The sequence below is a fragment of the Enterobacter sp. 01-M-03-SI-ECC genome (genome assembly GCF_047530215.1).
In the GTDB taxonomy this organism is placed as follows: domain Bacteria; phylum Pseudomonadota; class Gammaproteobacteria; order Enterobacterales; family Enterobacteriaceae; genus Enterobacter; species Enterobacter chengduensis.
Genome location: NZ_JBLKDA010000001.1, coordinates 1 through 230,686 on the forward strand (window position 1 = coordinate 1; position 230,686 = coordinate 230,686).

The window sequence follows — 230,686 nt, forward strand, 5'->3', positions numbered from 1 at the left end:
CTATAATATATTACCCTTATGAAAAGAAATGCTTATTTTCTCTTTCTCTAGTCTGAGTGGCCATAATAACCTCATAAGCATCATTTTCACTTTTCTGTGCTTTCAATGCCTCTTCCGGAGTAATTTTCGACTCCTTTTCAATCATAGCAATAGTTCCGGTATCATATCGGATAAAATATTCACCATCTCTTTTGATTATGTCAACACCAAAACCTGTAAAAATAATTTCATTCATTTTTCATTACTCAATTTATTTGTAATTTGTGAAATCAATGCATCCCCGAAAGTGTTTAACCTATTACAATTTCAGTGATGCCTCCCGACGTCTTACAACCAGGAAACAAAAAATCTTTGCCAGTTGTTGATTTAATATTTTATTGCCATACATTGAACAACTGCTTCCATATCTCCTGTTCCTCAGTAGTAGGGACTCTATAATCCTGAGTCTTTCGTCTATATTCCATAAAACATGAATCTATAGCTCGAATAGCTACCATTTGTTCTTTGCGACATCCAGCTAAAATAGATTGCATTTCATGTAGACAATTAGAATCAAGAATATATTTTTGAAAAAACAGTTCCAGGAAATCTAACACGTCATTATAAGATTGTAAATTTATCATGGTTCCTCTGGAAGAATATCAATCTTGTCGAAATTAATAACTCTATTTTCAGTATGGCGCTGTTCACCCCTTCCCAGCGCACCTGCCCTTCAATATCCGTCATCCGCTCCGGCGTGCCGTTCGGCTGGCAGTGGAACCAGAAAATCTCCGGAGCATCAACGCCGTCAGGTTATCAGCAGCCCCTACGTGCGGCTGGTCTTGCGCTGGAGTTCGTGGCGGGTAAAATCGGAGACCGACTACTTATAGAGGAAGGGTGAGTAAGGCACGAAGGAGCAGACAATTCTTGCGGAAGGGATGGGATGGACTACATCGTAAAAGATGGCGATGTGATGAACTTATTATTTAATGTTTGATTTTTTACGGAATCAAAACACATTTCCCAGGGATTCTTTCTTAACTCTAGGGTTTAAAGGAATGATTTCAGCAGTCGCAAGCTTAAAAGTCTGAAAAGGATCCTCGCGTAAGCGCTCTTCAAGAGAGGCAAGACTTTCACACTGAGCGAGAATGGTGCCACCGTTTCTTGGGATCCGTCTTCCGGACGTCAGGAAAATCCCCTCTGCATCCCCCTTTTTAAGCCACTCAACATAAGCAGGTATCGCTGTTTCGATTTCTTCGCGTGGTTTTATATAGGGCAAAATGACAAATTAAACCGTGCTCATCTTTTCCCTCTCAGCTCTGTTTTTTAAACCGCTTGTCGGAACTGCTTATGCAGCCCTCTTTTGCCACCGGTTATTGTGATCGTTTTTGGCGCTTTTGATGTTAATACGCAGGGCCCGATAGAGACAACGCGTTACGCTTCATATCCCAGGAGTAAAACCAATCATGCCATCCGTTTTGCTTTTCCGCATAGCTACAGACCACAACCACTTCCTTTGACAGGTTGAAAGTTAAGTAATAGAAAGCTGCGCCTTCAGGAGGTGCTGACCAAAATAGGTTTTCTCCCTGCGCATTGAAGATGGTCAAAACGGTTGGTAATGGCTTTGGCTCGCTTAGCGCAAAGACTAACTGGCGTGTCGAGTCGACCATTGCATAGTCTAAAAATGGCATACTAACCAGTATGTTACGTTCACCACATACCCATTGAAGCAGGTCATTTTCTTTAATACAAATGAGATTTTTAATCATTGGTAAATCTCAACTTTTAAAGTTTGAACTGTTTCAAATCACCGTCAAAAAGCCCCACAAGATATACCCGGTATCGGGCTGGCTGCACTTCTTTATACGTTAATACAGTAGAAAACTCCTTTAAACACTTTGAACATGTGTTTTTCGAAACATATAAATGGCTTTCATCGTAGATATACTTCTTATGTTCACTAACAAATTTCACACATCTCATTTTCTTAACCAAAAAGCATTTTACTTCTTCAGCTAGCATGTCAAACTCATATGAGTTTACGATAGAATAGACTATTACTCCTTCGCATTCAGGGCATGCTATTTCCTTTCCATACTCTATAAGATCATTGTCAATGCCATCAAGGACTAATAACTTCTTTTTAAGTCGATTAGTTATTTTCATTTTCTGTATAACTTTTAACTTCAATAATGACAAGTAAGATTAAAAGTAAATGGATGAGGTTATTAGTCAATAACTTAATTTAGCCAAGCTTTGGTGATTGATTATATTGAATTCCAAACTATATATAAACCATGGCTGAATGACTTTGTCTCATACGAGACAGAAATTCGGCCCCATTCATAATCCCATCTAATCATTTCTGTTTCCGTAATGTCAGGAACCCCTAAATTCAGAGAAAGGCTTAGCCAATCAGACAAGCTTTTCACTGCGTTATTTAGCATGTTAATATTAGTTCTCGCATCCCAGTCCTTTAGGGATTTATAATATTCACTATCCTTATTGACAAGATGAACCATAAAAGGAAAACCAAAACATATTGGCCGTATGCTAATTTCAAATTCTTTATCACAAAAAAACACCGAATCAATAAGATAGTGATAAGGCATGTATTTCTTTACAGCATTAAACGTATTTAGTTTGTGATAAAGATTACTGTCGCAAAATCCTTCTTCAGTATCAATATCTAAAGTTAGATCATCGAAAGTTAGCTTTCCCGTTTTCGGATTAAAATTTAAGTTTATCATATATCTATAATCTTTCCTGGGGTTAAAAGATGTCTCGATTCCTCTGGGATAAAGAACTGAAGTCCTCCCCCATCTCCATACAACTTATTGGCTGCCGCTCTACCGTAAGCAACATCTATGTCTTCGCTTACATAGAAAGCCCTTAATTTCGTACGTACAGGCCATCGAGGATCTAATTTTACCTGTAACGCTTGATGATAACCCAAAGGATCGCCTCTATATTGATTGACTGTTGGGAATGTCACAGTATATGAGGGTTGTTGATTCCCATTCGGGTAAAGAGCATAAAGAATTGTACCTTTTTTCAGCTTCCTATTCTTATAAACATCAATACCGGGATAATCATCATTTCCAGGGCCTTGCCACTTCGTTGCTTCTTTAGATGGATCCTTACATTTACGGCTCAACCCCCACGGATCCACCCACCCCAGCGCATTCGGCGCATGCTGGTAAAGATTTATCCCTCCCGCCAGCCCTATCGGGTCCTGCTGCGTAAACCGCCCGCAGTCCGGATCGTAATACCGGAACAGATTGTAGTGCAGCCCTGTCTCACGGTCCAGGTATTGCCCCTGCATGCGCAGGTTCTGAGAATAGCCTGATACCTGCGTCTCGCTTTCCCGCAGCAGCTTGCCCCAGGCGCTGTTCACCCCTTCCCAGCGCACCTGCCCTTCGATATCCGTCATCCGCTCCGGCGTGCCGTTCGGCTGGCAGTGGAACCAGAAAATCTCCGGAGCATCCACGCCGTCAATACGCGCCAGCGGGTCGTAGCTGTCCTGATCGCTGTAAACGTAGGTGAGCGGCACATCTCCGTGCACCTCCTGCAGCAGGCGGAACCCTTCCCAGACAAACCGGGTGGTGACCGCCCTGCCCGTTGGATGTCCGCCCAGCATCTGGCGGCGCGTTTTGCTGATGCGCCGCCCGAGCGGATCGTAGCGGAAGCTGACCTGCATCTGCGGCTTATTGCGGTCCCGCGGCTGGCTGATGACCTCCGTCAGGCGATGTTCGCCATCGTAGCGGTAGTGCCAGCGGGTCTGGCCGTTATCCTTCTCCACGGTGCGACCGTGGATGTCATAGCGCCAGCGAATGCCGTTAAGCTGCGTCAGGCGGTTGTGCGTGACCTTCTCAACAGATCCTTCGAGCGGGTTACCGGCAGCGTCCCAGCGCCACTGCTCCTGTCCGGGCAGCGTGCCGTCCTGAACCAGCAGGCGCCCGGCGCTATCGTACTGCCAGCGGTACCAGCTGAACGGGTTATCGTCCCGCTCTTCACGCACCAGGTTATTGCGGTAGTCGTAATCCCAGCGGCGGGACCAGCGGCGCGGCGACGGGCGCTGGGCATTGCCGGTAAAGACGTCCCGGCGGTGCAGGCGGCCAAGACGGTCGTACTCGCTGCGGGTGGTCAGCAGCCCCTGAGTGCGGCTGGTCTCCCGATGGAGTTCGTCCCGGGTAAAGTCGGACACCGACAGCTTATCGAGAGCAATGCTGAGCAGATGCCCGCTGCCGTAGTAGAACTGCTTCAGCTCGCGACCGTCGGGCAGCGTGACGGAGGTGCGGTTGCCCAGCGCGTCGTACTGCCACGCCAGCTCGCCGTGCTCGCCCGCCTCGCGCGTGACGCGACCGAGCGCGTCATACTCAAAGGCGAGCTCCTGCTCTGCCTCGGTACTCCAGGCATCTGCTGCAAGCGCAGGATGCAGCCCAATCCGGCTTAAAAGCCCGGACGGCGTGTAATGGTAGCGGGTCTGCCCTTCCGGCGTGGTGCGGGCGACCAGCTGGCCGCTCGCGCTCCAGGCGAAGGCGTGGGTGATGGCCTCCGGATGACCGGCGGCAAAGGTGCGCGCAATCGTGCGTCCGCAGGCATCGTAGCGATACTGCGAGGCTACGCCATCGAGCCCCACCTCTTCCAGCAGCAGCGAATCTGGCCCCCAGCGGAACCGGTACGCTTCGCCGTTTTCGTTTTCCAGGGCGATCAGACGCCCGCGGCTGTCCCAGCGGCGACGCACCTCTTCGCCCTGGGTATTACGGGTGGCGGTTAAGCGCCCCGCCTCGTCGTAGCGGAACTCGCTCTCTTTCCCGTCGGCACCCGCATGCTTCATCGGCAGACCGCGTTCGTTCCATTTGAGCGACTCCGTCCAGCCTTCCGGGCGATCGAGCTGCACCGGACGTCCTGCGGCGTCGTAGCGATAGCGCGTCTCTTCACCGTCGGCGCTCACCTCGGCCACCAGCCAGCCCAGCGGGTGATAGCGGTAGCGGGTAATACGTCCGGAACAGTCCGTCGAACGAACAATCTGCCCGGCTTCGTTGTACTCCTGGTAGCGGCTGTTGCCTGCGGCATCGACCTCTTCAACGACCTGGCCGAACTCGTCCCGGCGCAGCTGCGTCGTCTGCCCCATCGGGTCCACCACGCGCTTCAGCCCGTGATGTTCGTCGTACCAGAACCGGGTGGCGCTGCCGTCGGCTTCGATAATCGCCGCCGGAAGCGCGCGGTGCTCCAGCCAGGTGGTGGTGCGGGTATTGCCGTCGGCATCGATCTCCTGCACCCGGTTGCCCATCTCGTCGTAGACAAAGATGACGGCGTGGCCGAGCGGATCGATGCGACGCGTCAGAAGCTCGTTGTCGTCCCATTCGTAGCACCAGTTTTCACCGCGCTCGTCTACGTAGCGGACGATCAGATTCTGCGCGTTCCAGTAGTGGCGGCGCGTCTGACCATCGTAGTGCTCGACGGTCGTCAGCCCGGCGGCTAAATCGTAGCTAAAGCGGCAGCCGTCGCCGGTGCTGGTGCGGTTTTCCACCACGCGCCAGTGGTCGAATTTTTGCCAGCGGTATTCGCTCTCCAGCCCGCCCGGCATCCGGTGCCAGACCATCAGGCCGTGGTCGTTGTAGCGGTATTCACGCGTCACCACGCCGGAGGCGTCCGTCGCGATCGCCAGCTGGCCGCGCGCGTCGTAGCCCCACTGCATTAGCGGCCATGTCTGGTCGCCGTCAAAATGGCTGGCCGCGGTCACGCGCAGCGGGAAGCGTTCATCGTCATAGCGCAGGGTGACGTCGATGGCCCGCGGCTCGTCGTGAAGACCGACCAGCCTGCCGTGCTCGTCCCACGCCGTCAGCAGCGCGTTGCCGTATTCATCGCTGAGGGAGGCCAGACGCAGGATAGAAGGATTCATGCGGGTCGGTTTGTACAGACGCCACACCGCACCGTCATCGTCGGCAATCGCTAGGTCGCCGTTCTCATTGCGGCGGATAATGATGCCTTCGCTGATGCTGTAAAACGCGTGGTCGACAGGCGGCAGCTCGAAGCTCAGCTCGCGCCCGGTTTCATCGAACCAGGTCGCAGTGTTATCTTCCAGCGCCAGATAGCTGTCAAAGGTGGTTGCCCAGCCCAGACCAAACAGCCCTTCGCGGGTGGTCAAGCTGTTATAGCTTCGCTGCCAGCGAAGCGGGAAGCGCCCCGGCAGCGAGAAGTCGAGCTCGTCGTCATCGTTCAGCACCTTCACGCCGGTGGCGGCGTGGACCGGGTGCGAGGAGCCAAACACGGCATTCACCGCCATGTCGGCCAGCATCCCGCCGCCGGCCGCCGCTAGCGCGCAGGGCATGTTTTTCAGGATCTTGCCCGGACGCCCGCGCAGCAGGGAGAGCGCGATCATTCCCAGCGCCAGACCCGGCGTTTTACCGCTTTTGATATCCCGGACCGTGAGCGTGTCCCCGCCGATGATCACGTTCGGGGAGACGTCGTCGGAAACGGTGCCTTCGCAGGTGGTGCGATCTTTCGCGCGCACCGCGGGCTGCCCGTTGATAAAGACGCTTTTGGAGCCTTCCGCCAGATACTGCGGCCCGGAGTGCTTTTCACACGCCACCTTGTCTTCTTCCAGCGGCGAGGTCCCCGCGGCGGCAGAGGCCACGCTAGGCTGCCACATTTCGCTGCCAAACTGTCCGGCGGCGGAAAGCAGCATGCCCGCGTAATCGGCAAAGCTGCCGGGCGACTGGGGCTCAGGTGAAGGCGTATCAGCAGGCGTCAGCGTGCCTGCCGCGCGTGCGGCGGGGATTGCGTTGGTGAGAACGTTATTCGAGCCGGTGGTGATTTTTCCCGCCGGCGACGGTGGGAAAATCGCATTGCCTAACCCTTCCGCAGCGTTGCTGATATCGTCGGTGATCCCCGCCACGTTCGCCAGCACGCCGCCAATGATGCCGCTTAACAGACAGCTGGATCCAATTGCCGCCACGCCTGCAGCTGCTGCCCCCGCCCCCAGCAATGGCGCCGCGACGGTAGCGGCCGCGCCCACCGCCGCGCCGATCACCGCATAGGCGGCACCTTCCGCCACGATGCTGGTGATGTCAGCAAAAATGCTGGAGTGAATAATCTCGTCGCCCTTACGGGCCGCGTTGTTATCGCTCATGCCTTACACATTCCGGTTGTCGTTTAGCGTCAGACTCTGCTTAAGCGCGCTCCAGCGCACCTCGTCCTCTTCGGTGAATGCTCTGAGCGCCGAGAGGGTAAAAATCATTAATACCGGTTTGCCCGGCGTCTGTACGGCCAGCTGTTTTTGCCACAGGCGCTGCCCGTTGCGGTCGAAAGTGGTCTCAACTTCCAGCCCGTTCGTTTTTCCGTCAGGCCCGGCTTTTACGCTCCGGAATTCGCTCTGGGCAATCTCACCCATCTGCGGACGCAGCACGTCCCACTGGCGGTGGAACTCTTGTTCGTAGTCGCTACCATCGGGGATCGCGCCGCGGCTGACCACCACGGACAGCCCGCTTTCGTCATCGCGAATAATGTTCATGCTGTTATCCTGCCAGACAGCAGGAAAGAGGGAAAACGAACCTTCCTGGAGGGTGTATTTCATAAGTGAACTCGGGATGATTAATATTGAGAAAAATAATTTAGGCCAATCCAAACTGGCCTTTGTCTGGCTTTATATTATTTAAGCCATTGACCGGATTGTTCGACTAAAACACGGTTGCCCTTGCTGACAACCAGTTTCACAGGTGCATACGTCACGGTATAAGCGATCTCGCCATTCTTGTACGTTGAACCGATTATTTTACCTGCGGAGTCGCGTAACGTTTTTCCCTTTAAGGAGATCGTACTGTTATCGCTTTTGCGCACGCCGAGATAAACCATCGCGTCACATTCGCTCTCGAAACGCCCGCACCTGTTTATCAACGAAATATCGAACTTTTCGGTGTCCAGTTTTCTGAATTCCGCGTTTTGAACCGAAGGGGCTTTACGTAACGTATAACGCAGCGGAGCATAATAATTACCTTTTTGAGGAGGAGTCACTAAGCGCCATTCCATTTCACTCCCTTTTATTTCCAGAACAGCCCGTCCGCCGACGCCGCCAAACGATGAGTTGAACTCAACGTTGGCACGATTGCCTGCGATCGTACCGGTAAGATTACGCTCATCATCTTCCGGGCAATCTATGCGGTTTCCTCTCTGGGAGATATAGCAATAAGACCCGGTGATACGGTTGCCTGATTCAGCTAAACGCAGGGTTAACGTCGAGTCGTCCCCGAATTCGCCAGACCACTCACCGTCAAACGCGATACCTGACAGGCTGTTCGTTGCAAAATGCATCGCCTTGAATCTGGCGGCCCACTGCTTAATATCGGCATTTATAACCGGGCTATTATCAGATGACCGATATTGTATAACGTCCGATTCCGGAACCACCCAGGCCGCAAAGATTTTACCGTCAGGATTGATGACCAGCGCTGACGCATTCTCCTGATAAAGATCCTTTAGCCAGCCTTCAACAAACAATCCGCCACCTGCGGTGCTATGCGGTTCACCGAAGACATCAAAGTTAGCAATAAAGGTCTGGTAATGGTTTCCCAGCGTTTTCCTGAGAATGTCAGCCACTTCGCCGTCATTAACGATGCGACTTACCGTATCGAGCTTATTGTATTGCGATAACTCAAGCGCCGATGACGTTTCAACGACGCCTGTCAATAAAGCGGTTAACAATACAGCTGCCAGATATTTTTTGGTCATAAATCACTCTGAAGAACCATTATCGTAATTCATCGTTATTTTGATAACGTTGCCGCCTTTCATCTCAAAAGAGAGCAACTTTTTCCCCAATCCGTAGGTAATCCACTCTTCCCCGGCATCATTGTCGACCTGACCGGTACCGTATGCGCTGTTCAGTTCCCTTCTCGTTGAACCCACATGGACACCGCGTGGTGTTGGGATAGCTTCGGCAGTCAGCGTAATCTGCGACACGATATACTCATCAACGCTTCTTTCCGCTTTATCCCACCAGAGATTGGAAGTGAATAGGCTTACTCCGGCCTTTTGATGCTGGAAGAATTTATAGTGGACTCCATCAAAAGGAACCTCACCGGTAAAACTGCCATCCACCGGCACGTTAATTTTACGGGCAATATCAGGAGTCCATCTGTCACCCAAGGCGACAGGCTGGTCTTTGATCTGCACGGAAAAATCCTGTTTAGTCAGAATGGATGGCTTACCTTGAGCGAAAACCACATTGCTGCCAGGACAGGTAAACATCAGGGCCGAACAAAGAAATATTGGCGTATGTTTTTTCACGTTAATCGTCATTTATTAAATGTGTATGGGCATTATCACCCTGAAGAAACCGCCAGGACATGAGTGCAGTATTTCTTAGTCGGCGCTAATGACGACTGAACCCAGACAGCGAGGATTTTTCACGGTGAAACTGAAGCTCACTTTTTGTCCATTCATATCTTTTCGGGCTGTATAGCTGGTCACTTCGTTCTCCGAACGGCCGCGCGGATAATCAGTTAACTTCAGCTGCGGATAGCGCTTTTTAACGGTATCAAGCGTTATGCATTGACCTAAGGAAGGTGAGAAATTCAGTAAAGGCGCCATGCCATCGTTTTGTTTGCTTAAACGTAACCCAATTGCGGTTATGTTCGTTCCATCAGCGAGTTTGATATCGTCGGCATTGTAGAAATTGATATATTCATTTTGCCTGGTCATCTTAAACGATAACGGCGCGTTACTAAGGGTTGTAACGGATAACGTCTTAAGCGATGCACTCATCCCGGAAATAAACGTCCAAAGATCCTTTTTCTGCGCATCTCCTCCAGCCATTCCCGTCGTTAGTAACGCGATAAGCACCGCACCTGCTTTACTCATCTTTGGCCGGAAATTTTGCCTGCACCGCCGCATCAATATCCCCTTTATGCCCCGATCCCGGTGCCGTTGTGCCCGGCTTGGTTCCCGAGGTATTCAGATGCAGCTTACCGCCCGTGGTGATATAACCATCCCCTTCCACGAAGAAGTTAAACTCTTTGCCAATCAGGTTAATCTTGCCGTTAGCGTTGAGTTCAATGGCGCTCTCACCGGAGACCAGCCGCAGCTTCGTCCCGGATGCAATGACATACTGCTCTACCGCCGCATCCAGCTTGCCTTTCCCCGTCAGGATCTCGGTGCCACCTTTCACGGCCTGGGTCTGGTTTGCTTCCACACGATGCAGCTCGTTTTTCTTCACGTAATGGCTGCGCTCGCCGCCGACGCTGTGCGTTTCATCATTTTTAACGCTGGTATCCATGTTACGCTCGGCCTGGATCCACACCTGCTCTGCGCCCGCTTTATCCTCAAAGCGCAGGGCGTTGGCGTTATCGACTGAACCGTCTTTCGTGCGGCTCATAAACCCCATCTGCGTCGCCGCTGCCGGCAGCGCCCACGGCGGCATGCTTGCGTCGTTGTACACGCGGCCGGTGATAATCGGACGGTCCGGGTCGCCGTTGATAAAGTCCACCACCACCTCGTCGCCGACGCGCGGGATTTGCACCCCGCCGTAGCCCTGGCCCGCCCACGCGCTCGACACCCGCACCCAGCAGGAGCTCGTGTCATCTCCCTTCGCCAGGCGGTCCCAGTGGAACTTCACCTTCACGCGACCGTATTTGTCCGTCCAGATACTCTCGCCCTTTGGCCCCACCACCTTCGCGGTTTGCGGGCCGTAGGTGCGCGGCCACGACGTGCTCTGCGCAGGGCGATAAGAGACCGACGCCGGGATGACCGTAAAATCGGTGCGGTGAATGGTTTCACCCTCGCCGCTCGCGTAGCGGTTCTCTTCGAAGTGGTAGCCCGCCGCCGTCACCAGATACTCGCCGTTGTCGCTGAAGAACGGGGCGTTGGTCAGCGTGAAGGTGTGCCCCGGCGCTATCCCCGCCGCCGTGGCGGTGGCCTGAATCTGCTGGTGCTCAACCTGCCAGCGCTCCTGGCGGATGCGGGCGTAGAACTCCGCATGTCCGGTCTCCACAAAGCGTCCCGGCCAGTCGTACACGTCGATGCTGCCCGGCTTCGGCGACGCCGGGTTCTGCTGGGCCTGGAACAGCCACGCGTTCGGCTTGCGGAAGTCATAGTCGTCGAGGCTGTAAATCCCCGGCGTCACGCTGTCCTCCAGCGCCCACTGGCTGATGCCCTCTTCGTCCGTACTGCCGCCCGACGGCGTCTGGTGGTAAGGAATAACCTCATAGCCGCTGAACGGCTGATGCTGCGTGGCGGCATCGCTGAGCACCAGGGTGTGCTTATCCGCCTCATGGCGGAAGTGGTAGGCAATCCCCTCCAGCTCCATCAGGCGGCTGATGAAGTCCAGGCTCGACTCCTGATACTGCACGCAGTAGTCCCACACCCGGTAGCTGCCGGTGAGCTTATCCTCAACGTTGACCTGATGCTCACCGAGCAGGGTTTTCACAATCTGCGGCACCGTCTGGCCCTGGAAGATACGCAGGTTACGGTCGCGCTTCATCGGCCACAGGTCCGGCTCTACCGTCAGCTGGTACACCGCATAGCGTGTGCCCGTCAGCTCAACGGCGCTCACCGCCACGCGCGTGACTTTGCCGTTGATGTAGCGGGGAGTCAGCAGGTTCTGCGTCGGGATGGTCACCGTGACCGGCTGGCCCAGCAGCTTACTGCGGTCGATGCGCGCGTCCGTGCCGAGCACGGTCAGCGTCAGCGCGAACGACTCGGACATCGCCTCGCGGCCCGTCAGTTTCCAGAACAGAAGCCCCTCCACCGGGAGCTGAACGGTAATTCGGTTGAGCATAATCTTTATTCCACTATGGACTAATTTCGGTGTTCATTGAGATATTTTTTAAATCGTGCTTATTTAAGCCATAAACCTGAAAACATAAGGACGCTACCCAGGGAAACTACGCTTTTAGCAACGATAAGTAAGCCTGGCGCAACGACGCGTGTTATAGACGATATTGCTTCATAATTTTCAGCATTGTATTTTTTGTGCCCCCCTATAATTTCCGAAAAGATAGTGCAGAGCAGCACAACGGTAACTTTTAGGCCCCATACGCACAGGAAAGACATGGAAAAAATAATCGAATATTGTTTCGCCGTTGCAACGGAGAATAATGAGATTGACTGAGCGAGCCATTTCAACGTAAAACCAATAACAACCGTTGCCGCTAGCACCAGAACGAACATCAACCCAGCAAGGAACCATTGTTTTTTACTGAATAAGTCTTTTCCATTCCAGATAAGTGCTAGTGTCCAAATCATAAAAATAGTAAAGAAAAACAAATGCACCATAATATTCCGCATTTACTTATTTTCATATCCTGGCATTGCTGACATCTAACTAATCTCTTTATATCAGCCTGTACTGCCAAACCAGATGCCATAGAGCATCAAGATACAGCCTAACGAGGCGAGACATTTTGCTACCAGGTTTAATTTGGCCCCGTACCGGGCAGACAGAGTCGATAGTTTTAAATACATTTCTTTGGTATTACACCGTTTATGAAATCGCATAATACTCTCGAAAATAGCATTCAACATCGCAACAAAAAATTTCGACAGTAGCATTGCCATAAGGGATGCCGGTAATATTAATGCTATCGCACGTGCGCTTTCTCTGTCCAGTAACGGGGTTAATTTTGATACGCCAACTAAAATGACTGTCAATGCAAGCGCACCAACCAACACTGAAATTAATTTAATTCGAAAGTCTCGCCACTCTTTTAGGGTGTAAAGTTCTTTACCGTTCCAGATATAGACTAAAGCGATGAGTATAAAAATTATAAAGCCAGTCCATTTCATTATTTCATCTTTTATTCATGCTTTTTTGCCAGAGTAAAAAAAACAGCCGCTGCTTTTCTTCAGATTTATGACATGGATATCCTTCCATGCCATAGGAGATAAACAATGACTAAGCGATGTCTTCAGGAGCCCTGTCGAATAACTCACCTGCCATTGTGGCGATAAGTTCGTGTTGTACGTGTTTATCTTTCCACCCCTGCGGGATACGGGAACAATCATATAATGCTCCCGCGATTTGTCCCGCCGTCGCCGCAACGCTGAAGAACGGGGCGTTGGTCAGCATGAAGGTGTGACCGGGCGCTATCCCCGCCGCCGTGGCGGTGGCCTGAATCTGCTGATGCTCAACCTGCCAGCGCTCCTGGCGGATGCGGGCGTAGAACTCCGCATGTCCGGAGCAGGGTTTTCACAATCTGCGGCACCGTCTGGCCCTGGAAGATACGCAGGTTACGGTCGCGCTTCATCGGCCACATGTGCGGCTCCACTGTCAGCTGGTACACCGCATAGCGCGTGCCCGTCAGCTCAACGGCGCTCACCGCCACGCGCGTGACTTTGCCGTTGATGTAGCGGGAGGTGAGCAGGTTCTGCGTCGGGATGGTCACCGTGACCGGCTGGCCCAGCAGCTTACTGCGGTCAATGCGCGCGTCCGTGCCGAGCACGGTCAGCGTCAGCGCGAACGACTCGGACATCGCCTCACGGCCAGAGAGTTTCCAGAAAAGCAGCCCCTCCCTGCGAGAGGGCAAAGATGCCAGCCTCACTTTACCGGCGAAGGAGGCCATTTACCGCCATGCTGAATAAGCGCGTCTTTAATTTCAGTGAGTTTTCGATATTCTTCGCTGCCCTCATTCGCCCGGTTCAGATACCGCTGCAGCTGATTGGCCATTGTCCAGCCATTTTCCGCCTTGAGCTCTGCGTTGGCCCCACGCTCCAGCAAAAGCAGAACATGATCGTAAGAGTGAAGATCCAGCGCGGCGATCGGCAACGTATTACCCAGTGAATTGGTAATATTGATATCCGCTCCCCCGTCAAGCATCGCCTGCAGCGTATCGGTGTTTTTAGCTTCCAGAGTTTCGAAGATAATCGGCTCTCCAAACGTTTTATCCCTGGCATCCGGCGATAATCCGCCCTCCAGCATCGCCTTTATCCAGACGCCACTGTCCGCTTTCAGCACATATTCAGCCGGACTACTCTCTCCATTAGGCCTTGGCTGCAGCGGATCTGCCCCCGCTTTGACCAGCGCGGTAATAATCTTTAACTGATCGGGTGTTTTCTTATCGTTAATTGAGTTCATCACCGCCCAAAACAGCAGCGTCATGTCCTCTTTACCGGGCGTGTTAAGGTCCGTTTGTGAAGCTAACTGGGTTACCTCATTCACCTCACCGGCTTCAATGGCACGCGCTAAGGTGAGCTGTTGTCCGCTGAAGTAGTTGTCTGGTTTTAAATCCATATTTTGCTTGCACCCCTGAACCATAAACATTAAACAAAGCGCTATCCAGCCAGTAATCAATGATTTCACGCGCGACTCCCGATGATTGCGATGTCTTCATCCTTCTGTTGCTCAATACACTTAATCGCCTGATCGATACCATGGCGATCCAGAGCGCCTCCCGTTCCACCCGGAAGGTCGTGTGCGATTCCGGCTGCGTTCGGCATGACGGCAGAAAGCTCTTCTTTGGCTATCAGTGCCGGTATGTGTCCTTTTACCGTTTTTAAATCTTCCCAAAGGTTAACTTCCTGAATTTTTGTCAGCAATTCACCTTCAACACGGTAGGCCTGAATATTTTCTGTACTGCCCAGCAGGCTGCCGCCGTATTTCTCTACGGTACCTGGATGCAGACCGGCCGCGTTGAAGGTCCATCCCGGCATACCGCTGGCCATCGCCGTAGCAGAGGCTAATCCGCCCCCCAGAGAGTGACCCGCTATGTCCACTTGTTGACCGGATTTAAAGAGTTGTTCACCGAGCCCCACCGCTCTTTTGTAGTAATCTGACGCCATGCCTAGCCCCTGGGCACCGTTATTTTTCCAGTCAGCCATGTTTTTCATGGGGAAGAATTCAGGCTGCCGCGATCCTCTGAACACGAGCGTTGGATTCATATCGCGACCAAACACCTCAGGATCGGGTTGATATACGCGGGCCAGAAAATCAGGTGAAGCTGTATTGTCGAATAACGCTTTGCGGTTTAGCCCAAGTTTCTTCAGCGCGGCGGCATCATTACTGATATCCGTCCACCCCTCCGGCACGCCCGGCGTCGTTTCCTGCGGGTTCACGGTTTTATAAACATTTTCCGCAAGCTTCGCTTTCTCAACCGCAATATTATTCGCCGCGAGTCGTTTAGCCGCGATCTGCGCGTCCGGGTAGAGACTGTTGCTGCCCTTAGCAATCAGGTCCTTACGGGCCTGCCAGCGTTCAGCTTTGGTCATATTTTGCAGCTGAGCCGCATAGGTTTTACCGTCTTTGCCCGGCGTCGGCTGGTCAGGCACCTGTACCGCCCTGGATTTCACCACCTGCGTTGGCAGCTCGGTTGGCGCAGGGCGGGAACCATAGGTGCGCACCATCGTTTCGTAACGATCGACGATAGTGCTCACAGGGTACCAGCCCAGTCCGCTGAGCGAGGCGGCCTGCAGCCGCCCCTTTGCATTGATATAAAAGATTTCCGTTACCGAGGACCAGCTGCGGAAGCTCTCGTCAATCGCAACGATTCTGCCCATATCGAGATCCTGAGCAATCAGCTTGCGCGTATCGCGCCCGGACTGGTAGGGATTCGCACCGGTGATGGATCGCAGCAGATCGTAGCGCGTGAACAACGAGCGCAGCGAATGGTCTGGCACCGACATAATCCACTGCCCGGCGACGGACGGGCGGATAATTTTCGCAAAAAGCGCAGGCGCAACGTTCTCGCTGAAAAGATAGACAAACTTGATGTTATACATTCGCTCCGTCCTGTACCGACCTGACTTACGGATTCACCAGCCAGGTGCCCGGCTTAGCGATATCCAGCGTCTGGCCGCGCGTTCTTCCGTTGCCCTGCAGTTCAATCTTCACCTCACCGGCCGGCAGCTTGAGCGAGGCATAGCCGTTAGCTCCCGGGCGCAGCGCTTTTGGCTCGCCGTTCACCTTCAGCGTTTCGCCATCGAGGATCCGGATATACACCAACGCAACAGGGCTCGCGGCAGGCGGTGGCGTCTGCTGTGCCGTTGCCGGCTCGCTCACCTTCGCCGTCTCTGGCTTCACGTCCGGCGCGTTCGCGGCGGTTTCCGTTGGACGCGTCTCTGTCGGTGCCTGCGCAGCCTGCTCAGGCGCGTCACTACCGCCGCTGAACAGCATCGCCCCGGCAACAACGCCCACCAGCACGCCTGCGGCTACCAGGCCTGGGATTTTGTAGCGACGCCAGTCGAGGAACGACGTCGGCTTTTCGTCTTCGACCGGTACCAGCATCGTGCCGGGCTTTTTCGCGGTCAGCACATCGTTGATGCCCGCGACCGGCATCTCGATCAGCGCGGCGAACTCGTCGATGGACTGCGGACGGTCCTCCATGTGCAGCGCCAGCGCGCGGTCGATGGCCTGCAGCAGCGGAATGGAATAGCCCTGCGGCATGATTTCCACCAGCGGTTTGCAGGTGTCCTGAATAGAGCGCACCACGCTGACCGGTGGCGGAGAGCCTACGATCAGGGTACGCAGGACGGCACCGAGAGCGTAAATATCCGTCCACGGGCCCTGCTCGCTTTCGTTGTCGTCGGTGTACTGCTCGATCGGCGCAAAGCCCGGGCGCAGCATGGTTTCCGTTTCGTCGGAAAGGTTGCCGATGGTGCGGCGCGCGGAGCCGAAATCGAGCAGCACCGGCAGGCCGTTATCCTGGATCTGGATGTTATCCAGGGAGATGTCGCGGTGCAGGTAGCCTTCGTCGTGGATGGTCTTGATTGCGCCAAACAGCATCGGCAGCGTGCGGCGGATCCAGGCTTCGTTGATAAGCTCCGGCTTTTCTTCGCGCAGGCGCGACAGCGTGGTGCCGCTGTAAAACAGCGTCCCCATGTAGGCCGTATCGTTTTGCACCCAGAAACGCAGGACGTGCAGCAGGTTCGGGTGGTTAAAGCGCGCCAGCAGACGCGCTTCCTGAATAAAGCTGTTCAGGCCTGCGGAGAACGCTTTGCCAAAGCGCTCGCTGCGCAGAACCAGGGTCATGTCGTCACCGCGCACGGCGAGCGAAGAAGGCATAAATTCTTTGATAGCGATAGTGCGTTCGAGCTGGTGATCCCACGCGCGATAGACGATGCCAAAACCGCCGCCGCCGATCACCTTTTTGATTTCAAACTCGTTGAAGCGGTACCCGACCGGGAGCGCGTTTGGGACAGTCCGATTGTTATCATTATCCGTCATCTTTTACAGTTCTCTTGATGATTATTACGCGGCAAACTGACAGTGAAACTCGCCCTGCTCGCAGGTGACGTGCAGACGTCGGTACTGCTCGTCGCTGCGGCTGGCGGTAAGTAAGATCTGGCTCATCTGTGGCAGCAGGGTGTTGGTCAGAATAGCATCCACCATACGGCCTCCGGACTCCACCTCGGTACAGCGCTGAACAATCTGTTCCACCACGCTGTCGTCAAACTCAGAAATAATGCTGTGATTCTCTTCCAGACGACGCTGGATGCGTCTGAGCTGCAGGCGAACAATCTGCCCCAGCATCTCGTCGCTCAGCGGGTAGTACGGCACTACCAGCAGGCGTCCCAGCAGCGCCGGTGGGAACACTTCCAGCAGCGGCTGGCGCAGGGCGCCGCTTAACGCGTCAGGTTCCGGCATCAGCTCAGGGTCGGCGCACATGGCGCTAATCAGCTCGGTGCCAACGTTGGACGTCAGAATAATAATGGTGTTGCGGAAATCAATGTGGCGCCCCTCGCCGTCTTCCATCCAGCCCTTATCAAAGACCTGGAAGAAGATCTCGTGGACGTCCGGGTGCGCTTTTTCAATTTCGTCCAGCAGTACCACGCTGTAAGGGCGGCGGCGCACGGCCTCGGTCAACACGCCGCCTTCACCATACCCTACGTACCCCGGCGGCGCACCTTTTAAGGTGGAGACGGTGTGCGCTTCCTGGAACTCGCTCATGTTGATGGTGATGACGTTCTGCTCGCCGCCGTACAGGGATTCGGCGAGCGCCAGCGCGGTTTCGGTTTTACCCACCCCGGACGGGCCGCAGAGCATAAAGACGCCCACCGGCTTGTTGGGATCGTCGAGCTTCGCCCGCGAGGTTTTCACGCGGCGGGCAATGAGATCCAGACCGTGACGCTGGCCAATCACGCGCTGGTTCAGCGTGTCGGCAAGGTTAAGCACCGCGTCGATCTCGTTTTTCACCATCCGGCCCAGCGGAATACCCGTCCAGTCAGAGACCACCGCGGCAACCACGTTTTCATCGACCGCCGCAAACAGCAGCGGTTCATCACCCTGTAAGGCGTTCAGCGCCTGCTGCCGTTCCGCCAGCTGGCCGCGCAGCCCGGAGCTCTCTTCATCGCCCGCCGCGAACAGCGCCGCGCGCAGGCGAATAATCTCCTGCACCAGGCCGCGCTCTTCTTCCCAGCGCTGGGCCAGGGCTTCGCGTTTTGTTTCATACGCCTCGCGCTCGCCGCGCAAAGCCCTCACGCGTTCGGCCTCCCCCGCGCCCACGCGCGCTTCGCGTTCCGCAATCTCGATTTCCACGTCGAGCGCCGCAAGATGGCGCAGGCAGTCTTCCAGCTGCGCAGGCGGCGCGCTCTGGCTGACCGCCACGCGGGCGCAGGCGGTGTCGAGCAGCGCTACGGCTTTATCCGGCAGCTGACGCGCCGGAATGTAGCGATGCGACAGCTTCACCGCCGCGCTGACCGCTTCATCGAGCAGCAGTACCTGGTGGTGGATCTCCAGCGGCGATACGGTGCTGCGCAGCATCAGAATAGCCTTCGCTTCGTCCGGCTCGTGAACCTGCACCGTCTGGAAGCGACGGGTCAGCGCCGGATCTTTCTCGATGTACTTTTTGTATTCCGCCCAGGTGGTGGCGCCGATGGTGCGCAGCTGGCCGCGCGCCAGCGCTGGCTTCAGCAGGTTCGCCGCATCGCCGGTCCCCTGCTGGCCGCCTGCGCCAATCAGGGTGTGGATCTCATCGATAAACAGAATAATCGGCGTGGCGCTGGACTGCACCTCGTTAATAAGCGCCTGCAGACGGGCTTCAAACTCGCCCTTCATGCCCGCGCCTGCCTGCAGCATGCCGATATCCAGCAGCCACAGCTGAATATGTTGCAGCGGCTCCGGGACGTCACCGTCGGCGATGCGCAGCGCCAGCCCTTCTACCACCGCCGTTTTCCCGACCCCGGCTTCACCGGTCAGCAGCGGGTTGTTCTGGCGGCGACGCATCAGAATATCCACCATCTGGCGGATCTCCTCGTCGCGCCCGACAACCGGGTCAATCTTCCCTTCACGGGCGCGGGCGGTCAGGTCCTGGCCGTACTGGGCCAGCGTCCCCTGCGCGGCAGGTACCGCACCCGCCGGTGCGTCGACGGCGGCAGCGGCCTGCTGGGTCTCTTTGCTGTTGGCGCAGATAGTATCGAACTGCTCGATCAGCACCTCGACGTTAAGACGGGTGAACTGCGCCGAAATGCTTTTCAGCACGTTGGCCAGGTTCCAGGTTTTCAGCAGGCCGATCAGCAGATGGCCGCCGCGAATACGGCTGACGCCAAACTTCAGCGAGCCATAGACCCAGGCGCGCTCTACGGCGCTGTCGATATGTTCGGAGAGATCGGAAACGGAGCTCGCCCCGCGCGGCAGCGCATCCAGCGCGGCCACGATATCGCGCGTCAGCTGCTGCTCGTCGAGGGCAAAGTGGCGGATGACCTGCTGCAGATCGCCCTCCTGCTGCTGCATCAGCTGATGCAGCCAGTGCACCAGCTCAACGTACGGGTTACCGCGCAGCTTGCAGAACGCAGTCGCGCTTTCCAGAGAGGTAAATAACAGCGTATCCAGTTTGCCGAAAAGCACGGCACGGCTAATTTCTGACATGTTAGTTTCCATTAACAATGATTCGGTATACGGAAGGATTACCGCTCTGCGCGATACACCAGATCGCCCCGCGGGACAGGCTGCGGCTGAAGACCCAGCCAGGTGTTATAGCCTAATCGCCCGGCGCTGCCGAGCGCGGTGCCCTGCACCGCGTCTTCACGCAGGATCACCCGCGTTTCCCATTCAAACTCTACTCCGGCGTACTGACGCACCCAGTCGCGAAGCTCCGTGACCCACGCTTCTCCCGGCAGAAAGCGGTTGTACTCCTCCGCGCTCAGCGGGCCAATCTCAATGCGGAACTTGTGCTGCACGTCGCGGACGGCGACGCCGAGAAAGGCGGACTCACCCATGCGCGGCATGCGGCGTCCTGCGCCAAGCTGCGCCTGCTCGCGCGTGGAGAGCGGCATCCACTGCGGCACGTTGCTGACCAGCCTGACCGGCGCCTTAAAATAGCTGCGCAGGATCTTCTCCAGCCCCTCCGGATCCCGCCCGTGGCGCGTCAGGTGCCCGGCGTGGGTAAAGCGCGCGTGCGCGCTCAGGCTGCCCTTGTCCATCTGCCCCGGCTGGCCCATGCCAATCAGCGATGCCAGGTACCCCTCAAAGCGCTTGTTATCAGCGCGATCCAGGGAGACGGTGGGCTGCGCGTCCGCCCAGGCGCGGTAAAACAGCAGCGCCAGACGGTGATGGAACAGATCGGCAAACGCGCTGAGGCTGGAGTCCTGATGATGATGAATACGCTCGCGGGCGTATTCGGTCATGTGGACCGGCAGCGGGCCGTTCGGGCCAAACAGGCCGAAGCTGAGGATAGACACCTCGTGCAGCCCGCTCCCTTCCCGCAGGCGGACGTCGGCCAGCGTCGACGGCGCAAAGCTCATCGACGGCTGCTGGCCGATGCGCAGCGGCTCAAACTTCGGCAGCGGCGCGCGCCCCAGCGGGTAGCGCTCGCCGCCCTGGGCATCAATGCGCCTCAATAGCTGAAACAGATCGTAGCGCCAGGGCGTCTGGCGGACCCCGTTCCAGAACGCTTCCGGCAGCTTTGTCAGGCGATGCACGCGCAGCGGTGCAGTAGCGGCGTCACTCATATCAGCGCCCTTTTACCCATGCGCGACGCCCAGTAGCCAATCTCGCCGCGCTGCTGACTTTTTAGGGTGAACTCCGTAAAGCTGTTGATGGAGACCAGACGGGCAAAGAGACGCTCCATCACGCTGCCAAAGAGCCACGGGCTGGCGCCGGAAAAGGCACGCTCGTCTACCGTCAGGGTAATGCCTATCCCGCGGGCGAAAACCACCGGGCCGGGTTCTGGCACGCGGCGGTGAACCGGCTCCAGCACGCAGTGGCGCACGCCGTCGACCTGACGCGCAACGGGCGTTTCGGCCAGGTTGGCGTATAGCCCTAACAGCTGACGCAGGGCGGCTGCGCCCTCTTCGTTTTCGCTGTCCATCAGGCTGAGGTAGTTCATCTGCAGCTGGCTGATCAGCCGCCAGGTGCTGAACCCTTCGGCCAGCGCCGGGCGCGGCGGCGTCGGGCCTTTGCGCAGGGTAAGAGATTTCACCGGCATGGAGTCGGCCACAATGAACTGCCCGAGCTCCTGCTGCAGCATTAGCGGCAGGTCGCGGCTGGTGCAGAGCACGTCGGCAGAGATATAGCGCAGGTTTTCCTGCCAGGGGGCGTGCTGTTCATCCACCAGCGAGACAAAGACCTCCGAGCCGATGTAACCGGTACGGGTGCCGTAGCGCAGGGCGTGCTCGGACAGCACGCGCTGTTCACGACGCAGGGAGAAATAGGCCCCGTAGTTGCCCGCATCGCCGCTCCAGGTGCTCCAGAAAGGGCGAAACGTCTGGTCATCGCGCTGGCCGTCCGCGCTGCCATGGATTTTTTTTACCGCATAGATTTCATAATCCAGCGGACGGATGTTATCGACCACCAGATGGTATTCATGCTGGCCTTCGTTCAGCTTCTGACGCGCCGCGACCTTTGGGAACAGGTTGATGACCGGCGTGCAGTGCAGCGCCAGGTGGCTGGCATCGACCACGCGCTCCAGCTGTTCATCCGACTTGTCCAGCAGGATGAAGATGTCGAAGGCTTTCTCACCTTCACAGCGCTGGATCAGCGTGCTCAGGCCGCTGAGGCTAATGAACCGGAATCGGGCCGGAAACGCAAAGTACTCCTGCAGCAGGCGATAGCCGTCAAAGTTGCGCAGATCGTCCGGAAGCAGCGCCTGGTCAGGCTCAAAGCCCTCCTGGCGCAGCGCGTCCGACGCCAGCAGCTGTCGCTGCGGCTGCTGGCTGACCGTCTGGCAGACGATCCCGGCGTGGTGCTCCATCACCAGCTCGAGCAGCTTCAGCGCTTCAATATCCGGACCGGCGAGGAAAAATTCCAGACGGTCGAAATCCAGGTGCCCGAGATTTTGCGGACCGTCGCAGGCGATGCGGATCCGCAGGGCGCTGCCGATCCCACGCTGGCTCAGGCCCAGCTGCGCGAGCGGCAGATCGGCGGGCACGCCGCCCAGCTCGACCTTGTCGATCTTCAGCGGCAGCAGGTTAACCTCGTGCGCCGTGGTATAGCTGCAGGTGACGCCGGTTTTTTTCAGCGCCAGGCTGTCCATCATGGTACCGCGCGGCACGATGAAGCCCTTGCTCAGGTCGCCCCGACTGCTGTCGGGCGCAATCTCCGCGATGGCCATCGACGGCGTGGGCGCGAGATAGTTCGGCGCAATCATCTCCAGCAGACGCTGGGAGAAGCGCGGAAACTCCGCGTCCATTTTCATCTGCACGCGGGAGGTCAGAAACGCGAACCCTTCCATCAGGCGTTCGGTATACGGGTCCGCCACGTCGATACCGCGCATGCCCAGCCGTCCGGCGACTTTAGGATAGCGTTCGGCAAACTCGGCCCCCATTTCGCGCAGGTAGGCCAGCTCACGGTTGTAGTATTCGAGCAGTTTACTTTCCATGATTACCCCGCATCTTTCAGTTCAAAATGGCCGTTTTCCAGATCGACATCGGTACGAAACAGAAACTCCAGCGGGTAAGGCACGCACCACAAACGCCCTTTGATCTCGATGGAGAGCACGTTGTGCAGATCCAGCGAGGAGGTATCCGATACGCAGCGGACCTGCAGCCCCTGCGGCAAAATGCGCGGTTCAAAATTGATGATGGCCTCGGTGAGCTTGCGCTGAATGTCGTGCCATTCGATGTCCGACATTCTTTTCCCGGCCAGCGGCGCGACGCCGAAGTTAACTACCGAGCGGCTCACGTGCGGCAAGGCGCTCAAATCGCCGGAGGCATCGTGATTGATGGTGTTAAACAGCCACTGCAGATCCCGCAGAACGCTGCGGCGCAGGGCGGCGTGGGTGATCAGATTGCTGTTGACCGACTCGCGCTTTTTTTCCGGGTCGTTATCGGTGAGGCGATCGAGCAGCGAGGGCTGCATTTTGTCGCGCGCCCCCACCTTTTCCTGCTTGCTGCGGGCTTGCCAGCCGCTGCGCAGCAGATCGCCTTCGCCAGCGGGATTACTCATCGGCGTCATCCGTCGCAAACGTTACGAGCCCTAACGACAGCAGCGGGCTTTCGCTCTGCTCGCTTAGCCAGGCCTTCTGGCCCATGCCTGTGTATAGGGTGCCGTCTTCATCGAGCGGCTGCCAGTCGGTGGTGCGGCCCAGCTTGACCGCATCCGGGGCATCGGCTGCAAATGGATAACGCGCCGGGATCTGGCACACCTGCTCCGTCCCGTCGGTCAGGCGCACCAGCGCGTGACGCCAGACCAGATCGGTCACGCTGGCAGGCGCCTGGAAACGGATCTCCGCGATGGCGTTAAACGGCAGCCAGAAATAGCGGCCGTTGACGAGGGTTTCGCACACCGGGCCGAGACGGGCATCGCCGTCCATCAGCCACTCAAAGGCCTGCGTCTCCTCGCTTTCGAGGGTGATGTGGCCGGGGGTAGCCTGCGCCTGTTCAAGAGCTTCCAGACGCAACGCCTGCGCGCGCTCTCCCTCTTCGCCAAGCGCCGCGGCCAGCGTCGTCAGCCACGGCCACTGGGTTTCAGGCATGGCCGGACGCGCCTGTCCCGCCATCACCCGCGCGCGCTGCAGCTCGCCCTGAATGGATTGCTCCAGCAGCGTGACGGTGGGTTTCGCCTGCGGCTTCAGCGCCAGCCAGCTTTTCAGCTGGGTCAGCGCGCGGGTCCAGTTGCCGCTGAGAATTAAAAACTGCACGAACGCGGCGCGAAGATCGGCATCCGCCGGTCGGGCTTTGATGTCAGCTTCAAGGCGCGCCAGCGCGTCGCTGAGCGACTCACCCGCCAGGTGTTGATAGAGCGTATTCATCGCCACTCCTTAATTCGCCGCGCGCCAGGCGCCAACGGCCGGATCGCGCAGCTGAGGACGCAGGGTGTCAATCAGCACGATATTCAGCGGAGCGCCAGGTGCGACCCAGGCGCTCCACGTTTTTTTCACCGCCGCGATACGCGCCTGCAGTTTTGCGTCATCGCTGGCGATCTCGCGGGAAATCTCTACCGCGACGGTGCCGTTGCTCTTCCAGCTGTTCAGGGCATTGTCGTAAGGCAGGATCATCCAGCTCTGGTCGCTGTCAGGCGTGCTGAAGACCATGCGCTCTTTGTTGACGGAGGTGATCAGCGCCTTTTCCGGGTCGGCGCTTTGATTCAGCCCCGTCACCGGGAAGCCGTGGATGTAAGTCACCGCCATCTCTTTCTGCCCGCCGTTGCGGGACTGCGACACAACGGTGTGCCCGCTCAGCCAGCTGCCGTTACCGCAGCGGGTGGTGTCAGAAGCGGGAATAAAGAGCGCCGGTGCAGAAGCGCCCCCTTCCCAGAAGGTGCGCAGGTGGCAGCCGTCCTGGAGGGTAAACTCCTGCCACGGCGTGCGGTCCGCGGCAACCGTGCGGGAAGCCACGTCCTGGTCTGGCGGCAGCAGCGCGCCGCTGGCGGTGGCTGCGGTGACGGTTTCAGCAGGCGCGGCCTGCTCCTGTTTCACCACCAGCGCCCAGTCCTGCGCTTTGGCTGCCGTGCCCTGCGCCAGCGTGGTACCCGCCGGATCGTTAAGCGTCCAGCTGAGTTTACTCACTTTGCTGCACTGGTGTTCCAGCAGCGAGCCAAGACGCGGCACAAAGTTCTCCAGCACGGAGACGTCTTTCTTGCCGTTCGCCACGATGCGCAGCGCCACCTCAGGCTTACACCAGCTCTGCGGCGTGTTGTCTTTGATGTTGTCGATCCAGATATCCAGCTTCTGCGCAGGAGACTGCACGATGCGGAAATTCTCAGCCTGCGCGGCGGAGGTCGCCGCCAGAAGTGCCAAACCCGATAGCCAAAGTTTCATATCGTTCCTTGTGTGTCTAATCAGTTCCGCAGGGAAGAAATTGTGCTGCGTCAGAGAGAGTGTGCAGCAAAGTGGTGTCCTGAGGGTTGCCCATCCATACCGCCAGGGCGGTATAGTTATCCTGCGCATTCCCCTCCTGCTCGCCATTCTTTTGAATGATTTGGTTCATTAAGGTCAGCCACTCCTGCGGCGTATTGACCATATGCAGCGACTGCTTCATCTGCTCTTCGCTGACGCCGTGCCAGAAGCCGTCGGTGCAGAGCAAGAACGCATCGCCGTCCTCCACCTGCACCACGTCGCTGTAGCTCGCTTCCGGCCCGCCGTTTTCAATTCCCAGCGCCAGATAGAGCAGGTTGCTGTTCAGGTTGTCGGTCTGGTGCCCGGCATCCTTCATCTGCTGCACCAGGCTGTGGTCGGTGGTCACATGCCACAGCCATCCCCGGCGAAACAGGTACAGGCGGCTGTCTCCGGCGTGCGCCCAGTAGGCTAGCCCGTAATCCCGGTCAATGAACAGGCTGACCAGCGTCGTGCCCATCCGGCGATAGTCCTGAACGACCTGCTGTTCGCTGAGGATGGTGCGATTCGCCGTCTGCACGTAGTCGCGAATGTGCTGCGCATTAAGATGTTTGTCGCCATCAAAGCGGGAGATAATGCTGTTGCGGGCCAGCTCGGCAGCCACCTCTCCGCCCGGCAGCCCCGCAATGCCGTCGCAGACGACAAAGCAGGCTGAACGTTCCCCGATGGTTTCTCCCGTCTGATCCTGGTTGCTGGCGCGCGTCCCCTGGCGGGAGAGAGAAGCCGTTGCGATATTCATTTGTCTTCCGATCCGCTCTGTGAGTCTTTGTACTGATTCACCTCCATGTCATACGCATGGAGGAAGGCTTCGCCAAACAGGGTGTGGAAGTCATCCTCAATCTCGCCCGCCGTCTCGCCATAGCTGCGAACAAAATAGTCCCACAGGGCGGCTTTGCGGCTGCCCGGCAGCGCCAGACGCGAGGTCATGCCGTTCTGCTTCGCCTGCTCTTCCAGCTGCTCCGGGTTAAAGGACTGCAGCATCGCGGCGATAATGGCGCGGATGCCGGAGATCATCCCCAGCTGGTGCGCCTGCAGATCGATCAGCGCGTCGCGCACGGACTTTGTTGGCGGCATAAAGCCCGGCATCGGGGTGCCGAACATCTGGATCAGGACGGTTTTGCCGGTCGGCAACAGCTTGAACGGGTTGTTGGCATCGTCCAGCACCATGGTCATGTCGGCTTTTACGCCGCGCTTGAGGATGGAGCGCGAGGAGAGCAGCGCCACGGTCCCCTGGGAGAACATGCCGAGGATCTGTCCCAGCTGACGCATATTTTCACGGTCAAACTGCGGGACGGGCTGCATTTCGCTCAGCCCCATCCCCTCCAGCAGCGCTTCAAGCAGTTCGCCCTGCAGCACGTCGCCCTTCTCACCGTTATTTGCCGTGGCGGCTGGAGAGGCAGCGTTATTGACCGGGTCGATGCGCAGGCGGCCCTTCGGTGCCTGCGCGCTGCTGCGCGCAACGGCCTGTGGCGTCGGCATCGTGAAGCCAGCGTAATCCGGTCGCGCCGGCTCTTCTTCAGCACGCGGTTCTTCCTGCGGCTCAGGGGCGAACAGCGGCGAATCGGCCAGCACGTCCTCTGCCTGCTCAGGTTCCGGCACTGGCGCAGGCTTATCGTCAATCATGTCATCCGGATGGGTTAACGGCGCGCCGCCCATCAGCCCGAGCGGGTCGTCATTTCGCGCGGCCGGCGCGCTGGCCTTACCGCCAAACAGCGCCAGCGGATCGAGCTCATCCGCCGCCTCTTGCTCTGGCTTAACGGGGTTCGTCTCGCCCGGCGGTACCAGCGTAGACGGGGTAACGTCGTCGAAAATGCTCTCTTTTTTGAACAACGCCTCGTCGCTGAACAGCGTGTCCGGGTCGACATGCTTACGCTCGAGCGTGGGATCGCTGTCGTTGAACATCGCCAGCGGATCTTCGGCGTTACGCTCCGGGGCCGCAGGCTGAGAGAACGGATCGTGCGACACCGCAGGCTGCGGTTTTGTGCGGTTGCTGGAGATGCTGTCGGAAATGGAGAACTCCTGCATCAGGCTATCCCAGATTTCCGTTGGCACGGCGGTCGGTTCGGTTTTTCCGCGCGGTGCGGCACTGGCCGGTTTCGGCTGTGGAGCGGGCTCGGATGCGGCTGCCGGACGCGCCTGCTGCTGCATGCTGGCCGCCATACGGCTCACGGGCTGCGTGTCGTGGATAAGCTCGGCCACTTCGATGCGGTAGTCATCAATACCGAGAATGTCGCCATCCTGCAGTTCAACCTGACGCCCCCGCTCCAGCGGAATATCATTCAATACCACGCGGGTGACGCTGCCACGGTTGGTGACGCGGCATTCACCATTGGCGTCAACGTGAACAATAGCCTGCAGACGAGAGATGGTGCGGTCATTGTCCGGCAACACCAGATTGTTATCCGTACCGCGCCCAATAGTGCCGCCCGGGGCGTAAAAATCACAGCTGCTTTGCGGCGGCTGATGACCGGGTTTTGTAGAAATAATCGTGAATCGCATGGCGTATTCCTGCTGGTATGATTAGCGCTCAAACGCTGCCGCTCTCGGGGCGAGAACGGCGGCGTTTGAGAAATTGGATATCAAAAACTATTTAATGAAGGTGATAAAATATAATCCAACAATGAGCCATAGAGTGAATATTAACGCCTGTAATTTATAACGACGATGTAACTTTAGCATCCAGCCAATTCTTTCTTCAGGTAACGACTGCACATATTTGTAAGCATCTTCCTGAACAAGCCTTAAGCCGTAAATTTCATTTTAACGCCTTTATAAAGGCGTACAAACCAGATTATTTTTTGGTAATTGGCCAGCGAACCTAAAAAAGAAGCATAGTCGGTTACAAGATCCAGATCATATCCTTTGCGCCGGTAGTCTGAAAGTAACTGATTATAATCCGCCTCGTGTTTTTTGAAATAACGAGAACTGAGCAAATCCATTATCACAACAACCAGCAACAAAACTATAATAAAAAAAACAAGTCATCCATATTTACCTTAACTAGCTCCTGGCAGATAAAATTACATATACTCGGAACGTCATCGCAAGTACTAGCCAAAAAAAATTATTATTTAAATTTTCAATGTATAATTAAATTTCATTAACGCCTGCTAGTATTAAAAGCAGCACAAACAAAAAAGTGGCAACTTTAACTTTCCTGTTATAGGAATTAACCCACGATAATTCAAAGTTAGATAAAATTGCGTTGCAAGATTGAGGTTCAAGCCAGCGTGATTCCGTCAACTTTATACGCTTGCCACGCACAAGCCTTGATAAAATTGTGGTGCGAAAACCAAAACCCCAAAAGCCAATATTTTTCCAGACCTGATAATCCTCTTCCTTGAGTAAATTCTCCTGGGTGAGCGATTCATATATTTTATCAACCTGACCGGAATGTTTTCGGTAATCAATATAAAACGTCAGAACAAGAATTATAAAAACAAAAAAAATAAAAACAATAAAAGCAGAGTAAATATTATCAGAAATCACACTAGTCTCCGCTAAATATTAAATTATTCATTTGTTCTCCTACAAGTCCTCCAACCTAGATTGGTTAACACTCTGCGGTGTCAGCAACAATTAATATCTGCCCAGGCTTAACCCACGCTGTATCTTGATTCAGCTGCATAAAATATTCGGATTTTTCAGTGCGTGAATTCCCAAATAATTGTCTTGCCTGGAAATCCAGCGTACCCGGTTGCTGTACCACACAGTAACCCGGAGCAACATTTGACTGATTCGCCATGAAAAAACTCCCTGTATCTCATCTAAAACGCATAATTAAATGGGAAAACACTATTTTCGGCTTTTGAGCGAACGAATTGCGTCGCTATTGGCGATTAAGCTGTACTTCAATACCTGATAATGCCCCTGCTCAGTACCGCCGACTTTCTCTTTCAGTAGGGTATCAATCACCTTATCAGCTTTTTCAAAATTCTCTGCAGGCAGATCGCTGGCTTCAAACCATGCGGCGGCACTGGCCTCTGCATCATCCCTCAGACTTTTACTGTCCGCAATCCTGCCGATACATCGATTTTGCACCCAGTTTTTAAAGATTTGTTGCTGAGAAAAAGCACTCACATCAGGGAGGGTTTGGGAACAAGCAACTGAGGCATTTAAAACCAATACAAGCAGCAATAAACGTTTCATTTCAGGCACCAGAAAGTTGCGTTGGTATAAATAACTTAAACCGGCCTGAGGGACCTTCCTCTAAAATGAAACGAGCCGCATAACGAATAAAACCGTTTTTCCCTGACACTTTCAGAGCAACATCATATTCTCCCGCTTGCCACGTAATCCCCGTCCACTGATGACATTGTTGAGTTGTTAACGTCACTTCAGGGCTAAACGTTGACGGCGGCGATATCGCCTTCCATTCATTTCCCGCGCGTCTCATTATGGTGGGTGAATGACTGGTGACAGGCGCGTCTACCCCAGAGTCAGCAGGAATAGCAAAGCAGGGCTCGTTGTTCTTTAGCGTAACCAAAAGCGACTGATATTGTGCTGGATGAGACACACAGCCGCTAGCCATTAACGTGACTCCAAACACAACGAATAACTTTTGCATAACCATGCCCGCCTATCCTTAGGGCCCTTAAGGTTAATAATGGCCGGGGAAAACTCCCCGGCCACACACGCGATTACGCTTCTTTGTTCTCTTTGATGTTCCAGCCAGCGCTGCTTTCAGCACCTTTACCACCGGCAGTGGTTTGCTCCCAGTACTGCTGTTTCACTTTCGCAGCCTGGAATGCGTAGGTCACACCAACGGTATCGCCGTTGTCTGCACCGGTATACTGAACAGAGGTCACAAGCACATCTTCCAGCGTGATGCGGGTGTATTCCACCTGCTGGCCGCCGGCTTTACAGACGGACAGTTCAACTTTGGTCAGGTGTTTACCGCTGGCGCAGTGCTTCAGGATAGCGGTGGTGGATTTGTCGATCAGGGCGTTAACGTGCAGGTCGTTGAAGTTAACTTTACCGGCACCGCCGCCACCGCCAACGCTCATATTACCTGGCTGGGAAGCGCCCCAGGAGAAGGAGGTAATATCAGTCCAGCCGGTGTGGTTAGAATCTTTAGATTCGCCCGTAACACCCTCGACCTTCAGAAACATATCAATAGCCATAATATCTACTCTTCGTGGATGAACAATATTGCTTTCGAAAAAGCACTTATATGGCAAACAGGAAAGCATGGGGCTGAATAAAACCGTCCATATTTTACCTCTGCCTCACATCAAATGACCCGTGTCATTTGACAGTCTTACATTCCCCCTGAATGAACGGAAAGAATGTGAAGTCTTTTACTATTGTGGATTATCCTGAATCCATGTGCGGTCAGGATTTCCAATGATTAATTGAGGAACAAGTTTATTAAGTTCGTCACTATGATAAAGACGTAAACAATTTAAGGTTACGCCTTTTACCTCGGGCTTTCTCTCAGAATGAAAGGCATTGGTTGCACCTTTATATTTGTTAATAAGGGCATTAATTTTGTCATTGCCATTTTCAATATCGAAAGGCACCCATTCCAGTAATGCACTACTGCTACGCGCTGCATCCAGAGAAAACTGGCTTTTATCATCTGAAACTTGTGCCAGGCAGCGAGAAAAAACAACGTCTTTAATAACTTGCTTATACGGCATTTTTTTGACAAACAACACCGGGTCGTCAGTTGCATAAACAGAGGAGGAACTGGCGAGCAACAGTAGACTAACAATCATTTTTTTCATGGCAACTCCCAAAAATTAGCTTTGGTCGTCGTGTAATTCGTCTCCGGCGCATTGAAATAACAGTGATCCGAACAGGTTAAACCATTCCAGAATGTTGCATGACCTGCGGCGTCACTCCAGCCCTGTACCTCAAACAGAATTACGCCCTTTTTGTTGGCTAATTGCTGAACGGGTAAGGAAGGATAACTCACAATCATGTCAGGTTTACCCCACTGACGCGTCAGCCAGGCAATGACATCCTTTACGCGGTAGAAGTACCATTTATTATCAGCACCGGATACCGTGAGATTTGCAATACGCGGAACGGGATGCCCGGTATAGTTAAGAACATAACTCATGCGTACGGCACAACTATTTGACCACCCACCCTGATCTTGCGGTATTTCGAAGTTGTGCTTAACCTTACCGCCGATAACTTGCTTAACTTTGCCGATAGAATCATTTGCATCGTAAATACGTGTTGCCGCCGCCCAGGCAGCAACAAACGAAGGTCTCGCGGTCATATTTCCTCTCAAATTTCCATACTACACAGCCAGCGCCGGGGATGGTTTCCCGGCGGCAATTGTCATCACGCATCCTTCGTCTTCAGCGACGGCAGTTTAGAAACCAGACGCAGGGAAACGGTCAAACCTTCCAGCTGGTAGTGCGGACGCAGGAAGAACTTCGCGGCGTAGTAGCCCGGGTTGTCCTCAATCTCCTGCACCTGCACTTCCGCAGCCGCCAGCGGCTTGCGGGACTTGGTCTCCTGGGAGGAGTTCGCCGGGTCGCCGTCCACGTAGTTCATCACCCAGTCGTTCAGCCAGCGCTCCATCTCTTCGCGCTCGCGGAAGGAGCCGATTTTGTCGCGCACGATGCACTTCAGGTAGTGGGCAAAGCGGCAGCAGGCGAACAGATAAGGCAGGCGGGAGGCCAGACGCGCGTTGGCGGTGGCATCCGGGTCGTGGTACTCGGCCGGTTTCTGCAGGGACTGCGCGCCGATGAAGGCGGCAAAGTCGGAGTTTTTGCGGTGAACCAGCGGCATAAAGCCGTTTTTCGCCAGCTCAGCTTCACGACGATCGCTGATGGCGATCTCGGTCGGGCACTTCATGTCCACGCCGCCGTCGTCGCTCGGGAAGGTGTGGCACGGCAGATTTTCCACCGCCCCGCCGGACTCCACGCCGCGGATCGAGGTGCACCAGCCGTACTCTTTGAAGGAACGGTTGATGTTGGCGGCCATCGCGTAGGCGGCGTTCGCCCAGGAGTAGCTGTTGTGGTTCGCGCCGTCGGTCTGCTCTTCAAAGTCAAAGCTGTCGACCGGGTTGGTGCGAATACCGTACGGCAGGCGCGACAGGAAGCGCGGCATCACCAGGCCCAGGTAGCGGGCGTCTTCAGATTCACGCAGCGAACGCCAGGCGGCGTATTCGGTGTTCTGGAAAATTTTGGTCAGGTCGCGCGGGTTGGCCAGCTCCTGCCAGGACTCCATCTGCATCACGCCCGGTGCGGTACCGGTGATGAACGGACAGTGCGCCGCAGAGCCGATACGCGCCATTTCGCCCAGCAGCTCAACGTCCTGCGGGCTGTGGTCGAAGTAGTAGTCGCCCACGATGCAGCCAAACGGCTCGCCGCCAAACTGGCCGTACTCCTGCTCGTAGATTTTCTTGAAGATCGGGCTCTGGTCCCAGCCCACGCCCTTGTAGCGCTTCAGGGTGCGGCCCAGCTCCTGCTTGGAGATGCTCATAAAGCGGATTTTCAGCATCTCGTCGGTTTCGGTGTTGTTCACCAGGTAGCTCAGACCGCGCCAGGCGCTCTCCAGCTTCTGAAACTCGTCGTGGTGAATGATCTGGTTCACCTGCTGCGAGAGCTGCTCGTCGATACCGGCAATCAGGTTCTGGATGGTGCGGTAGGTATCGTTCGAGAAGGTGACGGTATTTTCCAGCGCCTGCTGCGCCAGGGTTTTAACTGCGCTTTCTACGGCGGAGCGGGCCTGATCGGTTTTCGGGCGGAACTCTTTGTTCAGCAGCGCGCTGAATTCATCCTGGCTGAACGCCTGACCCGCCTGCTGCTCATGTTGTTGAGTCTGGTTGCTCATCGATTATTCCTCGCTACCTTTCGCACTTTCGTCATTTTTCGGCAACTGGCTCAGGGATTTGAGCAGCGTCGGATCCTGCAGAATTTTAGCGATCAGCTCTTCCGCCCCGTTTTTGCCGTCCATATAGGTCAGCAGGTTGGAGAGCTGGGTACGCGCTTCCAGCAGCTTGTTCAGCGGCTCGACCTTGCGGGCGACGGCATCCGGCAGGAAGTCGTCCATGCTGTCGAAGGTCAGATCGACGTTGAGCTTGCCTTCGCCGGTCAGGGTGTTATCCACCTGGAACGCCACGCGCGGCTTCAGCGCCTTCATGCGTTCGTCAAAGTTGTCGATGTCGATTTCGAGGAATTTACGCTCGTCGACGGCCGGCAGATTTTCCACCGGTTTGCCGACCAGATCGGCCATGACGCCCATCACAAACGGCAGCTGAATTTTACGTTCTGCACCGTAGATCTCTACGTCGTACTCGATCTGCACGCGGGGGGCACGGTTACGTGCGATGAATTTCTGCCCACTGTTACTCATTGCCATGATGTTCTCCATCAAAGATGCGCGGTGAAGGTGAAACGGCAGGCTCCATGCCTGTCGTCATAATGCCTGGACGCGCTATTCGCGGCGCCCAAAGATGTTTTCCAGCTGGTTAACGCCGTCTGGCGCCAGGTCGCGAATAATGTCCATAAAGTTAAGTTCTGACAGCCGCTGCACCCGTTCAATCATCAGCGGCGCGGGGTGGCTCGGTTCGTACTGCGCAAAATACTGCTTCGCTTTTTCCAGCATCAGCTGCGCGTCGGCGCGGCTGGTGACCTGCACGCTGCGCCAGTCGGCGACCGTCTGAACGGGCTGCGCGGCCGCAGGCTGCGGCGCAGCCTGCGTTTGGGCCTGCGCCTCACGGTTCGGCAGCAGCGTGCTGATGTCGGTCACCTGACAGGCGCTCGCCACCAGCCCTACGGTTTTCAGCAGCTGCTCCATCTCGGGCACGCCGCTTTCACCAAGATGCCCGATAAGCAGCCCGCGAATGGCCAGCAGCCGTTCGTTAATGACGATAACCGCAGCGGTTCCCGGCTGGTTGCCGCGAGAGAGCTCGTCAATCAGCCGCGGACGGCCGCCGGGATAGTCCGGACACTCCGTCTTGCTGCCGTCCAGCAGCGCCTGAGCATCCTTGAGCGAGATTTCATCGCCGTTGGAACGCAGCAGCGAGGCGTTACGCACGGCGACGGTAAGATCGGATTTGTCGCTCAGCCCTGCCAGGGCGTTAATGCGATAAAACGGGTCGGTTTCGCCATACTCTTCCAGCAGCGGATAGAGCGGCTCCCAGTAACGGGCGATGGCCTCCTGCACCAGCAATAACCCGTCCGCGTAGCCCGCAAGCCCGCGGCGGCGCGTCCAGGCGTGGGTTAACGCCAGCAGTACGCGAAGATCTTTGGTGCGGGACAACAGGCTGGTGGCGTATTTTTCCACCGTGTTCCAGTCCGCGGGCTCTGCCGGGATAATGGTGTCGCCAAACTGCTGTTCCGCTTTCCCAAGGCTTGCCTGATTCATGGCCTGGAAGTCAGCGTCGTACTCCAGGTTTTCGCCGCAGGGCCTGTCGGCGCTTATCGGCGCGAGAAATTCTTCGATATTCATGAGATCCCTGCTTATTCAAACATGGGCGGATAGAGACCGTGACGCCCCGGACGGGCGCCGCCTGCCGGGTCGAACAGCAGGGTGAAAAGCTGCCCGGTAAAGTTACCGCTGTGCACGTGGGTGTACAGCGGGTAACCGTCGCAGCGGTTGGTCCACCAGTAGCTGGTCTGGCGCAGCGGATCAAAACACTCTGCCGCCTGAGGCCAGCCCAGCGTGCTCTGGCCGTCCTCGTCATAGCCAATCACATCCAGGATGTCGGAGCGCTTTTGCGGCTCGACGGGCTGCGGTGCCGGAATGGTCATCAGCATCTCATCCAGCTGCGAGGCGGAAAAACTGTTGCGCACCGCGTGCAGCCCCAGGCGCCCAATCTGCTGGTACCAGCTTTCAGACTGGCTCAGCAGGCTGCTCGACCACTCTGACGGAGAGAAGCTCAGCTGAAGGCAAACCGGGTACTGTCGGCCCACGCTGTCGCGGCCGGGAAGCAGGCAGCCCATCTGGATCATCTGGCTGCCCAGCATGGGCGGTACCACAAAATTCCAGACCGGCGCTTTGTGGAACTGTCGCTCGCCGCTGCGCTGCTCTTCCTGCTGCCAGGCCAGCAGGCCGACCTGGAACCAGTGTGACCACTGGCGCTGTAAAGTGTCAGGAAAGCGGCGCTGCAAAAAATCTCCGGCGCTGGGCAACTTGCCGTACCAGCTGTAGCGGTTCATCGCAGGGGTATTCGTCATACGGCTGTCCTTGCGGTTATGGGCATGAAAAACGGGGAAGCTGGAAAGGGTTACGAATGCTGTTTGGCGCAAACTCCAGCGTGACCTGATGACCGTCGACGTTGAAGGTGGCCTGACGGCTCAGGCTACCCGCGCCCGGGCTGGTGCTCGCCTTATCGAAGAAGCGGTTGAGCGCCCATGCGCCGTTGGTCGTCAGCGTCGCCGTGCTGCCGTTCGCCAGCCCCAGCTGCATGCGGACCTGGTTGGTGCCGCCCGGCCCCGGCCAGTTCATGATCTGCACGGCCTGCGGGCCGTGGCTGTAGCGCAGCAGCTGGCCGTCAACGTCCAGGGTCAGGTTCAGGATGGTGTTGTCCATTCGCACGGTGCGGACCGTGACCTTGAAGGACGGCGTGGTTGCGCCGTTCGCAAAGAAGGCGTCGCGAATCGACTGGGCCTGCTGGAACGGTCTCAGCAGCCCTTCGCTTCCCGGCAGCGTTTTACCGTCGATGCCCGGCATAAAGCGCCAGTTTGCCTGGGTGGTATCCACCTTATTAGTCAGATTGTCGCGGAAGAAGGCGTCCATCAGCCCGGTACCCGGCGCAAACATGCGCGCGAGATCGTCAGGGGTAACCTCGGTGCTGGCGCTACGCACCAGAGGGTAGCGACCGGCGATCGCCTGACGGCAGAAACCGCCCACTTCGACGTTAATTCGCTTACGCACGTTTTCCAGATCGCGGCGTTGGGTATCGCTGCTGGCACCCACCGCCATATTGCTGAACATGGTTTGCAGCCCGCCCGGCAGGCGACCTGCGCTGGCCTGCAGACGGCTGATTGCCTCCCCGCCCGGCGCAGGCATCCCGCTGTTGGCGGCATCCTGAACGGCGGTCAGGTAGCGATAGAGCTCGTCCACCTGCTTGAGGAAATCATCAAACACGATGGTCTTGCCGCCCTTCTCCAGCGGCTGCGCCAGCTCAATCATTGGCGCATAGTGGTCGGTGACCAGCTGTTCCGGCGCCTGCGTAACCACGGCGGCCTGGGTCGGCGCCGCGTCATTGTTGCTGAACAGCGCTTCCAGCGTGCGGGTGGCGCGGTTGCTCTGATCCTGCGCTTTAGCCGCATCTTCCGGCGCTGGCGCATTGCGCGACAGGCTCAGCACCTGACTGAGGTTCTGCACCAGACGACGCAGCGGCGAGTTGGCGCCGGATAGCAGGCGCGCGGTGTTGATGCGCTGGGAAAGATCGGCGCTGTTATTGAGCTGAATGTCGGCGAGGAAGCGATCCCAGTTGGCGATAAAGTCGCGCATGTAAAGCTGGCGTACGGCGTTATCGACCTGCTGTTTATCCTCCTGCGCCGTGGCGGCCCCCAGCACCCAGGCGTCATCTTCATGCAGGGCGGTAGTGACGCTGTCAATCTGGCTATTAAAGCTTTTCCAGTAGCCGTCCGGCGTATAGAGGCCCGGTACGCCTTCGCTCACCGGCTTGCCGCTTTTGCGGGAAAACACCAGCTCGCTCTGCGGTCCGCCCAGGTCGGACAGGGAGACCGGCTTGAGGTTTTCATCATGCTCCAGCAGGCGCTTGAGGCGACCGTAAACGCGCGTGGAGAGCGGCTGCTGGTTAATCATCGCGCGTTCACGGGCGACCAGCGATTCGTCCTGCGCGTACGGCGAGGCCTGAATCTTCGGCTCCAGCAGCTGCGTCAGGTGCCATTCAAGCTGCTGCAGCTGCGCCTTCGTGACGTTCTGCGGCAGGTTACGCTGCAGGTTGAGCATCACCCACGAGTGCAGGAACTTGCCGTCATAGTGCTTCGGCTGATACAGCATCTGGTAGGCTTTCAGCGCTTCATAGCTGTACTCCACGTCGCTGCCGTTGTCGTTGCGAAGCCAGGTCGTGATGTGCATGGCGACGGCAGGCAGCAGCATCTGATCCAGCGCCTTCTGGTACAGAGACTGCGAGGCATCGCTGACGTCATCCCCGCGGTAGAGACCCATGCGGCGCGAAATCGGCGGATCGTTCACGTCAAACGCGTCGCTTTTCGGCAGGTCGACCAGACCGTTCAGCAGCGGCAGCAGTTCGAACAGGTCGCGCTGCGGCTGGTTCTGTAAGGCTTTGCTCTGCTGGTCGAGCAGCGGCACCTTCGCATCCACCTCTGCAAGATAGGTTTTGTTCTTGGCATAGCTGGTCAGCCACAGCCCGCCGAGGATCGCCAGCAGGGCCAGCAGCGCCGCGTAGCCGGACCAGATCACCGCCCGGTTGCGCAGCTCCCACCAGCGGTTTTCGCCCGCGATACCGGCTTCCTGGAAGATGACGTTTTGCAGCAGGTTCTTAATGAAGAAGCTCTGGCCTTTAGCCCCCGGAATTGGCGCTTCTTTGCTGACCGAATCCCAGTTATCCGCCTCCGCCCCTTCCGGCAGCGACAGCGCGCGGTTCAGTTCGCCCATCACCCGGTCAAACGGCATGCCTTCCTGCGTCCCGCTGGCGAAGTAGATCCCGCGCGGAGAGAACTCGGTTTCGAAGTTTGAGCGGGCGAAGATCGTGCTCAGGTAGTCTGCCAGCAGGGGACGCAGCGCGGCGAACTCCTGCGGGAAGAGATACGCTTCTGCGCGGGTTTTCGCGTCATGCTCTTTCAGCATGGTTTCCGGCAGCCCGGCGTCAAGGCGCTGCTGCAGCAGAGAAAACTCCTGCTGGAAGTTGCCCATCAGGTCGTAATCGGCGTGTTTGGTTTGCTCCCACGGCAGCGTGAAGCCCCAGATCTGGTCCCGCTGGGCTTTGTCGTAGTCGGCAAACCAGGCGCGGAAGCCTTTAAGCAGGTCGGCCTTGGTCACCATCACGTACACCGGGAAGCGAATACCCAGCTGCTCATGCAACTCGGACAGACGCTGAGGCAGGTTCACCGCCTGCTGGCGGGAGGCCTCGGCAGACTGGGTAAGCAGGTCAGAAATGCTGATGGTGATGATGACGCCGTTGATCGGCTGGCGGCGGCGATACTTACGGAGTAACCCCATGAACTCCAGCCATTCACCGGCGTCCTGAACCTGCTCGCTCTCCTGGGTGGTATAGCGGCCCGCCGTGTCCAGCAGCACCGCCTCGTTGGTGAACCACCAGTCGCAGTTGCGCGTGCCGCCAATCCCCCGCAGAGCGGTCTTACCGAAACGATCCGCCAGCGGGAACTGCAGCCCGGAGTTGACCAGCGCCGTGGTTTTACCGGATCCCGGCGCGCCGATAATGACGTACCACGGCAGCTGATAGAGATATTGCGTGCTGAAGCGCTGCGTCCACTGGGCGCCCTGTCCCGCCTTGCTGAAGTGCGCTTTTTTCAGCATCTGCGCGGCTTCATCAAAGCGGCTGGCGAGGATCTGCTCTTCGCTGTTCAGGCGCTTCTGCGGGTCCGCGGCTTCCGGGCTTTCCGCGTTCTCTTTGAGCTTGTCCATCAGCTTGCGGTTCAGCCAGGCATTGTACAGGCGCGGCAGAATGTGGCCCTGCGCCCAGAGCAGGTAGACCACGGCAATGCTGATGATGCGGTTCTGTTCCGATTCAAGCGGTCGGGTGTCCACGATGGACAGCAGAGGACCAATCATCCAGATCACCGCCGCCAGCGCCGTGACGCCGAGGAAGCTCCACAGAATGCGGTTGGTCAAAATGGAAAGAAGTGTAGTCAGCATTCCTTAGTTTCCTTGCGGCAATCCGTTCAGCTCGGCCTGCGTGTTTTCAGGCGACACCAGCAGAGTAATTTCCACACGGCGGTTACGGGCGCGGTTTTCAGGCGTCGTGTTCGGCGCCACCGGGTTAATCTCGCCCCGCCCTTCCGCCTTCACGCGGCCAGGCTGAGAGAGGCTTCCCTGCAGCATTTTCTGTACCGAGCGGGCGCGTTCCAGAGAGAGTTCATAGTTGGAGGCAAAGCGCGCGCTGCGGATCGGCACGTTGTCGCTGTAGCCCACCACCAGAATTTTGCCGCTAACGTTATTCATCGCCTGGGCAATGCGGTTGATGACCGGCTCATAGCGATCGCGTACGACGGTAGACGCAGAGGCAAACAGCCCGTCGCCTTTCAAGATCACGACGCTGCGGTCCGCTTCGTCTTTCACCGCCACCAGGCCAGCCTCGATTTCAGGCTTCAGGAAGCCGCGCAGGTTCAGCACCGCCGGTAGCTGACGGGCCGGTTGCTGAATCGTGGTTTCCGGCAGCTGGGACTGGTAAATCTTCGCCAGCACCGGGCTGGTGTTATCGCCGAGACGCCAGTTGAGTACGATATAAAACAGGCAGGCGATAAACCCGGCCAGCGCCACGCAGGCCCACAGGGGAACCATTGGCCGCCAGAGCTTGCGCAGCACCGGACGATCTTCCGGATGGGGAGAAAGCGCTGGCGGATAGCTGCCGCGCACGCCGCGGATCATCTGCCACAGGCGCTGCTTGATGGTTTCAAGCTGGGTGCGGCCATTGTCGAGCACCCGGTAGCGTCCTTCGAAGCCCAGCAGCAGGCAGTAGTTGATCATCTCCAGCAGCAGAATATGCTCGCGCGGGTTCTGCGACAGGCGCGCCAGCAGCTGGAAGAACTTCTCGCCGCCCCAGGTTTCGTTATGGAACGTCACCAGCAGACCGTTGCTTGACCAGACGCCGCTGCTGCCCCAGGGGGTGAGCGCGGCGGCCTCGTCGAGCGCCGTACACAGGCAGTAGCGTGCCCCGACAATCACTTCGTAGGGCAGCCCCGCCTGCTGACAGCGGACTTCGAAACGGCGAATCTCATCGATCAGGCGCTGGCGGAGCGCCACCTGATCGTCATGCGACACCGAGTGACGGATCTGCGGAATCGCATTGAGCAGCGGGTTGGCGGCCGCCACCAGCTGATTGTTGCTACTGGCTCCGGTAAACGCGGCATCGCTGCCGGTGTCCTGTCGTTCCTGCATATTAAGCGCTCGCTTTATTATTCTGTCGGGCTACGGATGGCCCAAAACTCCATATCCAGCCCCGGGAATTCCCCTGCGAGATGCAGGGCGAATGCGCCGGACTTATCCATCTCGTGCCACAGCTCGCTGCCCTTCTCCAGTTCAAAGTAGCTGTAGCCGGCATGCCACGGGATCTGTGGCGGCGCGACAGGCATGGCGCGCAGCATAATGCCCGGCAGCTGCAGCTGAACCAGATCGCGGATTTTCGACACCGGTGCGACCTTCATCTGCGCCGGGAAATGGGTTTGCAGGTGTTCGCCCGGCACATTGGCTTTTACCGCCAGCACGAAGCCGAACTCGCGCACCATGCTGGTTTCAGGCACCGTGGCGATGTTCAGGCCGTGAGAGCGCTCGTTAAGCGGCAGCTGAATCGCGTGATCTTCCATCACCAGAGACAGTCCCTGACGCAGCATCAGCATCAGCTTGCTGAAGCAGTTAGCCAGATCGTCATGATCGTAAATCGGCAGCACGCTTTCGGCGGCGCGCTGCGAGGTCCAGGTGGCGAGTTCGGTCGCGAACGGCAGCCAGCTGCGCCAGAGCGTTTCGGGATGCAGCAGCGGGAGGGTTTTTAAATGCGATACCTCACCCAGATGACGGTTCACCAGCGAAAGCAGCGTAAATTCAATTAGCTCAGAGGTGTTAAAGCGGCCGGGCTGGCGCAAGCGACCGCCAATTTGCTGGCTGCGCTGTACCAGCAAGCCGTGCAGATCGTTGATCATGCTGTAGATCTGCGGGCTGTTGTTGGCGTTCAGCATCGGCGGGATATAGCTGTTGTCGAGCCGCACGTGGTTGTCGTTACGCTTCTCGGTGACAAACGCCACGCCGATGGCGGTCCACTCTGCCGTGAGGTCTTTTTCCAGCATCAGGGTCAGACGCAGGCGGCCAAACTGGACGGTGGCATCCCCCACCGACATGGCGTTATCGTCTTCCACCTCTTGCTCGAAGGCGACGAAGCGCGCCAGCGAGGACGGCTCTTCGCTAAAAATCACCTCTTCTCTCTCGCCGCGACGAACCGGCAGCGCGAGCACCACCTTTTCGTTGGTAAGATTGTCAGGGATTTTGAGCGGCACAGGGCCGTTGCGCCCGTTACGGACCTGGAAGAAGGTGCCGTCCGGCAGCAGGCCGCTGCAGTAGCTCAGGGCAATGCATCCCTGACGAAGCATCGCTTCATCCAGTTCAACGTCAAGAAAACCCCAGAGATATGACCGCTGTAGCGCACCCCATTCACGAACATGGTTGAGCAGATAGCTTTCAGTCCGCTGAAAATGGTGTGGACGCAGGAACATGCCTTCGGTCCAGACGACCTTTTCTGCTTTCGTCATGATGATGTGTTTCCTGTTTTGAAGCGCGTTACTGGCTGATGACCCGAATGCCGTTCACGTCGAGAAAAACGTTGGCCTGGAGCTCATCTGCGGACCCTTTCCAGAACTGGTAGATATGATTTTCGCCAGGCACGGGCAGAGGGAGTGAAACGCGCCATTTTTTGCCATCCAGCACCTGATACTCCGCCATCACGCCGATATAGCGGGCCTCCGGAGAGCTTTGCCCGCTGAGGGTTTTTGACAGCTGTCCCGGCATCAGGAAGAACACATCGCTGTTCAGCAGATTCGCGCCAAGCGTGGCTGACGCGTTGTTCTGCAGGGAGTAGAAGTCGCTGGACATGAAATCCGCATCGGATTTCAGCAACAGCACCCGGACCTTAAGCGGCGCAGAGTCATTGATTTGTGGATGAGCCTGAAACTGCAGGTTGTAGCGAGAGGGGTCGCTGTGTGAAGACGACGTACAGCCACTGACCAGGGCGAAAATCACCGCGTAAAAGAGTAACCACAGCTTATGAAAATTTTTATGATTCATAAAAATGCGCTCATGAAAGCCGTTTAGTTCAGGATCCAGGTACCGTTAGCGCTGTCTTTGCAGGCCTTGCTGTTGCCATCGACATCGACGCAGGTCGCTTTTTTACGTGCCTTCGGACGAATAGCCTGTTTACGCACGGCAGCGTCGTACTGGTCAGCCTTGATCACGGCGCGCATCGGGACGTAACCAATCAGCTGTTCATTACCTTCATCGGCAAGCGCCATCCAGTAGTGTTCAACCTGCCCCAGCACCACGTAGGTTTTTCCGGTCTCAAGATGACGGATAACTTTGCCGCCGAAGTCAGGACGGCTCATCAGGGAGGCCGGATACATGGCACGATACGGCTCGTTTACCGGCGTGAACTCCGCTGGCGGCGTCACGGCGTGACGGTGGGTTAAGGTGACGCCATTGACCTGGCTGGTCTCGATCGTATCGTCGTTGACCACAGGTTTCTGCGGCGCTTTACAGCCCGCCACCGCCATTACAAACAGAAGTGAAAACAGTACGCGCATTTTCATATGCTTTTCCGTAGCGATATTTCGATGATGAAGATAAGGGGATGAAGTTTGACTTAAGTGCTATTGTTAAAATAGTCAGGATATTTTCGGGGCGTTACTATTTTAAGGGCATAGCTACCGCACGAGCCCTTCAGAATAAGGCCCAGCGTCTTCCTGACATATTTTGACAAACGGTAAACAAGTTTACATGAGCTTCGCTTCAATTCAATATTTACCGTCAGGTAACTGTTGGTAAATGAAGCAGTCGGCAAAATATAAGATTAATCCTATGATAAAAACAGATCGGGCCTACAACTTTCTTATTTCCTCATGATGCACAGCATTAAGATCATGATTTTCAAATAAAAAAACCAAAAGAGAACCACTTTCATTAACGCAACATGGCTATTATCGCCACTACCATAATTAGTAGAATTCGCGTATTTTTGAGGCCAAATGGATATATCATCGATGAATTATTTGTTGCACGATTAGCGCATCTTTAATATTGAAAACTGCTCATGACCATAGTGCGTATATTTCACTTATGCAACGCAGCGTTAATTTTACGGCGCAAAATAACTCTCTATTTCGCGACGCGATCATTACCCTGTTCGGCATAAATTATCACCATTAAATATTAAGCCGTAATTAACCTTCCCGGCATTATCGCAAGCGTGAAATGTGCGCAACGGCACGCCAGACGCGAGCGTCCTCTGTTTCCAACGTCTGCCAGTTTCATTCGAAGTTTTATTGTCGCTACATCTTCTCTCGCTACCTGCCATCTATCCCGCCTACCGCGCGATAGATAAGATTTATTATTCAAATGATAAATATTCGTTATAATTTCTTTAAATATTTAATCACCAGATCGGATAACGCACTGTAATAAAAACACTTTAAGGAAAAGCATTTTCACGCGACGCGTGGGCCCGATTTTCGGTGGTCATTGCTTTCGCTTATTGTCCCCTGCAGTGCTTTATGCGTTCAGACGTTGTGCGACCGAACAAATCAGGAGTGGGTATGAACAAAAAAAGACGCTCAGTGCCGGGCATCAGACACTATGACGGTCCTGCCGGAGGCTGGGGCGCGCTAAAAGCGACGGCCATCGCGGTGCGTACTCAAATGGATACCCTTGATGCTCCCGCCACGCTGCTGCGTACCAACCAGCCAGACGGTTTTGACTGTCCGGGCTGCGCGTGGCCCGATAAAGAACATAAGTCGACGTTCCAGTTCTGCGAGAACGGTGCCAAAGCGGTGACCTGGGAAGCGACCAGCAAACGCGTCACCCCCGCGTTTCTGGCAGAAAACAGCGTCTCATCCCTGCTGGCAAAATCGGACTTCGAGCTGGAAGGCTACGGTCGGCTGACGCATCCGCTGCGCTATGACCGGGCAAGCGACACCTTTCGGCCCGTCGACTGGGACGAGGCGTTTCAACGCATCGGCGAGGTGTTGCGCGGGCTCGAACCGGACCAGGTCGAGTTCTATACCTCCGGGCGCGCCTCAAACGAAGCGGCGTATCTGTTCCAGCTGTTCGCCCGTGAATACGGCACCAATAACTTCCCCGACTGCTCGAACATGTGCCATGAAGCCACCAGCGTCGGCTTGCCCCGTTCGATTGGCATCGGCAAAGGGACCGTCTCGCTGGACGACTTCGACAAGACCGAGCTGGTGATCTCCATCGGTCATAACCCCGGTACGAACCACCCGCGCATGATGGGCACGCTTCACGAGCTGGCGCGCCGCAACGTGCCGATTATCGTCTTTAACCCGCTGCGCGAACGCGCGCTCGAACGCTTCGCTGACCCGCAAAGCGTGATTGAAATGGCGACCTACAGCTCCACCGACATCGCCTCAACCTACTTCCAGGTGAAGGCCGGAGGCGATGCCGCCGCGCTGAAAGGCATTGCCAAACATCTGCTGGAGATGGAGGCCGAACGCGGTGGCGTGCTGGATCGCGCCTTTATTGCCGAACACACCCAGGGCATTGAGGCGTTCGCCGCCGACATCGCGCAGACCCGCTGGGACGAGATCGAACGCGAGTCAGGCCTGAGCCAGTCGGCGCTCAAACAGGTGGCCGAGGCCTATGCGAAATCGAATGCCACCATCATTACCTACGGGATGGGCATTACCCAGCACAATAAAGGCACGGCAAACGTCCGCCTGATCGCCGACCTGCTGCTGCTGCGCGGCAATATCGGCAAGCCCGGCGCGGGTATCTGCCCCCTTCGCGGTCACTCGAACGTACAGGGTAACCGCACCGTCGGGATTAGCGAGAAGCCTGCGCCGGCATTTCTTAACCGCCTGAAAGACGTGTTCGGCTTTGAGCCGCCGTCTCACCACGGACACGATGCGGTACAGGCCACCCAGGCGATGATCGACGGCCGCGCGAAGGCGCTAATATGCCTCGGCGGCAATTTTGCGGTGGCAATGCCCGATCACGAGCGGGGGTTCCCGGCGATGGGCAACCTGGATTTGAGCGTCCACGTCGGCACCAAGCTCAACCGAACCCATCTGCTGGTGGGCAAAGAGACCTATATTTTCCCGTGCCTTGGCCGTACCGAGCTGGATATTCAGGCCACCGGGCGTCAGTCCATTACCGTCGAAGACTCGATGTCGATGGTGCATGCCTCATCCGGCAAGCTGAAGCCCGCCTCGCCGTTACTGCGTTCGGAACCTGCTATCGTCGCCGGCATGGCGAAAGCGACCCTGACGGAAACCCGCGTGGACTGGCTGACGCTGGTTGAGGATTACGACCGCATTCGCGAGCTGATCGAACAGACCATTCCGGGCTTCGAGCAGTACAATGCGCGGATCCGCGTGCCCGGCGGCTTCCGTATGCCGCTGCCGCCGACGCAGCGAATCTGGCCGACGGCGCCGGGAAAAGCGATGTTCTCGGTGTTCGACGGCGTGCACGAGAACGCCAGCGGTGAAGGTGAGCATGTTCTGCGCCTGATCACCCTGCGCAGCCACGACCAGTACAACACCACCATTTACGCGCTTGACGACCGCTACCGTGGCGTGTTTGGCCGCCGCGACGTGCTGTTTATGAACGAAGACGATATGGCACAGTCAGGGCTGGAGCACGGCGACCGCGTGGATATCGAGACCGCCCTGCCCGGCAGCGTTCAGCGTCTGAACGACATTACCGTGGTGGCGTACAGCATCGCGCCGGGCACCGTCGGCGCCTATTACCCGGAGGCCAACGTGCTGGTACCCCTTGACTATCTGGACAAGGACAGCGGTACGCCGTCGTACAAATCCGTTCCGGTTCGCATCACCCTGCGCTCGAAAGAGATCCGCATGCTGTAGGGCTGCGCGCGCGTAAAAAAGATGGATATTAAACAGTTAAAATATTTGATCGCGCTCGACGAGACCCGCCATTTTGGCAAGGCGGCCTCGCAGTGCAACATCACCCAGCCAACCCTCTCCATGCGCATCCGCAGCCTTGAGGAGGAGCTGGGGCTGGTGCTGATTGCGCGCGGGCAGCGTTTCGAAGGGTTTACGCCGGAGGGAGAACGCATCCTCGCGTGGGCCCGCGCCCTGCTGGCCGCGCACGACGGGCTACAGGCGGAAGCCGCGCTGTGCAAAGGTCAGGTGGTGGGCGAACTCCGTCTGGGGATGGTGCCGCTGGCGAGCGTCGATCCGATGATCTTTATCCGCCTGCTGACGCAGAAATACCCGGAGCTGACCTACAGCCTCTACGCCATGTCCTCCGCGCAGATTGCCGACGGCGTCAGCCGCAATCAGCTTGAGCTGGGCATTTGCTATCTCAACAGCATCGACACCAGCCTGTTCGACATTATCCGGCTGCCAAACACGAAGATGGGCCTGCTGCACGACACTCGCCGCTTCCGGCTCGATCGGGAGACATTGACCTGGCACGACCTGACGGATTTTCCGCTGGGGTTTCTGACCAAAGGGATGCACTACCGGGCCCACGTGGAGGCCAGCCTTAACGCGGCAGGCATTGAACCAACCTCCGTTTTCGAGAGCGACTCCACGTTCCAGATCATTCAGGCGGTGCAGAGCGGCGTGTGCTGCGCCGTAATGCCCCTTAACAACGGCCTGGAGGATCTGAACAGCCATTTCAGGATTGTCCCCATCGCCGACGCGAACATTGACGCGCCCGTCGGCCTGATTATGCGCAGGCAGAAACCCGTCTCCTCGCTGGCGCTGCGCTGTTTTACCGACGCGCGGGAGATTTATCACGCCAGCAAAGAGGCGTAGGCCTGACGCGTCACCGCGCTAAAACCGTTGATGAGCGCTGCGTCGCAGACGGCCCGGTGTTCCGGCGAACTCACGAGCGCGTGGAGCGCATCGCGAAGGGCGTTAAGCATGTCAGGAGGTGTATTAGTCGACGTGATCAGCGGCAGTCCCGGCGTCAGCGGCGTATGGTCAATGACCGTCAGCCCCTTCAGGCGTTCCGGCTCATGGCGCTGCAGCAGCGCCCAGGTGACGCAGTCGATGGCCGCGATATCCCCCGCCCCGCGTTTGACGTCAATCAGCGACTGGCGATGGCTGCCGCTAAAGGACGTTTGCGCGAAGAATGGACCGTCGCTCGCCAGGGGAGCCACTTTTTTGCGCAGCGCGTTATAGCCGGACTGCGAGTCAGGAGCGTTACAGACCGCGCGTCGTCCGCGAAAATCCGCCAGCGTGAGGTGCCGATCCTCCTCCCGTACCACCAGAAAGCTGCGGTACTGGAACCCTTCGCAGCCCGGTGCCGCGTAGTGAAAACAGCCGACCACCTGCACCTCCGGGAGCTGCGTGACCAGCGGATAGCCGCAGGTCTGGCTGAGGACAAGCCCAGGCTGCTGCCAGTGGGTCAGCAGGTCAAATTCCGGCCAGCCGGGGTCGGGGTCGACGGACAGGCCCCGGGCAGCCAGTAACCCTTTAACCGCCAGCCAGAGCGCGCGGGTGTCGGCGCGATCCACCGCGTACATGGGAAACGCCAGCAGATTACTCATATCCCTCCCCCTGTTGTTTTCCGGGGTGAACGGTGACGTCAACGGGCCTGACCCAGAACTGACGCAGCCACTCACCGTAGCCCCTGACGAGAAAACCGCGGTTTCGCTGCTGGTAGGCCTCCCGGTTTTGCTGGTAGATCGCCTTCAGCCCGTACCACGGAACGCCGGGTAAATCGTGATGCACTGAATGGTAGTTGAGATTTAAAAACAGTACCCGCCAGAACAGCCCGGCCTCGTTAATGACGGAGCGCGCGAGCGGATCGTCCGCCGCGCGATGTTCGAAAAAGGATCGGACCTTGGTCAGCGCCAGCGCCGGATAGCTGACCGCCAGCACGAACCAGACGGGTGAAAAACCGACATGCATCATCCACGCGAAGAGTGCCGCCAGCAGCAGCACGTGAACCAGCCACATGGACATGGCCCGCAGGTGAAGATGGCGAAATGCTGCCGCGGCGCTGCCCAGCGTCTGAAGGATATCCAGCAGCGGTGCCAGCATCAATCGCCCGGCGAAGGTATTCCGGGCCCGAATGACGCGTTTTTGCCACGGAGAAAAACGCGCCCAGCTCTCGTCGGTAAAATAGTACGACTCCGGGTCATCCACCGGATGGGTCAGGCTATGGTGTCGATGATGGGCGAGATGGGAGTCGCGGTAGAGGCCGTACGGATACCAGATCGCCAGCGGAAGCGTGCCGAACAGCTGGTTAAGCCAGGCAAAACGCGTGGGGTGCCCGTGGATCAGCTCATGCTGCAGGGACATATACCAGGCGGTAAATCCGACGAGCAGCAGCGTGGCGGGCAGCAGGCCGAGCGTTTGCCAGAACGTCAGCGAGGCAAACCAGCCGGCATAAATAGTGATGATTAACAGCCACGTGGGCAGTTCGCTACGCCATATAAAACCCGATGCGAGATGGCGGATGTGTTCACGCTGTTGCGGATGTAAATAGAGAGAGCTTCGTTGACCCATTCCTTCAGACGCCGTTTCGCCAGAGACAGTGCCCTGACGATCGGGGATAACGCCTGAAATAACAAAGAACTTAAATCGCTTTGCTTTGCCAGAAGCGCGGAAAGCACGCGCGGCTTGACTTATTCTGTGATAAAGGTACTTTTTAGGACATGAAGATGATCCTGATTATTGTTCCCGACGGGGGCATGCTGTTTGAGGCCGCCGGTATCGCCGACATTCTGATGCAGGCCAACCGGCTGCACCCGGAAGGGCTCGCGGCCCCCCGCTACCGGATTATCATCGCCACCACGCAGCCTCACCAGGTGATCCACGGCCAGTCCGGCCTGAACCTGCTGGCGGATTACCGCCTGCCGGAGCTGGATCCGCGCGAGCCGCTGGACACCATTATCATTACCGGGCGCGGCATGAACGAGCAGGAGAGCACGGCGGTGGTAGACTGGCTGCACCTCGCCGCGCCCCACGCCCGGCGTATCGCCTCTATCTGCGGCGGCGCGATGCTGCTGGCCCAGACCGGCCTGCTGGACGGGCGGCGCGCGACGACCCACTGGCGGCTGCTGGAGACGATGCAGGCACAGTACCCATCAGTCCGGGTCGAGGGCGGCCCGCTGTACATTCAGGATGGCCCCGTCTGGACCTCCGGCGGCGTGAGCTCCGGGTTCGACCTGACCCTCGCGCTGGTGGAAGACGACTATGGATTTACCCTCGCCCGCGACGTGGCGCAGGATATGGTGATGTATCTGCGCCGTCCCGGCGGCCAGCTGCAGTTCAGCCGTTACAGCCTGCAGCAGCCGGATACGTCAGGGCCAATAAGCGAGGTGCAACGCTTTATCCTGCAGAACCTCACCGCCGACCTGTGCGTGGAAAATCTTGCCGGGAAAGCGGCGATGAGTCCGCGTAATTTCACCCGCGTGTTTACCCGCGACGCGGGCGTTTCTCCGGCCCGCTACGTGACCGAAGCGCGTCTGGCCGCCGCCCGCCAGCTGCTTGAGCAGACGCAGGAGCCCCTTGAGCGCGTGGCGGAGCAAAGCGGGTTTGGCACCAGCATTAACTTGCGCCGCATCTTTGAGAAGCAGCTTCACCTCACCCCCGGCGAGTACCGCCAGCGCTTCCACTGCCGCAAGATGGCGTAATCTGATCCTTTTTTGTCGTTTACGCCAACCGGCCCGACGCCTACAGTGACTCCAGACAACAGAGATAAGGAGTGCACTATGGTTAAGGTCGGTATTAACGGTTTCGGCCGTATCGGACGTAATTTCCTGCGCGCGGCGCTGGGTAACCCGGATCTGCAGATTGTGGCCATTAACGATCTGACGGACAGTAAAACCCTCGCCCACCTGCTGAAGCATGATTCCCTTCTGGGTAAATTGCCCGCACCGGTCGAAGCGGCAGACGGCGCGCTGCAGGTAGACGGGCAGCGGATTGCGGTGTTTAGCGAACGCGACCCGGCGAATATCCCGTGGCGTGACGTCGACGCTGACGTGGTGATTGAGGCCACCGGCTTCTTTACCGAGCGGGAAAAAGCGGCGGTGCATATCACCCACGGCGGCGCCAAGCGCGTCATCATTTCCGCCCCCGGGAAGAACGACGACCTGACGATTGTGATGGGCGTCAACCACGATCAGTACGATCCCGCCCGCCACGCGGTGGTGAGCAACGGGAGCTGCACCACGAACGGACTGGCTCCGGCCGCTCAGGTGCTGCATCAGCAGTTCGGGATTGAGCATGGCCTGATGAACACCACGCATGCCTACACCAACAGCCAGGCGCTGCACGATCAGCCGGAGAAAGACCTGCGCGGCGCGCGCGCGGCGGCGCTGTCGATTGTGCCTTATTCAAGCGGCGCGGCAAAAGCGTTGGGGAAAGTGATCCCCTCCCTGGACGGCAGGCTGACCGGGTACTCCCTGCGCGTGCCGGTGCCGGTGGTGTCGATTGTCGACTTAACGGTCACCCTGAGCCGTAGCGTCACCGCCGACGAGGTGAATGACGCGTTCCGTCAGGCTGCCGCCAGCGGGCCCCTTAAGGGCATTCTGGGCTATAGCGATGAGCCGCTGGTCTCCAGTGATTACCAGGGCGACCCGCGCTCCTCGATTATCGACGGGCTTTCCACGCTGGTCATTGGCGGGAACATGGTGAAGATCCTGGCGTGGTATGACAACGAGTGGGGATTCTCAAACCGCCTGGTGGATTTGGCGGTACTGATGGATAAGAAAGGGCTGTAAGTCTTGCGCCGGGTGGCGTTAACGCTCACCCGGCAAATGCATCACTCCGCCTTAACCTTCACCCCCATAAACACAATCACCATCGCCGTCACCAGCAGGAAACCGCTGCCCGCGAACACGCCGCTTGCGCCGCTGAGGTCAAATACCGCCCCGCCCCCGGCCGCACCGGCGCTTATCGCCAGCTGAATGGAGGCCACCAGCAGTCCCCCCGCACTCTCGGCTTCATCCGGAACGGTGGTGGCAAGCCAGGTTGACCAGCCCACCGGAACCAGACCAAACGCAAAGCCCCACAGGGCGACCAGCAGCCCGTCCAGCATCGCCAGATGACCAAACGCCACCATCATCAGCGCGAGTACGCCCATGCCGAACGGCACCAGCGCCAGCGTCAGGCGCAGATTACGGGCCAGCAGGTGTCCGGCAACGGAGGTGCCGACAAAGTTGGCCAGCCCAAAGCCCAGCAGGATCAGCGAAATGGTCTCCACGCTCGCCTGTCCCACCGTCTCCAGGAACGGGCGCAGGTAGGTAAAGAAGGCGAAATGGCCGCTGAAGATCAGGATGGTTGCCAGCATGCCGCCGATCATCCCCGGACGACGCAGCACGCGGAACAGGGTACTCAGGCTGCCGCTGCTCTCCGGCTTCATGGACGGCAGCACCCAGAGCTGCCACAGCAGCGCCAGCATGCTCGGCAGAATGCAGAGGATAAACACGTTGCGCCAGCCGATCAGGCTGCCCAGATAGCTTCCCAGCGGCGCGGCGACCACCGTGGCAATCGATACGCTGGAGAAGATCACCGCCAGCGCCTTCGGCACTTTATCCGCCGGAACCAGACGCATCGTCGTGGCCGTCGACATCGCCCAGAATCCCCCGATGGCGACCCCGAGCAGCAGACGCCCCATCAGCAGGACGTGCAGATTCGGCGCAAAGGCCACCAGCAGGCTGGAGATAATTTGCAGCACCGAGAAAAACATCAGCACCCAGCGGCGGTCGATGCTTTTGGTCGCTGGCGTAATCAGCAGCCCGGTCACCAGCGCCACCAGCGCGGTGGCGGTAACGGCCTGTCCGGCCATTCCCTCACTGACGCCCAGGCTCGCGGCCATCGGCGTTAACAGACTGGCGGGCAGGAATTCTGCCGTAATCAAACCAAACACTCCCAGCCCCAGGGAATAGACGGCCCGCCAGGCGGGTTTTGCAGGCGCTACCGCCTCGCTCGCCGCGACACATGAATTCATCTGTTTTTCTCCCGTTATAAAAATGTGACAACTGTCGCAAAAGCATAGAAGGTTCACCCTGGACGATCTATGACATATAATCTCCACTTATTGATTATTCGTCCGGAGTTGCGCCATGACCGTACAGTCCCCCGATCTGATCAGCGAGCTTTTACGCGGCATGCGTCTGTCAGGCGTGAAATACCGGCGAATCGAGGCCAGCGCGCCGTTTGGCGTCGCGTTTCATCAGGCACCCGGCAGGGCACAGTTCCATTTTGTGAGCCACGGTCGCGCCCTGCTGCGAATGGAGAGCGGCGCGACGTTTGAACTGAGCGGTGGCGACGCGCTCTTTATTCCCGGCGGGAATACCCATGCCCTGCTCTCTGACGAGCAGGCAACCATTACTCCCGTCAATGCCTTCCCGAGCGAGCCGATCTGCAGCTCGGTCTGTGCCATCACCTGCGAGCCCTGCCCGGAAAGCGACAACACCCTCATCTTTAGCGGATGTATGGATTTTGAGCTTGGCGGAATGCAGCCGCTGATCAAGGCGATGCCGGAAGTGATGATGGTCAGCCGGCTGATGACCACCTGGCCGGAAATTCACCCGCTGCTGGCGGCGATGGAGCGGGAATCCGCCGCGCGTCAGGCCGGGTACGCCGGGATCCTTGCGCGCCTGGCCGACGTGGTGGCGGCGTTAATCGTGCGCGGCTGGGTTGAAGGCGGCTGTGGTAAGGCCACCGGCTGGGTGCAGGTCCTGCGCGATCCGCGCCTGAGCCGGGCCATTTACGCCATGCACCAGCAGCCTGGCCTGAACTGGAGCGTGGCAGAGCTGGCAAAAGAAGCGGGCACGTCCCGATCGGTGTTCGCCGAACGGTTTCTGGCCGCGACGGGGACGACCCCGGCAAAATATCTCAGCGAGCTTAGGATGCGGCTGGCTATTCAGTACATTCGCCATGAACATCAGCCGATTGAAACCGTTGCGCTGCGCCTGGGGTACGGCTCTCTGGCGGCGTTTAGCCGGGCATTTAAGCGCATCATCGGCCATGCGCCGGGCACGCTGCGGGAGGCCAGCCAGACGACGGAAGAGGTCTGACTGGCCTGCAATATTTAACGCGAAGCGGGCAATATTCGTCTAAGGTTTTCAGGTGATTGAAAACAGCGGTCACGCTGTTTAGTGAAGACAGGAGACGAAAAAATGATAAGACCTCGCACACTACGCCCCGCGTTCTTGCCGCTTGCGCTAGGAAGCGCGCTGCTCGGCATGACGACAATGGGTTATGCCGACGATAGCCCCGCATCCCAGACAACCTCACCCGATATTTTGCTGGGCCCGCTGTTTAGCGACGTGCAAACAGCCAAACTGTTTCCCGATCAGAAAACCTTCGCGGATGCCGTCCCCAAAAGCGACCCGCTCATGATCCTGGCGGATTACCGGATGCAGCGCACGCAGTCCAGCTTTGACCTGCGCCATTTTGTCGAGATGAACTTCACGCTCCCTTCAGAAGGGGAAAAATATGTTCCGCCTGCCGGACAAAGCCTGCGCCAGCACATTGACGATCTCTGGCCCGTACTGACCCGCACTACCGATAAAGCCAGCAACAAATGGGATTCCCTGCTGCCGTTACCCAAACCTTACGTTGTCCCCGGCGGCCGCTTCCGCGAGGTTTACTACTGGGACAGCTATTTCACCATGCTGGGCCTGGCGGAGAGTGGCCACTGGGACAAAATCAGCGATATGGTGGATAACTTTGCGTATGAGATTGACGCCTTCGGCCATATTCCCAACGGCAACCGCAGCTATTACCTGAGCCGCTCCCAGCCGCCGTTCTTCTCGCTGATGGTGGAACTGCTGGCGACGCACGACAGCGATGCGCTGAAGAAATACCGTCCGCAGATGGAGAAAGAGTATGCCTACTGGATGGACGGCGTTGACGCCCTTCAGCCGGGCCAGGCCAACAAGCGCGTGGTGAAGCTGGACGACGGCGCTGTCCTCAACCGCTACTGGGATGACCGCGACACCCCGCGCCCGGAGTCCTGGCTTGACGATGTGAATACCGCCAAAAGTAACCCTAACCGACCCGCCACCGAGATCTACCGTGACCTGCGTTCCGCCGCGGCCTCGGGATGGGACTTTAGCTCCCGCTGGATGGACGATCCGAAAAAGCTTGGCACCATCCGCACGACCAGCATCGTGCCCGTGGACCTCAACGCCCTGATGTTCAGAATGGAAAAACTGCTGGCGCGGGCGAGCCAGGAGAGCGGTGACGCTGCCAGCGCAAACAGGTTTGAGGCGCTGGCCACCGCCCGTCAGAAAGCCATCGAGAGCCACCTGTGGAATGATAAAGAGGGCTGGTACGCCGATTACGATCTGAAGAGCAAGAAGGTACGCAATCAGCTCACGGCAGCGGCCCTGTTCCCGCTTTACGTGAAGGCGGCAGCGCAGGATCGGGCCGATAAAGTCGCCGCGGCAACGTCTTCACGCCTGCTGCAGCCGGGCGGGATAGCGACCACCACCGTCAACAGCGGCCAGCAGTGGGATGCGCCAAACGGCTGGGCCCCGCTGCAGTGGGTGGCGGCGGAAGGGTTGCAGAACTACGGGAAAGAGAAAGTCTCAATGGACGTCACCTGGCGCTTCCTGAAGAACGTTCAGCATACCTACGACCGCGAGAAGAAACTGGTTGAGAAATATGACGTGTCAACAACCGGAACGGGTGGCGGCGGCGGCGAGTACCCGCTGCAGGACGGCTTCGGCTGGAGCAACGGCGTGACGCTGAAGATGCTGGATCGGGTGTGCCCGAAAGAGAAACCGTGCGACAGCGTGCCGGAGAATCGGCCTGCGGCGAATGATGAGGCGGTGCCGGTGAAGGCGACGGCGCAGTAAGGTTATTGCCGGGTGGCGGCTACGCCTTACCCGGCCTACATTTTGAACTCACAGGGAGTTACTTAGAAATTATAACTCGCCCCTAGCTGATACGTCCTGTCGCGCCCAATCCAGCAGTTGGTCGCGTCGTAGCAGGTCAGCGTCTCTTTGTTGGTGATGTTCTGCATGCTCGCCTTAAGCGTCAGTCCCGCCAGCGAAGGCAGAATTTCGCCCATCCGATACGACGCCGCCAGATCGTACTGGGTGGTGCCGCCCAGCTTGCCCGCATCGTTAGCCGGGGAAATTTCCATTGGGCCGGTGTAGCGCGCCCCCGCCCCCAGCATCAGCCCCTTCAGCGGCGTGTTCTCAAAGGTGTAATCTCCCCAGAGGTTGAAGGCATTCTCCGGCACCTGCGTCGGACGTTTACCCTGGTATTTATCATCTGCGGTATTGATGGCGTGGGTATAGGCATAGCTGGCAATCAGCGTCAGGCTGTCCGTCGGACGGCTGATGGCGGAGAGCTCTGCGCCTTTAGATTCCACTTCCCCGGTCTGACGATAGTTCAGGAAACCCGGGTCGGAGGTGACGACGTTTTTCTGCCGGATGTTAAACACCGAGGCGGTAAAGGTGGTGGCGTAGTCGGCCAGCAGATATTTTACCCCGCCCTCCACCTGCTTGCTGGTGGTCGGTTTGACCTCTTTCGCCACGAGCGTGCCCTGTGGGGACACCGGCGCAAAACCTTCGGAGTAGCTGATAAACGGTGAAATCCCGTTATCGAATGCATAAAGCGCGCCCAGGCGTTTGGTGACGCGATCCTGCGATACCCAGGCCTTATCACCGTTTTGCAGGTAGTTGGTGGTGACGGAGCGGTAATCGTCGTAGCGCAGGCTGCCCAGCAGGTTGAGGCCTCCCCACGCCACCTGGTCCTGCAGGTAATAGCCGTTCTGCTGATAGCTCAGACGGTTTTTCTGGGCGGTATAGAGCCCCAGCGCGCTTTCGCTGATTTGCGAATAGTCAGGATGGCGCATATCCATGCCCGGCGTGGCCGACGCGTAGCGATAGTGGAAGTGGGAGTCCATCTTCTGATAGTCAAACCCGGCCAGCAGGTGGTGTTTCCAGTCGCCCAGCGCCACGGTTTTGGTGACCTGGTTATCGATGTTGAAGCTCTTCAGATCTTCATCGGTGGTGTAGGCAAAGCGGTTGAGCTGATAAACCTCGCTCCCTGCCCCCGTTGCATAAACGCTGCGCTGATGCGTGTCGACGTCGAAATAGCGCGCCTTCTGGTTAAAGCCCCAGCCGCTGTCGAACTCGTGTTCAAAGCTGTAGCCCAGCATCCACTGGCGCTGCTTAAACCCGCTCCACTCATCGCCGGCGTAGTCGCGCTTGCCCGCGTATTTCGAACGCAGGTACGCGAGCGGCAGCGGGTTTGACGGCGTCAGGCTCGGAGAGTTCTGCGCTATTGCATCCAGGGTGAGGCGGGTTTTACTGTCAGGTTGCCAGGTGACGGACGGGGCAATCAGGTAGTTTTCATACCGGGTGGTGTGCGGCTGATCGTCATTTTCCGCCGCTTTGCCCAGCAGGCGGTAGTTCCAGTCGCTGTCGGCAATCTGCCCGGTTGAGTCGAGATAGCCCTCTTTCAGGCTGCGGTTGCCGGTGTTAAAACCGATTTCGGTTCGCGCTTCCCGCTGCGGCTTTTTGCTCTGGATATTCACCAGCCCGCCCGGCGAGCCGCCGCCGTAAAGCACCGATGAGGGTCCTTTCAGGATATCAACGCTCTCTATTAACAGCGGATCGATGCGGGCTTTGGTATTGCCGGTGACGTTATAGGGCAGCTGCAGCCCGTTGTAGAACTCCTGGTCGACGGTAAAGCCACGAATTTTGTATTCGCTCATGTAGGAGGTATTACCCCGCACCTCGGTCGAGACGCCCGGGGCATAGCGCAGGATCTCATTCACGGAATTCGCGTGGCGCTTTTCAATTTCCTGCCCGGAGACGGTGGTGATGACCTGCGGCGTTTTACTTTCAGCAACGGCCGATTTCGTGGCGCTGTTCGTCCAGGCCGGCAGCGCGCTGCCCTGCTCTGCGCCCGTGACGACAATAGTGGATTCTTCGGCGAAGGCCGGGACATGCAAAGCGAGCGTGACGGCGCCTGCCAGGGCGCATAGCGTAAAGCGTGAAGGAGTCATAATGTCGTCTTGTTGTTAGATGCAATACGGAACGACAATTATTATCATTTAGATTAACAAAGCAATACTCAGGCAAAAAAACGGCCCTCCGCAGAGAGCCGTTTATGTTAATTTATGCTCGTCGCAGTAACCTGAATACGCCCAGCACCACAATGGCACCCACGACAGCGACCAGAAAACTGTGCAGGTCGAAACCACTGATGTTGCCTCCGAAGCCAAACATTGTCGCCAGCCAGCCGCCCACAACTGCACCAACGACCCCGAGTACGCAGGTCAAAATAAAGCCGCCGCCATCGTTTCCCGGCATGATCAACTTCGCAATAGCGCCAGCAATAAGACCAAAGATAATCCAGGCGATGATACCCATAGCGATGCCCTCTTACAGGTTTAACGCGTGCGCAGAAAACCTTCTGCACAGCTAGCTTAAGTATAGGCGATCGCCGGAAAATCATTTTCTTCTCACCAACTTATCTTTGCGAAAACAGGCAAAAAAACTCACCGGTTTGTATTAAGTTTCATTGCGGAGTGCCGATAACGCTAAGACAGTCTGTCAATCTATCAAGGAGCCATCCGGCGTGAGTCATTACAGTGAGCAGTTCCTCAAGCAAAATCCGCTGGCTGTATTAGGGGTATTACGCGACCTGCAAAAAGGCGAAGTGCCGCTGCGCATCAGCTGGTCGAATAATCAGTTCATCAGCAAGATCCTCGACGCCTCGCAGGAGCGGCTGGTGATTGATTTAGGCAGCCAGGAGTATGAAAACCGCGCGGCGATGAGGGCGGAAAATATCGCAGTGATGGCCGAAACGCAGGGTGCTAAAGTGGAGTTTGTCCTGTCGCGACTGGAGCTGAGCGAATACCAGGGGCTTCCGGCCTTTGTGACCCCGCTTCCCACCAATCTCTGGTTTGTTCAACGCCGTGAATACTTTCGCATCAGCGCCCCGCTCCATCCCGCCTATTTTTGTAAGGCCAAAATGCCGGACAAAAAAGAGCTCCGCTTCCGCCTCTTCGATCTGTCGCTCGGCGGCATGGGCGCGCTGATGGATACGCCAAAACCCGACGGACTGGTAGAGGGCATGCGGTTTACGCAAATTGAACTGGATATGGGCGGCTGGGGTCGCTTTTATTTCGATGCACAGCTGATTGCCATCAGCGACCGCACCGTCGTGGACAGCAAAAACGAAACGATTACCACGCCGCGTCTGAGCTTCCGTTTCCTGAACGTCGGACCCGGTGCAGAGCGCGAGCTGCAGCGCATCATCTATTCTCTGGAGCGAGAGGCGCGGGAACGCGCGAATAAGGTCCTGTGAAGAAATCGGGCAGCGTGACCGCCGCCCGTCTGCGGCATTACATGGCATCCATCGCTTTCTGTACTTTCCAGATATAACGAGGTGCCTGCGGTGCCGGATGATTCTTCGCCACATGCTCAAAGAATTCGTCTTTGTCCATGCCGTTAATCTCTTCAATCGCCTCTTTGCGATCGGAGGAGAAGGTTCTGAGCAACGCGCCGGCACCGTTAACGTAAGAGACCACCAGCGCGTACTGCATCACCTCCGGATCCTTAATCCCCTTCAGCACGCCATGTTCCATGATGCTCAGATAGGCCGTACCCATGGAAATGTTGCGTTCCGGGTTCTTCAGCTCGCTGGTCGACGGCTGACCGCTCCAGCCCATATAACGGTAAACCTCTTTCCCCGCCGTTGACGCTTTAAGCTGCATCAGGCCCACCGCGTTGGACTTGCTGACGAGCGTGGGGTTACCGCCGGACTCCACCGCAATGATCGCCGTGATGAGGCGCGGACTGACGCCCCAGGCTTTCCCGGCTTGTTCACTGATCGGCATCCACTGCATGGCCCGTTTCACCGGCACTTCCGGGTTCCAGGGTGGGTTTTGATAATCATGTTTTGAACTACAGCCAGCAAGCAGCACAATCAAAAAAGCAAACCATCTCAATTTCACGTCATCTATCCTTATAGCCGGTCATCGCGGTGCGCCGCCTCTTGAAGCAGGCGGCGTATAAGCGGCATGATATAGACAATTAGTTTCTCATTCAGCAAGGAATTGCCATGTCTCAGTTTCATCTCATCGCGCCGTCGGGCTACTGCATCAACCAGGACGCGGCGCAGCGGGGCGTACAGCGTTTGCTGGAGTCGGGTCATCAGGTAGAAAATCAGACAATTATCCCCCGCCGCCAGCAGCGTTTTGCCGGTACCGACGCGCAGAGGCTGAATGATATCAATAGCCTGGTGAACCTGAAGGGCGAAAACCGGATTGTGCTGGCGGTGCGCGGCGGATATGGCGCGAGCCGACTGCTGGAGAGCATTGACTGGCAGGGGCTGGCGCAGCGCCAGCAGCAGGATCCGCTGCTGATATGCGGCCACAGCGATTTCACCGTCATCCAGCTTGGGCTGCTGGCCCTGCATAACGTTGTCACCTTCAGCGGTCCGATGCTAGCCGGTAACTTCGGCGCACCGGAGCTGGACGCGTTCACCGTGGAGCATTTCTGGCGCGCGCTGCGTAATCCAGCCTACAGCGTGGAGTGGCAAGGTAATGGACCGCACTGGGAATGTGAGGGGCAGCTTTGGGGCGGCAACCTGGCGATGCTGGTCTCGCTTATCGGCACGCCGTGGCTGCCGCACATCGAGAACGGCATTCTGGTACTGGAGGATATTAACGAGCACCCGTTCCGGGTCGAACGCATGCTGCTGCAGCTTTATCATGCCGGTATTCTTGAGCGCCAGTCCGCGATTGTGCTGGGCAGCTTCAGCGGCTCTGCGCCGAATGACTATGACGCGGGTTACACCCTTGAGACCATGGTCGACTTCGTCCGCTCTCGGTTGGATATTCCGGTCATTACCGGCCTGGACTTTGGCCATGAGCAGCAAACCGTGACCCTGGCGCTGGGGGCCCACGCTTCCCTGATCCACAATGACGCCGGCAGTCGGCTAACCATCAGCGGCCATCCTGTCATAAAGGCATAAAAAAGCCGTTATACCCCCTTAATAAAACGCTGTTTCCGTCGTTAATATGTTAGGGTTTTAGTAACAGCGTTAACATTGAGGTGGGAGTAAGAGAACATTGGATGCCGCAGCGATAATCAGCCTTTTCATTTTGGGTTCTGTCCTTGTAACCAGCAGTATTTTATTAAGTTCATTTTCATCGCGTCTCGGCATACCTATTCTTGTCATTTTCCTCGCCATCGGCATGCTGGCCGGCATCGATGGCATCGGCGGTATCCCATTCGATAACTACCCTTTCGCCTACATGGTGAGTAACCTTGCCCTGGCGGTGATCCTGCTTGACGGCGGGATGCGCACCCAGGCGAGCTCGTTCCGCGTGGCCCTGGGGCCCGCGCTGTCGCTCGCCACGGTCGGCGTGTTGATTACCTCAGGCCTCACCGGAATGATGGCCGCGTGGCTTTTCCACCTCAACATGATGGAAGGTCTGCTGATTGGCGCCATCGTAGGCTCAACCGATGCCGCCGCGGTGTTTTCCCTGCTAGGCGGAAAAGGGCTTAACGAACGCGTTGGCTCCACGCTTGAGATTGAATCCGGCAGTAACGATCCGATGGCGGTGTTTCTCACCATCACGCTGATTGAGATGATCCAGCAGCACGAGACGGGCCTGAGCTGGATGTTCGTCTGGCATATCCTGCAGCAGTTCGGGCTGGGGATTGTTATCGGCCTGGCGGGGGGATATCTGCTTCAGCAGATGATCAACCGCATCTCGCTGCCCGCGGGGCTTTACCCGCTGCTGGCGCTGAGCGGCGGCATTCTCATTTTTGCCGTCACCACCGCGCTGGACGGCAGCGGCATTCTCGCCGTCTATCTCTGCGGATTCCTGATGGGCAACCGCCCGATTCGTAACCGTCATGCCATTTTGCAGAACTTCGACGGCCTGGCGTGGCTGGCGCAGATCGGCATGTTCCTGGTGCTGGGGCTGCTGGTAACGCCATCGGACCTGCTGCCGATCGCCGTTCCGGCACTGCTGCTGTCCGCGTGGATGATCTTCTTCGCCCGACCGCTGTCGGTGTTTGCCGGGCTGCTGCCGTTTCGCGGGTTCAACCTGCGCGAGCGCGTCTTTATCAGCTGGGTGGGCCTGCGCGGCGCGGTGCCGATTATCCTGGCCGTCTTCCCGATGATGGCGGGTCTGGATAACGCGCGGCTGTTCTTTAACGTGGCGTTCTTCGTGGTGCTGATTTCGCTGCTGTTCCAGGGCACCTCCCTGGGGTGGGCGGCGAAAAAGGCGAAGGTGGTCGTGCCGCCGGTAGGGCTGCCCGTCTCGCGCGTGGGGCTGGATATTCACCCGGAAAACCCCTGGGAGCAGTTTGTTTACCAGCTCAGCGCGGACAAATGGTGCGTGGGCGCGTCGCTGCGCGATCTGCATATGCCTGCCGAAACGCGCATTGCCGCCCTGTTCCGCGACAATGTTCTGCTGCATCCGACCGGCAGCACGCGACTGCGCGAAGGGGATATTCTGTGCGTGATTGGTCGCGAGGCGGATCTTCCCGCGCTGGGCAAGCTGTTCAGCCAGTCGCCTCCGGTAGCGCTGGACCAGCGTTTCTTCGGCGATTTTATTCTGGAAGCCAGCGCCAGGTTTGCCGATGTGGCGCTGATTTACGGCCTGGATGAGGGTGCTGAAGACGGTGATAACCAGCAGACGCTGGGCGAAATCATCCAGCAGCGGCTGGGGGCTGCCCCGGTCGTGGGCGATCAGGTGGAGTTTGCCGGAATGATCTGGACCGTCGCCGAAAAAGAAGATAACGCGGTGCGGAAAGTCGGTTTAAGGCCGATGGAAGAGGACGCGGAGTAGCGGTTTTTTGCCGGGTGGCGGCTGCGCCTTACCCGGCCTACAAAATCCTCGAACGTAGGCCGGGTAAGCGTTAGCGCCACCCGGCGAACAAAGGTTACACCGTCACAACCGGCACTCTCGGCGCCAGGGCGCACATGAGTTCATACCCTACCGTGCCCGCCGCGGCCGCCACGTCATCAATTTTGATTTCATTACCCCACAGCTCGACCGGCGAACCGATGCCCGCCTGCGGGCAGGGCGTCAGGTCAACGGCCAGCATATCCATTGATACCGTGCCTACCGTTCCCGTGCGGACGCCATCTACCATGACCGGCGTACCGGTCGGCGCGATGCGCGGATAGCCGTCGGCATAGCCGCCCGCCACGATGCCAATACGCTGCTCGCCTTTCGCCCGGTAGCGGCTGCCGTAGCCCACCGCGTCACCGGCCTTCAGCGTCTGCACGCCGATGATTTCGCTGCGCAGGGTCATGACCGGCTTCAGGCCGCTGTTGGCGATATCCTGCCACTGGCCTGAGGGCGATGCCCCGTACAGAACGATCCCCGGACGCACCCAGTTATAGTGCGCTTCAGGATGCCACAGCGTCGCCGCCGAGTTCGACAGCGAGCGCGGGCAGTCCAGCCCCTCTGCCGCCTGCTCGATGCGGACCATGGCATCGACAATGCCGTCCGGTTTTTCCGCATCGGCAAAGTGCGCCATCAGCGTCATTTCGCCCACGTTCTTCAGGGCGCGCAGCTGCTGCCACACCGTATGCACCCGCTCAGGCTGGAAGCCCAGGCGGTTCATGCCGCTGTTGACCTTGAGGTAGATATCCAGCGGCGCGTGGAGCTTCGCATCCTGAATCGCCTTAATCTGCCAGTTGCTGTGAACGCTGGTGGTCAGGCGATACTTATCCAGCAGCGGCAAATCGTCCGCGTGGAAAAATCCTTCCAGCAGGAGTATAGGCCCTTTCCAGCCGCGCTCGCGCAGCAGAATGGCCTCTTCCAGATTCAGTAGCGCAAAGCCGTCGGTGGCGCTCAGCGCGCTCCAGATGCGGTCGATGCCGTGGCCATAGGCATTGGCTTTCACCACCGACCACACGCGTGCGCCAGGTGCCGCCCGGCGAACAATTTGCAGGTTATCCTTCAGGGCCTGCAGGTTTAGCTGGGCCAGAACGGGACGGGACATAACAACTCCTTAGCTATGCGCGCCGTGCAGGTGCTGTGGACGCGACGGCGTAAACCCCGATTGATAGCGCGCGACGCTTAAATCGTCAAACGGAATGGCCGGCGTGCGCCCGGAAATCAGGTCGCTCAGCAGCTGGCCGGATCCACAGGCCATCGTCCAGCCCAGCGTGCCGTGCCCGGTGTTGGTCCAGAGGTTTTTATACGGCGTGCGGCCGACAATCGGCGTGCCGTCCGGCGTCATTGGGCGCAGGCCGGTCCAGAACGTTGCCTGCTCAACAAAGCCGCCGCGCGGGAAGAGATCGCCCACCACCATCTCCAGCGTTTCACGCCGCGGCTGCAGCAGCTCGGTGTTGAAGCCGACAATCTCCGCCATGCCGCCAACGCGGATGCGGTTATCGAAGCGGGTAATGGCGATTTTGTACGTTTCATCGAGAATGGTCGAGACGGGCGCGCCGCTCTCCTCTTTCACCGGAATGGTCAGGGAGTAGCCCTTCAGCGGGTAGACGGGAATATCGAGAATGCCTTTCAGCATCGCGGTGGAGTACGAACCAAACGCCATGACGTAGGCATCGGCTTTGATCACTTCTTCACCACACTTCACGCCGTAAATTCTTTCCCCTTCCGACAGCAGCTTGTCAACAGCGGTGTTGAAGCGGAACTTCACACCCGCCTGCTCGCACATCTGCGCCAGGCGTTGCGTAAAGAGCTGGCAGTCGCCGGTTTCATCGTTAGGCAGGCGCAGACCGCCCGTCAGCTTATGCGCCACTTCCGCCAGCGCCGGTTCCACCTGGCCCAGCTGGCTGGCCTCCAGCAGCTGATACGGAACGCCGGCATCTTCCAGCACGGCGATATCGCGGGTGGCGTTTTCGTACTGTTGCTCGGTACGGAACAGCTGCAGCGTGCCGCCCTGGCGGCCTTCATACTCAATACCCGTCGACGCGCGCAGCGCTTTCAGACAGTCACGGCTGTATTCCGCCAGGCGCACCATGCGCCCTTTGTTCTCCATGTAGTGGCGAGTGTCGCAGTTGCGCAGCATCTGCCACATCCACTTCAGCTGGAACGGCGTGCCGTCAAGGCTGATGGCCAGCGGCGCGTGGCGCTGAAACATCCATTTAATCGCCTTCAGCGGAACGCCCGGCGCAGCCCACGGTGCCGCATAGCCGGGAGAGATTTGCCCGGCGTTCGCCGCGCTGGTTTCAAGCGCCGGACCGGATTCACGATCGATAACGGTGACGTCATGTCCCGCCTGGCTTAAATACCAGGCGCTGGTTACCCCAACGACACCACTTCCCAGTATGACAACACGCATAGCCACTCCATTATGTGCAAAAGAACAATCTTCTAATTACAGATTGATAACCTAGTTGAAAATATTATTCAACATACGACTTTTTTATGGTGACTTACCTCACACATCCCCCAGCATCAGGGGATAGGGCTAATTTGGGATCTCCTGCTGCGCGTTATTTTTAACCAGCATAATATGCTGAGACGTGCCGTTTTTTTGCCGTATCAAAAACGCGAAATCGCAAAGAAAAAATTTCTGCCCCAGCACGCTTTTTAACACGTTGATCTATGCTTGAAAGGAGGCTCTCCAGACAGAGAGAGCACCCACAACGAGGGCGCGCTAATGGCTACTATTGATTCCCTGAACAAGGACAACACACGTCTCAGCGATGGACCCGACTGGACCTTCGAGCTGCTGGATGTCTACCTTGCCGAAATCGACCGGGTCGCAAAACTCTATCGTCTGGATACCTATCCCCATCAGATTGAAGTCATTACGTCCGAACAGATGATGGATGCCTACTCCAGCGTCGGGATGCCGATTAACTACCCGCACTGGTCGTTTGGTAAAAAATTTATTGAAACGGAGCGGCTGTACAAGCACGGCCAGCAGGGGCTGGCGTATGAGATTGTGATTAACTCCAATCCGTGCATCGCCTATTTAATGGAGGAGAACACCATTACCATGCAGGCGCTGGTGATGGCGCACGCCTGCTACGGGCACAACTCCTTTTTCAAGAATAACTATCTGTTCCGCAGTTGGACGGATGCCAGCTCCATCGTCGATTACCTGATTTTCGCCCGTAAATACATTACCGACTGCGAAGAACGCTACGGCGTGGACGAAGTGGAAAAACTGCTCGATTCCTGCCACGCGCTGATGAACTACGGCGTGGACCGCTACAAACGCCCGCAGAAAATCTCCCTGCAGGAGGAGAAAGCCCGGCAGAAAAGCCGCGAAGAGTATCTGCAAAGCCAGGTGAACATGCTGTGGCGTACCCTGCCGAAGCGTGAGGAAGAAAAAACGATCGCTGAAGCCCGTCGCTATCCGTCCGAGCCGCAGGAAAACCTGCTCTACTTTATGGAGAAGAACGCCCCGCTGCTGGAGCCGTGGCAGCGTGAGATCCTGCGCATCGTGCGCAAGGTGAGCCAGTATTTTTACCCGCAAAAGCAGACGCAGGTGATGAACGAAGGCTGGGCGACCTTCTGGCACTACACCATCCTCAACCATCTGTACGACGAGGGAAAAGTAACCGAGCGGTTCATGATGGAGTTTCTTCACAGCCATACCAACGTGGTGTTCCAGCCGCCCTACAACAGCCCGTGGTACAGCGGAATCAACCCTTATGCCCTTGGCTTCGCCATGTTCCAGGACATTAAGCGCATCTGTCAGTCGCCGACGGAAGAAGACAGATACTGGTTCCCGGATATCGCCGGCTCCGACTGGCTGGAAACGCTGCACTTTGCGATGCGCGACTTCAAGGATGAGAGCTTCATCAGCCAGTTTATGTCGCCGAAGATCATGCGTGATTTCCGCTTCTTCACCGTGCTGGACGATGACCGCAACAACTTTCTGGAGATCTCCGCGATCCACAACGAGGAGGGCTACCGCGAGATCCGCTCTCGCCTCTCTTCCCAGTACAACCTGAGCAACCTTGAGCCGAATATTCAGGTGTGGAACGTCGATTTACGCGGCGACCGCTCCCTGACGCTGCGCTATATCCCGCACAATCGCGCGCCGCTGGATAAAGGACGTAAAGAGGTGCTCAAGCATGTTCATCGTCTGTGGGGCTTTGACGTGCAGCTGGAGCAGCAGAATGAAGACGGGAGCGTCGAGCTGCTGGAACGCTGCCCGGCGCGGTTGAATACGCTGTAGTGCGTTTTTTATGCCCGGTGGCGCTGCGCTTACCGGGCCTACAGGACCCGTAGGTCGGGTAAGGCGTAGCCGCCACCCGACGAAAAAAAACCTCTCATACGAGAGGTTTTTTTATTTCAGCGGCTCTGAATCGCCAAATCGCCCGGCAGCGTTTTCTGCATGCGGTGCCAGATTTCGCCGGAATCATGACCGTAGCGGCGCACCGTCTCATAAACCTGATCGTGCAGGCCTTCGGTACAGAGCTTGCTCAGCTTATGGTAGAAGCCCAGCGCCAGGCTACGCGCTTCAGGATTGGCAAAGTAGTGGCGGCCGATTCGTGTGTAAAGCCCCTTCATACCGTTGAGGATCAGGCCGTACACCGGGTTGCCTGAGGCAAACGCCAGGCCGCGAAACACGTTGTAATCGAGGGAGGCAAACGCGTCGGCGTGATCTTCCACCTCGTTCGCCGTGGCCAGCACCGCAAGGGCGTCTTCCGGATGCTGACGGAAAGCCGTACGAATGAAGATCGTCGCGATGTTGGTGCGCACGGAGAGCAGATTATCAATCAGCTGCGGCACGCTTTCGTGATCGAGGCGCGCCAGCGTTTCAAGAATATTCAGTCCGGACGTTTCCCAGAAGTTGTTCACTTTGGTGGGCTTGCCGTGCTGGATCGTCAACCAGCCATCGCGCGCCAGCCGCTGGAGCACTTCACGCAGCGTGGTGCGAGTGACGCCAATCAGTTCAGAGAGTTCGCGTTCAGCCGGAAGAATGGACCCCGCAGGGAAACGATTATTCCAGATGCTTTCAATGATGTACTCTTCCGCGAAACCCGCCGGGCTCTGCGCCTTAATGACCATAGTGAGATTTCCATTACACAGCTTTAGCAAATTGGACTCATCATACCAGAGGCGCGCAGTGGCAGGTAGCACGGCAAAGTGAGAAAAGAGGGATCGCCGTTTCATTTTTATGAAATTTACAATCGAGCCTTATCCGCCTGCTGGCCGTGATTTTTGCGTATACTGATGTTTTGTCTTACTTGACGGGGAAGGACGTCTGTCGTGGAAATTTCTTTTGGGCGCGCGCTGTGGCGCAATTTTTTAGGCCAGTCTCCGGACTGGTACAAACTTATTCTTCTGGTGTTCCTGGTCGTTAACCCCCTCCTCTTTAGCGTGAACCCGTTCATTGCCGGGTGGCTGCTGGTGGCGGAATTTATCTTCACCCTGGCGATGGCGCTAAAGTGTTATCCCCTGCTGCCGGGCGGACTGCTGGCGTTTGAAGCCGTGGTCATCGGTATGACGTCGGCAGAACACGTCAAAGCAGAGCTGGCCTCAAATCTTGAAGTGCTTCTGCTGCTGATGTTTATGGTGGCGGGCATCTACTTCATGAAACAGCTGCTGCTGTTTATCTTCACGCGTCTGCTGCTTAGCATACCGTCGAAAATGTTCCTCTCGCTGGCGTTCTGCCTTGCGGCCGCCTTTCTGTCGGCCTTCCTGGACGCGCTGACGGTCGTCGCGGTGGTGATCAGCGTCGCCGTCGGGTTTTACGGGATTTATCATCGCGTGGCCTCCTCTCGTCCGGGCGACGATCTCCAGGATGATAGCCACGTCGAGGCGCATAACCGTGACGTGCTGGAACAGTTCCGCGCGTTTCTGCGCAGCCTGATGATGCATGCCGGGGTCGGTACTGCCCTGGGCGGGGTGATGACCATGGTGGGCGAGCCGCAAAACCTGATCATCGCCAAAGCGGCGGGCTGGCACTTCGGTGAGTTCTTCCTGAGAATGGCGCCCGTGAGCGTACCGGTGCTTTTCTGCGGCCTGGCGACCTGTCTGCTGGTGGAGAAGTTTCGCCTCTTTGGCTACGGGGCGCAGCTTCCGGAGCCGGTGCGTCAGGAGCTGCATAAATTCGATCTGCAAAGCCGCAGCCAGCGGACGCGCCAGGAGACGCTGCGTCTGATTGCGCAGGGGATCATCGGCGTCTGGCTTATCGCGGCGCTGGCGTTTCATCTTGCCGAAGTGGGGCTGATTGGCCTGTCCGTCATTATTCTCGCCACCAGCTTTACCGGCGTGACGGACGAACATGCCATCGGCAAGGCGTTTACCGAAGCCCTGCCGTTTACCGCCCTGCTGGCGGTTTTCTTCGCGGTCGTGGCGGTGATTATCGACCAACACCTGTTCGCGCCGATTATTACCTTCGTATTACAGGCGTCACCGGACGCTCAGCTGTCGCTGTTTTATCTGTTTAACGGCCTGCTCTCGTCTATCTCCGATAACGTCTTTGTCGGGACGGTCTACATCAACGAGGCCAAAGCGGCCATGGAGCAAGGCATCATCAGCGCCGGACAGTTTGAGCTGCTGGCGGTGGCGATCAATACCGGCACCAACCTGCCGTCGGTGGCGACGCCAAACGGCCAGGCCGCCTTCCTGTTTCTGCTGACCTCCGCCCTCGCGCCGCTCATACGACTTTCTTATGGCAGGATGGTGTGGATGGCGCTGCCCTACACGCTGGTGCTCACGCTCGTGGGATTGCTTTGCGTCAAAATTACCCTCATTCCGTGTACGCAATGGCTGATACAAGCGGGTATACTTGCGGCGCACTAAAATTCGTTTACACTGCGCTTTCTAAGCATGTTCCAGGGAAATGATTATGTTGAGATTTTTAAACCAGTGCTCCCGCGGTCGCGGAGCGTGGTTGTTGATGGCCCTGACCGCCTTTGCGCTGGAAATGGTCGCGCTGTGGTTCCAGCATGTCATGGGGCTGAAACCCTGCGTGCTGTGTATCTACGAGCGCTGCGCCCTGTTCGGCATTATGGGTGCAGGCCTGGTCGGCGCAATTGCGCCAACATCGCCGCTGCGCTATGCGGGGATAGCTATCTGGCTGTACAGCGCCTGGAAGGGCATTGAGCTCTCCTGGCAGCACACCATGATGCAGCTGCACCCTTCGCCGTTCATGACCTGTGATTTCGCCGCCCGCTTCCCGAGCTGGCTGCCGCTGGACAAATGGCTGCCGCAGGTGTTTGTTGCCTCCGGTGACTGCTCCGTTCGCCAGTGGGAATTCCTGACCCTGGAGATGCCGCAGTGGCTGGTGGGGATTTTTGTCGCCTACTTCGTGGTGGCGCTGCTGGTGCTGATTGCCCAGCCGTTCAAGCCGAAGAAACGCGATCTTTTCGGGCGCTAATTTGCCCGGCGGCGCTTCGCTTGCGCGGGCCTACGGTTTTGTAGGTCGGGTAAGCGCAGCGCCACCCGACACAACAGCGCACAATAAAAAACCCGCCTCGGCGGGTTTTTTATTCTCAACGGGTCGGGTGGTTCATGATGTGATCTTCCCAGTCCCGCACCTCGGACTCTTTCACCGCAATGTGGCGCACGGAAATGCGCTCGCCGTGCATCGCCGCTTTCGACCCCGTCAGCAGCGGGTGCCAGGCCGGTAAGTCTTTCCCTTCGGCCAGCAGGCGATACGCGCAGGTATGCGGCAGCCATTCAAACGTCGGCAGATTCTCACGGGTTAACTTGATGCAGTCCGGCTCAAACTCAAAGCGGCGCTCATAGTTGCGGCACTGGCAGGTTTTAATGTTGAGCTGCTTGCAGGCCACGTTGGTGAAGTAGATTTCGTCCGTGTCTTCATCCATCAGCTTGTGCAGGCAGCACTGCCCGCAGCCGTCGCATAAGGATTCCCATTCCGCGTCAGTCATGTCGTCGAGAGTTTTGCTTTGCCAGAAAGGGATGTCGTTCATCAGGATGTCCACACGTCAAAAGAAAGCGCACCTTATAACGAGTCTGGCACGTCGTTGCAAGTTTTGCCGCCCTTTTCAGGCGGCAAGAGGAGGTTACAGCACGCGGGTTTTCAGCGACAGGCCGTTAAAACCGACCTCAAGTTCATCACCGCTCACGAGCGGGCCAACGCCTTCCGGCGTCCCGGTCAGGATCACATCGCCTGGTTTCAGGGTAAAGAAACGGCTCATGTAGGCGATCAGGGGCACAATTTTGTGGATCATGTCTGCCGTGCTGCCCTGCTGGCGGATCTCGCCGTTGATCTTCAGGCTGAGCGGCGTGTTCTGCGGATCGCCGGTAAATTCGCTCACCGGCACAAACGCCGAAATCGGGCAGGAATTATCAAACCCTTTGGCTTTTTCCCACGGCTGACCGGCTTTCTTCATTTTGCCCTGCACGTCACGCAGGGTCAGATCCAGCGCCACGCCGTAGCCGGCAATCGCTTTCTGGACATGTTCTTCGGAGGCCTGACGCAGCGTCGCGCCGATCAGCACGGCGAGCTCAACTTCGTGATGCACCGAGCCCAGCCCCTGCGGCAGCGCCAGCGGCTGGCGGATATCGCAAAGCGCCGTTTCAGGCTTAATGAACAGGACCGGCTCTTCTGGCGTCGCGCTGCCCATTTCCTGAATATGTTTTGCATAGTTGCTGCCCACGCAAACCACTTTACTAGCGGGATAATCCAGTAATGCACCTTGCCAGTTATGATGTTGATACATGGTCGACCCCTAAACGGTTGATGTGTTGTGCTCAAAAACAGCTGAGACTATTTTTTACCGTTCGCCTCAAGATGCTGTTTTAATAAATTCTCGGGCGGCGGCGGAAGCTGTAAATAATAGCCCTGCTCGGCTAAGGCCGTTTTCACTTTATCCAGATCGGCATTAATCAGTTTCTTACGACCGTCCAGCGGCAGCAGCATCGCCAGCTGTGGTCGGCCAAAGCTCTTCATTAATTCTTCAGGCACGCGTGAAAAATCGTCTTTCTTTTCGACATAAAGATAGGTCTGGTCACGGCTTGTACTTCTGTAGATCACACAAAACATGTTTTTACTCTGAATTAATGGGTGGTTGCTTGCCTCAATATACTCCTGACTATAACATGCCTGATACTCTTCGGAATATCGCAGCGAATGGTTGCGGTTAATAGCAAATTGAGTAAGGCCAGGATGTCAAACACGCCCATCGAGCTTAAAGGCAGTAGCTTCACCTTATCAGTGGTACATTTGCATGATGCAAAACCCGAGGTTATTCGTCAGGCGTTAGAAGACAAAATCGCCCAGGCTCCCGCCTTTCTGAAGCACGCCCCCGTTGTCATCAACGTCAGCGGTCTTGAGGCGCCGGTTAACTGGAAACTTCTCCAGCAGGCCGTCTCTTCCACGGGACTGCGTATTGTCGGCATCAGCGGCTGCAAAGATACCGAGCTGAAAGCAGAAATTGACCGTGCGGGGCTGCCGCTTCTGAATGAGGGCAAAGAAAAAGCCCCGCGTGCGGCCCCCGTTGCCGTCCAGACGCCCCCTCCTGCGGTGCAAAACGTTACAAACATCACAAAAACGCGAATGATTGATGTGCCGGTTCGTTCCGGTCAGCGCATTTATGCACCAAACTGTGATCTGATTGTTACAAGCCACGTCAGTGCTGGCGCTGAGCTGATTGCAGATGGCAATATTCACGTATACGGTATGATGCGTGGACGTGCGCTCGCAGGGGCAAGTGGCGACAGAGATGCGCAAATATTTTGTACTCACCTGACGGCGGAACTGGTGTCCATCGCAGGTGAATATTGGCTGAGCGACAAGATCCCAGCCGAATTTTATGGCAAAGCGGCTCGCCTGCTGCTGGCAGACGACGCGTTGACCGTTCAACCGTTGAATTGATCCCTTTTTAACAAGGAATTTCTATGGCACGCATTATTGTTGTTACTTCGGGTAAAGGAGGCGTTGGCAAGACCACCTCCAGCGCGGCCATCGCTACAGGTTTGGCCCAGAAGGGAAAGAAAACCATCGTTATCGACTTCGATATCGGTCTGCGTAACCTCGACCTCATCATGGGATGTGAGCGTCGCGTCGTGTATGACTTCGTGAACGTCATTCAGGGCGATGCCACGCTGAACCAGGCGATGATTAAAGACAAGCGCACCGAGAACCTCTACATTCTTCCGGCCTCTCAGACGCGTGACAAAGACGCCCTGACCCGTGAAGGGGTGGAAAAGGTGCTCGACGATCTGAAAAAAATGGATTTCGACTTCATTGTCTGCGACTCCCCTGCCGGCATCGAAACCGGTGCCCTGATGGCGCTCTATTTCGCTGATGAAGCCATCATCACCACCAACCCTGAAGTTTCATCCGTGCGCGACTCAGACCGTATTCTGGGCATCCTCGCCTCTAAATCCCGTCGTGCGGAAAATGGCGAAGAACCGATCAAAGAACACCTGCTGCTCACCCGCTACAATCCGGGCCGCGTGAACAAAGGTGACATGCTGAGCATGGAAGACGTGCTGGAGATCCTGCGCATTAAGCTGGTGGGCGTTATCCCGGAAGACCAGTCCGTGCTGCGCGCCTCTAACCAGGGCGAGCCAGTGATCCTTGATACAATGGCAGATGCAGGTAAAGCTTACGCCGATACCGTTGACCGTCTGCTGGGAGAAGAACGTCCTTTCCGCTTCATCGAAGAAGAGAAGAAAGGTTTCCTCAAACGCCTGTTCGGAGGATAAGTTATGGCATTACTGGACTTTTTTCTCTCGCGGAAAAAGAACACCGCCAACATCGCAAAAGAACGTCTGCAAATCATCGTTGCGGAGCGTCGTCGTAGCGACGCCGAGCCTCACTACCTGCCGCAACTGCGTAAGGACATCCTGGAAGTGATCTGCAAATATGTGCAGATTGACCCGGAGATGGTCACGGTGCAGCTGGAACAAAAAGACGGGGATATTTCGATTCTGGAGCTGAACGTAACGCTCCCGGAAGCGGAAGAGTCGCGTCCGTAAGGTTGTGAGTTCGTAGCCCCGGTAAGCGCAGCGCCGCCGGGGGAATATGCCGGGTATAACGCCCGGCATATTTTTTATCGCGGATAACCTTCCAGCAGCGTATTCAGGCGATCGGCCATCAATTTTCCGCGCCATCCCGCCAGCATTTCCGGCACGCCACTCTGCGGCTTCAGCTTCCAGTGTCCGTTCAGCAGCTGGTTAATCTGACGACGTGAGGCGAGCAGCTCCGCGCTCAGTTTGCTTTCCGCGGCAACGTCCTGCACCAGCGCCTTGATATCCTTAAACGCTTTGCGATAGCCCGGCATATCCATCAGGTTCAGCAGCGGTTCCGGCAGCGCCTCTTCCGGCAACGCCTGCGCTTTCGCGACCAGCGCCAGCAGGGTTTTGCCGTGGAAGCGGATCTCGCTGCCCGAAAGCCCAATGCTGTCCAGCTCGCCCAGGCTGCCCGGCATATAGCGGGCGACCGCCCAGAGGTGTTCTTCGCGAACCACAAAGTTAACCGCCAGATCGCGCTCGCGCGCTTTACGCAAGCGCCAGTCTGCCAGCAGCTGCAGGCACGCCAGCTGGCGCGTACGCAGCTGCCAGGCGTTGCTGATGTCGCGCCAGGCCTCTTTTGGGTCAACCACTTCCTGACGGCGCTGCTGGGTCATACGACACTCGTCGAGCGCCGCAGGCAGCCATCCGGAGGCTTCCGCCTCTTTCATCAGCTGTCCGGCAATCGGCAGCAGGTAAAACACGTCTGCCGCCGCATACTCCAGCTGACGCGCGGTTAGCGGGCGCGCCAGCCAGTCGGTACGGGATTCGCTTTTATCCAGCGCCAGGCCCGTGTACTCCTCCACCATGGCGGCAAAGCCCCACGAAAGCGGACGACCGCTGAAGGCCGCGAGGATCTGCGTATCGATCAGCGGCTGGGGCATGATGCCAAAGGTGTTCAGAAAGACTTCCAGATCTTCACTGCCCGCGTGCAGGTATTTCGTCACGGCGGTATCGAGCAGCAGCTCACGCATCGGCGTCCAGTCGGTAATGCCGAGCGGGTCGATCAGCGACACGTGTTTACCGTCGTACATCTGAATCAACCCCAGCTGCGGATAGTACGTCCGGGTACGGACAAACTCGGTATCCAGGGCAATGGCAGGAAAGTCGCGCGTCACTTCGCACAGCGAAGCCAGCTCGTCGTTGGTGGTGATCATCTGGTAATTCAAAACGGGTTCTCTTTTGTTTGCGCCCATAAAAAACGCCGGCTTAACCGGCGTCGGGGCGATTAGCGTGAAGCTCAGGCCTTATTGTCTACTTTGCCACGGGCTTCGTCACGTAATTCTCGTCGTAATATCTTTCCGACGTTGGATTTCGGCAGCTCATCGCGGAATTCAACCAGCTTCGGCACCTTGTAGCCCGTCAGCTGACGACGGCAGAACGTTACCAGCTCCTCCTCCGTCAGAGAAGCGTCTTTCTTGACCACAAATATCTTGACCGCTTCGCCGCTGCTGCCGGAAGGCACGCCTACGGCCGCCACTTCGAGCACGCCGCTGTGCTGCATAACCACGTCTTCGATCTCATTCGGATAGACGTTGAAGCCGGAGACCAGGATCATGTCTTTCTTGCGATCGACGATGCGCAGGAAGCCCTCGTCATCCATTACCGCAATATCGCCGGTGTGCAGCCAGCCGTCTTTGATGATTTCGTCGGTCGCATCGGGACGCTGCCAGTAGCCCAGCATCACCTGTGGACCTTTGACGCACAGCTCGCCCGGCTCGCCCGGCGCAACTTCATTATCGTTATCATCGACCAGCTTAGCCTCTGTAGAAGGCACCGGCAGACCAATGCTCCCGCTGTGATAGTCGATGTCATGCGGGTTAACGCTGACCAGCGGCGCGCATTCCGTCAGGCCGTAGCCTTCCAGCAGATACTGACCGGTGAGCTTCACCCAGCGCTCGGCGACCGCCTGCTGGACCGGCATACCGCCGCCCGCAGAGAGATGCAGCGTGGAGAAGTCCAGCTGCTGAAACTCTTTATTATTCAGCAGCGCGTTAAACAGGGTGTTTACCCCGGTCATGGCGGTGAACGGATATTTCGCCAGCTCTTTCACCAGCCCCGGGATATCGCGCGGGTTGGTAATGAGGACGTTTTGACCGCCCAGCTCGATAAACAGCAGGCAGTTCATGGTGAGGGCGAAAATGTGGTATAGCGGTAGCGCGGTGATCACCAGCTCTTTTCCCGGATGCAGCAGCGGCCCGTAGGTCGCGTTAACCTGCTCAAGATTCGCCAGCATGTTGCGGTGGGTCAGCATCGCCCCTTTCGCCACGCCGGTGGTGCCGCCGGTATACTGCAGGAAGGCGAGATCGTCTGACACCACTTCCGGCTTGACGTACTGCATGCGGTAGCCCGCGTGCAGCGCGCGGCGGAAGGAGATCGCGTCCGGCAGGTGGTATTTGGGCACCAGACGCTTGACGTATTTGACGACAAAGTTAACCAGCGTGCCCTTGGCGGTGGAAAGCTGGTCCCCCATGCGGGTCAGGATGACGTGTTTGACCTGGGTTTTGTCGACCACTTTTTCCAGCGTATGGGCAAAGTTGGACACAATGACGATCGCGGCCGCACCGCTGTCGTTCAGCTGGTGCTCCAGCTCGCGCGGGGTGTACAGCGGGTTGACGTTGACGACAATCATCCCGGCTCGCAGGATGCCGAACAGCGCCACCGGGTATTGCAGCAGGTTAGGCATCATCAGCGCGACGCGGTCCCCTTTTTGCAGCCCCAGCCCCTCTTGCAGATACGCCGCAAACGCCCGGCTACGCTCCTCAAGCTTACGGAACGTCATCACCTCGCCCATATTCACAAATGCGGGCTGGTCCGCGTAGCGCCGTACCGAGTGTTCAAATAACTCCACCAGGGATTGATAACGGTCAGGATTGATCTCAGCAGGAACATCTGCGGGATAACGGTTAAGCCAAACCTTCTTCAATGCATCACCTCTGAAATGAGTGTTCGTCGTCATCACAACCCCGATAATAAACAGTTTGTTAACATTATATTAACTCAGCGTACCAGTTTATTAATTGTTCAGATTTAAGGTTGCGAAGCGCGTCACTCTTTTTTTTCGTTTTATCCGTAAAAAAACAGAGACAGCGGCTGAGCCGCTGTCTCTTTTCTAACAATAACAGTAAGTTACTCAGTTACGATCGTCTGAACCTGTGCCGGGCCCGGGTTATACCATCCCCAGCCCGGGTAGCCGTAACGATAAGGGTGTGGACCCCACATCCACGGATCGATCGGCTGAGGCGGCATGATCACCTGCTGTGCCAGTCGCCAGCGCTTATACCCGGTGACCTGCATGGTCATAAATTTATACGGCGAGCTGCCGATTTTGCCCTGCACGGTGCCGGTAATCGGTCCCACGACGGTGACCAGCTGTCCGCGAAAATCGACCGGGTCGAGGAAGCCACTGACGTCCGCATAAATACGCCCCAGGGAGGCCTCGCCCAGGACAGGCCGCGCGCCGCTGTCCAGCGGTACGGTCGCAATCTCCAGGCGGGTTTTCCCCTGCTGGTTTTGCACATCGATCACCTTACCGCCAAAGCGCGCTTCCTGGCCGACGTACAGCTCAGGCGCATTCATCACCCGGACCAGATCGTCCTGTGGCGTCGGGCTGCTGCCCTTAATCGCATCAGGAACGGAAACGCATCCGCTCAGTGCTATGGCAAACGCGCCTGCCATAATAAGGCGTACTACTTTAGTCTGACCCGCCATGATGCGACTCCTTTTTCTCAGTTCCTGTTACTGAGATTCACTCGCGGCCCGGAAGTTTCTTCCAGGCGACGGTGTTTCGCAAATAAACCGGCTCCGCGTGTTCAACGGCGACGGTTTTTCCTGCTGCGAGCAGCTGACAGGCAATAGGAAGCATATCTTCCGCAGCCGGGAGAAGCATGTTGCCGTCCACCAGCGTCACCCCGGTGTTATTTGCCATTTCAGGCCACGCCGGCCAGCCGGTACCGACGGTTGCCCACTCACCGGAGAGCTGCTGCAGTCGTTCAGTGACCGCTTCCGGCTTAAGCACGGCTTCCGTCTCTTCACCATGCCACACGCCCTGCGCGTCGCGGGTATATTCGGCCCAGTACACTTCACCCATGCGGGCATCAATCGCGGCCAGCACGCGGGTTGCCCCGGTCATGCGCCACGCGCCCTGCGCCATGGTGGCAAGGGTAGAGACGCCGATCATCGGCAGTTCGGCGCCCAGCGCCAGCCCCTGGGCAATGCCAATCCCGATACGTACGCCCGTAAAGCTGCCGGGGCCACGGCCAAAGGCCAGCGCGTCGAGATCGGTTAAGGAGGTGTTGCCCTGGGTTAAAATGGCTTTTACCAGGGGCAGAATGCGTTGGGTGTGTTCCCGTGGGCACTCTTCGAAATGGGCAGAAACAGCACCGTCGTTCAACAGAGCGACAGAGCAAGCCTCTGTCGCGGTATCAATAGCCAGAATTCGCATCAGTCGTCGCGCTCTCGCAAGGGTCAGTCACAAAATGGCGCGCATCTTAGCACACTCCGGGGTAAATTACTCCGCCGTTGGGTTTGCCAGGAAACGCACCGCGCGTTTTATGTCCCGCGTACGCGGCGCGGGCGGCAGGCTGGCGAGGAAGGTCGCCCCGTACGGGCGCATCACCAGCCGGTTATCGCAAATGACCAGCACGCCGCGATCGGTGACGTCGCGGATCAGACGTCCTACCCCCTGTTTGAGGGTAATCACCGCGTCCGGCAGCTGGACCTCATCAAACGGATCGCCCCCGCGCAGGCGGCAGTCTTCCATGCGCGCCTTCAGGAGCGGATCGTCCGGGGAGGTGAACGGCAGCTTATCAATGATCACCAGCGAGAGGGTGTCTCCCCGCACGTCGACCCCTTCCCAGAAGCTGCTGGTGGCGACCAGCAGGGCATTACCGGCGCTGACGAACTGCTGGAGCAGCTGGCCTTTGCTGGTTTCCCCCTGCAGCAGCACCGGCAGCGTCATGGTGGCGCGGAACTGCTCGGCGAGATCGCGCATCATGGCGTGAGAGGTGCAGAGCATAAAGCAGCGGCCGTTGTTGGCCTCGATCATCGGTTTTAACATCGCGGCCAGATGGCGCGCCGCGCCCGGCTGGTTGGGCAGCGGTAAATTACGCGGCACGCAAAGCAGCGCCTGTTTTTCATAATCAAACGGGCTGGGCAGCAGCAGCGACTCCGCCTGTTCAATGCCGAGGCGCTCGGTAAAGTGGTGCAGATCGTCATTCACCGACAGGGTTGCCGAGGTAAAGATCCAGCTGCCCGGCTTCTGCACCATCACCTCTTTAAATTTATCCGCTACCGTCAGCGGCGTCAGCGCCAGCGTGAAATGGCGCGAGGTGCACTCATACCAGTAGCTGTACCCCGGCTGGTTAATCTCTTTCAGCCGTTTGAGCCGCCCGCGATAGAGCGTAGCACGCTCGAAGGCGGCATCCAGCAGCGCCGAGCGGCCAAGCGACAGCTTCGCCACGTCGTAGCAGAGCTCAAGGGCGTCATCGAGCAGCAGCAGCGCGCGCTGAATATTTTTGTCCGCCAGCAGCTCGCGCAGGTTGCCGCGATAGCCGGGCTCGCCGAGCTGTAGGCGGAAATCCTGCGCGCTCTGCGCCAGACGGTCGGCGCACTTCTGCAGCTGCTGGGTATCCTTGAGTTCGGTCCGGTAGGCGATGGTGAAATCTTTCGCCAGATCCTGAAGCTGGCGGCTGGAAAGCGACTGGCCGAAGTACTGGCTGGCGATGTCCGGAAGCTGGTGGGCTTCGTCGAAGATCATCACGTCTGCCTCCGGGATCAGCTCGCCAAAGCCGCTGTCTTTGACCACCATATCCGCGAGGAACAGATGGTGGTTCACCACCACCACATCCGCATCCATCGCCTTTTTGCGCGCTTTCACCACGAAGCAGTCTTTATACAGCGGACAGTCGCTGCCGAGGCAGTTGTCGTTGGTGCTGGTCACCAGCGGCCAGGCGGGAGAGTCTTCCGGCACGCTCGCGCAGGTGCTGATATCGCCCTCTTCCGTCTGGTTCGCCCAGGCGCGAAGGACAATCACGTCGCTGAGGGTTTGCACCGGCAGGTCGCCGCCCGCCAGCGCCTGCTGCTCAAGGCGTTCCAGGCAGAGATAGTTGGAGCGCCCCTTCAGCAGGGCCAGACGACCTTTATATTTCAGCGCCTTTGCCACCGTGGGCAAATCGCGGCTGTAGAGCTGATCCTGCAGCGCCTTCGAACCGGTGGAAATAATCACCTTTTTTTTCGCCCGCAGCGCCGGCGCAAGGTAAGCATAGGTTTTACCCGTGCCGGTTCCGGCTTCAACCACCAGCGGCTGAGCCTTATCGATAGCGCGCGCAACGGCATGCGCCATCTGGCGCTGAGGCTCACGGGGTTTGAAGCCGGGAATTGCCTTCGCTAATTGACCTTCAGGGGAAAAATCGTCTGCCACGGTGCTCTCTCACTGTATTTTTGCACAGGGATTATGTCAGCCCATCCTCTCCTGTGCCACCCCAAATAGTGACGACGCCGGAACAATATGGCAGTCTTGCGGCCTGACGACGAAAAATAACGAGGAAACGTTTATGACAATTGTGCGCATTGATGCCGAAGCCCGCTGGTCTGATGTGGTGATCCATAACCAGACGCTCTACTACACCGGCGTACCGGCTAACCTGGACGCGGACGCGTTCGAGCAGACGGCTAATACTCTGGCGCAGATTGACGCGGTGCTGGAAAAACAGGGCAGCGACAAATCCCGCATTCTGGATGCGACGATTTTCCTGGCGAACAAAGAGGACTTCGCGGCAATGAACAAAGCCTGGGATGCGTGGGTGGTGGCGGGTCACGCGCCCGTACGCTGCACCGTACAGGCCACGCTGATGAAGCCGGAATACAAGGTTGAAATTAAGATTATCGCGGCGGTTTAAGCCCGATTACTCTTCATCTTCATCCTCAAAGCGCGCCACGATCCGCTCGCCGGTATGCGTGGCGCGCAGTTCTTCCGCCACCTGGGAAATCGCCTGTCCGCTGCTCATCCCCTGGGACATCAGTTCCTGAATTCGCTCAACCGCTTTCTGCTGCTGTTCATGGCTCAGAGAAGGTAAACCTGCAAACATCGTCAACTCCTGCTAAATTATTTGCGCTAATTATTTCACGCTGCCCGGTAGTATGCCACACATGAACATGCGCTTCCCCACTGTTATTACCCTGCCCTGGCGGACAGACGCCGCTGAATACTGGTTTGCCCGCCTGAGCCATCTTCCGTTTGCGATGCTGCTGCACTCCGGTCATGCGGACCATCCCTATAGCCGCTTTGATATTCTGGTTGCCGATCCGCTAAAGACGCTGACTACCGACGACCTGTCGTTAACGGACGATCCGCTGGCGCAGCTTCAGCACGACATTAACGCGCTGGGCTTATCTGCCACCCCCAACCCGGACCTTCCTTTTCAGGGGGGCGCGCTGGGCCTGTTTGGCTACGATCTGGGTCGCCGTTTCGAAACGCTGCCGGAGCATGCGCAGGCTGATATTGCCCTGCCAGACATGGCCGTGGGGCTGTATGACTGGGCGTTAATTGTCGATCACCTGAAAAAAACGGTTTCCCTGCTCAGCCACCGTGACGTGCAGGCGCGCCTGGCGTGGCTTGAGGCACAGCAGCCTGCACCTGCCGGGCCGTTCACGCTGACCTCCGGCTGGCGCTCGAACATGAGCGCCGCGGAGTATGCCGAGAAGTTTTCGCGCGTTCAGGCCTATCTGCAAAGCGGCGACTGCTATCAGGTGAACCTCGCCCAGCGTTTTCAGGCGACATACCGGGGAGACGAGTGGCAGGCCTTTACCCGTCTTAATGCCAGCAATAAGGCGCCCTTTAGCGCGTTTGTGCGTCTGGAACAGGGGGCCATACTTAGCCTGTCACCCGAGCGCTTTATTCATCTGGCCGAGGGCACCATTCAAACCCGTCCGATTAAAGGCACCCTGCCGCGCCTTGCCGATCCCGACGCCGACCGCCGGCAGGCGGAAAAGCTGGCCGCCTCGCCGAAGGACCGCGCCGAAAACCTGATGATTGTCGATCTGATGCGTAACGACATTGGCCGGGTGGCCGTTCCGGGCAGCGTCCGCGTGCCGGAACTGTTTGTCGTTGAGCCTTTTCCGGCGGTGCATCACCTGGTCAGCACCATTACCGCGCGGCTGCCCGATTCACGCACGGCCTGCGATCTTCTGCGCGCCGCGTTCCCGGGCGGCTCCATCACCGGCGCGCCAAAGGTGCGGGCGATGGAGATCATTGATGAGCTGGAGCCGCAGCGCCGCAACGCCTGGTGCGGCAGCATCGGCTATATCAGCCTGTGCGGCACGCTGGATACCAGCATTACCATTCGCACGCTGACCGCCTGCGACGGCAACCTTTACTGTTCGGCCGGGGGCGGCATTGTCGCCGATAGCCAGGTCGATGCGGAATATCAGGAAACCTTTGATAAAGTTAACCGTATCCTGCAACAACTGGAGTAATCACGGGTGGAAAAAGAGAACCTGACGCTGGATGACTTTTTATCTCGCTTTCAGCTATTACGACCGCAGGTCAACCGCGAGGCGCTGAACCCGCGCCAGGCGGCCGTGCTGATCCCGGTCGTGCGTCGTGCGCGCCCGGGCCTGCTGCTCACCCAGCGTTCCCCCCATTTACGCAAGCACGCGGGACAGGTCGCCTTTCCGGGTGGCGCGGTAGACAGCTCCGACGCCTCGCTGATTGCCGCCGCGCTGCGGGAAGCGCAGGAAGAAGTTGCCATTCCGCCGCAGGCCGTGGAGGTCATCGGCGTGCTGCCGCCGGTCGACAGCGTCACCGGTTTTCAGGTCACGCCGGTGGTGGGCGTTATCCCGCCGGGCCTGCAGTATCACGCCAGCGTCGATGAAGTCTCCGCGGTGTTTGAAATGCCGCTGGATGAAGCCCTCCGACTGAGCCGCTATCACCCGCTGGATATTCAGCGTCGGGGGCATGACCATCGGGTCTGGTTGTCCTGGTATCAGCATTATTTTGTCTGGGGCATGACGGCGGGCATTATCCGCGAGCTGGCGTTGCAAATCGGCCTGAAGCCTTGACTATACTTTACATTCCATCCTTTTTTACAGGTTTGCGATCGGCGTCGCGCTATTAGCAAAACCCATCGTTAACCATTAGTTTAATTCATGTGAATAGTTAAGCCGAGGTCGGTGTTCCCTCTTACACTATGCGCAGTTATAACATCGTTACTGGAACCCCGGTAACCCTGTCAGGAGTGTGAAAGTGATTAGTATATTCGACATGTTCAAAGTGGGAATTGGCCCTTCGTCTTCCCATACTGTTGGCCCGATGAAGGCCGGTAAACAGTTCGTCGATGATCTGGTCGAAAAAGGATTACTGGAAAGCGTTACCCGTGTTGCCGTAGACGTTTATGGCTCGCTGTCCTTAACGGGTAAAGGCCACCACACCGATATCGCCATTATTATGGGTCTGGCAGGCAATATGCCGGATACCGTTGATATTGATGCCATCCCGGCATTCATCCGCGACGTGGAAACCCGCGGCCGCCTGCTGCTGGCTAACGGTCAGCAGGAAGTCGATTTCCCGCAGGATGACGGCATGCGCTTCCGTAGCGACAACCTGCCGCTGCACGAAAACGGCATGACCATTCACGCGTTTAGCGGTGAAAAAGAGATCTACAGCAAAACGTACTACTCCATCGGCGGTGGCTTCATCGTGGATGAAGAGCACTTTGGCAAAGACAGCGTCGGCGACGTCAGCGTACCGTACCCGTTTAAATCGGCTACCGAGATGCTGGGCTACTGCAAACAGACCGGTCTTTCCCTGTCCGGCATGGTGATGCAGAACGAGCTGGCCCTGCACAGCAAAAAAGAGATTGAAGACTATTTTGCCAACGTCTGGCAAACCATGCGCGCCTGTATCGACCGCGGGATGAACACCGAAGGGGTTCTGCCGGGTCCACTGCGCGTGCCGCGTCGTGCCTCTGCCCTGCGCCGTATGCTGGTGACCACGGACAAGTTCTCCAACGACCCGATGAACGTGGTCGACTGGGTAAACATGTTTGCGCTGGCGGTGAACGAAGAGAACGCCGCCGGTGGCCGCGTGGTGACGGCGCCCACCAACGGTGCCTGCGGTATCGTTCCGGCCGTGCTGGCGTATTACGACCACTTTATTGAGCCCGTGACGCCGGACATCTATATCCGCTATTTCCTGGCGGCGGGTGCCATCGGCGCGCTGTATAAGATGAACGCCTCTATCTCCGGCGCTGAAGTGGGCTGCCAGGGTGAAGTCGGCGTGGCCTGCTCCATGGCGGCGGCGGGTCTGGCAGAGCTGCTGGGCGCAAGCCCTGAGCAGGTCTGCGTGGCGGCCGAAATCGGTATGGAACATAACCTCGGTCTGACCTGTGACCCGGTGGCGGGCCAGGTGCAGGTGCCGTGCATTGAGCGTAACGCGATTGCCTCGGTAAAAGCCATCAACGCCTCACGTATGGCAATGCGCCGTACCAGCGAACCGCGCGTATCGCTGGATAAGGTGATTGAAACCATGTACGAAACCGGCAAGGACATGAACGCGAAGTATCGCGAAACGTCCCGTGGTGGCCTGGCCATTAAGGTGCAGTGCGACTAATACTCGCTTTCGCCCATCTGCAACGGATGGGCGAATTTCCCTCTTCTTCCTCGTCTCCTTCTGCTTTCCCCACTACACTTTTACTGTTGCGTCCGGCTTTTGTAGCTGGTGGCTTATCAGGCGACCGTTCATGCAAACTGCACAAACGATCATTAAACACTATCGCCGAAAACGCATTATCGTCTGTGCGACGGTTGCGCTCCTTACGCTCATCCTGACGTTAGGCGTTCGCTTTATTTCCCAGCGCAATATTAACCAGCAGCGGATCCTTGATTTCACCAGCCACTCCGTTCGCGCCCTTGATAACGTACTGCTTTCTTTAGAGAACCACCGCAGCCTGCTCCAGCCCCTGGTGGGTCAGCCCTGCCCGCAGGCGCAGCTGACGTTGCGAAAGCAGGCCGCCATTTTGCAGACGGTACGCTCCATCGCCCTGATCAAAGACGGCGTCCTGTATTGCTCAAGTATTTTCGGCAGCCGCAATGTCCCCCTTCGTGACTTCCTGAAAGAATTACCCGACAGCACGGCGAAGCTGATTTTATCGACCGACCAGTGGCTGCTTAAGGGCAGCCCAATATTGATCCAGTGGTATCCCGTCTCTGCGGACGGTGAAGCAGGCGTCATTGAGATCGTCAATATCGATCTGATCGCCAAAATGATCCTGGAGCCCCAGCGCCCGCTCATCAATGACGTGGCGCTGACGGTGGGCGATCGCTTTCTGCGCTACGGACAACGCGTCACCGACAGCCTGACGTTTGATGCGAAAGGCACGCTTTTTCAGCAGTCATCAGTCCAGCACCCTTTCACCATTTCGGTCAGCGGACCAGGCCCTGGCGAATTAGCCTTTAAAAGCCTGCCAGCCCAGCTGCCGCTGGGGCTCATGCTCAGCCTGGTGCTGGGCTATCTCGCCTGGCTGGCCACGGCAACCCGGATGAGCTTCACGTGGGAGATCGATATGGGGATCGCGGGGCGGGAATTTGAACTTTTTTGCCAGCCGCTGGTGGATGCCCGAACCCAGGCATGCACCGGCGTGGAGATCCTGCTGCGCTGGAATAACCCCCGTCAGGGATGGATCGCCCCGGAGGTTTTTATCCCTCTGGCAGAAGAACATAACCAGATTGTACCTCTCACCCGCTATGTTATCGCCGAAACGGTGCGCCAGATAGGCTACTTCCCCAACAGCACCGGTTTTCACATCGGCATTAACGTCGCCGCCAGCCATTTCCGACGTGCGGTGTTGATACAGGACCTCAACCACCTCTGGTTCAGCGCCGGTCCGCGCCAGCAGCTGGTGATTGAACTGACGGAACGGGATGCGCTATTGGATGCGGATTATCGCATCGTGCGTGAACTGCATCGCAAAGGGGTGAAGCTCGCCATCGACGATTTTGGCACCGGGAACAGCTCTCTCTCCTGGCTTGAAAAGCTGCATCCGGACGTGCTCAAAATCGACCAGTCGTTTACCACGGCGATCGGCACCGACGCCGTGAATTCGACGGTGACGGATATGATTATTGCACTGGGCCAGCGGCTGAATATTGAACTGGTGGCTGAAGGGGTTGAAACGGAGGAGCAGGCGCGCTATTTGCGCCGCCACGGCGTGCCTGTCCTGCAGGGATTTTTCTATGCGCGGCCCATGCCGCTGCGGGATTTTCCGACGTGGCTGGCGGGGAGCGCATCCCCGCCAGCGCATCATAACGGGCACATTGTGCCCCTGATGCCGCTGCGCTAGGCAGACTTATTCATCTTCGTCGTGGGCAGATTGTTCTTTAACAATACGCACCATATCAACGCGATAGTCGTTGGCTTCGACGATGGTAATGTGCAGCGGCGCCAGCTCGATCACGTCCCCAACGCGCGGGATTTGCCCGTTAACGGCGATAACCAGACCGGCAACGGTCGCGATGTCTTCTTCGTCGTTGATGACGTTTTCCAGCCCCAGCGTGTGCGAGAGCGCGTGCAGGTCGGTTGTTCCTTTCACCAGCCAGCCTTCACCGTCGGCCACGATCTCTGGCGTTTCGTCGGCATCCGGGAATTCACCGGCAATCGCTTCCAGCACGTCCAGCGGCGTGACCAGCCCCTGCACCACGCCAAACTCATTGGTGACGATAACAAAGCTGCCGCGGGCGCGACGCAGCACCCCGAGCAGGTTGATCGGATCCAGCGTTTCCGGCACGACAATCGCAGGTGAGGCCGCAGCAACGGCTTCCACGTTGACGCCCTCTTCCAGCGCCACCAGCATCTCTTTCGCCCGCACCACGCCGATAATCTCGTCCAGCTCGCCGCGACATACCGGGAACAGGCTGTGTGGAGAAGAGAGCAGCTGCTGGCGAATTTCATCCACGCTCAGGTTAGCATCGACCCAGCTGATTTCCCCACGCGGCGTCATAATGCCGCGCAGCGAACGGGAGGCCAGGGAGAGCACGCCGTTGATCATGTAGCGCTCCTGTTCCACAAACGCCCCTTCGGGGACCGGAACCGGATTATGGTTTTCAGCATCTGACTGAACGTTCACCTGACGACGACCGCCCATCAGGCGCAAAATCGCGTCTGCGGTACGGGCGCGCAGCGGCTGATTCGACTGCTGCTTAATAAAGTTACGGCGCGCAATCTGGTTGAACAGCTCGATCAGGATCGAGAAGCCAATCGCGGCGTACAGGTAGCCTTTCGGAATATGGAAGCCAAAGCCTTCCGCCACCAGGCTCAGACCAATCATCAGCAGGAAGCTCAGACAGAGCACGACCACCGTCGGATGCTGGTTGACGAAGCGCGTCAATGGTTTCGAGGCCAGCAGCATCACCGCCATCGCAATGACGACGGCCGCCATCATCACCGGCAGATGGTTCACCATGCCGACCGCCGTGATCACCGCATCCAGCGAGAAGACCGCATCAAGCACCACGATCTGCAGCACCACCACCCAGAAGCTGGCATAGCCTTTGCCGTGCCCATCGTCATGCTGCCGGTTTTCCAGCCGCTCATGGAGCTCCGTCGTCGCTTTGAAAAGCAGGAATATCCCCCCGATCAGCATGATTAAATCACGGCCTGAGAAGGTGTAATCCATGACGGAGAACAGCGGTTTGGTCAGCGTGACCATCCAGGAGATAACGGAGAGCAGCCCCAGTCGCATGACCAGCGCCAGCGAGAGGCCAATCAGACGCGCTTTATCACGCTGTTTTGGCGGCAGCTTGTCCGCCAGGATAGCGATAAACACCAGGTTATCAATGCCGAGAACAATCTCCAGCACCACCAGCGTGAGCAATCCCACCCAGATTGACGGGTCCATTAAGAATTCCATGACAAGCTCCTGCTAAAGGAATGACGAAACGGTGCCCCACTCAACGTGGGCAAAACAGAGGCAAAAAGAGTCGGTACGTGGCGAGGATCGCCGGTGAAAAAGGCGCGAAATGGCCTGGCAGATGACTGACGTCGGTGACGGTCCATATAGTGGGCTGTAGCCCTATACTCCTGAATAATTAAACGGAGGCTAAACATATCAGAGACATTGTGTTTTTAGCAAAGATTTACGTTCCTTTGCAAAGTTCTGTAACACAGCGGCTTTACGCTACAGAGAAATCTGTAACGCGTGGCTAAATTACGGATCTTCATCACATAAATTATTTTTTCACTATCTAAAATAATTCGCGGAAGTCTTAGTTTTTAGAACTCTAACCCTTATCTGAATCGATTCGGTTCGCCAATACGATTCTCAGTACGCCTGCCTGGCAGGCGTATTAATGATAATAAAAGGAGGTAGCAAGTGACCATTGCTATTGTCATAGGCACACATGGTTGGGCTGCTGAGCAGCTACTCAAAACGGCAGAGATGCTGTTGGGCGAGCAGGAAAACGTCGGCTGGATCGATTTCGTTCCCGGTGAAAACGCCGAGACGCTGATAGAGAAGTACAACGCTCAGCTTGAGAAGCTGGATACCAGCAAAGGCGTGCTGTTTCTCGTTGATACATGGGGCGGCAGCCCGTTCAATGCTGCCAGCCGTATTGTCGTCGATAAAGAGCACTACGAAGTTGTCGCCGGGGTCAATATCCCCATGCTGGTGGAAACCTTCATGGCGCGCGACGACAATCCGTCGTTCGATGAGCTGGTTGCGCTGGCCGTTGAAACCGGTCGCGAAGGGGTAAAAGCCCTGAAAGCACAGCCGGTTGAAAAACCTGCCCCTGCACCCACAGCGGCACCGAAAGCGGCAGCACCGGCAAAACCGATGGGCCCGAACGATTACATGGTCATCGGCCTTGCCCGTATTGATGACCGCTTAATTCACGGCCAGGTTGCCACGCGCTGGACCAAAGAGACCAACGTTCGACGCATTATCGTCGTCAGCGACGAAGTGGCCGCCGACACCGTTCGTAAAACCCTTCTCACTCAGGTTGCTCCTCCTGGCGTGACCGCGCACGTCGTGGATGTCGCCAAGATGATCCGCGTTTACAACAACCCGAAATACGCGGGTGAACGCGTGATGCTCCTGTTCACTAACCCGACAGACGTTGAGCGCATTGTTGAAGGCGGCGTGAAAATCACCTCCGTGAACATTGGTGGTATGGCATTCCGTCAGGGCAAAACCCAGGTCAACAACGCCATTTCAGTCGATGCGAAAGATATCGAGGCATTCAACAAGCTGAATGCACGCGGTATTGAGCTGGAAGCCCGCAAGGTTTCCACGGATCAAAAACTGAAAATGATGGATTTGATCGGCAAAGTTGGGAAATAAGCCCGCGCCGGTTCTCATATAAAGTTTATGTAATAGGAGAAGTGCAATGGAGATTACCACTCTTCAGATTGTGCTGGTGTTCGTCGTCGCATGTATTGCGGGTATGGAATCCGTACTTGATGAATTTCAGTTTCACCGTCCTCTGGTGGCCTGTACGCTGATCGGGGCCGTTCTGGGTGACATGAAAACCGGTATCATCATCGGGGGTACCCTGGAGATGATCGCCCTTGGCTGGATGAACATCGGCGCCGCGGTTGCGCCCGATGCCGCGCTGGCCTCTATTATTTCGACCGTTCTGGTTATTGCCGGTCACCAGAGTATTGGTGCCGGTATCGCCCTGGCGATCCCGCTGGCAGCAGCAGGCCAGGTTCTGACCATCATCGTTCGTACTATCACCGTTGCCTTCCAGCACGCGGCGGATAAGGCGGCTGAAAACGGTAACCTCACGGCGCTGTCGTGGATCCACGTTTCATCCCTGTTCCTGCAGGCGATGCGCATCGCGATCCCGGCGGTTATCGTGGCAATCTCTGTCGGTACCAGCGAAGTCCAGAGCATGCTGAACGCCATTCCAGAAGTGGTCACCGGCGGTCTGAACATCGCGGGCGGTATGATCGTCGTCGTCGGTTATGCGATGGTCATCAACATGATGCGCGCGGGCTACCTGATGCCGTTCTTCTACCTCGGCTTCGTGACCGCTGCCTTCACCAACTTCAACCTGGTGGCGCTGGGCGTGATTGGTGCGGTGATGGCGATTCTCTACATCCAGCTCAGCCCGAAATATAACCGCGTGGCGGGTGCCCCAGCGCAGGCTGCTGGTAACAACGATCTCGATAACGAACTGGACTAACAGGTGAGCGAAATGGTTGATATGACAAAAACTACCACCGAGAAAAAACTCACTCCGGGTGATATTCGCGGCGTGTTCATCCGTTCTAACCTGTTTCAGGGTTCATGGAACTTCGAACGTATGCAGGCGCTGGGCTTCTGCTTCTCCATGGTGCCGGCGATCAAGCGCCTGTATCCGGAAAACAACGAAGCGCGCCGTCAGGCGATCAAGCGTCACCTGGAATTCTTTAACACCCATCCTTACGTTGCGGCCCCCGTACTGGGCGTAACGCTGGCAATGGAAGAGCAGCGTGCAAACGGCGCAGAGATTGACGATGGTGCCATCAACGGTATCAAAGTCGGTCTGATGGGGCCGCTGGCCGGTGTCGGTGACCCTATTTTCTGGGGTACCGTGCGTCCGGTCTTCGCGGCGTTGGGTGCCGGTATCGCGATGAGCGGCAGCCTGCTTGGCCCGCTGCTGTTCTTCATCCTGTTCAACGCCGTGCGTCTGTTAACCCGCTACTACGGTGTGGCCTACGGCTACCGTAAAGGGGTAGATATCGTTAAGGACATGGGCGGCGGCTTCCTGCAGAAACTGACTGAGGGGGCATCTATCCTCGGCCTGTTTGTCATGGGGGCGCTGGTGAACAAGTGGACGCACGTGAACATCCCGCTGGTGGTGTCGACCATCACCGGTCAGGATGGTCAGACCCGCGTCACCACCGTGCAGACGATTCTGGATCAGCTCATGCCTGGCCTGGTTCCGCTGCTGTTGACCTTCGCCTGCATGTGGCTGCTGCGTAAGAAAGTGAACCCGCTGTGGATTATCGTTGGCTTCTTCGTCATCGGTATCGCGGGCTACGCAGTCGGCCTGCTGGGTCTTTAAATTTAAATGCTATAGGCCGGGGGCTTGCCCCCGGTTTTTTTATATGGAGGATGAATGACTGTCACGGACATCGTACTGGTTTTATTTATTGCAGCCCTTCTGGCTTACGCGATCTATGACGAGTTCATCATGCCCCGCCGTCACGGCGAGACGCTGCTCTCCCTTCCCCTTCTGCGACGCGGGCGCGTGGATGCGTTTATCTTCGCGGGCCTCATCGTCATCCTTATTTACAACAACGTGACCAGCCATGGTGCAATATTAACCACATGGTTATTATGTGCGCTGGCATTAATGGCCGTTTATCTGTTCTGGATCCGCACGCCGAAAATCATTTTTAAATCCCGTGGTTTTTTCTTCGCCAACGTGTGGATAGAATATAACCGTATTAAAGAGATGAATTTATCCGAAGACGGCGTGCTGGTGATGCAATTAGAACATCGCCGCCTGCTTATTCGGGTTAAAAATATTGACGACCTGGAAAAGATATACAAGCTACTTGTTAAAACTCAATGAGTTAAATATATAGCCACGGCTATGTTCTGCGTTTATTTTGCGCATGAAATATAGCCAAAGCTATATTTTCTTCGTTAATTTTATCTCTATCTGTTAACGATATTTTTACGATTTAAGATAAATGAAAATCGTTATCAACAAGCATTTTAAATAATGCCTTTTCATTGTTGTTTTATATTCTCAAAATATGTTAAGGTTTCGCCCGTCGTTGGGGAGTAGCCGATTTCCTGCTCGCAGGAAATGTACGTGTCAACATACTCGTTGAAAAACGTGGCACGTACGGATCGCTTAGAGCACTTATGTGCGGCGCGATCAGGCGAGACCATAGATACATCAACTGCTGTTTACTGGGGGCAGTGATGTGTCATATGGATATCCCCGGTCTGGACGCTGTTATGAATATTTCCGCTACGATCCTCCTCGCTTTTGGCATGTCCATGGATGCATTTGCTGCCTCCATCGGAAAAGGCGCCACGCTCCACAAACCTAAATTCTCCGAAGCCCTGCGTACCGGCCTGATCTTTGGCGCTATCGAAACGCTGACGCCGCTTATCGGCTGGGGCCTTGGCATGCTTGCCAGCCAGTTCGTGCTGGAGTGGAACCACTGGATTGCATTTGTACTGCTGGTGTTTCTCGGTGGCCGAATGGTGATTGAAGGTTTTCGCGGCGGTAATGATGAAGACGAGGAGCCTCAGCACCGCCACGGATTCTGGCTGCTGGTTACCACGGCTATTGCCACCAGCCTGGATGCGATGGCCGTCGGTGTCGGTCTGGCATTCCTGCAGGTCAATATAATCGCCACCGCGCTGGCTATTGGCTGTGCGACGCTGATTATGTCCACGCTGGGCATGATGGTCGGACGGTTTATTGGCCCGCTGCTGGGTAAACGCGCCGAGATCTTAGGCGGTATTGTGCTGATCGGCATTGGTGCCCAGATCCTCTGGGCACACTTCGCGGGTTAATCTTCGCGCTGCCAGACGTGGATACTGAAATCCGTCTGGCAGCCAAATGTTGACTCTGCGCCTAACGTTTCCCACACTTCCGGTTTTGCCCGCCACGCGAACGGCGTCATCTGCAGCAGCGCGGTAGCCTCTTCCCCTTTCAGCGTCATGTCATACGCCACGGTCTGCTCCTGCTTCAGGGTAAAACCGGCCAGCCATTCAGAATGAGGGGCATGCAGACGCACGTCGTCGTAGATCAGCCCTTTCAGCTCAAGCAGATGACGCGGACCCGGCGTCACGGTGACCACCCATCCTCCCGGTTTCACCACGCGCGCCAGCTCCTCTGCCTTACAGGGCGCGTAAATACGGATAACCGCGTCCATGCTGGCATCGTCAAACGGCAGACGGTGGCTGGATGCCACGCAGAACGTCACGTCCGCATAACGCTTTGCCGCCGCGCGAATGGCCACTTTCGACACGTCCAGACCGAACGTCTGCGCGCCCTTCTCGCGGGCAACCTCTGCAAACCGCGCGGTGTAGTACCCTTCCCCGCAGCCGATATCGAGCACGGCGGTGGCTGAACCCGGCAGAATGTCATTGAGCATCTGCGCGACGGTCTCCCGCAGCGGCAGATAGTGTCCGGCATCCAGAAACGCGCGACGCGCCTGCATCATCTCTGCGCTGTCGCCCGGGTCGCGGGAGCGCTTATGCTGCACCGGCAGAAGATTCACGTAGCCCTCTTTTGCCCTGTCAAACTGATGCCCCTGCGGACAGGTATAACTTTTCTCTGAGTGCGTCAGGGGCGCGTGGCAAAGGGGACAGCTGAAGGACATGGTGACTCCGGAGCATAATCAAAGGGCTAAGTGTACCGCTATTCGCCCTGGTTATATACCCGTCATACTTCAAGTTGCAGGTGCGTTGGCTGCACTCACTCACCCCAGTCACGTACTTATGTACGCTCCCGGGGATTCGTTCCCTTGCCGCCTTCCTGCAACTCGAATTATTTTGGGTATAGACGCCCGGTTAACGCATAACGATAAGGTGGTCGGAACCCGCCGGCAGCCCGTCAGGTTTGACATTCTCCAGACGCAGCACGTTCCCCATAATCTCGCTGAAGACGGGCGCGGAGACGGCACCGCCGTAGTACGCCCCGTTTTGCGGATCGTTAATCACCACCACCAGAGCAAAGCGCGGATTGCTGGCGGGCGCAACGCCCGCGGTGTAGGCGACGTATTTATCGACGTACTTCCCGCTATCGTCAATTTTCTTCGCCGTACCGGTTTTCACCGCCACCCGGTAATCGCGAACGGCGGCCTTAACCCCCCCGCCGCCGGGCAGCGCAACGCTCTCCATCATGTGCTCCACCTCGTGCGCAATCTCTTCCGGCATGACGCGGTGCCCGATAACGGGGGGATCGATGCGGGTGATGGAGAGCGGACGCTCAAGCCCAAAGCCGCCAATCGTGGCGTAGACGTGCGCCAGCTGCAGCGGGGTCACCATCAGCCCGTAGCCGAAGGCAAAGGTCGCGCGATCGAGCTGGCTCCAGAATTTACGCTGCGGCAATAGCCCCGAACTTTCCCCCGTTAAGCCAAGCCCCGTATTTGTACCAAAACCGAAGTTTCGATAGGTATCAATCAGATGCTGGACGGGCATCGCCAGCGACAGCCGGGACACGCCGGTATCGCTCGATTTTTGCAGGATCCCGGTCATCGTCAACTCCGGATAAAAGCCCACGTCGCGAATGCGGTGCCCGTCAAGGGTATACGGGTGCGTGTCAATCACGCTGTCCGGCTGGACGAGCCCCTGCTGCAGAGCCGTCATCAGCACCAGCGGCTTGACGGTCGAACCGGGTTCGAACGTATCGCTGATTGCACGGTTGCGAAAATCGTTGATCGTCGCCCCTTCCCGGTTATTGGGGTTAAAATCCGGATAGCTCGCCATGGCGAGGATTTCCCCGGTTGGGATATTAATGAGCACCGATGCACCCGACTCGGCCTTGTTCCAGGCCACGGCATTGTCCAGCGCATCCTCGGTGATGGTTTGCAGCCGCTCGTCGATACTTAGCTGGATGTTATGCGCCGGTGTGGGGGCTATTTCGGTCAGGTTTTCAACCACGCGTCCATAGCGGTCTTCCCTGACCTGGCGCACTCCCGGCCTGCCGGTGAGCTGCGCGTTAAAGCTCTTTTCAACACCCTCAATGCCCTGCCCGTCAATATTGGTGAAGCCAATCAGGTTCGCAGCCACATGGCCGGCAGGATAAAAACGACGGGACTCATCGCGCAAGTTGATGCCGGGGAGATTCAGCTTGTCGATCCACTTTGCCTGCGCCGGATCGACCTGACGAGCAAGGTAAATGAAGCGCCCCTGTGGGTTGGCGTTGATGCGTGCCGAGAGTGTGTCGAGTGAGAGATGCAGCGCGCTGGCCAGCGCCTGCCAGCGCTCATCAGCGCCGACGCCCCCTTTTGCCAGCACCGTTTTAGGGTCGGCCCAGACGGCCCGGACGGGCACGCTCACCGCCAGGGGGCGGCCTTCGCGATCCACTATCATGCCGCGCGGCGCATCAATCGCCACCTGGCGGAGGGAGCGCATATCTTCCTGCTTCACCAGATTGTCAGGCTTGATGATTTGCAGCCAGGCCACGCGGCCCAGCAAAAAGGCCAGACTACAAAAAATAGCCAAACAGAGCAGCGCAAAACGCGCCGGTGTGAAATTTCCGGCGGTCGCGATCAATTTCTTCTTCACCTGAACCCCAGGGCTAGTAAACAACGCCCTGATTTAACGGGAAAAGATGCGTTAAGGGTGGCAAAACAGTGCTACTAACCTCGCAGCTTTGCAACAAGTTACTAACAGGACCGCAGATGGTAATATTTTGAAAGATAGCGGACATAAAAAAGCCCCGCGTTAAGCGAGGCTTTATGTCTGAGATTGAGGCGCAAGGCGCTTCAGTCAGCAGCGGTTCGATCAGATAGCAGTGACGTTAACTGCAGCTGGGCCTTTCTGGCCGTCCTGAATTTCGAACTCAACGTTCTGGCCTTCAGCCAGAGTTTTGAAGCCGTTACCCTGGATTGCAGAGAAGTGTACGAACACGTCTTTGCTGCCGTCAGCAGGAGTAATGAAACCAAAACCTTTAGACTCGTTGAACCACTTAACTTGACCTTTAATCTTTGCCATTTTGCAAAATTCCTTAGAGTGTTTTCTTAGCCCGCAGGCATTAACTGAGATAAAACTGAGACATTACTGCATGAGGCACTAATATAAGGTTCGGCAGAGAAGCGGTATTCAACGACAACGTGTTTACTCAGGACTTCTTTACTGAAAATGCCACACATAAACAGAACTGTACCTCGTTTGACCCAAAACGTGTTATCACACACTATGTTTAATATGGCAAGCCATTTTTAAACATGTCTCGATCCGCCGCACAAATTCGAACAGTGCCTGTCAGGTTTTGCACAATTATGCGCAACGCGTACAGACAGCTCTGCTGCGTCACAAAGACCCAGCGCTGCTTTCACAAGCGCTGTAATCTAAGACATTTTTAACATAGCTCAATCTTTACGAAGCGTCCAGCCAGCGGGAAAAGAAATCTTTCATCGTGATTGAGTTAGAACAATTTGTGAAAACTTATGCTTAAATCATTGTAACGCGACCAAATTGTTTCAGAAAAAAAACAGCGTTAATAACACACGCCTGGCTGTATTAAAATGCACCAGTTAATAAACAGCGTTATGCACCAAAATAATGAAATTTTTGTGACTCTGCATCAAAAACAGGCAAGCAAAACGTTTCGATAAAAATAAAACATTCCTGGGTGCGTTTAGGTAGAGAATATATGCAGCACCTTGTCGCTTCGTTTATAAGGATAAATATTCACCAATTTTCAGTATCCTGAAAAAATGATTAACTGGTGCTAAAATATCTAGTGCATTAGTTAACTCTCGAACAGGTTCATCCAGGGCGTCATCTGCCAGTTCAAACACGCCCCAGTGAACGGGAAACGCAAGAGGGCACCCCAACTGCTGCCATAATGCCACCGCAGATTGCGGATCCATATGATGGATAGCCATGAACCATCGCGGGGCATAGGCGCCGATCGGTAACGCGGCAGCATCGATATGTCCCAGACGCTCGGGTATCAACAGCAGTTCAGGCGTATATCCCGTATCGCCGCTGAACCAGAAACGATGCTGTCGCCCTTCCATCACCCAGCCGCACCACAATGAGCGATTGCGGTTCCATGGCGTGCGCATACTCCAGTGCTGTGCCGGGACGGCGGTCAGGGTCATCCCCTGCCAGGTGAAACTCTGCCACCAGTCGAGCTCAATCACGCGTTTTGCTCCCCGACGGCGAAACCAGTCGGCAAGACCTAACGGAACAAAGAAACTGACGTCGGGAAAGCGTTTGAGGATACGGCGAATGGTCGCGTCATCGAGATGATCGTAATGATTATGAGAGATGACAACCGCATCAAGCTGGTGAAGTTGTTCGACGTACAGTGCGGGCGGCGTTTTGCGCTGTGGTCCCAGGAAAGGGAGCGGAGAAGCGCGACGTGAAAAAACCGGATCGGTTAGAAGAATATTGCCGTCCATCTGGAGCAACACGCTCGCGTGTCCGAGCCACCACACCCCATCTTCCTGAGGCTGCGTAAGCTCAACCGGTTGCCACCACTGGCGGATAAAGTCTGCATAGCCCAGCGCGGGTGGCTTCGGCAAACCGGCCTCTTTACGCGCTTTACGCCAGCGGTCCAGATCGCCGGGTTGATGGCCGACAGGGGCGGTATTACAAAAACCGTTTGGGGTGTGATGTTTCAGGGAGGGGTCATACCAGGGATTTTTCCAGACCACAGCCACCTCCCCGCATCAAAATTAACGCTCAGCCACCAGGCGGATAAAGTCGTCTTCGTCTTTCATCTCTTCAGCGACCGCGTCTTTAGACACGCTTTTCTCTTCTGGTTCGTTAGCCTCACACAGACGGCGTAGCAGCGCGTTCTGACGTTTTTGCTGATCGAGCAGCGCTTCCAGCAGTTCGATCTGCTCGTTGGTACGTGAACTGGCGCGGTTCACGAAGAACCAAATGACCAGCCCTACAAGCAGAACAACCAAAGAAATCATCAGGGATGCTATATTCAGCAGCCCTGAATTCAGTAACTCACCCATTTCACCACCTCAATAAAAACGTCTATTTTACCACTGGCGCGAAGGAAGGAAATCACCTTGAGAAAAAATGCGTGTTACCACGGAATAAACTTGTTAATCGCGCAAACGCCGCTAAAAAACTGTACATCCTGATCGCACATCACGTTGATCGTCTGCGTCCATAACACCACGCACGCTATCAGCACGATAATCAGAATTACCCAGCGTATTTTTTTCACTCCACACTCCGTCAAAAGATCTGATGCAAGAACGTTATCACGTTGACCTTAAACAAGGGCTAACTGCGCTTCCATCGCGTCTCTTTTCAGAATCCTGCACTTGTTTAACCGCCTGAACCGGTTACGCTAGCATTATGATAAAAACGAAAAAAGAGGAAATGATGCGATTCATCACTCGAACAATTATTGCACTGGCCCTTGTCTGGATTGGTCTTCTGCTAACGGGTTATGGCGTGCTGGTGGGAAGCACCGAAAACGCTGCCGGGTTAGGCATTCAGTGTAAATACTTAACAGCACAAGGGATGAGCTCTGCGCAATATCTGCATACCGACAGCGGGATCGTGGGCTTAACCCACTGCCCCGTGCTGCGTAAAACATCCGTCGTCATTGATAATGGTTAATCAGCCGGGTAAGTGAAGGATAAAAAAACGCCGCAACGGATGCGGCGTTTTTTATACGAGAAAAATTAAAACGGATAGTCGTGATAACCCATCTGTTCAGAAATCTTACGCGCGGCTGTGTGCAGAATCGCCACATACTCGTGCAGACGTTCCTCGGAGAAGCGTAAGGTTGGGAAAGAGATACTTAAGCCCGCGATCACCACGCCAAAGCGGTCAAACACCGGAACGCCGATACAGCGCAGCCCCTCTTCCTGCTCTTCATTATCTTCGCCATAACCCTGCTCGCGTACGCGATCGAGCACCGTTAACAGCGCGTCGGTGCTGGTAATGGTTCGTGCAGTACTTTGCTTGTAGTCGACGCCTTCGAGGATCTGCTTCACTTCCTCACGATCGCGCCACGCCAGCAGCACCTTACCGATGGCGGTACTGTAGAGCGGGTTGCGACGACCAATCCGCGAATACATGCGCAGATTGTACATGGAGTCGATCTTATGGATGTAAACAATGCTGTCTTCATCCAGCGCGCCGAGATGGATGGTCTCTTTGGTCAGGCGAGAGATTTCGCGCATCTGAATATCGGCGCTGCGGATCAGGTCAACATTTTGTAGCGCCCTGGCACCCAGCTCAAACAACTTCAGCGTCAGAGAGTATTTTTCAGATTCGCCTTCCTGCGCAACGTAGCCCAGCGACTTCATGGTCTGCAAAAAGCGATAAACGGTGCTTTTTGACATCATCACGCGCTGCGATAACTCTGTAATACCTATTTCACGCTCTTCTCCCAGCGCCTGTAAGATGCCAAACACCTTCAGCACGGAAGAAACTGAATCTGGCTGTTTATCCAAATCCGCAATAGCCATTTACCACCTCATAGAGAGTGTTTTATAAAAATCAGAACCGGTTTTTATTATAAGTTCCCGTCATGTCACCTGCAATCAATCCGCGTTTACTTCGTTACAAATCTGCGACATATCACCGCTGTAACAGTGCTAAAATAGTTACCCTGAGAATAATTTCACGCTGAGCTTTTTTAATCCCAATGGAAAAGACCCTTTCCGATGGCCTGCCTTTACCCCAGCGGTATGGCGCTATAGCGACCATCATTATCGGTATCTCAATGGCCGTCCTTGACGGCGCAATCGCGAACGTTGCCCTGCCAACCATCGCCAGCGACCTGCATGCCTCTCCCGCCAGCTCGATATGGATTGTTAACGCCTATCAGATTGCCATTGTGGTTTCCCTGCTCTCGTTCTCTTTTCTGGGCGATATGTTTGGCTACCGTCGGGTGTACCAGTGCGGTCTGGTGGTGTTTACCTTCACGTCCCTGCTTTGCGCCCTTTCAGATTCGCTGCATACCCTGACGCTGGCCCGCATCGCACAGGGTTTTGGCGGCGCGGCGCTCATGAGCGTAAACACGGCATTGATCCGCCTCATTTATCCGCAGCGTCATCTGGGGCGCGGCATGGGGATAAACTCGTTTATTGTCGCCGTCTCGTCAGCCGCCGGGCCAACGATTGCGGCAGCGATCCTTTCCGTTGCGTCATGGCAATGGCTGTTCGCCATTAACGTGCCGCTGGGTATCGCCGCCATCTTCTTTGCCCTGCGCTTTCTTCCTGCTAACGGCCCCAAAAGCACCATGCCGCGCTTCGATGTGGCGAGTGCGGTGATGAATGCCCTGACCTTTGGCCTGCTGATTACGGCGCTGAGCGGCTTTGCGCAGGGACAATCTCTGTTACTCACTGGCGCTGAGCTCATCGCCCTGCTGGCGATCGGCTTCTTCTTTGTTCGGCGCCAGCTCGCGCTCCCGGTGCCTTTACTGCCCGTTGACCTGCTGCGTATTCCCCTCTTTTCGCTCTCCATCTGCACGTCAGTCTGCTCGTTCTGCGCCCAGATGCTGGCTCTGGTTTCTCTGCCCTTCTTTCTGCAAGGCGTGATTGGCCGTTCAGAAGTGGAGACCGGCCTGCTGTTAACCCCCTGGCCGCTGGCGACGATGGTGATGGCGCCGCTGGCAGGTTACTTAATTGAACGCGTCCATGCCGGTTTACTCGGCGCGCTGGGGCTGGCGGTGATGGCGACAGGCCTGTTCGCGCTGGCATTGCTCCCGTCATCACCAACCGATCTGGACATCATCTGGCGCATGATCCTGTGCGGCGCGGGGTTTGGGCTATTCCAGTCCCCCAATAACCACACCATTATCACCGCCGCGCCGCGTCATCGCAGCGGAGGTGCCAGCGGCATGCTGGGGACCGCGCGCCTCCTGGGACAAAGCAGCGGGGCGGCGCTGGTCGCCCTGATGTTTAACCTCGCCGGACAAAACGGCAACCATGTTGCGCTTCTGACCGCAGGTGCCCTTGCCTCCCTCGCCGCAATCGTCAGCGGCCTCCGCGTGACCCAGCCCAGAGTTCAGGCATAAAAAAAGCCGGGCGGAGTGAACTCCTGCCCGGCTTATTAATGTTCGTTCCGTTACTTCAGGTATTCCCCACTGCGCAGCGCTTCGATACGTTTATCCAGCGGCGGGTGAGACATAAACAGCTCGCTCAGCGACTTGGATTTCCCGTTGATGCAGAAGGCCATCATGCTGTTCGCTTCCTGCGGCTCGTAGCTGGTTTTAAGACGCTGCAGCGCGGCAATCATCTTCTCTCGCCCTACCAGCTTCGCCGAGCCGGCATCCGCGTGGAATTCACGGTGGCGGGAGAACCACATGGTGATGATGCTGGCCAGAATACCGAACACCAGTTCCAGAACCATCGACACGGCGAAATAGATCAGCGGGTTACCGTTGCTCTCTTCACCTTCGTCGCGGTTGCCGCCCATAAAGCCAGCCGCAATCTGCGCCAGGATACGGGAGATAAAGATCACGAAGGTGTTCACCACGCCCTGAATCAGGGTCATGGTCACCATGTCACCGTTAGCGATATGGCTGATTTCGTGGGCAATTACCGCTTCAGCTTCGTCACGGCTCATGTTTTGCAGCAGTCCGGTGCTGACGGCAACCAGGGATGCATCGCGACGCGCACCCGTGGCAAACGCGTTGATGTCCGGAGCATGGTAAATCGCCACCTGCGGCATGGCGATCCCGGCCTGACGGGATTGCTGAGCCACCGTATTCATCAGCCACTGTTCCATATCGTTACGCGGCTGTTCAATAACCTCACCGCCTACCGATTTCAGTGCCATCCACTTCGACATCAGCAGGGAGATGAACGAGCCACCAAAACCAAACAGCAGCGCCATAATCAACAGACCCTGAACGCTGCTCGACTGAATTCCTGTCAGGCTTAGCACGAGCCCGAAAACCACCATGACCGCCAGGTTGGTGAGCAGGAAGAGCGCGATTCGCATCATAATTTTCTTTTTACCTCAGTTTAACAAAACGCACTATGCGATTACCCACATCGTATGGGTATTGCGGCTATTTTCAAGCATCCGGCGTGCGTAAGTCACCAGAAAGACACAACTTTACACAATTGGAAATCTGGCTGACGGAAGGATAAAGAACAAAAAGAAACAGGCACAATCTCTTGTGCCTGTTGGGAGGTTATTTTGCCGGAGCGGGCTGTACGGCAGGTTTCTCTTTTTCCTGATTCGCCAGGTCGAGAGCGATATGCACCGTCTCGTCCAGATACGGATCCGGCTCCTGGTAATCTTTTGGCAGATCGTCCAGTTTCTTGAGCAGAGGCTTGCCTTCACGCTTGAAGCGATCGTTGATACGCGCCAGGCGGGTTGCATCGTCTTCGTTGTTCTCTTTCTCACGCTGCGCGTAGTTAAGAGACACGATATTCCGCTTATCCTTCAGGGCATTGAAACGTGCAATGTCCTTCATGATGTACTGGAACTCCGGATCTTTCGCGATGCGGTCGTTATGCGCTTTCAGCAGTTCAGGGCCAAATTGCGTCATATCCCCCGCCTTCACGTAGGTCGCGGCATTGATGCTGTCCCACGGCAAGGCGTTATCTTCAAACTTCTCGCCAGTTTCCGTCTCTTCCGTGCCTGTCGGCATCATGATGTCCGGCGTAACGCCCTTACGCTGCGTACTGCCGCCGTTCACGCGGTAGAATTTCTGAATGGTGTACTGAACCGAGCCCAGCGCAGGCCATTCCGGACGCAGCATCTGATCGTAAATACGATTCAGAGAGCGGTACTGCTGAACGGTGCCTTTCCCGAAGGTCGGCTCACCGACGATCAGCGCACGGCCGTAGTCCTGCATTGCCGCGGCGAAGATCTCAGACGCGGAGGCACTGAAGCGGTCAACCAGCACCACCAGCGGGCCTTTGTAGTAGACCACCCCGTCGTTGTCGGCATCTTCACGCACTTTACCGTTGTTATCGCGCACCTGAACAACCGGACCAGATGGGATGAACAGACCGGAGAGGGAAACCGCTTCCGTCAGCGCCCCGCCGCCGTTGCTGCGCAGGTCGATGATGATGCTGCTGACGTTCTGCTTTTCAAGCTTCTGCAGCTGAACTTTGACATCGTCAGTCAGCCCAACGTAGAAGCCAGGAATATCCAGTACGCCCACCTTCTCTTTACCCACGGTTTTCACCGACATTTTCACCGCGCGGTCTTCCAGACGGATACGCTCGCGGGTCAGGGTAACGATACGGGTTTTGGTGCCTTTACCGGCTGGCAGAATTTCCAGACGAACCTTGCTGCCTTTCGGCCCTTTGATCAGCGCAACCACGTCATCGAGACGCCAGCCGATCACATCAACCATGCTCTTGCCGGTTTGTCCTACACCCACAATACGATCGCCTACGCTAATCGCTTTGCTTTTGGATGCCGGGCCGCCCGCGACCATCGAATTGATCACCGTGTAATCATCGTCCATCTGCAGCACCGCGCCGATACCTTCCAGAGACAGGCTCATTTCGGTATTGAATTGTTCAGTGTTGCGCGGAGAGAGATAGTTGGTGTGCGGATCGATTTCGTGCGCAAAGGCCGTCATGGCCAGCGAGAAAACATCCTCACTGTTGGTCTGAGCCAGGCGACGAATGGCAAATTTGTAACGGCGCGTCAGCGTGTCACGGATCTCTTTTTCGTCTTTGCCGGTGAGCTTAAGGCTCAGCTCGTCATATTTAACCTTTCCGTCCCACAGCGAATTCAGCTCGGCTTCATCTTTCGGCCAGGGGGCTTTGCTGCGGTCCAGGTTATAGGTGTCGTTGCCGGTGAAGTCCATTGGACGTTCAAGCACTTTCAGCGCGTACTGATAGCGTTCAAAGCGGCGCTTTTGCGACAGGTTGTAGAGATCGTAGAACAGATCCAGCTTGCCTGAACGCAACTCGTCACCCACTTCGGATTTGCGCTTCGCGAACTGCTCGACATCGCTGGCGAGCAAAACGTTATGGCTGTAATCCAGCAAGTTCAGATAGCGGTCAAAGATTTTGGCCGAAAAGGCCTGATCGAGATCGAACTGACGATAGTGCGAGCGGGTAAAACGTGAGGTCACGCGCTCGCTCACCGTCGCGTGCTGCGTCTCTTCCTTGAGTACCGGAATTTGATCAACACGCGTGATATCGTCCACTGCAAAAGCGTGACCTGTTATAGCAAACAGGCCCGCCAGCGCGGTGAGCTTAAAAAAAGTGTTCATGCCAGGCTTGGCCTCCGTTTCAGAACAACAAGTGTTCTGCGCGTACAATCATTGACATACCAGAAGTCAGCTGTACACGAACGCCATCTTTGGTGATTTCCAGTACGGTGGCGTCCATAGCATTGTTACCCGCTTTGACCTTCAGCGCCTGACCTACGCTCAGGGCGTTAATGTCAGAAACCGGAGTGTGGCGCGGCTCTTCACGAGGCGCACGCGGGGCTTTTGCTGCTGGTTTGTCTGCACGCGGTTTGCGATCGTTATTATCGTGACGACGCGGCGCAGGGCGTGGTTTACGCTCGCGGCGAGGCGCTTCTTCCTGGCCGTTTGCCGCGGCGGCTTCGCGTTTTTTCGCTTGCTGTTCTGCACGTTGTGCCTGAACGCGTGCTTTGGCTTCTTCAAGCTGCTTGCGCGCGTGCTCAACGTGCTGTTCGTCCAGCTCACCACACGGGTTGCCGTCGAGATCCACACGGGTCGCGCCAGGTTTGATACCGTACAGGTAGCGCCAGCTCGAAGTATAAAGACGTAAGGCGGAACGCAGCTGAGTTTTGCTGAGGTTCATTTCCCCTTCAACGCGGGCCACCAGATCCTGAAAAATACCGACTTTCAGGGGACGAGCTTCACCTTCCGCGCTGAAGCACTGCGGGAAACGCTCGGCCAGAAATGCGATAACTTCTTTACTGCTATTCAACTTAGGTTGATTTTCCATGAAATTTCCTGATTACAACGGACGTTGCCAACAAGCGCAGGCATGAACAGGCGTCATTATAATGACGCTATCAGTAAATGCTACGTTATCCGTTGATTATCCTGCGTCGCTCGCAAAGAATTTTTGATAATCGGTTGCCGCGAGGACGTTTTCCAGATTCGCCACCAGCTCGCGCAGCCCCTGTTCGTCCTCGCTTGTAAAGCGACTGAAGACCGTACTGTCGATGTCCAGAACGCCAATAATCTGATTTTTGACCACCAGCGGCAGAACGATTTCAGCGTTACTGGCGGCATCACAGGCAATGTGTCCGTCAAACGCGTGGACGTCCTCGACACGCTGTACCTGATTTTCTGCCACCGCTGTGCCGCATACGCCACGCCCTACCGGGATACGCACGCAGGCCAGTTTGCCCTGGAACGGACCGAGCACCAGCGTTTCACCTTCAAGAAGGTAAAAGCCTGCCCAGTTGACGTCAGAGAGACGTTCGAACAGCAATGCGCTACTATTTGCCAGAGTGGCTAAGAAGCTGGTCTCACCCGCCATCAATGCCTTAAAATCGCGGTTCAGATCCGCGTAGAATTCTGTTTTGTTCATTATTCAATCACTTAGTTGCCTTACAAAATTACCGCATAGCCTATTAAAATAAGCATTAAATGCGCTCATGCTCAAGATGAATCCGTACATGAGTTATTATAACTTTCAACAATACTTATTTGTGCGCAGCTGATGGCCTTAAAAACAACCAAAATTACGCCGACAAGAAAGATCACTGTCCATGCGGTAAGCGAAGCTTTGCCACGTGCACATTATCAGCGTTGCCCCCAGTGCGATACGCTTTTTATGTTGCCGAAGATGAAATCGCACCAAAGTGCCTTTTGTCCCCGCTGCGACGCTAAAATTCGCGATGGCCGCGACTGGTCGCTAACCCGCCTCGCCGCCATGGCCGTCACCATGCTGCTGCTGATGCCCTTCGCCTGGAGCGAGCCGCTGCTGAAGCTCTACCTGCTCGGCGTGCGCATTGACGCCAACCTGCTGCAGGGGATCTGGCAGATGACCCGTCAGGGCGATCCGATTACCGCCGCCATGGTGCTGTTCTGCACCGTTGGCGCGCCGCTGGTGCTGGTCGCCGCCATTGCCTATCTCTGGTTTGGCAATATTCTCGGCATGAATCTTCGCCCGGTGCTGCTGATGCTGGATAAGCTTAAAGAGTGGGTGATGCTCGATATTTATCTGGTGGGCGTGGGCGTTGCGTCAATAAAAGTGCAGGATTATGCCTTCCTGCAGCCCGGTATCGGGCTCTTTGCCTTTATCTGCCTGGTGTTGCTAAGCATCCTGACGCTGATCCATCTGAACGTTGAGCAGCTCTGGGAGCGATTTTACCCTCAGCGCCCCGCGACGCGTCCCGATGAAAACCTGCGCGTCTGTCTGGGATGCCACTATACCGGCCTGCCGGACGCGCGTGGACGCTGCCCGCGGTGTCATATTCCATTGAGGCTGCGGCGGAACAACAGCCTGCAAAAATGCTGGGCCGCGCTGATTGCCTCCCTGGTGTTTCTGCTCCCGGCCAATATGCTGCCGATCTCCATCATTTACGTGAATGGCGGGCGTCAGGAGGATACTATCCTCTCGGGGATTATCTCCCTTGCGCACAGCAATGTCGGGGTGGCGGCAATTGTCTTTATCGCAAGTATCCTGGTTCCCTTTACCAAAGTGGTGGTGATGTTTACCCTGCTCATCAGCATTCACTTAAAGTGTGAACAGGGCTTACGAACCCGCATTTTGCTTCTGCGATTCGTCACCTGGATTGGCCGCTGGTCAATGTTAGATCTCTTCGTGATTTCGCTGATGATGTCGCTCATCAATCGCGATCAGTTACTTGCTTTTACAATGGGACCCGCGGCTTTTTATTTCGGCTCTGCGGTGATATTAACTATTCTTGCTGTGGAATGGCTGGATAGCCGCTTACTTTGGGATGCACATGAGTCAGGAAACCCCCGCTTCGCCGACTGAAGCGAGAATTAAAACAAAACGCCGCATTTCGCCATTCTGGCTGCTGCCCGTCATCGCCCTGATGATTGCGGGCTGGCTAATCTGGACCAGCTATGAAGATCGCGGGAGTACCGTTACCATTGATTTCCAGACCGCCGATGGCATCGTCGCCGGGCGAACGCCCGTTCGCTTCCAGGGGGTTGAAGTCGGTACGGTTCAGGACATCTCCCTTGGAAAAGGGCTGAACAAGATTCAGGTGCGGGTCAGTATCAAATCTGACATGCAGGATGCCCTGCGCAGCGAAACGCAGTTCTGGCTGGTGACGCCGAAAGCCTCTCTGGCCGGCGTCTCCGGGCTGGATGCCCTCGTGGGGGGTAACTATATTGGCATGATGCCGGGCAAAGGCGAGCCGCAGGATCACTTTGTTGCCCTGGATACGCAGCCCAAGTACCGCCTCAATAACGGCGATTTAATGATCCATCTCCAGGCTCCGGATCTCGGCTCCCTGAACAGTGGCTCGCTGGTCTATTTCCGCAAAATCCCGGTGGGTCGCGTATACGATTACGCGATCAACCCGAATAAACAGGGCGTCACCATCGACGTGCTAATCGAGCGTCGCTTCACCAATCTGGTGAAAAAAGGCAGCCGCTTCTGGAACGTGTCCGGCGTGGATGCCGACCTCAGCCTGAGCGGGGCGAAGGTGAAGCTGGAAAGCCTGGCCGCGCTGGTGAATGGTGCCATTGCCTTTGACTCCCCGGAAAACTCAAGCCCGGCCACCGCCGATGATACCTTTGGCCTGTACGCCGACCTGGCGCACAGCCAGCGCGGCGTGATCGTCAAGCTCGCCCTGCCCGATGCGAAGGGGCTGAAAGCCGGTTCAACGCCGCTGATGTATCAGGGTCTGCAGGTCGGTCAGCTCACTAAAATGACGCTCAATCCGGGCGGATCGGTTACCGGCGAAATGACGGTCGATCCGAGCGTGGTCGATCTGCTGCGCGAGAAAACGCGCATCGAAATGCGCAGTCCAAAAATCTCCCTGAACGATACCAGCCTCAGCACGCTGCTGACCGGCAATACCTTTGAGCTGATCCCAGGTGAAGGTCAGCCCAGCAACAGCTTCGTGATTGCCCCGGCGGATAAAGCCCTGCTGCAAAAGCCTGGCGTGGTGACGGTCACGCTGAATGCGCCAGAAAGCTACGGCATCGAAGCCGGTCAGCCGTTGATTTTACACGGCGTGCAGGTGGGTCAGGTGCTGGAGCGTAAGCTCTCGGCAAATGGCGTAACCTTCTCGGTTGCCATCGATCCGCAGTACAGCGACCTGGTGCATGGCGACAGCAAATTCGTGGTGAACAGCCGCGTTGACGTTAAGGTGGGTCTGGACGGCGTGGAATTCCTCGGTGCCAGCGCCAGCGAATGGGTCAACGGCGGCATCCGCATTTTGCCGGGCGATAAAGGCCCCGTGCGCGACAGCTATCCGCTGTATGCCAACCTGGAGAAAGCGATTGAAAACAGCCTGAGCGATCTCCCTACCACCACGCTAACGTTAAGCGCTGAGACGCTGCCGGACGTCCAGGCGGGGTCCGTGGTGCTGTACCGCAAGTTTGAAGTCGGGGAAGTTATCGCCGTTCGCCCACGTGCGGAAGCGTTTGATATCGAACTGCACATCAAGCCGGAGTACCGCAAACTGCTGACGCCAAACAGCGTCTTCTGGGCAGAAGGCGGCGCGAAGGTTCAGCTTAACGGTAACGGGCTGACCGTGCAGGCCTCCCCGCTCTCGCGCGCCCTGCGTGGGGCGATTAGCTTCGATAACCTCAGCGGCGCGGGTGCGAATCTGCGTAAAGGCGATAAGCGTATTCTCTTCCCGTCCGAAACCGCCGCACGCGCCGTCGGTGGGCAGATTACCCTGCACGCCTTTGATGCCGGCAAGCTGGCGGAAGGCATGCCAATCCGCTATCTGGGCATTGATATCGGGCAGATCCAGAAGCTGACGCTGATCACCGCGCGCAACGAGGTCCAGGCCACCGCCGTGCTCTACCCGGAATACGTGCAGACCTTTGCACGCGCGGGTTCGCGCTTCTCGGTGGTCACGCCGCAGATTTCGGCCGCGGGCGTTGAGCATCTCGACACTATTTTGCAGCCGTACATTAACGTTGAGCCTGGCCAGGGCAATGCCCGTCGTGATTTCGAACTGCAGGAAGCCACGATCACCGACTCGCGCTACCTTGGCGGCCTGAGCATCGTCGTGGAGGTGCCGGAAGCGGGCTCGCTGAACATCGGCACACCGGTCCTGTTCCGCGGCATTGAGGTGGGGACGGTCACCGGCCTGACGCTCGGCACGCTCTCCGACCGCGTGATGGTGGCACTGCGCATCAGCGAGCGTTACCAGCACCTGGTGCGTAATAACTCGGTATTCTGGCTGGCATCCGGCTATTCGCTGGACTTTGGCCTGACGGGCGGCGTGGTGAAAACCGGCACCTTTAACCAGTTCATTCGCGGCGGCATCGCGTTTGCCACGCCGCCGGGAACGCCGCTAGCGCCAAAAGCGCAGCCGGGTAAACACTTCCTGCTGCTTGAGAGCGAACCGAAAGAGTGGCGCGAATGGGGAACCGCCCTGCCGCGTTAATCTGACAGGCTCCGGTGTCAACGCACCGGAGCCTTTATGTTACACTGCGCGCCTGAACTTTTCCCTGTGGTGTGCCCGTGGCTCAAAACTCCGTATTTCTTCCTGAACAATTCCTGGCGCAGATGCGCGAGGCGCTTCCTTCTCACCTGTCGTTAGACGATTTTATCGCCGCCTGCCAGCGTCCGTTACGCCGGAGTATTCGCGTCAACACGCTGAAAATCAGCGTCGAGGATTTTCTGGCGCTGGTCTCCCCATACGGCTGGCAGCTGACGCCGGTACCGTGGTGTGCAGAGGGGTTCTGGATCGAACGCGATGACGAAGCCTCACTGCCGCTGGGCAGTACCGCTGAACATCTAAGCGGCCTATTCTATATCCAGGAAGCCAGCTCGATGCTGCCGGTGGCCGCCCTGTTTGCCGATGGCAACGCGCCTCAACGCGTGATGGATGTTGCCGCCGCGCCGGGGTCAAAAACCACGCAAATTGCCGCCCGAATGGGCAACCACGGGGCGATCCTTGCCAACGAATTCTCCGCCAGCCGCGTGAAGGTGTTACATGCCAACATCAGCCGCTGCGGTATTCATAATGTCGCCCTGACCCACTTTGACGGACGCGTGTTTGGTGCCGCCGTACCGGAAGCCTTCGACGCCATTCTGCTGGACGCGCCCTGCTCCGGCGAAGGGGTGGTGCGTAAAGATCCCGATGCGCTAAAGAACTGGTCAGTGGAGAGCAACCTTGAGATCGCCGCCACCCAGCGCGAGCTGATCGAGAGCGCATTTCATGCCCTGCGTCCCGGCGGCACGCTGATCTATTCAACCTGCACCTTAAACCGTGACGAAAACGAAGACGTCTGCCTGTGGCTGAAGGCGCAATACCCCGAGGCAGTCGAGTTCCTGCCGCTTAACGATCTGTTTAGTACAGCACAAGAGGCGGTGACTCCCGAGGGGTTCCTCCACGTGTTCCCGCAGATCTACGACTGCGAAGGTTTCTTTGTGGCGCGTCTGCGTAAAACACAGGGGATTGCGCCCCTGCCCGCACCAAAATTCAAGGTGGGCAACTTCCCGTTTGCCCCTCTTAAAGGTCGCGACGCTGCACAGCTTGAAGCCGCCGCCAGCAAGGTAGGCCTGGTCTGGGATGAGAGTCTGCACCTCTGGATGCGTGATAAAGAGATATGGCTGTTCCCGGCTGAGATCGAGCCGCTTATCGGAAAGGTGCGTTTTTCCCGTATCGGGATCCGCCTGGCGGAAGTGCATAATAAAGGCTATCGCTGGCAGCATGAGGCCGCGATCGCCCTTGCCGGCCACGAGAATACCTTTGCCCTGACGCATCAGGAAGCCGAAGAGTGGTACCGGGGGCGCGATGTCTATCCGGAGAGCACGCCATCCGGTGATGAAGTGATAGTGACCTATCAGGGCTACCCGCTGGGGCTGGCCAAAAAGGTCGGCTCGAAGCTGAAAAACAGCTATCCGCGCGAGCTGGTGCGGGACGGTCGGCTGTTTACCGGTAACGATCGCACCGCCTAAAAAAGCGCATTTTTTTACTGGCGATTTTGCTCTCCTTGTCTACGATCAAAAATGGGGACCGCACTGGTCATACCAGATTTTGACAACCGACCCGGAGAGCACTATGACGAAAACCAGCGTGCGTATTGGCGCTTTTGAGATCGACGACGCAGAGCTGCGCGGCGAAGCACAGGGCGATCGAACGTTAAGTATTCCCTGCAAATCCGACCCGGATTTGTGCATGCAGCTCGATGCATGGGATGCAGACACCAGCGTCCCGGCAATACTTGATGGCGAACATTCTGTCCTTTACCGTGAGCATTACGATAGTAAAACCGATGCCTGGGTCATGCGTCTTGCCTGACCTAAAGTGAACCCGCCCGAAGGCGGGTTATTTATTACTGCAGCTGCGCCAGCGTGAAGTAACCGTCAAACACCGCTCCCGTATCGATGTAGTGGAGATTGTCAAAATCATACCTTTTATCGACGGGCGTATGTCCGAACCAGAAATGATCCGCCCCGCTGATGCCCTGCCCTTTGCCTACCATAAATCCCATCAGCCGATCGCGGTCCCACAAGACGCGATGGGCGCTCACCGGTTTTTGCCAGCGGTATTCCGCAGCCGGATAATCAGCATGGGCTATCACGTTCAGGCCGTTTGCGCAGGTTATCTCGATGATATGCGGTAAATCGCGGCAGGCGTCGAGCATCGACAGCGCAAGCAACTGCTGGTCACGTTCAAGCTGCGCAAACCACATTCCGCCATTTATCGTCCAGAGAGAGAAATCGTTACTATCCAGGCCATCGAGCGCCATTTGCTCATGGTTGCCCCGCACGGCGCGAAACCATTTTTCATTCATTAACTGCAGGCATTTTACGCTGTCAGGGCCACGGTCGATCATGTCCCCGACTGAAATGAGCAAATCCTCATACGGGTTAAAGTGACGGCGCTTAAGCTCATCCATAAGCCACTGATAACAGCCGTGTATATCGCTGACAACCCAGACGTGACGCCACATTCCACCTTCAATTCGCTGATACATAGCCCCTCCTTTTAACAGTATAGCCGCCGCAGAAAAGGCAACAGACGGGCGCGGTCCTTACGAAGTGAAACAAACGGTAAACCAAACAGAAATAAAGATCCTCACGCTCTTAATCCCTTTTTCCTGGCTCTTTAGAATAAAGGGATAAAAAAAGAGGGGTCTTCACGTGTCTAATACGCACCTGCATAACGATGTTTTTTACCCGCATCGCACAAATATTATTTCCGAGCTGGTGAACGGCAAACGCGTCCCGGGACCGATCTGGCGCAAACGCGAATATCGCCTGAAGTTTCTTTTACGCTCGCTGCTGTTCTGGTCTTCTACGCAACGCATGCTGGCAGCCCTTTCCGGTCGGGACGATTTCGACAGGCTGCTTTCCTCGCAAATTACGCTGCCCAGCAAGACCCACCGGCAGTATCTGATGCGCGGCCTGACGGCTAGCGATCGCGCCGACGCGATTGTTAACCACTATTACTGGATTGATAGCCTGAAAGAGAGCGCTCTCGCTGAGGCGCTGACCAGCCCGCAGGAGCAAACCGTTGCACAGTTTCACGCCAAAGACGGTGTTATCTATACGGTCAGTGCGTCCTCTGCCGGGAAAGCCGAGCGTGAAGGCGAAAGCACCCTCTGGCTTCACGACAGCGAGAATACGCTGCTGGCCAGCCTGACCTTTAGCGTTGCGCGCAGCAACGGTCAGCCAGTCATGGTCATCGGCGGGCTTCAGGGCCCCCGTCGCAGCGTATCGCGAGACGTCATCAAACAGGCCACCCGCGCCTGCCACGGCCTGTTCCCGAAACGCGTGTTGATGGAAGTGCTTTTCCAGCTGGCCGCGCAGTCCTCTGTCCGGGCGATTTTTGCCGTCAGCGACGAGGGGCACGTTTTCCGCGCGTTGCGGTATCGCCTGAGCAAAGGCCGCCATTTCCACGCCAGCTACGATGAGTTTTGGGGATCTCTGGACGGCAAAAAGCTCTCGGCCTTCTGCTGGCAGTTGCCGCTACAGATGGAGCGGAAATCCCTCGAAGAGATTGCCAGTAAAAAACGAGCCGAATACCGTCGTCGCTTTGAGCTGCTCGATGAAATAGAGGCAGCCGTTAAGTCCCACTTTTAAGCCTGGCTGGCGTTTTCGCCTACTGCATGGTGGATGTATTCTGTTTAAAACAGGAATGATAAAGCAGTCCACTATTGCATAGGGCGAGGGCGCTCAGTTAGCATTGCGCGAAATGAAACTGGCGAATGCGTTGGAAAAAGCGCAATCCGGGCGCAAAAATGAGGGACCTCGGTAATGATCTATGACTGCTTCTTATATTACGATGAAGATATGCTTCTCGAAATCAGGCTGAACACGCTAGCGGACGTTGTTGATCGCTTCGTTATCGTTGAGTCAACGCATACCTTTACCGGTAAAAAGAGGCAGCTGCATTTTGACGTAAATAAATACAGTCAATTTAAAGATAAAATTATCTACGTTGTTCATGATAAAGAACCGATTACGAAAGCCGCTGAAGAATCACATCCGGCACGGGAGGTTATTCCGGGGCTGCCGGACGGCATGGTAGTGGATGCCTGGGCAAATGAGGCCGCGCAGAGGAATGCTATCATGCAGGGTTTGACGCAGGCCAACGATGATGATTTGATTTTAGTTTCCGATGTGGATGAGATATTTTCCCCTCGGGTGGTAGCATCGATAAATCCCAAAAAGCTCTGCACGACTATTTATCAGAACTTCTATAATTATCAATTTAACCTGCAGGTTTTTAATACTGATAATACGCCAAGAAAATGTAAATTGCCGAGAGCCACTCAATATAAAAATCTCGTTAATTTCTTTGGCGGTGAACCTGAGTCATTCAGGAATCTTAAACGCACCCGAAGCGTCAAAAGCTGGTCCTGGCTTAAATGGAACTGGTTCAAGATTAACAACAGCATCATTGAAAATGGTGGCTGGCATTTCTCATGGGTGATGACCCCTGAGCGTATCTCAGAAAAAATGTCTACCATTTCCCATACTGAATACGATCTTCCTGAGTTTAACAACCCGGACCACATCATGAAGGTCATTAAAAATGCGGAAGATATCTGGGGGCGCGACAGAACGCTCATCAGGCAAGAGCTGACGGTTGAAAACTTCCCGGAGTACATTGTCCGTAACAAAGACAAATTCGGCGCGTTCATTATTTAACTTCCGGGCTGCCCGTTTGCTCGCAGAAAACGTTTGTTTAGCGATTCCTCGGGCACAAAATTTTAACAAAGATCCCAATAAACCCTGGACGTACGCGGTCCTGAGTATGTTATGGTTTAGACAGGATATGGAATGTTCAAGAAAGTTTCGGGTGATTTCGAGTCAACGCCGAACAATACTTTGAAAACATACAGATAAAAATAGACCGAATACGATTCCTGTTTCTGCCAGCCCTTACCCGCTTCTGTTAAATATCAAGTATTTAAGAGCGAGAGCGAGCAAAGTCAGACCTGAAATAGCTGCAAAAACGTGCACTAAACTTCAATTACTTATCACTTTTTCGTGTGCATTCGTGGTTTTATCGTGGATGCGCACGCAAGATCATTGTGTTATCAACACATTAAATTATCATAATGCCGTCTGCATGGTATGAACAACCTCAGACGCCGTAACTGCCCTTTTGGAAGTTACGGTGTTCGATTAAAAATGGCTTATTTTGTTAGTAGAAATTATGTTTCCAATAACTTTTTAAGTAGCAGGTATTACTCGAACTCAGTATCAAATATCAACGTCACCAGCCCACGCCATGTCGATCCTGGCTCCTTTACCATTTTATCCACGCCCGGTTTTTTCACCTGAAAATCGAGTGAGGAACGCCGGTTAAAGATGGCCTCTTTCGGCGCGTGAATTGTATGTCCGTTACTGATATTGGTCAGGGGATATCTTGATACCGGACCGCTATCAGCCGTAAATCCAGGAAGACTCATCAGTACCTCGAGAGGTACGATTTCAGCTGTCTGCGTGTTTTTAAGACCGCAGTTTTGCCCCTGATTATGCTCGCAGAGCATCCTCATCTTAAAACCGCTTGAGGACGACAGGATAAACGGCACTTCTTTTTGAAGCTGCTCAGGTATACGCCCGCCATTTATCCACTGACTCCATCCTCCCCTCGGAGCCAGTTTTACCTGTTCGCTGCCTGCAGGAAAATCTGCTTTAAAAGCATGTTCTACGGTGGCTTTGATGACAACCCGAATTTCATCTGTGCCATTATAATCATCGGCTCCTAATCCAATATATCCCGGCGTATTAACGACATCGCCCACACGATAGACAACTACGCCTTCATACTGCCCAGACCTGGTTTGCATAGGAGAAGGTGTGGTTAACGTATATCCAATACTCAGATTGTCTATCATCACTCTTCCTTTGAAATTACTGCTTTTATTAATCAATCGATAACAACTTACCATTCTGTCCGGAACCCCCCAGCCGTGATTGTATCCAGCTCCTTGACCTGTACCAATTCCGGTACGGCCCGAACATCCTCCTTCTGGATAAAGGCCGGTATGCATCATTGCCTCGAACATATCACCATCCGCCTGGTTAGTTCGATTATGTCGGACGCCAAAAAAAGACCATCTGAATTGAACAGTTATTTGATTGGCAGGATTTTTCACATCGACCAGCGTGACTGACTTGGATGTTCCGTCCAGAGAGATGAATGTATGCTTGCTTAAATCTGAGGAATCCACGTCAAACTCCTTATAGGCTTTGAACCCAGGAATAACGACACTAAATTCGTCCTCGTTGCACAAAGTTGAAAATTGGCTGCAAAACCCGGAAACTGGCGTCGTATTTTCAAATTTATTGTGCGTCGGTTTTGTCATATCGGCCTTAAATTCTGTCGTGAGAACGACCTCCACCGCAAACGCTGACTGCGCGACTGACAGAACGATCAGAAACAGAATGCTCCCCAGCGCGTGTTTAAAATTGATTTTTTTCATTGCTTCGTTACCTAAAATTAATATATCTGCTTGATCATTAGCGACAGCTAGCGCTGTCACCCCTCCCGATGAGGGGAATGCCGGGTGTTGTCCGCCAGGGTGATGTCGCTGCAAAGCAAGTTGCCTGCAAACACCATATCGGCCTGCTTCTGATTGCCGGGATTCAGCCTGATTTCGCACAGTGTTCCTGAACCATGCTCGACGGTGATCACCGGATTTTTTTCATGTAATTCGAGGGTGAACAGCCCGTCTGACTCGGTCACTGTTCTTCCCGCATGATTAATAACCTGGGCCCCCCCGATTGGCTCTCCGGTCGGATCAACCAGGCGACCTATCACCGTGACCGTCTTCATGACTCGGACTTCATGCGTACTGACGCCACCGCGAATATGGTGATAGTCAAGATATTCGGGCTCTATCTTTAACGCCGGGGCCTCGGTACCCGGGAAGCCGAGCTGAACGTTACCCGGTTTCCACGCGTCGACCGGGATAAAGTTTCTGCCGGGTTTCAGTTTCGTACTGCCAGACTGATGCTGAGCAACCAGTTCAGCGCTACCGTCATCAGAAAGGACATCGACAATCATGCCTCCTCCCTGATGATGCGCGGACTGTTTTGTCATCGCAGCCTTCCCCTTCCCAAACGCGAGCGTGCTTCCCGTATTCAAACCGCCTGAAAGCTCACCGTCGATGCTGGAGCGCTGTGCCCAGAAGCTCCCTTCGGCGACAGGAGTATCGAAACGGCTAAAGGTACTGATGCCTGCACCATAGCGATCTGCCGTAAGCGTGCCGCTGGTTTCCCGTATAACGCTGTTTTCATCCCACTGCTGACTCAGCGATGCCGACGCATAAAGGTCACGAGCACCGGAGGTATCTGTTCGGCTACCGACACTCATGTTGCCGCTGCGCTTTTCCCCCCCGAGCGGAAAACTGAGACTCAGGCTGACGCCACGGTTGCGCAGCGAGCTACTTTCCTGATACGGTCGATCAAATCCTGATAACCGCCAGTTAATAGCTGTTCCCGCAACCGTTGTGCGTGAACTGTAGCCAACATCCACGCCAGGCCCGCTTCCCTTACTGTGATGCGAGATGCGTGCATTAACGTTGGTGCTGCTGTTCAGGCGCCAGGTGGTAGACACGGTACTGTTATGCTCAACCTGAACAGAAGCCGGGTGTGATACGTGCCCGGATGTTGTCGGACGTGTCCAGCTCCGGCTGTGCCCCAGCGCAACATTGCCTTTGTCATGGGTAAATACGGCCTGAGTATCAAAACCGTTGCCCGTCGCTGAGCTGTTCCAGACATTGCCGTAGAACTGCAGGGTGTCAGACACCTGAAAATCCAGCGACGATCCGGCCTGCGTCTCTTTTCCGGTTTTCTGCAAAGCCACCCCTACCGTGGCGCGCGGATGCACTAAATAATTCAGGCTGGCCCCTGCTGCCGTACCGCTGGTCGCCACGGTACTGTCGCTGTTCAGTAATGTTCGCTGTTCTCCCGCAAACAGGTTGTACCTCAGACGCTGTTCAGTGTTACGCCAGCGGGCAGGTTTATTGATGGTCTCTGTTACGCGACTGGTTTCTCGTCCATCCTCAAGAATGCGAATTTCTACCTCGTATATCCCCGCAGGCAGGACAGTGGTATCCAGAACCTGCATGCCCGGCACAACAGGCTGAGCATTAATCAGCGATCCATCGCGATACACTTCCGCCATGCCTTCGCGGTTGGCCGTCACGTACACCGGGTAAAGGCTGGCAAAACCTGCGTCTTTTAACAGCGTATCGCTGCTCCCTGCCATCACTCCCACAAGGGTGCTCGCCCCACCACCCCGCGTGTACGGCTGGTGCAATAATCCCTGGCTGTCCGGAGTGAAAAGCCCGCCGCGAACAAAGTGCTGCTGAAACTCACGCTGTGAGTAGAGGGAGGTCACCGCATGACGTGTTTCTGAGGTCACTCCACCGCTGCGATCCACCTGGTACTGACTCACCGTTGACCATTTACCTGTCGCCGCCTCTGCGCCGCCTTTCCATCCCAGGGCCGTTTGCTGTCGGCTGCCGTTAACACTCAACTGGTTATTGAGTATGAGACCGGTACTCCCCTTTTCCGGCAGGCTCAACCAGCGATCCGCTGAGCCCGCTTCAGAGGCAGTCGTAATCAATGCAAGCTTTGCGTCACTGAGGTTATAGTCCACAGCCAGTAGGCCTTCAGGACAAAGGTCCTTACACTGACCGAGGGGAACCGGAGATGAAAAAGCCTTCAGCCAGCGTTGTCTCTCTGATTCCGAATACGTGCTGTCACCGGAATCGGTGAACTGCATAATTTTCGCCTGTTCATTTTCCGTCAGTACTATCATGGCATCCCCCAGTAATTTGCCGTCGAGGGCAATTCGGGCGGATACAGGGGTATTTAAAAAGTGCTCACGGAACTCTGCTGGCATATCTGCCGCCTGATCGGCTAGCGTTTTAACTGCTTTTGCCTGGACTGGAAGGCTGACCGAAATCGCTAAAGCAATACCTGTAACAAGCTTAAGAAATGACATAATTGACTCATTACGCTAAGAAATAAGGTAAAAAAAGGAGAGGTTGCCCTCTCCTGAAAGATTGAAAAGGCTGATGTCTTATGGGTTTGCAGGCACCGTATCGAAAATCATCGTCACCGGCCCCATATAGGTTCCCGCGTCAGGTCGCTGAGTGAGCGAGCCGCTCTGTTTAATCGCCATGGTGGCCGTTTGTTCAGTGGCGGCAGTAGTTGCGTTATAGAGTTCAACAGCGGTTGCTTTTCCAACCGGCAGCGGTTTGCCAGCCAGTGATACCTGAAGCGGAATCACAGAGCTGCTCGCAGAAGAAGTCAGCACAGGTGCACTTGCCAGATATGCCTTAATTCCACCTGCAGTATTTTTCATTCGCAGCTGCTTGCCAGGCGCTGCTTCGATCACTGACATGCTCGGTTCATCCCACTGCATTTTTTGTGGTTGTGCATCCCATCCATTAACAGGCGTGACGTAGAAACTGCTGTCAGGAATAACAGCTTCGACGGTGAAATCTACCTGCGGGGTTGCGGCCTGTGCGGCAAAAGCAGTGGCAAACAGTGCTGCGGTCAGGCTGATATTTTTGAAATTCATCATTGGGTATTTCTCCAGGTTATTGAGTTTTCTGTTAAGCAGGTTTATTTACTGCTGTTCAGTTTTTTTTTCCGATCGCCTTCGATCAGGGTGTACTGCCAGACTCTGTCTGGCGTGGCAGTTCGTTGAAGCGTTTTGCCAGGTCTTAACTGGACAATCACGCCGTTGTCACAATGCGTTAAATTCCTGTCGCATGACTTGAGCCCGTCAATCACAACGGATGCATTGCCATGATTAGTGACTGACAGCTGATTTCCGCTGCCGGTAATTCGGGTGTCAAATCGCACGTTGTCGGGGTGAACCGTCACGATGGTGCCGTAGCCTGACATCACCGTAACGCCGGCATTAATTTGGTCCTGATACTTTTTGGCATCCACACCGCTGATACCAAACTCTTTCGTACTTTCCGGCACGACCGGGATGTAACGCACGCGGTAGTACTTTTCCTTTTCACGCGAGCCTGTAAAAACCAGGCGATTAGTCTGCATTCCGCCAGCGGGAATAATCAGCCGTGGTGGTGTGGAAATTAATCCTGTGCCCTGACCATTGACCAGTGCAGTGGCATCAAGATTTTTTTCAACTGCCTGGCCTTGGGTATCAAATACCATTTCATGAATATTGATGCGAACATAAGCCGTTGCATCACCCGTGTTATGTATACGTTTAGCCAGGGTATTTTTACCGCTCTGCATATACTCATTAAGGGAGCCGACATTGATAACAGGCCCGGAAACTGCAGGCATGGCATACACCATTGCAACTGCAATGATTACTTTTTTAAACATGATACAATCCTGATAAAAGATTATTGTTTCAGCCTGCGTGTATCTGCTTTAAAAAAGACCCATGCATTAAAATGCAATATCTTTTCAAAGGCAGCACACGTAAACTGGTGTTCAGCTACTTTTCCGTAAATGTCCATATCGAGAAAGAAGCTCCATCTGATTACAGACGCCCAATTTTCTCATGGCAGTCTGTTTTTGAGCGCTAATCGTTTTAACACTCCGATTCTTTTTTAATGCTATCTGCGTAACGGTCATACCATTCATATACTCTTTAATAACACCCTGCTCAGCACCACTCAAAACACTGAACACCTTTTCGGGCCCCGTTAGATCATTTTCCTTACCCGCTAATGTTGCTATTCGATAGTATTCCTCGACGCTGTCCTCAATCCAGTGTTCACCACGTAAAATAGCATTCAGCGCATCATCAAAATATGTCAATGGCGTGCCTTTCCACATAAACGATTTCGCTCCCGCCCGCAAATACTCGGTGGCATCTATGGGATTTTTCGCGCTGGAAATCACCATAACGGCTACGCCTTCATATTGTGAGATTCTTGCCACGGATAAACACACCATCAGTCGCGATGAAAAACACTCATCATTAATAATCACAACACTTATACTTTCATTATCCAGAAAGCATTTATCAATAACTTCTTCACTTTTAAATATATGGATCTTGCTAAATTTTTTCGTTTCATGAAGGATGGTATAGAACCCTCTGTTCATAATGTCGCATGAACATATGACTGCAACTCCCCTCTTTTTTATTTTATAACTCATGAAGTACTGAGCTATTAAAGGCATACTCATGACACTTTCCTTTCTATTTAATCACTACCCCGCCATTCCTCAGTCAGGAATAATTATTCCCTTCCGTGTTGTTTTGCGATGGATGCATTTGAACATCGAATTTATCTGACCTCAAGCCCCAAGCCTAAGATGAAACGAAAATGTAACCGTTACAATATAAACACACATTAATCAATGACATAGAAAGCGTTACGAAAGCGTTATTTTTTTCTCTGATGCTTTTTCTCTTATGGTTGCTACTCTAAAAGAGTTGTTTCTGAGGGATGCATCCTAGAAGGAGAATGGATTACAATGCCGCCATTCGCGTGGAAGGAAAAAATATGACTATCCTCTTTTATTACAAAGCAGGAGTACTTCGTAGTGGTACGAGTACGCTTGAGCTCAGTAAGCAAAACAAGCTTGGGCTGGAGCATTTCTGCCGAAAAGCAGGAATGCTTGTCACAAAAGATGAGTTTGTACAGATTTGCTGGGGTAACAAAGGCGTAATCGTTTCGGACAATACCGTCAGACAGTCGTTGTTCAGGCTGAGATCATCCTTATCCGAAGTAGGCGCTCCGGATGATACGCTCATTACGCAAGGTCGTAATGGCTATATTCTTAAGCCAGGGATTATTCAACTCATCGAGTCTGACAACGTTTACGAGGAGCTTATCGCGCCAGCTATCAGCAATGATGACACGGTTGATGATACCGTTCCCGGTACCGAAGACACCGCTCAACCGGCGGGAGAGATACAAAGTTTAGATAAACACCAGGGTAAAAAGCGAAACGTTATGTTCTATAGCTTATCGGGAGCGGCCTTCGCTTTTCTCTTTGTTACAGGCTTATATTTCAGGTTTTTATTTTTTACGCATGACATTACATTCATACACTACAAAGATGATGCAGGCCGCTCCTTTTTCTTTTCAGACACCATTGATGAGGCCAAGAATAAGGAAAATGCGATCAAGAGAATTTCTTACTGGCTTGACAGAAACAACCTTGCGGCTTCAGACCGACCTCTCATTTATATAAGCGCTGACTGGCGTGATACGTTGTCATTTTTTTCGTGCAAAAACGATATCGCTCAGCGTGCAAGTGATTGTTTGAGCATTAATGTTATTGGGGATAATAAAAAATGAAATGGCTGGTTGCGTTATGCCTTTTAGCTGTCGGTGCCGGGTGGCTGTCATTTCCACTTATTGCTCAGCTGTATGTCGGTGATTGCACGACAAAATCATTGCTCATCTATGATGAACCACATAAAACGGTTCTCAGTGAAGCGGAATGGACAACCTTACGTGGTGGAAAACAGCATTACTATAACAGTAAAATCACACTGCTTCCTGACAGCGGTCCCGCTGAGAAGTTCTATATCGAGAGAACAGTAAAAACCACCTTGAATTATCATGTGGACTCTGCTGAGGTAACGAGTGCCAGCGCATTCCGAATAGCTGGCCCAGACACCTCTGATCCACAGGTTGGGCGTTATATTGATCCTCTTTCGGAAAAGGGTTTTACAGCCCGTGTGTACTTTTTCAAAGTAGGTGAACGAATCCTGTCAGGCTTTCGGGATCGCCCGCTGGTTTCTTGCCAGAAAAGGTGACGTTTGCCGTACGCTATTGTCAAATATCCTTGGCACTGAGGGTTTTGCCCAGACCAGCCCGGTCTTACATCCAAAAAATGACCTAAAAAGGCTTGGATGTGAGGGAGAAAGTGTTTACATTGTTGTAACAGGCACAAAAGACCGGATAGGTTATTTCGGGGGATTTCGTGCCATACCTTGCAAACCCCTGATTTGTAAGGCAGATAAAAAGAGACCGAATACGATTCCTGTATTCGGTCCAGGGAAATGGCTCTTGGGAGAGAGCCGTGCGCTAAAAGTTGGCATTAATGCAGGCTAAGTCGCCTTGCCTTTTAAGAATAGATGACGACGCCAGGTTTTCCAGTCCACAGCTAAAGCGGCCGGAAAAAAAGCGCCAGAGCATCATAAAATGTGAAAAACCGCAGTGCTTTCGCAAGCATCTGCGGTTTTTTATTGGAAACCTGAACGTTAGCAGAGCGTGTCGGCACGCTCGATAAACGGTGCCAGACTCATTTTCTGTCCCGGATGCGCCGGGTCATCTATCTGAATGATGCTAATCGGCTGGCCGCTACTCTTGCCGCTGGCGACCTGCTGCTCGGCGGCAGCATTTAACGGGTACTGCACCAGCGTGCTCGGGTTAATGGCATACAGCGCATGGCCAGGACGGCAGGTCAGCATCACCTCTTCGCGGTTGAACGCCCACTTGTCCTTGCCCACTTCAAAACGGCTGACGGTGATAACCTGCGGTGCAGCAAGCGCACTCCCGGTGCAGGCCAGCAATATGAGAGAAAGTACTGTCTTTTTCATATGATATTTAACCTTGTCAGAAGGGTTCCCAGGTGGCGAACAGACTGACCGTTGCCAGTACCAGCGCGCCCAGCACCACTTCTGCCTGTGTCATCCTGATAAAAATCTGTTGTGCTCGCCCGCTCTCCGGACGAAACCGTGGCACCAGAAAATACCGATTTGCCAGCGCAATTACCACCATCAACGCCACCAGCGCACATTTGAACAACAAAAACTGCACGTAGCCAGCCTGCCAGGGAATGTGGAGGCCCAGTATCAATAGCGTATTGATCGCACCGGTGAGCAGCACGCCCGCGACCGCATAGTGGCCTACGCGCGAAAAGCGCATCATGGTAAAGATGGCGGCATTCTGCCAGCGCCCCGTCGCCAGACGCATGCAGAACAGCAGGGGCAGTAATCCACCAAGCCAGGTCGCGGCGCAGAGCAGGTGCAACGCATAATTAGCCCGCTGCAACGCCCCCAGCGGGCCGTCGTTCATCGCCGCGTGCCCTACTCCCGCCAGCAGGATAAGCTGGCCCATGGCGAGCAGCAGCAGACGCGAACCTTTCTGCGCTGCCAGCCATGCGGCGCCGACCGTCATCGCAGCCAGAATGATTTGCCACAGCCAGACGCTGCCAAACTGCGTTCCCAGAACACCGTGCCAGACATGAGGGTTAAGCACGTCTCTCCAGCCGTCACCCATCAGTCCGCCCTGCAGCATAAACATCACCAGCGCGCTTGCCAGGCCGATCAGGGAAGCCACTCGCTGCTGTCGCGCAAAACGTCGCGACATCAGCCGCTGGAGGGAGGAAGGCGCAAACCAGACGCCGTAAAGCGCATTGCCAAAAACCAGCATCAGCGCCGTGAAATGGACAAAGCGCAACCCGATATAACACAGCGCCAGCATGTTATTTGACGCTAAAGTGATAGCTGCCTTTGGTTTTATGGCCGTCTACGGAGACCACATGCCAGTCCACCCGATACTTGCCAGAGGCCAGCGTGTGCTCCAGCGGAACGGTGAGCTGAGCCTTGTTCTTGTCGTCTCGCGTAGCGGTACCCGTTTTAATGACCTGCTTTTGCGCATCCGTCACCACCACGCCGCTAAATCCCGGTTCGATACCCTCTGAAAAATTCAGCGTAAGTGCCTGCGGAGCACTCACCACGCTGTCTGCGGCCGGGATCGGCTGTGTGAGATGTGCATGTGCCAGCACGGAGGGGGTCATCATTGTCGAGGCCACAAAAACCAGTGCGCATACCGCGCGGGAAGCGGAGAAACCCATCGCAATCATTCCTTTTTGTTATGTCTGTATGCTAAAGAATAACGCTGTATAATAAGCGAGTCGAGGATCATCCTGCCTCCGCTTGTCATCGTCGTGCAATCGCGGTAACGTTGCCGCCGCATAAAAAGGAGAAGGTAATGAAGATCAATCTGGCCGCCCTTCCGCAGGACGAGATGGATAAAGTGAATGTCGATCTCGCTGCCGCTGGCGTCGCGTTTAAAGAGCGTTACAACATGCCCGTCGTGGCTGAGGTCGTTGAACGGGAACAACCCGCCCATCTGCGCGACTGGTTTCGCGAAAGATTAATCGCCCACCGTCTCGCCTCGGTTAACCTCTCCCGTCTACCGTACGATCCTAAAGTTAAATAAGCTTAACGAGTCGTTACATTTCCTTACGCGGAATCTGGCAGGATAAGAAAGCCCTGATAAATTTAGGTGTATTCTTAAATCTCTGCGACTCAGTGTATAAGGAAGTCACGATGTCACATTGGAATATAGCGGCAGCCCAGTATGGCCGTCAGCATCAGAGTGTGGATGACCACGTTACGGATCACCTGCGCTTCATCGCCGAAGCCGCACGGCAGCGGTGCGATCTGCTGGTCTTCCCTGAACTCTCGTTAACGGGCTCGGGTTCAACGACGTTACCTCCCCCACCCGGCGACGCGCAGCTGGAACCGCTGATTGAGGCGGCACATTTTCACCGGATTACCGTGATTGCCGGGCTCCCGCTGGAGCGGAATGGCCTGCGCCTGAAAGGCCTCGCGCTGTTTACTCCCGCTCGCCGCCGCATTCTGCGCTACCCGCAGGGTAGCGGTGCCAGCCTGGTGCCGGGGGAAAAGCAGCTCAGCATTCTTGATGCCCATGCCGATTCCCCCAATCTCGACCCCAGAGCCACGCTGGTTACCAGCTGTCAGTCCGTGGAGGATCACCGCTGGCGGCAGTCCATCAGCACCCTGCAGCGCTTCGCGCACAAATATGCCATCGCGGTGCTGATGGCGAACGCCTGCGGCGGCAGTGCCCTGTGGGATGAAAGAGGCCAGCTGATCGTTCGCGCGGATAAGGGCGAGCTGCTGCTGACCGGCACGCTCGGCGGAGAGGGTTGGCAAGGCGATATCATTCCTTTAGGCTAGGCGTTTTAAGCTCAGGAGTTTTCAATGCTGCGCGTCATCGATACCGAAACTTGCGATCTTCAGGGCGGAATTGTGGAAGTGGCCTCTGTCGACGTGGTTGATGGTAAAATCGTCAACCCAATGAGCCATCTGGTGCGTCCCGATCGCCCCATCAGCCCTCAGGCAATGGCTATCCATCGCATTACCGAATCGATGGTGGCGGATAAGCCGTGGATCGAAGAGATCATTCCCCACTACTACGGTAGCCCGTGGTACGTCGCGCATAACGCCAGTTTCGATCGCCGCGTGTTGCCTGAAATGCCGGGGGAATGGATTTGTACCATGAAGCTGGCGCGCCGCCTCTGGCCGGGGATTAAATACAGTAACATGGCGCTGTACAAGTCCCGCAAGCTCAGCGTCCGCACCCCTGAGGGGCTTCACCATCACCGTGCCCTGTATGACTGTTATATCACCGCCGCGTTGCTGATTGATATTATGAATACCTCTGGCTGGACGCCGGATGATATGGCGACAATCACCGGTCGTCCCGCGCTGCTGACCACCTTTACCTTTGGTAAATATCGCGGGAAGCCGGTGTCCGAGGTGGCGGATAAGGATCCGGGCTATCTGCGCTGGCTGTATAACAACCTCGACAGAATGAGCCCGGAGCTGCGCCTGACGCTGAAGCACTATCTGGGCGAAGCCTAACGCTCCGCACGGCCTGGCAGCGTGCCCTGCGCCAGGCCTATCAAAAAGGCATATTCCAGGGCCACCCCTTCGTAGGATTTAAATCGCCCCGATTTCCCGCCGTGACCGGAGTCCATATCGGTACAGAGCAACAGCAGGTTATCATCGGTTTTCAGCTCCCGCAGTTTTGCCACCCATTTTGCCGGCTCCCAGTACTGCACCTGAGAATCATGCAGACCGGTGGTGACCAGCATGTGCGGGTAGGCTTTCGCCTCCACGTTGTCGTACGGGCTGTAATCCTTCATATAGCGATAATAAATCTCATCCTGTGGATTCCCCCACTCTTCAAACTCCCCGGTGGTCAGCGGAATGGACTCATCGAGCATGGTCGTCACCACATCGACAAACGGCACCTGCGCGACAATCCCCTTGAAGCGGTCTGGACGCTGGTTGATAGCCACCCCCATCAGCATGCCGCCCGCGCTGCCGCCCATGCCAAAGCAGAGCTGCGGATCGCCATAGCCCTGCTCAATCAGCGCATCGCAGACGTCGAGATAGTCATTAAAGGTGTTTTTCTTTTTCAGGAATTTCCCGTCTTCATACCAGTGCTGCCCCAGCTCACCGCCGCCGCGAATATGGGCGATGGCGAAAACAAAGCCGCGGTCGAGCAGGCTTAATCGGCTGCTGCTGAAATCGGCGTCCATGCTTGAGCCGTAGGAGCCGTAGCCGTAGACCAGGATCGGGTTTTTCCCTTTCTGGAAATGGGCCTTATGGTAGACGAGCGAGACGGGAACCTCGACGCCGTCGCGGGCGGTGACCCACAGGTGCTCGCTGCGGTAGTTTTCAGACTCAAAACCTTTGACCTCGGTCTGCTTAATCACCTGGCGCTGCCCGGTATCCATGTCCAGCTCGAACAGGGTGTCCGGCGTGGTCATGGACGAGTAGCCGTAGCGCAAACGCGACGATTCGGGCTCAGGGTTAAAGCCAATCCACGTCACGTAGGCCGGGTCGTCGAACGCAATCCCCACCACTTCGCGCGTTTTACGGTTGATTTGCCGGATACTGGTCAGTCCGCGCTGGCGCTCTTCCACCACCAGCCAGTCGGTAAACAGGGTAAACCCTTCAAGCATCACCTGATCCCGCGCGGGAATAAGCACCTCCCACTTGCGCTCGTCGCGCACCTTGGTTTTATAGAGACCAAAGTTTTTCCCCTCGCGATTCGAGCGCAGATAAAAGCTGTGCTGGAAGTGATCCAGGCTGTACTCGTGATCCTTGCGGCGCGGCAGGAAGCAGAGCGGCTGGGCGTCGGGCAGTTCGGCATCCAGCAGCAGAACTTCCGAGGTCGTCGCGCTGGAAAGGAAGATAATCACATAGTGGCGAGAGGAGGTTTTATGCAGGCTGACATAAAACGTTTCGTCTTTCTCCTCGTAAACCAGCTCGTCGTCAGCGGAGTCCGTTCCCACGGTATGTCGCCACACCTGATAAGGCAGCAGCGTTGACGCGTGCTTTTTAACGTAATAAACCGTCTCGGAATCATTGGCCCAGACAAAATCCGGAGAGACGTTTTCCAGCATTTCCGGATACCAGTTGCCGGTGTCCAGATTACGAAAACGCAGGCCGTACTGGCGGCGGGAGAGATAGTCCTCCGCCAGCGCCATCACCGCGTTATCCGGCGAAATGGACATGCCGCCCAGGGTATAAAACTCGCTGTGGGCGGCGCGCTGGTTGGCATCCAGCAGAATATCCCACGCATCCCATTCGGCGCTGAGCACCGACTGACGCTGGTAGATGGGATACTCGTTGCCGGGCTCGTAAATATGGCGATAGCGATAGCCGTTTTTAGTCCATGGTGCCGAGATATCGCGCTGGGGAACGCGCTGCACCATCTCATTCAGCAGCCGATCCTGCAGCGTCTGCTGGCTGGACATGACCCTGCGGCCATAGTCGTTTTCCTCGTGCAGGTAGTCGAGCACCTCTGGCCGGGAGCGCGAATCGTCCCGCAGCCAGTAATAGTTGTCTATACGCGTATCGCCATGCGTGGCGATCGCATAAGGAATACGTCGGGCTTTCGGTGGCATGTCATCTTTCTTTTAAGTTTTACACCCTATAAGGTTGGCAAAACCCACGCATGATGCAAGCGAAACCGGGTCGCAACGGCGAAGGCTAGCCCTGTAGCGCCTGTTTTTGTTCCCGAATATCCCGCTCAATGCCCTCGCGCACGTCCTGAGGGATCTTCAGCGCGTCGCCGAGGGCGTTAAGGTAGCTTCGCTCCATAAAGTGATCGATATCGATAGCGGCGCAGCTGAGGAAATAGAGTTCGAGCGCCTCTTCCTCATTATTCACGCTTTGCGCCAGGCGCTGGGGATCGAGCGGCTGCTCGATGGCCTGCGCCACCAGCGCTCTGCCCTTCTCTTCAACACCGGCCTCGCGCAGCTGCTGCTCGATCGCCGAGCGTTCTTTATCGTCAATATGACCGTCACTTTTCGCGGCAAAAACCAGCGCCTTAATGAGCCGTTCGGTACGCAGATCCAGCGGCGAGGTGTGCTCGCCATAATGCGGTTCATCGCTGTGCGCGGTCCGAACCCTGTCCTTGTATTTATTCCACAGAACGGTGCCCGCGATGGCGCCCCCGCCGGCCAGCAGCGCGCCCGTGCCATACTTTGCCAGCAGCTTGCGCGAGGATTTATTCGCGACCAGCAGGCCTGCCAGCCCGCCGAGCGCTCCGGGTACCAGCAGCTTGCTGAGGTCCCGCTCGCCGGAAGAGGATGTTTTCTGCCCTAACAGGGATTGCAGTTGATTTAGCCAGCCAGACATGGTTTCCCTCACTTAACGGTGAACATGTTCCACAGCGTAAGCGAGCAGGCGTCAGGAAATGTCTGGACGGGCTAAAGAAGCGCAAATTTCTTACCCCCGCACGTAGCCGCGTACAAGACAGACGCAAACGTTTTCGTTTATACTGCGCGCAACTTTTTCAGGGGGATTGTTATGATTCGTTTAGGAACCGCGCTGCGATCTGCGGCGACGCGAGTGATGCTGTTGGGATCGGGCGAGCTGGGAAAAGAGGTCGCTATTGAGTGTCAGCGTTTAGGCGTGGAAGTGATTGCCGTTGACCGCTACGCCGATGCGCCCGCCATGCATGTCGCCCACCGCGCGTATGTAATTAACATGCTCGATGGTGATGCCCTTCGCGACCTGATTACGCGTGAGAAACCCGATTTTGTCGTGCCGGAGATAGAAGCCATCGCCACCGATACGCTGATCGCCCTGGAGCAGGAAGGCCAGCGCGTGGTGCCCTGCGCGAAAGCCGCAAAGCTGACCATGAACCGCGAAGGCATTCGCCGCCTGGCGGCGGAAGAGCTGGGGCTACCCACCTCAGGCTACCGTTTTGCGGGCGATAAAGCCGCGTTTCTGAAGGCGGTAGAGGAGATTGGCTACCCGTGCATCGTTAAGCCGGTGATGAGCTCCTCCGGAAAAGGCCAGAGCTTTATCCGCGACAGCAGCACCCTGGACAAGGCGTGGGATTATGCCCAGCAGGGTGGCCGCGCCGGAGCCGGTCGCGTCATCGTTGAAGGCGTCGTGAAGTTTGATTTCGAGATCACCCTGCTGACCGTCAGCGCCGTTGACGGCGTCCATTTCTGCGATCCGATTGGCCACCGCCAGGAGGATGGCGATTACCGCGAGTCCTGGCAGCCGCAGCAGATGAGCGCCCTGGCGCTGGAGCGTGCGCAGGCCATCGCCCGTAAAACCGTTCTGGCACTGGGCGGCCATGGCCTGTTCGGCGTGGAGCTGTTCGTGTGCGGAGATGAGGTGATTTTCAGCGAAGTCTCCCCGCGCCCGCATGACACCGGCATGGTCACGCTGATTTCGCAGGATCTCTCCGAGTTCGCCCTGCACGTGCGCGCGTTCCTCGGCCTGCCCGTCGGCGGTATTCGTCAGTACGGCCCGGCCGCCTCGGCGGTGATCCTGCCGCAGCTTGCCAGCCAGAACGTCACGTTTGCTAACGTCGACGCGGCGGTGGGTGCCGGGTTGCAGGTACGTCTATTCGGCAAGCCGGAGATCGACGGAACCCGCCGTCTTGGCGTGGCATTAGCCACCGGGGAGAGCGTGGACGACGCCGTGGCGAGAGCAAAAGCGGCCGCTGCGAGCATCAAGGTAGCAGGATAAAAAAACGGGCCGAAAGGCCCGTTTTTCATGCGACGAATAGCTTACTGCTTCGCGCCTTCCACCGCTTCGCGAGCCAGTCTGGTGATGCGATCCCAGTCGCCCGCTTCCATCGCATCGGCCGGAACCAGCCATGAGCCACCGATGCACAGCACGCTTTTCAGCGCCAGGTAGTCACGGTAGTTGGCAGGCGAGATACCGCCCGTCGGGCAGAAGCGTACCTGTGAGAAGGGACCGGCAATCGCCTGGAGCGCTTTGGTGCCGCCGTTCGCTTCCGCCGGGAAGAACTTGAACTCTTTCAGACCGTAGTCCATGCCCAGCATCAGTTCAGAAACGGTGCTGATGCCCGGGATCAGCGGAATAGTGCCTTCGGTGGCCGCCTTCAGCAGCGACTCGGTCAGACCCGGGCTGATGGCAAACTGCGCGCCCGCTTCGGTCACTTCAGCCAGCTGTTTTGCGTTCGTTACGGTACCTGCACCGATGATAGCGTCCGGCACTTCTTTGGCAATCGCGCGAATCGCGTCCATCGCGCAGGCGGTGCGCAGGGTCACTTCCAGAACGCGAACGCCGCCCGCAACCAGCGCTTTCGCCATCGGTACAGCGTGCTCCAGCTTGTTTACCACAATAACCGGCACGACAGGGCCCGTGGTCAGGATTGCTTCTGCACTTGTTTTCCAGTTTTTCATCAGAGTTCTCTCTCGCCAGATCGTTAAAATCAAGTCGTCTTAAAACGTCATACAGGTTGCGCCCTGCTCCGCGCCGGAGAGTTTCTCACGCAGCGCGCTGAACATTTCGCGTCCGGTCCCCACGCGCGAGGCGCTCAGGTCAGGAATATGGGGCTTACGTGCCGCCAGCTCGGCGTCATCGACCAGCAGGGTTAACTCGCCCGTCTGGCCGTTCACGCGGATCATATCGCCGTCGCGCACTTTCGCCAGCAAACCGCCGTCGTAGGCTTCCGGCGTCACGTGGATAGCGGAAGGCACTTTGCCGGATGCGCCCGAGAGGCGTCCATCGGTCACTAACGCAATTTTGAAACGGCGGTCCAATAATACACCAAGTGGTGGCATAAGTTTATGTAATTCTGGCATCCCGTTGGCTTTCGGCCCCTGATGACGCACCACCACCACGCAGTCTTTATCGAGCAGACCCGCGTCAAAGGCGGGTAATACGTCGTGCTGGCTTTCAAACACCACCGCCGGCGCTTCAATAATCTGGTTCTCTTCCGGTACGGCAGAGGTCTTCATCACCGCGCGACCAAGGTTGCCGCTGAGCACTTTGGTGCCGCCGTGAGGAGAGAACGGTTTGTCGATGGTGGCGATAACCTGCGCATCAAGCGACGCGCTCGCGCCCTCACGCCAGTCCAGCTCGCCGTTGTTCAGCCACGGCTCCTGGGTGTAGCGCTGCAGGCCAAAGCCGGCCACGGTGTTCACGTCTTCATGCAGCAAACCGCCTTTCAGCAGCTCGCGCATCAGCAGCGGTACGCCGCCTGCGGCCTGGAAGTGGTTGATGTCCGCCGGGCCGTTCGGGTACAGGCGCGCCATCAGCGGCACCACGGATGAGATCTCGGAGAAATCATCCCAGTTAATCAGAATGCCCGCCGCACGCGCCATGGCCACCAGGTGCATGGTGTGGTTGGTCGACCCGCCGGTGGCCAGCAGGGCGACAATCCCGTTAACGATGACTTTTTCATCGACCATTTTGCCCATCGGCATCCATTCGTTGCCGTTGCCGGTCAGACGCGTCACCTGACGGGCCGCAGCCTCGGTCAGCGCCTTGCGCAGCGGCGCGTCAGGCTGGATAAAGGATGAGCCCGGAAGCTGCATCCCCATGAACTCCACCACCATCTGGTTGGTGTTGGCCGTACCGTAGAACGTACAGGTTCCCGGCGCATGGTAGGACGCGGCTTCCGCCTCCAGCAGCGCCTGGCGGTCTGCCTTCCCTTCCGCGTACAGCTGGCGGATACGCACCTTTTCTTTGTTCGGCAGGCCGCTCGCCATGGGGCCTGACGGCACGAAGATCGCAGGCAGATGGCCAAACGACAGCGCCGCCATCACCAGGCCCGGGACAATTTTGTCGCACACGCCGAGATACAGCGCGCCATCAAACATGTTGTGCGACAGGCCCACCGCCGCGGACATGGCAATCACTTCGCGGCTTAGCAGGGAGAGCTCCATACCGTCCTGCCCCTGCGTCACGCCGTCGCACATAGCGGGTACGCCACCCGCCACCTGGCCGACCGCATTCACGCTGTGCAGCGCTTTACGGATGATATCCGGGTAGACCTCATAGGGCTGGTGCGCGGAGAGCATATCGTTATAGGCGGTAATGATGGCGATATTGTTACGCAACATGCTTTTCAGCGACGCTTTATCGTCAGGCTGGCAGGCGGCGAAACCGTGCGCCAGGTTCCCGCAGGCCAGCTGCGAGCGATGTACGGTGTTGGTCTTCGCCTGTTCAATCCGGGCGAGGTAGGCCGAACGGGTCTCTTTCGAGCGCTCGATAATGCGCTGTGTTACGCGTAACAATGTCGGATTCATAAAAGCTCCTCTCATTTATCTGTCCGGGCTCGGGAGTTTACAAAGTCGCTGGCAGTTGTTAACAACGCTGAAACGCTTGCTGTCCGGAGCTCAGGGGCAAAATCACTTCCGGCAGTGTAATAAAAAAAGCTCCGCGGGTGAATCCACGCGGAGCTTAAAATTTAAATATTATTCCACTAGCTGTGTTAGATCATGTTACCGGTAAAATAACACTTTCGGGCTAGCGGATTATCTTACTCAAACTCGTTCCAGGAGCGGCCATCGCGGGTGATCATTGCCACCGACGCGACCGGCCCCCAGGTACCCGCCTGATACGGTTTTGGCGCATCCTGATCGGCAGCCCAGGCTTCGGTGATGGAGTCGACCCACTTCCACGCCTCTTCCACTTCATCGCGGCGCACGAACAGCGCCTGGATACCGCGCATGGTTTCCAGCAGCAGACGCTCGTAAGCATCGGCCAGGTGCGTCTGGTTGAAGGTTTCGGAGTAGCTCAGATCCAGCTTGGTGGTCTGCAGGTTGTGTTTATGATCCAGGCCCGGCACTTTGTTCAGGATCTGGATATCCACGCCTTCGTCCGGCTGCAGACGAATGGTCAGTTTGTTCTGCGGCAGCTCCTGCCAGGACTCTTTGAACAGGTTCAGTTCCGGGTTTTTGAAGTAGACGACAACTTCGGAACATTTGGTCGGCAGACGTTTACCGGTACGCAGGTAAAACGGCACGCCCGCCCAGCGCCAGTCGTCGATATCCACGCGGATCGCCACGAACGTTTCGGTATTGCTGGACTTGTTCGCGCCCTCTTCTTCCAGGTAGCCAGGCACTTTCTTGCCCTGCGCAAACCCGGCGGTGTACTGACCGCGGACGGTCTTCTCGCGCACGTTGGAGCGGTCGATGCGGCGCAGCGACTTCAGCACCTTCACTTTGGCGTCGCGGATGCTGTCCGCCGTCAGATCGGACGGCGGAGACATGGCAATCATGCACAGAATTTGCAGCAGGTGGTTCTGGATCATGTCGCGCATCTGACCGGCCTGGTCAAAGTAACCCCAGCGACCTTCAATCCCCACCTCTTCCGCCACGGTGATTTCCACGTGGTCGATAGTGCGGTTGTCCCAGTTATTCACGAACAGGGAGTTCGCAAAACGCAGCGCCAGCAGGTTCAGCACCGTCTCTTTACCGAGATAGTGGTCGATACGGTAAACCTGGCACTCTTCAAAGAACTCGCCCACCTGGTCGTTGATTTCACGCGAAGTTGCCAGAGAGGTACCCAGCGGTTTCTCCATCACAACGCGCGCCGGTTTGGCGTTCAGTTTGGCTTCGCCGAGACCTTTGCAGATGGCGCCAAAGGTGCTTGGCGGCATGGCGAAATAGTTAATGGTGACACGATTTTTCTGGTCCAGCATCGCGCCCAGGCGGCTAAACGCGCTGACGTCATTGACGTCCAGGTTGCAGAAATCAAGACGTCCGCTCAGGGTATCCCACAAACTTTCATCAATTTTTTCCTTCATGAAAGTTTCGAGCGCCTCGCGGACGACTTTGGTATAAGCGTCCTTGTCCCAGTCGGCGCGCCCTACGCCCAGGATGCGGGTATCCGGGTGAATTTGGCCCGCTTTCTCCAGTTGATACAGGGAAGGCAGCAATTTTCGGCGTGCAAGATCGCCTTTCGCGCCGAAAATGACCAGGTCACATGCCTGGGCTGTTTGCGTTACCGCCATGTCATTCTCCTCAGTTGGATCACCTGGTACTTCTGCCAGGTATCGTTGTAATTTTATTACAATGCACTGTACTGCTTTTACGTCATTCCCGAAACCATTAGCGCTTATCGTCGCGTGCGATACCGCGATTTTTCCCCCTCTGGAGGATTACGACGGCGCAATGACGCAACAACCGTCGTTTCTTTGCGCAACAGCGTCACAGCAAAACCCGACACCGATCAAGTTATGAAAAAAAACAACAACATTATCTTGTCGAATATTACCCTTTATGGAAGCCACAAGGGTAATATCGGCTAAATCGAATCACGCTTTCATCCATTTATGAAATCGTTTACACCCATGAGCGTCCCGTTAACATGAACATGCTGGAAAAAATCCAGTTTCAACTGGAACACCTTAGCAAATCCGAGCGAAAAGTGGCCGAGGTCATTCTTGCCTCCCCCGCTCAGGCGATTCATTCAAGCATCGCCGCTCTGGCACAGGAAGCGGGTGTGAGCGAACCGACCGTTAATCGCTTTTGCCGCAGTCTGGAAACGCGCGGCTTTCCTGATTTTAAACTGCATCTGGCACAAAGTCTGGCTAACGGCACCCCTTATGTTAATCGTAATGTGGATGAAGACGACAGCGTTGATGCCTATACCGCGAAAATTTTTGAATCGGCTATGGCTTCGCTTGACCACGTCCGTCAGTCTCTGGACATGATTTCCGTGAATCGTGCGGTGGACCTCCTCACCCAGGCCAAGCGGATTGCGTTCTTTGGTCTCGGGTCGTCGGCCGCCGTGGCGCATGACGCCATGAACAAATTTTTCCGCTTCAACGTCCCGGTAATTTATTCCGATGACATTGTCTTGCAACGCATGAGCTGTATGAATTGCAGTGAAGATGACGTCGTGGTGCTGATTTCGCATACCGGCCGCACCAAGAGTCAGGTCGAGCTGGCCCAGCTGGCCCGTGAAAACGATGCCATGGTCATTGCCCTCACCACGGCAGGCACGCCACTGGCGCGGGAGGCAACGCTGGCGATCACCCTCGACGTGCCGGAAGACACCGACATTTATATGCCGATGGTCTCACGTCTGGCGCAGCTTACGGTGATTGACGTGCTGGCAACCGGTTTTACCTTACGTCGGGGGGCAAAATTCCGGGATAACTTGAAGCGGGTCAAGGAAGCGCTGAAGGAATCGCGTTTTGATAAAGAATTGCTTATAAAGAGCGATGTTCCCTGATAGTTGATAACGAAGACGTAACCAATAATTACGATGTAACGATTTACGGCATTCGGCCCACTCTCCGCTGCCTTGCAGCAGATGAAGGCCGATTCAATGTTCACGCAACACCAAAGTTGTTTCAGTCAACGGAGTATTACATGTCCAGAAGGCTTCGCAGAACCAAGATCGTAACCACCTTAGGCCCGGCCACCGATCGCGATAATAATCTTGAGAAAATTATCGCCGCCGGCGCCAACGTGGTGCGCATGAACTTCTCTCACGGTACGCCAGAAGACCATAAATTACGTGCCGACAAAGTGCGTGAAATCGCAGCAAAACTGGGCCGCCACGTTGCTATCCTCGGCGATTTGCAGGGTCCAAAAATCCGCGTATCGACCTTTAAAGAGGGTAAAGTTTTCCTCAATATCGGCGACAAATTCCTGCTGGATGCCAACCTGGGCAAAGGCGAAGGCGATAAAGAGAAAGTCGGTATTGACTATAAAGGCCTGCCGGCCGACGTGGTGCCTGGCGATATCCTGCTGCTCGACGACGGTCGCGTGCAGCTGAAGGTGCTGGAAGTTCAGGGCATGAAAGTGTTCACCGAAGTGACCGTCGGCGGCCCGCTCTCCAACAATAAGGGCATCAACAAGCTGGGTGGCGGTCTCTCTGCCGAAGCGCTTACCGATAAAGACAAAGCGGACATCGTGACTGCCGCGCAGATTGGCGTTGACTATCTGGCCGTCTCCTTCCCGCGCTGCGGCGAAGACCTGAACTATGCCCGTCGCCTGGCGCGTGATGCAGGCTGCGATGCCAAAATCGTCGCCAAAGTTGAACGCGCGGAAGCCGTTTGCGATCAGGATGCCATGGACGACGTGATCCTCGCCTCTGACGTGGTGATGGTTGCGCGCGGTGACCTGGGCGTTGAGATTGGCGACCCTGAGCTGGTCGGCATCCAGAAAGCGCTGATTCGTCGCGCGCGTCAGCTGAACCGCGCGGTGATCACCGCCACTCAGATGATGGAATCGATGATCACCAACCCCATGCCAACCCGTGCAGAAGTCATGGACGTGGCAAACGCCGTGCTGGACGGTACCGATGCGGTGATGCTCTCTGCGGAAACCGCCGCGGGCCAGTATCCGGCAGAAACCGTGGCCGCGATGGCGCGCGTTTGTCTGGGCGCTGAAAAGATCCCAAGCATCAACGTTTCAAAACACCGTCTGGACGTGCAGTTCGACAACGTGGAAGAAGCGATTGCGATGTCTGCAATGTACGCGGCAAACCATCTTAAAGGCGTTACCGCGATCATCACCATGACCGAATCTGGCCGCACCGCGCTGATGACCTCGCGTATCAGCTCCGGTCTGCCGATCTTCGCCATGTCACGTCACGAACGTACCCTCAACCTGACTGCGCTGTACCGCGGCGTGACGCCGGTTCACTTCGACAGCACCAATGACGGCGTAGCTGCCGCGCACGATGCCGTCAACCTGCTGCGCGACAAAGGCTATCTGGTGTCCGGTGATATCGTCATCGTGACCCAGGGCGATGTGATGAGCACCATCGGCTCAACCAACACCACCCGCGTACTCACAGTCGAATAATACCGGTACATCTGCGATCCCCTCTCCCCTATGGGGAGAGGGACAGGGTGAGGGGTGTTTTTTTATTTCCGCGGATAAAGCTCTTTGCGTTTATAGGGCTCTGTTTCACCCGGTTTGCGCGTTTTAAGCAGCTTCAGAATCCACGTGTACTGTTCGGCATGCGGCCCCACCAGGATCTCCACCTCTTCGTTCATTCGACGCGCGATGGTGTGGTCGTCCGCGGTAAGCAGATCGTCCATCGGCGGACGAACCTCAATACTCAGGCGATGCGTTTTGCCGTCATAGACCGGGAACAGCGGGATGACGCGGGCACGGCAGACTTTCATCAGGCGGCCAATCGCGGGAAGCGTCGCTTTATAGGTCGCAAAGAAGTCAACAAACTCGCTGTGCTCAGGGCCGTGGTCCTGATCCGGCAGATAGTAGCCCCAGTACCCCTGACGAACCGACTGAATGAAGGGCTTAATGCCGTCGTTACGCGCATGCAAGCGTCCGCCAAAACGGCGGCGCACCGTATTCCAGACAAAATCGTAGATTTTATTTCCCTGATTATGGAACATCGCCGCCATTTTCTGGCCCTGAGAGGCCATCAGCATCGCCGGGATATCAACCCCCCAGCCGTGGGGGACAAGGAAAATGACTTTCTCGTCATTGCGGCGCATCTCCTCGATGATGTCCAACCCTTTCCAGTTAACGCGATCGACGATTTTATCCGGCCCCTTCAGCGCCAGTTCCGCCATCATCGCCATGGCCTGCGGCGCGGTGGTATACATCTCATCAATGATTGCCTCGCGCTCGGCGTCGCTTTTTTCAGGAAAACAGTAGTAGAGGTTGATCTGCGCGCGACGGCGGGCGCTCTTGCCTAAGCGTCCGGCCAGGCGGCCAATTTTACCCAGGACAGGATCGCGGACAGGGGCAGGCAGTAACGCCATCCCCGCAAAGGCGTAAACACCAAGCCAGGCGCCCCAGTTTCGCGGATGGCGGAAGGATTTTTCAAACTCAGGAATGTATTCAATATTGTTTTTTTTAGTTTCCATGCTGGATCCAGGGTCTGATGACGCAAAATTTTATTCAGATAGTGTAGCGAGGCAGCCGTCCACGCACAAAAGAAAAAGCCGGCGTCAGTGTGCGCCGGCTTTGTTAACAAAAACAGAGGGCTTAGTTCAGGCTCAGCTGCGGAATCACCTCTTTCACCTGCGCCAGATAATCAGTACGATCTTTACCCGTCAGGCCTTCGGTGCGCGGCAGTTTTGCCGTCAGCGGGTTGACTGCCTGCTGGTTGATCCACACTTCATAGTGCAGGTGCGGGCCGGTAGAACGTCCGGTATTGCCGGAGATCGCGATACGGTCGCCCCGCTTCACCTTCTGTCCCGGTTTGACCAGCAGCTTACGCAGGTGCATATAGCGGGTCGTGTAGGTACGGCCATGACGTACCGCTACATAGTATCCGGCGGCTCCGCTCCGTTTGGCCACCACCACTTCACCATCCCCAACCGCCAGTACCGGCGTACCCTGCGGCATAGCAAAGTCCACGCCACGGTGCGGCGCGACGCGCCCGGTGACCGGGTTCAGACGACGCGGGTTAAAGTTGGAGGAGACGCGGAACTGTTTCGCCGTTGGGAAGCGCAGGAAGCCTTTTGCAAGGCCCGTACCGCTGCGGTCGTAGAACTTACCGTCTTCGGCACGAATCGCGTAGTAATCTTTGCCCTCAGAGCGCAGACGCACGCCCAGCAGCTGGCTCTGCTCGCGCTTGCCGTCCAGCATTTCGCGGGACATCAGGACGGAGAACTCATCGCCCTTCTTCAGCTTGCGGAAATCCATCTGCCACTGCATGGCTTTGATCACCGAACTGATTTCAGCGCTGGTGAGGCCTGCATCGCGCGCGCTGGAGACAAAGCTCGCGCCCACGGTGCCCTTCAGAACGCTGTTCACCCAGTCGCCCTTCTGCATTTCGCTGGTCATCTTGAAACCGTTTGCAGTGCGATCGTAGGTGCGGGTTTCGCGGCGGGACATTTCCCAGGTCAGACGCTGCAGATCCCCATCGGCCGTTAATGTCCAGGAGAGCTGCTGCCCGATTTTCAGGTTACGCAGATCTTTATCTGCCGCCGCCAGCTGGCTGATATTGCCCATGTCGATGCCGTACTGGTTCAGGACGCTGCTCAGGGTATCGCCGGTAGACACCACGTATTCGTGAATACCCGCTTCGTTCTCGGTTTTATCGTCCAGCTCATCCTGCGGGATGGCTTCATCTTCCTGAGCGGCCTGGTCGATAGGCTCACTGGCTTCAGGCAGTAAAGAACGGATTTCGCTCTTTTCAAGCTCAATGGTTTTGATGATAGGGGCAGAACTCGGGTGGTAAACATAGGGCCGCCAGACGGCGACCGCTAAGGTGAGTACTGTAAGCGACCCCAGCATAACGCGGTGGGGTCGAGGCAGATTGTTAAATGCCAGGGCGACAGAGCGGGCTATCTGTTGCACGTATTCACTTCCTCGTTAATCTCCTTTCAGGCAGCTCGCATACTGGTTCGCCAGTTGGCTGAGGAACTGCGAATAGCTCGCTTTGCTCAACTGGATATTCGTACCTAGCGGGTCAAGGGTTCCCATGCGCACGGACGTTCCCCTGGCCACGGCTTCTACGACCGCTGGCCTGAACTGTGGCTCAGCAAAAACGCATGTCGCTTTTTGCTCAACCAGCTGTGTTCTGATTTCATGTAAACGCTGCGCACCAGGCTGAATTTCAGGGTTGACGGTAAAGTGCCCCAGCGGGGTCAAACCGTAGTGTTTTTCGTAATAGCCGTAGGCGTCATGAAAAACGAAATACCCTTTACCTTTCAGCGGTGCGAGCTCATTACCCACCTGCTTATCGGTTGCGGCTAATTGTGCCTCAAAATCCTTCAGGTTGGCGTCAAGCCTGGCTCGACTTTGCGGCATAAGTTCCACTAATTTGTCATGGATTGCAACCGCTGAAAGCCGCGCTATCTCTGGGGATAACCAAAGATGCATGTTGTACTCGCCGTGATGGTGATCGCCATCACCTTTTTCACCCTCAGCAGCATGATGGTCATGTTCGTCACCGTCGTCATCCGCCCCTTTCATGAGCAACGGTTTCACGCCGGGGAGTTCGGCAATCGCAACCTGTTTTTCACCCGCCACCTGTTTTGCTGACTTCTGCATAAACGCTTCCATTTCCGGACCAATCCAGACGACTAAGTCCGCGTTTTTTAAGCGCTTTACGTCTGACGGACGCAGGGAATAGTCATGCTCGGATGCCCCATCCGGGAGCAGGACCTGGGTTTCCGTTACCCCGTCGGAAATGGCCGACGCGATGAAGCCAAGTGGTTTAAGCGAAGCGACAACCGCAGCGTTAACATCTTGTGCGGTTGTACCCCAAAAGGCAGCGGATAATGCTGCGAAAAGAAGCGTATTTTTATGTAACATAATGCGACTAATCATCGTAGTGAATGCGTGGAATGTGATATTATAACATTCGTTGACTTCTTCAAGCTTAAAATGACATGACGACATTGGTTTCTCTTGAAAATATTTCGGTCTCATTTGGCCAGCGCCGCGTCCTCTCTGACGTGTCGCTCGATCTGAAGCCAGGAAAAATTCTGACGCTGCTCGGCCCTAATGGCGCGGGCAAATCCACGCTAGTGCGCGTTGTGCTGGGTCTGGTCGCCCCCGACGAAGGTGTGATCAAGCGCGAGGAAAAACTGCGTATCGGCTATGTGCCGCAAAAACTGCACCTCGACGCCACGCTGCCGCTTACGGTCAGCCGTTTTTTGCGCCTGCGCCCCGGCACGCGGAAAGCGGATATTCTCCCCGCGCTGAAGCGCGTGCAGGCGGGCCATCTTGTCGATGCGCCGCTGCAAAAACTGTCCGGCGGTGAAACGCAGCGCGTTTTGCTCGCCCGCGCCCTGCTCAGCAGCCCGCAGCTGCTGGTGCTGGATGAGCCGACTCAGGGTGTGGATGTGAATGGACAGGTTGCGCTTTATGACCTGATCGACCAGCTGCGTCGCGAGCTTGATTGCGCGGTGCTGATGGTGTCCCACGATCTCCATCTGGTGATGGCCAAAACCGACGAAGTGCTGTGTCTCAACCACCATATCTGCTGCTCCGGCACGCCAGAAGTGGTGTCAATGCACCCGGAATTTATCTCTATGTTCGGCCCTCGCGGCGCTGAGCAGCTCGGCATTTACCGCCATCATCATAATCATCGCCATGATTTGCAGGGACGAATCGTACTGCGTCGGGGAAACGGACACTCATGATTGAACTGTTACTGCCCGGCTGGCTGGCCGGGATTATGCTTGCCTGCGCCGCGGGCCCGCTCGGCTCGTTTGTGGTATGGCGCAGAATGTCTTACTTCGGCGATACTCTGGCGCACGCGTCGCTGCTGGGCGTGGCGTTTGGCCTGCTGCTGAACGTTAACCCGTTCTACGCGGTCATTGTCGTCACGCTGCTGCTGGCGGCCGGGCTGGTTTGGCTCGAAAAGCGCCCTCACCTCGCCATTGATACGCTGCTTGGCATTATGGCGCACAGCGCCCTGTCGCTGAGCCTTGTTGTGGTCAGCCTGATGTCGAACATCCGCGTGGATCTGATGGCCTACCTCTTCGGTGACCTGCTGGCCGTGACGCCGGAAGATCTTATCGCTATCGCCATTGGCGTACTGGTGGTACTCGCTATTCTGCTCTGGCAGTGGCGTAACCTGCTGGCAATGACCGTTAGCCCCGACCTGGCCTTTGTCGACGGCGTGAAGCTGCAGCGGGTTAAGCTGCTGCTGATGCTGGTGACGGCGTTAACCATTGGCGTGGCGATGAAGTTTGTCGGGGCGCTGATTATTACCTCGCTGCTGATCATCCCTGCCGCTACGGCGCGTCGTTTTGCCCGTACCCCTGAGCAGATGGCCGGTGTGGCCGTGATTGTCGGCATGATTGCGGTAACGGGGGGGTTAACCTTCTCGGCGTTCTACGACACGCCTGCGGGGCCGTCCGTGGTGCTCAGTGCGGCGGTGCTGTTTATCTTCAGCATGATGAAGAAGACCGCGCAGTAGCGGGTATGTCCCCGGTGGCGCTTCGCTTACCGGGGCTACGAAGACCAAATTGTAGGCCGGGTAAGGCGTAGCCGTCACCCGGCATTATTTACGGCATTGCCGGTGGCGTAATGCCGAAATGATTCCACGCCCGCACCGTTGCCATACGGCCACGCGGCGTGCGCTGCAGGAAGCCCTGTTGGATCAGATACGGCTCCAGCACGTCCTCAATTGTCTCGCGCTCTTCCCCAATTGCCGCCGCCAGGTTATCCAGCCCGACCGGGCCGCCAAAGAACTTATCCAGCACCGCCAGCAGCAGCTTGCGGTCCATATAGTCAAAGCCTTCGGCATCGACGTTCAGCATATCCAGCGCCTGGGCGGCGATGTCGGCGGAAATCGAGCCATCGTGCTTCACTTCGGCAAAGTCACGCACGCGGCGCAGCAGGCGGTTGGCGATACGCGGCGTACCGCGGGAACGCTTCGCTACTTCAAACGCGCCCTCTTCGCTCATTTCCAGCCCCATATAGCGGGCGCTTCGGCCAACGATATGCTGGAGATCCGCTACCTGGTAAAACTCGAGGCGCTGCACGATACCGAAACGGTCGCGCAGCGGAGAGGTCAACGATCCTGCGCGGGTGGTGGCGCCAATCAGGGTAAACGGCGGCAGATCGATCTTGATGGAGCGCGCGGCCGGCCCTTCGCCGATCATGATATCCAGCTGGTAATCTTCCATCGCCGGATAGAGCACTTCCTCCACCACCGGTGACAGGCGGTGGATCTCATCGATAAACAGCACGTCATGCGGCTCGAGGTTGGTCAGCATCGCCGCGAGATCGCCCGCCTTCTCCAGCACCGGACCGGAGGTGGTGCGCAGGTTGACGCCCATTTCATTGGCGACGATATTTGCCAGGGTGGTTTTTCCTAAGCCCGGCGGGCCAAAAATCAGCAGGTGATCGAGCGCATCGCCGCGCAGCTTTGCCGCCTGGATAAAAATCTCCATCTGGGAACGAACCTGCGGCTGGCCGATATACTCATCAAGCAGCTTTGGGCGAATCGCGCGATCCACCACGTCTTCTGCCTGAATTGTGCCTGCCGACACCAGGCGGTCTGCTTCAATCATCCTTTACCTCACAATGCAGCGCGCAGCGCTTCGCGAATCAGGGTTTCACTGCTGGCGTCCGGTTTGGCGATTTTGCTCACCATACGGCTCGCCTCCTGAGGTTTATAGCCCAGCGCCACCAGCGCGGCAACCGCTTCCTGCTCGGCGTCATCATCCGTCGCAGGCGCACCCGGCGAGGTCAGCACCAGATCGGCCGCCGGAGTGAACAGATCCCCATGCAGGCCTTTGAAGCGGTCCTTCATCTCCACAATCAGGCGCTCTGCCGTTTTCTTGCCGATGCCAGGAAGCTTAATCAGCGCCGCAGGATCTTCACGCTCAACGGCATTCACAAACTGTGGCGCAGACATGCCGGACAGGATCGCCAGCGCCAGCTTTGGCCCCACGCCGTTGGTTTTAATTAGCTCGCGAAACAGGGTGCGTTCCTGTTTGTTGTTGAAGCCGTACAGCAGCTGAGCATCTTCACGCACCACAAACTGAGTAAAGACAATCGCCTCTTTGCCCGCGTCCGGCAGCTCGTAGAAGCAGGTCATTGGCATATGGACTTCATAGCCCACGCCACCCACTTCCAGCAGCACTAACGGGGGTTGTTTTTCAATGATGATGCCTCTAAGTCTGCCTATCACGTGACGCTCCTGCGTTCTGGAAATTTTTTGACTTGCGACATAATAAAAAAAGGCTGGATGTTTATCCAGCCTGATTTGTCATTATCGTAACCTGCCTCGCGCCAGATTGAGCCGCGACTCGCTCATTTGCATCGCGTTCTGGCTGACGTGGCAGTGGGTGATCGCAATCGCCAGCGCGTCGGCGGCGTCGGCCTGGGGGTTCGCGGGAAGCTTCAGCAGGGTACGCACCATGTGCTGCACCTGGCTTTTTTCCGCGCTACCAATACCCACCACCGTCTGCTTGACCTGCCTTGCCGCATATTCAAATACCGGCAAATCCTGGTTCACCGCAGCGACAATGGCGACGCCGCGCGCCTGACCGAGCTTGAGCGCCGAGTCGGCGTTTTTCGCCATAAAGACCTGCTCGATGGCGAAATAGTCCGGCTGAAACTGGGTGATGATCTCCGACACGCCCGCATAGATAAGCTTCAGGCGCGACGGCAGATCGTCGACTTTAGTGCGAATACAGCCACTGCCCAGGTAGGTTAACTGGCGTCCCACCTGACGGATAACGCCATAACCGGTGACGCGTGAGCCTGGGTCAATCCCGAGAATAATCGACATCACGCGTCTCCCGTAAACGGCTTATACGCTCTCATCAGAGAGTCGCTGCAACCTCATCAGAGATTTCACCGTTGTGATACACTTCCTGCACGTCGTCGCAGTCTTCGAGCATGTCGATCAGACGCAGCAGTTTCGGTGCCGTTTCCGCATCCATGTCCGCTTTGGTGGACGGGATCATTGAGACTTCAGCGTTGTCCGCTTTCAGACCTGCGGCTTCCAGCGCATCGCGCACGGCACCCATCTCTTCCCACGCGGTGTAGACGTCGATTGCACCGTCGTCGAAGGTCACGACGTCTTCGGCACCGGCTTCCAGCGCCGCTTCCATGATCGCATCTTCGTCGCCCTTCTCGAAGGAGATGACGCCTTTTTTGCTGAACAGATAAGCTACAGAACCGTCGGTACCCAGGTTGCCACCGGTTTTGGTGAACGCGTGACGCACTTCGGCAACGGTACGGTTACGGTTGTCGGACAGACACTCAACCATCACCGCCGTACCGCCAGGGCCGTAACCTTCATAAATAATGGTTTCCATGTTCGCGTCTTCATCACCGCCCACGCCGCGTGCGATGGCACGGTTCAGGGTGTCACGCGTCATGTTGTTAGACAGCGCTTTATCCACCGCCGCGCGCAGACGCGGGTTAGACGCCGGGTCGCCGCCGCCCAGACGCGCTGCTGTCACCAGCTCGCGAATGATTTTGGTAAAGATTTTACCGCGTTTGGCATCCTGTGCCGCTTTACGGTGTTTGGTGTTGGCCCACTTACTATGACCTGCCATAAAAAGTTCTCCAAAAATCGCGCCTTCTCAGGCAGCGTTAATTACAAATTCTTCAATCGCCTGCCGGTTGCTCCACGACTTGGTCAGTGCGGCGGCGTCCGCCGCATTCACCCAGCGGTAGGTCAGGTGTTCGGTAAACACGATCTCCCGTTCATGGGGGAGCGCGAGACAGAACCACGACTCCGTATTGCGCTCGGTACCCGGCGCGTAGCGATGACGTAAATGGCTAAAAATTTCAAACTCCACCGTGCGCTGACAGTCCTTCAGGGTCAGTTGCTCGCGGGCAACGTCAATGGCGACCTCTTCCTTTACTTCACGCGCGGCGGCCTGCGGCGCGGTCTCCCCCTCCTCCAGACTGCCGGTAACCGACTGCCAGAATTCAGGGTCATCGCGCCGCTGCAACATCAGCACCCGCTTCGTGTCTTCTGCATAAATGACCACCAGGACCGAAACGGGGAGCTTATATGTCATATCAGTTTTTCTCTTCCTTCTTCACCACTTCAATGCCCAGCTCGGCCAGAGCGGCCGGGTTGGCAAAGCTTGGCGCTTCGGTCATCAGACACGCTGCGGCAGTGGTTTTCGGGAAGGCGATAACGTCACGGATGTTATCGGTGCCGGTCAGCAGCATGGTCAGACGGTCAAGGCCGAACGCCAGACCCGCATGCGGCGGCGTACCGTATTTCAGGGCGTCCAGCAGGAAGCCGAACTTCTCGCGCTGCTCCTGCTCGTTGATGCCCAGGATACCGAACACGGTCTGCTGCATTTCACCGCTGTGAATACGCACGGAACCGCCGCCTACTTCGTAGCCGTTAATCACCATGTCGTAAGCATTCGCAACCGCTTCTTCCGGAGACGCTTTCAGCTCTGCCGCCGTCATCTCTTTTGGCGAGGTGAACGGGTGGTGCATCGCGGTCAGGCCGCCTTCGCCGTCGTCTTCAAACATCGGGAAGTCGATAACCCACAGCGGCGCCCATTTGGTTTCGTCGGTCAGGCTCAGATCTTTGCCGAGCTTCAGACGCAGCGCGCCCATCGCATCGGCAACGACCTTCTTGTTGTCCGCGCCGAAGAAGATCATGTCGCCGTCCTGCGCGCCGGTGCGCTCAAGGATGGCTTCCACGATCTCTGCGTTCAGGAATTTCGCAACCGGGCTGGTAATGCCTTCCAGACCTTTCGCACGCTCGGTCACTTTAATATAGGCCAGACCTTTCGCGCCGTAGATCTTGATGAAGTTGCCGTAGTCGTCGATCTGCTTGCGGCTCAGGGCTGCACCGCCCGGCACGCGCAGGGCCGCCACGCGGCCTTTCGGATCGTTAGCCGGGCCCGCAAACACGGCAAACTCAACGGCTTTCACCAGGTCTGCTACGTCCACCAGCTCCATCGGGTTACGCAGGTCTGGTTTGTCGGAGCCGTAGCGACGCTCGGCTTCGGCGAAGGTCATGATCGGGAAATCGCCCAGCTCGACGCCTTTCACGTCGTTCCACAGGCTGCGCACCAGCGCTTCCATCACCTCACGCACCTGCTCGGCGGTCATGAAGGAGGTTTCCACATCAATCTGGGTAAATTCTGGCTGGCGGTCAGCGCGCAGGTCCTCGTCGCGGAAGCACTTAACGATTTGATAGTAGCGATCGAAGCCGGACATCATCAGCAGCTGTTTGAACAGCTGTGGAGACTGCGGCAGCGCGTAGAATTTGCCTTTATGGACGCGGGATGGGACCAGGTAATCGCGCGCGCCTTCCGGCGTGGCTTTGGTCAGCATCGGGGTTTCGATATCGAGGAAACCGTGGTCATCCATAAAGCGACGCACCAGGCTGGTGATTTTCGCGCGGGTTTTCAGGCGCTGAGCCATTTCCGGGCGACGCAGATCCAGGTAGCGGTATTTCAGACGCGCTTCTTCGGTGTTGACGTGGTTGGAGTCCAGCGGCAGCGCTTCTGCACGGTTGATGATAACCAGATCGGACGCCAGCACTTCAATGGCGCCCGTCGCCATGTCGGCGTTAACGTTTTTCTCGTCACGCGCACGCACGGTGCCGGTGACCTGAATGCAGAACTCATTACGCAGTTCAGAGGCCAGCTTCAACGCATCTGCGCGGTCTGGATCGAAGAACACCTGAACGATACCTTCGCGGTCGCGCATATCGATGAAGATAAGGCTACCAAGATCACGACGACGATTGACCCAACCACACAGGGTCACCTGCTGTCCGACGTGGGACTGACGCAGCTGCCCGCAATATTCTGTACGCATGAGATATCCCTTAATTAGCCGCAGGCTAAATGTCGCCTGGTATGCAGGCTACTATGTCGCAGCTTTCTGTATGTCACAACTGGATGAAAAAAGGCGGCTATTATACTGGAAATTCCGCCGGACGATAAGAGTGAAGCGCGCTCTGACGCTCGTTTGCTGCACGCTTATTGCGTATTCTCACAAAAATTAACAAAATTATCCGCCCAGGAACAGGCCATCACATCGTATGGTGTCCGGAAGTGATTCATTTAACGGGAGTAACGATGTTAACACTTGATGCCAGTAAAACCGCGCTTGTCGTGATTGATTTACAGGAAGGCATTCTGCCCTTTGCCGGCGGCCCTCATACCGCGGCTGACGTGGTTAGCCGCGCCGCTCGCCTGGCGGAAACCTGTCGTGCCAACGGTGCGCCTGTTGTCATGGTGCGCGTCGGCTGGTCTGCGGATTTCGCCGAGGCGTTAAAACAGCCCGTGGACGCCCAGGCGCCTGCCCATGCCCTGCCGGAAAACTGGTGGACGTACCCGGCCGCACTCGGTAAACGCGACAGCGACATCGAAGTGACGAAACGCCAGTGGGGCGCCTTCTACGGAACCGATCTGGAATTACAGCTCCGCCGTCGCGGTATCGACACCATCATTCTGTGCGGCATTTCCACCAACATCGGCGTGGAGTCTACCGCCCGCAACGCGTGGGAGTTGGGCTTTAATCTGGTGATTGCCGAAGATGCCTGCAGCGCGGCCTCCGCGGAACAGCATCAGGGCAGCATGACCCATATCTTCCCGCGCATCGGCCGCGTGCGCAGCACGGATGAGATTGTCCGCGCGCTATGATGTACGTGGGCCTTCCCCAGTGGGCGCACCCGAAATGGGTGCGCCTGGGCATCACCAGCCTTGAGGAGTATGCCCGACACTTCAACTGTGTCGAGGGTAATACCACCCTGTACGCGCTGCCCAAAGCCGAGATTGTCGAACGCTGGCGGGCGCAAACGACGGACGATTTCCGCTTCTGCTTCAAGTTCCCGGCGACCATTTCCCATAACGCCGCGCTGCGTAACTGCGGAGATTTGACCGAAGAATTTTTTGCGCGCATGTCGCCGCTGGCGAACCGCATCGGTCAGTACTGGATCCAGCTACCCGCCACGTTTGGCCCGCGCGATTTGCCCGCGCTCTGGCAGTTCCTGGATGCCCTGCCCCGCGAGTTTACCTACGGCGTGGAGGTCAGGCATGCTGAATTTTTTGCGAAGGGCGAAGCAGAAAAAGCGCTCAACCGCGGCCTGCGTGAGCGTGCCGTTAACCGCGTTATCCTTGATAGCCGCCCGGTGCACAGCGCTGTTCCCCACAGCGAAGCCATCGTTGAAGCGCAGCGTAAAAAACCGAAGGTGCCGGTCCACGCCGTTGTGACCGCGCAGAACCCGATGGTCAGGTTTATCGGCAGCGATAACATGCAGCAAAATCAGGCGATGTTCGCCGTCTGGCTGCAAACATTAGCGAAATGGGAACACGCCACCACGCCGTATCTCTTTTTGCACACGCCGGATATCGCCCAGGCGCCCGAACTGGTCGATGCTCTGTGGCAGGCCTTGCAGGCCGCGGTGCCGTCCGTGGGCAGCGCCCCTGCCATCCCACAACAATCTTCTCTTTTCTGATATCACCCCCTATCATAGTGAAGTGCCATCTGCCAAAAACAGGGAGTTTGTATGGTCAGCGCGCTGTATGCGGTGTTAGGTGCATTACTGCTGATTAAGTTTTCATTTGATGTTGTGCGCCTCAGAACGCTCTACCGCGTCGCTTACGGTGACGGCGGATTTTCAGAGCTGCAAAGCGCTATCCGCATTCACGGCAACGCGGTCGAATATATCCCCGCAGCCTTAATCCTGCTGCTGTTTATGGAGATGAATGGCGCAGAAACCTGGATGGTGCACCTCTGTGGCCTGCTTCTTATCGCTGGCCGCCTGATGCATTATTACGGCTTTCACCATCGGTTAATCCGCTGGCGTCGTTCCGGCATGAGCGCGACCTGGTGTTCGCTTTTGCTGATGGTGCTGGCTAACCTCTGGTATATGCCGTGGGAGTTGGTTTTCTCCCTTCATTAGCGCACAATACGCCACTTTATTTTTCCCGGATTTTTACGTTATGTCAGATCGCGACACGCTTTTTTCCGCGCCTATCGCCAGCCTGGGCGACTGGACCTTCGATGAACGGGTAGCCGAAGTCTTCCCGGATATGATCCAGCGCTCTGTTCCCGGTTACTCCAATATTATCTCTATGATCGGCATGCTGGCTGAGCGCTTCGTTCAACCCGGCACGCAGGTCTATGACCTGGGCTGCTCGCTCGGCGCGGCAACGCTGTCGGTTCGTCGTAATATTCACCACGAAGGCTGCCGCATCATTGCCGTCGATAACTCCCCGGCGATGGTTGAGCGCTGCCGTCGCCATATTGACGCCTATAAAGCCCCTGTTCCGGTGGACGTGGTGGAAGGCGATATTCGCGAGATCGAGATTCACAACGCGTCGATGGTGGTGCTGAATTTCACCCTGCAGTTCCTGGTGCCGGAAGACCGCCAGCTGCTGCTGGACAAAATTTATCAGGGGCTGAACCCCGGCGGCGCGCTGGTGCTCTCAGAGAAATTCAGCTTTGAAGATGACGAGGTTGGCGAACTGCTGTTCAACATGCACCACGACTTCAAGCGGGCGAACGGCTACAGCGAGCTGGAGATCAGCCAGAAGCGCAGCATGCTCGAAAACGTGATGCTGACGGATTCCGTGGAAACCCACAAGGCGCGCCTGAGCAAAGCCGGGTTTGAGCACAGCGAGCTGTGGTTCCAGTGCTTTAACTTTGGCTCTCTGGTGGCGCTGAAGGCGGGGGACGCGGCATGATCGAATTCAGCAACTTCTATCAGCTGATTGCCAAAAACCACCTCTCCCACTGGCTGGAAACCCTGCCCGCGCAGATTGCCGCCTGGCAGCGCGATCAGCAGCACGGCCTGTTAAAGCAGTGGTCAAATGCGGTGGAGTATCTGCCGGAGCTGACCCCGCATCGTCTGGATCTTCTGCACAGCGTCACCGCCGAGAGCGAAGAAGCGCTCCCGGCCGGGCAGATCAACCGCATCGAAACGCTGATGCGTAACCTGATGCCGTGGCGCAAAGGGCCGTTCTCGCTCTACGGGGTGAATATCAACACCGAATGGCGCTCGGACTGGAAATGGGATCGCGTTCTGCCTCATCTGTCCGATTTGACCGGTCGCACCATTCTGGACGTGGGCTGCGGCAGCGGTTACCACATGTGGCGCATGATTGGCGCGGGCGCGCATCTGGCGGTCGGCATCGACCCGATGCAGCTGTTCCTGTGCCAGTTTGAAGCGGTGCGCAAGCTGCTGGGTAACGACCAGCGCGCGCACCTGCTGCCGCTGGGTATTGAGCAGCTCCCGGCCCTGAAGGCGTTTGATACCGTCTTCTCTATGGGCGTGCTGTATCACCGTCGCTCCCCGCTTGAGCACCTGTGGCAGCTGAAGGATCAGCTGGTCAGCGGCGGCGAGCTGGTGCTGGAAACGCTGGTGATTGAGGGCGATGAGCACGCCGTTCTGGTGCCGGGCGATCGCTACGCGCAGATGCGCAACGTTTACTTCATCCCTTCCGCGCTGGCGCTGAAGAACTGGCTGGAGAAGTGCGGCTTTGTGGACGTGCGGATTGCCGACGTCAGCGTGACGTCACTCGAGGAGCAGCGCCGCACCGACTGGATGATCACCGAATCGCTGGAGCAGTTCCTCGACCCGGCCGACCACAGCAAAACCATCGAAGGCTATCCGGCCCCGATGCGTGCGGTGTTGATTGCGACCAAGCCGTAGCCTTTTGCCGGGTGGCGGCTACGCCTTACCCGGCCTACTCTCAACTCGTTTTCTCCAAAATAGTTCAAGTTGCAGCAAGGCGGCCAGCGCGGCTGCGGCTTGAAATATGAAGGAGAAAAAAAGGCCCCTGTTGAAATTGCAGGGGCCTGGTACAAGCAAGCATCATATTGGGCGACATGATGCGCGGTAAAAATCGGTACGTTGCTACACGTGATAGCGCTCAATCAGCGACTTCATTTCCGCAACCGACTCTCCCTCTACGCCGTAGCGTGAATACTCATCCGCTTCAGCATCCGTCGACATTGACAACCCTGTATTGCGATAGCGCATGGGCGAAGGTATCCATTTCCCCGCGGAGCTGTGCAGCTCTTCTACCCCTGCGTTTAAAAACCGTTCCAGATTGCTGGCGCGGACTCCCGCACCCGCCATTATTATTGGAACACCGGAATGTGCTTTTAGTTCCGTAATTAATTGCAGTCCTTTTTCAGCGGACGCCTGTTGGCCCGATGTCAGAACGCGCGCCACGCCAAGTTCTCCAAGCGTTTCAATGGCCTGAAGCGGATCTTTACACATATCAAATGCGCGATGAAAAGTGACGGCCAGCCCCTGGGCGGCGCGCATAATCTGGCGCATGCGCGGAAGATCGATATTGCCGTCCTCATCCAGCAGGCCGGTCACCAGCCCCGGAAACCCCAGATCCCGAACGAGCGCGATATCATCAAGCATGGCACCGAACTCGCCCGCCGTGTAACAAAAATCACCGCCGCGCGGGCGAATAATCGGGTGAACGGGGATCGTGACGGCCTGACGGGCGGCCCTCAGCACGCCGTAAGAAGGCGTCAGCCCGCCCTCTTTGGGTGCCGCGCACAGTTCGATACGGTCAGCCCCGCGTTTTTGCGCGGTCACGGCACACTCTACGCTGTAACAACAAATCTCCAGCAGCGCCATTTAATCCTCCTGAAATCCCACTAAACGAACCATCATGACACGCGGTCCGCTTTCATTCCCCGCGCAAACTCACATCTCTTACGCTTCGCTGGCAACAATCTGCTCAATGGTCCACGGATGAAACTTCACCGTGACCTGCCCGTCCGTGACGGCCAGCGTCGGGTTAGGTAACCGCTCGCGCTCGCCTTTGGGAGCGCTGGTCTTCACGAAAATCCCCGGCTTGCTTAAGCCTTCGTCTGAGAGCAGGGCCAGCGCGCGCGCGTTCAACGTCTCCGGCTCGCCCGGCAGGACAATTTCGATATGTTCCCAGCCTTCGTGCGGATAGCGCTTCTCGCCCGGCCACGGCAGTTCCACCACGGTGAATTGCCAGTGGGCTACGTTCACCGGCTCGCGCAGCCTGAACAGGCAGATGGGGCGACCATTAATCACGTTCTCGGACAGCAGCTCGCCGCACTGCTCGAACCCGCGACGCCAGCGCTCGGCGGTAGCATTCTGGTGACAGCGCAAAGAGATGTGATCGGCCTCAAGCGGTGCGATATCCAGACCCAGACGGGTGGCAAGTTCTGTGAACGCCTGGGTGAAGCGCGGTAAATCTGCGGAAATATCATGCAGTTCGTCAATGGATTGCCAGTTCGCCATAAATCACTCTCTTTTCGTCTCGCAAAGCCGCTAATTTACTCTGTTGCCCTGTTTTGACCAACCGCAGAATCCGGCTTTTTGCGACTGCATGATTATGCACGCCTTCACCGCCTGGATTCTGAGCAATCTTCAGGCCCCGCGATGCTGACGCCAGAGGGCATTTGCAGTATACTCCCGCCCTAAATTCTCTAACTGGCGCGGGTGGTTGTGAGCCCGCATCAAAAAAGTAAGGTATCCAGGTGAATATTCAGGCTCTTCTCTCCGAAAAAGTCAGTCAGGCACTGATTGCCGCAGGTGCGCCTGCGGATTGCGAACCGCAGGTTCGTCAGTCAGCAAAAGTACAGTTTGGCGACTATCAGGCTAACGGCGTGATGGCAGTGGCTAAAAAACTGGGCATGCCGCCGCGACAGCTCGCTGAGCAGGTACTGACGCATCTGGATCTTTCCGGCATTGCCAGCAAAACCGAAATCGCCGGCCCGGGCTTTATCAACATCTTCCTTGAGCCTGCATTCCTGGCAAGCCACGTTGACGCGGCGCTGAAGTCTGACCGTCTGGGCGTTTCCCAGCCGGAAGCGCAGACCGTGGTGATCGACTACTCTGCGCCGAACGTGGCGAAAGAGATGCACGTAGGCCACCTGCGCTCCACCATCATCGGTGATGCCGCGGTGCGCACGCTCGAGTTCCTCGGCCACAAGGTGATCCGCGCGAACCACGTGGGCGACTGGGGTACCCAGTTCGGCATGCTGATTGCTTACCTGGAAAAACAGCAGCAGGAAAACGCGGGCGAAATGGCGCTGGCGGACCTGGAAGGTTTCTATCGCGAAGCCAAAAAACACTACGACGAAGACGAAGCCTTCGCCGAGCGCGCGCGCAGCTACGTGGTAAAACTGCAGGGCGGCGACCCATACTTCCTCGAGATGTGGCGCAAGCTGGTCGACATCACCATGTCTCAGAACCAGCTGACCTATAACCGCCTGAACGTCACCCTCACCCGTGACGACGTGATGGGTGAAAGCCTGTACAACCCAATGCTGCCGGGCATTGTGGCGGACCTGAAAGCGAAAAACCTGGCGGTTGAGAGCGAAGGCGCAACGGTTGTGTTCCTTGATGAGTACAAAAACAAGGAAGGCGAACCGATGGGCGTGATCATCCAGAAGAAGGATGGCGGCTACCTCTACACCACCACCGATATCGCCTGTGCGAAATACCGTTACGAAACGCTGCATGCCGACCGCGTGCTGTACTACATCGACTCCCGCCAGCACCAGCACCTGATGCAGGCGTGGACCATCGTGCGTAAAGCAGGATACGTGCCGGATTGCGTTCCGCTGGAACACCACATGTTCGGCATGATGCTGGGTAAAGACGGCAAGCCGTTCAAAACCCGCGCGGGCGGGACCGTGAAGCTGTCCGACCTGCTGGACGAAGCGCTGGAACGTGCCCGTCGCCTGGTGGCCGAGAAGAACCCGGACATGCCTGCCGACGAGCTGGAAAAGCTGGCTAACGCCGTGGGTATCGGTGCCGTGAAATACGCGGATCTCTCCAAGAACCGCACCACCGACTATATCTTCGACTGGGACAACATGCTGGCGTTTGAAGGCAACACCGCGCCGTACATGCAGTACGCCTACACCCGCGTGCTCTCGGTATTCCGCAAAGCCAATATCGATGAAAGCGTGCTGGCGAACGCCACCGTGACCATCACGGAAGATCGTGAAGCCCAGCTGGCCGCGCGTCTGCTGCAGTTCGAAGAGACGCTGACCGTGGTTGCACGTGACGGCACGCCGCACGTCATGTGTGCATACCTGTACGATCTGGCGGGTCTGTTCTCCGGCTTCTACGAGCACTGCCCTATACTCTCTGCGGAGAATGAATCGGTGCGCAACAGCCGCCTGAAGCTGGCGCAGCTGACGGCGAAGACCCTGAAGCTGGGTCTGGATACCCTGGGTATCGAAACCGTAGAACGTATGTAACACAAAAAACCCGGCACTCGCCGGGTTTTGTTTGTTTGCCGTCCTGAAAATGCAACCGTCAGCGGTAGTTCACGATGACGGAATTACTCTGCACCTTCAGCGCCGGGATCAAACGCCCCCCGCCCGGCACTTCCCAGATGAAACGCAAAGGTTCAACAGCCGGCACGCCGTTGAACGCCTGCGTTGTGCCATTTTCACCGTCGATCTCCGTACAGCGCGTCTGAGAGCAGAGGCGTACCCGCAATCCCGCAGGCGTCGGGCCGATCAGCCGGTAGTTCCAGACCACCAGCCCCATCAGGCCGGATACGCCCTCAGAAGGCGACAGCGGATTAGAGGACATGGCAACGCCCCTGTTGCTGAGGGTAACCCCCATGCTGCTTGCCTGCCAGGAGCCCTCGCCACCGGCCTGCGCCGCCAGCGGAATGAGTAAAATCCAGAGCCATTTACCCATTATTTCCCTCCAATCGTCGCGGTCATGCGGATATGGCGGTTATCCGACAGCTCCAGGTTTGACAGCACGACCAGCTGGCTCAGGCTGCGGCGCAGGAAGCGCGACAGCAGCGGACGCAGCGCATGGTTCACCAGCAGCACCGGCGGCGCGCCCAGCATCTCCTGACGCGCCAGCGCCTCCTGCGTTTGCGCCAGCAGACGGTCCGCCAGGCCCGGCTCCAGGCCGCCCCCGCCCTGCAGAGCCTGCAGCAGCAGACGTTCAAGCGGCGTATCGAGGCCAATCACCTGCACCTCTCCGGTTCCCGGGAACCACTGCTGGGTGATCGCCCGCCCCAGCGCCACGCGCACCACCGCCGTCAGCTCGTGCGGATCGCTTTGTATCGGCGCGTGCTCGGCAAGGGTTTCCAGGATGGTGCGCATATCGCGGATCGGCACCTTCTCGTCGAGCAGGTTTTGCAGCACCTTATGCAGCGTGGTTAAGGTCAGCACGCCCGGGACCAGATCTTCCGTCAGCTTCGGCATCTCCTGCGTGACGCGGTCCAGCAGCTGCTGCGCTTCCTGGCGGCCAAACAGCTCGGCCGAGAATTGCCCGATCAGGTGATTAAGATGGGTCGCCACCACGGTACTGGCTTCAACTACCGTATAGCCCTGGATCTGCGCCTGCTCTTTCAGGGCGCTTTCAATCCAGATCGCGGCCAGACCAAAGGCCGGATCGACAGTTTGCTCGCCCGGCAGCGTGCCTGCTGCGGTGCCGGGGTTAATCGCCAGCCAGCGTCCCGGATAGGCATCACCGCTGCCGATTTCCACGCCTTTCATCAGGATGCGATAGCGCGCGGGCGGCAGGTCCATATTGTCGCGGATGTGCACCACCGGCGGCAGGAAGCCCATGTCCTGGGCGAATTTCTTACGGATACTGCGGATACGGCCAAGCAGCTCGCCGTCCTGCTGGAAATCGACCATCGGGATCAGGCGATACCCCACCTCCATCCCCAGGGAGTCTTCCAGCTGAACGTCGTTCCAGGTCGCTTCAACGGCCTGGTTATTCTCCGGCATTTTGACCGGAACAGGCTCCGCTGCCGGTTTAATTTCACGGCCGCGCATCCACCAGGCCAGCCCCAGCAGCGCCGCCGTAAACAGCAGGAAGACAAGGTTTGGCATGCCCGGCACCAGGCCGAGCAGGCCCAGAACGGCAGCGGCCAGCAGCATCACGCGCGGGTTGCTGAACAGCTGGCCAACCATCTGCTCGCCAACGTCCTGATCGGTGCTCACGCGGGTGACAATCACGCCCGCCGCCGTGGAGATCACCAGCGCCGGGATCTGCGCGACCAGACCGTCACCAATGGTCAGCAGCGTATAGCTTTCCGCCGCGTGGCCCATGTCCATCCCGTGCTGCAGAACCCCCACCAGCAGGCCGCCGACCACGTTAATCACCATGATCAGAATGCCCGCGATGGCGTCACCGCGCACAAACTTGCTCGCACCGTCCATGGAGCCGTAGAAGTCGGCTTCCTGCGTCACTTCCGCACGGCGCTTTTTGGCTTCATCTTCGGCGATAAGACCGGCGTTCAGGTCGGCGTCGATCGCCATCTGCTTACCCGGCATCCCGTCCAGCACGAAGCGCGCGCCCACTTCCGCGATACGCCCTGCACCTTTGGTGATAACCATAAAGTTGATAATAACGAGGATAACGAACACCACGATACCGATAGCGAAATTGCCGCCTACGAGGAAGTGGCCGAACGCCTCCACCACTTTACCCGCCGCTGCCGCCCCGGTGTGCCCTTCCATCAGGATGATACGCGTGGACGCCACGTTCAGCGCCAGCCTCAGCAGGGTGGTAAACAGCAGAATGGTCGGGAATGCGGCGAACTCCAGGGTACGCTGGGTGAACATCGCCACCAGCAGCACCATAATGGACAGCGCGATGTTGAATGTGAAAAGCAGATCGAGGATGAACGCCGGGAGCGGCAGTACCATCATCGACAGAATTAGCAGGATCAGAATCGGCCCGGCAAGGATCTGCCATTGGGTCGATTTCAGGTTGCCGGGCAGGCGCAACATTGCCACCAGATTAGCCATCAGTGTCCTTCTCGTTCATAAAATCCAGCGCGGCAGGCACCGGAAGGTTCTCAGGTTTGACGGGCCGCTGACCGCCGGCCAGACGCCAGCGCTTCAGCTGCCATACCCAGGCCAGCACTTCCGCCACGGCGGCGTAGAGTTGTCCCGGGATCTGTTGTCCAATATCCGCATGGCGGTAAAGGGCACGCGCCAGCGGAGGGGCTTCCAGGATCGGCACCCGGTGCTCTGTGCCGATTTCCCGGATACGCAGGGCGATCAGTCCCGCCCCTTTCGCGACGACTTTCGGCGCGCTCATTTTGTTTTCGTCGTAGCGCAGCGCGACGGAGTAGTGTGTCGGGTTGGTGACGATGACGTCGGCCTTCGGCACATCCTCCATCATGCGGCGACGGGCGGCGGCACGCTGCATCTGGCGGATGCGCCCCTTCACGTGCGGGTCACCTTCCATCTGCTTATACTCGTCGCGAATATCCTGACGCGACATGCGCAGCTTTTTGAAGTGGGTGTACAGCTGGAAGATGACGTCAAAACCCACCATCGGGATAATGCTGAGCACCACCAGCAGCGCGCAGAGGCCGACCAGATTCAGGGCGTTGCTCATGGCGGTAAGAGGCGATTCGCCGATCAGGCGCATCATTTCCGGCCAGTGGTGCCAGAGGTAAAACCCCGCGGAGCTGCCCATCAGCGCCGATTTGAGAATGGCTTTGAGCAGCTCGGCCCCGGTCTGGGCAGAGAACATTTTCGCAATGCCCGGCAGCGGGTTGAGTTTGGAAAATTTCGGCTGCAGCGATTTGCCGCTAAAAACGAGACCGCCGAGCATCACCGGAGAGACCAGCGCGACCAGCACGACCCCGGTTATCAGGGGCAACAGCGCGACCATGGCCCCTTTAATCAGCTGGATAATCTGGCTGAGGATCAGATTCGGATCGTTGACCATGCTGTGGTCAAAACGTAAGCCGGTTGACAGCATTCCCGCCAGCTTGCGGGCGAGCGACTCCCCGCCCCACCAGATAATGCACACGCCCACGATAAGGATCAGCAGGGAGGTCAATTCTCGGGATCGGGGGATCTGCCCTTCCTCACGCGCCTTTTCAAGTCGGTGGGGTGTGGGGGCTTCCGTTTTGTCGTCGTTCTCTTCTGCCACAGTGCATGCTCAGCCCATTACGTCACGGGTATCATGCCAGCGCAGCGGAAATCCAATGGCGGGAAAAGCCCGTTTATTCGGGCTCTTTTCGGTGATTTTATCGTAAACCGCCTCAGGCGGCGTACCCCCTGAGGCGGAATAGACAATCAGAAGCCGAGGCTGTCCAGCAGGTCGTCCACCTGATCCTGGCTTGCCACCACGCCCGCCTTGCTGGCGTCGAGCTGTGGGCCATTGAGCAGGCTTTCGTTCTCGCGTTTTGGACGGGCGGCCGGTTCCGGGATGTTCTCCAGCAGCACCATCAGCAGCTGACGCTCAATCTCCTGGATAACGTCCATCATGCGCTTGATCACCTGACCGGTCAGGTCCTGGAAATCCTGCGCCATCATGATGTCCAGCAGCTGGGCGTTGGTGAAGCTGGTGTGGCCCGGAACATCGCCCAGGTACTGGCGGGTATCGGTCACCAGCTCGCGGGCATCCGCCAGCTCGATAGGATTCTCAAACCACTCATCCCAGCGTTTGCTTAGCGCTTTCGCCCCTTTTTCCATCGCATCCTGGTGCGGCTGAGACGCTTCAACGCTGTTCAGCGCACGCTCAGCAGCCTGCGCGGTCATCTGCACAACGTAGTCCAGACGATCGCGGGCATCGGGAATCGCTTCCGCCGCTTCCGCAATCGCCTGATCCAGACCCAGCTCGCGCAGGCTGTCACGCAGCATGCGCGTCAGGCTGCCGATGCGGACGATGATATCGCTCGGCGAGTGTTCTTCAACGGGTTTCATAGAAGGTTGCAACATTTCCATCACCTCACATGCCGAGTTTCTCGAAGATCTTACCGAGCTTCTCTTCCAGGGTTGCCGCGGTGAATGGCTTCACCACATAGCCGCTTGCGCCCGCCTGTGCCGCAGCAATGATGTTCTCTTTTTTCGCTTCTGCTGTGACCATCAGAACCGGCATGGACGCCATTCCCGCATCGGCGCGAATGGTTTTCAGCAGTTCCAGACCGTCCATGTTTGGCATGTTCCAGTCGGAGATCACAAAACCAAACCCGCCAGCCTGCAGTTTATTCAGCGCATCAACGCCGTCTTCTGCCTCTTCAACGTTGTTGAAGCCCAGCTCTTTCAGCAGGTTGCGCACAATGCGACGCATGGTGGAAAAGTCATCCACAACCAAAAACTTAAGCTCTTTATCCGCCATAAAATAATACTCCTGAGTCAAATACGTATTGCCTGTCCGGCACTGATTTTCGCCAGCATCTGCTGGCTTACCTGGCTAAGATCGACCACTTCGCTCACGCCACCCATATTGATGGCCTCGCGCGGCATGCCGAACACCACACAACTTGCTTCATTCTGCGCAATCGTCCAGGCGCCAGCCTGGTGCATTGCAAGCATTCCGGCGGCACCGTCGTTGCCCATCCCCGTCAGGATCACCCCCACGGCGTTGCGCCCCGCATGTTTCGCCACCGAATGAAACAGCACATCCACCGACGGACGGTGCCGGTTGACCGGCGGTCCGTCATGAATTTTGATTTGATAGTTAGCGCCGCTGCGCGCCAGCTCCATATGCTTGTCACCCGGGGCGATATAGGCATGTCCCGGGAGCACGCGCTCGCCGTCTTCCGCCTCTTTCACGCTGATCTGGCACAGCTTGTTCAGGCGTTCGGCGAACGAACGGGTAAAGCCTGGCGGCATATGCTGAGTAATCAGAATACCCGGACTTGAGAGCGGCAATGGCTGGAGTACATGGCGAATTGCCTCTGTTCCTCCGGTTGACGCCCCAATCACCAGCAGTTTTTCCGAGCTGAGTAACGGACCGGCCTTCAGGGTCGCAGGCGCGGTCATCGGCGTGTGGGCGGCAAGCTTCGCCCGCGACGCGGTGCGGATCTTCTCCGCGATCATTTCGCTGTAGGCCAGCATCCCCTCGCGAATGCCGAGCTGCGGCTTGGTGACGAAATCCACCGCCCCCAGCTCCAGCGCGCGCAGGGTGATTTCCGACCCTTTCCCGGTCAGGGAGGAGACCATCACCACCGGCATGGGCCGAAGCCGCATTAACTTTTCGAGGAAATCGATGCCATCCATGCGCGGCATTTCGACATCCAGCGTTAGCACATCGGGGTTATATTTTTTAATTAAATCCCGCGCGACCAGCGGATCGGGCGCGGTGGCCACCATCTCCATGTCGCTGTGGCTATTGATGATTTCAGTCATGATCTGACGCATCAGCGCTGAATCGTCGACAGACAATACCCTGATTTTACTCATGCTTTTTCCTTACTCAGCGCATACACCGTTTGCCCACGCAGGCTAAACTCACGCGCGAGGTTGCTGAAGTTTTCCGAGTGCCCGGCAAACAGTAAACCGTCAGGCTTGAGCAACGGAACAAACCGACGCAAAATGTCCTGCTGCGTCGTTTTATCAAAATAGATCATGACGTTACGGCAAAAGATGGCGTCGAACGGCCCCGGCACGTTGTACTGCTTATCCAGCAGGTTAACGGGCGCGAATTCAACGCAGTTCGCCAGCTCCTGGCGCACGCGTACCAGCCCTTCATGCGGGCCCGTGCCGCGCATGAAGTAACGCTGCAGCTGCTGCGGCGACAGCGTTTTCAGTTCATCCTGGCGATAAACGCCGTTACGCGCCTTCTCCAGCACCTCGGTATCGATATCGCTGGCGTAGACCTTCCAGCGTCCGGGCGTCATGCCGAGGGTGTCAGCGAGGGTGATCGCCAGCGAGTACGGCTCTTCCCCCGTTGAGGCGGCCGCACTCCAGACGCGATACTCCCCGGTGCGACGGCGCGCGTGCTCGGCCAGAACCGGGAAGTGGTGAGCTTCGCGGAAAAACGCCGTCAGGTTGGTGGTTAACGAGTTAATAAAAGCCTGCCACTCGGCGCTGTTCTGGTTCGCCTCGAGCATGCTCAGATAGCGGCCAAAATCGTCCAGCCCCAGGCTACGCAAGCGCCGCACCAGGCGGTTGTAGACCATGTCCCGCTTATGATCCGCAAGCACGATCCCCGCACGCTGGTAGATTAACTGACATATCCGACGAAAATGCGCGTCGGACAGCGCGAGGCGCTGTGTCATCTGCAACAATAATGACGTTTGCCCAGGGGGCATTGGTGATGTCATAGCGCCTTCTTAATTACATTCAGGATACAACTGGCACGGCCTGCGACCGCCCGACTTCTGTTACTGCTTCAACGTGCTCTTTCACATTAAATACCGCGACCAGCCCGGTGAGGCGATCCGCCTGGCTGGCCAGCTGATCGGTTGCCGCTGCCGCTTCCTCAACTAGCGAGGCGTTCTGTTGCGTCACCTGATCCATCTGGCTGACCGCCTGAGCCACCTGCTCAATGCCGCGACGCTGTTCGTCCGACGCCGAGGCAATCTCGCCCATGATGTCGTTCACCCGCGTCACCGAGGTGACGATCTCGTGCATGGTTTGCGCCGCCGTATCCACCAGCGTCGAGCCCTGCTGAACGCGCGAGACCGACTCTTCGATCAGCACCTTAATCTCTTTCGCCGCGTTGGCGCTGCGGCTCGCCAGGTTACGCACTTCCCCCGCCACCACGGCAAATCCGCGCCCCTGCTCCCCGGCGCGCGCCGCCTCAACGGCGGCATTCAGCGCCAGAATGTTGGTCTGGAACGCGATGCCGTCAATCACGCTGATGATGTCACCAATTTTCTGCGAACTGGTGGCGATCTCCTGCATGGTGCTGGCAACGTGAGACGCCTGGTCGCCGCCTTTTTTCGCCGTCATCGCCGCCTGTTTTGACAGGTCAGACGCCTGGCGCGCGTTATCGGCGTTCTGGCTGACCGTGGCGGTCAGCTGCTCCATGCTGGCCGCCGTCTGCGCCAGCGAGGCCGCCTGCTGCTCGGTGCGGGAAGAGAGATCGTTGTTACCCGCCGCAATCTCTGAAATTCCCGTGTGCATGGCATAGCTGCCCTGCCGCACGTCGGATACCGTTTCCCGCAGCGATCCCTGCATCGCCTTCAGGCTGGCAAAGATCGCCGAAATTTCGTTTTTGCCGAACACCGCTACCGGACGGGCCAGGTCCCCTTTTGCAATACTGTCGAAGTGGCTGCTGATAATCGCCAGCGGCTGCACAATCATTCTGCGTGACCAGAGCAGTGCCCCGCCGGTCAGCAGCCCTGCCAGGATCACCACCACGGCAAAGATGACGCCCGACATGTGGTAGCTCTGACGGCTCTGTTCACCCGCACGCTGGACAGACTGATTAATATCCTGCTGCCAGGCGTTAAAGCTGCCGTCAAACGCATCCTGCGAGGCCTGAACCGGCGCGGTCATAAAGTCCGAGAGCTGATTGTTCTCAAGCCACGTCGCCTGATGGTCCAGATCGCTGTACCACACTTCAAAGTTCTTCTTCATGGCGGCCTTCAGCGCTTTCTCTTTCTCGCTGCCGGTGGCCTGCGCCGTAAAGACTTTAAACTGTGCGTCGGCCTGTTTCAGGCTGCTTCGCGCGGTTGCCATCAGCGCCTTAATGTCATCCGGGGGATAACTCAGCGCGGTTAAGGTTCCCGCCTTGTTCAGCGCGGTGCTTGCCTGCAACAGCACGGCACGCGTTTGTGCCAGTGCGGAGCGCTGCTGATTACTCGCCTCAACGTCCTGCAAATTCTGATAGCCATCGCGAAACGCCCAAAAAGACAACCCGTTACTGCCAACCTGCAACACACCGCAAAGGATCAGAATCAAAAACAGTGTGGTCGAGATACGAATACGATTTAACATCCACGCTCCCATCAAGCGGCAAGCAGCCGCGGTTCAATTGTCAGTCAAAATGTTTCCCAGTTTTCATCTTGTCCGGTCGTTGCAGCACGCAGGCGAGAGACCGTCGATTCGGCGGCTGGCGCTTTATAGGTGGCTTGCGAAGTGACCGTATTTCCATTGAGCGAAGCGAGACGAAACGCCGAGACGGCCATCTTCAGACGGCTCGCCTGGTCTTCCAGGGCAGCGGCCGCCGCAGCGGACTCCTGCACCAGCGCGGCGTTTTGCTGCGTCACGCGATCCATTTCCGATACCGCCAGGGCAACCTGGTCGATACCACGACTCTGCTCATCGGACGCAGAGGCGATTTCACCCATGATGTCCGTCACACGGGTGACGGCATTCACGATGTCATTCATGGTCTCCCCGGCGCTTTCCACCAGCACGGAGCCGGTATCCACGCGGGAGACGGAATCCTCAATCAGGGCCTTGATCTCTTTCGCCGCGTTGGCGCTGCGGCTGGCCAGGTTGCGCACTTCCCCGGCCACCACGGCAAACCCGCGTCCCTGTTCGCCCGCACGCGCCGCTTCCACGGCGGCGTTCAGCGCCAGAATGTTGGTCTGGAAGGCAATGCCGTCGATGACGCTGATGATGTCGGCGATTTTCTTCGAGCTCTGGGCGATGTCGTGCATGGTTTTCACCACGCCATCCACCACGCGACCGCCGCGCTGCGCCGTCTCGGAGGCGCTTTCCGCCAGCTGCGAGGCCTGGCGGGCGTTATCGGCGTTCTGCTTCACGGTCGCCGTAAGCTGCTCCATGCTGGCCGCCGTCTCTTCCAGCGCGGAGGCCTGCTGTTCAGTGCGGGATGAAAGGTCGTTATTCCCCATCGCAATTTCGCTGGTGCCGGTATAAATAGCCTCCGAGCCGTTACGCACGTTAGCGACGGTTTCGATGAGCGAACGCTGCATATGGTCAACGCTGTTTGCCAGCTCGGTGATCTCATTGCGGCCGGACACGGTCAGCGTTTTGGTGAGATCGCCACCGGCAATCTCTCGAATGTGGGCAATGACGCGGCCAAGAGGGTTCAGCAGGATATGGCGAATGCCGTACCACACCGCGACCAGCACGATGACCAGCGCCAGCGCCAGCACCGCCATCTGCCATTTCGCAAAGCGGTAGTCATTCTGGCTTTCGGTAAAGGCCGAGTGATACAGATCGCCGCTGGCCTTCGCGTACTCGCCCAGCGCCGCGCCGAGGGCGTTTTGCATCCCCTGCGTAGGCTGCGCGAAGTAGGCGTCCATGTTGCCGCTCTCCAGGAACTGAATCAGCTCCGTCAGGCCGGCAAAGTAGGCGTTGTATTTTTCATCAATATTCTGGCTTACCTGCGCCATGGCAGGCTGCGGCGCGATCTGTTTGAAGGCGGCATAGTGTTTAGCGGCGTCAGCGAGCGTGGCGCGGGCATTTTTCAACAGATCGGTTTTCGCGCTGCTCTGCTGATTGTTGGGGTCCATCATCATGCGCGCGGACGAGCGGCTCAGGTTGATACGCGTTTGCAGCATCAGATCCCACGTTGAGGTGAGTTCACCCTGCTGCATGCGCAGGTCGTTCGAGGCCGCGAAGCTGTCCTGGTTCTGTTTTAACGACGAGAAAAAAAGCCCGCCGGAAATGAGCTGAAGAAGTGCGAAAATGACCAGCACCATCATAAGCATTGTGACAACGCGGATACGGTTCAACATACAACACCTTCTCATAGATTTATTAACGGTGTTATCGGCACTGCCCACAGGAACTTTACATTTGAGAAAGGGAAAAGCGCGGGGGTTAAAACGCCACGTCGACAATCAGCGTATCGGTGTAGGTGCCGGCGGGCGGCGTGGTCTGATTCGTCAGGACCTTCGCGGTGTAGTTATAGGTGCGCAGTAAACCGTCGGTACTGACCTGCGACGAGGTCGCGCTGGTCCAGCGCTCGGTGCCGCTGCCGCCCCAGCGGTTCGTCGTGGCTTCTTTATAGATGTCGTAACTCATATAGTTGCTGCCGCTCGCCATCCGCCGCACGTTATTCAGCGCGTTAGCCCCGTTATTAATGCCGATGGTATAGGTACTTCCTTTGGTGCAGGTGACGGCAATCGCCTGCGAAACGGTAGGGAAACTTTGTACCAGCGGCGCGCTGTTGAAGTTGACGTCCGGCGTGGTCATGGCGCTGCAGTCGTTGGTGACGGTCATGTTAAGTAGAATGGTGGTGGTTGCCGTGCCCGTTTGATTGATGGTGCAAATGCCGAGCGCGCCCACGGAGCAGACGCTGTAGTTAACGCTGAAGGTTAGCTGCACCTGATACGGCCCGGCGGTGACGTTTTGCCCGGCGACGGTGCGGAAGTAGAGCGGGATGTTGTACTGCTTAGACCCCAGTAACCCCAGCAGGGTATTCCCACCCCAGGTATACGATTTACTTATCTGTACCTCGCTGCTGCTCGCGCAGCCCGATAATCCGCACAGTCGGGTGGGGATCACGTCCGTGATGGTCGCATTATCGGTGCGTTTCATCGTGGCGCGACTGCTGCCCGAGACCGATGCGGCGGTGTAGGTCAGCGTCACCGAGTCGTTGGTCAACAGATTCAGGACAGCATCGCACGCCACCACCAGCGTACCGGTGGTTTCCACCTCCCCGGTTCCGCTGAGGGCGAACGACGTGACGCTGCCAAACGAGGCGTTGACCGTACTGACGGTACACGCCGCCCAGCCGCCGCCGGAAAACAGCAGCAGCATCAACAGCAGCAGGCGCCTCATGGCGCCTCCCGACATACCAGCGGACCGTAGGTTTGCAGCTTGTGTTCCGGGTTGGATCCCACCGTCAGGGTCGTCGTGCAGCGCTTTCCGCCAGGGGTAATGACCTCCAGCGGGTTCACATCGCTGAGATTTTCCAGCCAGGCGATACCGTCATAGCCCACCACGGCGCTGCTGCGCGAGGCCCTGCGCACCTGGCTACCCACCGGGATCGCCTGCCCGCGCGCATCATGCAGGATGACGCTGGCGACCCGCTCCTGCTCCATCGGGAAATCGACCAGGTAACCGCTGTGGCGGCGGATCGCAATCCGCCGTTCGGTCTCTTTCAGCTGGGTATCCGCCGGCAGGTTCAGCGTATCGATGCGGTAGCTTGCCGGGTAATACGCCGACACCCCCGCTGACCAGCAGGTAGCCGTTGTTATTGGTTTTGCCTACGGGCTGATTTTCATAGCTGACGGGGACATCCGGATGACCGTCGGTGCTGATGACCACAAACGCATCGTTAATTTTGTTGGCCGCAAACAGCTCGCCGTCCATCAGCACCACGGAGCCCATCGCCTCGCCCCACCAGGTCATCATATCCCTTTCGCCATAGGCCCCGCCCTGTAGCTCAACGTTGTTGTTGCGCCAGCCCAGCGTGCCCTGCTGATAGTCGCTGGCTTTCGACTGATTGGCCCAGGCCATGTTCCAGCTAAAGCCGCCGTCGGACGGCATGGCGTGGTTATAGTTGATGCGCTGGGTACTGCCGGCAGCCGGCGTGTTTTCAACGGTGAAGGCGGCGCTGTCGCGCGCGCCCAGCGGCACCTGCAGCGACAGCGCAACCGTCCAGTCTCCCCGCTGCTGGTCCCGGCTGCCGGCCAGGTAAATACTGCTCGCTCCCCACAGATTGCGGCTCCAGGAGAGGTTAAGCAGCTCGGTTTTTTGGCTGTCAAAACTCTCCACGCCGATCCAGGCCGCGCCGATGTTGCCGTACTGTCCCATATTGAAGGTCAGGGAATACTGGTCCGTATTCCGGCTGAAGCTGGCGATGGGTTTATCGTTCTCGTCATACAGCGTCGGCTGGTCGTAAAGGGCCAGATTGCCAAAGCCGCGGCCCCGACGCGTGTGCTGGGTGGCGACGCTGAACTCGCTGGTGCTGTACTGGTAACCCCAGTTGATTTGCCCCCCCGTATCCCCGCGCATGCGGCTCTGCGAGTAAGAGGTATTCACCACGCCAAGCTGGTCGAGCTTTATTACCGTCCCTGCCCCGCCGAGCGCCAGCGCCTGCGCGCCTTCTGCATGGCCTTCCAGCGTCAGCCAGTCCGTCAGCCCGTAGCGATACGAGCCGCTGCCCGCCGCGGAGCCGTAGTCAAAATTCTTAATGCCGTAGTTACGCCGCAGGCTGCCCAGCGTTACGGCGCCGTCGCTGAGTCCTTTTTTGAGCAGGTCGCTGGTGACGTAAAACGGCAGCGTGGTGCTCACCTGGCGCCCCAGCGCATCCGTCGTGACCAGCACCGCATCCCCGGCACCGTTGATATAGGGCAGATTGGTCAGGGTGAAAGGACCCGGCTGAAGCTGGGTTGAGCCGGAGCGATAGCCGTTGATAAAGAGATCGACCGAGGTCGGCACCGCGGCTTCCCCCGCGAATTCGGGCAGCGGCCACGTCACCAGGTCAGGACGCAGGGAGAAATCCCGCCCGACGCTAATCCCCCCCATCCGCACGCTGGAGCTCCAGCTCAGGGCGTCGCTGATTACGTCCCCGACGCTCCAGCTCATCGCGTCATCTTCATTCGTGAACAGCAGGGTAGTGTCATAGCGGACATACCCCTCCTGCTGGCCGCCGCTACCGCTGAAATTTTCCCGGGCATAGCCGGTGGAGGAAAACGAGCCGTTCTCATTGAAGTAGCGGAATTCATGCCAGAGGGACGCCTGTCCACCGATATGCGCCGTGTGGTTGGTGTAGAGATCGTAATTGAGCAGCGCGCCTCGCCCGAAGTGCGGTTTGGCCTGCGCCGTTTGCGCGCTGAACGGGGTCACGCGGGATGCGACCCAGTCGCGGGGAACCGTGAGCAGCAGGCGCTGCGCGGCGCTGTCATACTCCGTGCGCACCTGAGAAAGCGAAGAGAGATTCACCTCTCCGGCAGGAACATGCTCCGGCGGCAGCCCCGCGCGCAGCAGGTCGGCACTGGAGACAAAGAAAGCGCCGTTACGCTGCGTGACGGGCACCACCAGACCGGTGTCGTAATGGTTGAGCACGAGGGCAAGCTGAAATACCGCTTCATCATTTACCGCCTGCGCCTGAGGCGGCGGCGGCAAACTGTCATCGCCGGGCTCGGCCCAGGCCGCGGAACTGACGCAAAGCAGTATCATCATCGCGGGCTTCAGTTGACGGGCGTCGACTGCCATTGTGCGTCCCTGGCATTAATCTGCGCGATCATCCGCTCTGGCTGACGAACGCCTGCGGGTATCGGCCAGCTGCGGGTGCTGCCGGGGAGCACGTAACCCAGCAATCCCTCCGCGACCGTGCGTTTCTGACCTCCCTGCTCCAGCGCTACCTGGCTCAGCCTGACATGAACATCTCCCTGATTCCGAACCTCCAGCGCAGGCTGCCCATCCGCGCGCGTCACCCGCCAGCTCAGGTTTCGGGTCTCCACCAGCGCGTGATGCGCACCCTCTTTTATCGTCGGGATCCCCTGGCCGTAGACGAACAGAGGGATGGAGTAACGCATCTGTAATTTGAGGCCGATGGTGGGCTCGGCTTTCGCATCAGGCTGGGGGATTTCATCGACGATAATGCGGTAGGCCTGTTCCGTGCCCGCCGGAACGGCCCCCTGTTTAATAAGGCGAATCAGCTGCTTATTGCCTTTCTGAATAGTGACAATTGGCGGGCTGGCGACCACGTCCTGCTGCGCGGTATAACGCTCGTACCCGCCCTCCTGCTTCCAGCGCACGATGCGCACCTGCATGGTCGTGGCGCTGTTTCCCTGATTCTGGATCCACAGTTCCGTGGCGTTGGCGTCTGCAGCAAGCCAGGGGTCGATGGGCCAGAGCAGAATGGTCGCCGCCGCCTGCGCCTGGCCGACTGCTGCCATTCCCAACGCGCCCGCCAGGCAAACAGGTCTCAAAAGTGGCTTCATCGGCACTCTCCCTTTATTACCATGACAGGGTCACGGTGAGCTGATCGGAATACGTTCCTGCCGGGCTAAATCCGGTCAGTAGCGCCACGCCAAAAAGCGGCAGCGCGATGTTATTGCTGTCGGTGTAGGTCACCGGTATTGCCTGATTGAGGCCGATTTCGCTGTTGGCGGCCAGCGAGCTGCTGCTGTAGAGCCGGTAACCCACCAGGTCGGCTCCGTCCGTGCGCTTCATGCGGCGAACGGATGAGTAGTTTTGACCGCCATTAATGCTCATGCTCAGCGTCACGCCGGGCGTACAGGCGATGGACAATGCCCCGTTTGGCACAAAGCTGGTGCTCACCGGCGCGCTTTCAACGCCAGTATGGGTACCAAAATCCAGCGTGCCGAGGACTCCCCCGCTGCCGGTAGCCACCGCGCATCCCGGTACAATGGTCGCGCTGACCTTGAATGACTGTGACGTCACCGCAACGGCCGCGGGGATCATTAGCCATCCAACCATCAGCGCGAAAAAAGGCTGCACGCGTCCCTCTGCGCGTTTGCGCAGACCTGCAAGAGAGGCCTTCATGACCGTGAAGAACTAATAGGTGACGCTAACGTTTATCGTGTCGGTGTAGGTTCCCGGTACGACCGTTACGCTGTTGCCGCCGCCGGTAATACGCCCATAGAGCGTGTAGCTGTCGACACCTCCCGCCGTAGAGGCGATGGGCAACGCGGCGTTATTGGCAACCACGTTGTTAAATCCGCTGTCGCTGTAAAGGCTGTAGGCTACCCCCTGTGCGGCGTTGGCGGTGTTGATCAGATAGCGCGCAGGTGTTCCCGTCGATCCAACAACGGTACCGGGTGCCGTGGAGTGGGTGTTGCCGGTGATCGCTACCGTATAGCTGGCGGTCGTACACTGAATGGTAAAGGTGTTTCCGCCGCTGGCGCCGGTTAGCTGCGTGGTCAGCGTGGAAAACGTGGCGGGATGGGTGCCGAAATCAAGCGTCCCGAAGTTAATGCCGTTTTGCGTGGGCGACCCGTTTATCAGGCAACCGTTTGTCAGGGTCAGCGTCGCCCCGATGGTGCCGCTGCTGGTGACGGCCAGCGCCTGCGGGGCCAGGGTCGCCGTCAGTAACGAGCCTGCACAGATCAAAAGGAGTTTACTTTTCATTTTACCACCCTCCAGAAGACGTCTCCGTTCCCTTGCCATATTTTATTTTGGCCGTTCAAGATGTTAGCCCCGCTTAACGTTCCTCCGAGGGGGTTATTGAGAATTTAGTTTACGGATAACGCTTCCTCCACCTGCCTCAAAATGAATCAGGCGGATGTCTTATTGACTCACTATTTCCAAATAAAACAGGTGGTTAAAATTATCTATCTAAGGATTTTGTTTTATTCGCAGAGAATATATCCATTAAAATGTGATCGCGGTCACAATATATCGTCGAGGCATTAACAACAAAATTAATAAAACTTAAAAAGGAGTTGTATCCCCCTACGCTTTGCGTCAATTTATGTGCCGAATAATTTCCCGCGTCGTAATAAAAAATTTATATGTATCGCCGCGGGCTACATCTGAGCGCAGAGAGGGTCTTTTTTCGTGGCAAGTGCAAACAAACTCACACTCTTCATCGTGATATTCATGCTGGCGGGTATTCTTTCAGGGGCAGCAATTCATGAGTATGCATCTGCGGATGCCATCAAAGCCTGGTCGGATAACATTACCCTTCTGACCGATATTTTCCTTCGCCTGATCAAAATGGTCATTGCACCGTTGGTCTTCAGCACGCTGACCGTCGGTATTATGAAGCTGGGCGAAACCTCCACCATTGGCCGAGTGGGCGGCAAAGCAATGGTGTGGTTTATCAGCTCATCGGTACTTTCCATTCTGGTCGGGCTGTTTATCGTCACGCTGGAGCATCCGGGAAGCGGTCTGAACCTGACCGTCCCAACCGAGGCGGTGGATACCGGCCTGGCCGTGGGGGGCATGACGCTGAAAGCGTTCCTGTCGCACACCATTCCAACCAGCATCGCCGGGGCGATGTCGAACAATGAGATCCTGCAGATTGTGGTGTTCTCGATGTTCTTCGGCATCGGCGGCGCGTCGCTGGGGCAGAAATTTAACGCCCCGCTGGTGGCCGCGCTGGACGTGGTTTCCCATATCATGCTGAAGGTCACGGGCTACGTGATGTACGTTGCGCCGCTGGCCATCTTCGCGGCGATCTCCTCCGTCATCGCCACGCAGGGCCTGGGCATTCTGCTGAACTACGCCTCCTTTATTGGCGGCTACTATGTTGCCATTCTTCTCACCTGCATGGTGCTGCTGGCCGTGGGTTACATGGTGCTGAAAAAAGAGGTGTTTCGCCTGGTCAGCATGCTGAAAGATCCGGTCCTGGTGGCGTTTACCACCAGCAGCTCTGAAGCGGCCTACCCTAAAACGCTGGAACAGCTGGAGCGTTTTGGCTGCTCGCGCAACATCGCCTCTTTCGTTCTGCCGATTGGCTACTCCTTTAACCTGGTAGGGTCGATGGTGTACTGCTCTTTCGCGTCGATGTTTATCGCTCAGGCGTACAACATTCACCTCAGCTTCTCTGAGGTAACGGTGCTGATGCTGACCCTGATGCTGGCCTCGAAAGGGATTGCGGGCGTACCGCGTTCCTCGCTGGTGGTGCTGGCAGCAACTATTCCGAGCTTTAATATTCCGGTGGCGGGCATTCTGCTGCTGATGGGGATCGACCACTTCCTGGATATGGGCCGTTCGGCGATTAACGTGCTGGGGAACGGGATTGCGACCGCGATGCTGTCGCAGAATGAAGGCGCGCGCGAAGCTGAAGCTGAGCTGGTAAAACAGGAAGCGTAAGAGGCTAAAAAAGCCGGGTGGCGGCTTCGCCTTACCCGGCCTACAAATGGCTCGAACATGTAGGCCGGGTAAGCGTCAGCGCCACCCGGCTTTGTTTTAGGCTACATGGGTAGCCACGGAAGCTGTGCTGGTGGAGCAGGATGTAAAAAAGCCGGGTGACGGCTTCGCCTTACCCGGCCTACAAATGGCTCGAACACGTAGGTCGGGTAAGCGTCAGCGCCACCCGGCTTTGTTTTAGGCTACATGGGTAGCCGCGGAAGCTGTGCTGGTGGAGCAGGATGTAAAAAAGCCGGGTGACGGCTTCGCCTTACCCGGCCTACGAATGGCACGAACACGTAGGCCGGGTAAGCGTCAGCGCCACCCGGCTTTGTTTTTATGCCACGTGACTCGCCGCGATATCCAGCAGCGCCATCTCATCGCTGTTCAGCAGCTTCTCAATGTTCACCAGAATCAGCATACGCTCGCCGAGCGCGCCCAGGCCGGTCAGGTATTCGGTCGAGAGCGTGACCGCAAACTCCGGCGCAGGACGAATTTGGTCGGAGGTCAGAGAAAGCACATCAGAGACGCCATCCACCACGATACCGACCACGCGCTGCCCCAGGTTCAGGACGATCACCACGGTGTTGTCGTTGTAGTCAACGTCGCCCTGGCTAAACTTCACGCGCAGGTCCACGATGGGCACAATGACGCCACGCAGGTTGGTGACACCTTTAATAAAAGCAGGCGTGTTAGCGATGCGGGTAACCTGGTCGTAACCCCGGATTTCCTGCACTTTCAGGATATCGATGCCGTACTCCTCATCGCCTAAAGTGAATACCAGGAATTCCTGCCCTGATGGCTCGCCCGCCAGTTTCGTTACATTACTCATACCGGTCATGTTATTACCTTCTACTTAATCAGGCGGCTGTGTACGCCACACGTTGTTCACGATTTAATCCCTGAAGCGCCGACACGTCGACGATCAGCGCCACGCTACCATCACCCAGAATGGTGGCGGCAGAAATACCCGGCACTTTACGGTAGTTGCTTTCGAGGTTCTTCACCACGACCTGGTGCTGACCAATCAGCTGATCGACCAGCAACGCGTAGCGGCGCCCCGCGCTTTGCAGGATCACAACGATACCCTGCGTGGCCTCTGTCTTGGCCCCGTCCACTTCAAATACTTTCCACAGTTCCACCAGCGGCAGGTACTCACCGCGCACTTCGAGGACGCGCTCGCCGCCCGCCAGCGGATGCAGATCTTCTTCACGCGGCTGCAGGGATTCCATCACGGCGTTCAGCGGAAGAATGAAAACTTCGTCCGCCACCTTCACGGACATGCCGTCGAGGATCGCCAGCGTCAGCGGCAGCAGGATGCGAATGGTGGTGCCGGAACCCTGCTTAGACTGGATCTCAACGTGGCCGCCCATCTCCTGGATGTTACGCTTCACCACGTCCATGCCTACGCCGCGCCCGGAGACGTCGGTCACCTGCTCTGCGGTAGAGAAGCCCGGGGCGAAGATCAGCATGCCCACCTCTTCGTCGGTCATGTTTTCATTGACCGCCATTCCCTGCGAGATCGCTTTGGCCAGAATGCGCTCGCGGTTAAGACCCGCGCCATCATCGGTCACTTCGATGCAGATGTTCCCGCCCTGATGTTCCGCAGAGAGGATCAGGTTTCCGACCGGGGATTTTCCAGCGGCAATGCGGTTTTCCGGCAGTTCGATACCGTGGTCGAGGCTGTTACGCACCAGGTGCGTTAACGGGTCGATGATGCGCTCGATCAGGCTCTTATCCAGTTCGGTTGAGCTGCCCATCAGGGTTAGTTCAATCTGCTTATTCAGCTTGCTGGCAAGATCGCGAACCAGGCGCGGGAAGCGGCTGAAGACATATTCCATCGGCATCATACGGATGGACATGACCGATTCCTGCAGGTCGCGGGCATTACGCTGCAGCTGCCCCATGCTGGTGATCAGATCGCCGTGGGTGACCGGGTCCAGTTCGTTAGAGCGTTGTGCCAGCATTGACTGGGTGATCACCAGTTCGCCCACCAGGTTAATCAGCTGGTCAACCTTCTCAACCGCCACGCGGATGCTGGTGGATTCGCTGGAGCGCGCGGCCGGTTTTTCACCACGGCCAGGTGCCGGGGCCTCTTTTGGCACCGCCTTCAGGGCCGGAGCCGCTGGCGTCACTGCCGGTGCGGCGGCCTGCGCGACGACGGCCACCTCTTCCACCGCGGCAGGAGCATCAACCTCGACCATTTCAGTTTCAAAGGCAATCTGGTCGGCTTCAATCACAAAGCACAGCACCGCCACGATATCGTCCTGGCCGATACCGTCATCAAGCGTTGCAGCAAGGCTGTCTTTGCCTTTCACCACGTTGCTTAATTTCGCCAGGTTCCCCAGCTCTTCTTCGAGCAGGTTAACTTCATTCTCTTTCAGGCGGGACAGCACAACGCGAAGTTTGCCCGCCTGTGCGCCGGCAGGCGCGGACGCCTGCGCGGCAGCCGTCTCCACAACGCTCAGTTTTGCGGCCGGAACAACCGCTGCGGCAACGTCACCTTTGGCTTCCAGCGCGAGCTGGCGCAGTGCATTGCAGATGTATTCAAAGCTGGCGGCATCAGGCTCTGCCGAACTTTTATAGGCGTCGAGCTGTTCCTGCATAATATCTTTGGTTTCCAAAAACAGGTTGATAATGTCGGTATTGAGCTGCATCTCACCGCGTCGTGCGTCATCAAGCAGGTTTTCCATTAAATGGGTCGTTTCCTGCAGGATGGTAAATCCAAACGTTCCGGCGCCGCCTTTAATAGAATGCGCCGCACGGAAGATGGCATTGAGCTGCTCGGAATCCGGTGCTTCGGGCACCAGATCGAGCAAGTGTTGCTCCATATCGGCCAACAATTCATCGGCTTCATCAAAGAATGTCTGGTAAAAATCGCTAATATCCATGCTCACGCTATCACCTCGGATTGGCTGGTGGCGATGTTGGAACGGCAGCCGAAGGAACGGCCCCAGGCTGTTTTAAATCGTCCAGTGACTCATTCTGACTTTCGGCGTTTTCATGCAGGATCGCCTGCTCCGCCTGCTGGTTCAGCACTAAAAGACTGATACGACGGTTGATGGCATCATCCGGCCCGCGGTCGGAAACGCGCATGGTTGCGGCCATGCCGACTACGCGCAGTACCTTGCCATCATCAAGCCCACCTGCCACCAGCTCGCGACGCGAGGCGTTGGCACGATCGGCAGAAAGCTCCCAGTTGCTGTATCCCTTCTCCCCACTGGCGTACGGGAAATCATCCGTGTGTCCTGACAGGCTGATTCGGTTAGGAATGCCGTTCAGTACCGGTGCAATAGCGCGCAGAATGTCGCGCATATACGGTTCAACTTCCGCACTCCCGGTTTTAAACATGGGGCGGTTCTGGCTGTCGATAATCTGAATACGCAGCCCTTCCTGCACCAGGTCGATCTTCAGGTGCGGACGCAGCGCGCGCAGCTTCGGATCGGCCTCAATCAGTTGATCGAGATCGCCGCGCAGTTTCTTAAGGCGCGCCTGCTCCATCTTTCTTTTCAGCTCGTCGATGTTCGGCTCTTTTTTCACTTCACCCTTCTGCTGGGTGTAATCATCGCCGCCGCCCGGGATCGGGCTGTCGCTGTTAGAGATACGCGGCCCGCCTGCCACCGCCGTTGCCAGCGGCGTGCGGAAATATTCGGCAATCTGGATCAGTTCTTTTGGGCTGGAGATGGAGATCAGCCACATCACCAGAAAGAACGCCATCATGGCCGTCATAAAGTCGGCGTAGGCAATTTTCCACGAGCCGTGCGCGCCATGCCCACCGCCCTTGTGCTTGCGTTTTTTTACGATGACGATCGGATGGGACTGGTTTTTCATGCGTCCTCAGTTGTCGTCTGTTGGTTTGGGTTTTTCACCGCACGCACGTGTTCTTCAAGCTCGATAAACGACGGACGCTCGCTGGAGTAAAGCGTTTTACGGCCAAACTCAACCGCGATCGGTGGCGCGTAACCGTTGAGGTTAGAGAGCAGCGTGATCTTCACGCACTGCATCATTTTGGTGGTTTCCGCGCTCTTCTGGCGCAGCACGCTTGCCAGCGGAGAGATAAAGCCATACGCCAGCAAAATACCGAGGAAGGTTCCCACCATCGCGTGGGCAATCAGCGCGCCGAGCTCGGCTGCCGGACGGTCTGCCGAGGCCAGGGCGTGAACCACCCCCATCACCGCCGCAACGATACCGAATGCCGGAAGGGAGTCGCCCACCAGTGCCAGGCTGTTGGCCGGCACTTCAGATTCGCTTTCGTGGGTTTCAATCTCTTCGTCCATCAGCGCTTCGATTTCGAAGGTATTCATGTTGCCGCTGATGATCAGTCGCAGATAGTCGACGATGAAATCCAGCATCATGGCATCGGCAAGAATACGCGGATAGCTGGCAAAAATTTCGCTCTCTTTTGGGTTTTCAATATCCCGTTCAAGCGAGAACATGCCCTGCTGACGCGACTTCGCCATCAGGCGATAGAGGAGCGCCAGCAGATCCATATACATACTTTTGGTGTATTTCGAGCGACGGAACAGCAACGGAATCGCTTTCAGCGTGCCCTTGATTGATTTACCGTTGTTGCCAACGATAAAAGCCCCTACCCCTGCGCCGCCGATGATAATAAGCTCAGCCGGTTGATAGAGTGCTCCAAGGTGCCCGCCGGTCATCATGTAACCGCCGAAAACTGTACCGAGAACTACCAGGTAACCTAATAAGATAAGCACGACATCATCCTTCCGCTAGTGACTATGGCAAGGACGTCCAGCTCGCAGCGTTTACCGTTTGCGGGGTAAAAAAAAGCAGCGGTAATTGCTTACCGCTGCTGGAATTTTTCCCACACGTTCGGGTTAAACAGCTTGTTCGATCTGTTCATCCAGCAGTTGTGGAATAATATCGGCAGCATCCCGGGAAAGTTTACGTCTTTTTACTGCGCGGGATGGAGGCTGACATAAACTACAGGCGAAGCTGCCTGCAGGCTGATGAGCATGGGTAATAAAATTGCCATCGCAGCAGTTGCAGCGCGACAGCTCAAGCATTCCGCTCTCAACAAAACGCACCAGCGTCCATGCGCGGGTCAGCGCCAGCAGAGGGCCTTCTTCCTGCTGTGGGCATTGTTCAAGGTAAAGTTTGTAGGCTTTGATCACGGCGTCAACGCCACTACACAAACCGGTTTTAAGAAGATACTGCCACGCATTACAGAACATGGAAGCGTGAATATTCTGCTCCCACGTCATAAACCAGTCGGTAGAAAACGGCAGCATGCCTTTCGGCGGGGGACTACCACGTAACTCTTTGTACAGCTTAATGAGACGACCACGGCTCAACTGAGTCTCGCTTTCCAGCATTTGTAAACGAGCACCCAATGTAATCAGCTCCATGGCCAACTGTATGTCACGCGCTTCCTGAACAATGCTTTTCTCGCTCATTGCTAGGCCCTTTTCTTACGGGCTGCGTCATCAGGCTGGCTGATTTCGGTAAGCAAGCGGGTGGAGAGAAGAATACCCGTGTGGATCTGTTGAAGATCGTCCACGCGGGACTCCTGCGTCAGACGCGTTATTGTCTGCGAATCATCGAAACGGAACTGGCAAACCAGTTGATTCGTTTCTGCCAGTTTCACCATTTGCGGGAGGGTTAAGCCGCCCAGCATGGTTGCCATCTCTTCGTTAATACCCAGACGAAACATCGCGGACGCTTTGTCCTGACTAATCAAACGCTGCGCGAGCAGTAAATACGACAAATTGATGTCATAGATATGTTTTAGCAACTCGGATGTATGCATTGTTCCCATCCCGAATAACCAACTATTATTTTTATGCGGAAAGACCGCACCCCGTGATGTCGCCGGGAAATCACCCGGTATAAAAAAGAAAAGGCCAAATGCATAGTTGAATTTAGGTTTGTATTCATTGAAACGCGCAAGAGAGAAGCCGCGAATGCGTCTCTTACATGTTTTATCATTTCTTACAAATAACTAAGATTTTTCCTAATTCGACGCAAACTCTACTCGTCAGTTTTGACACATACAATCCAGCCGCCCTCAAATTTAAAAAAATGTGATCTACGTCACACAATTTAAGTGAATATGACCCATAAATCCATCAGTATGACTTGTAATTTGTTTGTTTTTTAACCATTCGGTACTGTTTTGTATTCTTTATTGACGAATACTCATGCAGACGGGTGATCCTGACTGGCATGTAACGTGCTTTTCCCGGCCTAAACGCCTCGCGGAAACATTTACAATAAGCCCCTCTTTGGGAAACATTTTTCTTACCGTGAAAAAACATATAGTTATGCAGATCGCGCATAAAAGATGTTTCAGCGCGTGATCATTCGCAATGAGTTTGTAACGCCGCAAAACGATTTAGCAGTCAAGGCGTGAATTTGTGTGATTTACGTTAAGTTGTTAATTTTTTTCATTTAGGCGCATTTTTCAGTTATTCTTCTTATAAGAATAATTAATGAATAATTATGATAAGCTTCACACTAATGTCGTAATCAGGTCTTGCAGAACCCCGGAATTCGCGGTAAAGGTGATTAAACGCTGTCTGTCAGACGCCTAAGGAGTGCGCCATGAGTTACTCCCATCTTCTTGTTTCCGTTGCCGTTTCCCCTGAAAGCCACCAGCTCGTAGCCCGAGCGGTTTCCATTGCCAGACCCCATAATGCGCGCATCAGCCTCATCACGCTCGCCGCCGAGCCAGAGATGTATAATCAGCTGGCTGCCCCCATGCTGGAGGATATTCGTGAGGTTCTTCAGGAAGAAACGCAGCAATTTCTGCGTGAGCTAGCGGAAAAGGCACAATATCCGATTCATGAAACCGTTATTGCGACCGGGGAACTTAACGCTCATATTCTCGACATGTGTCGCAAGCAGCAAATTGATTTAGTGATTTGCGGGAACCATAACCACAGCTTTTTTTCGCGTGCAGCCTGCGCGGCGAAATCTATTGTCGCCTCAAGCCAGGTAGATGTGCTGTTAGTGCCGCTTGGGGGGAATTAACTTCCCCCCAGAGGAAAATCAGGCGAGTTTAGGGAAGGTCGCGATCTTTTTTTGCAGATTGCCTTCATGACTTTGCGGGGCGATATCCCGGAGATCCTGAATAAAACGCGCCTGCCAGTGGTTAATGTCGTTCTTGCGGATCGTCTCCATCATGTCAGCATGGCGGGAGAGACGTTCCGTAAGCGGCATGGTCAGCGCGCGATTCAGCGCATTTGCCACGTCATCGCGGTCATAAGGATTGACGATAAGCGCCGACGTAAGCTCGTTTGCGGCACCGGCAAACTGGGAGAGCACCAGCACGCCCGGGTCGGCAGGATCCTGAGCCGCCACATACTCTTTCGCGACGAGGTTCATCCCGTCGCGCAGCGGCGTCACCAGGCCCACGTCCGCATAGCGGAAGACCTTCATCAGGATCTTTCGATCAAAGTGCTGATTCAGATAATAGAGCGGAGTCCAGCCCAGCTGGCCGTAGCGGCCGTTAATGCGCCCTGCTTCTGTCTCCAGCTGATGGCGAATGTCCTGATAGGCCTGAACCTCACCGCGCGACGTCGGCGCGATTTGGGTATAGCGGATTTTACCGTGATGCTGCGGGTATTTATCCAGCAGCGTTTCATACGCCAGGAAGCGTCCCGGCAGCCCTTTGGAATAATCAAGACGCTCTACCGAGAAGATATTTTTCACGTTCTTGAGTTCATTCTTCAACTGCGCCAGCTTCGGCGGCAGCGGGCCGGATGCCTGCTCCGCGATGTCGTCAGGTTCAATCCCGATGGGATAAACTTCGGTGTGGAAGGTTTTCCCCCACGCCGTGTGGCTTTTCCCGCCTTTGGTTATCAGACGCGCTTTACCCGATACGGAGTCAAGGAACGCGATACGGTCATTTTCGGTCTGGAAGCCCAGTAAATCGTAGTCACACAGCGCTTCGAGCAGATCTTCATGCGGCGGCAGCGCGGTAAATATTTCCGGCGTCGGGAACGGAATGTGCAGGAAGAAGCCAATCCGGTTATTCACCCCGCGCTTGCGAAGCTCTCTGGCGAAAGGCAGCAGGTGATAATCGTGGATCCATAAAATATCGTCTTCTTCTATTAAAGGCAGCAGTTTATCCGCCAGCAGCGCGTTCACGCGCGAGTAGCCTTCGAAGGATTCACGCTGGAATTTGACCAGGTCAAGACGATAGTGGAACGCAGGCCACAGGACGGCATTCGAAAACTGCGAGTAATATTCGTCGTAGTCTTTCTCTTTCAACGCAAACGACGCCCAGGTGATGTTCCCGCGCGTCACCTTATTGAGCGGTTTCTCTTCTTCACTGATTTCTCCACTCCAGCCAAACCACAGCCCGCCAGCGGCTTTTAAGGCCCCTAACACCCCTACCGCCAGGCCACCTGCACTGGCTTTTTTATCATCAGGCGGTGCGATTCGGTTAGAGACGACGACTAAGCGACCCATAATGGTTTCCCCCTTTGCTTTGCGCTATTTGTTGTTGTTGATGATTAGCGATATCAGATACCCACTGCCAGACGCCGGCGACATCCGCCAGTCGCCATTCGGCAACGGTGTCACCTGGCCCCACCTTAACGGCGATCCCTCCGGCCTGGTTTACCACGCGAAACCCGGCCTCGTCGGTCAGGTCATCCCCAATGAAAACGGGCGTTCGCCCTTTGAAGGGCGCCTCGGCCATAAACGCGGCGATGGCTGCCCCCTTATTAATTCCTTTCGGCTTTAGCTCCACGACGCATTTGCCGGGCTGCAACGCCAGCTGCGGGTGCGCGTCAGCAACCGACTGAGCAAGCGCAAGCACGGCCTCTTCATGCTGCGGTGCCTGACGATAGTGCAGGGCAAAGGCCATGCCTTTGGCTTCTAATTCAGTGCCGGGCAGCGCCTCCAGCGCAGCGGAAAGCGCCTTATGCAGCGTTTGTGTGAGTGCGTCAGGGAGTGAAACGATATGCGTTTGATCATGGATGTCGCGGCGCTCCGCTCCGTGTACACCGGCCAGCGGAAAGTGGTAAGGACTGGCGAGCAGATCCAGCTCGGCCATTGAGCGCCCTGATATCAATGCCAGTGCTCCCTCGTTCATGAGCGAGAGCTGATGCAAATCCTGTAACACCGCGTCCGGAACAGACACCTGGTCAGGGTGCGGTTTTATCCCGGCGAGCGTGCCGTCGAGATCGAAAAAGAAAGCATATTGTCCGGGCAGTACAGGCGGTGCGGTTAACATGTCAGCCACCCTTTTCCTCCTTACGGTTGACGAGAGGTAAACGCCTTTACCTCTTTCATAGCCATGTAAGTATAGACAGTGTGACGTGGCTCGCCATTTGATAACCGCCCCGCCAGTAAAACTGGCGGGGCGGTTAAGGGGTCAACTAAGGTTATAAGTTGAGCAATAAATGAGGGGGAAAAAGGTTACACGGTACGCTTCGCTTTTTGCTTGTAACGGTCGAAAATCACCGCTGCCAGCAGGATCAGGCCCCGTACCACGTACTGCGAGAACGGCGAAATATTCAGCAGGTTCATGGCGTTCTCCACCGTCCCTAAAATCAGGATACCGGCCACCACATATGAGATTTTTCCGATGCCGCCCTTGAGGGAAACGCCCCCTAAAACGCAGGCCGAGATAACGATCAGCTCATAGCCGATGGAGGTCATCGGCTGGCCGCTGGTCATACGCGAAGCCAGAATAATCCCCGCCGCGGCAGAAACCAGCCCTGAGAGCACAAAGATAATAATCTTGGTACGCACCACCGGCACCCCGGCCAGGCGAGCCGCCTCTTCGTTACCGCCAATCGCCAGCGTATTGCGGCCAAAGGTGGTCCGGTTGAGCAGGAAGCCGAACAGGATCAGGCAGGCCACGGTCAGCCAGATAGGCGCGGGCAGCCCCAGCCAGTTGGCGTAACCCAACGTAAAGAAGCGCTCGTCTTCGATCCCCACCGCTTTACCGTCGGAGATGATATAGGCCAGCCCGCGGACTATTTGCATCGTCGCAAGCGTGGTGATGAGGGCGTTAATCTTCAGGCGCGCGATAACAAAGCCGTTCACCAGACCGCTGATGACGCCAAGCAGCAGACCGGCCAGAACGCCAATCCACAGGCTCTCGGTCATGTTGATCACCACGGCGGTCGTGACGCCCGCGCAGGCAATCACCGACGCCACCGACAGATCAAAATCCCCGGAGGCGAGACAGAACAGCATCCCGCAGGCCACCATGCCGGACATGGAAATGGCCAGCCCCAGCCCCTTCATATTAATGAAGGTGGCAAAATTAGGGACAAAGATCGCGCAGGCAAGGAACAGCGCGGCAAAGACCACCAGCATGCCGTACTGATCCCAGATACGGCCAAAACTCAATGCCGACTTCGACTTCGGCACTCCGGATGTAGTAACAGAGGACATCATTAACTCCTTACTCAGGCGACAGCCTGGCTGACTTTAGGCATGGCGAGGTTCAACGCCTGTTGTTCATTCGCCTGTTCATGAAGTAATTCACCGGCAATTTCGCCTTCACGCATCACCACAATGCGGTCGGCCACGCCAAGCACCTCCGGCAGATCGCTGGAGGCGAAAAGCACCGCCACGCCGCGTTTTGCCAGCTCGTAGATCACGTTATAAATCTCGTGTTTTGCCCCCACATCAATACCGCGCGTCGGCTCATCCAGCAGAATGACCTTCATGTCCTCCGACAGCCAGCGGCCTAAAATCGCCTTCTGCTGGTTTCCCCCGGACAGGTTCATGATCAGCTGTTCCGGACCCGGCGTTTTGATGTTCAGCGAGCGAATATGATGGTCGGCGTTGCTCGACTCCCAGCTGTCGTTTATCAGGCAGCCTGCGCGAATGAACTTGCGGCGGGCGGAAATATTGATGTTGTCGCGTACCGAATGCACCGGAATAATCCCCTCGGCTTTACGGTCTTCCGGGCAGAGCTTCATGCCCGCCCCTATCGCGTGGGCCGGCTTCTGGATGTCCACCCGTTCGCCGTCAATAAAGACCTGCCCATCGGTTATGCGGGTACCGCCGAACAGGCCCTTCATCAATTCGCTGCGCCCCGCGCCCACGAGGCCAAACAGGCCGACGATTTCGCCGCTGCGCACGGATAGCGAAACAGGCGTTCGCACGCCCGGCGCTTTGACGTTATCCAGGCGCAGGCGCTCAGGCCCGTACGGGCGCGGCTGCCAGTGATAAATATCACCCAGATCGCGTCCGACCATCGCCTGAACCAGCTGGTCATGGTTAACCTGCTGCATGTCGGTGAAGGTGCGCACATAGCGTCCATCCTTAAAGACGGTAATGGCGTCGCTCAGGGCAAATATCTCTTCCATGCGGTGCGAGACGTATAAAATGGTACGGCCTTCCTGACGCAATTCGCAGATCACGCGGAACAGATTTTCAATTTCACGCTTAGAGAGCGAACTGGTGGGCTCATCGAAGGCAATAATTTTGGCGTTACGCGCCAGCGCCTTGGCAATTTCAACCATCTGCCACTGGCCGATGGAAAGGTACTTCAGCGGCGTCTGGGGATCGACGTCCAGGCCCAGGTGTTTAAGCTGCAGCCCCGCTTCATAATTGAGTAGCGAACGATTTACCACGCCGCCTTTGTGCGGGAGCTGTCCTAAATAGATGTTTTCCGCCACGGTCATCTCAGGAATGAGGTGCAGTTCCTGATAGATGATGGCTACCCCGGCATTGAGCGCCGCCGTGGTATCGGCAAACGCCACCTCTTCGCCGCGAAGGGCCAGCGTGCCGGTCGTTGGCGCGTAGTTGCCGCTGAGGATCTTCAACAGCGTGGATTTTCCCGCACCGTTTTCCCCCATCAGGGCGTGAACCTGGCCGGCATAGCAGTCGAAGCTGATATCGGTCAGCGCGTTAACGCCGGGAAAAGTTTTCCCGATGCCGCGAAAAGAGAGATACGGATCAGACTGTCGCATAACGTCTCCGTGATTCCTGTAATGTGTACGTCTGGCCCCTCACGATGCATGAGGGGCACAATCACAGCGTATTACTTACCGCCCAGCCCTTTTTTCGCCAGCTCCTCTTTGAAGTTGTCGCGGGTAATCAGCACCACGTCGGTCACTTCGGTAAATTTCGGCGGTTCAGCGCCTTTGGTGACCCAGTTGTAGAGCATCTCACTGGATTTGTAGCCGTGAACGTCCGGGCTTGGCAGCAGGGAGCCGTAGAAGCCGGTGGCCTGCGCTTTCGACAGCTCGCTAACGGCGTCAACGCCGTTGATGCCGATCCCAATCACGTCAGGTGCCTTAAAGCCCTGACCTTCCGTCGCGCGGACACCGCCCAGCACGGTGTTATCGTTCATGCCGACCACCAGCCAGTGCTTGACCTCAGGATGCTGGACCAGCATTGAGTTGGCGGCGTCGAACGCGCCGGGGATATCGTTGGATTTAGTCGGGACTTTGTAGATCTGTTTTTCCGGGAAGCCGGCTGCTTTCAGCGCGTCCATTGATCCCGTTGTGCGACGACGCGCGGTGTCCAGCTCATCGGCGGTAATGGCCATGACGGCGGTCTCTTTCACATCCCAGCCGCGTTTCTGCATCTCTTTGTAGAGTTCCTGGCCCTGACGTTCACCAATTTTGGTCGCCGCCATCATGACCAGCGGCACGCTGTCCATCGGCTTGCCCTTGGCGTTAACGAACTGATCGTCAACGGCAATCACCTTCATATCGTAACCGCGGGCTTTAGCCGCAATGGCTGAACCCAGTTTGGGATCCGGGGTACAGATCACGAAACCTTTCGCGCCGCTGGCCGCCAGGCTGTCGATGGCGTTCAGGGTTTTCTCACCGTCAGGCACGGCGATTTTAATCACTTCAAAACCTAAATCTTTCCCGGCCTTATCGGCAAATTTCCACTCGGTCTGGAACCAGGGCTCTTCGGGCTGTTTTACCAAAAAACCGAGCTTTAAATTCTCAGCGATAGCGGATTGTGACATAACGGCAGCCAGACCGATGGCCGCCAGCGCTTTAGTAAATTTGTGCATGGTAAACTCCAGCTTTAGCATTCTTTTCTGTAGGGAATATGTGCGTGCTTCTTATTTAATCGGACATAAAACAAGGCATTAGCGCTTACCTCGTCATAAGCGTCATTGCTGGTGATAGTTTTAGCGGGAAATTAATCATCCATAAGAGAGCGCCATCACACCGCAGAATTACAGTAATTGCGTACATAAATTCAGCGAAAAATGACATAAAAAAGGCAGGATTTGTCAGACAAATGAAGAAGAGGTAAGCAGAATTATCCATAAGATTAGCTAAGATATCCCTGACGTCCTTCTGCGGGCAAAACGGCAGCGGGGGGTTAACGGGTGCAACAGGTTTTTCATCAAGAATGCGCCCCGCGCCTGAAAAATCGTTATTCCATTAGATTTGATTTAGCGCAATTTTAACGGAACATCATATATTCAAACTTATTAATCCGTATTTCCTCCTTTCACCGAGTATTATTCCGGCTAAATATTCATAAAGGTGAAACAATGTGCCACAGCACAAAAATACACTAATTATCAGTAAATTACGAAAACTCACTTTGTGGCAAGCAAATGATATTTGTGTACTATATTAAAGTTTGTAATGTATGGTAAACACAGCCTAATTAAGAGTTTTCTTAGACCAAAGACAAGGGTATGCTTATTTATATCGAACACAGGAAGTGTATTTCGGTCGACTTAGGTCACGGCAGAATGTCTATTTCTGCTCTTTTCTTCGTATTTGCCTGGCGCTCAGGTTTAGCAACGGACATCACGTCCCACGGTCAATAAGGATATGAGTATGGCTACCCAAACGATGATGCAAAAACTTAACGCGCAGATGAACCTTGAGTTCTACGCCTCGAATCTGCACCTTCACTTAAGTGCGTGGTGTGCCGAGAACAGCCTCACGGGGTCTGCCACCTTCTTTCGCTCGCAGGCGCAAAGTAACGTCACCCATATGATGCGCGTCTTTAACTTCCTCAAAGCCGCAGGGGCAAATCCGGTCGTTAAAGCGCTTGATGGGATCAACGAGAACTACTCTTGCCTGGAAGAACTGTTTCAGAAAACGCTTGAGGAGTATGAGCAACGCTGCAGCACCCTCAGCAAACTGGCCGATGAGGCCAAAGCACAGCAGGACATCACGACGCTCAAATTCCTGCGCGACATGGACAAAGAGCAGCAGCAGGATGGCATGCTGCTGAAGACGCTGGCGGATGAGATCCGCAATGCGCAGAAAGCGGGTTTATGTCCTGAGCAGACCGACCGTCATCTGCTCGATATTGTGACGGTGCAGCACCACTGAGTTTTTGGCCTGCTTCCGTCCCGGGGAGCAGGTCCCCTACCCTCTCCAACCTCCTGCTTTTGCTGAAATTTAACAAATCAGATCTGGCTCCCAATGATTAACCACACAACGTGTGATGATTTATTTAGTTACATAATCATTGACGAGGGAGCATCATGATCACCATTGAGTTTGTTGTCATTCTCCTCTGCCTGCTGACGGGTACGCGTTTCGGCGGTATGGGGCTTGGGTTAATCAGCGGTATTGGTCTGTTTATTTTATGTTTTGTCTTTGGCCTGCAGCCGGGTAAGCCGCCGGTTGACGTTATGCTGACCATCCTTGCGGTGATTGGCTGTGCGGCGACGCTGCAGACTGCGGGTGGCCTCAACGTCATGATGCAGTTTGCTGAACGCCTGCTGCGCAAGCACCCGCAGCACATCACCCTGCTCGCCCCGTTCACAACCTGGATGCTGACCTTTCTGTGCGGCACCGGACACGTGGTCTACACCATGTTCCCCATCATTGCGGATATCGCCCTGAAGAAAGGGATCCGCCCCGAGCGCCCGATGGCCGTGGCATCCGTGGCATCGCAAATGGCGATTACGGCCTCTCCCGTTTCAGTGGCCGTTGTGTCGCTGGTCTCCATCCTGGCGGCCCAGCATGGGATTGGCCACGCGTGGGGGATCCTGGAAATTCTCGCCGTATCGGTTCCCGCGTCACTGTTCGGCGTAGCCATTGCGGCCCTGTGGAGCTTACGTCGTGGGAAAGATCTGGCTGACGACAAGGAATTTCAGGAAAAGCTGAAGGATCCTAAGCAGCGCGAGTTTATCTACGGCGGAACGGAGACGTTAATGAATCAGCGTTTCCCTAAACAGGCCTACTGGTCAACGTGGATTTTCTTTGCCGGTATTGCCGTGGTCGTTCTGCTGGGCGCGTTCCCTGAACTGCGCCCCGCCTTTGAGCTAAAAGGCAAAATGACGGCGCTGTCGATGAACCTTGTCATTCAGATGATGATGCTCATTGCGGGCGCCGTGATGCTGATGGCCTGCAAGGTCAATGCGTCGGCGATTTCGAACGGCGCGGTGTTCAAGGCCGGCATGGTGGCGATCTTCTCGGTGTTCGGCGTGGCGTGGATGAGCGATACCTTTTTCCAGGCGCATCTCGACGAGTTAAAGCTGGCGCTGGAGGGCGTGGTGAAAAGCCATCCGTGGACCTACGCCATTGTGCTGTTCCTGGTGTCAAAACTGGTGAACAGCCAGGCGGCTGCGCTAACGGCCGTGGCGCCTATGGGCCTCATGCTGGGCATCGACCCGAAAATGCTGATCGCCTTTTTCCCGGCGTCTTACGGCTATTTTGTCCTGCCAACCTACCCCAGCGATTTGGCCTGCATCGGCTTTGACCGTTCAGGCACGACCCGCATCGGCAAATTTATCATCAACCACAGCTTTATTCTGCCAGGGCTGATTGGGGTAAGCTGCGCGTGTGCGGCAAGCTACCTGCTGGTCCAGACGTTCTTCTAACAGCATCAACGGGCGACGCGTGCCGTCGCCCCTTTCCCTGCTTTAGTGGGACTCGCCCTGCGGCGTGAATCGCAGTTCAATCAGCGCGATGGCTTTCTGGATAGCGCGAAGCGTAACCGGATCGGCAGCAGCAGGGTGGCTGGCGAAATCAATGTTTTTCAGCTGGGTAGACATCTTCTCGCGCACTTCAACCGGCGCAATCACGTCCAGAACGTCAAGGATTTGTTTGATAACCAGCTGGCAGGCGACAACGTCAGAGACCAGTTCCTGATCGGCGCTCAGGTTTTGTGACATGGGGCTTTCTCCTTATTTAAAGGCCGCCATAGTATCAAAACACGCCCCCTGACATCTTCCCTTCATCGCCTGCGGGCACAAAAAAACCCGCCGAAGCAGGTTTTTTTATCAGAACATGGCGCCAGGCGGTACGTCTTTGAAGGTACGGCAGTAATTGGCCCACATGCTTTTCAGGATTTTGCGCAGTTTCACGATGATGCTCCATTAACTTGTTATACAACTTTATTATCAACGTGCTTATAATATGACCACCATCACAAAAATCAATGTTTTTGTGATATTCATCACAAATTTTCCCGGGTGCGACCCGTTGCAAAGAGTGAGGGCAGATTGTCGGGCTATTCCAGCCATTGCCGCGGGCATCTGCGGGTACGATAACGTATTTCCATCCACTCAGAGCGAACCATGAAAAGAGTCATTGTAGCCGGCACACTCCTGCTGCTCGCGGGGTGCAGCGTTAACCGCCAGGCTGAAATCAGCAGCCTCGATGCCCCAAACGGCATCGTCCGCCTCGACTACGGCCAGGCAGTGCTGCAGAATGCGTATTCCGATGAGTATGTGAATAACGGTACCGCGGCAAAAGCGTGTCAAAGCATGGGGTATGCCACTGCCTCAGCCTATGGTCAGCCCATTAAAACCTGCACCCTGACGAGCGGCTCGTTGTGCCTCAACGAGAGCGTGACTATCCAGTATAAATGTATGGGGTACGCCGTTAACCCTAAGTCAAATAATCCGTGGTATTAATTTATTCTGCCGGCATGGGCTGGCAGTTTATTTGATTACGAACAGAAACAATTCTCATTAATAATTTATAAAAATCGCCAATGCGTTTTATTCCCATTCGTATTTTAAATTAATAAAATAAAAATTTTACGTTTTGCAAATAATTAAATAACAAATTATAGTGTCGCTCATTGTGAATCAGAAATAATAATCCGGAGCGTCACCATGCTGAAAACCGAAATGATCGACAAGCTCAACGCGCAAATGAACCTTGAGCTTTTTTCATCCCTGCTCTACCAGCAGATGAGCGCCTGGTGCAGCTACCACAGCTTCGAAGGCGCTGCCGCGTTTCTGCGGCGTCACGCTCAGGAAGAGATGACCCACATGCAGCGCCTGTTTGACTATCTGACCGATACGGGCAGCCTGCCGCGTATTGAAACCGTCGCCTCCCCGTTCGCTGAATATAATTCTCTCGATGAACTGTTCCGCGCCACCTACGAGCACGAGCAGCTGATCACGCAGAAAATTAACGAACTGGTTCATGCCGCAATGACCAGCCAGGATTATCCAACCTTTAATTTCCTGCAGTGGTACGTGGCTGAACAGCACGAAGAAGAGAAGCTGTTTAAATCCGTGCTGGATAAATTATCTCTGGTGGGTAAATCCGGCGAAGGACTTTACTTTATCGATAAAGAACTTTCCACGCTGGCTACGCAGAATTAATTTCAGCGCGGTGCCGAATTCCGGCACCGCGTTTATTTACCTATTTTCCTCATCAACTCCCCCCGCTTTTTCACGGCGTGAAACGTAAACCTTTCATTACACCACTTGTAACGGTGATTTGACGAAATCAGGCTTTTCCCTTACTCTGCGCCGCAGATTTTGTCGCGGTTAAGCATCGTTGTAGAGGAATGAGTGAAAAACAGAACCCTGGGAAGTATTTTTATCGTCGCCGGAACGACGATTGGCGCAGGAATGCTGGCCATGCCTCTGGCAGCCGCGGGCGTGGGATTTGGCATGACTCTCCTGCTGCTGGGCACGCTCTGGGCGCTGATGTGTTACACCGCCCTGCTGCTGCTTGAGGTTTACCAGCACGTTCCCGCCGACACCGGTCTGGGTTCCCTTGCGGCGCGCTACCTCGGACGCTACGGCCAGTGGATAACCGGCTTCAGCATGATGTTCCTGATGTACGCCCTGACCGCCGCCTATATCAGCGGCGCCGGGGAGCTCATCGCCTCCAGCGTCAACGACTGGTTTGGCTCTGACATTACCCCGGCGACGGGGGCCATCTTCTTTGCGCTCATCGGCGGCGGCGTGGTCTGCGTGGGGACATCGCTGGTCGATCTGTTTAACCGCTTTCTCTTCAGCGCCAAAATTCTGTTCCTGATTGTCATGCTGGTCCTGCTGGCGCCGCACGTGCACAAGGTCAACCTGCTGACGCTGCCGCTGGAAAAAGGGCTGGCGCTTTCCGCAATCCCGGTCATTTTCACCTCGTTTGGCTTCCACGGCAGCGTGCCGAGCATCGTCAGCTATATGAACGGCGATATTCGCAAGCTGCGCCGCGTCTTTGTTATCGGCAGCGCGATCCCGCTGATCGCCTATATTTTCTGGCAGCTGGTGACGCTTGGCAGCATTGATTCATCAACCTTTATTGGGCTCATGGCGCAGCACGCTGGCCTGAACGGTTTTCTGCTGGCACTGCGCGAGGTTGTCACCTCTCCGCACGTGGAGCTGGCGGTGCACCTGTTTGCCGACCTGGCGCTGGCGACCTCATTCCTGGGCGTGGCGCTTGGTCTGTTTGATTACCTGGCGGATCTGTTCCAGCGTCGCAATACCGCGGCGGGCCGCCTGCAGACGGGCGCGGTCACCTTCCTGCCGCCGCTGGCATTCGCGCTGTTTTACCCACGCGGGTTTGTGATGGCGCTGGGGTACGCGGGGGTGGCGCTGTCGATCCTTGCCCTCCTCCTCCCTTCCCTGCTGGCATGGAAGAGCCGCCAGCAGCACCCTCAGCAGGGATACCGCGTGGCGGGCGGAAAACCGCTGCTGTGCGTTGTGTTTGGCTGTGGGGTGGTGATTATTCTGGTGCAGGTGCTGATTGCAGCCGGAATGCTGCCGGAAGTGGGTTAACAAAAAAAAGGGCTGTCATCAGCCCTTTGAGATTGATGACAAACCCCATCATTTATAATAATGCCGCCTTTCTTGCCGGGTGGCGCTGCGCTTACCCGGCCTACAAAACCCGTAGGCCCGTGCAAGCGAAGCGCCGCCGGGCGAAACTCACAGCATGCACGTAGTCAGCTTTATCAGTGCAAACAGCAGCTCTTAAACTTCTTCCCGCTGCCGCAAGGACACGGATCGTTACGCCCGACCTTCGTGCCGTTCACCGTCGGCTTCTTCACTTCCGGCTGCTGCGGGTTATTGACCCAGTATTGATACAGACGCAGCGCCGCTGGCTGGATGCTCTCGATGCTGGCGATGTACTCCTCTTCGGACAGTTCATCCAGCTTTTCGCTGTTCTCTTCCGTCCCGTGCAGCGCAATCACCTCAAGATCGGCCTGCAGGGCTTCCGGCAACGCTGACCAGTCCGTCAGCGCCACGCCGCGCATATAGCCATAGCACCACTCTTCCACCACGGTATAGCTCTCACCGTCGACGTCGTTATAGCCGAACATCGGTTCAAACTGATCCGGGTATTCGCTCAGGCGCTCGGCAATATCGTTCATATGCTTAAAGCAGAGATCGATAAAACGGTTCATCTCGCGATCGTTTTTCCAGCGCGGAATGTACTTCTCGCCACCCCACACCGCCACCAGCCAGGCATCTGGCTCAACGACAACAGGACCGGAAAGCACTGCGGTAAGCATGCCGTCCAGTTCGGACACGTCAATCACGGACGCGTCATCATGACCGTAAGACATTAACGTCTCTTCAAGCCACGCCATTTCGCTTTCATTCAATGGGCCTTCAGTCATCGCTGACACTCCTGCAAAAAAGGAAACGATCCTATCACATATCTCACGCCTCTCCGGGCTGAAGTTTAGGTCTTTATTGCTGCAAAAGTGTGCAAATCGTGAATCCTGCACAACTTATGGGCTTTGTTGTTAACGATGTGTGATCTCCGCTGTAATTTCTTCTCCTCCCGCAGGGCGGTATAGCGCGGCGCTCTATACTCAAACAGGTCATAACCCCGTCAAGGGGTTACCGTTCTGGCAACGTTTTTGCTTGCTGTTCTTCGCGCGACGCTGCGCATGGAAACCTCGCCGTATCATGCAGGATGCCGTTCGTTTAGTGCATTTTGTTCTTGCTCGTGTTTCGGATTGGCTGCGCCGTCGGGCGTTCGGGTTTACGCCGTGGTGCAAAAACCTCTTTGGTAAGGAACATAATAATGTCGCTGAAATTTATCAGAACTCCGCTCTCTCTAGTCTTGGCCGGTTGTCTGTTGACGGCGTTTTCCGCCCGGGCAGACATTGTGATTGGCGTGGCCGGGCCGTTCACGGGCCCGAATGCCACCTATGGCGATCAGTACTGGCACGGCGCCACGCAGGCTGCTGAAGACATCAATGCCGCGGGCGGCATTAACGGTGAGAAAATCAAGCTGGTTCAGGGGGATGACGCCTGCGAGCCTAAGCAGGCCGTCGCCGTGGCCAACCGCCTGGTTGACCAGGATAAAGTCAACGCCGTGGTCGGCCATTTCTGCTCCTCTTCCACCATGCCCGCCTCCGAGGTGTATAGCGACGCAGGCATTATTGCGATTACTCCCGGCTCAACCAACCCGCTCATCACCGAACGCGGCATGAGCGATATGTTCCGCATGTGCGGACGCGACGACCAGCAGGGGCAGGTTGCCAGCGACTTCATCATCGACAAGCTGAAAGCCAAACGCGTGGTCATCATTCACGATAAAGACACCTACGGTCAGGGTCTGGCCGACGCCACCAAAGCCGCGCTGGCGAAGCGCGGGGTTCAGGATGTGATGTATGAAGGCCTGTCCCGCGGTGAAAAAGACTTTAACGCGCTGGTGACCAAGATCGGCGCGCAAAAACCGGACGTCGTCTTCTTCGGCGGCTGCCACCCGGAGGCCGGTCCGCTGGTTCGCCAGATGCGTGAACAGGGCGTGCAGGCGAAATTCTTCTCCGGCGACTGCATCGTCAACGAAGAGATGGTCACCGCCGCGGGCGGCCCGCAGTATACCAACGGCATTTACATGACCTTCGGTAAAGATCCGCGCCTGATCCCGGACGGCAAAGCGGTTATCGAGAAGTTCCGCGCGGCCAAATTCGAACCGGAAGGTTACACCCTTTATTCCTATGCCTCCGTTCAGGCCATTGCCGCTGCCTTCAAGGCTACCGGCGGCAAGGACTCCGCCAAAGCCAGCGAGTGGCTGAAAGCCAATTCCGTCGACACGGTGATGGGCAAAAAAGCCTGGGACAGCAAAGGCGATCTCAAAGTGTCTGACTACGTGGTTTACCAGTGGGACGACAAAGGAAAATATAAGGAAGTGCAGTAACGGGACGGAGTCACGCTCAACGTCGGCGGGCCTGCCCGTCGGCGCGTAATAAACATCAGGCTGCGCGGCTCGCGCAGCCTATAATACGAGCGCGCTAAGATGAGTACATTCTTCCTGCAACAGTTAATCAATGGCTTAACGCTGGGCTCTGTCTACGGTTTAATCGCCATCGGCTACACCATGGTGTACGGCATTATCGGGATGATTAATTTCGCCCACGGCGAAGTGTATATGATTTCCGCCTATCTCTGCGCCATCGGCCTGGCGCTGCTCTCGTTCTTTGGCCTGCACTCTTTCCCGCTGCTGATCCTCGGCACGCTGGTGTTCACCATTGTGGTTACCGGGGTGTACGGCTGGACTATCGAGCGTATCGCCTACAGGCCGCTGCGCAACTCCACGCGCCTGGCGCCGCTGATCTCGGCCATCGGCATGTCGCTCATCCTGCAAAACTACGCGCAGCTGAGCCAGGGTCCGCGTCAGCAGGGGGTGCCGACCATGCTGGACGGCGTGCTTCGCCTGCACCTGGGCGACGGTTTCGTGCAGATAACCTACACCAAGGTGTTTATCCTGGTCGCCTCGTTTGCCGGCATGCTGGTGCTCACCTGGATAATCAACCGAACCCGGCTGGGGCGGATGTGCCGCGCGGTTCAGCAGGATCGTAAGATGGCCTCCATTCTGGGCATTAACACCGACCGGATTATTTCGCTGGTCTTTGTCATCGGCGCGGCGATGGCCGGGCTGGCGGGCGTGCTCATCACCATGAACTATGGCACCTTTGATTTCTACGTCGGGTTTGTGATCGGCATTAAAGCCTTTACGGCAGCGGTACTCGGCGGCATCGGCTCCCTCCCCGGCGCCATGCTCGGTGGCCTTATTCTGGGCGTGGCGGAAGCGCAGTTCTCGGGCATGGTGAACTCGGACTATAAAGACGTCTTCTCGTTCGGCCTGCTGGTCATGATCCTGATTTTCCGTCCCCAGGGACTGCTCGGGCGCCCGACTGTGGCCAAAGTGTGAAGGAGAGAAGATGACATCACCCGGTATTTCACTTAAGCGCTGCATTCTGGACGCCATTTTTTCCGGGCTGATTGCGCTGATTATCTTCGGCCCAATTGCGGGCGTGGTGCTCGACGGGTACAGCTTTACCTTCGCCGGGCAGCGCCTCGCCTGGATGGTCGGTATCGTCATGCTCGGGCGTTTTCTGCTGAGCGCCTTTTTAGGTACCGCCGCGGGCGCCCGCTTCCAGGCGCGCTTCGAAGCGGATAGCGAGGGCGTCTACGTCCGGCCACCGGAATACAAAAGCCGCATGCGCTGGATTATTCCTCTGGTGATTACGCTGGCCATTTGCTTTCCGTTTGTCGCCACTAAGTATGTGCTGACCGTCGCCATTCTCGGGCTGATTTACGTGCTTCTCGGTCTGGGGCTGAATATCGTCGTGGGGCTCGCCGGTCTGCTGGACCTGGGGTATGTCGCGTTCTACGCGATAGGCGCTTACGGCCTGGCGCTGGGATACCAGTATCTCGGCTTAGGCTTCTGGAGCATGCTGCCGCTGGCGGCAATCATGGCCGCCGCCGCAGGTGCCCTGCTCGGTTTCCCGGTGCTGCGCATGCACGGCGACTATCTGGCCATCGTCACCCTCGGGTTCGGGGAGATTATTCGTCTGATACTGAACAACTGGCTGACCTTCACCGGCGGCCCCAACGGCGTGTCGGCCCCTCCCCCTACCTTTTTCGGTCTGGAATTTGGGCGACGGGCGAAAGAAGGCGGCGTGCCCTTTCACGAATTTTTCCACCTGACCTACAACCCGAACATGAAGTTTATCTTCATCTACGCCGTGCTGTTCCTGGTGGTGATGCTGGTGCTCTACATCAAGCACCGCCTGACGCGGATGCCGATTGGCCGGGCGTGGGAAGCCCTGCGTGAAGACGAAATTGCCTGCCGCTCAATGGGGCTGAATCATGTTCTGGTTAAGCTTTCCGCCTTTACGCTGGGCGCCTCGACCGCGGGCATTGCCGGGGTGTTCTTCGCCACCTATCAGGGATTCGTGAATCCCACCTCCTTTACCTTCTTTGAATCGGCCCTGATCCTCGCCATTGTGGTGCTGGGCGGTATGGGCTCGACGCTGGGCGTGGTGCTGGCCGCCTTTGTGCTGACGGTCACGCCGGAACTGCTGCGCACCTTTGCCGAATACCGCGTTCTGCTGTTTGGCATGCTGATGGTGGTGATGATGATCTGGCGTCCACGCGGTTTGATCCGCATTAACCGCAGCGGGTTTGCCGTGCGTAAGGGCGTCGCGCCATGAACGAAACCATATTACGCGTTGAACATCTGATGATGCACTTCGGCGGGATTAAGGCGCTAAACGACGTCAACCTGGACGTGCAGCGCGGATCTATTACCGCCCTGATTGGGCCAAACGGCGCGGGAAAAACCACCGTGTTTAACTGCCTGACGGGCTTCTACAGAGCCTCCGGCGGCAGCATTTTATTTAATACACGCCATAAAACGACCAACGTTATTCAGATCCTCGGGCAAAAATTTCAGCCGGGCGACTGGATTAACCCCGCGCAGTTCGGGCAGCGTCTTTTCTACAAAATGTTCGGTGGTACGCACCTGGTCAACCGCGCCGGGCTGGCGCGCACGTTTCAAAATATCCGTCTTTTTCGCGAGATGTCGGTGGTGGAAAACCTGCTGGTCGCGCAGCATATGCGCGTTAACCGCAATCTGCTCGCCGGGATCCTTAACACGCCATCCTATCGACGAGCGGAAAGCGACGCCCTGGACAGAGCCTTCTACTGGCTGGAAGTGGTGGATCTGGTGGAGTGCGCCAATCGCCTGGCGGGAGAGATGTCGTACGGCCAGCAGCGGCGTCTGGAAATTGCACGGGCAATGTGCACCGGGCCGGAAATGATCTGTCTGGATGAACCCGCCGCCGGGCTGAACCCGGTTGAAACCCATAAGCTGAGCAGCATTATTCGCTTTCTGCGGGATCGCCATGACATCACGGTGTTGCTGATTGAGCACGATATGGGGATGGTGATGGAGATTTCGGACGACATTATCGTGCTCGACCACGGCGATGTTATTGCCAGAGGAAAACCCGAGCAAATCCAGCATGACGAAAAGGTCATTGCCGCCTACCTGGGCACGGACGAAAGCGAGGTCACCCTATGAGCGAACCGCTGCTGGCATTTCGCGAGGTGGATGTGTTTTACGGCGTCATTCAGGCGCTGAAGCAGGTCTCCCTTGAGGTGAATAAGGGTGAAACCGTGGCGCTGATTGGCGCCAACGGCGCGGGTAAATCGACATTGCTGATGTCCATCTTTGGCCAGCCCCGTATCCGCAGCGGGCAGATCCTGTTCGGTGGAAAAGACATTAGCCATCAGTCCACCCACTACGTCGCGTCCGGCGGCATTGCGCAGGCCCCGGAAGGCAGACGTATCTTCCCGGATATGACCGTTGAAGAGAACCTGCTGATGGGGACCATTCCCATCGGCAGTCAGTTTGCGGCTGAAGATATGCAAACCATGTTTGACCTGTTCCCACGTCTTAAAGAGCGGCGCAGGCAGCGCGCCATGACCCTGTCCGGCGGAGAACAGCAGATGCTGGCGATCGCCCGGGCGCTGATGAGCCGTCCGAAGCTGCTCCTGCTGGATGAACCGAGTCTGGGCTTAGCGCCGATCGTGGTGAAGCAGATCTTCCAAACGCTGCGCGAGCTGACCCGCAACGGCATGACGATCTTTCTGGTGGAGCAGAATGCGCATCACGCGCTGAAGCTTTCCGATCGCGGGTATGTAATGGTTAACGGACAGATCCGGTTAAGCGGCAGCGGTGAGGAGCTTCTGGGAAATCAGGAGGTGAGGAAGGCGTATTTGGGCGGGGTGTGACTGGCGAAGTTTCAGACATAAAAAACACTTTTCGATGAATAGGATTAATTTTCACCGAGAGAGCGTTCAGAATTCTGTGTCACGTTGAAAATTCTATAGCGTCATCATAGTATTCAGTCACCCTTCAAAATAAATGGCTAACTGCGACAATGTCAAATTCCAGCTCTGGATCGGCATTGTCCATTTCTCCTGTGCATTCATCAGCCCCAGATAAAGCAGCTTCAACAGGCTGTTTTCATTCGGGAACGCACCTTTAGTTTTGGTCTGTTTCCTGAACTGGCGATGTACCGATTCGATAGCATTTGTGGTGTAAATGACCTTGCGGATATTCGCCGGATAGCGGAAGTATGCCGACAGGTTTTCCCATTTGCGCCGCCACGACTGGAGGACCACCGGATACTGTTGGCCCCATTTTGCCTCCAGCTCATCCAGCGCCCTTTCTGCCGCTTCTTTTGACACAGCACGATACACTGGCTTCAGGTCCGCCATAAACGCTTTGTGGTATTTTGACGCCACATATTTAATCGAGTTGCGTATCTGGTGAATGACGCACAACTGAACTTCTGTCTGCGGATAAATGCTGTATATCGCCTCCGGGAAGCCCGTTAGCCCGTCCACGCAGGCTATCAGGATATCCTCCACGCCGCGATGTTGCAGGTCGCTTAATACTGACAGCCAGAAGTTCGCCCCTTCGCTTTCTGACAGATACAGACCCAGAACCTCCTTTTTGCCTTCCAGATTCAGCGCCAGCACGGTATAAACCGCTTTGCTCTGGTAACGGCCATCCTCACGGATTTTATAGTGAATGGCGTCCAGCCACACGAAGGGGTAAACCTTTTCCAGCGGGCGCTGCTGCCATAGCTTCAGTTCGGGAAAAACTTTATCGGTTACCGCACTGATGGTGGCGGTGGAAATGCTGAAGGCATAAAGCTCTTCAATCTCCCGGCTGATGTCCTGGTAACTCATCCCCAACGCAAACAGGCGAATGATCTTACGATCGAGCTCGTCGGACAGGGTAGTCTGGAGCTTTTTCACTAACTGAGGTTCAAACGTGCCATTACGATCGCGTGTCGTCGCCAGTTCGAAGCTGCCGGTCGGGGCTTTAATGGTCTTTTTGCCGGAGCCGTTTTTTACGGTTAGCGTCCACATCCGAAGCCATATGGGAAGCAAGTTCAGCAGACAAAGCAGCTTCAGTTAATTGTTTGATCAATGGCGTTAAGATGCCGTCTTTACCGGTTAATGCCTGACCGGATTGGAGAGCCTTAAGTGCTTTGTCGAAATCGAAGGGCTGAGACATGTGTCATTCCTTTTTGTTTGTATATTACTGGAATGACACAGAATTTCTAACACTCCCTTCACCGATCTATTCCTCAGCCCCCCAGAGATTTATTGCGTTCAATCGCGTTGACCCGATTGCATTTCGCTTGCGTCAGCTTCATGCCTTGCACCACCGACTACCATCAACCGCTGTGGTCCCACGCCAAATCGTCCAGATTCCAATACCATCTTTCTTTGCCGTCTTGTGGTCCCCTTCTTTCTTGTCCAGGAGTTGGTCGAAGATCGCAAGAATAGACGCACCAGCCAATATTAGTCTCAAAACAGCATAACTTGTCTTCGCTCTATTATTCACGATTCGAACTCCGTCTCCTCCAACACACAACCCCTTCACAAAAATCTCGTCGGTCCGATCGATATTATGGGTCTCTGAACGGCTGAGATATTCAATCACTGCCCATGTTCGTTGGCGATCTAACACAAAACGCTCTGCAGAAGCATGGCGATCTGCTTTAATCTTTACGCGATGGTATAGCCAACCTAAAATCGGCAGCAGAAATCCTTTTTCGGCAGGAACCAGGTAGGGTAAATCTAACGTTGTAATTCCGAGATAATCAGCAATTGTTGTGATGGCAATACCAGACCATGACAACCAGATGGTTTGTGGATTTAGCCTCATGCCTTACCCCTGTGGGTCCTACTTAAGATAGCGGTGAGGGTACTGCCGTCATACGGTCGGAATCACAACCCTATAGAGAGGGTCGCGTCAAAAACTTACAAATGTTAAACTCTTGCGAATCTGAAACAACCCAACTACTCATATGCTTAAGCTGACAACGACTCTCTTTATCTACTGTCTGACCTTCTGGTGGCGTGGTAGTACGCAAGAATGTGGTATGTGCACAGTACGGCGCTCTATCACATGTTGCAGTTGATTAAATAATATTCAAAAAAAGGATGAGCTATGTTACAAACCACCATTTTCTGGCAATGTACGATATAGGAAAAGGCATCATGAAGACTGAAGGCAAAATTAAAATTGCACATGTCGTTGTAGCATCGGAACTTGCTGGAGCACAACAGATAATACTAGATATACTAAGCAATATAAATAATGAAAACATAGAGAAATATGTTATTTGTGGTGAACTCCATGATGGTAGCAATGATTTTATTACTTCATTTGAAAATGCAAATGTTTCAATAATATCAGTCCCAGAACTGAAAAGAAATATAGGAAGATGTGATATAAATGCATTTTTAAAATTGTATAAGATATTTAAAGAGCATAAATTTGATATAGTTCACACTAACTCAACAAAGCCCGCGATAGTAGCAAGAACAGCAGCTAAATTAGCTGGTGTGAAAAATGTTATACATACTGTTCATGGTATCGCTTTCCACAAAAAAGTCCCATTCCCGTTGCGTTTAACGTACTGGTCTATCGAGTATTTTTCAGCTTTATTCGGGAATTACAACGTTTCAGTTAATAAATTTTACAAACGCTTCTACCCTTTTATTAACACACCTGTGATTCATAATGGAATTAACTTTAAAAAGTTCAATTTCAATAAAAAACAAAACGACTTCATAAATCTAGCATTTATGGCAAGGTTAGATGAACAAAAAAACCCATTGGAATTTTTGAATGCTGCAAAGTTAGTAAAACAACAATATAGTGGAAGCAGAAAAATTAAGTTTACGTTAGCTGGTGATGGACCTTTAATGAATGATTGTCTTGAATTTATAAATTCAAATGATATGAAAGATTACGTTGATGTCAGGGGTTGGATAAGAGACAAGAGTGATTTTTATAATAGTGTTGATATCCTTTGCCAGCCTTCTAATTGGGAAGCATTTGGTCTTGTTTTTGTAGAGGCTGCGTATTTTGAAATACCATCTATAGGTAAGGCTGTTGAGGGTGTTCCTGAGGTTATAGATTCATCGATAACAGGTTATACTTATAACGGAGGTGCTGAAGAGATGAGCAACATAATGATTAAATACATTGAATCTCCTCAACTCATTAAAGATCATGGGGTTGCAGCAAAGAGAAATGCATTAGAAAAGTTTTCTTTAGACCTTATGGTTGATAAATACAAAAAGCTTTATGGCCTCTAGTTTATATACTAGAATTTAAGTAGCGCCCATTCATAGTAGAATGGGCGTTGAATTGTACATTATATCATCTAAACGATACTGCTGCAGATCCTAATGGACTTGTTATTCTATTAATAATACTATTAACTCCCTGGACTTCAGTTGTTATGAGATCACCATCCAATGCAGCAGTTGCAACAATTTCAAGGGCCGATTCAGACAGCAATGGCCTATTAGTAATAATTCGTTCCCCCAGAGACTGTGAGTATGCTCTCTTGCACCTCTGGGAGAGTCGGGCAGTTGATATTTTAATTTTTCCCCGGAAGCAATAAACGCTCCACCAGCAATAGAGCAACCTTAAAGAGATGCAGAACTACTCCCAAACCGATTGTTTATTATGCTACTATTTTCACTTCCATTACTTAGCAAATTACAAATTTGGAGTGATATATCAGAAACAGCATTTATAACTATAACCCCATTTTCAAATGGGGTTATATCATTTGTTCTATACGTTACCTCGTTAAAACTCCAGATTTTTTGGATGTCGTTGATTTTAACGTAAAACTAACTCCTGATTATCTGCAACCGATAAAGCATGTTCCTTCAGGGGTAACATTCCACGTAGCGCATTTTATTTACAGGTATGATAACTAAATTGACTGATTTGAAGAGTAATACCCTTCTATAACTTTTACTTCTTTTGTATACGTAAGCGATTGAGCTATTTCGCGTGACAGGTCAACCATACAAATTTCTAATCAGGTCTATCTAATTCAAAGGATATTTACTGCTTTCATGGCAAGTAAATTATTTCCGAATCCATAACCCAATTCGGTTAAACATCAGTTCTTCGGTTGTGCTCTGTATTCCATCGATGAATATTTAAGATACCTAAATTAGCACTTCGTCATTCTCACATTCGTTGGCGTACGCCGAGTTTACGTTAGACACGATGCCTGTTGCATATGCTATTAGGTAAATCCAGAGCACCTTATTCAACCGTTCCCTATCCGTCAGGATAGCATGCCTTTGGTCAGCGGGTGCTTACGTAAAACGTTCTGGGTGTCACGATTCTGACTGATGAAGAAGGGGGGTACAGACAATCGCGGTAGTATCGTTACTCACAATTGACCCAAGGAACATTGATTTACCGAAAGCACGGGAACAGCGATACTCCAGTCAGTGGCAGGCCTGATAGAGGCGGTCCGGAACGTCCTGGTTCATTCGCCCCTCCCACATTAATAGGGAAGGCTAGGATGAAATCTTTTTTCCCTTTTCTGCAGGCGGCTCAATAATCGCAGCCGCTTCACGCTCAGCTTTTGAAACCTGATGACCCAGCGCAAAGGCTTCATAAGCCTAATCGGGATTATCGAATTGGTACTGCCCTAAATCTGCATGCGAATCAGGAATGCACCTAAATCAAAAGCTTCAGCGGTTCGGCGTCTTCGCGCACCATATGGGTGAACTTGTCGAACGCATCGGTGACGCGCTCATTACCGGCTTCTACCGCCGTAGTACGGGCGGAGCCGCCAACAGGCCACGTATAGTACGCGGGTAGGTATGCAGAATAGTGTCAAGCCCAATATATGTTCGACGCGGATGGACTTGAACGTCGGCGATCTTAGAATAAACGAAGAGCAACCGTGCATGGTATTGGTAAACACGTTACCATCACGCCTGCCTGTCCAGGTCAGGAATAGCGGAAACAAGCATGTTAGCCAACCCGGCGGGAACTCACCGGCGCGTACATGACCGGGTGCTGCTAGCCGCTTTCACCATAAAGACGTTTGCAAAACCCGATAGGATGCGACACGGTGATATTTATCTGTTAGGGTAAAACTGGCGTCAAGCAGATTAAGGCATGTACACCTCGTTTGCATGCGGCGGTTTCGCTGGCGCTCGCGGGAAATCATCTTCGTCAAGAAAATTGCAGGTTATGAAAAACTACCTTTGATGGTTTATACGACACTGCTTATCATTGATTTTTTCTCTTCTTTTCCCATAGAAGTAGGAGTGATACTTGTACCCACACGGCTTGAATGCCGGGGGCTCTCTTACAGGGTAATCACTAGTAATGAATACACTTCAGCCGCTACTCTTTTTTAGCTGACTAAATTCAGTCCTTTTAAAAAAATGCCAGTCATCTTAGTGACTGGCATTAACCATAAGGCCTCTTTTTTATCCAGCGTTAACGTCGTTAAATAAAACTGTCGTCATCATTATCGTCGTTCAGCCAGTCGTCGTTATTATTGCCGAGCGGATCGTTCTGGTTGAGAAAACGGGTGTCGGAGACATGGTTTATGTCGCCGTATTGATTACCGACAAACGGCTCACCACCGACGGGCATTGTCGGTTCTTCGATAATGTTCACGATCTCTTCCGGCCGCGACTGATGGAACATGCTGGTCAGCATTTCGGCCAGCGCGACGCCACCGGCCACGCCAGCGGCGGTCTGGAGCGCGCCAGCCATAAAACCGCCGCCGCGAGGAGCCGGCGCTGGCGCCCGCGAGTAATCTGGTGCCGGAGGCTGTTGCGGCTGAGCATTCCAGCTGTTATTTGGCTGCGGGTTGCTTTTGCCGCCACCAAACAGGCCGCCGAGGAAACTGCCGCCCGTCGAGGGTTTGCTTTTTTCTGCGGCTAATTCGCTTTCAAGCTCCTGAACCCGGGCCTGCAGGCGTTTCAGTGCCGCTTCCTGAATCAAGATCGATTGCGCCATATAGTAGGGGGCCGCAGGCTGCTGTTTGACAAACTCAGCGATCTGACGCTCTGCATCTGTATCCCGTTGGCTGTTTTGCTGTCCGGCCTGTTTCAGACGATCGAAAAGGCCGTTGATAAGCTGCTGTTCTTCATATTGCATGACAATAACCTTCCGCTCTCCAGGGTGGATATCATCTAGTTTATCAGCGGCGATAACCTGTGTCTGGCGAGTGAAATGTTTGTTTAAGAATGGTTGCAAGTTAGCGGAAACTCGCTCTGCTTTCGGGGCGAAAAAACTCAAATCGCAGGCACAAAAAAACCACCTTTCGGTGGTTTCACGACACTGCTTATTGCTTTGATTATTCTTTGTTTCCCATGGTAGCCGGAGTGGGACTTGAACCCACACAGCGCGAACGCCGAGGGATTTTAAATCCCTTGTGTCTACCGATTCCACCATCCGGCCAGGGAAGAAAGTGGAGGCGCGTTCCGGAGTCGAACCGGACTAGACGGATTTGCAATCCGCTACATAACCGCTTTGCTAACGCGCCGTAAAACTTTTCTAACTGACACCCGCTGTTGCGCATGTCTTTAATCTGGAGCGGGAAACGAGACTCGAACTCGCGACCCCGACCTTGGCAAGGTCGTGCTCTACCAACTGAGCTATTCCCGCATGTCATCAAGTAAACGTCTAACCACTTGATTTCACTATCGTCCGGCTTGCTGTGCCGCCGTTCGATGCGTTGCATTCTACTGATATGACGTTATGAGTCAACGTTATTTTTTGCATCCCCGGATCGTTTGCTGAAAATTACGGCGAAACGATCACTGATCAAGCAAATCCCCACGCGCGGCGTTCAAATATTGCAGCATGGACCACAGCGTCAGCACTGCCGCCACCCACAGGAGGCCAATTCCCGCCCACTCAACCCAGGCGTTTGGACGCCAGAGCATCCAGACCAGCGCCGCCATCTGCGCCGTCGTTTTCACTTTACCGATCCAGGAGACCGCCACGCTGCTGCGTTTCCCCAGTTCCGCCATCCACTCGCGCAGTGCGGAGATGATAATCTCACGGCCGATCATGGTGGCCGCAGGCAGCGTCACCCACCAGGTATGATAATGTTCAGCCACCAGCACCATCGCGATAGCAACCATGACTTTATCCGCTACCGGATCGAGGAAGGCGCCGAAACGGGTGCTTTGATTCCAGCGGCGCGCCAGATAACCGTCAAACCAGTCGGTTACCGCGGCGATCAGAAAGATCAGCGCGCAGGCGAAAGGTGCCCAGACAACCGGCAGATAAAACGCCAGCACAAAGAACGGTATAAGTACGACACGAAAGAGAGTGAGCAACGTAGGGATATTATATTGCATAGTGACGGTAACTATTTGTTGTCAGTAAAATTTAGCTCTATGTTGCTACAGAGCCCTCAATGTTTCAACGAGTAGTAGATCTTTTCTGCCAGCCCTTGCGAAATACCCGGCACTTTTGCAATTTCCTCCATGCTGGCGTTGAGTAATCCTTGCAATCCGCCCATATATTTCAGCAGCATCTGGCGACGTTTTGGCCCCACGCCTTCGATCGTCTCCAGGGAGCTGGTGTTTTTCACCTTCGCCCGTTTTTTGCGGTGGCCGCTGATGGCGTGATCGTGGGATTCATCGCGAATATGCTGGATAACGTGCAGCGCCGGGGAGTCCGGCGGCAGGCTGAAGCCCTCACCTTCCGGCTCGAAGAACAGCGTCTCCAGACCGGCCTTACGATCGGCCCCTTTCGCCACTCCCAGCAGCAGCGGATGGCTTTTATCCCAGCTGACATCAAGCGATTCAAATACCGCTTTCGCCTGGCCGAGCTGCCCTTTCCCACCGTCTATCAGGATCACATCCGGAATCTTGCTCTCTTCGATGGCTTTACCATAGCGACGACGCAGCACCTGATTCATCGCCGCATAGTCATCACCCGGCGTAATCCCGGTGATGTTATAGCGGCGATACTCGGCGCGCAGCGGGCCATTGGCATCAAACACCACGCAGGACGCGACCGTCTGTTCCCCCATCGTATGGCTGATGTCGAAACACTCCATACGCTTCACTTCCGGCAGCTTCAGCAGCGTCGCCAGAGCGGTTAAACGCTGGTGCACCGTCGACTGCTGCGACAGCTTGGTGGTGAGTGCCGTCGCGGCGTTGGTTCGCGCCAGCTTCAGATAGCGCGCGCGATCGCCGCGCGGTTTGGTTTGTACATTGACCCGACGGCCCGCCAGTTCAGAGAGCGAATCGGCCAGCAGGGTTTTATCGTCAAGATTAAAATCGAGCAGGATCTCAGAAGGCAGCGTGCGCATCTGGCTCCCCTGCAGGTAGAACTGCCCGACAAAGGTTTCCACCACTTCACCCAGTTCGGTACCGCCCGGCACTTTCGGGAAATAGCTGCGGCTGCCGAGCACTTTGCCCTGGCGAATAAACAGCACGTGCACGCAGGCCATCCCGGCGTCAAAAGCGACGCCGATGACGTCGAGATCGTCACCGGTATTGGAAACAAACTGTTTCTCTGTGACTCTGCGCACCGCCTGGATTTGGTCACGGATACGCGCAGCCTCTTCAAACTCAAGCGCGGCGCTGGCTTTTTCCATCCGCGCGATCAGCTGCGTTAAGACCTGATCGTCTTTGCCGGCTAAGAACAGGCGCACATAATCCACCTGCCGGGCATACTCTTCCTCACTCACCAGCCCGGCCACGCAGGGGCCCAGGCAGCGTCCAATCTGGTACTGCAGGCACGGGCGCGAGCGGTTGCGGTAAACGCTGTTTTCACACTGGCGGATCGGGAAGATTTTTTGCAGCAGCGCCAGCGTTTCACGCACGGCATAGCCGTTAGGGAACGGCCCGAAATATTCGCCCTTCGCGTGCTTAGCACCCCGGTGCATGGCGAGACGCGGATGGGTGTCGCCGCTCAGAAAAATAAACGGGTAGGATTTATCATCACGCAACAGGACGTTGTAGCGCGGCTGGTAGAGCTTAATGTAGTTATGCTCAAGCAGCAGCGCTTCTGTCTCCGTGTGCGTGACGGTGACATCAATATTCTGAATAAGTGAAACCAGCGCTTCGGTCTTGCGGGAGGCCAGGTTGCTGCGAAAATAGCTGGAAAGGCGTTTTTTAAGATCTTTCGCCTTCCCAACATAGATAACCGTACCGCCAGCGTCATACATGCGATAAACGCCAGGCTGGCTGGTTACGGTTTTCAGAAATGCTTTTGAATCGAATACATCACTCACTGACTTAACAACGTCTCCGCATTACACAGACCATGCCGGATGGCCAGATGCGTCAGTTCAACATCACCATGAATGTTCAGTTTACTGAACATGCGGTAACGATAGCTGTTCACCGTTTTAGGGCTGAGATTCAGCTGTTCCGAGATCTCATTCACCTTCTGACCTTTGGTGATCATCAGCATAATCTGCAATTCACGCTCAGACAAACTCGCAAACGGTGATTCCGTTTTCTCGGGTTCAATCTGGCTTAGCGCCATCTGCTGAGCGATGTCGGAAGCAATGTAACGTTGTCCGGCAAACACGGAACGGATTGCATTCACAACCTCCTGCGGCGCAGCACCTTTACTCAGGTAACCTGCAGCCCCCGCCTGCATCACTTTCGCGGGCAGTGGGTTTTCGGTATGCACGGTCAGCATGATGACTTTTGTATCAACAAAGGTACGCGCGATTTTGCGTGTTGCTTCAAGACCACCGATACCAGGCATGTTCATATCCATCAGGACCACGTCGGCCGAGTTGGTACGGCACCATTTTACCGCGTCTTCGCCACAGCACGCCTCACCGGCTACTTTAATACCTTTAATATCTTCAAGAATGCGTCGTATCCCTGCGCGCACCAGTTCGTGGTCATCAACAAGAAGGACGTTGATCAAAGGAAATGTCTCCAGAATAGGGATAACGCTACTGAGTGATAATTTGGTTTATATTAACGGTTTTCCTCACAAGATTAAAACGTTAAAAAACCGGCTATTCGATTTTGCTCTCGTTTTTGGAAATTAGGCTGTACAGCCTCTGGAAAGAGAGCCCGTGCATACTGGGCTTGTGCGGCTTTTTTTAAGCATCTGTATTCAAAAAGTTACAAAAAACTTGCAGCGCTTTCCTGCAAAAGAACAGTTCTCAAATTTTTGTAACAATAATTAACGCCAGACGAACCGGGTATAAACAATTAATAGCCTTAAGTGCGGTTCAGTTTACCGGCACGTCCTGTTTACGCAATTAAACACCTGCGTAAAAGTACGAAAAACAACCGCTGCATTTTTTGCTACAGCTTGTGGTATACTCCGCCGCCTTGACTTTCGTCGTCGCGCTTTAGCGCCGTTTAATAATGAGGAAAATAAATGAGCACACCTGAATTTGCCACTGCGGAGAATAACCAGGAACTGGCACAGGAAGTAAACTGCCTGAAAGCGCTGCTAACGTTGATGCTGCAGGCGATGGGCCAGGCGGATGCCGGTCGTGTGATCATTAAAATGGAAAAACAAATCGCGGAGATGGAAGACCAGGCTGAATCTGCGGTATTTGCTAACACCGTTAAGCAAATCAAACAAGCCTACCGCCAGTAACAAAAAACGGCTGAATGCGGTGCATTCAGCCGTTCGCTCGTCTGTCACGCAGAACGTATTATCCCGTCAGATCAGCCCCGTTGCCGCCGCATAGCACGCGATCTGGGTCTTGTTGGGCGCATTAAACTTCTTCTGCATATTCTTCTGATGGAAGTTAACGGTATTCTCGGAGATGGAGAGAATGATCGCTATTTCCGCAGACGTCTTCCCTTCCGCAGTCCATTTGAGAATTTCACGTTCGCGTTTGCTGAATTTCATTTCGGGTGGCATGACCATCTTATCTTCAAAACGCATCAGCGAAGTTAAGGCCATTTGCACCAGCATTTGCAGCCGCAGTTCTATTTCCTCATGGGCTAATGGCCCTTCCTGTACACGCGTACGGGAAACGGACAGGAAACCGAGCGCGTGATTGGGCAACATCAGGCACTGCGTTATTCCTGCGCGTAAACCGTGATCCTGCGCGCTGTGCCATAATTCCTGCGCGTCAGCAAATAATCCGTCGGTCCAGGGTAAATGACCCTGAATGAAATTCTCCGGTTTTAACACCGGATCAATCGCGAAATAGTTCGCGGACTGATATTGCGCCATCCACTGCTTTGGATAAGTGGTTTGCAGCGAGATCTTAGGCCGCGTAAATGGCACAGGATGACGCACGCAGAGCGCGTAATAATCGAATTCAAGCGCCTGCGTTTGTCGCTCTAGTTCCTGATATACCTCGTCGGCACAGGTCAATTCCTGAAACCGGAGGAAGCAATCCCGTCGCCAGCTGAAAAAGTCTGAATCCTTCATACTTACTAAATGAAGCCTCTGAAAAGATAATCATTATTATGGTGAATATAACCTAACACATAAAACTTATTTCTAACTACAAAATATCGGCAATTGTACAATTAACTTTACTATTGATAAGGTTTATCCGAGCCGGACGGAATAAAAAAACATCGGATTGCGCGAAGAAGGGGAATAATTTGCCCCAGCGTAAATTTCTGGAGCAAATTAGTGCAAAAATGCTACTGCATCAGGAATTTTTCAAGGAACTGACGGGTCCGCGGCTGCTGTGGGTTAGCAAACAGGCTTTTTGCCGGCCCCTGCTCCACAATCCGCCCCTGATCCATGAAGATAGCTCTGTCAGCAACGTCGCGTGCAAAGCTCATCTCGTGCGTGACGATCACCATCGTCCGTTTTTCCTGCGCCAGCTGGCGGATGGTGTTCAGCACTTCGCCCACCAGTTCCGGATCGAGCGCAGAGGTCGGTTCATCAAAAAGAATCACGTCCGGGCGCATCGCCAGCGCGCGCGCTATTGCCACGCGCTGCTGCTGCCCTCCGGACAGGCGGCGCGGATAGCTGGTCTCTTTCCCCGCCAGCCCAACTTTTGCCAGCAGTTCGCGCGCACGCGCCGTTGCGTCTTCCTTCGCTTCACCTTTAACAATGACCGGCCCTTCAATAATGTTCTCCAGCACCGTGCGGTGCGGGAAGAGGTTGAAGTTCTGGAAAACAAAGCCGACATGCTGGCGCAGGCGGCGAATCAACCCTTTCTGCTGGCTGAGGGATTTTCCGGTATCAATCGTTATTTCCCCCACCCGAATGGTGCCACCTTCCGGCTGTTCAAGCAGGTTAATGCTGCGCAGCAGCGTCGTCTTTCCCGAACCGCTCGGCCCGATAATCGCCACGACTTCACCCTGCTCGACTTCAAGATCGATCCCGTGGAGCACCGTTTGACCGTGGAATTTTTTCACCAGGTTTTTGACGTCGATAGCACTCATTTTGGATCACGCTCCTGGCGGTTAAGCTGGTTTTCGAAGTAGTTTTGCAGGGCAGACAGCACCGTCGCCATCACCCAGTAAATCAGCGAGGCGGCCAGATACATGGTAAAGACCTCAAGCGTGCGCGACGTAATCAGCTGCGCCTGACGGAACAGCTCCGGTACCTGGATCGTTGCCGCCAGGGAGGTATCCTTCACCAGGCTGATGAAGCTGTTGCTCAGCGGTGGAAGCGCCACCCGCGCCGCCTGCGGCAGAATGGCGCGACGCAGCGTCTGCCATGGCGTCATCCCGATACTGGCCGCCGCTTCCCACTGCCCTTTGTCGATGGAGGAGATGGCCGCTCGCAGCGTTTCAGAGGTATACGCCGCGGTATTGAGAGACAGGCCAATCATCGCGGCGGGGATCGGATCCAGCTCGATGCCAAACTGCGGTAGACCGTAGTAGATCATAAAAAGCTGGGCAATAAGCGGCGTACCGCGAAATACGGAAATGTAAAAGCGCGCCAGCCAGCGTACCGGCAGGATGGGCGACATGCGCATTAATGCCAGCACAAATCCCAGTACCAGCCCGAAGAACATCCCGCCAATACTGAGCTGTAACGTAAATACCGCGCCTTTCAGCAGATACGGCAGAGAATCAATAACCAGTTGAATACTTTCTTGCATTATTATTTTTCGACCTGATTTTTAGACATGAGGATGGTAGGCAAACAGCGCAGGCGCCCCGCCGGTATGGACAAATAAAATCGGCCCTTCATCCTTAAAGCGTTTCTGCGCAATGCCGTCAATCAGTCCGGCCATCGCTTTACCGGTATAGACCGGATCGAGCAGGATGCCCTCGAGGCGCGCCAGCAGCTTCACCGCTTCCATGCCCTCTTCGTTTGGCGTGCCGTAGCCCGGCGCAAAATAGTCATCCCAGAGCAGGATATCGGCCTTTGCCTTCAGCTCCAGCTGCTCTGCGACCGCCTGCTGTAACGTAACCACTTTTGGCTTTTGATCCGCAACGCTGCGGGATACGGTGACGCCAATCAGCTCGACGTCCGGCAGGAGCTGCTCCAGCCCCACCGCCAGCCCGGCATGCGTGCCCGCACTGCCGGACGCGACCACCACGGAGGAGAGGCTCACCGCGCCCTCGCACTGCTGCGCGATTTCCAGCGCGCTTTCCACGTACCCCAGCGCGCCCAGCGCGTTCGACCCGCCGACGGGGATAACGTAGGGGCGAAAACCCTGCGCTTCCAGGCGCGTCGCCAGCTCATCGAGCTGGGCCGTCGGGTCGGTCAGCGCATCTACCATTTCCACCTGCACGTTAAACAGATCCAGCAGCAGGCGGTTGCCGTTGGTGAGATAGTTTTCAGCCCGCGTGCCAATCGGGTTTTCCAGCAGAGCCACGCAGTGGAGCCCAAGTTTCGCCGCTACGGCCGCCGTCTGGCGAACGTGGTTGGACTGGATAGCCCCGGCAGTAATGAGCGTATCCGCGCCCTCGCGCAGGGCGTCCGCCGCCAGAAACTCCAGCTTGCGCAGCTTATTGCCCCCCATCGCCATCGGCGTCACGTCATCACGCTTGATAAAAATATCGCGCCCTAAATAATCAGAAAATCGCGGCAGGTACTCCAGCGGCGTCGGCGCGCCGATAAACTCCAGGCGGGGAAAGCGCGTTAAATTCTGTAGTGACATGGGTTCTCCGGTAACGCTGACAAAATGTGATATTTTTCATTATGCACGCAGACGCGTAAGAAATAAAAAAGGCGCTTTTAAAAGCGCCTTTTTTTACGTCAAAGACTTATTTGGTGACGTCGACTCCGAACCACTTCTCGGAGAGCGCCTTCAGGCTACCGTCTTTTTGCATTTCGGCAATGGCACCATCAACTGCTTTAACCAGGTCTTCATTGCCCTTGCGGATAGCGACGCCAGCTTCCTGACGCGAGAACGGCTCACCCGCTACCGCCAGGGTATTGTTGGTTTTCTTCACCAGATCCAGCGCGGCCAGGCGGTCAACCAGAATGGCGTCGATACGGCCCACGCGCAGATCCTGGTATTTCGTCGGGTCATCATCATAGGTGCGGATGTCCACGCCCTGCACGTTCTGGCGCAGCCACTCTTCGTAGTTGGTACCCAGACCGACACCGACTTTCTTCCCTTTCAGGTCTGCGGCAGTTTTAATCCCGCCTTCGTTGCCTTTCTTCACCAGCGCCTGAATACCGGACACGGTGTACGGCGTAGAGAAGTCATACTTCTTCTTACGCTCGTCAGAAATGGTCACCTGATTAATCACCACATCAATACGTTTGGAATCCAGCGAAGCCAGCATGCCGTCCCATTTGGTCGGCTTCAGGGACGCTTTCACGCCGAGGTGCTTCGCCAGCTCTTCAGCAAACTCCACTTCAAAACCGGTCAGCTTACCGTCATCGCCCTGGAAGCTGAACGGAGGATAGGTTCCTTCCAGCCCGACCAGCAGCGTACCGCGCTCTTTTACTTTATTCAGCAGGTTTTCTGCAGCGAACGTTTTCACGCTCATGCCCGCAACCAGCGCAACGGCCATAACACCCATCAGCGCCTGACGACCCAGAAGTGCAAATTTCATAAATACCCCGATATAGTGGAATTTTTACGTAGTGTAGAGAAATCGCCTGCAACGTCAAAGGCGACTGCGCTACATCTTATTCTTTTTTAATATATATCAGAAGTTGTTCCGGCGTGGACTTTCTGCTTTATGGCACCCGGCATTTGTACCTTGTATTGCGCATACTTGCGCAGCGCAATTCGGTAGTTGTTGGTGCTGGTCGCAGGCAGCCACGGCTCCAGATTTTCGTCCAGATAACCGGTTTTCAGCAGATCGCGAGAAATATTGTTGACGGTCAGATGTTGCCCAAGGCGACGCAGGCGAACCACATATTCGCGCACGGTGCCGTGGCTCATCTCCGTTTGTTCAAACAGGAACTGCTTGAAGCCGATAATATCGAAGAAGTCGCTTTGCTCTTTGCAGTGGAGATCCCCACAGAAACGGCAAAGCGCCACCCACTCTTTTTGCTCTTCGAGCCATGCTGCTTCGTCCATCAACGTGTCGAGACGCGAAATCGCAATCTTATTCACGATTTCGCCCCGGCGAACCAGCGTGATACGATCGAGTAACTTGTTACAGTGGGCGCAATGCGTCTGGCTGTGTTTAAAGTCTTTCAGGTAGCGGCTTAAAGGCCGTCTTTTAGATTGCTGCACCGTCATGATAACTCCTGGTTGTCAATACGTTGTGCGGCATTTTTCAGGTGAATCAATCACCTATAACTTACCCAGCTTGGTTCGTAAGCGTTTGATGGCCTGGCTGTGCAGCTGGCTCACCCGCGACTCTCCCACCTCCAGAACAGCGCCAATCTCTTTGAGGTTAAGCTCTTCCTGGTAATAAAGGGTCAATACCAGCTGTTCGCGTTCAGGCAGAGCTTCGATAGCCTCCATGACGCGCTGGCGTAAATTCCCTTCCATTAAATGGTGTAACGGGTTTTCCTGCTGGTGCTCATCCGTCACCAGCTCGATGCTATCGCCATGCTCTTCGCGCCACTCGTCATAAGAGAAGAGTTGGCTATTATTGGTATCGAGCAACATCTGACGATACTCTTCAACAGCGATGCCAAGACGTTCCGCCACTTCGGTTTCCGTTGCGTTACGTCCCAGCTCCTGTTCCAGCTGCCCCATCGCATGCGCCACTTCGCGCGCGTTGCGGCGAACGCTGCGCGGCACCCAGTCACGGCTGCGCAGCTCGTCCAGCATCGCACCACGAATACGCTGAACTGCGTAAGTCGTAAATGCCGTTCCTTGCAGAGCGTCGTATCGGTCAACTGCATTCAATAACCCGATACCGCCCGCCTGTAGCAGATCGTCAAGTTCCACGCTCGCCGGCAAACGCACCTGGAGGCGCAATGCTTCGTGACGCACCAGCGGGACATAACGCTGCCACAGCGAGTGTTTATCCATTACACCTTCAGCGGTATAGAGTGAATTCACGATAAACAGCCCTGCGTTAGTTGAGTTATCGGCATGATTATCCGATTCTGCAGGGCGTTCAATTGGATGAATAGTGGGTGAAATGGGGGGTTATTTAGGGGTTATAGTAAAAATGAGAGTGTAGCTAACAAGTTACCCGCGCTTAAAGGCTAAAGTTTTGGTTAGCATTTTCAGCAGATCATATCCGTCCCAGTGCAATGAGAAGTTCATTGTTTGCCCAAGCGGAACAATGCGGTCAATACCTTTTGGTGCGCCTCGAAAAATTAGACGATTAATCATTTCTTCTGGAACGCCCAAAGTTGCGAGTGTCTGGCATTTCACGCCGCACACCGGAACGATCTCCAATATATCATCAACCAGCCACTCATAGAAAAGGCCATCTCCGCGATGATCCTCCAGCATTCTTTGGCTGACAGCGGTCGCCTCTGCTCGTAAAAAACGCCGGGTGGGTGCCGCAATATATTTTAACCGGGGGTCTTCTGCAGCGTATCGGCAATAATTAGCCAGAGCGTTAACTACCGCGACGGCTTCAGGTGCCGGTCGGCCACAAAGCCACCGATCAAAAATCAACCAAAATTGCTCGCGCGCCGCGGCTTTACGGTCCTTTTCTCCTGTCCAGACCACCAACTTCGGTGCCGTACAGGCTTGCTGTTGTGTTAGTAACGTATCATTGAAGAAATCCTCAGCAATGCGCATTTTATTTTCAGCTGCAAGATAATAATCAGCATTAATAACGCAAATGGAGTACCGATCTGCAAAAGCAATATCCACGGCGCGGGCTGGCAGCGGAAACTTACGAATATGTGCAATCGTTCTGTCGCCCCCCCAGATTAAACGCGCCTGACAAGCTGCGGAAATTGCCTGTGTTATTTCATCCTCATGGTTGTATTCCACGAGACAAATCAATTCGCGCATTGCCACATGCTCTTCCAACGCCTGGTTAAGAGCCTGGCAAATAATATTAACCTGAATGAATTTCTTAGATGGGAGACGAACAATATTCGCATTACCCGTCAACAGTCCCGCAAGCAAAGAATAGGCAAAATTGACCGCGACGTTTGATGGGGCAATATGAAAGACAACACCTCTCCCCATCAGGATACCGTCTGATGCGTAAGTCTCTTTCATTTGTCTGAGAGCAGATTTACGGCACCAGAATGCCAGGGAAACCACATCGCTGAATTCACGTGACTGCGCCAGCGCAAGCAGCGTTCGCGAAAATGTCTGTAAAAATTCCAGGATCTCGTCATCAAACGGTACGCGCGGCTTGATATGCGCCATCTGCGCCAATACCTGGGCATTACCCACTCGGTAGCTCAGGGCATCAAAATTCTGCGGCATAGGTATCACTGCACCCTCTGGTCTCTGCATTTTTTAGTCGGCCTAAAATTCGAAAATACTTACCTGCCCTGCCACAGGGACAATCATCCTCTCCCAGAAGAACGCCCTCATCCTCGGTAAGGAGTGAGTGACCTGGATAGGACTCGGGCAAAGTGGACACTACCTGGACAATACCTGGCTTACCCGAAGGACAGACAGAAAAATCAAGCGGGTCGCGCACGATCACATCGGAAAAAATACTGGCGTGAAAATGCCCGTGCTCGCACTGCATATATACGCAGCCGGTCTGTTCAACCATGCCGTAATAGTCGTAGACGCGTGTTAAGCTGCTGACATTATGCATTGCCTTCGAGAAGGCATCCGCAGAAACAGCCTGTGACTGCAGCTTCTTCCAGCCGCCGCCATGAATGAGGATCCCGTTCGCCAGATCCAGCTTTTGACCACTCGCATTCAACGCCCGGTAAAAATGCTGCCAGACCATAAAGGTAAAGCCAAACAGGAGGACAGGCTTCCCCTGGTGGCGCGCCAGAAAAGCGTTTACCCCTTCATAATTAAGCGTCATATCGTCATTTAATGCATAGAAGCGATCTGAACCGAAAATTGAAAAACCGAGAATACCGGCTCCACGGGCCGAGAACATATTCCTGTCTTTCATTACGGCGGGGCTGTCAATAATCAACATCGGCAGTCGGCCTGCACCCGTAAAATGGTTCACAATTCTGACCAGCGTTTTTTGCTGACGTGCTGCCGTGGTTTTATCGAGAAAGATACGTGAGACGCTTTGCCCGGTAGTGCCGGATGAAGTCATGGTTTTCACCACTTCTTCATAAGGTACGCTTTTTAACTCGAGCATTTTAAACAATGAAACCGGTAAAAAAGGGATATCTTCAATCGACTTGATGCCTTCAACATCGCTTCCCAGCCCCTGCAGAATATTGCGGTAGGCGGTGCAATACTGCTGGTGATGCCGGGTCAGCTTTTGCAAACGCTGGAGTAGCGCGGAACGCTTTTCATCACGCGTTAAAGCAAATGGGCCGTGGCTTAGCCACTCGTCAAACTCAGTCACAGAGCGCCTCCAACTCGCGGTACAAGGTTTTTCCCGCCGGATTCTTGGGGATGTTATCTATACTAACCACATTAAACGCTGAGTGATGAATATGGCAGGAGGTCGAGAGATAGTGTTTTACCGGGTCTGCCGCAGCCGCGTCGGTAATAAATACCTGAACGCGATCGTCCCGGCCGGTCACCACACACTCCATCTGAGGGAAAGCGCTGTTCACCAGGTGCTCCAGCTCATCAAGCCCAACACGATTACCAAACACTTTTAAAAAACGCGATTTACGCCCAACGATGGTGTACAAACCTTTCTCATCGCGCAAGGCCAGATCGCCCGTCGCCAGACGTCCTCGACGCTCATCACCTTTGTTGAGATCTTCGCGGCAGGTGGCATAGCCCAGCGTCACATTCTCGCCGTAATAAATGAGCTCCGCGCTCTGACCGCTCGCACTTACTTCATTTCCGGCCTCATCCTCAAGCGCAAAACGACCGCCGGGGATCGCCATGCCCATCACACCGGGATTGTTGGCAGCGAGTTCTGCCGGCAGATATCCCATGCGCGAAGTGGCCTCAGAGGCACCGTACATAACAAAAAAGCGCATGCCTTTTTGCCCAGCCCATTCAGCTAACTCCCGGTGCAGCTCGGGGCGAAGCTTTCCGCCAGCCTGGGTTAAGGTTTTTAATGATGGGAGATCCATGCGGTTAAATCGCAGTTTCTTCAGCATCTCCCAGCTATAGGGTACGCCGGCTAAGGAAGTTGCCCCCTGCTGCTTGATAATCCTCCAAAATTCGGGCTGAACAGGACTGCTATTGGTCAGCAGCAATGTCGCGCCCTGCGCAAGATGGGTATTGATAATGGACAAGCCATACACATAGTTCATCGGCAGCCACGCGAGGGGCCGTTCATTACCATCAATGCCCAGATAATCAATGATGCTGCAAGTGTTGCTGAGGAGGTTCTGGTAACTCTGACGAACCAATTTAGGGCTACCGGTAGAGCCGGAAGTCGCAATTAATAACGCCAGAGATCCATCCATTAGCGGAGCAGGCTGATGCAATTCCTGAAGCGAGTAACCAAAGTATGTATCGACCGAGCTACTCCCATTAGATGGCTTCCAGATAAACCCCGGACGATAGCGTTCGAGCAGTTGTCCAAGCAGTTCTGGAGCAATCGACTTATCCAGCATTAGCGGTACCGCTTGGGCATTCAGGCAAGCAAGATAGCCCACCAGCGCGCCGAAGGCGTTTTCGCAAAGACAGAAGACTAACGCACGGGAGGGTAATTTCGCCGCCAGGTGAGTGACGGCCTGATGTAATTCGCGGTAGCTCAGTGACTCACTCTGCTCATTAACGGCGGCAATGCGATCGCCATGTTCTTCGAGCGCCCAGAATGCTTTCATAACGCATGCTCCAGGATCGTGCCCGCAATCTGCGGCGCCGTGAGCCCGTTCTGCTCAAGCATCCAACCATATTCCCCGACATGGGTATATCCCTGGCCAATGCCGAGCGTTAACAGGCGTGGCGCATCAGCCTGGGTCACCAGGTACTCAGCAACCGCACTGCCCAGACCACCGATAATGCTATGCTCTTCAATACTGACTATTAATCGACAGCCAAGCTGCTTTTTCAGCATCTCAGTGTCGATCGGTTTGATGGTGTGCATATCGATCACGCTGCACTCAATGCCTCGTTCAGACAAGGCTTCAGCTGCTTTTAATGCGGGCGAAACCATGCTGCCAGTCGCCACCAGGGCGACGTCACGACCCGCGCGCAGTTGATTTGCTTTGCCAGGAATAAATTCACGAGCTTCGCGATATACAATTGGCGTACGCATCCCGCCCGTCAGCCGCAGATACACCGGGCCATCATGCTGCGCAGTGGCAAGCGTCATCAACGCGGTGGCAGTGGCATCCGCGGGAGAGAGGATCATAAGATTCGCAATCGAGCGCAGCGTCGCAATATCTTCAATACCATAATGCGTTGTACCAAACATCCCCATAGCAAAGCCTGATGCCAGACCCACGACTTTTATATTTCCCTGTAGATAGCCCATGTAGTGGCGCATCTGTTCACACGCGCGCAGCGCGGCAAAATTCGCAAAGGTAGTAGCAAAGGGAATACTGCCCTGCGAAGCAATACCCGCCGCCACGCCGATCAGATTTTGCTCGGCGATCCCCACGTTGAGATAGCGCTCTGGGAAAGTATGGCTAAAACGTTCCATACCTGAAGTGATACCCAGGTCTGCCGTTAGGCCAACGATATTCGGATTTTGTTGTGCCAGAGCGAGCAGCGCGACGCCGAACGTCCCGCGGGTGCCCATCATGGACCAGGCACGAACCTCAGCCGGAGAAACGGAAAGATTCATTTCAACTCCTCCAGCGCGGCCTGATACTGAGCAGCCGACAATTTTGCGCGATGATAAGCGTTATTATTTTCCATGAAAGAAATCCCCTTACCCTTAAGGGTACTGGCAATCACCGCCTTTGGTTTCCCGTAAGAGGAAACACTGAACGCCCGCTGCAGCACGCTGACATCATGTCCGTCGCAGACTTCAACATGCCAGCCACATGCCTGCCACAGTGAAACTAAGTCCATTTTTAACGTTTTCTCGCAGGCGATATCAGACTGATAGCCATTAACGTCAACAATAGCGGTGATATTATCCAGGTCGTGGTGCGCGGCAAACAGTGCGCTTTCCCAGATGGTGCCTTCATTGCACTCGCCGTCGCCGAGCACAACATAGCTCTGCCACGGCTGATTTTTCAGGCGCTGGTGCCACGCAATTCCGCAGGCATAGCCCACGCCGTGCCCTAAGGAGCCGCCTGCAAAATCAATTCCCAGCGCCGGGCTCATTGGCGTCAGTGCAGGAAACAGGGAGCCGTTGCAATCAAAGGTCGCTAGCTGCGCCGAGCTAAGCACGCCGTAATGGTGCAGCGTGGTGTATAACGCCAGCGCGGCATGACCTTTACTCAAAAGGAAACGATCACGATTCAGCGACGCCATATTCTCTGGCTGATAGCGCATTACCGAACCATATAGCACAGCTGCAATGTCGACCATCGACAGCGCCGAGCCCAGATGAACGCCATCGACAGGGGCCTTAAACGCCACATCAATAATTGAACGGCGGATCTGACGCGCCGCGAACTCCAGTTTCGCAGCAGTGCTCATCGTAAACCTCCATCCACGCGAAGCGTCTGACCGGTGATGTAGCTGGCCAAATCTGAGATTAAGAACACCGCCGTATCTGCAATATTGGCTGGATGACCCAGACGGCGAAGATCGGTCTGATTGCGGGTTTGCTCAATAATGGCCGAAGGTAGCGTCCCCAACATGTCCGTATCGGTAATACCCGGCGCAATACAGTTCGCACGGATCCCGACGTCGCCAAGCTCGGTCGCAATCGCATTGGTCAACGCGATTACCGCGGCTTTCGATGCGCCGTAGGCTGATTTTCCGGCATTGCCATCCTGCGCGGCAGTCGAGGCGATGTTCACAATGCTCCCCTGCTTTTGTCTGACCATCAACTTCGAGACTGACTGAGTAAAATTGAAAAGCGCGAAGAAATTCACTTCAAACTGCTGACGCAGCACCTGCTCCGTAGTCATCTGGAATAATGCGTTATGGGTAATTCCCGCGTTATTCACTAGACCGTGCAGGGGCCGTTTATCGCTCATCAATTGTTTTACGGCCGCTTTCATCGCTGCGCTATTGGTCAGTTCGAAACAAAGAGGCCAGACTTTCACGCCGTGCCGTTCAGAAGTCACCGCCATATCCGTCAAAAAATCATCATCTGCACTGCGAGCGTGGGCATAAATATTTGCGCCATTCGCGGCAAATGCTTCGACCATCGCCCGACCAATACCCCGTTTGCAGCCGGTGATAATGACGTTTTTATTTTTTAACAGCATAACGATCTCCTTAATGTCCAATGCCACCATCAACGCGGATAACCTGTCCCGTGACGTAACCTGCCGCATCAGAGGCGAGCCAGCAAAGCGTATCAGCCACCTCTTCCGGTAGCCCCATTCGAGGCAATGCAGACGCCGCCAGCTTTTCCTCCACAACGCCTTCTGGCAGATTTTCCGTCATGGCGGTTTTTATCACCCCTGGCGCCACCGCGTTAACGCGTATCCCCTTAGGCGCCAGTTCCGCCGATAGCGTTTTAGTTGCGGCTACCATAGCCGCCTTAGAGGCGGAGTAAGCCAGTTGTCCCGCGTTGCCGTCCAGACCAGAAATGCTGGCGATGTTGATTATGCTGCCGCGATTGTGGCGCAGCATGAGGCGCGACATGTACTGGGTGAAGACCATTTGCGAAAAGAAGTTGATGGCAAAGGTTTTATGCAATTGTTCCATGGTAACCATCGGGAACAACGCATCCAACGTTACACCCGCGACGTTAACCAAAATATCAATCGGCTGTTTCGCCTTTTGTATGGTCATTGCGGCCTGTTTGATCGAAGCATCGTCAAGAAGATCAAAATAGACGGGCGTTATCTGCACGCCATGTTCTTCACTGAGCGCATCGATAAACATTAAAAAGGTATCGTCTTCCTGCTGAACGCAGGCAAACAGATTCGCACCCTGGCGGGCAAAGGAGACCAATGTCGCCTTACCAATTCCCTGCAGGCATCCTGTAACTACGGCAGTTTTCCCGGCCAGTAACATGCTGCCTCTCCTTTTAATTAAGCCACTTCAACATCGTATTTTTTGAGTATCGCTATGCCCTTTTCCCAGGAGGAAAAATCGATAATGTCCTCAGTTTCCAGCATAATATCGAAGGTATCTTCTAATGCAGCAATCATGCTCATGTGGCCGACCGAGTCCCATGACGGAGTGTCCTGATACTTGTAGTCCGGTAAAACATCTTCAGAAACTTCAAACGTTTCTACAAAAATAGCGTTGTACTTCACTAAATTCGTCATTCTTACAACTCCTGATAAAGAATTACTTAAATACTTTTCCCTGCTCATTTTTGCGCATTGCGCGAGCCGGATTTCCCAGAGAGATAGTCGCCGGAGGAATATCACTAAAGACTGCACTGCCCATCCCAACAATGGCATCGTCGCCGATAGCGGTATTCTCTTTCACCGCACAGTTCATGCCGATGAATACCCGCAGGCCAAGTTGGCAATGCCCGGCTAATGTGACATTGCTCGATATCACGCTGTGCGCTTTCACCTCAGTGTCATGACCAAGACAAGCCTGCGGCTGAACCAGCACATTTTCCCCCACGGTGACGTTGCTGGAGATAAATGCGCCATTACAAAGGATCGCCCCTGCCCCAATCTGACTGTCTGGGGGGATAAACACCGAAGGGTGAATTAACGTTGAAAGCGCGCATTTCTTGAGCACCTTCTCGGCTAGCTTCTGACGGGCAACAGGTTCGCCAAGGGCGATGACGATTTCCGTGTTAACATGATCCAGCAGGGCAAAGTGGTACACAGGGATACCAGCAACGATATTTTCGCTGGTCACATCGTCAATAAAGAAAATCTCTTCCCAGCGTCGCGAGCTGTTAAGTTGCTGCGCCAGAACCAACACTTCGCGCCCAAGTCCACCCGCTCCGTAAATACCCAGTTTCATGCCACTTCTCCGGCGACGGGCGCACTCTGGGGCTGAAGGGCCTTATGCGCGTCGTACTGGCGAATGATGTCCACCACTCGTAATTGATCGCTTACGCTCAAATCAGGGTAGATTGGCAGACAAAGGATTTTCTGCGAAATATTGTCCGCTACGGGTAAATTGTCAGGACTGGCCGATGGCAAATGTCGGTACATCGAAAATGAACTGATGAGCGGATAAAAATAGCGGCGGGCATAAATATTCTGCGCTTTCAGCGCGTCATACAGACTGTCACGGCTGATGGGAAATGTCGTATCGACCAAAATAGGGAAATAGGCGTGGTTCCACTCGATATTATCAGGCGCGGAGAAAAGAGAAATACCCTCAATGCCCTGCAGCTGCTCACGGTAACGCTCATAAATCGTTTTGCGAGACGCCAGTGCGTCGTCAATGTGGTGCAACTGGACTAGGCCAAACGCAGCCTGGACCTCATTCATTTTGGCGTTGATACCTGGCGCGACCACGGTGGTTTCACCCGCAAAACCAAAATTTTTTAGATAATCTATGCGCTGCTTCATTCTCGCGTCCGGACAGATAATCGCCCCGCCCTCAAAGGTATTAAACACTTTGGTCGCGTGAAAACTTAAAATTGACAGGTCGCCACAGTTCAGAATACTTTGACCTTGTTTTTTCACTCCAAAAGCATGTGCGGCGTCATAGATAACCTTCAGCCCCCAGGCATCTGCAATCTTCTGAATAGCATCCACATCACACGGAATACCGTAGCAATGCACAGGCAAAATTGCTGAGGTCGCCGGGGTAATCAGAGGTTCTATTTTGGTCGGATCGATATTGCATGTAATCGGATCAATATCTGCAAATACCGGCGTTAAGCCATTCCATAGTAGCGAGTGCGATGTTGCCACAAACGAATAAGGAGTGGTGATCACTTCCCCTGTAATACGCAGCGCCTGTAGTGCAGTCAGTAGCGCCAGCGTTCCGTTAGAAAACAGACACAGATGTTCCACCCCCAGATATTCTGCAAGCGCAGCCTCAAGCTGTTGGTGAAACTCGCCGCCGTTTGTCAGGATCCGGTTTTGCCAAATTTTTTCCAGATAAGGAATAAATTCCTCGAGGGGAGGCAAAAGCGGGCTGGTAACATAGACGTTATCACTCATATGAGAACCTGTGGACTAAGGGATGGTGTCCTATCATAGCTATGAGCAAACAGTTGCTATCGGTAAAACAAGACACCTTTCAGGACTCAATTACCCAAACGGCTTAGCTTTCCGGGTAAAAAAACGCCCCGGAAAGCATCCTTTGTTACATAAACAGCTCGCGAATCACCCCAGGGATTGACTCCCGCTCGTAAATGAAGGTGCTAATCTCCTGCGGACTAACCACGTTGCTGTCGGCATTTGCGATTTCGTTCTGCCAGACCTGAGGGTCGGCTTTAAGGCGCCGGAAGGGGAGATTGTTGTGCAATGAAGGAACATCGCTAGCCACAATCGCTATCCCACAGGCTGCGAGCTGAACCGCCTGATAATCATCTTTAAAACGGTTGTGGTCGCTGTTCAGCCTGAAAATAATTGCTATGTCGGCTTGCAGCTGATGTAGCTGTTCAGGTGACATCCGTTCCCCGTGCCAGCGAACCGTTTCTGCGACCATCGGCAGCCACGCCGCGGGCCAGGCCCCCAAAATGATCCAATCCACCCTGGCGTGCGTGGCGGCGATAACCCGGCTAATGAATTCTTGCTCTTTTACGGATAACGCTTCAGGTATACACAAAACGCGTCTGCGTTCGGCCGATGTCGTCCTCGCCGGAGCCACCCATTCACGCCCCAACAACACCGGCAGACACGACACAGGCCTTTTTCGTTTGCTTAACTGAGCTTCACGCTCTGCAGACCAGGTAAGCCACCGCGTCACCACGCTTACCTGATCCCGATCGTTATTACCTGGCCCGGCTGAATCCGCCAGCGCATAAATTCGCAAAGGGATAACCCGGCTCACGGCCGCAAGACGTGCTGAAAGTGCCTTATCAGGGGCATGGGTTAGCACCACAATTTTCGGTTCGAGACGCAATATTTCTGGCACGGTAAGATCGGAAGAATCACGTATCAGGCAGATCGCGTTATCTGTCGACATATTCTGCAGCAAGTCGGCGATACGTTTCGAGTATTCGCAGTCCTCACCATTTTTAAGCAACAGAACCTTCGAGCGCGCCAAGAATGCATTGCCAGACCCGTTGGTCGTAAGAGAACCATGGCGGAACAAGGGACGTTGTAGACTGAGATAGCGGTTATAGGCCGGATCTTCAGTGAAAACATCAGGCATCTCGGCGAGTAATGTCTGGCGCTGGGAGTTCTCGCTGACGCACACCGTTTCAAGAAGCCGTGTATTGTCCGATACCACAACGCTGAACGGCGACCAGACTGCAAGATAACCAGCCCGTTTCAGCTTTAGAGGTAGAATAATATCAATGACGTGCTGGTCGTCATATTCAACCGACAGCCCGCCGACCCGTTGCCATGCTTCGCGCTTGACCAGCAGGCAGTTGCTACTCAAAATGGAATAGTTTTGCTCGCACTGGTAGCGTGACAGTTCGCCTTCTGTTTGCCAGGGTTCCCCTTGACCTACATGCCCGACCCAACCATTGGCCCCAGCAATCATTCCCGCACTCAGCAACCGTTGGTCGGTGGTGATAAATTTTGGCCCTGCGCTTCCTACTTCAGGGCGCATCATATGGCTCAGCAATGTCGTCAGCCAGTTCTTCAAGACAAAAAGCGTATGGAGATCAAGAAGTAAAATAAAATCACCAGTCACATTTTGCGACAGGAAATTCATGCGACTGGCGTAGTTTTGCTCAGCGCCACAGACGATCGCCGTTAATGGCAACACCTCCTGCATCTGTTTGATGAGATCAATCATTTCTGCGCTGGTATTTTCAGCAACCGCCAGCAGAATCTCTTTGTTCTGCCACTCGGTATTACTTATGAGACTCTCAACACAGCGGATCAGTTGCGCCGGATCGTCACCCGCATCAAGCAGAATGCTGACTTTTTCACGTTCTGGCTGTGGATAGCTAATACGCCATGTCAGATTTTTTTGCTGTACAGCGCGGGCCTGAGAAAATCCACGATGCTGCAGATAACGCTGGAGAATCTGTGCTTCTTCGAGCGGAGACGGCAAATCAAATACGGAGGCAGGCACCAGGGTAATAATATCCGTAATATGCCCAATACAGCCCGTTCCCCATTGCAGCAGGTAATCGATCAACGCGTCAAACTCGAAAGCCTGACTAAATTCAGGGTTAAATTTACCCGCCGCCAGCCAACTCTCGCGCCGGAACCAGACGCGTCGTAAATAGCGGTGAGGTGAAGCGAGGAATAGATCGAGATTGAAATCCGGTTTACGTACCGGAGTGATTTCACCACCCTCAGCGCGTAACGCCTCATCCGTATAAATTGCCTGACATTCCCCGGCCTGCGAGAGCATATTACGCATCAACCCAATGCTTGCCGCAGTGTATTCAACGCCCGCGTCGATGCAATGCAGCCAGTCGAAGTCCGCAGTTTCAGCCAGTTGCCTGACAGCACTAACCCAGCTATCTACCGTAACCGCGCGAATATCCATGGTCGTAGCGCGATACCCAGGTTCAGGCGCAACAAGAAGAATCGTGCGTGAATCCACACCCTGACGGGTAAGCGAGGCGACGGATGCCTCGATAGCGCTCACCTGCGCATTCAGGCAAAGGATAACGTGCAGCAGACGGGTTTCTGCTGTAACCGTCGTCGGCAGAGTGCGGTGAGCAATCCAGTGGCTGAACGAGTTGCGCTCCTTAACGTCATCGTGCTGCTGTGCTTTTGCCTGGGTTAGAGACAGGAAGCGATCAAACTGGGTTTCCAGAAGCCGCCTTTTGGCCAAAACAACGTCGCGGACAATCGGTAGACCAGCCCGAATGTCATCAAGTGCTTCCGGAGAATCGGAGTAACCGAAACCCGCACCCCCGATATCCTGTAATGATTGCTCGTTCAACGCATAATGCTCATAGCCCGGAACAGACAATGATACGACCGGGCAGCCACATAGCATAGCTAGCAGACAGGTTCCTGACGACTCATAGGTGTAAAGCACGCGCCCACGTTTCAGAAGCATCGCCAGCTCGCGTAATGACAAAGGGTTGCGCATCGACAAAATAGTGATGTTTTCTGGCAACCCCGATAAATCAAGCGCAGATTCTGGGATCCTGTTCAGGTAGAGAAAGTCTTTATCTTTAACTGGCTGATCATCCTGAAAGAGTGAGAGGTCATAACATTCAATCCCCAGAATATTCGGATCGGGTTCTTTGTCTGCAAACTCAGGGCGATACCAGAAAAAGAGATCGTCAGCACCGGCCTCAATGGCGTTTTGCATGATGACCCCTTCCCTGTTTAGCATGTAGCGGACAGTTACCGGCGCAGAAAAAGGATTTCCCGTAGTGACCTCCGGGTAAACAGCAATCCAGGACCTGCCGCTGGAGATGACCTGTTCATAGGCTTCTTGCGTCAGCGCTGGCGCATTCCATTCGGGGTTGACGGTACAACCAACCATCCAGGCACGACCACCACGCTCATTGATCATATGGCATAAGCGATGAAGTACCTGAATGCCCAACGACGATTCACGGTAGTCCGGTGCAGCAATCAGGTAGGGAGAATGAAGATCTATATGCATAGTCATTGTGCCAACCAACCTTGTTGCCAGTCATTGAGTCCATTTTCGCGCAGATACCAGTTGCGCTGTACGGCATTCCGTAGTTCATCCCCCTGGCGGATACGGTAATCCGCGTCATTGAGGTAAGGCTGAATGGCTTTCATCCAGTCTTTATAACGGTTTTCAACCAAGGTCACCGGTAGACCACAACGATACGGAGCAATATCCGTGGCAACGATCGGTACTCCACATGTACCAATTTCCAGCAGCCGTAAATTACTCTTACATTCATTGAACTGATTGATTTCCAGTGGAACCAGTGCCAGATCGAGATTCAGGCTGGCCAGCTTTTCGGGGTACATCTCGAAAGGAACGCCAGGGTGGAACTCACAATGGACATTACGCGGCTTCATTCCCATAAAGACCCATTCGACGTCATTCTCCAACGCCTTAATCAGAGGTAGCAGGATTTGCAGATCCCCTGCATGGGTACTTCCCCCCGCCCAACCAACGCGTAATTTTTTACCCACCCCCCGTTGACTCAGCAAATGCCCCCATTGGTCGGGAGCAAGGCGGTTTTGCGCAATCCGAATATCATGATGGAAACGGCTATAAGCTTCAGCAAGCGGCGCCGTTGAGACAACAATTCTGTCTGCGCTTTCGAGTATTTTGCGAAAGCTCTTCACCATGTGTTGCGGATAGTTATCACGATTACCATTTTTCAACGGCACGTTAAGTAAGAAATCATCGTACTCAATGATAACTTTAGCATTACAGACTTCACGCAGCTGCTTAATAATGTTCGGGAAACGGCTCCCGGTGAGTGACTCAAGTACAATCACATCTGGCTGAAGTTGCGCGGCTTCCATGACGGAAGGGATGCTGTTCATCATCCCCCCCTCCAGCATATGATGACGCTCCATTGCTTTAAAGGGCTGCATTACCCGGTGATGTCCGCAGCCATTCCAGTCAACATGATGCGCAAGCACAACGGGTAAAGGACGTCCAGGCAAAGGGGTATGCAGACGCGCACTGTTTTCACTCAGAGTGAAAAGCGCGCCGGATTTTTGCATAAGTGGATGATAAGAAGGATCTATGAGCAGCTCTGACTTCCACTCGTTACGCAACTGTGCGTAGTGTTCCAGCATAGGTCGTTCGGGAACATGGTACTTATCGGCCAGGAGGCGTGTCGCTCCGCCCATATGTTGAACGCGCGAACAGGGCGTCCAGACGTTTAAATAGCCCTGCTTTTGCAGCCTTATTCCTAGATCAACATCGGCAAAATAGACGGGATAACGTTCTTGCGTAAATCCGTTAAGCGCGAAAAACACCTCTTTTCGCAGCATCATACAAGAACCGCTCACTGCCGTTACATTATGCGGGACGTAAAGATAGTCCTGAAAACCTGAGTCAGCCCCTCCCGCTCCTGCAAACGCAACCTCCACACCGTTTTGAACGCCAGTCAGATAGCCACCATGCTGGACCCGGCCATCCTTAAACTCCAGGCGAGCCCCTACCACGCCCACCTCCGGGCGTAATGCATGTTCCAGTAACGCTTCCAGCCAAGCACCATCAATGATTTCACAATCGTTATCAAGGAAAACGAGCACGTCTCCCCTCGCCTGCTGCGCGGCAGCGTTGCCCATTTCAGCAAAATTGAATGGGGCGTCATATCGCAATATCCGCACCTGCTCCAGCCCAAGATTCGCTAGATCGTTCAAGAACTGACAGGCATCGCTCTCTACTGACTGGTTATCAACGATCATCAGTTCATAGCGCGCGTAGCGGGTCTTTTCCATCAGGCTTTCAATACAGTTCTTTAGTAAAGCAAACCGATCGCGCGTGGGAATAATAATAGAGACCATCGGCTGGGCATCCCAGTGATAGCGAAGGCGCGGTAGACCTTTGACGGCTCCCGGCTCATAGGAGGCAGAGATCCCAAGTCGCGTTAGGTGTGCCAGTACGCCGTTTCGATGCTGCTCCATAAGACCCGGTAGCTCGGTCCAGCGTTGCGCAGGCTCAGAATTGCAGAGCAGCACTTCAGGCACATGCGTTAAGACACCGGTCCCCTGCAGCTCGACCAGACGCCAGAGCAAATCGATAAATGGCGTACAAGCAAAGAGTGGGTCCAGCCCTCCTGCGGCCTTTGCCGCATGGCAATCAATGAGTAGAGCCTGTCCAATGTAAGGCTTGCTGCGCAGGAGATCGATATTAACGCCGGGGCGCAAGGTGACAATAGGTTCATCGTTTTCGGCAACCATCATTTCATCACAATAGGCGACACTTGCCTCCGGATGATGAATTCGGTGCTCAGCGAACCGCAGCAGCGCGTCATCTGACAGGGTGTAGCCCGCAGGGAGCATCAGCAGCGCCTGAGCTGGGCTGTGTTCCAGTAACGCATTAATATCGGAAACAGAATGCGCCACCTCTACAGAGATCGGCACTAGTGATTGAGCGAGCGCTGATGCACGGGTAATCTGGCACTCTTCAGTCGTTTTATTCTGCGCGAGGATAACAACACCTAGTCTGGCGCTGTCCGGAAAGGCATCAGCACAGGCATGCAAAGCCTCACGACGCGCGTTCGTGATATGTCGATCCTTTATCCAGCGGGTAATAGAGTAGTTTTCGCTCTGCTGGAGCAGCAGCGCTTTGCTGTGGAATGCCAGCGCATAGCGATCTTTTTCAGAAAGCGTGTAAGGACTTTGCAACACAGGAAAATCTAGCGCAGCGAGAATATTCTGTTCAAGGCTCCAGCGTGATACGAACGTCTGATGATTTTTCTGCACCCATTTACTGGCATCGTCATAACCGTCGGTCAGCAGTTGAATCCACTCGTCTGCCCCCGGGCAAAAACGCAAATTCACCCCAGAGAAATAGTTGGCTTCATAGTGCGCAAGATTTGTATCGCTCAAATACCCTTCAACGTAGTTCCCGTGGGCTAAAAAGACCGGTACGCCGAGAACAAGCGCTTTAGGAACATACTGTTCATCCGTAATAATAACGTCATAACCCGCGAGCCACTCCGGTTCAATACGCCCGGATTGAGCACTTAAATCGAGCCATTCAATGCGTATCTGCGACTGAGCTGCGCGCTGCTGCACTTCATACATTTCAGCGGACATTTTATCCGCGATATAGAGAATACGACGCAACGCTTGCACCTCGCGATTAGCGTAAACGTCGCAGTAAGCGTCAGGCACTAGCCACGGCATCAGGTGTAGCTTGTCTTCCTGGATCCCCGTCTGTAGCAGGATGGTCTGCGTAAACGCCGACAGGCCAAGCACTCGCGTTGCCAGAGCATTCTCGAGCTCGGCGCCCCATGGAATATAAAGATCATTGTAATCACTGTAATGACGGAAGATAAAAGATCCCGCCGTTTTCTGCTCATGTAGCGCTGTAAGCAGTTTCTCGCTAAAAAAGCCTTTGACGACCCATATAACGTCATAGCGTGCGGCCAGTTCTCCCGCATTCTCTGTAACAATCGTCAGGGCTCCAGTTGCCTGCAGTCTGGCCACTTCTGGCTGAAGACGCTTCCCGATAAACGAGGTACAGAGAATCACGTGCCATTCCCGTCTTAGCAGGGCATCAGCTATGTCGAGCACTTCAGTGCAGGAAGCAGACCATGCGTCCAGTTTGTCCACACTTATCAGAATTTCAGGCATTTTTATCCCCAACGCCGCCACAAGGACGCCTACCGTTCTATTTTCAGTAATGCAATATTGTGAGGGATAGAAGACGGTTTAAGAGGAAAAATAGGTTGGATAATTGGGCTTAAATCTGGCGATTGGGAAATAAAAAAGGCATCCGAAGATGCCTTTTTGGCGTTATCAAAATTAACGCAGCAGGGACAGCATGGTCTGCGGAACCTGGTTGGCCTGGGCCAGTACGGAAGAGCCAGCCTGCTGCAGGATCTGCGCACGGGACATGTTGGACACTTCGGTCGCGTAGTCGGAGTCCTGAATACGGCTGCGGGCAGCGGACAGGTTGTTTACGGTGTTGTTCAGGTTGGTGATGGTGGACTCGAAACGGTTCTGAGACGCACCCAGCAGGCTGCGCTGATTGTCTACAGATTTGATTGCCGCATCGATGTCTGCCAGCGGGTTACCATCAGTAGTACCACCGGAGGTCACGGTACCGCTCAGAACGTCGAAACCTTCTGCTGCAGTAGAACGTGCATTACCGTTGATGGTCTGACCAGAAGTCACAGAGGTTGCGCCGGAGGCATTGAACAGGTTGTAGGCGTTGGAGCTGCTCAGGCTGATAGAGATGGTTTCTTGATCCTTAGAACCTACCTGGAAGCTGTAGCTGCTGGAGCCAGTGCCGGTGTTCAGCACTTTAATGCCGTTGAAGTCGGTCTGAGTGGTAACACGGTTAACTTCTTCCATACGCTGGTTAACTTCAGCCTGGATGGAATCGATATCGGAAGCAGAGTTAGAGCTGTTCTGCGCCTGAACGGTCAGATCACGGATACGCTGCAGGTTGTTGTTGATTTCGCTCAGCGCACCTTCAGCGGTCTGCGCCAGAGAGATACCGTCGTTGGCGTTACGTGCAGCAACGGTCAGACCGTTGATGTTAGAGGTGAAACGGTTAGCGATCGCCTGACCAGCAGCGTCGTCTTTTGCGCTGTTGATGCGCAGACCGGAGGACAGACGCTCAATCGCGGTGCCCAGAGAAGACTGAGATTTGCTCAGGTTGTTCTGAGTCATCAGCGACAGAGTGTTAGTATTAATCACTGCCATGGTAAGTATCCTTTAATTGATTATGAGTTCCGGCTAGCTGCCAGAGGCTTCATCGCCTTCATAAAGGTTATCGACAGGGCATTTACAAACTTTAGATCTTTTGATGTTTTTTTCTTTTCTTATTTCACTTTGATTTTAAAAGAAAAAAGCGCCGACATGCGGCGCTTTTTGTCTGTCATAACGGCGATTAACGCAGCAGGGACAGCATGGTCTGCGGAACCTGGTTGGCCTGAGCCAGTACGGAAGAGCCAGCCTGCTGCAGGATCTGCGCGCGGGACATGTTGGACACTTCGGTCGCATAATCGGAATCCTGGATACGGCTGCGGGCAGCGGACAGGTTGTTCACGGTGTTGTTCAGGTTGGTGATGGTCGACTCGAAACGGTTCTGAGACGCACCCAGCAGGCTGCGCTGGTTGTCTACAGATTTGATTGCCTTATCGATGTCTGCCAGTGGGGTAGAACCTGCGGCTGTACCACCAGTACCACCAGTTACCGCACCGTGCAGAACGTCGAAACCTTCTGCTGCAGTCGTACGTTGGTTACCGTTCACAACATCACCAGAGGTCATCGCTTTGGTGTTCAGCGTCGCGCCGGTGTTGCCAGCAGCAGCCAGGTTGAAGCTATCGCTAGAACTCAGAGTGATACCGATAGTTTCGTTATCTTTAGAGCCAACCTGGAAGTTGTAGGTGCTTGAACCCGTGCCGGTATCCAGAACTTTGATACCGTTGAAGTCGGTCTGCTTGGTTACGCGGTTCACTTCTTCCATACGCTGGTTAACTTCAGCCTGGATGGAGTCGATGTCGGAAGCA

At 55.7% G+C, this 230,686-nt stretch carries 211 protein-coding genes, 3 tRNA genes, 6 pseudogenes and 1 riboswitch (1 of these 221 cut by a window edge); of the genes and pseudogenes, 63 read left to right on the forward strand and 157 right to left on the reverse strand.

The window, feature by feature from the left end; genetic code table 11:
• Window positions 1-16: 16 nt before the first annotated feature.
• The 42 genes and pseudogenes from ACMWKK_RS00005 to ACMWKK_RS00210 all read right to left on the reverse strand — a co-directional run bounded on the left by ACMWKK_RS00005 (window position 17) and on the right by ACMWKK_RS00210 (window position 42,616).
• Window positions 17-235, reverse strand: coding sequence for a hypothetical protein (locus ACMWKK_RS00005; protein ID WP_112780886.1), 219 nt, complete (start codon window positions 233-235; stop codon window positions 17-19).
• Window positions 236-600: 365 nt separating this feature from the next.
• Window positions 601-768 (reverse strand): RHS domain-containing protein, encoded by a 168-nt coding sequence (locus ACMWKK_RS00010; RefSeq protein ID WP_258526878.1) that lies wholly within the window; start codon window positions 766-768, stop codon window positions 601-603.
• A gap of 220 nt (window positions 769-988) precedes the next feature.
• Window positions 989-1,261, reverse strand: coding sequence for a YciI family protein (locus ACMWKK_RS00015; RefSeq protein ID WP_248051218.1), 273 nt, complete (start codon window positions 1,259-1,261; stop codon window positions 989-991).
• Between the two features lie 121 nt (window positions 1,262-1,382).
• On the reverse strand, window positions 1,383-1,748 hold the full coding sequence (locus ACMWKK_RS00020) for a hypothetical protein (RefSeq protein ID WP_406542725.1): 366 nt from the start codon (window positions 1,746-1,748) through the stop codon (window positions 1,383-1,385).
• Window positions 1,749-2,246: 498 nt separating this feature from the next.
• Window positions 2,247-2,729, reverse strand: coding sequence for a hypothetical protein (locus ACMWKK_RS00025; protein ID WP_112780882.1), 483 nt, complete (start codon window positions 2,727-2,729; stop codon window positions 2,247-2,249).
• On the reverse strand, window positions 2,726-7,117 hold the full coding sequence (locus tag ACMWKK_RS00030; protein WP_406542726.1) for an RHS repeat-associated core domain-containing protein: 4,392 nt from the start codon (window positions 7,115-7,117) through the stop codon (window positions 2,726-2,728). The genes ACMWKK_RS00025 and ACMWKK_RS00030 overlap by 4 nt, the downstream gene beginning before the upstream one ends.
• 3 nt (window positions 7,118-7,120) lie before the next feature.
• Window positions 7,121-7,561: a DcrB-related protein gene (locus tag ACMWKK_RS00035; RefSeq protein WP_112780880.1), complete on the reverse strand. Its 441-nt coding sequence runs from the start codon at window positions 7,559-7,561 to the stop codon at window positions 7,121-7,123.
• 74 nt (window positions 7,562-7,635) lie between these two features.
• The gene (locus ACMWKK_RS00040) at window positions 7,636-8,712 is read right to left on the reverse strand and encodes a hypothetical protein (RefSeq protein ID WP_112780879.1); all 1,077 of its coding nucleotides are present in this window, start codon (window positions 8,710-8,712) and stop codon (window positions 7,636-7,638) included.
• 3 nt (window positions 8,713-8,715) lie between these two features.
• Window positions 8,716-9,270, reverse strand: a complete 555-nt coding sequence (locus ACMWKK_RS00045; protein WP_258526876.1) for a hypothetical protein — start codon at window positions 9,268-9,270, stop codon at window positions 8,716-8,718.
• 75 nt (window positions 9,271-9,345) lie between these two features.
• A complete protein-coding gene (locus ACMWKK_RS00050; protein WP_236653127.1) occupies window positions 9,346-9,843 on the reverse strand; it encodes a hypothetical protein in 498 nt (165 codons plus the stop codon).
• Window positions 9,836-11,758 (reverse strand): type VI secretion system Vgr family protein, encoded by a 1,923-nt coding sequence (locus ACMWKK_RS00055; RefSeq protein ID WP_112780877.1) that lies wholly within the window; start codon window positions 11,756-11,758, stop codon window positions 9,836-9,838. Before ACMWKK_RS00055 ends, ACMWKK_RS00050 begins: the two co-directional genes overlap by 8 nt.
• A 59-nt stretch (window positions 11,759-11,817) precedes the next feature.
• Complete coding sequence (locus tag ACMWKK_RS00060) at window positions 11,818-12,255, reverse strand: hypothetical protein (protein ID WP_236653128.1); 438 nt, start codon at window positions 12,253-12,255, stop codon at window positions 11,818-11,820.
• Window positions 12,256-12,318: 63 nt separating this feature from the next.
• A complete protein-coding gene (locus ACMWKK_RS00065; RefSeq protein ID WP_112780875.1) occupies window positions 12,319-12,765 on the reverse strand; it encodes a hypothetical protein in 447 nt (148 codons plus the stop codon).
• 109 nt (window positions 12,766-12,874) lie between these two features.
• Window positions 12,875-13,024: pseudogene (locus tag ACMWKK_RS00070) on the reverse strand (ADP-ribosylglycohydrolase family protein); the annotation flags it as partial.
• A pseudogene (locus ACMWKK_RS00075) lies at window positions 13,022-13,541 on the reverse strand (contractile injection system protein, VgrG/Pvc8 family); the annotation flags it as partial. The pseudogenes ACMWKK_RS00075 and ACMWKK_RS00070, both read right to left, overlap by 3 nt.
• Entirely contained in the window at window positions 13,517-14,278 is a 762-nt protein-coding gene (locus tag ACMWKK_RS00080) for an ankyrin repeat domain-containing protein (protein ID WP_112780925.1), read from the reverse strand. The gene ACMWKK_RS00080 and the pseudogene ACMWKK_RS00075, both read right to left, overlap by 25 nt.
• On the reverse strand, window positions 14,275-15,693 hold the full coding sequence (locus tag ACMWKK_RS00085) for a phospholipase (RefSeq protein ID WP_406542727.1): 1,419 nt from the start codon (window positions 15,691-15,693) through the stop codon (window positions 14,275-14,277). The genes ACMWKK_RS00080 and ACMWKK_RS00085 overlap by 4 nt, the downstream gene beginning before the upstream one ends.
• 25 nt (window positions 15,694-15,718) lie before the next feature.
• Complete coding sequence (locus ACMWKK_RS00090) at window positions 15,719-17,137, reverse strand: serine/threonine protein kinase (protein WP_112780873.1); 1,419 nt, start codon at window positions 17,135-17,137, stop codon at window positions 15,719-15,721.
• A gap of 24 nt (window positions 17,138-17,161) precedes the next feature.
• The gene (tssH, locus tag ACMWKK_RS00095; protein ID WP_112780872.1) at window positions 17,162-19,777 is read right to left on the reverse strand and encodes a type VI secretion system ATPase TssH; all 2,616 of its coding nucleotides are present in this window, start codon (window positions 19,775-19,777) and stop codon (window positions 17,162-17,164) included.
• Window positions 19,778-19,815: 38 nt separating this feature from the next.
• Window positions 19,816-20,859, reverse strand: a complete 1,044-nt coding sequence (gene tssG / locus ACMWKK_RS00100) for a type VI secretion system baseplate subunit TssG (protein ID WP_112780871.1) — start codon at window positions 20,857-20,859, stop codon at window positions 19,816-19,818.
• The gene (gene tssF / locus ACMWKK_RS00105; protein WP_112780870.1) at window positions 20,856-22,727 is read right to left on the reverse strand and encodes a type VI secretion system baseplate subunit TssF; all 1,872 of its coding nucleotides are present in this window, start codon (window positions 22,725-22,727) and stop codon (window positions 20,856-20,858) included. The genes tssG and tssF overlap by 4 nt, the downstream gene beginning before the upstream one ends.
• Before the next feature lie 2 nt (window positions 22,728-22,729).
• Window positions 22,730-23,293 (reverse strand): type VI secretion system baseplate subunit TssE, encoded by a 564-nt coding sequence (gene tssE, locus ACMWKK_RS00110; protein WP_032641116.1) that lies wholly within the window; start codon window positions 23,291-23,293, stop codon window positions 22,730-22,732.
• Entirely contained in the window at window positions 23,286-24,098 is an 813-nt protein-coding gene (locus tag ACMWKK_RS00115; RefSeq protein WP_112780869.1) for a type VI secretion system accessory protein TagJ, read from the reverse strand. Before ACMWKK_RS00115 ends, tssE begins: the two co-directional genes overlap by 8 nt.
• Before the next feature lie 9 nt (window positions 24,099-24,107).
• Complete coding sequence (locus tag ACMWKK_RS00120; protein ID WP_112780868.1) at window positions 24,108-25,106, reverse strand: hypothetical protein; 999 nt, start codon at window positions 25,104-25,106, stop codon at window positions 24,108-24,110.
• A 16-nt stretch (window positions 25,107-25,122) separates the two neighbouring features.
• The gene (locus tag ACMWKK_RS00125; protein ID WP_112780867.1) at window positions 25,123-25,920 is read right to left on the reverse strand and encodes a PP2C family protein-serine/threonine phosphatase; all 798 of its coding nucleotides are present in this window, start codon (window positions 25,918-25,920) and stop codon (window positions 25,123-25,125) included.
• A complete protein-coding gene (tagH, locus tag ACMWKK_RS00130; protein ID WP_112780866.1) occupies window positions 25,917-27,680 on the reverse strand; it encodes a type VI secretion system-associated FHA domain protein TagH in 1,764 nt (587 codons plus the stop codon). Before tagH ends, ACMWKK_RS00125 begins: the two co-directional genes overlap by 4 nt.
• A gap of 591 nt (window positions 27,681-28,271) precedes the next feature.
• The gene (locus tag ACMWKK_RS00135; protein ID WP_112780865.1) at window positions 28,272-28,670 is read right to left on the reverse strand and encodes a hypothetical protein; all 399 of its coding nucleotides are present in this window, start codon (window positions 28,668-28,670) and stop codon (window positions 28,272-28,274) included.
• Window positions 28,671-28,734: 64 nt separating this feature from the next.
• A complete protein-coding gene (locus tag ACMWKK_RS00140; protein ID WP_112780864.1) occupies window positions 28,735-28,926 on the reverse strand; it encodes a hypothetical protein in 192 nt (63 codons plus the stop codon).
• Between the two features lie 50 nt (window positions 28,927-28,976).
• On the reverse strand, window positions 28,977-29,330 hold the full coding sequence (locus ACMWKK_RS00145) for a T6SS amidase immunity protein Tai4 family protein (RefSeq protein WP_112780863.1): 354 nt from the start codon (window positions 29,328-29,330) through the stop codon (window positions 28,977-28,979).
• A gap of 1 nt (window position 29,331) precedes the next feature.
• The gene (locus tag ACMWKK_RS00150) at window positions 29,332-29,754 is read right to left on the reverse strand and encodes a putative T6SS immunity periplasmic lipoprotein (protein WP_112780862.1); all 423 of its coding nucleotides are present in this window, start codon (window positions 29,752-29,754) and stop codon (window positions 29,332-29,334) included.
• A 67-nt stretch (window positions 29,755-29,821) separates the two neighbouring features.
• Window positions 29,822-30,304: an Hcp family type VI secretion system effector gene (locus ACMWKK_RS00155; protein ID WP_014884229.1), complete on the reverse strand. Its 483-nt coding sequence runs from the start codon at window positions 30,302-30,304 to the stop codon at window positions 29,822-29,824.
• 180 nt (window positions 30,305-30,484) lie between these two features.
• A complete protein-coding gene (locus ACMWKK_RS00160) occupies window positions 30,485-30,910 on the reverse strand; it encodes a T6SS amidase immunity protein Tai4 family protein (RefSeq protein ID WP_112780861.1) in 426 nt (141 codons plus the stop codon).
• Entirely contained in the window at window positions 30,907-31,413 is a 507-nt protein-coding gene (locus ACMWKK_RS00165) for a type VI secretion system amidase effector protein Tae4 (RefSeq protein ID WP_029591754.1), read from the reverse strand. The genes ACMWKK_RS00160 and ACMWKK_RS00165 overlap by 4 nt, the downstream gene beginning before the upstream one ends.
• A 65-nt stretch (window positions 31,414-31,478) precedes the next feature.
• The gene (gene tssC / locus ACMWKK_RS00170; RefSeq protein ID WP_028018712.1) at window positions 31,479-32,978 is read right to left on the reverse strand and encodes a type VI secretion system contractile sheath large subunit; all 1,500 of its coding nucleotides are present in this window, start codon (window positions 32,976-32,978) and stop codon (window positions 31,479-31,481) included.
• Window positions 32,979-32,981: 3 nt separating this feature from the next.
• Complete coding sequence (gene tssB, locus ACMWKK_RS00175; RefSeq protein WP_008502644.1) at window positions 32,982-33,506, reverse strand: type VI secretion system contractile sheath small subunit; 525 nt, start codon at window positions 33,504-33,506, stop codon at window positions 32,982-32,984.
• Window positions 33,507-33,581: 75 nt separating this feature from the next.
• Window positions 33,582-34,598: a type VI secretion system protein TssA gene (gene tssA, locus ACMWKK_RS00180; protein ID WP_112780860.1), complete on the reverse strand. Its 1,017-nt coding sequence runs from the start codon at window positions 34,596-34,598 to the stop codon at window positions 33,582-33,584.
• Between the two features lie 11 nt (window positions 34,599-34,609).
• The gene (tagF, locus tag ACMWKK_RS00185) at window positions 34,610-35,326 is read right to left on the reverse strand and encodes a type VI secretion system-associated protein TagF (protein WP_045326652.1); all 717 of its coding nucleotides are present in this window, start codon (window positions 35,324-35,326) and stop codon (window positions 34,610-34,612) included.
• Between the two features lie 16 nt (window positions 35,327-35,342).
• Entirely contained in the window at window positions 35,343-38,963 is a 3,621-nt protein-coding gene (gene tssM / locus ACMWKK_RS00190) for a type VI secretion system membrane subunit TssM (protein WP_406542728.1), read from the reverse strand.
• A 3-nt stretch (window positions 38,964-38,966) separates the two neighbouring features.
• On the reverse strand, window positions 38,967-40,205 hold the full coding sequence (locus ACMWKK_RS00195; protein ID WP_045326654.1) for a DotU family type VI secretion system protein: 1,239 nt from the start codon (window positions 40,203-40,205) through the stop codon (window positions 38,967-38,969).
• A gap of 17 nt (window positions 40,206-40,222) precedes the next feature.
• Window positions 40,223-41,566 (reverse strand): type VI secretion system baseplate subunit TssK, encoded by a 1,344-nt coding sequence (gene tssK, locus ACMWKK_RS00200; RefSeq protein WP_045326655.1) that lies wholly within the window; start codon window positions 41,564-41,566, stop codon window positions 40,223-40,225.
• 28 nt (window positions 41,567-41,594) lie between these two features.
• Window positions 41,595-42,098, reverse strand: a complete 504-nt coding sequence (gene tssJ, locus ACMWKK_RS00205; RefSeq protein WP_045326656.1) for a type VI secretion system lipoprotein TssJ — start codon at window positions 42,096-42,098, stop codon at window positions 41,595-41,597.
• Window positions 42,099-42,121: 23 nt separating this feature from the next.
• Window positions 42,122-42,616 carry a hypothetical protein gene (locus tag ACMWKK_RS00210; protein WP_045326657.1) on the reverse strand — a complete coding sequence of 165 codons (495 nt, stop codon included), beginning with the start codon at window positions 42,614-42,616 and terminating at the stop codon, window positions 42,122-42,124.
• A 1,002-nt stretch (window positions 42,617-43,618) separates the two neighbouring features.
• On the opposite strand from ACMWKK_RS00210, the gene ACMWKK_RS00215 reads away from it, so the two are divergent.
• Both ACMWKK_RS00215 and ACMWKK_RS00220 read left to right on the forward strand, forming a co-directional pair.
• A complete protein-coding gene (locus tag ACMWKK_RS00215) occupies window positions 43,619-45,907 on the forward strand; it encodes an FdhF/YdeP family oxidoreductase (protein ID WP_406542729.1) in 2,289 nt (762 codons plus the stop codon).
• Window positions 45,908-45,928: 21 nt separating this feature from the next.
• Window positions 45,929-46,825 (forward strand): LysR family transcriptional regulator, encoded by an 897-nt coding sequence (locus tag ACMWKK_RS00220; RefSeq protein ID WP_112780857.1) that lies wholly within the window; start codon window positions 45,929-45,931, stop codon window positions 46,823-46,825.
• On the opposite strand, the gene ACMWKK_RS00225 is transcribed toward ACMWKK_RS00220, so the two are convergent.
• Window positions 46,804-47,562 carry a phosphate/phosphite/phosphonate ABC transporter substrate-binding protein gene (locus ACMWKK_RS00225; RefSeq protein WP_112780856.1) on the reverse strand — a complete coding sequence of 253 codons (759 nt, stop codon included), beginning with the start codon at window positions 47,560-47,562 and terminating at the stop codon, window positions 46,804-46,806. The two genes, ACMWKK_RS00220 and ACMWKK_RS00225, sit on opposite strands and share 22 nt — an antisense overlap.
• Complete coding sequence (locus ACMWKK_RS00230; RefSeq protein WP_112780855.1) at window positions 47,555-48,526, reverse strand: fatty acid desaturase; 972 nt, start codon at window positions 48,524-48,526, stop codon at window positions 47,555-47,557. The genes ACMWKK_RS00225 and ACMWKK_RS00230 overlap by 8 nt, the downstream gene beginning before the upstream one ends.
• A gap of 149 nt (window positions 48,527-48,675) precedes the next feature.
• Here ACMWKK_RS00230 and ACMWKK_RS00235 point away from each other — a divergent pair, with 149 nt between their 5' ends.
• On the forward strand, window positions 48,676-49,656 hold the full coding sequence (locus tag ACMWKK_RS00235; protein WP_112780854.1) for a GlxA family transcriptional regulator: 981 nt from the start codon (window positions 48,676-48,678) through the stop codon (window positions 49,654-49,656).
• Window positions 49,657-49,734: 78 nt separating this feature from the next.
• A complete protein-coding gene (gene gap / locus ACMWKK_RS00240; protein ID WP_112780853.1) occupies window positions 49,735-50,745 on the forward strand; it encodes a type I glyceraldehyde-3-phosphate dehydrogenase in 1,011 nt (336 codons plus the stop codon).
• Between the two features lie 41 nt (window positions 50,746-50,786).
• Here the strand turns inward: gap and ACMWKK_RS00245 are convergent, their stop codons facing one another.
• Window positions 50,787-51,974: an MFS transporter gene (locus tag ACMWKK_RS00245; RefSeq protein ID WP_112780852.1), complete on the reverse strand. Its 1,188-nt coding sequence runs from the start codon at window positions 51,972-51,974 to the stop codon at window positions 50,787-50,789.
• Between the two features lie 115 nt (window positions 51,975-52,089).
• Here ACMWKK_RS00245 and ACMWKK_RS00250 point away from each other — a divergent pair, with 115 nt between their 5' ends.
• Both ACMWKK_RS00250 and ACMWKK_RS00255 read left to right on the forward strand, forming a co-directional pair.
• Complete coding sequence (locus tag ACMWKK_RS00250; RefSeq protein WP_112780851.1) at window positions 52,090-53,046, forward strand: AraC family transcriptional regulator; 957 nt, start codon at window positions 52,090-52,092, stop codon at window positions 53,044-53,046.
• Window positions 53,047-53,148: 102 nt separating this feature from the next.
• On the forward strand, window positions 53,149-54,834 hold the full coding sequence (locus ACMWKK_RS00255; protein ID WP_112780850.1) for an alpha,alpha-trehalase: 1,686 nt from the start codon (window positions 53,149-53,151) through the stop codon (window positions 54,832-54,834).
• A gap of 62 nt (window positions 54,835-54,896) precedes the next feature.
• On the opposite strand, the gene ACMWKK_RS00260 is transcribed toward ACMWKK_RS00255, so the two are convergent.
• Both ACMWKK_RS00260 and ACMWKK_RS00265 read right to left on the reverse strand, forming a co-directional pair.
• A complete protein-coding gene (locus ACMWKK_RS00260; RefSeq protein WP_112780849.1) occupies window positions 54,897-56,999 on the reverse strand; it encodes a TonB-dependent siderophore receptor in 2,103 nt (700 codons plus the stop codon).
• Window positions 57,000-57,111: 112 nt separating this feature from the next.
• A complete protein-coding gene (locus ACMWKK_RS00265; protein ID WP_023293926.1) occupies window positions 57,112-57,366 on the reverse strand; it encodes a GlsB/YeaQ/YmgE family stress response membrane protein in 255 nt (84 codons plus the stop codon).
• A 208-nt stretch (window positions 57,367-57,574) separates the two neighbouring features.
• On the opposite strand from ACMWKK_RS00265, the gene ycgR reads away from it, so the two are divergent.
• Window positions 57,575-58,306, forward strand: coding sequence for a flagellar brake protein YcgR (gene ycgR / locus ACMWKK_RS00270; protein WP_045326671.1), 732 nt, complete (start codon window positions 57,575-57,577; stop codon window positions 58,304-58,306).
• 37 nt (window positions 58,307-58,343) lie between these two features.
• Here the strand turns inward: ycgR and emtA are convergent, their stop codons facing one another.
• Window positions 58,344-58,955, reverse strand: a complete 612-nt coding sequence (gene emtA, locus ACMWKK_RS00275; RefSeq protein ID WP_024909815.1) for a membrane-bound lytic murein transglycosylase EmtA — start codon at window positions 58,953-58,955, stop codon at window positions 58,344-58,346.
• 107 nt (window positions 58,956-59,062) lie between these two features.
• On the opposite strand from emtA, the gene ldcA reads away from it, so the two are divergent.
• On the forward strand, window positions 59,063-59,977 hold the full coding sequence (gene ldcA, locus ACMWKK_RS00280) for a muramoyltetrapeptide carboxypeptidase (protein WP_112780848.1): 915 nt from the start codon (window positions 59,063-59,065) through the stop codon (window positions 59,975-59,977).
• Window positions 59,978-60,074: 97 nt separating this feature from the next.
• Window positions 60,075-61,808, forward strand: a complete 1,734-nt coding sequence (locus tag ACMWKK_RS00285; RefSeq protein WP_112780847.1) for a potassium/proton antiporter — start codon at window positions 60,075-60,077, stop codon at window positions 61,806-61,808.
• Window positions 61,809-61,902: 94 nt separating this feature from the next.
• Here ACMWKK_RS00285 and dadX read toward each other — a convergent pair whose 3' ends face one another.
• Window positions 61,903-62,973 carry a catabolic alanine racemase DadX gene (gene dadX, locus ACMWKK_RS00290; RefSeq protein WP_112780846.1) on the reverse strand — a complete coding sequence of 357 codons (1,071 nt, stop codon included), beginning with the start codon at window positions 62,971-62,973 and terminating at the stop codon, window positions 61,903-61,905.
• 9 nt (window positions 62,974-62,982) lie between these two features.
• Window positions 62,983-64,281 carry a D-amino acid dehydrogenase gene (locus ACMWKK_RS00295; protein ID WP_112780845.1) on the reverse strand — a complete coding sequence of 433 codons (1,299 nt, stop codon included), beginning with the start codon at window positions 64,279-64,281 and terminating at the stop codon, window positions 62,983-62,985.
• A gap of 321 nt (window positions 64,282-64,602) precedes the next feature.
• On the opposite strand from ACMWKK_RS00295, the gene ACMWKK_RS00300 reads away from it, so the two are divergent.
• A complete protein-coding gene (locus ACMWKK_RS00300) occupies window positions 64,603-66,135 on the forward strand; it encodes a SpoVR family protein (RefSeq protein WP_032641194.1) in 1,533 nt (510 codons plus the stop codon).
• Window positions 66,136-66,251: 116 nt separating this feature from the next.
• Here the strand turns inward: ACMWKK_RS00300 and fadR are convergent, their stop codons facing one another.
• Window positions 66,252-66,971: a fatty acid metabolism transcriptional regulator FadR gene (fadR, locus tag ACMWKK_RS00305; RefSeq protein ID WP_112780844.1), complete on the reverse strand. Its 720-nt coding sequence runs from the start codon at window positions 66,969-66,971 to the stop codon at window positions 66,252-66,254.
• 201 nt (window positions 66,972-67,172) lie between these two features.
• Here fadR and nhaB point away from each other — a divergent pair, with 201 nt between their 5' ends.
• Together nhaB and dsbB are read left to right on the forward strand one after the other, a co-directional pair.
• Window positions 67,173-68,711 (forward strand): Na(+)/H(+) antiporter NhaB, encoded by a 1,539-nt coding sequence (gene nhaB, locus ACMWKK_RS00310; protein ID WP_112780843.1) that lies wholly within the window; start codon window positions 67,173-67,175, stop codon window positions 68,709-68,711.
• Window positions 68,712-68,757: 46 nt separating this feature from the next.
• Window positions 68,758-69,288 (forward strand): disulfide bond formation protein DsbB, encoded by a 531-nt coding sequence (gene dsbB, locus ACMWKK_RS00315; RefSeq protein ID WP_045326678.1) that lies wholly within the window; start codon window positions 68,758-68,760, stop codon window positions 69,286-69,288.
• Window positions 69,289-69,403: 115 nt separating this feature from the next.
• Here dsbB and ACMWKK_RS00320 read toward each other — a convergent pair whose 3' ends face one another.
• From ACMWKK_RS00320 to ACMWKK_RS00330, 3 genes are all read right to left on the reverse strand, one after another.
• Window positions 69,404-69,844, reverse strand: coding sequence for a YcgN family cysteine cluster protein (locus tag ACMWKK_RS00320; protein ID WP_032672443.1), 441 nt, complete (start codon window positions 69,842-69,844; stop codon window positions 69,404-69,406).
• Window positions 69,845-69,937: 93 nt separating this feature from the next.
• Window positions 69,938-70,597, reverse strand: coding sequence for a fumarylacetoacetate hydrolase family protein (locus tag ACMWKK_RS00325; RefSeq protein WP_045326679.1), 660 nt, complete (start codon window positions 70,595-70,597; stop codon window positions 69,938-69,940).
• 47 nt (window positions 70,598-70,644) lie between these two features.
• Complete coding sequence (locus ACMWKK_RS00330; protein ID WP_032641206.1) at window positions 70,645-70,920, reverse strand: YcgL domain-containing protein; 276 nt, start codon at window positions 70,918-70,920, stop codon at window positions 70,645-70,647.
• A 123-nt stretch (window positions 70,921-71,043) separates the two neighbouring features.
• Between ACMWKK_RS00330 and minC the strand changes: the two genes are divergently transcribed.
• From minC to minE, 3 genes are read left to right on the forward strand one after another with little or no spacing between them, the layout of a single operon-like run.
• Window positions 71,044-71,751, forward strand: a complete 708-nt coding sequence (gene minC, locus ACMWKK_RS00335; RefSeq protein ID WP_045326680.1) for a septum site-determining protein MinC — start codon at window positions 71,044-71,046, stop codon at window positions 71,749-71,751.
• 23 nt (window positions 71,752-71,774) lie between these two features.
• Window positions 71,775-72,587 carry a septum site-determining protein MinD gene (gene minD / locus ACMWKK_RS00340; protein ID WP_045326681.1) on the forward strand — a complete coding sequence of 271 codons (813 nt, stop codon included), beginning with the start codon at window positions 71,775-71,777 and terminating at the stop codon, window positions 72,585-72,587.
• A 3-nt stretch (window positions 72,588-72,590) separates the two neighbouring features.
• Entirely contained in the window at window positions 72,591-72,860 is a 270-nt protein-coding gene (minE, locus tag ACMWKK_RS00345) for a cell division topological specificity factor MinE (RefSeq protein ID WP_008500504.1), read from the forward strand.
• 74 nt (window positions 72,861-72,934) lie between these two features.
• Here the strand turns inward: minE and rnd are convergent, their stop codons facing one another.
• The 5 genes from rnd to ACMWKK_RS00370 form a co-directional block, all read right to left on the reverse strand.
• Complete coding sequence (gene rnd / locus ACMWKK_RS00350; RefSeq protein ID WP_112780924.1) at window positions 72,935-74,062, reverse strand: ribonuclease D; 1,128 nt, start codon at window positions 74,060-74,062, stop codon at window positions 72,935-72,937.
• Between the two features lie 71 nt (window positions 74,063-74,133).
• On the reverse strand, window positions 74,134-75,819 hold the full coding sequence (gene fadD, locus ACMWKK_RS00355; RefSeq protein ID WP_072265669.1) for a long-chain-fatty-acid--CoA ligase FadD: 1,686 nt from the start codon (window positions 75,817-75,819) through the stop codon (window positions 74,134-74,136).
• 203 nt (window positions 75,820-76,022) lie between these two features.
• Window positions 76,023-76,604, reverse strand: a complete 582-nt coding sequence (locus ACMWKK_RS00360) for a Slp family lipoprotein (protein WP_045326684.1) — start codon at window positions 76,602-76,604, stop codon at window positions 76,023-76,025.
• Between the two features lie 37 nt (window positions 76,605-76,641).
• Entirely contained in the window at window positions 76,642-77,337 is a 696-nt protein-coding gene (tsaB, locus tag ACMWKK_RS00365) for a tRNA (adenosine(37)-N6)-threonylcarbamoyltransferase complex dimerization subunit type 1 TsaB (protein WP_112780842.1), read from the reverse strand.
• A 66-nt stretch (window positions 77,338-77,403) separates the two neighbouring features.
• Window positions 77,404-79,314 (reverse strand): ATP-dependent DNA helicase, encoded by a 1,911-nt coding sequence (locus ACMWKK_RS00370; RefSeq protein WP_112780841.1) that lies wholly within the window; start codon window positions 79,312-79,314, stop codon window positions 77,404-77,406.
• A gap of 133 nt (window positions 79,315-79,447) precedes the next feature.
• Between ACMWKK_RS00370 and ACMWKK_RS00375 the strand changes: the two genes are divergently transcribed.
• Window positions 79,448-79,792 (forward strand): RidA family protein, encoded by a 345-nt coding sequence (locus tag ACMWKK_RS00375; RefSeq protein WP_023312193.1) that lies wholly within the window; start codon window positions 79,448-79,450, stop codon window positions 79,790-79,792.
• A 6-nt stretch (window positions 79,793-79,798) separates the two neighbouring features.
• On the opposite strand, the gene ACMWKK_RS00380 is transcribed toward ACMWKK_RS00375, so the two are convergent.
• Window positions 79,799-79,981 (reverse strand): YoaH family protein, encoded by a 183-nt coding sequence (locus ACMWKK_RS00380; protein ID WP_008500497.1) that lies wholly within the window; start codon window positions 79,979-79,981, stop codon window positions 79,799-79,801.
• Window positions 79,982-80,042: 61 nt separating this feature from the next.
• On the opposite strand from ACMWKK_RS00380, the gene pabB reads away from it, so the two are divergent.
• The 4 genes from pabB (at window position 80,043) to ACMWKK_RS00400 (ending at window position 85,231) form a co-directional block, all read left to right on the forward strand.
• Window positions 80,043-81,368 (forward strand): aminodeoxychorismate synthase component 1, encoded by a 1,326-nt coding sequence (gene pabB / locus ACMWKK_RS00385; protein ID WP_112780840.1) that lies wholly within the window; start codon window positions 80,043-80,045, stop codon window positions 81,366-81,368.
• A gap of 6 nt (window positions 81,369-81,374) precedes the next feature.
• Window positions 81,375-81,953, forward strand: a complete 579-nt coding sequence (locus ACMWKK_RS00390) for a CoA pyrophosphatase (RefSeq protein ID WP_045326689.1) — start codon at window positions 81,375-81,377, stop codon at window positions 81,951-81,953.
• 184 nt (window positions 81,954-82,137) lie between these two features.
• Window positions 82,138-83,502, forward strand: coding sequence for an L-serine ammonia-lyase (gene sdaA, locus ACMWKK_RS00395; RefSeq protein ID WP_025756887.1), 1,365 nt, complete (start codon window positions 82,138-82,140; stop codon window positions 83,500-83,502).
• Window positions 83,503-83,632: 130 nt separating this feature from the next.
• Entirely contained in the window at window positions 83,633-85,231 is a 1,599-nt protein-coding gene (locus tag ACMWKK_RS00400) for an EAL domain-containing protein (RefSeq protein WP_112780838.1), read from the forward strand.
• Between the two features lie 6 nt (window positions 85,232-85,237).
• On the opposite strand, the gene yoaE is transcribed toward ACMWKK_RS00400, so the two are convergent.
• Together yoaE and ACMWKK_RS00410 are read right to left on the reverse strand one after the other, a co-directional pair.
• Entirely contained in the window at window positions 85,238-86,797 is a 1,560-nt protein-coding gene (gene yoaE / locus ACMWKK_RS00405) for a CNNM family cation transport protein YoaE (protein WP_023312199.1), read from the reverse strand.
• The gene (locus ACMWKK_RS00410; protein WP_406542730.1) at window positions 86,785-86,994 is read right to left on the reverse strand and encodes a protein YoaL; all 210 of its coding nucleotides are present in this window, start codon (window positions 86,992-86,994) and stop codon (window positions 86,785-86,787) included. Before ACMWKK_RS00410 ends, yoaE begins: the two co-directional genes overlap by 13 nt.
• A 265-nt stretch (window positions 86,995-87,259) precedes the next feature.
• On the opposite strand from ACMWKK_RS00410, the gene manX reads away from it, so the two are divergent.
• The 5 genes from manX (at window position 87,260) to mntP (ending at window position 91,411) form a co-directional block, all read left to right on the forward strand.
• Window positions 87,260-88,225 (forward strand): PTS mannose transporter subunit IIAB, encoded by a 966-nt coding sequence (gene manX / locus ACMWKK_RS00415; RefSeq protein ID WP_112780837.1) that lies wholly within the window; start codon window positions 87,260-87,262, stop codon window positions 88,223-88,225.
• Between the two features lie 46 nt (window positions 88,226-88,271).
• A complete protein-coding gene (gene manY, locus ACMWKK_RS00420; protein ID WP_008500490.1) occupies window positions 88,272-89,072 on the forward strand; it encodes a PTS mannose transporter subunit IIC in 801 nt (266 codons plus the stop codon).
• A 12-nt stretch (window positions 89,073-89,084) separates the two neighbouring features.
• Window positions 89,085-89,936 carry a PTS mannose transporter subunit IID gene (locus ACMWKK_RS00425; protein WP_006810994.1) on the forward strand — a complete coding sequence of 284 codons (852 nt, stop codon included), beginning with the start codon at window positions 89,085-89,087 and terminating at the stop codon, window positions 89,934-89,936.
• A 54-nt stretch (window positions 89,937-89,990) separates the two neighbouring features.
• Window positions 89,991-90,449 carry a DUF986 family protein gene (locus tag ACMWKK_RS00430; RefSeq protein WP_112780836.1) on the forward strand — a complete coding sequence of 153 codons (459 nt, stop codon included), beginning with the start codon at window positions 89,991-89,993 and terminating at the stop codon, window positions 90,447-90,449.
• A gap of 198 nt (window positions 90,450-90,647) precedes the next feature.
• Window positions 90,648-90,834: riboswitch (yybP-ykoY riboswitch) on the forward strand.
• A 10-nt stretch (window positions 90,835-90,844) separates the two neighbouring features.
• Window positions 90,845-91,411 (forward strand): manganese efflux pump MntP, encoded by a 567-nt coding sequence (mntP, locus tag ACMWKK_RS00435; RefSeq protein WP_032642634.1) that lies wholly within the window; start codon window positions 90,845-90,847, stop codon window positions 91,409-91,411.
• On the opposite strand, the gene rlmA is transcribed toward mntP, so the two are convergent.
• From rlmA to mgrB, 7 genes and pseudogenes are all read right to left on the reverse strand, one after another.
• Complete coding sequence (rlmA, locus tag ACMWKK_RS00440; protein ID WP_161656458.1) at window positions 91,408-92,223, reverse strand: 23S rRNA (guanine(745)-N(1))-methyltransferase; 816 nt, start codon at window positions 92,221-92,223, stop codon at window positions 91,408-91,410. The two genes, mntP and rlmA, sit on opposite strands and share 4 nt — an antisense overlap.
• A 190-nt stretch (window positions 92,224-92,413) precedes the next feature.
• Window positions 92,414-94,132, reverse strand: a complete 1,719-nt coding sequence (gene ftsI, locus ACMWKK_RS00445; RefSeq protein WP_045326697.1) for a peptidoglycan glycosyltransferase FtsI — start codon at window positions 94,130-94,132, stop codon at window positions 92,414-92,416.
• Window positions 94,133-94,351: 219 nt separating this feature from the next.
• Window positions 94,352-94,561 carry a transcription antiterminator/RNA stability regulator CspE gene (gene cspE / locus ACMWKK_RS00450; protein WP_001062678.1) on the reverse strand — a complete coding sequence of 70 codons (210 nt, stop codon included), beginning with the start codon at window positions 94,559-94,561 and terminating at the stop codon, window positions 94,352-94,354.
• 13 nt (window positions 94,562-94,574) lie between these two features.
• Window positions 94,575-94,719 (reverse strand): annotated as a pseudogene (locus ACMWKK_RS00455) (DUF2627 domain-containing protein).
• A gap of 525 nt (window positions 94,720-95,244) precedes the next feature.
• Window positions 95,245-96,234 (reverse strand): MBL fold metallo-hydrolase, encoded by a 990-nt coding sequence (locus ACMWKK_RS00460; RefSeq protein WP_112780834.1) that lies wholly within the window; start codon window positions 96,232-96,234, stop codon window positions 95,245-95,247.
• A 21-nt stretch (window positions 96,235-96,255) separates the two neighbouring features.
• A complete protein-coding gene (locus ACMWKK_RS00465; protein ID WP_112780833.1) occupies window positions 96,256-96,546 on the reverse strand; it encodes a YebO family protein in 291 nt (96 codons plus the stop codon).
• Window positions 96,547-96,620: 74 nt separating this feature from the next.
• Window positions 96,621-96,764, reverse strand: coding sequence for a PhoP/PhoQ regulator MgrB (gene mgrB / locus ACMWKK_RS00470; protein WP_006175995.1), 144 nt, complete (start codon window positions 96,762-96,764; stop codon window positions 96,621-96,623).
• A gap of 161 nt (window positions 96,765-96,925) precedes the next feature.
• On the opposite strand from mgrB, the gene ACMWKK_RS00475 reads away from it, so the two are divergent.
• Window positions 96,926-97,165, forward strand: a complete 240-nt coding sequence (locus ACMWKK_RS00475; RefSeq protein ID WP_045326862.1) for a YobH family protein — start codon at window positions 96,926-96,928, stop codon at window positions 97,163-97,165.
• 65 nt (window positions 97,166-97,230) lie between these two features.
• Here ACMWKK_RS00475 and kdgR read toward each other — a convergent pair whose 3' ends face one another.
• A complete protein-coding gene (gene kdgR, locus ACMWKK_RS00480) occupies window positions 97,231-98,022 on the reverse strand; it encodes a DNA-binding transcriptional regulator KdgR (RefSeq protein ID WP_112780832.1) in 792 nt (263 codons plus the stop codon).
• Between the two features lie 179 nt (window positions 98,023-98,201).
• Between kdgR and ACMWKK_RS00485 the strand changes: the two genes are divergently transcribed.
• A complete protein-coding gene (locus ACMWKK_RS00485) occupies window positions 98,202-99,575 on the forward strand; it encodes an MFS transporter (RefSeq protein ID WP_112780831.1) in 1,374 nt (457 codons plus the stop codon).
• 50 nt (window positions 99,576-99,625) lie between these two features.
• Here the strand turns inward: ACMWKK_RS00485 and htpX are convergent, their stop codons facing one another.
• The 4 genes from htpX to ACMWKK_RS00505 form a co-directional block, all read right to left on the reverse strand.
• Window positions 99,626-100,507, reverse strand: coding sequence for a protease HtpX (gene htpX / locus ACMWKK_RS00490; RefSeq protein WP_014884290.1), 882 nt, complete (start codon window positions 100,505-100,507; stop codon window positions 99,626-99,628).
• A gap of 193 nt (window positions 100,508-100,700) precedes the next feature.
• Window positions 100,701-102,749 carry a carboxy terminal-processing peptidase gene (gene prc, locus ACMWKK_RS00495; RefSeq protein ID WP_112780830.1) on the reverse strand — a complete coding sequence of 683 codons (2,049 nt, stop codon included), beginning with the start codon at window positions 102,747-102,749 and terminating at the stop codon, window positions 100,701-100,703.
• Window positions 102,750-102,768: 19 nt separating this feature from the next.
• Entirely contained in the window at window positions 102,769-103,455 is a 687-nt protein-coding gene (gene proQ / locus ACMWKK_RS00500; RefSeq protein ID WP_014884292.1) for an RNA chaperone ProQ, read from the reverse strand.
• Between the two features lie 96 nt (window positions 103,456-103,551).
• A complete protein-coding gene (locus ACMWKK_RS00505) occupies window positions 103,552-104,049 on the reverse strand; it encodes a GAF domain-containing protein (RefSeq protein ID WP_112780829.1) in 498 nt (165 codons plus the stop codon).
• Between the two features lie 132 nt (window positions 104,050-104,181).
• Here ACMWKK_RS00505 and yebS point away from each other — a divergent pair, with 132 nt between their 5' ends.
• From yebS to ACMWKK_RS00525, 4 genes are all read left to right on the forward strand, one after another.
• Window positions 104,182-105,465, forward strand: a complete 1,284-nt coding sequence (yebS, locus tag ACMWKK_RS00510; RefSeq protein ID WP_045326704.1) for a membrane integrity lipid transport subunit YebS — start codon at window positions 104,182-104,184, stop codon at window positions 105,463-105,465.
• Complete coding sequence (locus tag ACMWKK_RS00515; RefSeq protein ID WP_045326705.1) at window positions 105,434-108,067, forward strand: PqiB family protein; 2,634 nt, start codon at window positions 105,434-105,436, stop codon at window positions 108,065-108,067. The genes yebS and ACMWKK_RS00515 overlap by 32 nt, the downstream gene beginning before the upstream one ends.
• A 77-nt stretch (window positions 108,068-108,144) precedes the next feature.
• Window positions 108,145-109,587, forward strand: a complete 1,443-nt coding sequence (rsmF, locus tag ACMWKK_RS00520) for a 16S rRNA (cytosine(1407)-C(5))-methyltransferase RsmF (RefSeq protein WP_112780828.1) — start codon at window positions 108,145-108,147, stop codon at window positions 109,585-109,587.
• 103 nt (window positions 109,588-109,690) lie between these two features.
• Window positions 109,691-109,930 (forward strand): YebV family protein, encoded by a 240-nt coding sequence (locus ACMWKK_RS00525; RefSeq protein WP_008500472.1) that lies wholly within the window; start codon window positions 109,691-109,693, stop codon window positions 109,928-109,930.
• Between the two features lie 34 nt (window positions 109,931-109,964).
• Here the strand turns inward: ACMWKK_RS00525 and pphA are convergent, their stop codons facing one another.
• The gene (gene pphA, locus ACMWKK_RS00530; protein ID WP_112780827.1) at window positions 109,965-110,609 is read right to left on the reverse strand and encodes a protein-serine/threonine phosphatase; all 645 of its coding nucleotides are present in this window, start codon (window positions 110,607-110,609) and stop codon (window positions 109,965-109,967) included.
• 166 nt (window positions 110,610-110,775) lie between these two features.
• On the opposite strand from pphA, the gene ACMWKK_RS00535 reads away from it, so the two are divergent.
• On the forward strand, window positions 110,776-111,717 hold the full coding sequence (locus tag ACMWKK_RS00535; protein WP_112780826.1) for a VirK/YbjX family protein: 942 nt from the start codon (window positions 110,776-110,778) through the stop codon (window positions 111,715-111,717).
• Between the two features lie 174 nt (window positions 111,718-111,891).
• Window positions 111,892-112,788: a benzoate transporter gene (locus tag ACMWKK_RS00540; protein WP_112780825.1), complete on the forward strand. Its 897-nt coding sequence runs from the start codon at window positions 111,892-111,894 to the stop codon at window positions 112,786-112,788.
• Window positions 112,789-113,330: 542 nt separating this feature from the next.
• Here ACMWKK_RS00540 and ACMWKK_RS00545 read toward each other — a convergent pair.
• The 5 genes from ACMWKK_RS00545 to ACMWKK_RS00565 all read right to left on the reverse strand — a co-directional run bounded on the left by ACMWKK_RS00545 (window position 113,331) and on the right by ACMWKK_RS00565 (window position 119,286).
• A complete protein-coding gene (locus ACMWKK_RS00545) occupies window positions 113,331-114,632 on the reverse strand; it encodes a hypothetical protein (protein WP_112780824.1) in 1,302 nt (433 codons plus the stop codon).
• The gene (locus ACMWKK_RS00550; protein ID WP_112780823.1) at window positions 114,629-117,103 is read right to left on the reverse strand and encodes a CS1-pili formation C-terminal domain-containing protein; all 2,475 of its coding nucleotides are present in this window, start codon (window positions 117,101-117,103) and stop codon (window positions 114,629-114,631) included. Before ACMWKK_RS00550 ends, ACMWKK_RS00545 begins: the two co-directional genes overlap by 4 nt.
• 78 nt (window positions 117,104-117,181) lie before the next feature.
• Complete coding sequence (locus ACMWKK_RS00555; protein ID WP_236653101.1) at window positions 117,182-117,688, reverse strand: CS1 type fimbrial major subunit; 507 nt, start codon at window positions 117,686-117,688, stop codon at window positions 117,182-117,184.
• 41 nt (window positions 117,689-117,729) lie between these two features.
• Window positions 117,730-118,470, reverse strand: coding sequence for a hypothetical protein (locus ACMWKK_RS00560; RefSeq protein ID WP_112780822.1), 741 nt, complete (start codon window positions 118,468-118,470; stop codon window positions 117,730-117,732).
• A 111-nt stretch (window positions 118,471-118,581) separates the two neighbouring features.
• Window positions 118,582-119,286 carry a LuxR C-terminal-related transcriptional regulator gene (locus ACMWKK_RS00565; protein ID WP_112780821.1) on the reverse strand — a complete coding sequence of 235 codons (705 nt, stop codon included), beginning with the start codon at window positions 119,284-119,286 and terminating at the stop codon, window positions 118,582-118,584.
• A 281-nt stretch (window positions 119,287-119,567) separates the two neighbouring features.
• On the opposite strand from ACMWKK_RS00565, the gene ACMWKK_RS00570 reads away from it, so the two are divergent.
• Both ACMWKK_RS00570 and ACMWKK_RS00575 read left to right on the forward strand, forming a co-directional pair.
• Window positions 119,568-120,407 (forward strand): transcriptional regulator, encoded by an 840-nt coding sequence (locus tag ACMWKK_RS00570; protein ID WP_181663663.1) that lies wholly within the window; start codon window positions 119,568-119,570, stop codon window positions 120,405-120,407.
• Entirely contained in the window at window positions 120,404-120,871 is a 468-nt protein-coding gene (locus ACMWKK_RS00575) for a hypothetical protein (protein WP_139156900.1), read from the forward strand. The genes ACMWKK_RS00570 and ACMWKK_RS00575 overlap by 4 nt, the downstream gene beginning before the upstream one ends.
• Before the next feature lie 447 nt (window positions 120,872-121,318).
• Here the strand turns inward: ACMWKK_RS00575 and ACMWKK_RS00580 are convergent, their stop codons facing one another.
• Genes ACMWKK_RS00580 through yobA form a run of 3 tightly spaced genes read right to left on the reverse strand, consistent with a single transcriptional unit; the run spans window position 121,319 to window position 122,916 of the window.
• Window positions 121,319-121,657 (reverse strand): YebY family protein, encoded by a 339-nt coding sequence (locus ACMWKK_RS00580; protein WP_112780818.1) that lies wholly within the window; start codon window positions 121,655-121,657, stop codon window positions 121,319-121,321.
• A gap of 16 nt (window positions 121,658-121,673) precedes the next feature.
• Entirely contained in the window at window positions 121,674-122,543 is an 870-nt protein-coding gene (gene copD, locus ACMWKK_RS00585) for a copper homeostasis membrane protein CopD (protein WP_112780817.1), read from the reverse strand.
• A 1-nt stretch (window position 122,544) separates the two neighbouring features.
• On the reverse strand, window positions 122,545-122,916 hold the full coding sequence (gene yobA, locus ACMWKK_RS00590; RefSeq protein ID WP_112780816.1) for a CopC domain-containing protein YobA: 372 nt from the start codon (window positions 122,914-122,916) through the stop codon (window positions 122,545-122,547).
• Between the two features lie 137 nt (window positions 122,917-123,053).
• Here yobA and ACMWKK_RS00595 point away from each other — a divergent pair, with 137 nt between their 5' ends.
• The 3 genes from ACMWKK_RS00595 (at window position 123,054) to exoX (ending at window position 124,732) form a co-directional block, all read left to right on the forward strand.
• Window positions 123,054-123,284 carry a DNA polymerase III subunit theta gene (locus tag ACMWKK_RS00595; protein ID WP_406542731.1) on the forward strand — a complete coding sequence of 77 codons (231 nt, stop codon included), beginning with the start codon at window positions 123,054-123,056 and terminating at the stop codon, window positions 123,282-123,284.
• A gap of 110 nt (window positions 123,285-123,394) precedes the next feature.
• Window positions 123,395-124,045 carry a carbon-nitrogen hydrolase family protein gene (locus ACMWKK_RS00600; protein ID WP_112780815.1) on the forward strand — a complete coding sequence of 217 codons (651 nt, stop codon included), beginning with the start codon at window positions 123,395-123,397 and terminating at the stop codon, window positions 124,043-124,045.
• A 24-nt stretch (window positions 124,046-124,069) separates the two neighbouring features.
• The gene (gene exoX / locus ACMWKK_RS00605) at window positions 124,070-124,732 is read left to right on the forward strand and encodes an exodeoxyribonuclease X (RefSeq protein WP_045326728.1); all 663 of its coding nucleotides are present in this window, start codon (window positions 124,070-124,072) and stop codon (window positions 124,730-124,732) included.
• On the opposite strand, the gene ptrB is transcribed toward exoX, so the two are convergent.
• Together ptrB and ACMWKK_RS00615 are read right to left on the reverse strand one after the other, a co-directional pair.
• A complete protein-coding gene (ptrB, locus tag ACMWKK_RS00610; RefSeq protein WP_112780814.1) occupies window positions 124,729-126,789 on the reverse strand; it encodes an oligopeptidase B in 2,061 nt (686 codons plus the stop codon). The two genes, exoX and ptrB, sit on opposite strands and share 4 nt — an antisense overlap.
• Before the next feature lie 85 nt (window positions 126,790-126,874).
• Window positions 126,875-127,525 carry a tellurite resistance TerB family protein gene (locus ACMWKK_RS00615; RefSeq protein WP_045326731.1) on the reverse strand — a complete coding sequence of 217 codons (651 nt, stop codon included), beginning with the start codon at window positions 127,523-127,525 and terminating at the stop codon, window positions 126,875-126,877.
• Window positions 127,526-127,696: 171 nt separating this feature from the next.
• Here ACMWKK_RS00615 and purT point away from each other — a divergent pair, with 171 nt between their 5' ends.
• Window positions 127,697-128,875, forward strand: a complete 1,179-nt coding sequence (gene purT / locus ACMWKK_RS00620) for a formate-dependent phosphoribosylglycinamide formyltransferase (protein ID WP_112780813.1) — start codon at window positions 127,697-127,699, stop codon at window positions 128,873-128,875.
• A gap of 41 nt (window positions 128,876-128,916) precedes the next feature.
• Here the strand turns inward: purT and ACMWKK_RS00625 are convergent, their stop codons facing one another.
• The 3 genes from ACMWKK_RS00625 to zwf all read right to left on the reverse strand — a co-directional run bounded on the left by ACMWKK_RS00625 (window position 128,917) and on the right by zwf (window position 133,118).
• On the reverse strand, window positions 128,917-129,558 hold the full coding sequence (locus ACMWKK_RS00625; protein ID WP_045326734.1) for a bifunctional 4-hydroxy-2-oxoglutarate aldolase/2-dehydro-3-deoxy-phosphogluconate aldolase: 642 nt from the start codon (window positions 129,556-129,558) through the stop codon (window positions 128,917-128,919).
• Between the two features lie 39 nt (window positions 129,559-129,597).
• Entirely contained in the window at window positions 129,598-131,409 is a 1,812-nt protein-coding gene (gene edd, locus ACMWKK_RS00630) for a phosphogluconate dehydratase (protein WP_045326736.1), read from the reverse strand.
• A 233-nt stretch (window positions 131,410-131,642) separates the two neighbouring features.
• The gene (zwf, locus tag ACMWKK_RS00635) at window positions 131,643-133,118 is read right to left on the reverse strand and encodes a glucose-6-phosphate dehydrogenase (protein ID WP_028013613.1); all 1,476 of its coding nucleotides are present in this window, start codon (window positions 133,116-133,118) and stop codon (window positions 131,643-131,645) included.
• A 356-nt stretch (window positions 133,119-133,474) separates the two neighbouring features.
• On the opposite strand from zwf, the gene ACMWKK_RS00640 reads away from it, so the two are divergent.
• Together ACMWKK_RS00640 and pyk are read left to right on the forward strand one after the other, a co-directional pair.
• Window positions 133,475-134,344 carry a MurR/RpiR family transcriptional regulator gene (locus ACMWKK_RS00640; protein WP_045326738.1) on the forward strand — a complete coding sequence of 290 codons (870 nt, stop codon included), beginning with the start codon at window positions 133,475-133,477 and terminating at the stop codon, window positions 134,342-134,344.
• 140 nt (window positions 134,345-134,484) lie between these two features.
• Window positions 134,485-135,927 (forward strand): pyruvate kinase, encoded by a 1,443-nt coding sequence (gene pyk, locus ACMWKK_RS00645; protein ID WP_045326740.1) that lies wholly within the window; start codon window positions 134,485-134,487, stop codon window positions 135,925-135,927.
• Window positions 135,928-135,989: 62 nt separating this feature from the next.
• On the opposite strand, the gene lpxM is transcribed toward pyk, so the two are convergent.
• From lpxM to znuA, 3 genes are all read right to left on the reverse strand, one after another.
• Window positions 135,990-136,961, reverse strand: a complete 972-nt coding sequence (lpxM, locus tag ACMWKK_RS00650) for a lauroyl-Kdo(2)-lipid IV(A) myristoyltransferase (RefSeq protein WP_112780812.1) — start codon at window positions 136,959-136,961, stop codon at window positions 135,990-135,992.
• 121 nt (window positions 136,962-137,082) lie between these two features.
• Window positions 137,083-138,402: a murein DD-endopeptidase MepM gene (gene mepM / locus ACMWKK_RS00655; RefSeq protein WP_045326742.1), complete on the reverse strand. Its 1,320-nt coding sequence runs from the start codon at window positions 138,400-138,402 to the stop codon at window positions 137,083-137,085.
• A 15-nt stretch (window positions 138,403-138,417) separates the two neighbouring features.
• Complete coding sequence (gene znuA, locus ACMWKK_RS00660; RefSeq protein WP_139156902.1) at window positions 138,418-139,362, reverse strand: zinc ABC transporter substrate-binding protein ZnuA; 945 nt, start codon at window positions 139,360-139,362, stop codon at window positions 138,418-138,420.
• Between the two features lie 77 nt (window positions 139,363-139,439).
• Here znuA and znuC point away from each other — a divergent pair, with 77 nt between their 5' ends.
• On the forward strand, window positions 139,440-140,195 hold the full coding sequence (znuC, locus tag ACMWKK_RS00665) for a zinc ABC transporter ATP-binding protein ZnuC (RefSeq protein ID WP_023312233.1): 756 nt from the start codon (window positions 139,440-139,442) through the stop codon (window positions 140,193-140,195).
• Window positions 140,192-140,977 (forward strand): zinc ABC transporter permease subunit ZnuB, encoded by a 786-nt coding sequence (gene znuB / locus ACMWKK_RS00670; protein WP_406542732.1) that lies wholly within the window; start codon window positions 140,192-140,194, stop codon window positions 140,975-140,977. Before znuC ends, znuB begins: the two co-directional genes overlap by 4 nt.
• Before the next feature lie 88 nt (window positions 140,978-141,065).
• Here the strand turns inward: znuB and ruvB are convergent, their stop codons facing one another.
• The 6 genes from ruvB to aspS form a co-directional block, all read right to left on the reverse strand.
• The gene (gene ruvB, locus ACMWKK_RS00675) at window positions 141,066-142,076 is read right to left on the reverse strand and encodes a Holliday junction branch migration DNA helicase RuvB (protein WP_112780810.1); all 1,011 of its coding nucleotides are present in this window, start codon (window positions 142,074-142,076) and stop codon (window positions 141,066-141,068) included.
• 8 nt (window positions 142,077-142,084) lie between these two features.
• Complete coding sequence (gene ruvA / locus ACMWKK_RS00680; RefSeq protein WP_023617042.1) at window positions 142,085-142,699, reverse strand: Holliday junction branch migration protein RuvA; 615 nt, start codon at window positions 142,697-142,699, stop codon at window positions 142,085-142,087.
• 81 nt (window positions 142,700-142,780) lie between these two features.
• A complete protein-coding gene (gene ruvC / locus ACMWKK_RS00685; protein WP_003859749.1) occupies window positions 142,781-143,302 on the reverse strand; it encodes a crossover junction endodeoxyribonuclease RuvC in 522 nt (173 codons plus the stop codon).
• Window positions 143,303-143,336: 34 nt separating this feature from the next.
• Window positions 143,337-144,077, reverse strand: a complete 741-nt coding sequence (locus tag ACMWKK_RS00690) for a YebC/PmpR family DNA-binding transcriptional regulator (protein WP_008500447.1) — start codon at window positions 144,075-144,077, stop codon at window positions 143,337-143,339.
• Between the two features lie 27 nt (window positions 144,078-144,104).
• Window positions 144,105-144,548 (reverse strand): dihydroneopterin triphosphate diphosphatase, encoded by a 444-nt coding sequence (gene nudB, locus ACMWKK_RS00695; protein WP_008500446.1) that lies wholly within the window; start codon window positions 144,546-144,548, stop codon window positions 144,105-144,107.
• A 1-nt stretch (window position 144,549) separates the two neighbouring features.
• On the reverse strand, window positions 144,550-146,322 hold the full coding sequence (gene aspS / locus ACMWKK_RS00700) for an aspartate--tRNA ligase (RefSeq protein WP_112780809.1): 1,773 nt from the start codon (window positions 146,320-146,322) through the stop codon (window positions 144,550-144,552).
• A 263-nt stretch (window positions 146,323-146,585) separates the two neighbouring features.
• Here aspS and ACMWKK_RS00705 point away from each other — a divergent pair, with 263 nt between their 5' ends.
• The 5 genes from ACMWKK_RS00705 to cmoB are packed head-to-tail and all read left to right on the forward strand — an operon-like array spanning window position 146,586 to window position 150,166.
• Window positions 146,586-147,152, forward strand: coding sequence for a hydrolase (locus ACMWKK_RS00705; RefSeq protein WP_112780922.1), 567 nt, complete (start codon window positions 146,586-146,588; stop codon window positions 147,150-147,152).
• Window positions 147,149-147,967 (forward strand): DUF72 domain-containing protein, encoded by an 819-nt coding sequence (locus tag ACMWKK_RS00710; RefSeq protein ID WP_112780808.1) that lies wholly within the window; start codon window positions 147,149-147,151, stop codon window positions 147,965-147,967. Before ACMWKK_RS00705 ends, ACMWKK_RS00710 begins: the two co-directional genes overlap by 4 nt.
• Before the next feature lie 51 nt (window positions 147,968-148,018).
• Window positions 148,019-148,414 (forward strand): MAPEG family protein, encoded by a 396-nt coding sequence (locus tag ACMWKK_RS00715; protein WP_045326747.1) that lies wholly within the window; start codon window positions 148,019-148,021, stop codon window positions 148,412-148,414.
• 40 nt (window positions 148,415-148,454) lie between these two features.
• Entirely contained in the window at window positions 148,455-149,198 is a 744-nt protein-coding gene (cmoA, locus tag ACMWKK_RS00720) for a carboxy-S-adenosyl-L-methionine synthase CmoA (RefSeq protein ID WP_112780807.1), read from the forward strand.
• On the forward strand, window positions 149,195-150,166 hold the full coding sequence (gene cmoB / locus ACMWKK_RS00725; RefSeq protein ID WP_112780806.1) for a tRNA 5-methoxyuridine(34)/uridine 5-oxyacetic acid(34) synthase CmoB: 972 nt from the start codon (window positions 149,195-149,197) through the stop codon (window positions 150,164-150,166). Before cmoA ends, cmoB begins: the two co-directional genes overlap by 4 nt.
• 204 nt (window positions 150,167-150,370) lie before the next feature.
• Here cmoB and cutC read toward each other — a convergent pair whose 3' ends face one another.
• Together cutC and ACMWKK_RS00735 are read right to left on the reverse strand one after the other, a co-directional pair.
• A complete protein-coding gene (gene cutC / locus ACMWKK_RS00730) occupies window positions 150,371-151,114 on the reverse strand; it encodes a copper homeostasis protein CutC (protein WP_112780805.1) in 744 nt (247 codons plus the stop codon).
• Window positions 151,115-151,192: 78 nt separating this feature from the next.
• On the reverse strand, window positions 151,193-151,753 hold the full coding sequence (locus ACMWKK_RS00735; protein ID WP_045326754.1) for a VOC family protein: 561 nt from the start codon (window positions 151,751-151,753) through the stop codon (window positions 151,193-151,195).
• A gap of 239 nt (window positions 151,754-151,992) precedes the next feature.
• Here ACMWKK_RS00735 and argS point away from each other — a divergent pair, with 239 nt between their 5' ends.
• Complete coding sequence (gene argS / locus ACMWKK_RS00740) at window positions 151,993-153,726, forward strand: arginine--tRNA ligase (protein ID WP_112780803.1); 1,734 nt, start codon at window positions 151,993-151,995, stop codon at window positions 153,724-153,726.
• 58 nt (window positions 153,727-153,784) lie between these two features.
• On the opposite strand, the gene flhE is transcribed toward argS, so the two are convergent.
• The 14 genes and pseudogenes from flhE to ACMWKK_RS00810 form a co-directional block, all read right to left on the reverse strand.
• Window positions 153,785-154,177, reverse strand: coding sequence for a flagellar protein FlhE (gene flhE / locus ACMWKK_RS00745; RefSeq protein WP_045326757.1), 393 nt, complete (start codon window positions 154,175-154,177; stop codon window positions 153,785-153,787).
• Window positions 154,177-156,255, reverse strand: a complete 2,079-nt coding sequence (flhA, locus tag ACMWKK_RS00750; RefSeq protein WP_045326759.1) for a flagellar biosynthesis protein FlhA — start codon at window positions 156,253-156,255, stop codon at window positions 154,177-154,179. The genes flhE and flhA overlap by 1 nt, the downstream gene beginning before the upstream one ends.
• Window positions 156,248-157,396, reverse strand: coding sequence for a flagellar biosynthesis protein FlhB (gene flhB / locus ACMWKK_RS00755; RefSeq protein ID WP_112780802.1), 1,149 nt, complete (start codon window positions 157,394-157,396; stop codon window positions 156,248-156,250). Before flhB ends, flhA begins: the two co-directional genes overlap by 8 nt.
• Window positions 157,397-157,542: 146 nt before the next feature.
• Window positions 157,543-158,187: a protein phosphatase CheZ gene (gene cheZ / locus ACMWKK_RS00760; RefSeq protein ID WP_032642640.1), complete on the reverse strand. Its 645-nt coding sequence runs from the start codon at window positions 158,185-158,187 to the stop codon at window positions 157,543-157,545.
• A 10-nt stretch (window positions 158,188-158,197) separates the two neighbouring features.
• A complete protein-coding gene (gene cheY / locus ACMWKK_RS00765; protein ID WP_008500431.1) occupies window positions 158,198-158,587 on the reverse strand; it encodes a chemotaxis response regulator CheY in 390 nt (129 codons plus the stop codon).
• A gap of 17 nt (window positions 158,588-158,604) precedes the next feature.
• Window positions 158,605-159,654 carry a protein-glutamate methylesterase/protein-glutamine glutaminase gene (locus tag ACMWKK_RS00770; protein WP_112780801.1) on the reverse strand — a complete coding sequence of 350 codons (1,050 nt, stop codon included), beginning with the start codon at window positions 159,652-159,654 and terminating at the stop codon, window positions 158,605-158,607.
• Window positions 159,651-160,517 carry a protein-glutamate O-methyltransferase CheR gene (gene cheR / locus ACMWKK_RS00775; RefSeq protein ID WP_112780800.1) on the reverse strand — a complete coding sequence of 289 codons (867 nt, stop codon included), beginning with the start codon at window positions 160,515-160,517 and terminating at the stop codon, window positions 159,651-159,653. The genes ACMWKK_RS00770 and cheR overlap by 4 nt, the downstream gene beginning before the upstream one ends.
• A gap of 19 nt (window positions 160,518-160,536) precedes the next feature.
• On the reverse strand, window positions 160,537-162,138 hold the full coding sequence (gene tap / locus ACMWKK_RS00780) for a methyl-accepting chemotaxis protein IV (protein ID WP_112780799.1): 1,602 nt from the start codon (window positions 162,136-162,138) through the stop codon (window positions 160,537-160,539).
• 44 nt (window positions 162,139-162,182) lie between these two features.
• Window positions 162,183-163,850, reverse strand: a complete 1,668-nt coding sequence (gene tar / locus ACMWKK_RS00785; RefSeq protein WP_112780798.1) for a methyl-accepting chemotaxis protein II — start codon at window positions 163,848-163,850, stop codon at window positions 162,183-162,185.
• Between the two features lie 85 nt (window positions 163,851-163,935).
• Window positions 163,936-164,898, reverse strand: coding sequence for a spore coat U domain-containing protein (locus tag ACMWKK_RS00790; RefSeq protein WP_112780797.1), 963 nt, complete (start codon window positions 164,896-164,898; stop codon window positions 163,936-163,938).
• Window positions 164,895-167,280: pseudogene (locus ACMWKK_RS00795) on the reverse strand (fimbria/pilus outer membrane usher protein). The gene ACMWKK_RS00790 and the pseudogene ACMWKK_RS00795 overlap by 4 nt, the downstream one beginning before the upstream one ends.
• Entirely contained in the window at window positions 167,256-168,011 is a 756-nt protein-coding gene (locus ACMWKK_RS00800) for a molecular chaperone (protein ID WP_045326768.1), read from the reverse strand. Before ACMWKK_RS00800 ends, ACMWKK_RS00795 begins: the two are co-directional and overlap by 25 nt.
• A gap of 16 nt (window positions 168,012-168,027) precedes the next feature.
• Window positions 168,028-168,576: a spore coat U domain-containing protein gene (locus tag ACMWKK_RS00805; RefSeq protein ID WP_112780795.1), complete on the reverse strand. Its 549-nt coding sequence runs from the start codon at window positions 168,574-168,576 to the stop codon at window positions 168,028-168,030.
• 12 nt (window positions 168,577-168,588) lie between these two features.
• Window positions 168,589-169,161: a spore coat U domain-containing protein gene (locus tag ACMWKK_RS00810; protein WP_045326771.1), complete on the reverse strand. Its 573-nt coding sequence runs from the start codon at window positions 169,159-169,161 to the stop codon at window positions 168,589-168,591.
• A 429-nt stretch (window positions 169,162-169,590) separates the two neighbouring features.
• On the opposite strand from ACMWKK_RS00810, the gene ACMWKK_RS00815 reads away from it, so the two are divergent.
• Complete coding sequence (locus ACMWKK_RS00815; protein WP_045326773.1) at window positions 169,591-170,850, forward strand: dicarboxylate/amino acid:cation symporter; 1,260 nt, start codon at window positions 169,591-169,593, stop codon at window positions 170,848-170,850.
• Between the two features lie 373 nt (window positions 170,851-171,223).
• Here the strand turns inward: ACMWKK_RS00815 and cheW are convergent, their stop codons facing one another.
• From cheW to flhD, 6 genes are all read right to left on the reverse strand, one after another.
• Window positions 171,224-171,727 (reverse strand): chemotaxis protein CheW, encoded by a 504-nt coding sequence (gene cheW / locus ACMWKK_RS00820; RefSeq protein WP_008500420.1) that lies wholly within the window; start codon window positions 171,725-171,727, stop codon window positions 171,224-171,226.
• Window positions 171,728-171,746: 19 nt separating this feature from the next.
• Entirely contained in the window at window positions 171,747-173,783 is a 2,037-nt protein-coding gene (cheA, locus tag ACMWKK_RS00825; protein WP_112780794.1) for a chemotaxis protein CheA, read from the reverse strand.
• Between the two features lie 4 nt (window positions 173,784-173,787).
• A complete protein-coding gene (gene motB / locus ACMWKK_RS00830) occupies window positions 173,788-174,717 on the reverse strand; it encodes a flagellar motor protein MotB (RefSeq protein ID WP_028018604.1) in 930 nt (309 codons plus the stop codon).
• Window positions 174,714-175,601 (reverse strand): flagellar motor stator protein MotA, encoded by an 888-nt coding sequence (gene motA, locus ACMWKK_RS00835; RefSeq protein ID WP_008500417.1) that lies wholly within the window; start codon window positions 175,599-175,601, stop codon window positions 174,714-174,716. The genes motB and motA overlap by 4 nt, the downstream gene beginning before the upstream one ends.
• Window positions 175,602-175,724: 123 nt before the next feature.
• The gene (gene flhC, locus ACMWKK_RS00840) at window positions 175,725-176,303 is read right to left on the reverse strand and encodes a flagellar transcriptional regulator FlhC (protein ID WP_013096051.1); all 579 of its coding nucleotides are present in this window, start codon (window positions 176,301-176,303) and stop codon (window positions 175,725-175,727) included.
• 2 nt (window positions 176,304-176,305) lie between these two features.
• The gene (gene flhD, locus ACMWKK_RS00845; protein ID WP_045326775.1) at window positions 176,306-176,656 is read right to left on the reverse strand and encodes a flagellar transcriptional regulator FlhD; all 351 of its coding nucleotides are present in this window, start codon (window positions 176,654-176,656) and stop codon (window positions 176,306-176,308) included.
• Between the two features lie 794 nt (window positions 176,657-177,450).
• On the opposite strand from flhD, the gene uspC reads away from it, so the two are divergent.
• Complete coding sequence (gene uspC, locus ACMWKK_RS00850) at window positions 177,451-177,879, forward strand: universal stress protein UspC (protein ID WP_112780793.1); 429 nt, start codon at window positions 177,451-177,453, stop codon at window positions 177,877-177,879.
• 18 nt (window positions 177,880-177,897) lie between these two features.
• Here uspC and otsA read toward each other — a convergent pair whose 3' ends face one another.
• From otsA to araF, 5 genes are all read right to left on the reverse strand, one after another.
• Complete coding sequence (gene otsA, locus ACMWKK_RS00855) at window positions 177,898-179,322, reverse strand: alpha,alpha-trehalose-phosphate synthase (protein WP_112780792.1); 1,425 nt, start codon at window positions 179,320-179,322, stop codon at window positions 177,898-177,900.
• Window positions 179,297-180,100 carry a trehalose-phosphatase gene (gene otsB, locus ACMWKK_RS00860; protein ID WP_112780791.1) on the reverse strand — a complete coding sequence of 268 codons (804 nt, stop codon included), beginning with the start codon at window positions 180,098-180,100 and terminating at the stop codon, window positions 179,297-179,299. The genes otsA and otsB overlap by 26 nt, the downstream gene beginning before the upstream one ends.
• 176 nt (window positions 180,101-180,276) lie before the next feature.
• Window positions 180,277-181,263, reverse strand: a complete 987-nt coding sequence (gene araH / locus ACMWKK_RS00865) for an L-arabinose ABC transporter permease AraH (RefSeq protein ID WP_023336141.1) — start codon at window positions 181,261-181,263, stop codon at window positions 180,277-180,279.
• A gap of 14 nt (window positions 181,264-181,277) precedes the next feature.
• Window positions 181,278-182,792: an L-arabinose ABC transporter ATP-binding protein AraG gene (araG, locus tag ACMWKK_RS00870; protein WP_406542733.1), complete on the reverse strand. Its 1,515-nt coding sequence runs from the start codon at window positions 182,790-182,792 to the stop codon at window positions 181,278-181,280.
• 71 nt (window positions 182,793-182,863) lie between these two features.
• Window positions 182,864-183,853: an arabinose ABC transporter substrate-binding protein AraF gene (gene araF, locus ACMWKK_RS00875; RefSeq protein ID WP_008500409.1), complete on the reverse strand. Its 990-nt coding sequence runs from the start codon at window positions 183,851-183,853 to the stop codon at window positions 182,864-182,866.
• Between the two features lie 787 nt (window positions 183,854-184,640).
• Here araF and ACMWKK_RS00880 point away from each other — a divergent pair.
• Window positions 184,641-185,144 carry a non-heme ferritin-like protein gene (locus ACMWKK_RS00880; protein WP_045326783.1) on the forward strand — a complete coding sequence of 168 codons (504 nt, stop codon included), beginning with the start codon at window positions 184,641-184,643 and terminating at the stop codon, window positions 185,142-185,144.
• A 155-nt stretch (window positions 185,145-185,299) separates the two neighbouring features.
• On the forward strand, window positions 185,300-186,643 hold the full coding sequence (locus ACMWKK_RS00885; protein ID WP_112780789.1) for an anaerobic C4-dicarboxylate transporter: 1,344 nt from the start codon (window positions 185,300-185,302) through the stop codon (window positions 186,641-186,643).
• A gap of 42 nt (window positions 186,644-186,685) precedes the next feature.
• On the opposite strand, the gene ACMWKK_RS00890 is transcribed toward ACMWKK_RS00885, so the two are convergent.
• Together ACMWKK_RS00890 and azuC are read right to left on the reverse strand one after the other, a co-directional pair.
• Entirely contained in the window at window positions 186,686-186,937 is a 252-nt protein-coding gene (locus tag ACMWKK_RS00890) for a DUF2766 family protein (protein WP_008500405.1), read from the reverse strand.
• 108 nt (window positions 186,938-187,045) lie between these two features.
• On the reverse strand, window positions 187,046-187,129 hold the full coding sequence (gene azuC, locus ACMWKK_RS00895) for a stress response protein AzuC (RefSeq protein WP_014884364.1): 84 nt from the start codon (window positions 187,127-187,129) through the stop codon (window positions 187,046-187,048).
• 213 nt (window positions 187,130-187,342) lie between these two features.
• Here azuC and yecR point away from each other — a divergent pair, with 213 nt between their 5' ends.
• The 3 genes from yecR to tyrP all read left to right on the forward strand — a co-directional run bounded on the left by yecR (window position 187,343) and on the right by tyrP (window position 189,787).
• The gene (yecR, locus tag ACMWKK_RS00900) at window positions 187,343-187,681 is read left to right on the forward strand and encodes a YecR family lipoprotein (protein ID WP_112780788.1); all 339 of its coding nucleotides are present in this window, start codon (window positions 187,343-187,345) and stop codon (window positions 187,679-187,681) included.
• Between the two features lie 204 nt (window positions 187,682-187,885).
• Window positions 187,886-188,383, forward strand: a complete 498-nt coding sequence (gene ftnA / locus ACMWKK_RS00905) for a non-heme ferritin (protein WP_112780787.1) — start codon at window positions 187,886-187,888, stop codon at window positions 188,381-188,383.
• Between the two features lie 192 nt (window positions 188,384-188,575).
• Window positions 188,576-189,787, forward strand: coding sequence for a tyrosine transporter TyrP (gene tyrP, locus ACMWKK_RS00910; RefSeq protein ID WP_112780786.1), 1,212 nt, complete (start codon window positions 188,576-188,578; stop codon window positions 189,785-189,787).
• Window positions 189,788-189,960: 173 nt separating this feature from the next.
• On the opposite strand, the gene ACMWKK_RS00915 is transcribed toward tyrP, so the two are convergent.
• A complete protein-coding gene (locus ACMWKK_RS00915) occupies window positions 189,961-190,629 on the reverse strand; it encodes a YecA family protein (protein WP_112780785.1) in 669 nt (222 codons plus the stop codon).
• Window positions 190,630-191,042: 413 nt separating this feature from the next.
• On the opposite strand from ACMWKK_RS00915, the gene ACMWKK_RS00920 reads away from it, so the two are divergent.
• The 5 genes from ACMWKK_RS00920 to ACMWKK_RS00940 all read left to right on the forward strand — a co-directional run bounded on the left by ACMWKK_RS00920 (window position 191,043) and on the right by ACMWKK_RS00940 (window position 196,048).
• Window positions 191,043-192,164 (forward strand): branched-chain amino acid ABC transporter substrate-binding protein, encoded by a 1,122-nt coding sequence (locus ACMWKK_RS00920; RefSeq protein WP_112780784.1) that lies wholly within the window; start codon window positions 191,043-191,045, stop codon window positions 192,162-192,164.
• Window positions 192,165-192,263: 99 nt separating this feature from the next.
• Window positions 192,264-193,178, forward strand: coding sequence for an ABC transporter permease subunit (locus tag ACMWKK_RS00925; RefSeq protein ID WP_045326795.1), 915 nt, complete (start codon window positions 192,264-192,266; stop codon window positions 193,176-193,178).
• Between the two features lie 10 nt (window positions 193,179-193,188).
• Window positions 193,189-194,463: a high-affinity branched-chain amino acid ABC transporter permease LivM gene (gene livM, locus ACMWKK_RS00930; RefSeq protein WP_112780783.1), complete on the forward strand. Its 1,275-nt coding sequence runs from the start codon at window positions 193,189-193,191 to the stop codon at window positions 194,461-194,463.
• Window positions 194,460-195,335, forward strand: a complete 876-nt coding sequence (locus ACMWKK_RS00935; RefSeq protein WP_112780782.1) for an ATP-binding cassette domain-containing protein — start codon at window positions 194,460-194,462, stop codon at window positions 195,333-195,335. The genes livM and ACMWKK_RS00935 overlap by 4 nt, the downstream gene beginning before the upstream one ends.
• A complete protein-coding gene (locus tag ACMWKK_RS00940) occupies window positions 195,332-196,048 on the forward strand; it encodes an ABC transporter ATP-binding protein (RefSeq protein WP_112780781.1) in 717 nt (238 codons plus the stop codon). The genes ACMWKK_RS00935 and ACMWKK_RS00940 overlap by 4 nt, the downstream gene beginning before the upstream one ends.
• Before the next feature lie 117 nt (window positions 196,049-196,165).
• Here ACMWKK_RS00940 and ACMWKK_RS00945 read toward each other — a convergent pair.
• Window positions 196,166-197,345, reverse strand: a pseudogene (locus ACMWKK_RS00945) (IS256 family transposase).
• Window positions 197,346-197,427: 82 nt separating this feature from the next.
• Window positions 197,428-197,681 (reverse strand): annotated as a pseudogene (locus ACMWKK_RS00950) (lysozyme); the annotation flags it as partial.
• A gap of 656 nt (window positions 197,682-198,337) precedes the next feature.
• Here ACMWKK_RS00950 and ACMWKK_RS00955 point away from each other — a divergent pair.
• Window positions 198,338-199,444 carry a glycosyltransferase gene (locus tag ACMWKK_RS00955; RefSeq protein WP_181663662.1) on the forward strand — a complete coding sequence of 369 codons (1,107 nt, stop codon included), beginning with the start codon at window positions 198,338-198,340 and terminating at the stop codon, window positions 199,442-199,444.
• A 2,179-nt stretch (window positions 199,445-201,623) separates the two neighbouring features.
• Here the strand turns inward: ACMWKK_RS00955 and ACMWKK_RS00960 are convergent.
• The 7 genes from ACMWKK_RS00960 to uvrY all read right to left on the reverse strand — a co-directional run bounded on the left by ACMWKK_RS00960 (window position 201,624) and on the right by uvrY (window position 206,036).
• The gene (locus ACMWKK_RS00960) at window positions 201,624-202,283 is read right to left on the reverse strand and encodes a DUF2076 domain-containing protein (protein WP_112780780.1); all 660 of its coding nucleotides are present in this window, start codon (window positions 202,281-202,283) and stop codon (window positions 201,624-201,626) included.
• Window positions 202,284-202,499: 216 nt separating this feature from the next.
• Window positions 202,500-202,586, reverse strand: a tRNA-Leu gene (locus tag ACMWKK_RS00965).
• An 11-nt stretch (window positions 202,587-202,597) separates the two neighbouring features.
• Window positions 202,598-202,671, reverse strand: a tRNA-Cys gene (locus tag ACMWKK_RS00970).
• 46 nt (window positions 202,672-202,717) lie between these two features.
• Window positions 202,718-202,793, reverse strand: a tRNA-Gly gene (locus ACMWKK_RS00975).
• A gap of 152 nt (window positions 202,794-202,945) precedes the next feature.
• The gene (pgsA, locus tag ACMWKK_RS00980) at window positions 202,946-203,494 is read right to left on the reverse strand and encodes a CDP-diacylglycerol--glycerol-3-phosphate 3-phosphatidyltransferase (protein WP_008500348.1); all 549 of its coding nucleotides are present in this window, start codon (window positions 203,492-203,494) and stop codon (window positions 202,946-202,948) included.
• Window positions 203,495-203,550: 56 nt separating this feature from the next.
• Entirely contained in the window at window positions 203,551-205,383 is a 1,833-nt protein-coding gene (gene uvrC / locus ACMWKK_RS00985) for an excinuclease ABC subunit UvrC (RefSeq protein ID WP_112781796.1), read from the reverse strand.
• Window positions 205,380-206,036: a UvrY/SirA/GacA family response regulator transcription factor gene (gene uvrY / locus ACMWKK_RS00990; RefSeq protein ID WP_013096026.1), complete on the reverse strand. Its 657-nt coding sequence runs from the start codon at window positions 206,034-206,036 to the stop codon at window positions 205,380-205,382. The genes uvrC and uvrY overlap by 4 nt, the downstream gene beginning before the upstream one ends.
• A 465-nt stretch (window positions 206,037-206,501) precedes the next feature.
• Between uvrY and ACMWKK_RS00995 the strand changes: the two genes are divergently transcribed.
• Complete coding sequence (locus tag ACMWKK_RS00995) at window positions 206,502-206,726, forward strand: DUF2594 family protein (RefSeq protein ID WP_008500345.1); 225 nt, start codon at window positions 206,502-206,504, stop codon at window positions 206,724-206,726.
• A gap of 66 nt (window positions 206,727-206,792) precedes the next feature.
• Here ACMWKK_RS00995 and sdiA read toward each other — a convergent pair whose 3' ends face one another.
• The 21 genes from sdiA to ACMWKK_RS01100 form a co-directional block, all read right to left on the reverse strand.
• The gene (gene sdiA / locus ACMWKK_RS01000) at window positions 206,793-207,515 is read right to left on the reverse strand and encodes a transcriptional regulator SdiA (protein WP_045326853.1); all 723 of its coding nucleotides are present in this window, start codon (window positions 207,513-207,515) and stop codon (window positions 206,793-206,795) included.
• Between the two features lie 221 nt (window positions 207,516-207,736).
• Window positions 207,737-208,489 (reverse strand): L-cystine ABC transporter ATP-binding protein TcyN, encoded by a 753-nt coding sequence (tcyN, locus tag ACMWKK_RS01005; protein ID WP_045326854.1) that lies wholly within the window; start codon window positions 208,487-208,489, stop codon window positions 207,737-207,739.
• Complete coding sequence (gene tcyL / locus ACMWKK_RS01010; RefSeq protein ID WP_014884380.1) at window positions 208,486-209,154, reverse strand: cystine ABC transporter permease; 669 nt, start codon at window positions 209,152-209,154, stop codon at window positions 208,486-208,488. The genes tcyN and tcyL overlap by 4 nt, the downstream gene beginning before the upstream one ends.
• 21 nt (window positions 209,155-209,175) lie before the next feature.
• Window positions 209,176-210,162: a D-cysteine desulfhydrase gene (dcyD, locus tag ACMWKK_RS01015; protein ID WP_045326856.1), complete on the reverse strand. Its 987-nt coding sequence runs from the start codon at window positions 210,160-210,162 to the stop codon at window positions 209,176-209,178.
• A 106-nt stretch (window positions 210,163-210,268) separates the two neighbouring features.
• On the reverse strand, window positions 210,269-211,069 hold the full coding sequence (tcyJ, locus tag ACMWKK_RS01020) for a cystine ABC transporter substrate-binding protein (protein ID WP_112781795.1): 801 nt from the start codon (window positions 211,067-211,069) through the stop codon (window positions 210,269-210,271).
• Between the two features lie 86 nt (window positions 211,070-211,155).
• A complete protein-coding gene (fliZ, locus tag ACMWKK_RS01025; protein WP_112781794.1) occupies window positions 211,156-211,707 on the reverse strand; it encodes a flagella biosynthesis regulatory protein FliZ in 552 nt (183 codons plus the stop codon).
• A gap of 54 nt (window positions 211,708-211,761) precedes the next feature.
• The gene (locus ACMWKK_RS01030) at window positions 211,762-212,481 is read right to left on the reverse strand and encodes an RNA polymerase sigma factor FliA (RefSeq protein ID WP_014170714.1); all 720 of its coding nucleotides are present in this window, start codon (window positions 212,479-212,481) and stop codon (window positions 211,762-211,764) included.
• 132 nt (window positions 212,482-212,613) lie between these two features.
• Window positions 212,614-213,822, reverse strand: a complete 1,209-nt coding sequence (locus tag ACMWKK_RS01035) for an acyl-CoA reductase (protein ID WP_112781793.1) — start codon at window positions 213,820-213,822, stop codon at window positions 212,614-212,616.
• Window positions 213,806-214,888 (reverse strand): acyl-protein synthetase, encoded by a 1,083-nt coding sequence (locus tag ACMWKK_RS01040; protein WP_112781792.1) that lies wholly within the window; start codon window positions 214,886-214,888, stop codon window positions 213,806-213,808. Before ACMWKK_RS01040 ends, ACMWKK_RS01035 begins: the two co-directional genes overlap by 17 nt.
• Window positions 214,881-216,278: an AMP-binding protein gene (locus ACMWKK_RS01045; RefSeq protein WP_112781791.1), complete on the reverse strand. Its 1,398-nt coding sequence runs from the start codon at window positions 216,276-216,278 to the stop codon at window positions 214,881-214,883. The genes ACMWKK_RS01040 and ACMWKK_RS01045 overlap by 8 nt, the downstream gene beginning before the upstream one ends.
• A complete protein-coding gene (locus ACMWKK_RS01050; RefSeq protein ID WP_112781790.1) occupies window positions 216,275-217,243 on the reverse strand; it encodes a transketolase family protein in 969 nt (322 codons plus the stop codon). Before ACMWKK_RS01050 ends, ACMWKK_RS01045 begins: the two co-directional genes overlap by 4 nt.
• Entirely contained in the window at window positions 217,240-218,049 is an 810-nt protein-coding gene (locus ACMWKK_RS01055; RefSeq protein ID WP_112781789.1) for a transketolase, read from the reverse strand. The genes ACMWKK_RS01050 and ACMWKK_RS01055 overlap by 4 nt, the downstream gene beginning before the upstream one ends.
• Entirely contained in the window at window positions 218,046-218,789 is a 744-nt protein-coding gene (locus ACMWKK_RS01060; RefSeq protein WP_112781788.1) for an SDR family NAD(P)-dependent oxidoreductase, read from the reverse strand. Before ACMWKK_RS01060 ends, ACMWKK_RS01055 begins: the two co-directional genes overlap by 4 nt.
• Before the next feature lie 10 nt (window positions 218,790-218,799).
• Window positions 218,800-219,546, reverse strand: a complete 747-nt coding sequence (locus ACMWKK_RS01065; protein ID WP_112781787.1) for an SDR family NAD(P)-dependent oxidoreductase — start codon at window positions 219,544-219,546, stop codon at window positions 218,800-218,802.
• A 17-nt stretch (window positions 219,547-219,563) separates the two neighbouring features.
• On the reverse strand, window positions 219,564-219,803 hold the full coding sequence (locus tag ACMWKK_RS01070) for an acyl carrier protein (RefSeq protein WP_112781786.1): 240 nt from the start codon (window positions 219,801-219,803) through the stop codon (window positions 219,564-219,566).
• A 22-nt stretch (window positions 219,804-219,825) separates the two neighbouring features.
• A complete protein-coding gene (locus ACMWKK_RS01075) occupies window positions 219,826-220,464 on the reverse strand; it encodes an acetyltransferase (protein ID WP_112781785.1) in 639 nt (212 codons plus the stop codon).
• Window positions 220,461-221,621 (reverse strand): DegT/DnrJ/EryC1/StrS family aminotransferase, encoded by a 1,161-nt coding sequence (locus tag ACMWKK_RS01080; protein WP_112781784.1) that lies wholly within the window; start codon window positions 221,619-221,621, stop codon window positions 220,461-220,463. Before ACMWKK_RS01080 ends, ACMWKK_RS01075 begins: the two co-directional genes overlap by 4 nt.
• A gap of 145 nt (window positions 221,622-221,766) precedes the next feature.
• Window positions 221,767-225,165 carry a glycosyltransferase gene (locus ACMWKK_RS01085; RefSeq protein WP_112781783.1) on the reverse strand — a complete coding sequence of 1,133 codons (3,399 nt, stop codon included), beginning with the start codon at window positions 225,163-225,165 and terminating at the stop codon, window positions 221,767-221,769.
• The gene (locus tag ACMWKK_RS01090; protein ID WP_406542734.1) at window positions 225,162-228,800 is read right to left on the reverse strand and encodes a glycosyltransferase; all 3,639 of its coding nucleotides are present in this window, start codon (window positions 228,798-228,800) and stop codon (window positions 225,162-225,164) included. The genes ACMWKK_RS01085 and ACMWKK_RS01090 overlap by 4 nt, the downstream gene beginning before the upstream one ends.
• 171 nt (window positions 228,801-228,971) lie before the next feature.
• Window positions 228,972-229,877 carry a flagellin gene (locus ACMWKK_RS01095; protein WP_045326861.1) on the reverse strand — a complete coding sequence of 302 codons (906 nt, stop codon included), beginning with the start codon at window positions 229,875-229,877 and terminating at the stop codon, window positions 228,972-228,974.
• A gap of 187 nt (window positions 229,878-230,064) precedes the next feature.
• Window positions 230,065-230,686, reverse strand: partial view of a flagellin gene (locus ACMWKK_RS01100; RefSeq protein WP_047716141.1) — the 3' portion only. 311 nt of this gene lie beyond the right edge of the window; the window shows 622 of its 933 coding nt (coding positions 312-933); its start codon lies off the right edge, out of view — the gene reads right to left on this strand; its stop codon occupies window positions 230,065-230,067.

Bases quoted from the DNA above. Each gene is read 5' to 3' on its own strand.
- ACMWKK_RS00005 (WP_112780886.1), bottom strand. From the start codon at position 235: ATGAATGAAATTATTTTTACAGGTTTTGGTGTTGACATAATCAAAAGA.
- ACMWKK_RS00020 (WP_406542725.1), bottom strand. From the start codon at position 1,748: ATGATTAAAAATCTCATTTGTATTAAAGAAAATGACCTGCTTCAATGG.
- ACMWKK_RS00025 (WP_112780882.1), bottom strand. From the start codon at position 2,729: ATGATAAACTTAAATTTTAATCCGAAAACGGGAAAGCTAACTTTCGAT.
- ACMWKK_RS00030 (WP_406542726.1), bottom strand. From the start codon at position 7,117: ATGAGCGATAACAACGCGGCCCGTAAGGGCGACGAGATTATTCACTCC.
- ACMWKK_RS00035 (WP_112780880.1), bottom strand. From the start codon at position 7,561: ATGAAATACACCCTCCAGGAAGGTTCGTTTTCCCTCTTTCCTGCTGTC.
- ACMWKK_RS00040 (WP_112780879.1), bottom strand. From the start codon at position 8,712: ATGACCAAAAAATATCTGGCAGCTGTATTGTTAACCGCTTTATTGACA.
- ACMWKK_RS00050 (WP_236653127.1), bottom strand. From the start codon at position 9,843: ATGAGTAAAGCAGGTGCGGTGCTTATCGCGTTACTAACGACGGGAATG.
- ACMWKK_RS00055 (WP_112780877.1), bottom strand. From the start codon at position 11,758: ATGCTCAACCGAATTACCGTTCAGCTCCCGGTGGAGGGGCTTCTGTTC.
- ACMWKK_RS00060 (WP_236653128.1), bottom strand. From the start codon at position 12,255: ATGGTGCATTTGTTTTTCTTTACTATTTTTATGATTTGGACACTAGCA.
- ACMWKK_RS00065 (WP_112780875.1), bottom strand. From the start codon at position 12,765: ATGAAATGGACTGGCTTTATAATTTTTATACTCATCGCTTTAGTCTAT.
- ACMWKK_RS00085 (WP_406542727.1), bottom strand. From the start codon at position 15,693: ATGTATAACATCAAGTTTGTCTATCTTTTCAGCGAGAACGTTGCGCCT.
- ACMWKK_RS00090 (WP_112780873.1), bottom strand. From the start codon at position 17,137: ATGACGGATAATGATAACAATCGGACTGTCCCAAACGCGCTCCCGGTC.
- tssH (WP_112780872.1), bottom strand. From the start codon at position 19,777: ATGTCAGAAATTAGCCGTGCCGTGCTTTTCGGCAAACTGGATACGCTG.
- tssG (WP_112780871.1), bottom strand. From the start codon at position 20,859: ATGAGTGACGCCGCTACTGCACCGCTGCGCGTGCATCGCCTGACAAAG.
- tssF (WP_112780870.1), bottom strand. From the start codon at position 22,727: ATGGAAAGTAAACTGCTCGAATACTACAACCGTGAGCTGGCCTACCTG.
- tssE (WP_032641116.1), bottom strand. From the start codon at position 23,293: ATGAGTAATCCCGCTGGCGAAGGCGATCTGCTGCGCAGCGGCTGGCAA.
- ACMWKK_RS00115 (WP_112780869.1), bottom strand. From the start codon at position 24,098: ATGAATACGCTCTATCAACACCTGGCGGGTGAGTCGCTCAGCGACGCG.
- ACMWKK_RS00120 (WP_112780868.1), bottom strand. From the start codon at position 25,106: ATGAAACTTTGGCTATCGGGTTTGGCACTTCTGGCGGCGACCTCCGCC.
- ACMWKK_RS00125 (WP_112780867.1), bottom strand. From the start codon at position 25,920: ATGAATATCGCAACGGCTTCTCTCTCCCGCCAGGGGACGCGCGCCAGC.
- tagH (WP_112780866.1), bottom strand. From the start codon at position 27,680: ATGCGATTCACGATTATTTCTACAAAACCCGGTCATCAGCCGCCGCAA.
- ACMWKK_RS00140 (WP_112780864.1), bottom strand. From the start codon at position 28,926: ATGGCGAATCAGTCAAATGTTGCTCCGGGTTACTGTGTGGTACAGCAA.
- ACMWKK_RS00145 (WP_112780863.1), bottom strand. From the start codon at position 29,330: ATGAAACGTTTATTGCTGCTTGTATTGGTTTTAAATGCCTCAGTTGCT.
- ACMWKK_RS00150 (WP_112780862.1), bottom strand. From the start codon at position 29,754: ATGGTTATGCAAAAGTTATTCGTTGTGTTTGGAGTCACGTTAATGGCT.
- ACMWKK_RS00155 (WP_014884229.1), bottom strand. From the start codon at position 30,304: ATGGCTATTGATATGTTTCTGAAGGTCGAGGGTGTTACGGGCGAATCT.
- ACMWKK_RS00160 (WP_112780861.1), bottom strand. From the start codon at position 30,910: ATGAAAAAAATGATTGTTAGTCTACTGTTGCTCGCCAGTTCCTCCTCT.
- ACMWKK_RS00165 (WP_029591754.1), bottom strand. From the start codon at position 31,413: ATGACCGCGAGACCTTCGTTTGTTGCTGCCTGGGCGGCGGCAACACGT.
- tssC (WP_028018712.1), bottom strand. From the start codon at position 32,978: ATGAGCAACCAGACTCAACAACATGAGCAGCAGGCGGGTCAGGCGTTC.
- tssB (WP_008502644.1), bottom strand. From the start codon at position 33,506: ATGGCAATGAGTAACAGTGGGCAGAAATTCATCGCACGTAACCGTGCC.
- tssA (WP_112780860.1), bottom strand. From the start codon at position 34,598: ATGAATATCGAAGAATTTCTCGCGCCGATAAGCGCCGACAGGCCCTGC.
- tagF (WP_045326652.1), bottom strand. From the start codon at position 35,326: ATGACGAATACCCCTGCGATGAACCGCTACAGCTGGTACGGCAAGTTG.
- tssM (WP_406542728.1), bottom strand. From the start codon at position 38,963: ATGCTGACTACACTTCTTTCCATTTTGACCAACCGCATTCTGTGGAGC.
- ACMWKK_RS00195 (WP_045326654.1), bottom strand. From the start codon at position 40,205: ATGCAGGAACGACAGGACACCGGCAGCGATGCCGCGTTTACCGGAGCC.
- tssK (WP_045326655.1), bottom strand. From the start codon at position 41,566: ATGACGAAAGCAGAAAAGGTCGTCTGGACCGAAGGCATGTTCCTGCGT.
- tssJ (WP_045326656.1), bottom strand. From the start codon at position 42,098: ATGAATCATAAAAATTTTCATAAGCTGTGGTTACTCTTTTACGCGGTG.
- ACMWKK_RS00210 (WP_045326657.1), bottom strand. From the start codon at position 42,616: ATGAAAATGCGCGTACTGTTTTCACTTCTGTTTGTAATGGCGGTGGCG.
- ACMWKK_RS00215 (WP_406542729.1), top strand. From the start codon at position 43,619: ATGAACAAAAAAAGACGCTCAGTGCCGGGCATCAGACACTATGACGGT.
- ACMWKK_RS00220 (WP_112780857.1), top strand. From the start codon at position 45,929: ATGGATATTAAACAGTTAAAATATTTGATCGCGCTCGACGAGACCCGC.
- ACMWKK_RS00225 (WP_112780856.1), bottom strand. From the start codon at position 47,562: ATGAGTAATCTGCTGGCGTTTCCCATGTACGCGGTGGATCGCGCCGAC.
- ACMWKK_RS00230 (WP_112780855.1), bottom strand. From the start codon at position 48,526: ATGGGTCAACGAAGCTCTCTCTATTTACATCCGCAACAGCGTGAACAC.
- ACMWKK_RS00235 (WP_112780854.1), top strand. From the start codon at position 48,676: ATGAAGATGATCCTGATTATTGTTCCCGACGGGGGCATGCTGTTTGAG.
- gap (WP_112780853.1), top strand. From the start codon at position 49,735: ATGGTTAAGGTCGGTATTAACGGTTTCGGCCGTATCGGACGTAATTTC.
- ACMWKK_RS00245 (WP_112780852.1), bottom strand. From the start codon at position 51,974: ATGAATTCATGTGTCGCGGCGAGCGAGGCGGTAGCGCCTGCAAAACCC.
- ACMWKK_RS00250 (WP_112780851.1), top strand. From the start codon at position 52,090: ATGACCGTACAGTCCCCCGATCTGATCAGCGAGCTTTTACGCGGCATG.
- ACMWKK_RS00255 (WP_112780850.1), top strand. From the start codon at position 53,149: ATGATAAGACCTCGCACACTACGCCCCGCGTTCTTGCCGCTTGCGCTA.
- ACMWKK_RS00260 (WP_112780849.1), bottom strand. From the start codon at position 56,999: ATGACTCCTTCACGCTTTACGCTATGCGCCCTGGCAGGCGCCGTCACG.
- ACMWKK_RS00265 (WP_023293926.1), bottom strand. From the start codon at position 57,366: ATGGGTATCATCGCCTGGATTATCTTTGGTCTTATTGCTGGCGCTATT.
- ldcA (WP_112780848.1), top strand. From the start codon at position 59,063: ATGTCTCAGTTTCATCTCATCGCGCCGTCGGGCTACTGCATCAACCAG.
- dadX (WP_112780846.1), bottom strand. From the start codon at position 62,973: ATGTCCCGTCCCGTTCTGGCCCAGCTAAACCTGCAGGCCCTGAAGGAT.
- ACMWKK_RS00295 (WP_112780845.1), bottom strand. From the start codon at position 64,281: ATGCGTGTTGTCATACTGGGAAGTGGTGTCGTTGGGGTAACCAGCGCC.
- ACMWKK_RS00300 (WP_032641194.1), top strand. From the start codon at position 64,603: ATGGCTACTATTGATTCCCTGAACAAGGACAACACACGTCTCAGCGAT.
- fadR (WP_112780844.1), bottom strand. From the start codon at position 66,971: ATGGTCATTAAGGCGCAGAGCCCGGCGGGTTTCGCGGAAGAGTACATC.
- dsbB (WP_045326678.1), top strand. From the start codon at position 68,758: ATGTTGAGATTTTTAAACCAGTGCTCCCGCGGTCGCGGAGCGTGGTTG.
- ACMWKK_RS00320 (WP_032672443.1), bottom strand. From the start codon at position 69,844: ATGAACGACATCCCTTTCTGGCAAAGCAAAACTCTCGACGACATGACT.
- ACMWKK_RS00325 (WP_045326679.1), bottom strand. From the start codon at position 70,597: ATGTATCAACATCATAACTGGCAAGGTGCATTACTGGATTATCCCGCT.
- ACMWKK_RS00330 (WP_032641206.1), bottom strand. From the start codon at position 70,920: ATGTTTTGTGTGATCTACAGAAGTACAAGCCGTGACCAGACCTATCTT.
- minC (WP_045326680.1), top strand. From the start codon at position 71,044: ATGTCAAACACGCCCATCGAGCTTAAAGGCAGTAGCTTCACCTTATCA.
- minD (WP_045326681.1), top strand. From the start codon at position 71,775: ATGGCACGCATTATTGTTGTTACTTCGGGTAAAGGAGGCGTTGGCAAG.
- minE (WP_008500504.1), top strand. From the start codon at position 72,591: ATGGCATTACTGGACTTTTTTCTCTCGCGGAAAAAGAACACCGCCAAC.
- ACMWKK_RS00360 (WP_045326684.1), bottom strand. From the start codon at position 76,604: ATGGCGGGTCAGACTAAAGTAGTACGCCTTATTATGGCAGGCGCGTTT.
- tsaB (WP_112780842.1), bottom strand. From the start codon at position 77,337: ATGCGAATTCTGGCTATTGATACCGCGACAGAGGCTTGCTCTGTCGCT.
- ACMWKK_RS00375 (WP_023312193.1), top strand. From the start codon at position 79,448: ATGACAATTGTGCGCATTGATGCCGAAGCCCGCTGGTCTGATGTGGTG.
- ACMWKK_RS00380 (WP_008500497.1), bottom strand. From the start codon at position 79,981: ATGTTTGCAGGTTTACCTTCTCTGAGCCATGAACAGCAGCAGAAAGCG.
- pabB (WP_112780840.1), top strand. From the start codon at position 80,043: ATGAACATGCGCTTCCCCACTGTTATTACCCTGCCCTGGCGGACAGAC.
- ACMWKK_RS00400 (WP_112780838.1), top strand. From the start codon at position 83,633: ATGCAAACTGCACAAACGATCATTAAACACTATCGCCGAAAACGCATT.
- yoaE (WP_023312199.1), bottom strand. From the start codon at position 86,797: ATGGAATTCTTAATGGACCCGTCAATCTGGGTGGGATTGCTCACGCTG.
- ACMWKK_RS00410 (WP_406542730.1), bottom strand. From the start codon at position 86,994: ATGTTTAGCCTCCGTTTAATTATTCAGGAGTATAGGGCTACAGCCCAC.
- manY (WP_008500490.1), top strand. From the start codon at position 88,272: ATGGAGATTACCACTCTTCAGATTGTGCTGGTGTTCGTCGTCGCATGT.
- ACMWKK_RS00425 (WP_006810994.1), top strand. From the start codon at position 89,085: ATGGTTGATATGACAAAAACTACCACCGAGAAAAAACTCACTCCGGGT.
- ACMWKK_RS00430 (WP_112780836.1), top strand. From the start codon at position 89,991: ATGACTGTCACGGACATCGTACTGGTTTTATTTATTGCAGCCCTTCTG.
- mntP (WP_032642634.1), top strand. From the start codon at position 90,845: ATGAATATTTCCGCTACGATCCTCCTCGCTTTTGGCATGTCCATGGAT.
- rlmA (WP_161656458.1), bottom strand. From the start codon at position 92,223: ATGTCCTTCAGCTGTCCCCTTTGCCACGCGCCCCTGACGCACTCAGAG.
- cspE (WP_001062678.1), bottom strand. From the start codon at position 94,561: ATGGCAAAGATTAAAGGTCAAGTTAAGTGGTTCAACGAGTCTAAAGGT.
- ACMWKK_RS00465 (WP_112780833.1), bottom strand. From the start codon at position 96,546: ATGGGTGAGTTACTGAATTCAGGGCTGCTGAATATAGCATCCCTGATG.
- ACMWKK_RS00475 (WP_045326862.1), top strand. From the start codon at position 96,926: ATGCGATTCATCACTCGAACAATTATTGCACTGGCCCTTGTCTGGATT.
- kdgR (WP_112780832.1), bottom strand. From the start codon at position 98,022: ATGGCTATTGCGGATTTGGATAAACAGCCAGATTCAGTTTCTTCCGTG.
- ACMWKK_RS00485 (WP_112780831.1), top strand. From the start codon at position 98,202: ATGGAAAAGACCCTTTCCGATGGCCTGCCTTTACCCCAGCGGTATGGC.
- htpX (WP_014884290.1), bottom strand. From the start codon at position 100,507: ATGATGCGAATCGCGCTCTTCCTGCTCACCAACCTGGCGGTCATGGTG.
- prc (WP_112780830.1), bottom strand. From the start codon at position 102,749: ATGAACACTTTTTTTAAGCTCACCGCGCTGGCGGGCCTGTTTGCTATA.
- proQ (WP_014884292.1), bottom strand. From the start codon at position 103,455: ATGGAAAATCAACCTAAGTTGAATAGCAGTAAAGAAGTTATCGCATTT.
- ACMWKK_RS00505 (WP_112780829.1), bottom strand. From the start codon at position 104,049: ATGAACAAAACAGAATTCTACGCGGATCTGAACCGCGATTTTAAGGCA.
- yebS (WP_045326704.1), top strand. From the start codon at position 104,182: ATGGCCTTAAAAACAACCAAAATTACGCCGACAAGAAAGATCACTGTC.
- ACMWKK_RS00515 (WP_045326705.1), top strand. From the start codon at position 105,434: ATGAGTCAGGAAACCCCCGCTTCGCCGACTGAAGCGAGAATTAAAACA.
- ACMWKK_RS00525 (WP_008500472.1), top strand. From the start codon at position 109,691: ATGACGAAAACCAGCGTGCGTATTGGCGCTTTTGAGATCGACGACGCA.
- pphA (WP_112780827.1), bottom strand. From the start codon at position 110,609: ATGTATCAGCGAATTGAAGGTGGAATGTGGCGTCACGTCTGGGTTGTC.
- ACMWKK_RS00540 (WP_112780825.1), top strand. From the start codon at position 111,892: ATGATCTATGACTGCTTCTTATATTACGATGAAGATATGCTTCTCGAA.
- ACMWKK_RS00550 (WP_112780823.1), bottom strand. From the start codon at position 117,103: ATGTCATTTCTTAAGCTTGTTACAGGTATTGCTTTAGCGATTTCGGTC.
- ACMWKK_RS00555 (WP_236653101.1), bottom strand. From the start codon at position 117,688: ATGATGAATTTCAAAAATATCAGCCTGACCGCAGCACTGTTTGCCACT.
- ACMWKK_RS00560 (WP_112780822.1), bottom strand. From the start codon at position 118,470: ATGTTTAAAAAAGTAATCATTGCAGTTGCAATGGTGTATGCCATGCCT.
- ACMWKK_RS00565 (WP_112780821.1), bottom strand. From the start codon at position 119,286: ATGAGTATGCCTTTAATAGCTCAGTACTTCATGAGTTATAAAATAAAA.
- ACMWKK_RS00570 (WP_181663663.1), top strand. From the start codon at position 119,568: ATGGATTACAATGCCGCCATTCGCGTGGAAGGAAAAAATATGACTATC.
- ACMWKK_RS00575 (WP_139156900.1), top strand. From the start codon at position 120,404: ATGAAATGGCTGGTTGCGTTATGCCTTTTAGCTGTCGGTGCCGGGTGG.
- ACMWKK_RS00580 (WP_112780818.1), bottom strand. From the start codon at position 121,657: ATGAAAAAGACAGTACTTTCTCTCATATTGCTGGCCTGCACCGGGAGT.
- copD (WP_112780817.1), bottom strand. From the start codon at position 122,543: ATGCTGGCGCTGTGTTATATCGGGTTGCGCTTTGTCCATTTCACGGCG.
- yobA (WP_112780816.1), bottom strand. From the start codon at position 122,916: ATGGGTTTCTCCGCTTCCCGCGCGGTATGCGCACTGGTTTTTGTGGCC.
- ACMWKK_RS00595 (WP_406542731.1), top strand. From the start codon at position 123,054: ATGAAGATCAATCTGGCCGCCCTTCCGCAGGACGAGATGGATAAAGTG.
- ACMWKK_RS00600 (WP_112780815.1), top strand. From the start codon at position 123,395: ATGTCACATTGGAATATAGCGGCAGCCCAGTATGGCCGTCAGCATCAG.
- exoX (WP_045326728.1), top strand. From the start codon at position 124,070: ATGCTGCGCGTCATCGATACCGAAACTTGCGATCTTCAGGGCGGAATT.
- ptrB (WP_112780814.1), bottom strand. From the start codon at position 126,789: ATGCCACCGAAAGCCCGACGTATTCCTTATGCGATCGCCACGCATGGC.
- ACMWKK_RS00615 (WP_045326731.1), bottom strand. From the start codon at position 127,525: ATGTCTGGCTGGCTAAATCAACTGCAATCCCTGTTAGGGCAGAAAACA.
- purT (WP_112780813.1), top strand. From the start codon at position 127,697: ATGATTCGTTTAGGAACCGCGCTGCGATCTGCGGCGACGCGAGTGATG.
- ACMWKK_RS00625 (WP_045326734.1), bottom strand. From the start codon at position 129,558: ATGAAAAACTGGAAAACAAGTGCAGAAGCAATCCTGACCACGGGCCCT.
- edd (WP_045326736.1), bottom strand. From the start codon at position 131,409: ATGAATCCGACATTGTTACGCGTAACACAGCGCATTATCGAGCGCTCG.
- zwf (WP_028013613.1), bottom strand. From the start codon at position 133,118: ATGGCGGTAACGCAAACAGCCCAGGCATGTGACCTGGTCATTTTCGGC.
- ACMWKK_RS00640 (WP_045326738.1), top strand. From the start codon at position 133,475: ATGAACATGCTGGAAAAAATCCAGTTTCAACTGGAACACCTTAGCAAA.
- pyk (WP_045326740.1), top strand. From the start codon at position 134,485: ATGTCCAGAAGGCTTCGCAGAACCAAGATCGTAACCACCTTAGGCCCG.
- lpxM (WP_112780812.1), bottom strand. From the start codon at position 136,961: ATGGAAACTAAAAAAAACAATATTGAATACATTCCTGAGTTTGAAAAA.
- znuA (WP_139156902.1), bottom strand. From the start codon at position 139,362: ATGTTACATAAAAATACGCTTCTTTTCGCAGCATTATCCGCTGCCTTT.
- znuC (WP_023312233.1), top strand. From the start codon at position 139,440: ATGACGACATTGGTTTCTCTTGAAAATATTTCGGTCTCATTTGGCCAG.
- znuB (WP_406542732.1), top strand. From the start codon at position 140,192: ATGATTGAACTGTTACTGCCCGGCTGGCTGGCCGGGATTATGCTTGCC.
- ruvB (WP_112780810.1), bottom strand. From the start codon at position 142,076: ATGATTGAAGCAGACCGCCTGGTGTCGGCAGGCACAATTCAGGCAGAA.
- ruvC (WP_003859749.1), bottom strand. From the start codon at position 143,302: ATGTCGATTATTCTCGGGATTGACCCAGGCTCACGCGTCACCGGTTAT.
- ACMWKK_RS00690 (WP_008500447.1), bottom strand. From the start codon at position 144,077: ATGGCAGGTCATAGTAAGTGGGCCAACACCAAACACCGTAAAGCGGCA.
- nudB (WP_008500446.1), bottom strand. From the start codon at position 144,548: ATGACATATAAGCTCCCCGTTTCGGTCCTGGTGGTCATTTATGCAGAA.
- aspS (WP_112780809.1), bottom strand. From the start codon at position 146,322: ATGCGTACAGAATATTGCGGGCAGCTGCGTCAGTCCCACGTCGGACAG.
- ACMWKK_RS00705 (WP_112780922.1), top strand. From the start codon at position 146,586: ATGTTAACACTTGATGCCAGTAAAACCGCGCTTGTCGTGATTGATTTA.
- ACMWKK_RS00710 (WP_112780808.1), top strand. From the start codon at position 147,149: ATGATGTACGTGGGCCTTCCCCAGTGGGCGCACCCGAAATGGGTGCGC.
- ACMWKK_RS00715 (WP_045326747.1), top strand. From the start codon at position 148,019: ATGGTCAGCGCGCTGTATGCGGTGTTAGGTGCATTACTGCTGATTAAG.
- cmoA (WP_112780807.1), top strand. From the start codon at position 148,455: ATGTCAGATCGCGACACGCTTTTTTCCGCGCCTATCGCCAGCCTGGGC.
- cmoB (WP_112780806.1), top strand. From the start codon at position 149,195: ATGATCGAATTCAGCAACTTCTATCAGCTGATTGCCAAAAACCACCTC.
- cutC (WP_112780805.1), bottom strand. From the start codon at position 151,114: ATGGCGCTGCTGGAGATTTGTTGTTACAGCGTAGAGTGTGCCGTGACC.
- ACMWKK_RS00735 (WP_045326754.1), bottom strand. From the start codon at position 151,753: ATGGCGAACTGGCAATCCATTGACGAACTGCATGATATTTCCGCAGAT.
- flhE (WP_045326757.1), bottom strand. From the start codon at position 154,177: ATGGGTAAATGGCTCTGGATTTTACTCATTCCGCTGGCGGCGCAGGCC.
- flhA (WP_045326759.1), bottom strand. From the start codon at position 156,255: ATGGCTAATCTGGTGGCAATGTTGCGCCTGCCCGGCAACCTGAAATCG.
- cheZ (WP_032642640.1), bottom strand. From the start codon at position 158,187: ATGTTGCAACCTTCTATGAAACCCGTTGAAGAACACTCGCCGAGCGAT.
- cheY (WP_008500431.1), bottom strand. From the start codon at position 158,587: ATGGCGGATAAAGAGCTTAAGTTTTTGGTTGTGGATGACTTTTCCACC.
- ACMWKK_RS00770 (WP_112780801.1), bottom strand. From the start codon at position 159,654: ATGAGTAAAATCAGGGTATTGTCTGTCGACGATTCAGCGCTGATGCGT.
- cheR (WP_112780800.1), bottom strand. From the start codon at position 160,517: ATGACATCACCAATGCCCCCTGGGCAAACGTCATTATTGTTGCAGATG.
- tap (WP_112780799.1), bottom strand. From the start codon at position 162,138: ATGTTAAATCGTATTCGTATCTCGACCACACTGTTTTTGATTCTGATC.
- tar (WP_112780798.1), bottom strand. From the start codon at position 163,850: ATGTTGAACCGTATCCGCGTTGTCACAATGCTTATGATGGTGCTGGTC.
- ACMWKK_RS00790 (WP_112780797.1), bottom strand. From the start codon at position 164,898: ATGAGGCGCCTGCTGCTGTTGATGCTGCTGCTGTTTTCCGGCGGCGGC.
- ACMWKK_RS00800 (WP_045326768.1), bottom strand. From the start codon at position 168,011: ATGAAGCCACTTTTGAGACCTGTTTGCCTGGCGGGCGCGTTGGGAATG.
- ACMWKK_RS00805 (WP_112780795.1), bottom strand. From the start codon at position 168,576: ATGAAGGCCTCTCTTGCAGGTCTGCGCAAACGCGCAGAGGGACGCGTG.
- ACMWKK_RS00810 (WP_045326771.1), bottom strand. From the start codon at position 169,161: ATGAAAAGTAAACTCCTTTTGATCTGTGCAGGCTCGTTACTGACGGCG.
- cheW (WP_008500420.1), bottom strand. From the start codon at position 171,727: ATGACCGGTATGAGTAATGTAACGAAACTGGCGGGCGAGCCATCAGGG.
- motB (WP_028018604.1), bottom strand. From the start codon at position 174,717: ATGAAAAACCAGTCCCATCCGATCGTCATCGTAAAAAAACGCAAGCAC.
- flhC (WP_013096051.1), bottom strand. From the start codon at position 176,303: ATGAGCGAGAAAAGCATTGTTCAGGAAGCGCGTGACATACAGTTGGCC.
- flhD (WP_045326775.1), bottom strand. From the start codon at position 176,656: ATGCATACATCCGAGTTGCTAAAACATATCTATGACATCAATTTGTCG.
- uspC (WP_112780793.1), top strand. From the start codon at position 177,451: ATGAGTTACTCCCATCTTCTTGTTTCCGTTGCCGTTTCCCCTGAAAGC.
- otsA (WP_112780792.1), bottom strand. From the start codon at position 179,322: ATGGGTCGCTTAGTCGTCGTCTCTAACCGAATCGCACCGCCTGATGAT.
- araH (WP_023336141.1), bottom strand. From the start codon at position 181,263: ATGTCCTCTGTTACTACATCCGGAGTGCCGAAGTCGAAGTCGGCATTG.
- araG (WP_406542733.1), bottom strand. From the start codon at position 182,792: ATGCGACAGTCTGATCCGTATCTCTCTTTTCGCGGCATCGGGAAAACT.
- araF (WP_008500409.1), bottom strand. From the start codon at position 183,853: ATGCACAAATTTACTAAAGCGCTGGCGGCCATCGGTCTGGCTGCCGTT.
- ACMWKK_RS00880 (WP_045326783.1), top strand. From the start codon at position 184,641: ATGGCTACCCAAACGATGATGCAAAAACTTAACGCGCAGATGAACCTT.
- ACMWKK_RS00885 (WP_112780789.1), top strand. From the start codon at position 185,300: ATGATCACCATTGAGTTTGTTGTCATTCTCCTCTGCCTGCTGACGGGT.
- ACMWKK_RS00890 (WP_008500405.1), bottom strand. From the start codon at position 186,937: ATGTCACAAAACCTGAGCGCCGATCAGGAACTGGTCTCTGACGTTGTC.
- yecR (WP_112780788.1), top strand. From the start codon at position 187,343: ATGAAAAGAGTCATTGTAGCCGGCACACTCCTGCTGCTCGCGGGGTGC.
- ftnA (WP_112780787.1), top strand. From the start codon at position 187,886: ATGCTGAAAACCGAAATGATCGACAAGCTCAACGCGCAAATGAACCTT.
- ACMWKK_RS00915 (WP_112780785.1), bottom strand. From the start codon at position 190,629: ATGACTGAAGGCCCATTGAATGAAAGCGAAATGGCGTGGCTTGAAGAG.
- ACMWKK_RS00920 (WP_112780784.1), top strand. From the start codon at position 191,043: ATGTCGCTGAAATTTATCAGAACTCCGCTCTCTCTAGTCTTGGCCGGT.
- ACMWKK_RS00925 (WP_045326795.1), top strand. From the start codon at position 192,264: ATGAGTACATTCTTCCTGCAACAGTTAATCAATGGCTTAACGCTGGGC.
- livM (WP_112780783.1), top strand. From the start codon at position 193,189: ATGACATCACCCGGTATTTCACTTAAGCGCTGCATTCTGGACGCCATT.
- ACMWKK_RS00935 (WP_112780782.1), top strand. From the start codon at position 194,460: ATGAACGAAACCATATTACGCGTTGAACATCTGATGATGCACTTCGGC.
- ACMWKK_RS00940 (WP_112780781.1), top strand. From the start codon at position 195,332: ATGAGCGAACCGCTGCTGGCATTTCGCGAGGTGGATGTGTTTTACGGC.
- ACMWKK_RS00955 (WP_181663662.1), top strand. From the start codon at position 198,338: ATGAAGACTGAAGGCAAAATTAAAATTGCACATGTCGTTGTAGCATCG.
- ACMWKK_RS00960 (WP_112780780.1), bottom strand. From the start codon at position 202,283: ATGCAATATGAAGAACAGCAGCTTATCAACGGCCTTTTCGATCGTCTG.
- pgsA (WP_008500348.1), bottom strand. From the start codon at position 203,494: ATGCAATATAATATCCCTACGTTGCTCACTCTCTTTCGTGTCGTACTT.
- ACMWKK_RS00995 (WP_008500345.1), top strand. From the start codon at position 206,502: ATGAGCACACCTGAATTTGCCACTGCGGAGAATAACCAGGAACTGGCA.
- sdiA (WP_045326853.1), bottom strand. From the start codon at position 207,515: ATGAAGGATTCAGACTTTTTCAGCTGGCGACGGGATTGCTTCCTCCGG.
- tcyN (WP_045326854.1), bottom strand. From the start codon at position 208,489: ATGAGTGCTATCGACGTCAAAAACCTGGTGAAAAAATTCCACGGTCAA.
- tcyL (WP_014884380.1), bottom strand. From the start codon at position 209,154: ATGCAAGAAAGTATTCAACTGGTTATTGATTCTCTGCCGTATCTGCTG.
- dcyD (WP_045326856.1), bottom strand. From the start codon at position 210,162: ATGTCACTACAGAATTTAACGCGCTTTCCCCGCCTGGAGTTTATCGGC.
- tcyJ (WP_112781795.1), bottom strand. From the start codon at position 211,069: ATGAAATTTGCACTTCTGGGTCGTCAGGCGCTGATGGGTGTTATGGCC.
- fliZ (WP_112781794.1), bottom strand. From the start codon at position 211,707: ATGACGGTGCAGCAATCTAAAAGACGGCCTTTAAGCCGCTACCTGAAA.
- ACMWKK_RS01035 (WP_112781793.1), bottom strand. From the start codon at position 213,822: ATGCCGCAGAATTTTGATGCCCTGAGCTACCGAGTGGGTAATGCCCAG.
- ACMWKK_RS01045 (WP_112781791.1), bottom strand. From the start codon at position 216,278: ATGAAAGCATTCTGGGCGCTCGAAGAACATGGCGATCGCATTGCCGCC.
- ACMWKK_RS01050 (WP_112781790.1), bottom strand. From the start codon at position 217,243: ATGAATCTTTCCGTTTCTCCGGCTGAGGTTCGTGCCTGGTCCATGATG.
- ACMWKK_RS01055 (WP_112781789.1), bottom strand. From the start codon at position 218,049: ATGAGCACTGCTGCGAAACTGGAGTTCGCGGCGCGTCAGATCCGCCGT.
- ACMWKK_RS01060 (WP_112781788.1), bottom strand. From the start codon at position 218,789: ATGCTGTTAAAAAATAAAAACGTCATTATCACCGGCTGCAAACGGGGT.
- ACMWKK_RS01065 (WP_112781787.1), bottom strand. From the start codon at position 219,546: ATGTTACTGGCCGGGAAAACTGCCGTAGTTACAGGATGCCTGCAGGGA.
- ACMWKK_RS01070 (WP_112781786.1), bottom strand. From the start codon at position 219,803: ATGACGAATTTAGTGAAGTACAACGCTATTTTTGTAGAAACGTTTGAA.
- ACMWKK_RS01075 (WP_112781785.1), bottom strand. From the start codon at position 220,464: ATGAAACTGGGTATTTACGGAGCGGGTGGACTTGGGCGCGAAGTGTTG.
- ACMWKK_RS01080 (WP_112781784.1), bottom strand. From the start codon at position 221,621: ATGAGTGATAACGTCTATGTTACCAGCCCGCTTTTGCCTCCCCTCGAG.
- ACMWKK_RS01085 (WP_112781783.1), bottom strand. From the start codon at position 225,165: ATGACTATGCATATAGATCTTCATTCTCCCTACCTGATTGCTGCACCG.
- ACMWKK_RS01090 (WP_406542734.1), bottom strand. From the start codon at position 228,800: ATGCCTGAAATTCTGATAAGTGTGGACAAACTGGACGCATGGTCTGCT.
- ACMWKK_RS01095 (WP_045326861.1), bottom strand. From the start codon at position 229,877: ATGGCAGTGATTAATACTAACACTCTGTCGCTGATGACTCAGAACAAC.